This is a genomic window from Corallococcus sp. M7, assembly GCF_054512695.1.
Map to the genome: position 1 here is coordinate 5,469,532 of NZ_CM137252.1, position 230,686 is coordinate 5,700,217.

Annotated in this window: 183 protein-coding genes, 2 tRNA genes, 3 pseudogenes and 1 riboswitch (2 of these 189 running past the window's edge); of the genes and pseudogenes, 72 read left to right on the forward strand and 116 right to left on the reverse strand. The window is 70.4% G+C overall.

Features of this window, described 5'->3' with window-relative positions:
- Positions 1-321, reverse strand: partial view of an HTH domain-containing protein gene (locus tag ACX114_RS21710; protein WP_459287386.1) — the beginning only. It extends 2,001 nt beyond the left edge of the window; the window shows 321 of its 2,322 coding nt (coding positions 1-321); it begins with the start codon at positions 319-321; the stop codon falls past the left edge of the window.
- A 97-nt stretch (positions 322-418) separates the two neighbouring features.
- Between ACX114_RS21710 and ACX114_RS21715 the strand changes: the two genes are divergently transcribed.
- Entirely contained in the window at positions 419-2,614 is a 2,196-nt protein-coding gene (locus ACX114_RS21715; RefSeq protein WP_459287388.1) for an outer membrane protein assembly factor BamB family protein, read from the forward strand.
- 4 nt (positions 2,615-2,618) lie between these two features.
- On the opposite strand, the gene ACX114_RS21720 is transcribed toward ACX114_RS21715, so the two are convergent.
- Positions 2,619-3,548 carry a hypothetical protein gene (locus tag ACX114_RS21720; protein ID WP_459287390.1) on the reverse strand — a complete coding sequence of 310 codons (930 nt, stop codon included), beginning with the start codon at positions 3,546-3,548 and terminating at the stop codon, positions 2,619-2,621.
- 35 nt (positions 3,549-3,583) lie between these two features.
- Here ACX114_RS21720 and ACX114_RS21725 point away from each other — a divergent pair, with 35 nt between their 5' ends.
- Positions 3,584-4,636, forward strand: coding sequence for an alpha/beta fold hydrolase (locus ACX114_RS21725; RefSeq protein ID WP_459287392.1), 1,053 nt, complete (start codon positions 3,584-3,586; stop codon positions 4,634-4,636).
- 1 nt (position 4,637) lies between these two features.
- Here ACX114_RS21725 and udk read toward each other — a convergent pair whose 3' ends face one another.
- The 3 genes from udk to ACX114_RS21740 form a co-directional block, all read right to left on the reverse strand.
- On the reverse strand, positions 4,638-5,276 hold the full coding sequence (gene udk / locus ACX114_RS21730; protein WP_206794038.1) for a uridine kinase: 639 nt from the start codon (positions 5,274-5,276) through the stop codon (positions 4,638-4,640).
- A gap of 68 nt (positions 5,277-5,344) precedes the next feature.
- Complete coding sequence (locus ACX114_RS21735) at positions 5,345-6,991, reverse strand: MbnB/TglH/ChrH family RiPP precursor modification enzyme (RefSeq protein ID WP_459287394.1); 1,647 nt, start codon at positions 6,989-6,991, stop codon at positions 5,345-5,347.
- Between the two features lie 34 nt (positions 6,992-7,025).
- Positions 7,026-7,478: a winged helix-turn-helix transcriptional regulator gene (locus ACX114_RS21740; RefSeq protein WP_459287396.1), complete on the reverse strand. Its 453-nt coding sequence runs from the start codon at positions 7,476-7,478 to the stop codon at positions 7,026-7,028.
- A 112-nt stretch (positions 7,479-7,590) separates the two neighbouring features.
- On the opposite strand from ACX114_RS21740, the gene ACX114_RS21745 reads away from it, so the two are divergent.
- From ACX114_RS21745 to ACX114_RS21755, 3 genes are all read left to right on the forward strand, one after another.
- Positions 7,591-8,376 carry an SDR family NAD(P)-dependent oxidoreductase gene (locus ACX114_RS21745; protein WP_459287398.1) on the forward strand — a complete coding sequence of 262 codons (786 nt, stop codon included), beginning with the start codon at positions 7,591-7,593 and terminating at the stop codon, positions 8,374-8,376.
- 37 nt (positions 8,377-8,413) lie between these two features.
- Positions 8,414-9,163, forward strand: coding sequence for an SDR family NAD(P)-dependent oxidoreductase (locus ACX114_RS21750; protein ID WP_459287400.1), 750 nt, complete (start codon positions 8,414-8,416; stop codon positions 9,161-9,163).
- Positions 9,164-9,299: 136 nt separating this feature from the next.
- On the forward strand, positions 9,300-10,628 hold the full coding sequence (locus ACX114_RS21755; protein ID WP_459287402.1) for a ferritin-like domain-containing protein: 1,329 nt from the start codon (positions 9,300-9,302) through the stop codon (positions 10,626-10,628).
- A gap of 101 nt (positions 10,629-10,729) precedes the next feature.
- Here the strand turns inward: ACX114_RS21755 and ACX114_RS21760 are convergent, their stop codons facing one another.
- On the reverse strand, positions 10,730-11,152 hold the full coding sequence (locus ACX114_RS21760; RefSeq protein WP_459287404.1) for a hypothetical protein: 423 nt from the start codon (positions 11,150-11,152) through the stop codon (positions 10,730-10,732).
- A gap of 124 nt (positions 11,153-11,276) precedes the next feature.
- Between ACX114_RS21760 and ACX114_RS21765 the strand changes: the two genes are divergently transcribed.
- From ACX114_RS21765 to ACX114_RS21780, 4 genes are all read left to right on the forward strand, one after another.
- Entirely contained in the window at positions 11,277-12,080 is an 804-nt protein-coding gene (locus ACX114_RS21765; RefSeq protein ID WP_459287406.1) for a GNAT family N-acetyltransferase, read from the forward strand.
- A gap of 132 nt (positions 12,081-12,212) precedes the next feature.
- Positions 12,213-14,561 carry a hypothetical protein gene (locus tag ACX114_RS21770; protein ID WP_459287408.1) on the forward strand — a complete coding sequence of 783 codons (2,349 nt, stop codon included), beginning with the start codon at positions 12,213-12,215 and terminating at the stop codon, positions 14,559-14,561.
- 131 nt (positions 14,562-14,692) lie between these two features.
- Complete coding sequence (locus ACX114_RS21775; protein ID WP_459287410.1) at positions 14,693-15,946, forward strand: hypothetical protein; 1,254 nt, start codon at positions 14,693-14,695, stop codon at positions 15,944-15,946.
- 204 nt (positions 15,947-16,150) lie between these two features.
- Complete coding sequence (locus ACX114_RS21780) at positions 16,151-17,611, forward strand: sensor histidine kinase (RefSeq protein ID WP_459287412.1); 1,461 nt, start codon at positions 16,151-16,153, stop codon at positions 17,609-17,611.
- A 7-nt stretch (positions 17,612-17,618) separates the two neighbouring features.
- Here the strand turns inward: ACX114_RS21780 and ACX114_RS21785 are convergent, their stop codons facing one another.
- From ACX114_RS21785 to ACX114_RS21810, 6 genes are read right to left on the reverse strand one after another with little or no spacing between them, the layout of a single operon-like run.
- Entirely contained in the window at positions 17,619-19,898 is a 2,280-nt protein-coding gene (locus ACX114_RS21785) for a carboxypeptidase-like regulatory domain-containing protein (RefSeq protein WP_459287413.1), read from the reverse strand.
- A 28-nt stretch (positions 19,899-19,926) separates the two neighbouring features.
- Positions 19,927-20,163: a hypothetical protein gene (locus tag ACX114_RS21790; protein ID WP_459287415.1), complete on the reverse strand. Its 237-nt coding sequence runs from the start codon at positions 20,161-20,163 to the stop codon at positions 19,927-19,929.
- 26 nt (positions 20,164-20,189) lie between these two features.
- Complete coding sequence (locus ACX114_RS21795) at positions 20,190-22,244, reverse strand: carboxypeptidase-like regulatory domain-containing protein (RefSeq protein ID WP_459287417.1); 2,055 nt, start codon at positions 22,242-22,244, stop codon at positions 20,190-20,192.
- Between the two features lie 40 nt (positions 22,245-22,284).
- Positions 22,285-24,558, reverse strand: a complete 2,274-nt coding sequence (locus ACX114_RS21800) for a carboxypeptidase regulatory-like domain-containing protein (RefSeq protein WP_459287419.1) — start codon at positions 24,556-24,558, stop codon at positions 22,285-22,287.
- Positions 24,559-24,600: 42 nt separating this feature from the next.
- Positions 24,601-25,413 carry a TIGR02452 family protein gene (locus ACX114_RS21805; protein WP_459287421.1) on the reverse strand — a complete coding sequence of 271 codons (813 nt, stop codon included), beginning with the start codon at positions 25,411-25,413 and terminating at the stop codon, positions 24,601-24,603.
- A 4-nt stretch (positions 25,414-25,417) separates the two neighbouring features.
- Complete coding sequence (locus tag ACX114_RS21810) at positions 25,418-26,251, reverse strand: hypothetical protein (RefSeq protein ID WP_459287423.1); 834 nt, start codon at positions 26,249-26,251, stop codon at positions 25,418-25,420.
- Between the two features lie 364 nt (positions 26,252-26,615).
- Here ACX114_RS21810 and ACX114_RS21815 point away from each other — a divergent pair, with 364 nt between their 5' ends.
- Positions 26,616-29,762, forward strand: a complete 3,147-nt coding sequence (locus ACX114_RS21815; RefSeq protein ID WP_459287424.1) for an ATP-binding protein — start codon at positions 26,616-26,618, stop codon at positions 29,760-29,762.
- A 12-nt stretch (positions 29,763-29,774) separates the two neighbouring features.
- Here the strand turns inward: ACX114_RS21815 and ACX114_RS21820 are convergent, their stop codons facing one another.
- Genes ACX114_RS21820 through ACX114_RS21835 form a run of 4 tightly spaced genes read right to left on the reverse strand, consistent with a single transcriptional unit; the run spans position 29,775 to position 35,530 of the window.
- Positions 29,775-31,415: a M28 family metallopeptidase gene (locus ACX114_RS21820; RefSeq protein WP_459287426.1), complete on the reverse strand. Its 1,641-nt coding sequence runs from the start codon at positions 31,413-31,415 to the stop codon at positions 29,775-29,777.
- Between the two features lie 42 nt (positions 31,416-31,457).
- A complete protein-coding gene (gene mdoH, locus ACX114_RS21825) occupies positions 31,458-33,482 on the reverse strand; it encodes a glucans biosynthesis glucosyltransferase MdoH (protein WP_459287428.1) in 2,025 nt (674 codons plus the stop codon).
- A 45-nt stretch (positions 33,483-33,527) separates the two neighbouring features.
- The gene (locus tag ACX114_RS21830) at positions 33,528-34,043 is read right to left on the reverse strand and encodes a hypothetical protein (protein ID WP_459287430.1); all 516 of its coding nucleotides are present in this window, start codon (positions 34,041-34,043) and stop codon (positions 33,528-33,530) included.
- Complete coding sequence (locus ACX114_RS21835; protein ID WP_459300234.1) at positions 34,031-35,530, reverse strand: OpgD/OpgG family glucan biosynthesis protein; 1,500 nt, start codon at positions 35,528-35,530, stop codon at positions 34,031-34,033. The genes ACX114_RS21830 and ACX114_RS21835 overlap by 13 nt, the downstream gene beginning before the upstream one ends.
- A 552-nt stretch (positions 35,531-36,082) precedes the next feature.
- Between ACX114_RS21835 and ACX114_RS21840 the strand changes: the two genes are divergently transcribed.
- The 4 genes from ACX114_RS21840 (at position 36,083) to ACX114_RS21855 (ending at position 41,704) form a co-directional block, all read left to right on the forward strand.
- A complete protein-coding gene (locus tag ACX114_RS21840) occupies positions 36,083-37,537 on the forward strand; it encodes a DEAD/DEAH box helicase (RefSeq protein WP_459287432.1) in 1,455 nt (484 codons plus the stop codon).
- Positions 37,538-37,728: 191 nt separating this feature from the next.
- The gene (locus ACX114_RS21845) at positions 37,729-39,993 is read left to right on the forward strand and encodes a serine/threonine-protein kinase (RefSeq protein ID WP_459287434.1); all 2,265 of its coding nucleotides are present in this window, start codon (positions 37,729-37,731) and stop codon (positions 39,991-39,993) included.
- 53 nt (positions 39,994-40,046) lie between these two features.
- Positions 40,047-40,868 carry a hypothetical protein gene (locus ACX114_RS21850; RefSeq protein WP_459287436.1) on the forward strand — a complete coding sequence of 274 codons (822 nt, stop codon included), beginning with the start codon at positions 40,047-40,049 and terminating at the stop codon, positions 40,866-40,868.
- An 11-nt stretch (positions 40,869-40,879) separates the two neighbouring features.
- A complete protein-coding gene (locus ACX114_RS21855; protein ID WP_459287438.1) occupies positions 40,880-41,704 on the forward strand; it encodes a hypothetical protein in 825 nt (274 codons plus the stop codon).
- A 16-nt stretch (positions 41,705-41,720) separates the two neighbouring features.
- On the opposite strand, the gene ACX114_RS21860 is transcribed toward ACX114_RS21855, so the two are convergent.
- Both ACX114_RS21860 and ACX114_RS21865 read right to left on the reverse strand, forming a co-directional pair.
- Complete coding sequence (locus tag ACX114_RS21860; RefSeq protein WP_459287440.1) at positions 41,721-42,686, reverse strand: 3-oxoacyl-[acyl-carrier-protein] synthase III C-terminal domain-containing protein; 966 nt, start codon at positions 42,684-42,686, stop codon at positions 41,721-41,723.
- 5 nt (positions 42,687-42,691) lie between these two features.
- Positions 42,692-44,608, reverse strand: coding sequence for a thiamine pyrophosphate-binding protein (locus tag ACX114_RS21865; protein ID WP_459287442.1), 1,917 nt, complete (start codon positions 44,606-44,608; stop codon positions 42,692-42,694).
- A gap of 394 nt (positions 44,609-45,002) precedes the next feature.
- Between ACX114_RS21865 and ACX114_RS21870 the strand changes: the two genes are divergently transcribed.
- Entirely contained in the window at positions 45,003-45,416 is a 414-nt protein-coding gene (locus ACX114_RS21870; RefSeq protein WP_120579775.1) for a hypothetical protein, read from the forward strand.
- A gap of 280 nt (positions 45,417-45,696) precedes the next feature.
- Positions 45,697-47,313: a tetratricopeptide repeat protein gene (locus ACX114_RS21875; RefSeq protein ID WP_459287444.1), complete on the forward strand. Its 1,617-nt coding sequence runs from the start codon at positions 45,697-45,699 to the stop codon at positions 47,311-47,313.
- A 3-nt stretch (positions 47,314-47,316) separates the two neighbouring features.
- Here the strand turns inward: ACX114_RS21875 and ACX114_RS21880 are convergent, their stop codons facing one another.
- From ACX114_RS21880 to ACX114_RS21915, 8 genes and pseudogenes are all read right to left on the reverse strand, one after another.
- Complete coding sequence (locus ACX114_RS21880) at positions 47,317-47,895, reverse strand: GNAT family N-acetyltransferase (RefSeq protein WP_459287446.1); 579 nt, start codon at positions 47,893-47,895, stop codon at positions 47,317-47,319.
- A 53-nt stretch (positions 47,896-47,948) separates the two neighbouring features.
- Positions 47,949-49,604, reverse strand: coding sequence for a HEAT repeat domain-containing protein (locus ACX114_RS21885; protein ID WP_459287448.1), 1,656 nt, complete (start codon positions 49,602-49,604; stop codon positions 47,949-47,951).
- Between the two features lie 9 nt (positions 49,605-49,613).
- Positions 49,614-50,843, reverse strand: coding sequence for an ABC transporter permease (locus tag ACX114_RS21890; protein ID WP_459287450.1), 1,230 nt, complete (start codon positions 50,841-50,843; stop codon positions 49,614-49,616).
- Positions 50,844-50,847: 4 nt separating this feature from the next.
- Positions 50,848-52,085 (reverse strand): annotated as a pseudogene (locus ACX114_RS21895) (ABC transporter permease).
- Positions 52,082-52,843: an ABC transporter ATP-binding protein gene (locus ACX114_RS21900; protein ID WP_459287452.1), complete on the reverse strand. Its 762-nt coding sequence runs from the start codon at positions 52,841-52,843 to the stop codon at positions 52,082-52,084. The pseudogene ACX114_RS21895 and the gene ACX114_RS21900 overlap by 4 nt, the downstream one beginning before the upstream one ends.
- Positions 52,840-54,093, reverse strand: coding sequence for an efflux RND transporter periplasmic adaptor subunit (locus tag ACX114_RS21905; protein WP_459287454.1), 1,254 nt, complete (start codon positions 54,091-54,093; stop codon positions 52,840-52,842). The genes ACX114_RS21900 and ACX114_RS21905 overlap by 4 nt, the downstream gene beginning before the upstream one ends.
- Positions 54,090-55,415, reverse strand: a complete 1,326-nt coding sequence (locus ACX114_RS21910; RefSeq protein ID WP_459287456.1) for a TolC family protein — start codon at positions 55,413-55,415, stop codon at positions 54,090-54,092. The genes ACX114_RS21905 and ACX114_RS21910 overlap by 4 nt, the downstream gene beginning before the upstream one ends.
- Positions 55,412-56,110: a YIP1 family protein gene (locus ACX114_RS21915; protein ID WP_459287458.1), complete on the reverse strand. Its 699-nt coding sequence runs from the start codon at positions 56,108-56,110 to the stop codon at positions 55,412-55,414. The genes ACX114_RS21910 and ACX114_RS21915 overlap by 4 nt, the downstream gene beginning before the upstream one ends.
- Positions 56,111-56,326: 216 nt before the next feature.
- Here ACX114_RS21915 and ACX114_RS21920 point away from each other — a divergent pair, with 216 nt between their 5' ends.
- Both ACX114_RS21920 and ACX114_RS21925 read left to right on the forward strand, forming a co-directional pair.
- Positions 56,327-58,924, forward strand: coding sequence for an AAA family ATPase (locus ACX114_RS21920; protein ID WP_459287460.1), 2,598 nt, complete (start codon positions 56,327-56,329; stop codon positions 58,922-58,924).
- Positions 58,925-59,238: 314 nt separating this feature from the next.
- Positions 59,239-60,141 (forward strand): Rossmann-like and DUF2520 domain-containing protein, encoded by a 903-nt coding sequence (locus tag ACX114_RS21925; RefSeq protein WP_459287462.1) that lies wholly within the window; start codon positions 59,239-59,241, stop codon positions 60,139-60,141.
- Positions 60,142-60,186: 45 nt separating this feature from the next.
- Here ACX114_RS21925 and ACX114_RS21930 read toward each other — a convergent pair whose 3' ends face one another.
- Positions 60,187-61,512, reverse strand: a complete 1,326-nt coding sequence (locus ACX114_RS21930) for a hypothetical protein (RefSeq protein ID WP_459287464.1) — start codon at positions 61,510-61,512, stop codon at positions 60,187-60,189.
- Between the two features lie 89 nt (positions 61,513-61,601).
- Here ACX114_RS21930 and ACX114_RS21935 point away from each other — a divergent pair, with 89 nt between their 5' ends.
- Positions 61,602-64,718: a hypothetical protein gene (locus ACX114_RS21935; protein WP_459287466.1), complete on the forward strand. Its 3,117-nt coding sequence runs from the start codon at positions 61,602-61,604 to the stop codon at positions 64,716-64,718.
- Here the strand turns inward: ACX114_RS21935 and nadD are convergent.
- From nadD to ACX114_RS21960, 5 genes are all read right to left on the reverse strand, one after another.
- Positions 64,715-65,275 carry a nicotinate (nicotinamide) nucleotide adenylyltransferase gene (gene nadD / locus ACX114_RS21940; RefSeq protein ID WP_459287468.1) on the reverse strand — a complete coding sequence of 187 codons (561 nt, stop codon included), beginning with the start codon at positions 65,273-65,275 and terminating at the stop codon, positions 64,715-64,717. The two genes, ACX114_RS21935 and nadD, sit on opposite strands and share 4 nt — an antisense overlap.
- A 10-nt stretch (positions 65,276-65,285) precedes the next feature.
- A complete protein-coding gene (locus tag ACX114_RS21945) occupies positions 65,286-65,960 on the reverse strand; it encodes a hypothetical protein (protein ID WP_459287470.1) in 675 nt (224 codons plus the stop codon).
- A 7-nt stretch (positions 65,961-65,967) separates the two neighbouring features.
- The gene (locus tag ACX114_RS21950; RefSeq protein WP_459287472.1) at positions 65,968-67,158 is read right to left on the reverse strand and encodes an exo-beta-N-acetylmuramidase NamZ family protein; all 1,191 of its coding nucleotides are present in this window, start codon (positions 67,156-67,158) and stop codon (positions 65,968-65,970) included.
- 45 nt (positions 67,159-67,203) lie between these two features.
- Positions 67,204-68,592: an adenylate/guanylate cyclase domain-containing protein gene (locus ACX114_RS21955; protein ID WP_459287474.1), complete on the reverse strand. Its 1,389-nt coding sequence runs from the start codon at positions 68,590-68,592 to the stop codon at positions 67,204-67,206.
- Between the two features lie 67 nt (positions 68,593-68,659).
- The gene (locus ACX114_RS21960; protein WP_459287476.1) at positions 68,660-69,394 is read right to left on the reverse strand and encodes a tetratricopeptide repeat protein; all 735 of its coding nucleotides are present in this window, start codon (positions 69,392-69,394) and stop codon (positions 68,660-68,662) included.
- A gap of 75 nt (positions 69,395-69,469) precedes the next feature.
- On the opposite strand from ACX114_RS21960, the gene ACX114_RS21965 reads away from it, so the two are divergent.
- The 7 genes from ACX114_RS21965 (at position 69,470) to ACX114_RS21995 (ending at position 84,595) form a co-directional block, all read left to right on the forward strand.
- Positions 69,470-71,875 (forward strand): endonuclease MutS2, encoded by a 2,406-nt coding sequence (locus ACX114_RS21965; protein ID WP_459300236.1) that lies wholly within the window; start codon positions 69,470-69,472, stop codon positions 71,873-71,875.
- Positions 71,876-71,953: 78 nt separating this feature from the next.
- Positions 71,954-74,140, forward strand: a complete 2,187-nt coding sequence (locus ACX114_RS21970) for a putative metal-binding motif-containing protein (protein WP_459287478.1) — start codon at positions 71,954-71,956, stop codon at positions 74,138-74,140.
- A gap of 53 nt (positions 74,141-74,193) precedes the next feature.
- Entirely contained in the window at positions 74,194-76,455 is a 2,262-nt protein-coding gene (locus tag ACX114_RS21975; RefSeq protein ID WP_459287480.1) for a putative metal-binding motif-containing protein, read from the forward strand.
- Positions 76,456-76,513: 58 nt separating this feature from the next.
- Positions 76,514-78,697, forward strand: coding sequence for a putative metal-binding motif-containing protein (locus ACX114_RS21980; protein WP_459287482.1), 2,184 nt, complete (start codon positions 76,514-76,516; stop codon positions 78,695-78,697).
- Between the two features lie 131 nt (positions 78,698-78,828).
- Complete coding sequence (locus ACX114_RS21985) at positions 78,829-79,413, forward strand: DUF642 domain-containing protein (protein WP_459287484.1); 585 nt, start codon at positions 78,829-78,831, stop codon at positions 79,411-79,413.
- 326 nt (positions 79,414-79,739) lie between these two features.
- Complete coding sequence (locus tag ACX114_RS21990; RefSeq protein WP_459287486.1) at positions 79,740-81,074, forward strand: hypothetical protein; 1,335 nt, start codon at positions 79,740-79,742, stop codon at positions 81,072-81,074.
- A 146-nt stretch (positions 81,075-81,220) separates the two neighbouring features.
- The gene (locus ACX114_RS21995; protein ID WP_459287488.1) at positions 81,221-84,595 is read left to right on the forward strand and encodes an ATP-binding protein; all 3,375 of its coding nucleotides are present in this window, start codon (positions 81,221-81,223) and stop codon (positions 84,593-84,595) included.
- Positions 84,596-84,599: 4 nt separating this feature from the next.
- On the opposite strand, the gene ACX114_RS22000 is transcribed toward ACX114_RS21995, so the two are convergent.
- Positions 84,600-87,005 carry an ABC transporter permease gene (locus ACX114_RS22000; protein ID WP_459287490.1) on the reverse strand — a complete coding sequence of 802 codons (2,406 nt, stop codon included), beginning with the start codon at positions 87,003-87,005 and terminating at the stop codon, positions 84,600-84,602.
- 167 nt (positions 87,006-87,172) lie between these two features.
- On the opposite strand from ACX114_RS22000, the gene ACX114_RS22005 reads away from it, so the two are divergent.
- From ACX114_RS22005 to ACX114_RS22015, 3 genes are all read left to right on the forward strand, one after another.
- Positions 87,173-87,955: a class I SAM-dependent methyltransferase gene (locus ACX114_RS22005; protein WP_459287492.1), complete on the forward strand. Its 783-nt coding sequence runs from the start codon at positions 87,173-87,175 to the stop codon at positions 87,953-87,955.
- A 15-nt stretch (positions 87,956-87,970) separates the two neighbouring features.
- The gene (locus ACX114_RS22010; protein WP_459287494.1) at positions 87,971-88,429 is read left to right on the forward strand and encodes a YdeI/OmpD-associated family protein; all 459 of its coding nucleotides are present in this window, start codon (positions 87,971-87,973) and stop codon (positions 88,427-88,429) included.
- A 244-nt stretch (positions 88,430-88,673) separates the two neighbouring features.
- The gene (locus ACX114_RS22015) at positions 88,674-89,111 is read left to right on the forward strand and encodes a hypothetical protein (protein WP_459287496.1); all 438 of its coding nucleotides are present in this window, start codon (positions 88,674-88,676) and stop codon (positions 89,109-89,111) included.
- Between the two features lie 100 nt (positions 89,112-89,211).
- Here the strand turns inward: ACX114_RS22015 and ACX114_RS22020 are convergent, their stop codons facing one another.
- The 3 genes and pseudogenes from ACX114_RS22020 to ACX114_RS22030 form a co-directional block, all read right to left on the reverse strand.
- Positions 89,212-90,174, reverse strand: coding sequence for a class I SAM-dependent methyltransferase (locus ACX114_RS22020; protein WP_459287498.1), 963 nt, complete (start codon positions 90,172-90,174; stop codon positions 89,212-89,214).
- Between the two features lie 24 nt (positions 90,175-90,198).
- The gene (locus ACX114_RS22025) at positions 90,199-90,780 is read right to left on the reverse strand and encodes a zinc-binding dehydrogenase (RefSeq protein ID WP_459287500.1); all 582 of its coding nucleotides are present in this window, start codon (positions 90,778-90,780) and stop codon (positions 90,199-90,201) included.
- A gap of 95 nt (positions 90,781-90,875) precedes the next feature.
- Positions 90,876-91,211, reverse strand: a pseudogene (locus tag ACX114_RS22030) (alcohol dehydrogenase catalytic domain-containing protein); the annotation flags it as partial.
- 126 nt (positions 91,212-91,337) lie between these two features.
- On the opposite strand from ACX114_RS22030, the gene ACX114_RS22035 reads away from it, so the two are divergent.
- Positions 91,338-92,249 carry a LysR family transcriptional regulator gene (locus ACX114_RS22035; RefSeq protein WP_459287501.1) on the forward strand — a complete coding sequence of 304 codons (912 nt, stop codon included), beginning with the start codon at positions 91,338-91,340 and terminating at the stop codon, positions 92,247-92,249.
- Here ACX114_RS22035 and ACX114_RS22040 read toward each other — a convergent pair.
- Positions 92,242-93,465: an MFS transporter gene (locus ACX114_RS22040; protein WP_459287503.1), complete on the reverse strand. Its 1,224-nt coding sequence runs from the start codon at positions 93,463-93,465 to the stop codon at positions 92,242-92,244. The two genes, ACX114_RS22035 and ACX114_RS22040, sit on opposite strands and share 8 nt — an antisense overlap.
- 77 nt (positions 93,466-93,542) lie before the next feature.
- On the opposite strand from ACX114_RS22040, the gene ACX114_RS22045 reads away from it, so the two are divergent.
- Positions 93,543-94,436 carry a LysR family transcriptional regulator gene (locus tag ACX114_RS22045; RefSeq protein WP_459287504.1) on the forward strand — a complete coding sequence of 298 codons (894 nt, stop codon included), beginning with the start codon at positions 93,543-93,545 and terminating at the stop codon, positions 94,434-94,436.
- Between the two features lie 4 nt (positions 94,437-94,440).
- Here ACX114_RS22045 and ACX114_RS22050 read toward each other — a convergent pair whose 3' ends face one another.
- The 3 genes from ACX114_RS22050 to ACX114_RS22060 all read right to left on the reverse strand — a co-directional run bounded on the left by ACX114_RS22050 (position 94,441) and on the right by ACX114_RS22060 (position 96,326).
- On the reverse strand, positions 94,441-95,319 hold the full coding sequence (locus ACX114_RS22050) for a sigma-70 family RNA polymerase sigma factor (RefSeq protein ID WP_459287505.1): 879 nt from the start codon (positions 95,317-95,319) through the stop codon (positions 94,441-94,443).
- Positions 95,306-95,767 carry a carboxymuconolactone decarboxylase family protein gene (locus tag ACX114_RS22055; protein WP_459287507.1) on the reverse strand — a complete coding sequence of 154 codons (462 nt, stop codon included), beginning with the start codon at positions 95,765-95,767 and terminating at the stop codon, positions 95,306-95,308. The genes ACX114_RS22050 and ACX114_RS22055 overlap by 14 nt, the downstream gene beginning before the upstream one ends.
- Positions 95,768-95,864: 97 nt before the next feature.
- Positions 95,865-96,326 carry a carboxymuconolactone decarboxylase family protein gene (locus ACX114_RS22060; RefSeq protein WP_459287509.1) on the reverse strand — a complete coding sequence of 154 codons (462 nt, stop codon included), beginning with the start codon at positions 96,324-96,326 and terminating at the stop codon, positions 95,865-95,867.
- A 118-nt stretch (positions 96,327-96,444) separates the two neighbouring features.
- Here ACX114_RS22060 and ACX114_RS22065 point away from each other — a divergent pair, with 118 nt between their 5' ends.
- Complete coding sequence (locus ACX114_RS22065; RefSeq protein WP_459287511.1) at positions 96,445-97,056, forward strand: pyridoxamine 5'-phosphate oxidase family protein; 612 nt, start codon at positions 96,445-96,447, stop codon at positions 97,054-97,056.
- 3 nt (positions 97,057-97,059) lie between these two features.
- Here ACX114_RS22065 and ACX114_RS22070 read toward each other — a convergent pair whose 3' ends face one another.
- The 3 genes from ACX114_RS22070 to ACX114_RS22080 all read right to left on the reverse strand — a co-directional run bounded on the left by ACX114_RS22070 (position 97,060) and on the right by ACX114_RS22080 (position 101,727).
- Entirely contained in the window at positions 97,060-98,094 is a 1,035-nt protein-coding gene (locus tag ACX114_RS22070) for an ABC transporter ATP-binding protein (RefSeq protein WP_459287513.1), read from the reverse strand.
- Positions 98,094-99,752: an ABC transporter permease gene (locus ACX114_RS22075; RefSeq protein WP_459287515.1), complete on the reverse strand. Its 1,659-nt coding sequence runs from the start codon at positions 99,750-99,752 to the stop codon at positions 98,094-98,096. The genes ACX114_RS22070 and ACX114_RS22075 overlap by 1 nt, the downstream gene beginning before the upstream one ends.
- Positions 99,753-100,704: 952 nt before the next feature.
- Positions 100,705-101,727, reverse strand: coding sequence for an ABC transporter substrate-binding protein (locus ACX114_RS22080; RefSeq protein WP_459287517.1), 1,023 nt, complete (start codon positions 101,725-101,727; stop codon positions 100,705-100,707).
- A 155-nt stretch (positions 101,728-101,882) separates the two neighbouring features.
- Here ACX114_RS22080 and ACX114_RS22085 point away from each other — a divergent pair, with 155 nt between their 5' ends.
- Positions 101,883-102,875, forward strand: a complete 993-nt coding sequence (locus ACX114_RS22085) for an aldo/keto reductase (RefSeq protein ID WP_459287519.1) — start codon at positions 101,883-101,885, stop codon at positions 102,873-102,875.
- 73 nt (positions 102,876-102,948) lie between these two features.
- Complete coding sequence (locus ACX114_RS22090) at positions 102,949-104,307, forward strand: glycoside hydrolase family 16 protein (RefSeq protein WP_459287521.1); 1,359 nt, start codon at positions 102,949-102,951, stop codon at positions 104,305-104,307.
- A 60-nt stretch (positions 104,308-104,367) separates the two neighbouring features.
- On the opposite strand, the gene ACX114_RS22095 is transcribed toward ACX114_RS22090, so the two are convergent.
- A complete protein-coding gene (locus ACX114_RS22095; protein ID WP_459287523.1) occupies positions 104,368-105,483 on the reverse strand; it encodes a polysaccharide deacetylase family protein in 1,116 nt (371 codons plus the stop codon).
- A gap of 195 nt (positions 105,484-105,678) precedes the next feature.
- Here ACX114_RS22095 and ACX114_RS22100 point away from each other — a divergent pair, with 195 nt between their 5' ends.
- From ACX114_RS22100 to ACX114_RS22115, 4 genes are all read left to right on the forward strand, one after another.
- Positions 105,679-106,548, forward strand: a complete 870-nt coding sequence (locus tag ACX114_RS22100; RefSeq protein WP_459287525.1) for an ABC transporter substrate-binding protein — start codon at positions 105,679-105,681, stop codon at positions 106,546-106,548.
- A complete protein-coding gene (locus ACX114_RS22105; protein WP_459287526.1) occupies positions 106,545-107,339 on the forward strand; it encodes an ABC transporter ATP-binding protein in 795 nt (264 codons plus the stop codon). The genes ACX114_RS22100 and ACX114_RS22105 overlap by 4 nt, the downstream gene beginning before the upstream one ends.
- Positions 107,336-108,277, forward strand: coding sequence for a FecCD family ABC transporter permease (locus ACX114_RS22110; RefSeq protein WP_459287528.1), 942 nt, complete (start codon positions 107,336-107,338; stop codon positions 108,275-108,277). The genes ACX114_RS22105 and ACX114_RS22110 overlap by 4 nt, the downstream gene beginning before the upstream one ends.
- Before the next feature lie 122 nt (positions 108,278-108,399).
- Positions 108,400-109,239 carry a tetratricopeptide repeat protein gene (locus tag ACX114_RS22115; protein WP_459287529.1) on the forward strand — a complete coding sequence of 280 codons (840 nt, stop codon included), beginning with the start codon at positions 108,400-108,402 and terminating at the stop codon, positions 109,237-109,239.
- 21 nt (positions 109,240-109,260) lie between these two features.
- On the opposite strand, the gene ACX114_RS22120 is transcribed toward ACX114_RS22115, so the two are convergent.
- The 3 genes from ACX114_RS22120 to ACX114_RS22130 all read right to left on the reverse strand — a co-directional run bounded on the left by ACX114_RS22120 (position 109,261) and on the right by ACX114_RS22130 (position 114,250).
- On the reverse strand, positions 109,261-109,479 hold the full coding sequence (locus tag ACX114_RS22120; protein WP_014396547.1) for a DUF3185 family protein: 219 nt from the start codon (positions 109,477-109,479) through the stop codon (positions 109,261-109,263).
- Between the two features lie 51 nt (positions 109,480-109,530).
- Positions 109,531-112,725 carry a ribonuclease R gene (gene rnr / locus ACX114_RS22125; RefSeq protein ID WP_459287531.1) on the reverse strand — a complete coding sequence of 1,065 codons (3,195 nt, stop codon included), beginning with the start codon at positions 112,723-112,725 and terminating at the stop codon, positions 109,531-109,533.
- A gap of 127 nt (positions 112,726-112,852) precedes the next feature.
- Positions 112,853-114,250, reverse strand: a complete 1,398-nt coding sequence (locus tag ACX114_RS22130; protein WP_459287533.1) for a protease inhibitor I42 family protein — start codon at positions 114,248-114,250, stop codon at positions 112,853-112,855.
- A 162-nt stretch (positions 114,251-114,412) separates the two neighbouring features.
- Here ACX114_RS22130 and ACX114_RS22135 point away from each other — a divergent pair, with 162 nt between their 5' ends.
- From ACX114_RS22135 to ACX114_RS22145, 3 genes are all read left to right on the forward strand, one after another.
- Complete coding sequence (locus ACX114_RS22135; RefSeq protein ID WP_459287535.1) at positions 114,413-115,642, forward strand: molybdopterin molybdotransferase MoeA; 1,230 nt, start codon at positions 114,413-114,415, stop codon at positions 115,640-115,642.
- Between the two features lie 122 nt (positions 115,643-115,764).
- Positions 115,765-116,439 (forward strand): GTP cyclohydrolase II, encoded by a 675-nt coding sequence (gene ribA, locus ACX114_RS22140; protein WP_120551886.1) that lies wholly within the window; start codon positions 115,765-115,767, stop codon positions 116,437-116,439.
- Positions 116,440-116,473: 34 nt separating this feature from the next.
- A complete protein-coding gene (locus ACX114_RS22145; protein WP_459300238.1) occupies positions 116,474-117,295 on the forward strand; it encodes an MBL fold metallo-hydrolase in 822 nt (273 codons plus the stop codon).
- Between the two features lie 6 nt (positions 117,296-117,301).
- Here the strand turns inward: ACX114_RS22145 and lipB are convergent, their stop codons facing one another.
- The 4 genes from lipB to lipA form a co-directional block, all read right to left on the reverse strand.
- Positions 117,302-118,387, reverse strand: a complete 1,086-nt coding sequence (lipB, locus tag ACX114_RS22150; protein WP_459287537.1) for a lipoyl(octanoyl) transferase LipB — start codon at positions 118,385-118,387, stop codon at positions 117,302-117,304.
- Entirely contained in the window at positions 118,384-120,264 is a 1,881-nt protein-coding gene (locus tag ACX114_RS22155; RefSeq protein WP_459287539.1) for a ClpX C4-type zinc finger protein, read from the reverse strand. The genes lipB and ACX114_RS22155 overlap by 4 nt, the downstream gene beginning before the upstream one ends.
- A 99-nt stretch (positions 120,265-120,363) precedes the next feature.
- Positions 120,364-121,650 (reverse strand): dihydrolipoamide acetyltransferase family protein, encoded by a 1,287-nt coding sequence (locus ACX114_RS22160; protein ID WP_459287541.1) that lies wholly within the window; start codon positions 121,648-121,650, stop codon positions 120,364-120,366.
- Positions 121,651-121,694: 44 nt separating this feature from the next.
- Positions 121,695-122,624, reverse strand: coding sequence for a lipoyl synthase (gene lipA, locus ACX114_RS22165; protein WP_459287543.1), 930 nt, complete (start codon positions 122,622-122,624; stop codon positions 121,695-121,697).
- 140 nt (positions 122,625-122,764) lie between these two features.
- Here lipA and ACX114_RS22170 point away from each other — a divergent pair, with 140 nt between their 5' ends.
- The gene (locus tag ACX114_RS22170) at positions 122,765-123,568 is read left to right on the forward strand and encodes a DUF72 domain-containing protein (RefSeq protein ID WP_459287545.1); all 804 of its coding nucleotides are present in this window, start codon (positions 122,765-122,767) and stop codon (positions 123,566-123,568) included.
- A 36-nt stretch (positions 123,569-123,604) separates the two neighbouring features.
- On the opposite strand, the gene ACX114_RS22175 is transcribed toward ACX114_RS22170, so the two are convergent.
- From ACX114_RS22175 to ACX114_RS22205, 7 genes are all read right to left on the reverse strand, one after another.
- On the reverse strand, positions 123,605-125,089 hold the full coding sequence (locus ACX114_RS22175) for an OmpA family protein (protein ID WP_459287547.1): 1,485 nt from the start codon (positions 125,087-125,089) through the stop codon (positions 123,605-123,607).
- Between the two features lie 209 nt (positions 125,090-125,298).
- Positions 125,299-126,312 (reverse strand): SpoIID/LytB domain-containing protein, encoded by a 1,014-nt coding sequence (locus tag ACX114_RS22180; protein WP_459287549.1) that lies wholly within the window; start codon positions 126,310-126,312, stop codon positions 125,299-125,301.
- Between the two features lie 269 nt (positions 126,313-126,581).
- On the reverse strand, positions 126,582-128,885 hold the full coding sequence (gene pbpC / locus ACX114_RS22185; RefSeq protein WP_459300240.1) for a penicillin-binding protein 1C: 2,304 nt from the start codon (positions 128,883-128,885) through the stop codon (positions 126,582-126,584).
- Positions 128,885-134,782 carry an alpha-2-macroglobulin family protein gene (locus tag ACX114_RS22190; RefSeq protein WP_459287551.1) on the reverse strand — a complete coding sequence of 1,966 codons (5,898 nt, stop codon included), beginning with the start codon at positions 134,780-134,782 and terminating at the stop codon, positions 128,885-128,887. The genes pbpC and ACX114_RS22190 overlap by 1 nt, the downstream gene beginning before the upstream one ends.
- A gap of 104 nt (positions 134,783-134,886) precedes the next feature.
- The gene (locus ACX114_RS22195) at positions 134,887-135,099 is read right to left on the reverse strand and encodes a hypothetical protein (protein WP_459287552.1); all 213 of its coding nucleotides are present in this window, start codon (positions 135,097-135,099) and stop codon (positions 134,887-134,889) included.
- Between the two features lie 106 nt (positions 135,100-135,205).
- Positions 135,206-136,738: a hypothetical protein gene (locus ACX114_RS22200; RefSeq protein ID WP_459287554.1), complete on the reverse strand. Its 1,533-nt coding sequence runs from the start codon at positions 136,736-136,738 to the stop codon at positions 135,206-135,208.
- Between the two features lie 64 nt (positions 136,739-136,802).
- A complete protein-coding gene (locus tag ACX114_RS22205; RefSeq protein ID WP_459287556.1) occupies positions 136,803-137,759 on the reverse strand; it encodes an SDR family oxidoreductase in 957 nt (318 codons plus the stop codon).
- Positions 137,760-137,861: 102 nt separating this feature from the next.
- Here ACX114_RS22205 and ACX114_RS22210 point away from each other — a divergent pair, with 102 nt between their 5' ends.
- Positions 137,862-138,860, forward strand: coding sequence for a helix-turn-helix transcriptional regulator (locus ACX114_RS22210; RefSeq protein ID WP_459287558.1), 999 nt, complete (start codon positions 137,862-137,864; stop codon positions 138,858-138,860).
- Here the strand turns inward: ACX114_RS22210 and lpdA are convergent.
- Positions 138,857-140,254: a dihydrolipoyl dehydrogenase gene (gene lpdA / locus ACX114_RS22215; RefSeq protein ID WP_459287560.1), complete on the reverse strand. Its 1,398-nt coding sequence runs from the start codon at positions 140,252-140,254 to the stop codon at positions 138,857-138,859. The genes ACX114_RS22210 and lpdA overlap by 4 nt on opposite strands.
- Positions 140,255-140,368: 114 nt before the next feature.
- Between lpdA and ACX114_RS22220 the strand changes: the two genes are divergently transcribed.
- Positions 140,369-141,478 (forward strand): hypothetical protein, encoded by a 1,110-nt coding sequence (locus tag ACX114_RS22220; RefSeq protein WP_459287561.1) that lies wholly within the window; start codon positions 140,369-140,371, stop codon positions 141,476-141,478.
- 60 nt (positions 141,479-141,538) lie between these two features.
- On the opposite strand, the gene ACX114_RS22225 is transcribed toward ACX114_RS22220, so the two are convergent.
- The 11 genes from ACX114_RS22225 to hisG form a co-directional block, all read right to left on the reverse strand.
- Positions 141,539-141,982, reverse strand: coding sequence for a DofB protein (locus ACX114_RS22225; RefSeq protein ID WP_128796955.1), 444 nt, complete (start codon positions 141,980-141,982; stop codon positions 141,539-141,541).
- A 222-nt stretch (positions 141,983-142,204) separates the two neighbouring features.
- Entirely contained in the window at positions 142,205-142,822 is a 618-nt protein-coding gene (gene hisIE, locus ACX114_RS22230; RefSeq protein WP_459287564.1) for a bifunctional phosphoribosyl-AMP cyclohydrolase/phosphoribosyl-ATP diphosphatase HisIE, read from the reverse strand.
- Positions 142,819-143,601 (reverse strand): histidinol-phosphatase, encoded by a 783-nt coding sequence (gene hisN, locus ACX114_RS22235; RefSeq protein ID WP_459287566.1) that lies wholly within the window; start codon positions 143,599-143,601, stop codon positions 142,819-142,821. The genes hisIE and hisN overlap by 4 nt, the downstream gene beginning before the upstream one ends.
- A complete protein-coding gene (hisF, locus tag ACX114_RS22240; protein ID WP_120599654.1) occupies positions 143,598-144,359 on the reverse strand; it encodes an imidazole glycerol phosphate synthase subunit HisF in 762 nt (253 codons plus the stop codon). The genes hisN and hisF overlap by 4 nt, the downstream gene beginning before the upstream one ends.
- Complete coding sequence (locus ACX114_RS22245; RefSeq protein WP_120549859.1) at positions 144,359-144,904, reverse strand: imidazoleglycerol-phosphate dehydratase; 546 nt, start codon at positions 144,902-144,904, stop codon at positions 144,359-144,361. Before ACX114_RS22245 ends, hisF begins: the two co-directional genes overlap by 1 nt.
- Positions 144,901-145,617 carry a 1-(5-phosphoribosyl)-5-[(5-phosphoribosylamino)methylideneamino]imidazole-4-carboxamide isomerase gene (locus ACX114_RS22250; protein WP_459287568.1) on the reverse strand — a complete coding sequence of 239 codons (717 nt, stop codon included), beginning with the start codon at positions 145,615-145,617 and terminating at the stop codon, positions 144,901-144,903. The genes ACX114_RS22245 and ACX114_RS22250 overlap by 4 nt, the downstream gene beginning before the upstream one ends.
- Positions 145,614-146,207 (reverse strand): imidazole glycerol phosphate synthase subunit HisH, encoded by a 594-nt coding sequence (gene hisH / locus ACX114_RS22255; RefSeq protein ID WP_459287570.1) that lies wholly within the window; start codon positions 146,205-146,207, stop codon positions 145,614-145,616. Before hisH ends, ACX114_RS22250 begins: the two co-directional genes overlap by 4 nt.
- Positions 146,207-147,244, reverse strand: a complete 1,038-nt coding sequence (locus ACX114_RS22260; protein WP_459287572.1) for a pyridoxal phosphate-dependent aminotransferase — start codon at positions 147,242-147,244, stop codon at positions 146,207-146,209. Before ACX114_RS22260 ends, hisH begins: the two co-directional genes overlap by 1 nt.
- The gene (gene hisD / locus ACX114_RS22265; protein ID WP_459287574.1) at positions 147,241-148,542 is read right to left on the reverse strand and encodes a histidinol dehydrogenase; all 1,302 of its coding nucleotides are present in this window, start codon (positions 148,540-148,542) and stop codon (positions 147,241-147,243) included. The genes ACX114_RS22260 and hisD overlap by 4 nt, the downstream gene beginning before the upstream one ends.
- On the reverse strand, positions 148,539-148,709 hold the full coding sequence (locus ACX114_RS22270; RefSeq protein ID WP_459287576.1) for a hypothetical protein: 171 nt from the start codon (positions 148,707-148,709) through the stop codon (positions 148,539-148,541). The genes hisD and ACX114_RS22270 overlap by 4 nt, the downstream gene beginning before the upstream one ends.
- Positions 148,706-149,563: an ATP phosphoribosyltransferase gene (gene hisG / locus ACX114_RS22275; protein WP_459287578.1), complete on the reverse strand. Its 858-nt coding sequence runs from the start codon at positions 149,561-149,563 to the stop codon at positions 148,706-148,708. Before hisG ends, ACX114_RS22270 begins: the two co-directional genes overlap by 4 nt.
- 293 nt (positions 149,564-149,856) lie before the next feature.
- Here hisG and thiO point away from each other — a divergent pair, with 293 nt between their 5' ends.
- The 3 genes from thiO (at position 149,857) to moaA (ending at position 153,449) form a co-directional block, all read left to right on the forward strand.
- Positions 149,857-150,972 (forward strand): glycine oxidase ThiO, encoded by a 1,116-nt coding sequence (gene thiO / locus ACX114_RS22280; protein ID WP_459287580.1) that lies wholly within the window; start codon positions 149,857-149,859, stop codon positions 150,970-150,972.
- 172 nt (positions 150,973-151,144) lie between these two features.
- On the forward strand, positions 151,145-152,377 hold the full coding sequence (locus ACX114_RS22285) for an HD-GYP domain-containing protein (protein WP_459287582.1): 1,233 nt from the start codon (positions 151,145-151,147) through the stop codon (positions 152,375-152,377).
- A 67-nt stretch (positions 152,378-152,444) separates the two neighbouring features.
- On the forward strand, positions 152,445-153,449 hold the full coding sequence (gene moaA, locus ACX114_RS22290) for a GTP 3',8-cyclase MoaA (RefSeq protein ID WP_459287584.1): 1,005 nt from the start codon (positions 152,445-152,447) through the stop codon (positions 153,447-153,449).
- A gap of 3 nt (positions 153,450-153,452) precedes the next feature.
- Here the strand turns inward: moaA and ACX114_RS22295 are convergent, their stop codons facing one another.
- Positions 153,453-153,866, reverse strand: coding sequence for a DUF4870 domain-containing protein (locus ACX114_RS22295; RefSeq protein ID WP_206793842.1), 414 nt, complete (start codon positions 153,864-153,866; stop codon positions 153,453-153,455).
- A gap of 128 nt (positions 153,867-153,994) precedes the next feature.
- On the reverse strand, positions 153,995-155,866 hold the full coding sequence (gene thiC, locus ACX114_RS22300) for a phosphomethylpyrimidine synthase ThiC (protein WP_459287586.1): 1,872 nt from the start codon (positions 155,864-155,866) through the stop codon (positions 153,995-153,997).
- A 45-nt stretch (positions 155,867-155,911) separates the two neighbouring features.
- Positions 155,912-156,024, reverse strand: a riboswitch (TPP riboswitch).
- A gap of 215 nt (positions 156,025-156,239) precedes the next feature.
- On the opposite strand from thiC, the gene ACX114_RS22305 reads away from it, so the two are divergent.
- Positions 156,240-158,216, forward strand: a complete 1,977-nt coding sequence (locus ACX114_RS22305) for an amidohydrolase (RefSeq protein WP_459287588.1) — start codon at positions 156,240-156,242, stop codon at positions 158,214-158,216.
- A gap of 55 nt (positions 158,217-158,271) precedes the next feature.
- On the opposite strand, the gene ACX114_RS22310 is transcribed toward ACX114_RS22305, so the two are convergent.
- Positions 158,272-158,487 carry a hypothetical protein gene (locus tag ACX114_RS22310; protein WP_459287590.1) on the reverse strand — a complete coding sequence of 72 codons (216 nt, stop codon included), beginning with the start codon at positions 158,485-158,487 and terminating at the stop codon, positions 158,272-158,274.
- On the opposite strand from ACX114_RS22310, the gene ACX114_RS22315 reads away from it, so the two are divergent.
- Positions 158,486-158,641, forward strand: a complete 156-nt coding sequence (locus ACX114_RS22315; RefSeq protein ID WP_459287592.1) for a hypothetical protein — start codon at positions 158,486-158,488, stop codon at positions 158,639-158,641. The genes ACX114_RS22310 and ACX114_RS22315 overlap by 2 nt on opposite strands.
- Before the next feature lie 136 nt (positions 158,642-158,777).
- Here ACX114_RS22315 and ACX114_RS22320 read toward each other — a convergent pair whose 3' ends face one another.
- Positions 158,778-159,395, reverse strand: a complete 618-nt coding sequence (locus ACX114_RS22320) for a hypothetical protein (protein ID WP_459287594.1) — start codon at positions 159,393-159,395, stop codon at positions 158,778-158,780.
- A gap of 45 nt (positions 159,396-159,440) precedes the next feature.
- Positions 159,441-159,674 (reverse strand): ribosomal protein L7/L12, encoded by a 234-nt coding sequence (locus ACX114_RS22325; protein WP_459287596.1) that lies wholly within the window; start codon positions 159,672-159,674, stop codon positions 159,441-159,443.
- A gap of 326 nt (positions 159,675-160,000) precedes the next feature.
- Here ACX114_RS22325 and ACX114_RS22330 point away from each other — a divergent pair, with 326 nt between their 5' ends.
- Entirely contained in the window at positions 160,001-161,254 is a 1,254-nt protein-coding gene (locus ACX114_RS22330) for a Kelch repeat-containing protein (RefSeq protein ID WP_459287598.1), read from the forward strand.
- A 15-nt stretch (positions 161,255-161,269) separates the two neighbouring features.
- Here the strand turns inward: ACX114_RS22330 and ACX114_RS22335 are convergent, their stop codons facing one another.
- Genes ACX114_RS22335 through ACX114_RS22345 form a run of 3 tightly spaced genes read right to left on the reverse strand, consistent with a single transcriptional unit; the run spans position 161,270 to position 164,678 of the window.
- Positions 161,270-163,537 (reverse strand): xanthine dehydrogenase family protein molybdopterin-binding subunit, encoded by a 2,268-nt coding sequence (locus ACX114_RS22335; RefSeq protein WP_459287600.1) that lies wholly within the window; start codon positions 163,535-163,537, stop codon positions 161,270-161,272.
- Between the two features lie 11 nt (positions 163,538-163,548).
- The gene (locus tag ACX114_RS22340; protein ID WP_120523719.1) at positions 163,549-164,010 is read right to left on the reverse strand and encodes a (2Fe-2S)-binding protein; all 462 of its coding nucleotides are present in this window, start codon (positions 164,008-164,010) and stop codon (positions 163,549-163,551) included.
- Positions 164,007-164,678 carry an Isoquinoline 1-oxidoreductase subunit gene (locus ACX114_RS22345; RefSeq protein WP_459287602.1) on the reverse strand — a complete coding sequence of 224 codons (672 nt, stop codon included), beginning with the start codon at positions 164,676-164,678 and terminating at the stop codon, positions 164,007-164,009. Before ACX114_RS22345 ends, ACX114_RS22340 begins: the two co-directional genes overlap by 4 nt.
- Positions 164,679-165,026: 348 nt before the next feature.
- On the opposite strand from ACX114_RS22345, the gene ACX114_RS22350 reads away from it, so the two are divergent.
- Complete coding sequence (locus ACX114_RS22350; protein ID WP_459287604.1) at positions 165,027-165,392, forward strand: hypothetical protein; 366 nt, start codon at positions 165,027-165,029, stop codon at positions 165,390-165,392.
- A gap of 1 nt (position 165,393) precedes the next feature.
- On the opposite strand, the gene ACX114_RS22355 is transcribed toward ACX114_RS22350, so the two are convergent.
- On the reverse strand, positions 165,394-166,104 hold the full coding sequence (locus tag ACX114_RS22355; protein ID WP_459287606.1) for a siderophore-interacting protein: 711 nt from the start codon (positions 166,102-166,104) through the stop codon (positions 165,394-165,396).
- 249 nt (positions 166,105-166,353) lie between these two features.
- Between ACX114_RS22355 and ACX114_RS22360 the strand changes: the two genes are divergently transcribed.
- The gene (locus ACX114_RS22360; protein WP_459287608.1) at positions 166,354-166,989 is read left to right on the forward strand and encodes a DUF6600 domain-containing protein; all 636 of its coding nucleotides are present in this window, start codon (positions 166,354-166,356) and stop codon (positions 166,987-166,989) included.
- A gap of 102 nt (positions 166,990-167,091) precedes the next feature.
- Here the strand turns inward: ACX114_RS22360 and ACX114_RS22365 are convergent, their stop codons facing one another.
- A complete protein-coding gene (locus ACX114_RS22365; protein ID WP_459287610.1) occupies positions 167,092-168,810 on the reverse strand; it encodes a B12-binding domain-containing radical SAM protein in 1,719 nt (572 codons plus the stop codon).
- A 542-nt stretch (positions 168,811-169,352) separates the two neighbouring features.
- Between ACX114_RS22365 and ACX114_RS22370 the strand changes: the two genes are divergently transcribed.
- Positions 169,353-169,724 (forward strand): DUSAM domain-containing protein, encoded by a 372-nt coding sequence (locus ACX114_RS22370; protein WP_459287612.1) that lies wholly within the window; start codon positions 169,353-169,355, stop codon positions 169,722-169,724.
- Positions 169,725-169,754: 30 nt separating this feature from the next.
- Here the strand turns inward: ACX114_RS22370 and ACX114_RS22375 are convergent, their stop codons facing one another.
- Positions 169,755-170,741 carry a hypothetical protein gene (locus ACX114_RS22375; RefSeq protein ID WP_459287614.1) on the reverse strand — a complete coding sequence of 329 codons (987 nt, stop codon included), beginning with the start codon at positions 170,739-170,741 and terminating at the stop codon, positions 169,755-169,757.
- Positions 170,738-173,155 (reverse strand): helicase-related protein, encoded by a 2,418-nt coding sequence (locus ACX114_RS22380; RefSeq protein ID WP_459287616.1) that lies wholly within the window; start codon positions 173,153-173,155, stop codon positions 170,738-170,740. Before ACX114_RS22380 ends, ACX114_RS22375 begins: the two co-directional genes overlap by 4 nt.
- A gap of 210 nt (positions 173,156-173,365) precedes the next feature.
- On the opposite strand from ACX114_RS22380, the gene ACX114_RS22385 reads away from it, so the two are divergent.
- Positions 173,366-173,851, forward strand: coding sequence for a ferritin-like domain-containing protein (locus ACX114_RS22385; protein ID WP_459287618.1), 486 nt, complete (start codon positions 173,366-173,368; stop codon positions 173,849-173,851).
- 60 nt (positions 173,852-173,911) lie between these two features.
- Here the strand turns inward: ACX114_RS22385 and ACX114_RS22390 are convergent, their stop codons facing one another.
- Together ACX114_RS22390 and ACX114_RS22395 are read right to left on the reverse strand one after the other, a co-directional pair.
- Positions 173,912-174,919 carry a fatty acid desaturase family protein gene (locus ACX114_RS22390; protein ID WP_459287620.1) on the reverse strand — a complete coding sequence of 336 codons (1,008 nt, stop codon included), beginning with the start codon at positions 174,917-174,919 and terminating at the stop codon, positions 173,912-173,914.
- Between the two features lie 99 nt (positions 174,920-175,018).
- Positions 175,019-175,846: a PPK2 family polyphosphate kinase gene (locus ACX114_RS22395; RefSeq protein WP_459287622.1), complete on the reverse strand. Its 828-nt coding sequence runs from the start codon at positions 175,844-175,846 to the stop codon at positions 175,019-175,021.
- A 249-nt stretch (positions 175,847-176,095) separates the two neighbouring features.
- Here ACX114_RS22395 and ACX114_RS22400 point away from each other — a divergent pair, with 249 nt between their 5' ends.
- The 3 genes from ACX114_RS22400 (at position 176,096) to ACX114_RS22410 (ending at position 181,265) form a co-directional block, all read left to right on the forward strand.
- Positions 176,096-177,715 (forward strand): OmpA family protein, encoded by a 1,620-nt coding sequence (locus tag ACX114_RS22400; RefSeq protein WP_459287624.1) that lies wholly within the window; start codon positions 176,096-176,098, stop codon positions 177,713-177,715.
- 62 nt (positions 177,716-177,777) lie between these two features.
- Positions 177,778-179,718 carry an Ig-like domain-containing protein gene (locus tag ACX114_RS22405; protein WP_459287626.1) on the forward strand — a complete coding sequence of 647 codons (1,941 nt, stop codon included), beginning with the start codon at positions 177,778-177,780 and terminating at the stop codon, positions 179,716-179,718.
- Between the two features lie 107 nt (positions 179,719-179,825).
- Complete coding sequence (locus ACX114_RS22410; RefSeq protein ID WP_459287628.1) at positions 179,826-181,265, forward strand: cytochrome-c peroxidase; 1,440 nt, start codon at positions 179,826-179,828, stop codon at positions 181,263-181,265.
- Between the two features lie 10 nt (positions 181,266-181,275).
- On the opposite strand, the gene ACX114_RS22415 is transcribed toward ACX114_RS22410, so the two are convergent.
- Positions 181,276-181,779 (reverse strand): SRPBCC family protein, encoded by a 504-nt coding sequence (locus tag ACX114_RS22415; protein WP_459287630.1) that lies wholly within the window; start codon positions 181,777-181,779, stop codon positions 181,276-181,278.
- 351 nt (positions 181,780-182,130) lie between these two features.
- Here ACX114_RS22415 and ACX114_RS22420 point away from each other — a divergent pair, with 351 nt between their 5' ends.
- The 5 genes from ACX114_RS22420 to ACX114_RS22440 all read left to right on the forward strand — a co-directional run bounded on the left by ACX114_RS22420 (position 182,131) and on the right by ACX114_RS22440 (position 187,753).
- On the forward strand, positions 182,131-182,763 hold the full coding sequence (locus ACX114_RS22420; RefSeq protein ID WP_459287632.1) for an OsmC family protein: 633 nt from the start codon (positions 182,131-182,133) through the stop codon (positions 182,761-182,763).
- Complete coding sequence (locus tag ACX114_RS22425) at positions 182,732-182,929, forward strand: hypothetical protein (RefSeq protein ID WP_459287633.1); 198 nt, start codon at positions 182,732-182,734, stop codon at positions 182,927-182,929. Before ACX114_RS22420 ends, ACX114_RS22425 begins: the two co-directional genes overlap by 32 nt.
- 229 nt (positions 182,930-183,158) lie before the next feature.
- Positions 183,159-185,294: a PAS domain-containing sensor histidine kinase gene (locus tag ACX114_RS22430; RefSeq protein ID WP_459287635.1), complete on the forward strand. Its 2,136-nt coding sequence runs from the start codon at positions 183,159-183,161 to the stop codon at positions 185,292-185,294.
- On the forward strand, positions 185,291-186,634 hold the full coding sequence (locus tag ACX114_RS22435) for a sigma-54-dependent transcriptional regulator (protein WP_459287637.1): 1,344 nt from the start codon (positions 185,291-185,293) through the stop codon (positions 186,632-186,634). The genes ACX114_RS22430 and ACX114_RS22435 overlap by 4 nt, the downstream gene beginning before the upstream one ends.
- 51 nt (positions 186,635-186,685) lie before the next feature.
- On the forward strand, positions 186,686-187,753 hold the full coding sequence (locus ACX114_RS22440; protein ID WP_459287639.1) for a patatin-like phospholipase family protein: 1,068 nt from the start codon (positions 186,686-186,688) through the stop codon (positions 187,751-187,753).
- On the opposite strand, the gene ACX114_RS22445 is transcribed toward ACX114_RS22440, so the two are convergent.
- Positions 187,754-188,386 (reverse strand): pyridoxamine 5'-phosphate oxidase family protein, encoded by a 633-nt coding sequence (locus tag ACX114_RS22445; protein ID WP_459287641.1) that lies wholly within the window; start codon positions 188,384-188,386, stop codon positions 187,754-187,756.
- A gap of 94 nt (positions 188,387-188,480) precedes the next feature.
- On the opposite strand from ACX114_RS22445, the gene ACX114_RS22450 reads away from it, so the two are divergent.
- Positions 188,481-189,422 (forward strand): LysR family transcriptional regulator, encoded by a 942-nt coding sequence (locus ACX114_RS22450; RefSeq protein ID WP_459287643.1) that lies wholly within the window; start codon positions 188,481-188,483, stop codon positions 189,420-189,422.
- 45 nt (positions 189,423-189,467) lie between these two features.
- On the opposite strand, the gene ACX114_RS22455 is transcribed toward ACX114_RS22450, so the two are convergent.
- The 4 genes from ACX114_RS22455 to murJ form a co-directional block, all read right to left on the reverse strand.
- Positions 189,468-189,541, reverse strand: a tRNA-Met gene (locus ACX114_RS22455).
- A gap of 78 nt (positions 189,542-189,619) precedes the next feature.
- Positions 189,620-189,693, reverse strand: a tRNA-Met gene (locus ACX114_RS22460).
- A 102-nt stretch (positions 189,694-189,795) separates the two neighbouring features.
- Entirely contained in the window at positions 189,796-191,808 is a 2,013-nt protein-coding gene (locus tag ACX114_RS22465) for a S1 RNA-binding domain-containing protein (RefSeq protein ID WP_459287645.1), read from the reverse strand.
- A 228-nt stretch (positions 191,809-192,036) separates the two neighbouring features.
- On the reverse strand, positions 192,037-193,674 hold the full coding sequence (gene murJ / locus ACX114_RS22470; protein WP_459300242.1) for a murein biosynthesis integral membrane protein MurJ: 1,638 nt from the start codon (positions 193,672-193,674) through the stop codon (positions 192,037-192,039).
- Between the two features lie 201 nt (positions 193,675-193,875).
- On the opposite strand from murJ, the gene ACX114_RS22475 reads away from it, so the two are divergent.
- From ACX114_RS22475 to ACX114_RS22495, 5 genes are all read left to right on the forward strand, one after another.
- On the forward strand, positions 193,876-194,364 hold the full coding sequence (locus ACX114_RS22475) for a ferritin family protein (RefSeq protein WP_459287647.1): 489 nt from the start codon (positions 193,876-193,878) through the stop codon (positions 194,362-194,364).
- 63 nt (positions 194,365-194,427) lie between these two features.
- On the forward strand, positions 194,428-195,300 hold the full coding sequence (gene encA, locus ACX114_RS22480) for an encapsulin nanocompartment shell protein EncA (protein ID WP_014397288.1): 873 nt from the start codon (positions 194,428-194,430) through the stop codon (positions 195,298-195,300).
- A 24-nt stretch (positions 195,301-195,324) separates the two neighbouring features.
- Positions 195,325-196,749 (forward strand): sigma-54-dependent transcriptional regulator, encoded by a 1,425-nt coding sequence (locus ACX114_RS22485; RefSeq protein ID WP_459287649.1) that lies wholly within the window; start codon positions 195,325-195,327, stop codon positions 196,747-196,749.
- 75 nt (positions 196,750-196,824) lie between these two features.
- Positions 196,825-197,856, forward strand: a complete 1,032-nt coding sequence (locus ACX114_RS22490) for a M23 family metallopeptidase (RefSeq protein ID WP_459287651.1) — start codon at positions 196,825-196,827, stop codon at positions 197,854-197,856.
- A gap of 78 nt (positions 197,857-197,934) precedes the next feature.
- Positions 197,935-199,218, forward strand: a complete 1,284-nt coding sequence (locus ACX114_RS22495; RefSeq protein ID WP_459287653.1) for a hypothetical protein — start codon at positions 197,935-197,937, stop codon at positions 199,216-199,218.
- Positions 199,219-199,253: 35 nt separating this feature from the next.
- On the opposite strand, the gene rsmI is transcribed toward ACX114_RS22495, so the two are convergent.
- The 18 genes and pseudogenes from rsmI to ACX114_RS22585 form a co-directional block, all read right to left on the reverse strand.
- The gene (rsmI, locus tag ACX114_RS22500; RefSeq protein ID WP_459287655.1) at positions 199,254-200,087 is read right to left on the reverse strand and encodes a 16S rRNA (cytidine(1402)-2'-O)-methyltransferase; all 834 of its coding nucleotides are present in this window, start codon (positions 200,085-200,087) and stop codon (positions 199,254-199,256) included.
- A gap of 13 nt (positions 200,088-200,100) precedes the next feature.
- Positions 200,101-200,466, reverse strand: coding sequence for a YraN family protein (locus tag ACX114_RS22505; RefSeq protein WP_014397293.1), 366 nt, complete (start codon positions 200,464-200,466; stop codon positions 200,101-200,103).
- A 36-nt stretch (positions 200,467-200,502) separates the two neighbouring features.
- Positions 200,503-202,413, reverse strand: coding sequence for an ATP-binding protein (locus tag ACX114_RS22510; RefSeq protein ID WP_459287658.1), 1,911 nt, complete (start codon positions 202,411-202,413; stop codon positions 200,503-200,505).
- Between the two features lie 101 nt (positions 202,414-202,514).
- On the reverse strand, positions 202,515-202,904 hold the full coding sequence (gene rplS, locus ACX114_RS22515; protein WP_459287660.1) for a 50S ribosomal protein L19: 390 nt from the start codon (positions 202,902-202,904) through the stop codon (positions 202,515-202,517).
- A 119-nt stretch (positions 202,905-203,023) separates the two neighbouring features.
- Positions 203,024-203,761 (reverse strand): tRNA (guanosine(37)-N1)-methyltransferase TrmD, encoded by a 738-nt coding sequence (trmD, locus tag ACX114_RS22520; RefSeq protein WP_459287662.1) that lies wholly within the window; start codon positions 203,759-203,761, stop codon positions 203,024-203,026.
- Positions 203,758-204,306 carry a ribosome maturation factor RimM gene (gene rimM, locus ACX114_RS22525; RefSeq protein WP_459287664.1) on the reverse strand — a complete coding sequence of 183 codons (549 nt, stop codon included), beginning with the start codon at positions 204,304-204,306 and terminating at the stop codon, positions 203,758-203,760. The genes trmD and rimM overlap by 4 nt, the downstream gene beginning before the upstream one ends.
- Positions 204,303-204,587 (reverse strand): KH domain-containing protein, encoded by a 285-nt coding sequence (locus ACX114_RS22530; protein ID WP_014397298.1) that lies wholly within the window; start codon positions 204,585-204,587, stop codon positions 204,303-204,305. The genes rimM and ACX114_RS22530 overlap by 4 nt, the downstream gene beginning before the upstream one ends.
- Before the next feature lie 48 nt (positions 204,588-204,635).
- Positions 204,636-204,872 (reverse strand): annotated as a pseudogene (rpsP, locus tag ACX114_RS22535) (30S ribosomal protein S16); the annotation flags it as partial.
- 102 nt (positions 204,873-204,974) lie between these two features.
- Positions 204,975-206,105 carry a 23S rRNA (adenine(2503)-C(2))-methyltransferase RlmN gene (rlmN, locus tag ACX114_RS22540; RefSeq protein WP_459300244.1) on the reverse strand — a complete coding sequence of 377 codons (1,131 nt, stop codon included), beginning with the start codon at positions 206,103-206,105 and terminating at the stop codon, positions 204,975-204,977.
- A gap of 88 nt (positions 206,106-206,193) precedes the next feature.
- Entirely contained in the window at positions 206,194-207,009 is an 816-nt protein-coding gene (locus tag ACX114_RS22545) for a siderophore-interacting protein (RefSeq protein WP_459287666.1), read from the reverse strand.
- A gap of 152 nt (positions 207,010-207,161) precedes the next feature.
- Positions 207,162-207,584 carry a nucleoside-diphosphate kinase gene (ndk, locus tag ACX114_RS22550; protein ID WP_120546387.1) on the reverse strand — a complete coding sequence of 141 codons (423 nt, stop codon included), beginning with the start codon at positions 207,582-207,584 and terminating at the stop codon, positions 207,162-207,164.
- 42 nt (positions 207,585-207,626) lie between these two features.
- A complete protein-coding gene (gene sucD / locus ACX114_RS22555; protein WP_120589970.1) occupies positions 207,627-208,523 on the reverse strand; it encodes a succinate--CoA ligase subunit alpha in 897 nt (298 codons plus the stop codon).
- Positions 208,524-208,555: 32 nt separating this feature from the next.
- Positions 208,556-209,716 carry an ADP-forming succinate--CoA ligase subunit beta gene (sucC, locus tag ACX114_RS22560; RefSeq protein ID WP_459287668.1) on the reverse strand — a complete coding sequence of 387 codons (1,161 nt, stop codon included), beginning with the start codon at positions 209,714-209,716 and terminating at the stop codon, positions 208,556-208,558.
- A gap of 267 nt (positions 209,717-209,983) precedes the next feature.
- Positions 209,984-210,790 (reverse strand): succinate dehydrogenase iron-sulfur subunit, encoded by an 807-nt coding sequence (gene sdhB / locus ACX114_RS22565; RefSeq protein ID WP_459287670.1) that lies wholly within the window; start codon positions 210,788-210,790, stop codon positions 209,984-209,986.
- A gap of 87 nt (positions 210,791-210,877) precedes the next feature.
- Positions 210,878-212,755 (reverse strand): succinate dehydrogenase flavoprotein subunit, encoded by a 1,878-nt coding sequence (gene sdhA, locus ACX114_RS22570; protein WP_459300246.1) that lies wholly within the window; start codon positions 212,753-212,755, stop codon positions 210,878-210,880.
- A gap of 229 nt (positions 212,756-212,984) precedes the next feature.
- A complete protein-coding gene (mdh, locus tag ACX114_RS22575; RefSeq protein ID WP_459287672.1) occupies positions 212,985-213,926 on the reverse strand; it encodes a malate dehydrogenase in 942 nt (313 codons plus the stop codon).
- Positions 213,927-213,955: 29 nt separating this feature from the next.
- Positions 213,956-215,251, reverse strand: a complete 1,296-nt coding sequence (gene icd, locus ACX114_RS22580; protein ID WP_459287674.1) for an NADP-dependent isocitrate dehydrogenase — start codon at positions 215,249-215,251, stop codon at positions 213,956-213,958.
- Positions 215,252-215,430: 179 nt separating this feature from the next.
- Positions 215,431-215,982 (reverse strand): sensor histidine kinase, encoded by a 552-nt coding sequence (locus tag ACX114_RS22585; protein ID WP_459287676.1) that lies wholly within the window; start codon positions 215,980-215,982, stop codon positions 215,431-215,433.
- 401 nt (positions 215,983-216,383) lie between these two features.
- On the opposite strand from ACX114_RS22585, the gene ACX114_RS22590 reads away from it, so the two are divergent.
- Positions 216,384-218,531 (forward strand): hypothetical protein, encoded by a 2,148-nt coding sequence (locus ACX114_RS22590; RefSeq protein ID WP_459287678.1) that lies wholly within the window; start codon positions 216,384-216,386, stop codon positions 218,529-218,531.
- 11 nt (positions 218,532-218,542) lie between these two features.
- On the forward strand, positions 218,543-219,286 hold the full coding sequence (locus ACX114_RS22595; protein ID WP_014397311.1) for a hypothetical protein: 744 nt from the start codon (positions 218,543-218,545) through the stop codon (positions 219,284-219,286).
- 7 nt (positions 219,287-219,293) lie between these two features.
- Here ACX114_RS22595 and mhpA read toward each other — a convergent pair whose 3' ends face one another.
- Positions 219,294-220,934, reverse strand: a complete 1,641-nt coding sequence (gene mhpA, locus ACX114_RS22600) for a bifunctional 3-(3-hydroxy-phenyl)propionate/3-hydroxycinnamic acid hydroxylase MhpA (RefSeq protein WP_459287680.1) — start codon at positions 220,932-220,934, stop codon at positions 219,294-219,296.
- Between the two features lie 444 nt (positions 220,935-221,378).
- Between mhpA and ACX114_RS22605 the strand changes: the two genes are divergently transcribed.
- Entirely contained in the window at positions 221,379-222,173 is a 795-nt protein-coding gene (locus ACX114_RS22605) for a class I SAM-dependent methyltransferase (RefSeq protein WP_459287681.1), read from the forward strand.
- Positions 222,174-222,280: 107 nt separating this feature from the next.
- Positions 222,281-222,481 carry a hypothetical protein gene (locus ACX114_RS22610; RefSeq protein ID WP_120525317.1) on the forward strand — a complete coding sequence of 67 codons (201 nt, stop codon included), beginning with the start codon at positions 222,281-222,283 and terminating at the stop codon, positions 222,479-222,481.
- Positions 222,482-222,554: 73 nt separating this feature from the next.
- On the opposite strand, the gene ACX114_RS22615 is transcribed toward ACX114_RS22610, so the two are convergent.
- The 7 genes from ACX114_RS22615 to ACX114_RS22645 form a co-directional block, all read right to left on the reverse strand.
- Positions 222,555-223,880 (reverse strand): cytochrome P450, encoded by a 1,326-nt coding sequence (locus tag ACX114_RS22615; RefSeq protein WP_459287683.1) that lies wholly within the window; start codon positions 223,878-223,880, stop codon positions 222,555-222,557.
- A gap of 105 nt (positions 223,881-223,985) precedes the next feature.
- Complete coding sequence (gene menE, locus ACX114_RS22620) at positions 223,986-225,449, reverse strand: o-succinylbenzoate--CoA ligase (RefSeq protein ID WP_459287685.1); 1,464 nt, start codon at positions 225,447-225,449, stop codon at positions 223,986-223,988.
- Between the two features lie 41 nt (positions 225,450-225,490).
- Positions 225,491-226,645 (reverse strand): o-succinylbenzoate synthase, encoded by a 1,155-nt coding sequence (gene menC, locus ACX114_RS22625; RefSeq protein ID WP_459287687.1) that lies wholly within the window; start codon positions 226,643-226,645, stop codon positions 225,491-225,493.
- 9 nt (positions 226,646-226,654) lie between these two features.
- Positions 226,655-227,575: a 1,4-dihydroxy-2-naphthoate polyprenyltransferase gene (locus ACX114_RS22630; protein ID WP_459287689.1), complete on the reverse strand. Its 921-nt coding sequence runs from the start codon at positions 227,573-227,575 to the stop codon at positions 226,655-226,657.
- Positions 227,572-228,423, reverse strand: a complete 852-nt coding sequence (gene menH / locus ACX114_RS22635) for a 2-succinyl-6-hydroxy-2,4-cyclohexadiene-1-carboxylate synthase (RefSeq protein ID WP_459287691.1) — start codon at positions 228,421-228,423, stop codon at positions 227,572-227,574. Before menH ends, ACX114_RS22630 begins: the two co-directional genes overlap by 4 nt.
- Entirely contained in the window at positions 228,414-230,183 is a 1,770-nt protein-coding gene (menD, locus tag ACX114_RS22640; protein ID WP_459287693.1) for a 2-succinyl-5-enolpyruvyl-6-hydroxy-3-cyclohexene-1-carboxylic-acid synthase, read from the reverse strand. Before menD ends, menH begins: the two co-directional genes overlap by 10 nt.
- Positions 230,183-230,686: the 3' end of an isochorismate synthase gene (locus ACX114_RS22645; RefSeq protein WP_459287695.1), read on the reverse strand. The gene runs 792 nt beyond the window's last position; 504 of the gene's 1,296 nt are visible here — the last part of the coding sequence; its start codon lies beyond the right edge, outside the window; the stop codon is at positions 230,183-230,185. The genes menD and ACX114_RS22645 overlap by 1 nt, the downstream gene beginning before the upstream one ends.

Here is a 230,686-nt window from a genome sequence, read left to right on the forward strand (position 1 = left end):
CTCCGGGTGACGCTCCACGGGCCGCAGCGGAGGAAGCTCCTCCTCCGGATGCGGCTCCATCACGCCCGTCTGTGCAAGTGCCTCGACGTCCTCGGAGAGCGACCAGTCCGTCAGCGCGAAGGTATCCTTCGCCGTGACAATCACCTTGCGATCCCGCGTCCGTCGCGCCATGGCGGCCAGTCGCGACAGCATCGTCACTTCCGGCGTCTTACCAATGTGGGACAGCAGGCTCAGCTGGATGGACTTCTCCGTGATCTCAAGGAAATGCAGGGGGCGACCTTCGCTCTCCAGTACACGGAGCGCGGCCTCGTAAAATGTCATCGAGTATTCCCCAAGAATTCCGAACGGTTACAAAAATGTAGGTCCGTATGGGCGGCGGATGCTAGCCACCGCTAAACTGGCTTGTCAACGAACGTCAATGACCCGTCTTCGCATCGGACACCATTGGAAGCGCGAACCGTCAGCCTCCCCGCTCGATTCCATCGCGCTGGAGCTGGACGGCGTGAACCTGCTGTCCGGGGCGGTGGAGGAGCCCCTGGCGGAGGTGGTCCCCGCGCTGGTGGAGGCGGTGGCGGCCCTGCACGCGGGGAAGCGGCGGCTGGCGCAGGTGTCGCTGACGGAGGCGCACCTGGAGCTGGTGTTGCGGCGCGTCGGGCCGGACATCGAGCTGTCGGTGGCGAGCCTCGCCCGGCCCGCCCACCTGCTGCGCCCGCCCATCCGCGTGGACGCCGAGGAGCTGACGAAGGCCACCCGTCAGAGTGGCCAGAGATTCCTCCAGGACGTGACGAAGCTCGCGCCCAAGGCCCTGTCCGCCACGGCCGCCCGGAAGCTGGGCGAGGCGCTCCAGGGCCTGGGCAAGGCCGCCCCCCACGCGGAAGAGAAGCCCGTTCCCCCCACCCCGCTGCGGATTGAACCCGTCTCCGTGCCGGGGTTCGGCTTCGAGCTGAAGGACATCTCCCCCGCCTCGCGCGAGGCGCCGTCGAAGGGCACCTCCGGGGCGCTGGCGCCGCTCCTGGGCGCGGGCGAGGTGTGGCTGGCGCTGCCGGGACGGCCGCAGGCGTGGCGTGCGCCCGGGTCGCCGTTCCTCACGGTGCTGGAGCTGTCCCGCCAGGCGGTGGAGCTGGCGCGGGCGGTGGAGCTGGGCGAGGCCCGCTTCGAGTTCGAGCCCGCGGGCGTGCGCCCCCGCCTGACGCTGGACCTGCCCGGACAGCGGGCGAAGCTGGGGCCCACCGGCACGTGGTTCGAGCTGGAGCCCAAGGCGCTCCTGTCCGCCCTCTTCCAGCTGGGGGAGGCGCTGGGCCTGGCGTTCGCGGAGGCACACCGGGTCCAGGTCTCCAACCCGTACCTCGTGGAGCTGGCGGAGCGCTGCCGCGAGGGACTGTCGCACCTGCGAGGCGCGCACAAGCCTCCCGAGGCGGAAGGTGAAGCGCGCGAGCGCAAGAGCCCTCCGGCGCGCGGCGAGTCCCTTCCGCTGAAGGTGCCCGGGAAGCTGCGGCGCCTGCGCTTCGAGAAGCTCTGGGAGCAGCGCGGACTGGAGGAGCCGGAGGAGGCGCGGCTGCTGTTGGGCCGGCACGGGCCGGTGTACTGCGCGCCGGGGCTGGCGGGCGCGTTCTCGCGCAAGGACGGCGCGCTCTTGTGGCGGCGTGCCGCGTCGCTGGGCGTGGCGGCGTCCGCGGATGGCCACGCGGTGGCGGCGGACGACACGCGCGTGTACGGCTTCACAGGCCGGGGCTCGGGCGCGCGGTGGCTGCATGACCATGACGGCATCCCGCTGGGGCCGCTGCTGCTGCGTCAGGACGGGCTGCTGCTGACCCTGTCGGAGGACCGCACGGCGGTGGCCTTCGCGGAGGCCACGGGCCGCGAGGTGTGGCGCCTGGCCCCGCCGCGCACGCAGCGCGGGTGGATGGCCACGCAGGGACACCGGGCGCTCTTGTCCACGGACTCGGGCTACCTGTACGGCCTGGACCTGGAGGACGGTCAGGTGCGCTACCGGCTGCGCTCGCCCCTGCCCTTCCATGGGCCTCCGGTGGCGTGGGGCCGGCGCTTCCTGGCGCTGTTGGGGCGCGGCTCGCATCACGCGCTGCTGATGGCGGACGCGCACACCGGCGAGGCGCAGTGGACGTTCGAGCCGGACCTCATCCTGCCCTCCACGCCGCTGCCGGTGGGCCAGCGGGTGCTCCTGGCCGGGATGCGGGACCAGGATGGGTTCCTGGTGTGCCTGGACGCGCGCGGACAGAAGGTCTGGGAGCGCGCGCTGCACCTGGGGCCCGGGCCCTATGCGCTGGCGCCGCTGCCTCGCGCGGTGGTGGTGACGAGCGCGTCCGGAGCCGCCGCGCGCGTAGCGCTGAACGGGCAGGTGGACTGGCGGGTGGGGGCGGCGGGTGAGCCGCTGATCACCGCGCTGCCGGCGCGCACCGCCCGCGACGTGACGCTCATCGCGGGAGAGGTGGTGCGCGCGGTGGATCCTCGCGGCGGTCAGGTGCTCGCGGAGGTTCGCGCGGGGGTGGGGCTCGTCGCGCTCCAGGCCGACGTGCGCCTCAACCTGTACTTCCTGGACGACGCCGGCACGCTGTCCGCGTACCGGCTGGGGTCGCACTTCGCCGTCGTGAAGTAAGGCCCTACTCGCCCTTCTTCGCGGAGGCCTTGGCCGGGTCGATCTCCTCCTCCGGCCGCTCCTCCTGCGTGGCGCCTTCCCACGTCTCGTTGGCGCCCAGCTTCCACTCGGACGGCACGTCCAGCTTCCACGCGTAGGTGGCGTTGGCGTTGCCACCGGACGCCGCGTGCGACGCGACGTTGATGGTCATCTCCAGCTTCGCCACCTCCGCGGGCAGCAGGTCCAGGTCGTAGTGGCCCAGCACCATCTGCGGAGGGAACTCGGCGATGAGGCGCTCGGGGTAGTCGATCTTCATCGACGGGTCGGCGCCGCGCATCTCGCCCAGCAGCTTGCCCTTCGCGTCGGTGAGCTTCCACACCGTGTCGAACGAGGCGCTGGTGACCATCTTCTTCAGCTTGCCCTCGTCCTTCTCCACGCGCTGCGCGCCCCAGAGCACCAGTTGCAGGCGGATCTGCGGCTTGCCCATCACCATCACCACGTCGTTGGACACGATGTCCAGGCGCATGCCCTTGTCCGTGGCGGACATCACCGGGCGGTAGCGGCCGTCCTTCAGCGCGTCGAACTGCTTGCGCGCGTACTCGTAGAAGGCCTTGCGGTCCCCCGCGCGGGTGTCCTTCTTGTCGCCGCCCGACGCCTCGCGCTGCTCCAGCTCCGCCAGGTAGCTGTCGAACTTCTTGTTGCCGTGGAAGCGGTCCAGGTGCGCGTCGACGTCGTCGAAGTAGCCCTTGAAGAAGGACTTCAGCTCGTCCTTGTAGGAGGCCTCATCCGGGTTGGTACGCATCCAGCCCACGCGCTCCAGGTAGACGGCCTGGATGCGGCGGAAGTCCGCGTCCCGCTCCGCCTCGGTGGTCCGCGCGGAGGCGGTGCGGTGACTCGCCACCGCGGCGATGATCACCAGGGCGATGACAATGATGATTCCGAAGTAGCGCTTCAAGCGACAGGCTCCTGTGCGTTCGGGCAGGCAATGATATGAGCCGCATCATCGTGCCCCAGGCCGAGGGAATCCAACTGTTCACCGTGCCCCTTCCGCTGGAGGAAGGGGACCTGCTGGGAAGCCCCCAGATTGCCTGGCAGGCCTATGGAAAACCGTCGGATGGCAAAGCGGTGGTGGTGCTGCACGACCTGTCCCATTCCCACCAAGCGTTGAGCACGGAAGTGAACGGTGCTTACCAACCCTCGGGCTGGGGGCGGGAGCTGATCGGTCCGGGCAAGGCGCTGGATCCGGACGTGACGCCAGTCATCGTGCCCAACCTGCTGGGCAGCCCGTTCGGCTCCACGTCCCCGCTGACGCCGGATCCGCACAGCGGCGCGCCGTGGGGCGCGGGGCTGCCGCCGCTCACCGTGCTGGACATGGCGCGCGGCGTGTCCGCGCTGCTCAAGGCCCTGGGGCTTACGCGCGTGAAGGCCCTGGTGGGCATTGGCCTGGGCGGGCTGGTGGCGCTGCGGCTCGCGGCGCTGTTCCCGGAGCTGGCGGACGGCGTGGTGGTGCTGGGCGCGGCGAGGGCGCTGCCGGAGGGGCTGCGCGAGAAGCTGGGCCTCACGTCGCAGGTGCTGCGCATGGCGCCCGACAACGAGGACACCCCGCCCCTGCGCGAGCGCGCCCCGAACCGGACGCTGACGCGGCTTCGCATGGACTACCTCAAGCTGCTCTACGGACGCGACCACCTGGGCACCGCGTATCCGGACAGCGCGGCGGCGCAGGCGGCGCTGGAGGCGGAGGCCGCGTCGTTCGCGGACACGTTCGATCCGGTCGCGTGGTCGCTGCTCTGCTCCGCGTACGCGGGCTGCGACCTGACGGAGACGTTCCCGAAGATCCGCGCGCGGGTGCTGTTGCTCGCGGGCGCGACGGACGCGCTGGCTCCGGCGGGCCGCGTGCGGGACACCTACCACCAGCTCACGGCGGCGGGGGTGCAGGCGCGGTTCGTGGAGCTGCAGGGGCCGGGGGACCACGGCACCCTGCTGTCGGACGCGCACCGGCTCAAGGGGCCGGTGCAGGACTTCCTGCGCTGGCTGCGCGGCTAGCCTAGCGCTGCGACTGGTGCTGCGAGGCGAGCCGCGCCCGGAGCGCGCCCACCAGCATCCCGATGGCGATGTCGTTGTTGCCGCCGTGCGGGATGATGATGTCCGCGTGGTGCTTGGACGGCTCCACGAAGCCCATGTGCATGGGGCGCACGTGGCGCAGGTACTGGCCCACCACGTGGTCGAAGTCGCGGCCGCGGTCCTTGATGTCGCGGGTGAGGCGGCGAAGGATGCGCAGGTCGTCGTCCGCGTCGACGTAGATCTTCACGTCCATCTCGTCGCGCACCTCCTTCATGTGCAGCACGAGGATGCCCTCGATGAGGATGATGTCCCCGGGGTCCACGCGGTGCGTGTGCGGCTGGCGGCCGGACGTGACGAAGTCGTAGACGGGCTTCTGGATGGCGCGGCCCTGCTTGAGCGCGCGCAGGTGGCTGACCAGCAGCTCCGTGTCGAAGGCGTCGGGGTGGTCGAAGTTCACCTCCCGCCGCTCTTCGAGGGACATGTCCTTCAGGTCCCGGTAGTACGAATCCTGATCAATGAAGGCGACCCGGCAGTCGGCGAGAGCCTCACGCACCTTGCGGGCCACCGTGGTCTTGCCGGACGCGGTGCCGCCCGCGATGCCAACGACGAGGGGTGACGACATGCGGCGGGCACTACCCCACCAGACAGGTGGGCGCAAGGATCCGTTGACCGGCCGACATGTGCCCTTCCTTATGCGCGCCGCAAGAGCCCGCGCGCCTGCCCTTCCGCGAGCAGCCAGGCGGGCACGGCCTCCACCTGAAGCGGGCCATCCGCCAGCCCCTGGAGCCCCGCGGCCACCTCCGGAGGTAGCGTCAGGACCTCGAAGCCCGTCGCCTTCCGGCGGATGGCGAAGCGCCACGGGCCCGGCCCCGGGCGGGCGGCCACCTGCGCCAGGGCCTCCAGGCCGGAGACCTCCAGGGCCCCGCAGGCCCACGCACGGCCGGTGAGGTGCCGCCGTAACGCCCGTGTGGCGAACACCAGCTCCGTCAGGTCGGCGGGAAAGGAGCCCAGGCGGACGTCCTCGGCCAGCGCCACCTGGCCCGGGGCCGGAGCCGGAGGTGTCTGGAGGAAGGCGTGCGGCAGCATCATCTCCAGGGACAGCGCGGCGGCCACCCCGTCCGACGGCGCGGCCATCACGCGCTTGCGCGCCCAGGACGCGAACGCGTGGGACAGGGACTTGCCCAGCCCGTCGAAGAGGCCTCGGTACTCGCGCGAGCGGGTGAACGACTCCAATCCCTCCGGCGTCGCCGCGAGCAACAGGCGCGTGAGGGGCCAGTCCTTGTCCAGTTGCTCCGCCACCACCGCCAGCCGGAAGTCCCGGTCCGCGCGCGTGCCCTCGGGATCCTCGTCCTCCGTGGCCGGGGTGACGCCGTGGCCCGCTTCGAACAGCGTCCACGGACGGCTGTCACCGCTGAGCTTGGGCACGGCCTCGCGCGACGCGGGGATGTCGATGGGGGCGCGGGACTCCTTCGGGACGAGGGCGCGCAGCCGACGCAGCGACGCGAGCGCCACCTCCGGCGGATGGCCATCGCCCTCGAAGGTGACGGCGCGCAGACGCGAGCAGCGCGGGAGCACCTCCGTGAGCAGCTCGAACAACTCCTCGCGCACGGGCTGCGTGTGGTCATCCACGTAGAAGGTCCGCCCTCCCCTGCGCGTCACCACGCCGCCCGCGATGTGGATCTCCACGACCTGATCCAACGGGAAGCCCTCCAGCCCCGCGCGCAGGGGCAGGCCCGCGGAGAGCTGGTGGCTGAAGAGGTGGCCCAGGTCCAGGAGCAGCGGCAGGCCCGTGCGCGCGTGCAGCTTCGCCATGAAGTCCAGCGCGTGCAGTCCTCCGCGCGTGGCGAGCACGGCGGGGTTCTCAATCACCAGCGGGACGCTCAGGCCCGCCTGGATGTGGAGCGCGTGCGCCGCGCTGTCCCGCACGCCCGCGTCGTTGAACGGCGGCGTGACGTAGAGGTAGCCCGGGAAGGGCTGACCGCCCGCGTGCCACCAGCCCACGTCGTTGCCCACCCACGGGCTGCCCACCGCGCGCGCGTGCGCATCCAGCTCCGCGAGCGCCGACGCGGGCTCCAGCTCCGGCCCCCACAGATTGAGGTGCACCGGATGGAAGAGGACGGGCACGTCCGAACGGCGGCGCCACATCTCCGGGAAGAGCGTGGCCTGGGCCTTCGCCTCCTCCAGCGCGATGGGCGCGCTGTACTCCACGAAGTCGAAGAGACCGGGCGAGGCGTCGAGCAGCCGGTACGGATGCGGCACGTCCGAGGCGCTCAGGTTGCTGCTCAGCCCCAGCCCCATCCAGGGCAGTGACCACGAATCCGATGCAGGGCGCGTCATGGGCACACCCTAACCAGCCCGGCTCCGGGTGGCGCTAGCCTTGTGTGGCCGGCCGCTCCAGCCGCACGTCCTGGACCGTCAGCACCCGGCCGTCCGCGGCGCGCACCTCCAGCGGCTTCACCGGCTGCCCGTGCGCCCTGTCGAGCACCCGCGTCCGGGGCTCGCCCGCCTCGAAGCAGTGCTCCTGGCCCCACTGGCCCAGCGCGACCAGGATGGGAAAGAGGCTCCGCCCCTTCTCCGTCAGCACGTACTCCTGCCAGGCGCTGCCGTCCGACGCTGGCTGCGTCTCGAGGATGCCGTGGTCCACCAGGTGCTTCAGGCGCTGGGCCAGGATGTTCTTCGCCACGCCCAGGCTCTTCTGGAACTCGCCGAAGCGGCGCAGGCCGTATTGCGCGTCGCGCACGATGAGCAGCGACCACCAGTCCCCGATGACGTCCAGGGAGCGGGCCACCGGGCACACCGCCCCTTCCATGCTCGTCCGCTTCATCACCGCCTCCTGCCAGAGGGACATTCCACAAGTGGTTGCATAACGAAACCGGGCCTTTTATTCATCCGGCAATTGGTTTCATCATGAAACCACTCAAACCGGAGGCAGTCGGATGCGGCTCAAGGGAAAGACGGCGCTGATCACGGGCGGTAACAGCGGCATCGGGCTGGCGACGGCGCGGCTGTTCGTGGCGGAGGGGGCGCGGGTGGCCATCACCGGGCGCAACCGGGAGACGTTGGACGCGGCGGTGAAGGAGCTGGGCGCGAGCGTGCTGGCGGTGCAGGCGGACGCCACGGATCCGGCGGCCCTGGAGCGCGCGGTGGCGGCGACGGTGGAGCGCTTCGGCGGGCTGGACATCGTGTTCGCCAACGCGGGCATCTCGGGACAGACGTTCGTGGGCAAGACGACGCATGAGGCGTTCACGTCCGTGCTCCAGACCAACGTCACCGGCGTGTTCTTCACGGTGCAGGCCGCGGCGGCGCACCTGAAGCCCGGTGCGTCGGTCATCCTCACCAGCTCCGTGCACAGCGAGCTGGGCATGCCGGGGTACTCCGCGTACGCCGCGAGCAAGGGCGCGCTGAAGGCGATGGGCAGCGTGCTGGCGGCGGAGCTCGCGCCCAGGGGCATCCGCGTCAACGTCGTGTCCCCCGGCGCGACGAACACGCCCATCTGGGAGAAGAACGCCCCCACGCCGGAGGCCTTCGCGAAGATGGAGCGCGGCATGTCCGCCACCATCCCCATGGGGCGCATGGGCAAGCCGGAGGAGATCGCGCGGACGGTGCTCTTCCTCGCATCGGACGATGCGTCCTACGTGAGCGGGCAGGATCTGTTCGTTGACGGTGGCGTCAACGGCGCGGCGCTCGGTGCCCCCTTGTTCCGCGGGTCCGAGCGGGTCTGATACGGGCGACGGTCCCCTCTCCCCGGAGCTGCTCCCGATGACCTCTTCCCTCAAGCCCACCGCGGTCGTCGTAGGCGTCGGCGCTGAACAGGGCCTGGGCGCGGCCCTGTGCCGGAAGTTCGCGTCGGAAGGCCACCACGTGCTCGTCGCGGGGCGCACGCGGGAGAAGCTGGATCGCGTGGTCGCGGGGCTCACCGCCTCCGGTGGCAGTGGCGAGGCGGTGGTCGCGGACGCGACGCGGGAGGCGGACGTGGCTCGGCTGTTCGACCGGGCCCTGGCTCCGGGAGAGGGCTTCGCTCCCGTGGACCTGGTCGTGTTCAACGCCGGCAACAACCGGCAGGTCCCCTTCCGCGACCTGGACGCCGCGACGTTCGAGGACTTCTGGCGGGTGGGCTGCTTCGGCGGGTTCCTCGTCGGGCGCGAGGCGGCCCGGCGGCTGGTGCCCCTGGGCCGGGGCACCGTCATCTTCACCGGCGCATCCGCCAGCCTCCGAGGCCGTGCGGGCTTCGCGCACTTCGCCGCCGCGAAGGCGGGCCTGCGGATGATCTCCCAGGGCATGGCGCGCGAGTTCGGTCCGCAGGGCCTGCACGTGGCCCACGTGCTCATCGACGGTGGCATCGACGGTGAACGCCTGCACACGCTGGCCCCGGAGCGCGTGAAGGCGATGGGCGAGGACGGGCTGCTCCACATCGACGCCATCGCGGAGACGTACTGGCAACTGCACCGGCAGCACCGTTCCGCGTGGACACAGGAAGTGGACCTGCGGCCGTTCAAGGAGTCGTTCTAGGGCCTCGGTTTTCTGAAGATGCCTCAGGTTTCCGAGCACGCGGACCCGCTCGTGGGACGGTGATTCCAGAGGGAGCACGGCGATGGCATCGCTGTTGCTCTGCTCGCGGGGCCACCTCGTCCCACGGGAGTCGTCCATGAACACGAACCGGTTGCGGCATCTCTTCTCTCGCGCGCTGCGGACCTCGCTCGCGGCGCCGCTGGTGCTCGCGGGCTGCGGCACCGGCGGCACGGACCTGCGGGGCTACTCGGCCATCAAGTGCACGCCGCACGGTGAGCCCGCCATCGATGACCTGAGCATCCAACCCGCGGTGGACTCCGTCGCGCTGCGCATGCTCTCGGGTCCCGGCCGCGAGGGACCGGGGAGCTACGAGACCCGGGACTCCACCGGCGAGGCGTGCGCGACCGCCACCGACGTCCCCGCGTGTCAGACAGCCCTGGCCGAGGCGAACCCCGGCGACGGCTTCATCAGCTCCTGCATCCAGGTCTGCTCGAGGTACTTCCTGGCGACGACGCGAGGCGATGAGGTGAAGACCTGGGCATCGCTGCAAGAGCTCCAGAACCTGCTGGGCACGGTGGAGACCGCGCAGGACGCGGCGCTCCTCGCCTCCGCCGCGGGCTACCGGCTGAGCTGCGGCAACCTGGAGGAAGGCGCGGTGAAGCGGAACCCGGACGGAGGCTTCAACGTCGTGGCCACGAGGGGCTACGCATGCGGCGAGGGCTCGAGCCTGACGCAGTATGTGCTCAAGGTCTCCGCCAACGGCGAGGTCAGCGAAGTGGAGGATCACGTGCTGCGGAAGGGCTCCGGCGAATGCGCCGTGGGCCGCCGGCCCGTGGGGCTGGAGGGCACGGTCGCGGGTGATTGTGAGGACGCGCTGGGTCTCCACTTCGCCCAGACGGCGCACCTGGAGGCCGCGTCCATCCACGCGTTCCTGCGGCTGCGTGAGGAGCTGGCCCTGCACGGCGCGGAGGCCGCCCTCCAGGACGCGGCGCTCGCGAGCGCCGTGGATGAAGTCATGCACACGGAGATGACGGGGCGGCTCGCGCGCCGTTACGGGGCCACGCCACCGCCGCCCGCCGTCGCGGCCGTCCCCCTGCGCCCGTTGAACGAGGTGGCGCTCGACAACGCCGTGGAGGGATGCGTGCGTGAGACGTACGGCGCGCTGGTCGCCCATCACCAGGCGCTGCACGCGCGCGACGCGGAGGTGCGTGAATCCATGGCCCGTATCGCCGAGGACGAGACGCGGCACGCGGGCCTGTCGTGGGACATCGACCGGTGGGCGCGCTCGCGTCTGTCCGCCCACGAGCAGGCAGCGCTGCGCGAGGCCCAGAAGCGCGCCGTGGCCCTGCTGCGCGCGGAGGTCGCGGTGCCGCTCGATTCAGCGCTGGTGACGGAAGCGGGGCTGCCCACGCCGGAGGCCGCGCTGGCGCTGCTCGACACGCTGGAGCAGGAGCTCTGGGCCTGAGCAAGCTGAGGGCGCGGGGGGCGGGCCTCCGCGCGCCCGACGCGGCCCAACCTGTCCGACAGTCGGACAGGTTCGCGCGTTGCGCGGCTGACGGCTGAGGCTCAGGTCGTCGGCTTGTTCCGGGTCGCGGCCTCGCGCGCGGCCTGGAGCGTGTCGTCCACCGCGGACTCCACGGCGTCGCTGACCAGCTCCGGGGCGGAGGTGCGCCAGCGCTCCAGCGCCGCCTCGTGCATCCCCTCCGGATCCTGGAGCTTCGCGTCCGTCTCCGGCGCCACCTCCGCGATGCAGTCCGGGCACACGCCTTCGAGCGCGCGCGACCACACCTCCAGGTGCGTGGTGATCAGCACGCCCTCCATGGCCAGGGCCTCGCGCAGTCCCCTTCGACCCGCGCCGCGCATCTGCGCGCCGTGCACGCGGTCCAGCATCGTGCGCATCCAGGAGGCCACCGCCTCCGGCTTCGGACAGGTCTGCCTGCCACACACCCGGCACGTCGTCTGCCAGGACTGCCCTTCCATTGGAGTCATCGCGACCCACTCCTCGCACCCGGGTTGCGCCTCGCTTTAGCAGGGCAACGCCCCTCACGCACGTAGACGTGAGCCTCTGTGAATGCAGAGAATCCGACTTCCTGGACCCCTTTGGAGGCCCCTCATGTCGCGAGCCGAGATCGACGAATCGCATGCGCAGTTCCGTGGAGCCTGGAGGCTCATGACGCTGGGCCTGCCCCGCGGCGAGGTCGTGGAGCGCGCGGACGTGTTCATCACCGCGGGCCACGTCACGTGGTCGCTGATGAACATGTCGTTCCTCAACCGGCCGGCACGGACGGAAGCGGAGCTGCTGCGCGCGGTGGACTCGGCCGCGAGCTACTTCGCGCAGGGACCGCACGGGTGGGCGTTCACGCTGACGCCCGAGTGGCTGGCGCCGGAGCTGCGGGAGCAGGCGGACGCGCTGCTCGCCTCGCGGGGGCTCAAGCCGGGGATGACCACGACGGGCATGGTGGCGGACAAGCTGCTGGAGCCGGTGCGGCCCCTGCCGCCGCTCGACCTCCGGCCGGTGAACGACACCTGGGGCTACAACGCCGTCGCGGACGTGAACGCCGCCAGCTACGACACGCCGCAGGCGCTGGGACGTGAGGCCCTGGCCGCCCCCGGCATCTTCGGCCCGGAGAGCCGGGCCTTCGTCGGCTGCCACGACGGCGCGCCGTCGACGAGCACGGTGGCGCTGCGCGTGGACGGCATCGTCTACATCGCGCTCGTGGCGACGCTCGCGGAGCACCGCCGCAAGAGCGCCGCGGAGACGGTGCTGCGGCGCGCGCTGGAGGAGGCGAAGCACGCGTGGGGGCTGGAGCGCACGGTGCTGCACGCCACGGAGGCCGGCGCGCCCGTCTACCGCCGCATGGGCTACCGGGACGTGGCGCCGTTCGTCTCGTACTTCGCGCCGCCGAAGGGCGCATGAGTCCCCTTCAGGTGCTCCCGTGCTGGACGGGGGCACCTGGGACCGGAAACAATCCGCGTCCCCATGGAGTCCCCCACATCCCCCGAGCGCGCTGAGCCACGAGTCCCGGGTCCGCGCGCGGCATGGGCGGTCGTGGGTGGAGCGCTCGGGCTGACGTGCCTGTTCTTCTACCGGGCCGTCTTCAGCGCGCAGTCCTTCACCGGGCGGGACATGCTGCTCGTCTACGCGCCGCTGCGCCGCTACTGGGCAGGGCGCGTGGCGCAGGGAGACTTCCCGGGCTGGTATCCCTTCGACGGCCTGGGACAGTCCTTCCCGGGGATGATGTTGTCCGCCGCGTTCCATCCCTCGCAGTGGTTGGGATTGGTGCTGTCCACGGGCGCGGCGATGAAGCTCTCCGTGCTGCTGTGCTTTCCCTTCGCGCTCGTCGGCACGTACGCGTTGCTGCGTCTGTACTCGGTGCCCCGGGCCGGCGCGTTCTTCGCGGGGCTCGCGTTCGCGTTCAGCGGCTACCTGGTGAGCCTCACCAGCAGCCTCGCGTACCTCATGTCGGGCGCCACCCTGCCCTTCGCGCTCTGGGCGGCGGTCCGTTTCCTTCGTGACGCCACGCCCGCTCGCGCCGCCGTGGCCGCGCTTGGCATTGGCGGTGTGCTCCTGGCGGGCGACACCTGGGCCTATGCGCTCGTGAACGCGTATGTGCTGTTCCTCGCGCTGACGGAGACCGGGCCTCGCGCGGCGCTCGTGCGGCGCGGGCTAGGGCTCGTGGCCCTGGGCGCGGGGATGGCGGCGCCGCAACTGTTCGCGGGCGTGGCGGTGTTCGCGCAGGGCGCTCCGGGAGCGAGCTCCGTGGAGGACGCGCTGCGCTGGTCGATGGATCCGCTCCGCTTGCCAGAGCTCCTGCTGGGGCCATTCCTGGCGAACACCACCGTGGAGCGCGCCGCGCCGGAAGAGCTGGTCAAGGCGCTGCTGCGCACCGGCGGCTTCTCCTCACTGTGGGCGGAGTCGCTGTTCATCGGCGTGCCCGTGTTCGTGCTCGCGGTGGCGGCGCTGCGCTTCATTCCGTTCCGCCGCTGGGCGGCGTTCGGCGCGGCCTGGAGCGCGCTGCTCGTGCTGGCGCTGGGGTCCGCCCTTCCCTTCTACGCGCTGCTCTACCGCGTGCTGCCGCTGTGGCGGCCGTTCCGCTATCCGGAGAAGCTCGCCGTTCATCTGACCCTGGGGCTGGCGCTGCTCGCGGGGTTCGGATGGAAGGCCATCGTGGCCTCGCCGGAGCGCATGCGGTGGACCGCTCGCGCGGCCGGAGTCCTCGCCGGGCTGCTCGCCCTCGTGGCGATCGCCGAGAGCACGGCGGGCGCGTGGTCGCGGGCGTTCGTGCTCCCCCGCTGGCCCCAGGTCCCCGCGGAGACCTTCGCGACGCTCTCCCATGCGTTCAGCACCGCGGGCTTCATCGCGGCGGGGCTCGCGGTCGGATGCGCGCTCGTCCTGCCGGGCCTCGCGGAGTCCCGCGCGCGACAGGCCGTGCTGGTGGCGCTGCAACTGGGCGCGGCGTTCACCGCGAATGAGCCGATGTACATCCTCGGCCCCGAGGACATCCTCGACGTGCCGCCCCCCTTCGTCGAGACCGTGAGGACCTGGGCCGCCAAGACCGGGACATCCGTTCCCCGCGTGGCGTCGCGCATCGAGCGCTACCGCCTGCCACGCTTCGAAGGCTTCGAGTACCAGGACAGCGTCTCGCTCATGTCGCGCGCCATGCTGGCCCCAGACAGTCCCGCGCTGTGGGGCATTGGCAACGCGGAGGCCTATCTCCCCGCGGCGAGCCCCCGGGTGATGAGCCTGGAGGACGACACGCCCGGCCTCTTCACGGAGCTGTTGCCCGTCTTCGGCGTGCGCTTCAGCGCCTATACGCAGACGGACCACGAGGCCCTGAAACACAAGCCCGGCACCGTCGTGGCCCGGGACTCCGCCTTCGAGCTGCTGCTGGTGGAGCACACGGATGCACGGCCGCGCCTGTCCCTGGCGAAGCCACGATGCGTCCGGGACACGGCCGCGGCGCTCGGCCTCCTGCGCGATGCCTCCTTCCGCACGAGCGCGTGGGCCGCCGTGGAGTGCGGCGACCTGGCCCTCGCCTCCGCCAGCGATGCGCCACTCGAAGGCCAGGTCCGCGTCGAACAGGACACGCCCGAACACCTGCGCGTGCTCGTGGACGCCTCCGAGGACGCGGTCCTGCTGATCAACGACGCATGGCAGCCCGGCTGGTCGGCGTTCCTCGACGATGCCCCCACGCACCTGCTCCCCGCGAACGTCGCGGTGCGCGCCGTGCCCACCCCTCGCGGCTCCCATCGCGTCGAGCTGCGCTACCGGGCGCCGGGGGTGTTCGCGGGTGTGTGTGTCTTCGCCGTGACCTGCCTGGGACTCGCCGTGGCGGAGGTCTTGTGGCGGCGCCGCTTTCCCCGGAAGACCGGTGGACTCGCGGGAGTTGGGGGCTGACCCCGCGCGTCAACGGCACTCAAGGGTCCTCCACTCAACGTCGCGCGAATCCCGCCGCGAGGGCCGGGGTTTGGACCGGCGCCCCCACTGTCTAGCTTGATCGACCAGCCCCCCAACCCTGGACCCCCACCTTGGCGAACTCTTCTCGCACCGACGTGCGCCGCTCCGCCGCCGCGCTGCTCGGCGCGCTCCTCGTCCTGGCCTCCGCCTCCGCCCAAGCGCAGACCGCGCCCACGCCGCTGGAGGACAACCGCACCATCACGCTGGGCTACATCGGCATCGCGTATGAGCTGGGCGGCATCATCGACCCCACGCTGCAACCCGGTGGCACCAGCAGCGCGCGGCCCAACTGGTTCACCTTCGCGCCGCACGCGTCCCAGGCTGGCGGCAAGGGCATGTATGGCGCGGCGCTCGCGCGGCACTTCATCAACACCGCGCGGCTTCAGCCCTCGGTGTCGCTGACGAACGCGTTGGACCGGCTGGGGCTGAGCGGCGTGCTGCGCTTGCAGCTCCAGGACCTGTCCCTCCAGCTCATCGCGCAGGGCCTGACGACGGACGCGGCCACGGCCCTCAGCGTGCTGACGAGCGCGCTCAACGCCGGGGCGCTCTCGGACGTGCGCACCCTGTTGGCCACCGCGTCGCGGATGGGCGCGCTGTACTGGAGCGCTCCGGGGGCGACGCCGCTCGACAAGGTGGAGGCCATTGTCATCACGCTGGAGCGCACGCTCCACGAAGGCAACCTCGCCATCTACAACGACATCGGCGGTTCGGCACGGCTGTACCTGGACTGGCGCGCCGCGGCCACCGGGCCCATCACGCCCGCGCGCGTGCTCACCGAGTTCACCCTGGCGGGCGCCAGCAACGCGGAGGCGCAGCAGGCGTATGCCTATGCCGTCGCGCACGCGGAGGACTCGCCGCGCCCCACCCGTATGGACCTGCTCTTCCCCGGCATGAACTGGAAGAGCCTGCTCATCGCCGCGTTCGCGCTCTACGAGGACGCCCGGCTCGCGCCCACGCCCGCGCGCCGGGACGCGCTCGTGGCCATGGGCACCAACTTCGTCGCGTGGCGCGAACAGCACGACCAGGCCCAGCCCGTCTTCACGCCCGCGGGCTCGCCCACCGACGAGGTGTCCCGCGCGGCCGTGCTCCAGATGCTGACGCCCTTCCTGATGACGGACTTCGGCACCGTGCGCTGGACCTACGCGGACTATGCGTATGCCCAGCCCGACCGCGACGGAAACCCGCTCACCTCCCCTCCGTGCGAGTACAGCTGGGCGGACTTCTGGGACCGGTGGAACGGAATCCTCTTCGCGTTCGACAAGGCCTACGCGCGGCCCACGGAGCTGTGGGTCATGCCTGAACCCCTCACGGATCCGCTGGGCTGACAGACGGCCCGGCCCACCCCGTGCGCTCGCTTGACGCGCGCGGGGGCCGTGCGGGAGCGTGCAAACCCGATGAGTCCTCTCCCCGGTGGTCCGTTCGAACCCGTTCGCCAGGCGTCCAAGGACGATGCGTCCTCACCGGGACCGGCTGCCGCGCGCACGCCGCGAGACGCGAACCAGCCCCCGGTCCCGGCCGACGAGGCCAGCATGTCCGCGCAGACCCGCTTGCAGGTCCTGCGGGAGATGATGTCCGAGGCGTTCCTGGCGCTCGACGCGCAGGGAACCATCCATGAGCTCAACCACCGCGCCGCGTCGCTGCTGGGCCTGCCGTATGGGACCTGCCAGGGAATGACGCCGTGGGCGGCGCAGCCGATGCTGGCCGGCACGACGCTGCACGAGCGGCTCCTGGACGCGCTCACCACGCGCGAGCCCGCGCGCTTCCTGTCGGAGCTGCCGTCCGGCGTCTGGCTGGAGCTGTCCGTGCGGCCGGTGGGCGGCGAGACGTGGGTGCTGGCCACCGACATCACCCGCCGTCAGCGCGCGGAGACGGAGGTCGCGCGCACCGAGGAGCGCTTCCGCCAGTTGGGCGAGCGGTTCCAGGTGGCGCTGGAGTCCGCGCAGATGGCGGTCTGGGAGACGAACCTCGTCACCGGGCAGGTGTTCCGCTCGGAGGGGCATGACCGGCTCTACGGCTACCCGCAGCCCCTGGCGGAGTGGACGCACGAGCGGTTCCTGGCGTCGCTGCATCCGGAGGACCGGCCGGAGGTGGAGGCGCAGGTGTCGGCCATCTTCCACAACGACGTGCTGTCGTACTCCTCCACCTTCCGCACGCACTGGCCGGACAACACGTGGCACTGGCTCATCAGCCGGTCGCGCGTCATCCGCGACGCGAACGGCAAGGTGATGGTGGTGCGCGGGGCCATCCTGGACATCACCGCGCTGAAGGAGACGGAGCAGGCGTTGCAGGAGGCGGTGCGCACGCGCGACGACTTCCTGTCGGTGGCGAGCCACGAGCTGCGCACGCCGCTCACGTCGCTGCGCTTGCAGGTGGACCTGCTGCGGCGCATGTCCGAGTCCAAGGGCCAGGAGCCCGTGGGCTCCGAGAAGGTCCGGGTGCGGCTGGACGCGGCGGACCGGCAGCTCAAGCGGCTGGCGTCGCTGTTGGACAACCTGCTGGACGTGAGCCGCATCCGCACGGGCAAGCTGGACTTCGAGCTGGCGAGCGGAGACCTGGCGCCGCTGGTGCAGGACCTGGTGGCGCGCTTCGCGGACGAGGCGAAGCAGGCCGGGGTGGAGCTGGACGCGCGCGTGGAGGGGCCGGCGCCGTGCCGGTTCGACCGGATCCGGATGGAGCAGGTGGTGAGCAACCTGCTCTCCAACGCGCTGAGATACGGCCAGGGCACGCCGGTGCAGGTGGCGCTGCGCCGTCAGGACGGGCAGCTGCGGCTGACCGTGAGGGACGGAGGCCCGGGAGTCCCCGTCGCCGAGCGCGAGCGCATCTTCCAGCGCTTCGCCCAGGTGCAGGGCTCCGCGCGCACGGGAGGCCTGGGTCTGGGGCTCTACATCGTGGAGCAGATTCTTGAAGCGCACGGCGGGCGCGTCTGGGTGGAGGACGCGCCCGGCGGCGGCGCCGCGTTCGTGGTGACGCTGCCGGTCGACGGGGCGTAGGCGGACTTCAGGGCACGAGCCACGTGCCTCCGCTCTCGGAGGGGAAGCCGAGCGGGAGGGATTTCGTCTCGCCCTGCTTCACGTCCACGGGCACGCGCAGGACCGACGGGCCGTGCAAGCCATCGACAACGAAGAGCGAGTAGCGGCCGGGCGGCAGGTGGCTGAAGTCGAAGTCCACGCGCCAGTAATAGGGCCCCGGCACATCCGGATCCTCCGGCGGCCATTTCCTCGCGGCCGGATCGCTGGCGAACGCGGAGCGCTGGAGGATCCGCAGGGCTCCGTACGTCCCTGGCATGTCCACCTGGCCGGGAACGAGGAAGGTCTCCAGCCGTTCACGTGGCTCCGGGAAGTGGACCTGGAGAGCGCCCCCTCCGCTCCTCGGGGCGAAGTCCCTGCTTTCGCGCGCGTGTGGCGCGAGCGAGACGGGCTGGGGTGAGAAGACCAGCGGCGCGGGCCGGGGCCATTGAGCATCCCGGAGCGGCTCATCCAGAACGTGCACGAAGCACTCGCGGTTCCCCGGAACGCGCAGCACGTAGTGGCCGACGTCATCCGTCGTGGTGCGGGTATCGAGCCCGGCCTCGCATCTCGCCTGGACCGTCACGCCCGCGAGCGGTACGCGCGCCCCATCCGTCACGAACCCCTGGAGCACCCCGTCCGCGGTCAGCCGCAGTTCCACCGCGTCCTCGCGAGCTCCGACCTCGTACACGGCCGTTCCGCCCTGCTCCATGTTCACCCGGAGGAACTGGGGGTGATGGGGCAGTTGTTCGAACTGGAAGCGCCCCGCCCTGTCCGCATCACGCTTCACGGGGCGCTCGTTGCTCGGGTCCTCCAGTTCGGCGGGGTCCACCCACTCGACTCGGGCATGGGGAACCCCTGTCTGCCCATCTTCGTGAAGCACCCGGCCCACGACGGTGCGCCCGGGTTCGAGCGTGATGTCCGGGAGCGTCCGCTCCTCGTGCGCGCGAGCTTCGGCTCGCAAGCGGACTGAAGCCATGCCCTGCGCCGCGATGAACAGGGAGTAGGGACGCGAGGTGTCCGTGGTCCAGGCAAAGCGGCCTTCGGGATTGGCCACGGTATATCGCTGGAGCCTGTACTCCTTCACGGGCTGCCCATCGGGTTGGAGGACGCGGCCCATCAGCGCGCCAGGATGCTGGAACACCACGGGCCCGCCATTCGGGCCGGCGGAAGCTTGTTCCGCGACGCCCACCAACTGGTGGAGCCCATCGTTGGACTTGATCTCAATCTTGTGGGGCCGCGCCAGGGGGTGCATCAACTCGAAGCGCCCGTCCGGCCCGGTCAGGGTCACACAGCCGCCCTTGAGCTCGCTGCCCTCCGGAGATTCGAGCGCCGTGGCTCTCAGTGGCCTGCCGGCCAGAGGCGCACCCTTGGGAGTCACCGCCCTGCCCGTCCACGGACCCGCACTGGCGATGCCTTCGAAGCTCACCGTGACTTCCGCCTGCTGTCCGGGAAGGACGTCGACGTCCACGGTGCGCTCCCACCAGCACCCGGAGTCAGGCGCGTAGCTGGCCTTTACCCGGTAGCGCTGCGTCGGAAGTCCCAGGTGGATCATTCCCTCAGGCGTTTGCTTGGACTTGTGCGGGATGCCGAACCGCGGTTCGACGGGCTTCACGCTGCTCGTCGCGTTGGGAACCCCGCGCCCCTCTGTGTCAACCACCCGAACCAGCAATGACGAGTACCGCCCCATCACGACGGTGAGCTCGGGCTGGGGCGTCACGACCTTCAACCGGCGCCAGCTCCAATCCGACTTGCTGACATAGAGCAGGCCCTCGCCAGCGGCCACGCCCTCCAAGGTGAAGCGGCCCTGCGTGTCACTGGAGGTCTGCACGAGCGGCGTGGCGGCGGTGGAAGAGACGAACCGGAGCCAGACGCTGTTCAGGGGATTTCCCTCTGTGTCCACCACACGGCCGGAGAGTTGCACCGCTCGCGCCAGGGACAGCTCCATCCGCGGCTTCGACTCCGGTGCGATCCGGATGTCCGTGCGGAAGGCCGTCACGAAGCCCCGTGCCTGGACCTCCGCGGCATACCGGCCCGGCCGCAGCGCAACGCGTCCGGTCCCGTGGGCGTCCGTCAAGCCGGGCAGCGCGCTGTCTTGCGGCAGATCCGCGCGCCAGACCTTCACCCGCGCACCGGACACAGGCTGTCCCTCCGGATCCACGACCCGGAACATCCACGTCACGTCCTTCGCCGGTCCGGGCGTTTCCAACTCCGGACGCGTGCCCGCGCAAGCGAGCACCACGGCAACGAGCCCCACCCAGCTCCATCGCATGGCGCGAAGCATACGCGATGGACCCGCGTCAGCGCGTGTAGGGCCTTCCGCCTCCGCGACCGGGACGCGCGGACCGGATGACGTGCACACCGGCTCCGGTCAGCTCCACGGGCACGCGCAGGACCGCGTCCACTCCCTCCAGCTGATCCCGGATGAAGACCGTGTAGTGCCCCAGGGGAAGATGACTGAAGCGGAAGTCCGCCCCCAACAGGAAGTGGGGAACGAAGGACTCGTCCCCGTCCTCCGACTCCCACGTGTTCGGCATCGGGTCGGATCCGAAACCCGCCCGCATCAGGGCATCCAGCGCCTCGGGCGAGCGCGGCCAGGGAACGTCTCCCGGAAGCACGAACGCGGTGACGAGCTCGCGAGAGGCCTCGACATCCACCTCCAGCGACGCGGACCCCGCCGGGGCTCGAAATCCAACGACTGCCTTGAGCCGGACGGAACACGCAGCCGGGTCGAGGAGAAGAACACCGGAGGCGGCTGGGGCGGCCGAGGCGGCTGGATGTTCAGGGGGCTGCCTTCGGGATGCACGAAGCACTCGCGGTCTCCCGGGATGTTCATGGCGTAGCGGCCCGGCCCGTCGCTTCTGGCGCTCATCTTGAACCCACCTTCGCAGTGGACGTTCAGGTTCACCCCCGCCAGCGGCACCTGCGCGCCATCCGTCACGAATCCGTGCAGCTCCGCGTTGGGAACGAGCCGCAACCGCACCGCCGTCTCATCGGGTTCGAGCGCATGGAGCACGGTCCCGTGTTCCTTCGACTGGACGCGCAGGAACTGGCGCCGGCCTGGCACATGCTTGAGTTCGAAGCGGCCCTCGGCGTCGGTCATCGCCCACTGCGAGCGATAGGGTCCATGGCCGTCCAGGTCGAACTCCTCCACGAGCTCGACCTCGTGATGGGGCACGCCCGTGTGGCCGTTCCTCGCGAAGACACCGCCCTGGACGGTGCGGCCCTCCTCGAGGACGGCGTCCGGGACCTGGAGCACTTCTCCTTCTCGCCCTTGCGCGCGCACGAGCGCGGGGGCGAATCCCAACACGTCGATGACCCACTGATAGGTGTGGGTCAGGTCCACGTATCGCACGTACTCGCCCCGCGGGTTGTTCGGGGGGAGTCCGTTGACTTCGAAGAAGCCCAAGGGCTGTCCATCCGGGCGCACGACACGGCCCTTCAGACTTCCAGAGACTCTGCGGAACACCACCGCTTCACCCGTTCCCGCGGGAAGAGGACCTCTCGCCTCCCAGTCCCGGGCCCATTCGGAGGCACCCAATGTCAGGACACGCGGAGCCTTGAAGACGTGCGGAATGGCGAAGGAGCCGTCCTGCCCCACGACGCCCTGGCACCTGCCGCTCAAGCCCAGCTCCTGCGGCGCTTCATCCGCCCCCCAGGCCGACACGGTCCCGTGGTCAAGCGCCTTGCCGGTGGCATCCACGGCCCGCCCTCGCCAGGGGCCAGCGTCATGAAGGCCTTCGAAGCTCACCGTCGCTTCCGCCTGCTGGCCTGGAAGGACCTGGACCGCGATGCCGAGGTTCCACTCACAGCCGGGCACGGGAGCGTACCTGCCGGAGATGAGGTAGCGCCCTGCGGGAAGCTGCTGGAAGACGGTGGCCTCTTGCGCCTGCCCCGGGTCCAGCTTGGAGGAGAGAATCTCATCCATGGACACGAAGTCATCCATGGACGAGATGGAGAAAGGCCCTCCAGACAATGGCTGTCCATCGGGCCCGCGCACCTGAACGCGCAGCGAGCCGAGCCCACCCATCACCACCACCAACTCCGGCGCGGGCGCCACGAGCTCCAACCGCGTCGGACTCCATTTGTACTTCTCCGCCTGAAGCATCACGCTTCCAGCAGGAACACCGTCGAAGCGGAAGCGCCCTTCCGCATCGCTCTCAGCCTCCAGCGCGGACACGGTTTCGTTGGAGCGGCTGAGTCGAAGCGTGGCCAACGCGATGGGCTTCCCTGCCGCATCCACCACGCGCCCGGCGATTGGCGCGGCGCGCTCCAGCGTCACGTCCCAGCGCACCTCCTCACCGAAGGGGACCCGCGCATCCGTGCGGGTCACGCTGACGAAACCGGGTGCCTCCGCCTGGAGCACATACCAGCCCGGCATCACCTGGAGCCGGACTGTTCCCGTCGCATCCGTGGTGCCCGACCTGATGACCAGGCTCCCGCGATCCGCGCCGCGTGCCACCAGTGCCACGCCGGGCACGGGTTGCCCGGCCGGATCCACCGTGCGGATGGTGAACGCCACCTCCTCCACGGGCCATCGGGTCTTCGTTTGCACCGGACGCGGCGCTTCCGCGCACGCGAGCACCACCGCCAAGAGCCCCACCCAGCTCCATCGCATGCCCCGCAGGTTAGCAGGGCATGAAGCGGCTCCGTCTCCGTCAGTGAACGAAGTGCACGCCCTCCTTACCGGCGCCCTCCGTCTCGAAGCGGTGGACGCCGGGCTCCGTGAGGTTCACGGGGTAGCGCAGCACGGACGGGTCGATACGGCCTTCGAGCACGAACACCGTGTAGCGCCCCAGGGGCAACTGGCTGAACCGGGGCTCACTCCAGGAGCGATAGCCCCAGTCCTCCACCTGTCGCTCCGGGCGTTGCTCGGCGGGGGCTGGATCCTGCTCGACGGCGGAATTTATCAGCGCCCGCATGGCGGCCTCCGTCGACGGCATCGGGACGTCTCCTGGCACGAGGAAGACCCAATCCCATTCGCCCGCGCCGGGAAACGACACCTCCACGGCGGCCGGTCCATGGCGCGGCCGAAGCTCCACCCGGACCGTCCCTCCTGGATGGCCACTCTTGAAGCGCTGGGGCCAGAAGACGCGCAGCGGTGGCGAAGGCCAACCGGAGGGACCTCCGTTGCGGTAGATGCGCAGGAAGCACTCGCGCCCCGGGATGACAGGCATTCTGAACCGGCCTTCCGCGTCGGTCTCCGGCGGCGCGTCGGGATAGACCTCGCATCCGGTCGTCAGACTGAAGCCCTGCAACGGACGTCCCGCTTCATCCGCCACCGTGCCTTCCACGAAGGCATCCGGCACGAGCGGCATCGTCACCTCCTCCACGTCCGAGCCCAAGGGCTGTGAGGCCGCTCCCTCTTCTTGAGTGTCCGCATCGAGGATGAACGGCTCGCGCGGCACGTCCTCCAGTACGTACCGGCCGTCCGCATCCACCTTCAGGAACGGCTGGGACCAGGCGAACGTCGACTCCCGTCCCGGCAACGGTCGCGGGACCACCCATCCCATCGACACGGCCGGCTGCCCGTCCTCCCGTACCAGCCGGACACGCACGGTGCGGCCCGCCTTCAGGCTCACGTCCGGAAGGACGGTCCGTTCCGCCCTGGGTTCCACCCGCTTGCGCACGCTCGCGAGTCCCTCCGCTTCGAAGACCAGGCCCTCGGGCCAGGGGCCTTCCAGCGTGTACCGATAGCGTCCTTCCGGATCCTCGTAGGCCTTCGAGTTCACGGTGAAACGGGTCAGGGGCTTCCCATCCGGCCCCAGCACGCGCCCCTCCACGAAGGGACTGGGACGCCGCTCCAGCAACACGTCCTTTGCATCCGGCTCGAGTTCGACCTTCGCGACACCGCTGGAGACCTCCACGCGGACAGGTCCCTGCGGAAGGTGTTCCAACGTGAAGCGCCCCTCCGCGTCGGTGCGGGTGGAGTCCTCGCCAGCGAAGGCATCCTTCTTCGGATCACCCGACGAGGCGCTCAGCCACACGTCCGCGAGGGGCCGTCCGTCGGCGTCGGTGACGCGGCCCCGAAGCGGTTCGCGTTCCACGACACCCTCGAAGCGGAGCGTCAGCTCGCGGGTCTGTCCCGCCACGATCTCGACTTCCGAGGACCTGATCCACTCCGCTCTTCCACCCAGCGGATGCGTGAACGTCACCCGGTAGCGCCCCGCCTCCAGGCCCCGGTACATCCGGGCTTCCTTCACGTGCTCGTCGATCCAGGCGCCCTCCTTCGCCACGGGTTCGAGCGCCTTGACCATCAGCCTTGGCGCGGTCACCGGACGCCCATCCGGAGCGAAGGCCGTCACCCGCAGCGCGCCCTGCTCGCGCATGACGAGCGTCAGGTCCGACGGTGGCGCGTCGAACACCCGGCGCTCGTCGCTGTAGCCCTTGCGCCGCGCCAGCAACACGCCCGGGTCCGGCCCCATGCCTTCGAACAGGTAGCTGCCATCCGGGCTCCCCACGACGTCCAACCGGGGCGCCGTCGTGTCCGCGGGAATCCACGACAGCGACACCGCGCGGAGCGGCTTGCCCGCGCCGTCCACCACACGCCCCGCGACCGGGACGGAGGGCCGCAGCGTCATCGTCACGGTCGCCGGATGCTCACGCCCGAGCCGCACGTCCGGATCCACGAAGCCCTGGTAGCCCGAGGCCTGGGCCGTGAGCACGTACCAGCCGGGCGTCAGCCACAACCTGCCTTGTCCTCCCGCCGTCGTGCCCCAGGCGCCTTCGGGAGGTGTCGCCATCGCATTCCGGACCCGGAACTCGATATGGGACAGCGGCCTGCCCTCCACGTCCTTCGCCAGCACCGTGAGCAGCACGGTCGCGGGCGCGGCCTCGGTGCGCACCGCGTCGGGCGTCATCACCGGCTTCTGCGTCGACGTGCCCGCGCACGCGAGCATCCCCACCACGAGCCCTGCCTGGCTCCATCGCATGCGCCCAAGGCTAACAGGCGCGCACGAACGCCAGACAGCCTCTCAGCCGAAGCGCTCGCGGAAGGTGCTCAGGTTCGGCCCCTTCCCGCCGCGCTCGTACACCGCGAACACCACGCGGCTGAACGCGCCCGCCATCGTGGACAGCCCTCGCGCGAAGGCCTCCGCCACGTCGTGCGGGTTGTTGCGGAACGCGCCGCAGCCCCAGGCGCCCAGGAGGAGGGTGCGGTGCCCGTGGTGCGCCGCCACCTGCAACACCTTGAGTGACCGCGCGAACAGCACGTCACGCACCTTCCGCGCGACCTCCGGGTCCTTCACCGGCAGCTCCCGAGCGTTGGGCGCGGGCGCCGTCAGCACCGACACGGAGAACGGCCGCTCCAGCAGGTCGTAGTGCTCGTTGCGGAAGAACGGCACGTCCGGCGAATAGAGGAAGTGGTCCGTGTACAGCGGCGAGCGCAGCTTGCGGTTCACGTCGTAGTACTCCGGCCACTTCAACAGGCACGGGTACAGCGCCGAGCACCGCGCCAGGTCCTCCTCCTGCGCCTTCGCGCCCGTGAGGAAGCCGCCGCCCGGGTTCACCGCCGACGCGAAGTTGAGCGCGAGCACCCGCTGCTCACCCTCCTGCTCCACCAACCGGCGCGCGGCGTCGCCCGTCTTCTCCGGCGTCACCTCGATGGTGAAGCCCGGCACCGGCGCGGGCCGCGTGAGGTGCTCGAAGTCGCCGGGGCGCACCAGCACGGTGCCCTGGACCGCGCGAGACACCGCGTCGCGAATGGACACCTCCCGCCCGGACAACGGCACGTACGTGCCCTGCTCCAGGATGTGAAGGGTCTCGTCCGCGACGCGGTTCAGCGACATGGCGTCACTCGCAGCCGATGCGCTCGGGCGCCACCGCCAGGTCGTCGATCCACGTCTCCGACGCGGAGTCGCCCTTCGGGTGCACGAAGCCGTAGCCCACCCCGAAGTTGGTGAACGGCCGGATGCCCACGTTCGGGAAGTCGAAGGCCAGCTTCCCATCCACCCACACCAGCGCGTGGCCCGTGGTGGCGGAGCTGTTGGCACGCTCCACGCCCCACTCGATGCAGGTCCACTTGTTGGGCGACACCGTGACCTCCGTGCCCTCCTGGTGGTTCCAGCCCGTGCCCTTGATGCCGCTCCAGTCATCCAGCGCGAAGGCGCCGCTGTGCATTCCCTGGAGCTCGATGCCGCCGAAGTCGGTGTCCTTCGGGGAGAAGAGGATGAAGTACGTCCCCATCACGCCCTCGGGCGAGGCCCGGTTCAGGTACACGTACGCGCGAGTGTAGAGCTTCGTGCCGAACGCCGGGATGTCCCTGCGCAGGTGCGCGATGGCCTGCTGGTCGCCCGAACCCGTGTCCTCGTTGTAGCCCGGGTCCGTCTTCACGTGCACCGAGCCCTTGCCGGAGCGGGGGCGCGAGCTGTCGACGGCGATGGTGGCGTGGTGGTCCTCGTCCGGCTGCTTCCAGCCGGTCTCCCCGTTCTCGAAGTCCTCACAGATGATGGCGGAGGCGGGGCACTCGCCGTTGCCCGTGCTGGTGCCGCCGTCGGTGTTCGTGCCCGCGTCGGTGCTCGTGCCCGAGTCCGGGGTGTTGTCCTGCTTGTCGTCGTCGCCGCAAGCCGACAGCGCGCCCACCGCGAGGGAAGCCATCATCAACGCCAGTGCCGAAGTCGAACGCATGAGTCCTTCCAGGAAGAGGCGTCGCGCCCTCGCGCTCCTGCCGCGGGGACGGGACGTGTCTCCGTCCTAACACGGCCCCCCGTCCTCCTTGGAATGGGGCCCGGTGGACCCCGGCGGTGGCGGCAAGCGGGCAAGCGGGAACGACAGGCCCCGCGGGGTCATGCGGATGTCGTCCGTGGATGGATGCGCGCGCGGCGCGATCACAAGTGCTCACTAGCGGCGCACGACCCTGCCCGGCAGGTGCGCGTTGCCGTTCCGGCCCGTACTGCTTTCCATGTGAAGCGCCAGCGGCACGGGCGTCACCCCCACGGGCGACAGGAGGGTGGGAGTGGGTGGGGGTTCCTGGCATCGGGGAGAGCGGGAGATGGGAGAGGCCTTCCGAAGACTCACGGTCGTCGCGCCCCCGGCCGACGAAGGCGCCTCCGTATGTGCTCCGCCGCCCGCCCGGCACCTGCCGCCCACCGGCTCGGTGGCGCTCGTCTTCACCGACATCCAGGGGTCCACGCGGCTGTGGGAGCGCTGTGGCCAGGCCATGCGCGACGCGCTGGAGCTGCATGACGGCGTGCTGCGCGCGCTGCTCCTGGGCACCGACGGCTATGAGGTGAAGTCGCAGGGCGATGCCTTCATGGTCGCGTTCGCGTCGCCGGTGGAGGCGGCGCACTGGTGCCTGCGCGCGCAGGAGGCGCTGCTGCACGCGAGCTGGCCGGAGGCCTTGCTCGAGGAGCCGGACGCTGCGGAGGAGCACACGCCGGAAGGGCTGAGCCACCGGGGGCTGCGCGTGCGCATGGGCGTGCACGTGGGCGAGCCCGACTGCCGCCTGGATCCGGCCACGCACCGGCTGGACTACCTGGGGCCTCCGGTGAACATCGCGGCCAGGGTCGCGGACGCGGGACACGGCGGACAGGTGTTGCTGAGCGGCGCGGCGTGGGCTCGCATCCAGCCGGAGCTGGCGGCGCTGGGAACGCCCGTCGCGCGCTCGCTGGGGACCTTCCGCCTGCGCGGCGTGAGCGACAGCGTGGCGCTGGTGGAGCTGCTGCCCGCGTCGCTCGCGCACCGCCGCTTCGGCCCCCTGCGCGCCCCGCGCGAGCGGCCCGGCAACGTGCCCACGCTGCGGCAGGACCTGGTGGGCCGCGCGGAGGAGCTGGACACCCTTCGACAGTGGGTGGCGGAGGGCGCGCGGCTGATCAGCATTCTGGGCCCGGGAGGCATGGGCAAGACGCGGCTGGCCACGCACTTCGGCGCGCTGGCGTCGGACGCGGGCACGTGGGAGGGCGGCGTCTGGCGGTGCGACCTGGAGGAGGCGGTGACGGAGGGCGACCTCTGCCACGCGGTGGGCCGGGCGCTGGGCGTGCCGCTCACGGCGGACGGAGACGGCAGCACGCCGGCGGAGCGGCTGGGGCACGCGCTCGCGGGGTGTGGCGACGTGCTGGTCATCCTGGACAACGTGGAGCAGGTGGTGCGTCACGTGCCCGCGACGCTGGGGCGCTGGCGGGTGCTGGCGCCGCGCGCCCGGTTCCTCGTCACCACGCGCGAGGCCCTGCGCCTGCCCGGAGAGCGCGTGCTGGACCTGGCCCCGCTGGGCCTGCCGGATCCGGACGAGACGCGCTGGGACGTCATCCTCCGCTCGGACGCGGTGCGCCTGTTCGTGCAGCGCGCCCGGGAGACACGCGGCGACTTCATCCTGACCGACGCGGACGCCCCGCGCGTCGCGGACATCGTGCGGCAGTTGGACGGCATCGCGCTGGCCATCGAGCTGGCCGCGGCGCGCGTGAGCGTGCTGGGCGTGGAGCAACTGTGCGAGCGGCTGGCGAAGCGCTTCGACCTGCTGCGCGTGGGACGGCGGGACGCGCCCGCGCGACAGGCGACGCTGCGGGGTGCCATCGACTGGTCGTGGAACCTGCTGGAGCCCGCCGAGCGCGCCGCGCTGGCGCAGTGCTCGGTGTTCCGGGGCGGGTTCACGCTGGAGGCCGCGGAGGCCGTGCTGGTGCTGCCGGAGGGCTCGCCGGACGTGCTGGAGGTGGTGCACTCGCTGCGCTCCCAATCGCTCCTCTGCGCGCGCGAGGTGGGGGCTCCCGGCGGCTTCCTGCGCCTGGGGTTGTACGAGAGCATCCGCGAGTACGCGATGCTGCGGCTGCGCGAGACGGGCGACGAGGCGGCGTGCGAGGCCCGGCACGCGGCCACGTACCTCCAGGTCGCGGGCCGGCTGCGGGAGCGCGTGCAGAAGACGGGCGGCGCGACGGCGCTGCGGCGGCTGGCCCTGGAGCGCGAGAACCTGCTGGCCGCGTGCGACAACGCGCTGGCCATCCGTCCCGCGACCGCCGAGTCCCTGGGCCGGGCGCTGGAGACGCTGGTGGTGCTGGAGCCGGATGCGCGCACGCGTGGACCGGTGGGGCTGCTCGTGGAGCGGCTGGAGCGGGCGCTGGAGGCGTCGGCCCACGTCGCGGTGGCGCCGCTGAAGCGCGCGGAGGCGCTCGCGGTGCTGGGCCGCGCGTACATGGACGCGGGACAGGCGGAGTACGCGCGCCAGGCGCTGGAGGAGGCGCGCGGCGTCTTCCACACGCTGGGCGAGACGGCGTCGGAGAAGCGCGTGCTCGTGGACCTGTCCATCGTCGCCCGTCACGCCGGGGACGGGGCCGCCGCGTGGACGCTGATGCGCGACGCGCAGGCGCTGCCCTCCGGAAGCGACCGCTGGCTGGAGGCCTACGCGGTGGGCAACCTGGGCCTCGTCGAACAGGTGCGTCACGGGCCGGAGGCGGCCATCCCCCACCTGCGCGCGTCGCTGGCCCTGTTCCGCGAGGTGGGCGACGTGACGTTCGAGGTGGGCTTCCTCACCAACTGCGCGGTCGCCATCGGCGAGGCGGGGGACGACGGCGAGGCCGTGATGCTCCTGGGCGAGGCGCTGGGCCGCGCGCTCACCGTGGAGGACCGCGCGGGGCAGGCGCTCGCGCGGATCAACCTGGGCTGCTACCTGATGGACGCGGGCGGCATCGGGGAGGCCTGCGAGCACCTGGAGGCCGCGGTGCGCCTGTCACGGCTGCTGGGGCAGCGGCTGCTGGAGGGCACGGCGCTGGGAGAGCTGGGCCGCGCCTCGCTCGCGCGGGGTGATTGGAAGCAGGCGCGCGCGGCGCTGACGGAGGCGGTCACCATCCTGGGCCGCGCGTCCCGCTGGCAGGCCCTGCGGTTCATCGCGCACCGGGCCGCGCTGGACGCCGCGTGCGGGGACCTGCGCGCCGCGAGAGAAGGCTTCGCCGGACTGGAAGGAGCCCCCGAGCTGCGCGAGGACCCTTCCCTCTTCCAACTCGTGGATCTGCTCCGCGCCTCGCTCGACCTGGCCGAAGCCGACGCCGCGCCCCCGCGAAGCGCCGAGGGCAGCGACGCCCGGGCCGCTGCCCGCCGCCGCATCGAAGCGGCCCGGAATGCCCCGCGCGAAACCGCGTCGTCCGACATCCGCTGCGCGCTCCGCTTCCTGGAAGCGCGCCCCGGCGTCAACGACCCGCACCTGGATGCGTGAAGGCGCCGCGGCTCACGGGGCCGGAGCCGGCTCGGGAGCCGACTTCGGCGCCGGCTTCGCGAAGCGGCGGAAGAAGCTGTCGTCGTTCCAGTACGGCCGGCCGGGGGCGTCCGCCACCGCGTTCGTCAGCGCGGTCAGGAAGGTGATGAAGCGCGCGGCGCCCTCGTGGTCCACCGGCTGCTGCGACAGGTCATCCGACGGCGCGTGGTAGCGCTCGGTGAGCCACTGCTTGAACACCTTCTGCTCCTCCGAATCCGGCGTGTAGCCGAACTTGAAGAACAGCGCGGGCACGCCCTCGCGGATGAACGAGTACTGATCGCTTCGCACGAACAGGTTGCGGTCCGGCTCCGGATCCTGAAGCACCTGGACGCCCTGCTCCGCCGCCACCATCGCCAGCGGCACCGCGAGCGAGGACTCGTCCTTGCCGTGCGCCACCACGGAGGTGAACGGCCAGTGGGGCATGAACATGTCCAGGTTGAAGTCCGCCACGATGGAGGTGATGGGCACCGGCGGCCGGGACGCGAAGTACTTCGACCCCAGGAGCCCCTTCTCCTCCCCCGTCACCAGCGCGAACACCACCGAGCGCTTCGGCTTCTCCTTCTGCGCATGCAACTGCCGCGCGACCTCCAGCACCGCCGCCACGCCGGACGCGTTGTCCATGGCGCCGTTGTAGATGCGGTCCCCCTTCACCGGCTCGCCCACGCCCACGTGGTCCAGGTGCGCGCTGAGCACCACGTACTCCTTCGAGAGCACCGGATCCGTGCCCGGCATCACGCCCACCACGTTCATGGACTTGAGCGGCTTCACGTCGAAGGCCAGCTTCGCCTTCAGGCGCAGCGGCAGGTCGAACTTCGGCAGCGGCTTGTCCGCGTTGGCCAGCGCGACCAGCTCCTCGTAGGTATGCGGCGCGCCCTCCAGCCACTTCTGCGAATGCGCCTCGTTCGCCACCACCGAGACCTTCAACCCGCGCGACTCGTTGAGCGACGGGTCCGCGAACACCACCGTGGGGTTCTTCGCGGAGCCCACGATGCGCTCCCACGGCAGCTCCAGCAGCTTCGGGTTCTGGAGGTACACGACCCCCACGACCCCCGCCGCCTTGAGCACCTTCAGCCGCTCCTCCCACGAGGAGAAGTGCGACTTCACCGGACCGGGGATGTTCCCCGGTCCGCCCTGGAGCATCACCACCACCTTGCCCTTCAGGTCCAGGCCCGCGTAGTCGTCGTGGCCCAGCTCGGGGATGGACAGGCCGTAGCCCACGAACACCAGCGGCGCGTCCACGGTGCCGTTGTCACCCTGCCGCGACGACAGCACGACGTCCTCGCCCTGCACGAGCGGCAGCGTCTTGCCGTCCTTCACCAGCGCGACGCTGGACTTCGACTCGATGAGGCGGCGCGACTGCAATGCCATGGGCTGGAGGAAGCCCGTCTTCAGCATCGGCTTCACGCCCAGCGCGGCCAGCTCCTTGGACACGTAGCCCGCGGCCGTCGCGTAGCCCTTGCTGCCCGTGTCGCGCCCCTCCATCGCGTCACTGGCGAGCACCTCCACGTGCTTCCACCAGCGGTCTTCAGCAGGCTTGGATGCGGGGGCCTCCGCGGCGAAGACCCCGGAGGAGAAGAACAGCGCGAGCGTGGCGGCGGACGAGACCCGTTTCATGCCCCGGAGCATCCAGGGCGAAGCGGGAGCATGCAACCGCGATCAGGCCTGCACGCCCAGCCGCCGGCCGCGCAGCTCCGACAGGGTACGGGCGTCCAACAACACCGCGGACTTCTCCTGCGGGGACAGGGGCTCCACCCCGCCCGCCAGCAGCTTGCGCCGGGCGGAGGCCAGCGCCGCGGGGACGCTCGCCGCCGGGTGGGACTCCAGCAGCGCCAGGTGCAGCGCGTGCGCGCGGGGGTCGGTCAGCACGTGGTCCAGCGCGTCGTCCACCGGCTCCATCCCCTCCTCCGCCAGCTCCTGCGCGCGCACCAGCACGGTGGGAGGCTCGACCTCCTCCGGGATGAGGAGCAGGCCCCGCTTCTGCAGCCACAGGCCCAGCGACGCGCGGGAGGTGAAGACGGAGATGGCCGGGGAGAGCCACAGCCCCACGATGACCGGCGACAGCCACGCCAGCATCCCCGGCGCCACCGCGACCGTCAGCGCCGCGAGCACGACGCCAATCACCATGTGCCACTTGTGCCGGCGCAGCGCCTCCGACCACGGCAGGTCGGTGTCCTCGCGCTGCTGGCTGGACCAGTTCACCTTGTAGCCAAACAGCGTCCCGAACACGAAGTGCGACTGGAAGAGCATCATCACCGGCGCCATCAGCGTGGACACCACGCCCTCCAGCATCACGCTGAGCACCAGCTTGAAGCGGCCGCCCATCCGCGCCGCCTCCTCGCGGTTCGCGAGCAGCAGGCCCAGGCCCATCAGCCGGGGGATCCACAGCAGCGCCAGCGACAGCGCCATCAGCCGCAGCGCGCCCACGGTGTCGAACGCGTCTCCGCCGGGCAGCGTGGACTGGAAGTCCACCAGCGTCGCGGGCGAGAAGAACCACTCGTGCAGCGCGGCGAACAGGCCCGCCACCAGGAAGATGAGCCACAGGGGCGACGCCACGTAGGACATCACGCCCATGAGGAAGTGCATCCGGCTCATCGGATGCAGGCCGCCTGCCATCACCAGCCCCAGGTGCTGGAGGTTGCCCTGGCACCAGCGGCGGTCGCGCTGCGCGTAAGCGAGCAGGTCCGGCGGCGGCTGCTCGTAGCTGCCACCCAGCTCCGGCACCAGCCACACCGTGTAGCCGGCGCGGCGCATCAGCGCGGCCTCCACGAAGTCATGGCTGAGGATGTGGCCGCCGAACGGCTGCTGGCCCGGCAGCACCGGCAGGCCGCAGTGCTCGATGAAGGGCGCCATGCGCAGGATGGCGTTGTGGCCCCAGTAGTTGGAGTCCCCCAACTGCCACGCCGCCGCGCCCGCGGCCACGATGGGGCCGTACACGCGCCCGGCGAACTGCTGCAGCCGCGCGAACAGCGTGGAGCGCCCCACGTTCTGCGGCGGCACCTGGAGGATGCCCGCGCCCGGGTTCAGCTCCATCAGCCGGGCCATCTTCACCACGCTGTCGCCCGCCATCAGGCTGTCGGCGTCCAGCACCAGCAGGAAGTCGTAGCGGCGGCCCCAGCGCTCACAGAACTCCGCCAGGTTGCCCGCCTTCTTGGCCGTGTTGTCGGAGCGGCGGCGGTAGAAGATGCGCCCCTGCCCGCCCACCCGGCGGCACAGCTCCGACCACGCCAGCTCCTCCGCCACCCACGACTCCGCCCGCGTGGAGTCGCTCAGCACGTAGAAGTCGAACGCGTCCAACTGCCCCGTCGCGGCGATGGACTCATACGTGGCCTGCACGTGCGCGAACACGGCGGCCGGGTCCTCGTTGTAGACGGGCATCACCACCGCGGTGCGGCGCGTGAGCGGCTGCGCGGCCTCCTCTTCCGTGGGCCAGCGCAGCCCCGGCACCCGCTGGTTCATGGCCAGTTGGATGAAGCCCGCGACGCCGCTCCAGAACGACAGGGCGATCCACGCGAAGCACACCGCGAACAGCCCCAACACGAACAGCTCCGGCACCGTGGTGCCGTGGGCCGCGAGCAGCCGGTGCATCTCCACGCAGGCGAACCCCGTGGACAGGGCCGCCAGTCCCAGCACCATCACGCGGCGCGGGCGCGCCAGGGCCGGAGTGTAGGGTTGGGCGTTCATGCGGACTCCGGGCTCCCGTGCGGCTTGGCTGTGTGAGGGGCCGCGCTAGCGCGACGGCGACACGCCCGCCTGGCTGGCGGCCGGACGCAGCCAGCGGCGCAGCATGTCCATGAAGGGATTGAGCACGAGCACCTGCTCGCGCATCTGGCAGGGCACCTCCGCCGGGGCGGACATGGGCACTGCTTCACACACCGCGCGGCGCCACGCGTCCGGCAGCGAGGCCGGAGCGCGCATCAGCACGTCCGCGCCCCAGCGCGCGCCGCCCACCAGCACGAACGCGGCCCGGCCGCGCACCAGCAGCGACGGCCCCACGTGCGCGGGCCCCAGGACCTCCGCCAGCCAGCCCTCCACCCGCCACCGCGCGAGCGCCAGCGCGGCCTCCGGCGACAGGGACATTTCACGCGTGCCCAGGACCCAGCCCGCCAGCTTCTCCAGGTCGTTGCGGCCGGTGAAGCCGAAGTCCTGGAAGAAGTTCTCCAGCGCGGCGCGGGTGTCCGCGCGGGCCTCCTGGGGCATCGCCGGAGCGAAGGAGATGAACGGGTGCGTGGTCACGGAATCCACAGGTAGCTCCAGGTCTCGGTGAGGGTCTCGGAACCGCGTTTCAGGAAGCAGCGCAGCTCGACGGGGCCTTCTCCGTCGGGCATGAGCTCGAAGGCCGCGCGGAAGCCACCGGTGACGGCGTGGACCTCGGCGCGCGGGTGCAGCACCTGGCCGCGCGAAGCGGTGACGACCGCCTCCACGGGACCGGTGCCTTCCTTGCTGGCCTTCGTGAAGTCGAGGACGAAGCGACGCGCCCCCGGCTTGCTGCCCGCCGCGACACGCGTCGCCGCGACGGTGGAACCTCCGGCCTTCACGCCCTCGGGGGAGAAGCCCCAGGACAGCCGGTAGGAGAAGCGAAGCTGTGCACCCGCCTGCACCGGTGCATCCGGCACCCAGAAGGCCACGATGTTGTCGTGGATCTCCTCGCGGGTGGGCAGCTCCACGAGCCGCACGGAGCCCGCGCCCCAGTCACCCACCGGCTCCACCCAGGCGCCCGGGCGCCGCTCGGAGCGCGCCTCCAGGTCCTCATAGCTGCTGAACGCCTGGTCGCGCTGCAACAGGCCGAAGCCCGACAGCCCGTCCGTGTGGAAGCTGCTCACCTGGATCTGCTTCGGGTTCTTCAGGGGGCGCCACAGCTTCTCGCCGTTCTTCATCCACACGGAGATGCCGTCGGAGTCGTGCACCTCCGGGCGGAAGTCGTCGAAGTCGCCGGGGTCGTTCTCTCCAAAGAGGAACATGCTGGTGAGCGGCGCCACGCCCAGCTGGCGCACCGCCTTGCGCGCGAACACCGTGGACTCCACGTCCATCACGGTCCGCTCACCCGGGCGGATGGCGAAGCGATACGCGCCCGTGACGCTGGGGCTGTCCATCAGCGCGTGGACCACCACCGTGTCCGAGCCCTTCGCCGGCGTCTCCAGCCAGAACTCGCGGAACGTGGGGAACTCCTCGCCCCCCGGCTGCGCCGTGTCGATGGCGAGCCCGCGCGCGGACAGGCCGTACAGGTTGCCCTTGCCCAGCGCGCGGAAGTAGCTGGCGCCCAGGAAGACCACCAATTCGTCGTAGTAGTCCTTCGTGTTGAGCGGCGCGTTGAGGCGGAAGCCCGCGAAGCCGTTCACCTTGCCCTTGGGCGGCGTGCCCACCAGGGGGCCATAGGTGAACTGGTCCGTGGAGAACGGCACGGGGCGCGCCTTGCCGCCCTCCACCACGTTCACGCCCACCGGACGGGTGTAATAAAAACCGGGGTGGAAGAACTGTGCCCTGAAAGGCAGCGCCTCCTCACGCCACAGCGACGCGGAATCGCGGAAGCGGATGTCCCGGTACTGATCGTAGGTGAGCTTCTCGAAGGACGGCGGCACACCGACGGGCGGCTCCTGGTACGGCTTCGCGGCCAGCGCGCGGACCTTCTCCACCACCGTCTGGGCGGAGAATCCGGAGGCCTTCGCCGTCCCCGCCTTCGGCTGCTGGGCACACGCCAGCGAAGCCACGCACAGCCCCAACCCCCAGGCCATCCCCACCGTCTGTCGCTGCCACCGCTTCAAGTCCCGCTCCTCACCAGGGTCCACCGCCCGCGCCAGTACGGCGCGACGCGGCAAAGGCTAGCAACGGTCATGCCAATCGGCAGGTGCTGGGGAATTTCCCAGTCATTCCAAGGACCTGCCCAAGGTGGGCGTCAGGCGGTTCCTTTGGACTCCAATGATTTCGGCGGCTTGAGAGGGCGCCGAGAGAGGGGGCTGCCGGTGCCTGGATTGGGGGGTTGTGGACGATGGGGACAGGCGTCCAACAGCCCTGTCCGAAATCTCCACACCGGCCGGGGGCAGGCGGGCGGGGAGGATTTCCCGGGACATTGCCGCCCGTTGCAGGCAGTGTGGCCGGGCCCTGGACGGCACCGGCGGGAATCCTCCCGGACGCCCAGGGGTTCCAAGACGTTCCCAGGTGCCTCGGGCCGTTGATTGGCCTGACCGCGTACCGCCAGGCGCCCCCGCAATACCGCGGGAGGGCGCGCTGCGCGGTCGGTCCCCCGCCGGAGGGGGAGTGCGCCGACCCTTCACTTGCGGGATTTCATGACTTTCGACGAACTGCAGTTGACCGATTCGCTCCTCAAGGCCGTCAAGGCGGAGGGCTACACCACGCCGACGCCCATCCAGGCGAAGGCGATTCCCCATGCCCTGGCGGGCAAGGACGTGCTGGGCGTGGCCCAGACGGGCACGGGCAAGACGGCGGCGTTCGCGCTGCCCATCCTCCAGCGGCTTTCCGCGAAGGCGCCCGCGGGCGGCGCGCGTCCGGTGCGCTGCCTGGTGCTGACGCCCACGCGCGAGCTGGCCAGCCAGGTGAGTGACAGCTTCGCCACCTACGGCAAGAACCTGCCCCTGCGCCACGCGGTGGTGTTCGGCGGCGTGGGCCAGAATCCGCAGGTCCAGGCGCTGCGCCAGGGCGTGGACATCCTGGTGGCGACGCCGGGGCGCCTGCTGGATCTCATCGACCAGGGGTTCGTGACCCTGCGCGCGCTGGAAGTGTTCGTGCTGGACGAGGCGGACCGCATGCTGGACATGGGGTTCATCCACGACGTGCGGCGGGTCATCAAGGTGCTGCCGCCGGTGCGCCAGACGCTGTTCTTCAGCGCGACGCTGCCGCCGGACATCATGGACCTGGCGCGCAACATCCTGAAGGAGCCGGTGCGCGTGGAGGTGACGCCCGCGTCCAGCACGGCGGAGACGGTGAGCCAGCAGGTGTACTTCGTGGAGCGCGAGGAGAAGCGCGCGCTGCTCACGCACCTGCTCCAGGACGCGAAGGCGATCCCGCGCGCGCTCGTTTTCACGCGCACGAAGCACGGCGCCAACCGCGTGGCCAAGCAGCTCACGGCGGCGGGCGTGCGCGCGGACGCCATCCACGGCAACAAGAGCCAGAACGCCCGCGAGCGCGCGCTGGACGAGTTCCGCGCCGGCACCCTGCGCGTGCTGGTGGCCACGGACATCGCGGCGCGCGGCATCGACATCGACGGGCTGTCGCACGTGTTCAACTACGACCTGCCCAACGTGCCGGAGCAGTACGTGCACCGCATCGGCCGCACGGGCCGCGCGGGCGCCAGCGGCCAGGCCGTGTCCTTCTGCGACTCCGAGGAGCGCGCGTACCTGCGCGACATCGAGCGCACCATCCGCCGCAGCGTGCCGGTGGTGGCGGACTCCGCGTTCCGTTCGCACCTGCCCCCTCCCCTGCCCGGTGACGTGGAGGAGAGCCGTCCTCCGATGAACCGGGGTGGCCGGGGCCAGTCGCGCGGCGGTGGTGGCGGCGGCGGTGGGGGTCAGCGTCGGGGTGGCGGGCAGCGCCGCGGTGGTGGCGGCGGCGGTCAGGGCCGTCCGAACGGTGGCCAGCCGCGTCAGGCCAGCGGTGGCGGCAATGCCCAGGCGCCGCGCGGTGGTGGCCAGGGCCGCCCGCCGCAGGCCCGTCCGGCGGTGGCGTCGCCTGCCGCGGGGCCGAGCTCGCCTCCGCCCCGGCGGACGATGTCCAAGTGGGGCTGAGCCCTCGTCCCTGCTAGGCAGGGATGGAGTTCATGACGCCCGGGTCCTCTCACGAGGGTCCGGGCGTTCGACTGTCCGGGGTATGGCGGCGGGGGGTTGGGCGCGTTCCCTGGCGGATGGGGCGTGGTAGCGTGGCGCCTTGTTTCACGGTGGTGCTTCGCACCCCTTTGTCATCAGGACACGCCTCTTCCATGACGCGCTCGGCAGACGGTGAGCTGCACATCGATTCAGTCCTCCGGAATACCTACAAAGTCGTCTCCGTGTTGGGGCGGGGCGGCATGGGTTCGGTGTTCCTGGCCCAGCACCTGCGGCTTCCGGGCAAGCAGGTCGCGGTGAAGGTGCTGCGGGTAGGCGACCACGTGGGGCCGGACCTCCACGTGCGCTTCCGGCGGGAGGCGGAGATCGCCTCGCGGCTGGGGCACCCGAACATCGTGGAGGTGCTGGACTTCGACACGCTGGAGGACGGCAGTCCGTTCCTGGTGCTGGAGTACCTGCGCGGCGAGAGCCTCGCGGACCGGCTGCGGCGTGGGCGGCTGACGTTGGAGGAGGTGTTCTCCTTCACGCGGCAGATGGGGTCCGCGTTGCAGACGGCGCACCGCGCGGGCGTCGTGCACCGCGACCTGAAGCCCGCGAACATCTTCCTGGTGCCCACGGACTCCGGCGGCGTGGTGGGCGAGCGGGTGAAGCTGCTCGACTTCGGCATCTCCAAGGTCATGTCGTCGGAGACGCTGCAGACGCAGGAGGCGGTGCTCATCGGCACGCCGCAGTACATGTCGCCGGAGCAGGCGCAGGGGCAGAACAGCCGCATCGACGCGAGGACGGATCTGTTCGCGCTGGGCGGCATCGTGTTCGAGATGATCTCCGGGATGACGCCCTTCGGTGGCGGGTCGCTCGCGCAGATCATCTACCGCGTGGTGCACGAGCCGCCGGTGTCGCTGGCCACGCTGATGCCGGACCTGCCGCCGAACGTCGCGAAGGCGGTGGCGAGGGCGCTGGAGAAGAACCCGGACCACCGCCATCCGGACGTCGCGTCGTTCATCGCGGAGCTCACGGGGACGCAGCTTCAGTCGCTGCCGGAGACGGCGGAGCAGATCGAAGCCCGGACCTTCGGAAGAGCGAAGCGTCCCTCCGGAGTCGCCCTCCCCTCCGTGGCGCCGAGCGACGACGACGGGACGGGCGCCACGATGGCGCCGTCGAACAAGGGGCCGGGGACGGGCCGCTTTGGAGCGGATGCGTTGTCGGCGTCGGATGACATCGGCTTCGACGCGACGATGGCACCCCGGGCGAGCGGCACGGTCCCGTTCGGACAGCCGCCGCAGGTGGCCGGCGGCACGATGGGCTTCGGCGCCACGCAGGCGCCCGGAAGCGGCATGGGGAGCTCGGGCGTGGCCCTGCCGGCGCCCGGTGCTCCCGCGCAGATGCCGGGAAGCTACAGCGGACAGCAGGCCGCCCCCGGCTACAGCACGGGCCAATACGGCATGGGTGGGCAGGCCGCTCAGGGATACGCCGCGGGCCAGCAGGCCGTCCCGGGCAGCATGGGCGGGCACCTGGCCGCTCCTGGCTACTCCACGGGGCAGCAGGTCGCTCCGGGCAGCATGGGCGGGCACCAGGCCGTGCCGGGCAGCTACGGCGGTCAGCAGGCCGCGCCGGGCAGCTTCAGTGGTCAGCAGATGCCGCAGGGCTACGGGCAGCACGCCGCTCCGGGCAGCATGGGCGGCCAGCAGGCCGTACCGGGCAGCTACGGTGGCCAGCAGGCGGTGCCGGGCAGCCTCGCGGGCGCCGTCGGTCCCCAGGGGCAGCCGCTCGCCCCGGTGAGCATGTCGGGTCAGCCCGGTCCGATGACGATGCCGGTGCCCGCCGCGGTCCCGTCAAAGTCTCGCGTGCTGCCCATCGCGGGCGCCGCAGCGCTGATCATCGGTGCCGTGGGACTTGGATGGTGGCTGCGGCCTCCGCCGCCCGTGGCAACGCCGCCGGGTGCCGTGAACGCGCCCCCTCCCGCCATCCCGCCACTCAGCCCTCCGCCCGTGGCCGCGCCGCCGCCCACCATCGCGCAGACGCCGACGCCTCCGCCCGTCACGCCGACGACCGTCAGCGACTCGCCCGCGAAGGTCGAGACGCCGGTGCAGCCCACCACCCCAGGAAAGACGGTCGTCAAGACGAGCAGCAAGACGCAGGCTCCGCGCATCCCCTTCGAGCCTACCGACCCCATTGCACTCAACGACTTGAATGAAGCTCGCGCGGCGGCAGCACGGGACGTGGAGGGAGCAATCCGCGCGGCCAAGCGCAGCTACGCGGCCCAGGACAACCTGGCCGCGCACCTCCTCGCCATCAAGCTCCGATGCCAGACCAAGGACATGGTCAATTCCGGCCCGGAAGCGAGCAAGATCCTCCCGTCGGAACTGACGCGGCAGCTCATCGCCGAATGTCGGAGCAATGGTATTGAATTGAAGAAGTAAGCGAACACCGCCCGTCCACGCAACCCCGGACGGGTGAGGGGGATACATCCAACATGAAATGCATCGTCGCCGTGGCCGTGCTGGCCACCGTTCTAGGCACCCTGCCCGCCCGGGCCGCGCCGCCCGCTCCCGTGGAAGCCGGCAAGGTGTTCGTCGGTCCGCAGGGAGAACAGGTCGCCGTCGTTCCCCTCGCGCCCCGTGAGCAGAAGAAGTTCCTCCTGCGCATCCAGGGCACGGGCTCCGTGCTGGACAACCTGGTCCTCCCCTACACCCTGAAGGACTGGAGCAGCCCCAGCACGCTGCGCCACAACTACACGACCCAGTGGCACGGCAAGGACTACTCGCCGTTCATCATCGTGGGCAAGAACGCGGAGCTGCACTTCCCCGGCGGCCCCGGCAACGGCATCGCCGTCCAGTACGACGAGGCGCGCTCCCAGAAGCTCAAGCCGGAGGAGGTCTACGCCCAGCACCAGCAGCAGACCCAGAGCGGCCAGCTCGCGAAGCTGATGGCCTTCGACCGCAAGGCGGAGGAAGCCGTCCACGACACCGCCTACGCCGAAGCGCTCCAGGCGCTGAACACCACCTGCGGCACCTCCGTGGCGGGCGCCATCGACTGGACCACCGTCACCGAGCCCTTCCTCAAGGCCCAGAGGATTTCCCGCTACTGCGTCCCCCCGCTCACCGCGCTGAAGGCCCTGTGCGACGTCTCCGAGGAGGCCCGCGCCACCGTGAAGGCCCGCCTGAAGAACATGGACTGCCGCTTCGGCGCCGCGCTGGAGCCCGCCCTCCAGGGCGACCGCTTCGTGTGGACCACCACCCCGGACGCGAGCCAGCAGGAGAAGGCCGCCACCCGCTACTTCAAGAAGAACCTCTAGGCCCGCGCACCATGCTCTTCCAACGCATCCTCCCCGTGGCCGTGCTCCTCTCCGCCAGTCCCGCCGCCGCCGTCGAACCGCCGTGGGGCAAGGCGGAGAACCTGGGCCAGCGCATGCTCCTGGAGGCCACCGCCGTCTGCACCGACGGCCGCGGCCACTACGTCGTCTCCGTGCCCCGCGAGGACACGGACGAGCTGGAGGACCAGCTCTACTACGGCGACGGCAAGTCCCTGGTGGTGGTGCCCCGGCCGAAGAGCCGGAACCTGAACGCCACCACCTTCCTGGATCCGCGCTTCTTCAACCCCAACGGCACCGCCGACTACGACGGCGTGGACCTGCGCGTGCACTCGGCGCTGAGCGTGGACATGAAGGAGCGCAGCTGCTCCCTGCGCTGCGGCGAGCGCAAGGTGACGCTGGAGATGCTCCCCGGCGCCCAGGCGCGGGAGCTCTTGCGCAAGGCCACCTACGTGCCCAACCCGCAGAAGTTCGTCCCGCACGCGCTGCTGCGGGACTCAGAGGGCACGTACTACTACGTGGACAAGGGCTTCACGCCCGCGGAGTCCCGCAACTTCCGCGTGTTCATCGGGCCGCGCGGGGACCTGAAGCCGCAGAAGATGACCAACGTGGTCGCGGACTCGGAGGGTGAGATCTTCACCACCAAGAAGGGCCAGCTGCGGCTCGTCATCGACCGCGCGCAGAAGCCCATCTGGATCGAGAAGGCGCGCAAGGAGGTGGAGCTGCGCAACGTCCCCGTGGAGCAGAACCTGCCCCTCATCTACAACGAGCTGGGTGTCTACACGGGCATCCGGCTGGGCACGCCCTGCGACGACCAGTAGCGCGGGCGGCCTTCCGCTAGACGCGCACCAGCAACGCCATCTGGTGCGCGCCAATGCCCAGGCCGACCATCACCAGGTACTTCGTGCGCAGCTCACGGCGGAACCGGGCCAGCGTCACCGGCATGGACGCGTGCACCATGTTCCCGTACTGCTCGAAGGTGTCCAGGTACTCGCGCGGGCGGATCTCCTGCGCCCAGTGGTCCATCAGCTTGCGCGTGGCCTGGTGGGAGATGAGCGTCACGTCCTCGCGCGCGATGCCGTGCTTCGTGAGCAGCCGCTCCACCAGCCGGGGCGGCCCGTTCATCCCCGAGTTCAGGAACGCCTTCACGCCCGAGGTGGGGGCGATGCCATAGGTTGGGTACGCGAGGCCGGACTCCGGACGCGGGCCCATCATCATCGCGCCGTATTCGTCGCTGAAGGTGTCCGCGCCCCAGTCCACCAGCGTGAGCCCCTCCCCCGCGCCCACCACCACCGCGCCCGCCCCGTCGCCAATGCCGATGGCGTGGCCCTGCGTGTAGTCCACGTTGCGGGTCCACGCGGAGCCCACCGCCACCATCGCGTGCTGGATGCTGCCCGCGCGCAGGGCCTCCCAGGCCAGCACCACGCCCATCAGGAAGTTGGCGAAGTCCGCGTTCACGGGCACCACCAGCGTGCCCTGGGACAGGCCCAGCTCGCGGTGCACCGCGTACAGCTCGTTGGGCGCGATGAACTCCGACACGGACACGTAGCCGTACAGCCGCTCCACGTCCGCGGCCGTCAGCCCCGCGTCCTGGAGCGCGGCGGCGCCCGCCTTCGCGGTGAGCGCGGCCAGGGACTCGCCCGGGTCCAGCACCCGGCGCTCGCGGTTGCCGTAGAAGAGCGCGTGCTCCCCACCGCTTCCGGCGGCGCGGCGCAGGGGCTCGAACAGCGGGTCGTCATTGCCGCGAACCTGCTCCGGGACAGCGGCGCCGACTCCCAGGAGCGCGAAGGTCGCGGCCGGCATGGGTGCTACTTCCCGTCCGACGCCACGGCGGCGAAGCGGTCGCCGTACGGCGGAACCTCGCGGTAGTCGATGTGGGCGACGATGACCTGCGGCTGGCCGGTCTCGTTCGCGCGGCGCAGCACTTCCGGCAGCAGCGCGTCCAGCTGGCCGGGGCCGTTCACCGTGTAGGCGCGCGCGCCCAGCGACTCGGAGAAGGCCTTCAGGTCCGGGTTGCCCAGGCCGTAGTAGTCATCCTCCAGCGGCACGGTGCGGTCCTGCACGTGCTCGCCGTGGTTCACCATGCCCAGGAAGTTGTCGTTGAGGACGATGGTCACCGTGCCCACGCGGTAGCGCGAGGCGGTGATCATCTCCGTGCCGTTCATCAGGAACGCGCCGTCACCGACGATGGCCACCGCGGAGCGGTCCGGCCGGCCCACCTTGCCGCCGATGACGGCGCCGCAGGACCAGCCCATGGACGACAGGCCGCACGGGTAGAAGATGCGCGCGGGGGGCGTGATGTGCAGCAGGTGGGACGTCCAACCCGTGCAGTTGCCCATGTCGATGTACAGGTCCATGTCCGGGCTCAGGTGCTTGTCGAGCTCCGCCATCAGGTCCTGCGGCTTCACCGAGTCCCGGTCCTGCGGGGTGCGGACGACGGGCGCGGGCTCCGTCAGCGCCATCACCTGCGCCCAGCGCTCCTGCACGCGCGCGCCGCTGGACGGGCCAATCATCTGCCCCAGCTCCGCCAGGCCCGTCATCACCGAGCCCACGTCCGCCACGATGGGCAGCCGCACCGGCAGGAACTGGCCGATGTTGGAGGCGTTCACGTCCACCTGGATGACGTGGTGGATGGACTGGAAGTAGCGGTGGAAGCTGCGGGAGGCCCACTCACCCAGGCGGCTGCCCAGGACGAGCATCACGTCCACGCCGTCGCGCAGGTACGCCTCGGCGCGCTTGCTGCCGGCCAGGCCCAGCACGCCCAGCGACAGCGCCTCGCGCTCGGAGAACAGCCCCTTGCCGCGCATGCTGGTGGCCACCGGGATGCCGTGCTGGGTGATGAACGCGGTGAACACCTCCGCGTGCTCCGCCATCGCCTCGCGCGCGCCCGAGCCCAGGAAGATGAGCGGACGGCGCGCGGTGCGCAGCAGCGTGAAGGCGGCGCGCAGGTCCTCGAAGGGCGCCGTCGCCGGACGCGCGCGGAAGGCGCCGCGCGTGGTGGGAACGGAGGCGCGGTGGATGGGCTGGCGCGCGATGTTGGCCGGCACGCTCAGGTGCGCGGCGCCGCCGGGCAGGCCCTGCGCGGTGCGCAGCGAACGCGCCAACAGCCGCTGGAAGCTCTGCGCGTCCGGCACGCCCGTGGAGCTGGCGCACGCCTGGCGGAACATCTCCACCGTGTTCACGCCGTGGGTGCTGCTGCTCTCCTGGATGGCCATCAGGCCCACGCGGTCCGTGGCGATGTTGCCGCTGATGGCCAGCATGGGCACGCCGTCCAGGTGCGCGGAGGCCACGCCCGTCAGCGCGTTGGTGGCACCCGGGCCCGCCGTCACCATGCACACGCCCAGCTTGCCCGTGGCGCGCGCGTAGCCATCCGCCATGAACGCCGCGCCACCCTCGTGCGACGCGATGATGAAGCGCATGGACTTGTGCTTGCGCAGCGCCTGCTGGAACGGGGCGATGTTGCCGCCCGGGACGCCGAACACCGCGTCCACCTCCTCCGCCTCCAGGTGCGCGATCACGCAGTCGGCGACCGTGAGGTCCTCCACCGTCTTGAAGCCCCGCGCATTCACGTCCCCGTACATGGGGATCGGCTCGCCGTGACGGGCCTCCAGCGCGTTCGCCTTCCCCGTGGCCGGTGCCTCGTGACGGAGCGCCTCGACGGGCACCTCGTTGCGCAGGGTGTTCGACGTGACGGCCTGGAGCTCAGCGAGCGAGGAGTTGGACATTGAAGGACGGTCTCCAAGGCCCCGGAACCCGTGAGGTCGACGCCGCTGCTGCGCCGATTCGCTGCCACCGAGTCCGGGGGGACCTCGATGCGTGTGACAGTGTTGCGGGGGTGCTGAAAAACTGCATCCCCTTAATAGCGGAGAAGCGAGCGAGTGTGAAGTAAAATTAGTGGAAAGTTCGCCTGACGCTGGATTCTCACACTTCGTGACGAGTACCACGTTTACCCGGGGACGTCTCTATCTTCACGGGGAGGACGTGGTTCGCGCGCGTACGCAGGTGCAGCAGGAGTGGATCCACACTCGTGCTGACTGGGGTAGGCTCATGGGCGCGCTGCCATCCGGCCGGAGTCGCACGGCAACGGCGCGTGCACCACAAAATCAACGTGGGGGTTTCATGGCTGAGAATCTGCGAACGGAGTACGGCTTCCGGCTCAATGCGCCGGGCTACATCACCCCTGCCGAGGCCAAGGTCTGGTTCGAGGACCTTCGCGCCAAGGTGGCGATCAAGCGTGGGCGGCCCTTCGGCCTGATGGTGGACATCCGCGGCCAGAAGGCGAACCCGCCGGAGACCCAGGAGATCATCAAGCAGGCGATGGGCTGGCTCCGGCAGAACGGCATGGTGCGCTCGGCGGTGGTGCTCGACAGCACCGTGGCCCGCCTGATGATGGTGCGCATGGCCAAGCAGAGCGGCGTGTACGAGTGGGAGCGCTACATCGACGCGTCGAAGGACTCGGATTGGGAGCACAAGGCGATCGACTGGATCACGAACGCCACGGAGCCCTCGAAGGAAGAGGACGCCGCGGCCTGAGGCTGGCCCCCGGGTGATGGCGGTGGCAGCCTCCTGCTGAGCGAGGCCCACCGCCTCCCCTGCCCGTTCGCGGGCGCTGTTTCCCCTCTACCTGCCAGGTCCTGTCCCCGTGATTCCCGGGTCCCTTCGGACGCCAGGCTGGTTCAGGGCGGTCCTGCTCCTCCTCGCCGGATTCCTGGGGCTGCGCTGCGCGGCTCCGTCACAGTCCCGTGACGGAGCGCGGGCGAGCACCTCTCTGTCCGCGGTTTCCTCCCCTGCCCCCACCGTGAGGCCGTTGCGGGTGCGCGTGTACGCGGACGTGGACCACCGTGCGCGGGGCCTTCACTGGGAGCGCGGCTTCGCGGCATGGCTCCAGCGCGCGAGCGAGTCGGTGCGCGGGCCCCTGGGCATCACGTTCGAACTGGAATCCGCCCGGGCGTGGGATCGGCGTGGTTCGGATGGTCCGCTGGAGCCGGTGCTGGAGGCCCTGGAGGAAATGGACGCGGGCGAGGACGTGGACCTCGTCGTGGGCCTGGTGGCGGCACCGGCGACGTTCAGCGGCGCGCAGCACGAGCTGGGCTTCGCGCGCGTGCTGGGGCGGCACTGCGTGCTGCGCGGCCTGGGCGGAGAGCTGCCGGTGGAGGCGCGGCAGCGGCTGGAGGTGGCGGTCCTGCTGCACGAGTGGGCCCACACCCTGGGCGCGCCGCACGTGCGCGACGGCCGGGGATGGATGTCACCGAAGTACGACGCGGGCCAGACGGGGTTCGATGCGCGGACGCTCGCGCTGCTCGGCGCGGGGCTGAAGCACCTGCCCGGGGCGCGCGTGGAGTTGGAGGCACAGAAGGCCTGGGCCCGGGAGCTGCGCGGGGCGGTGGAGGCCATGACGGACCCGGCCTGGGAAGGCCCCGAGCGGGACTTCCTCCTCGAATGGACGGAGCGGGTGCGCGCCTCCAGCGTCGTGCTGGGGCCGGAGGGCACGCCCCGTTCGCTGACACCGCTGGAGCGGCAACGGCTGGCGGAGGTCATCGCCCTGGAGAAGGCGGGCCGGCCGGAGGTGGCCGCGGAGGCCCTGGAGCCGCTGGCCGTGCGGCACCCCCAGAACGAACGCGTGCAGTTGCTGGCGTGCTACCTCGCCGTGCACCTCACGCCGGGACTGGACGCCACGCGAGAGCGCTGCGAGCGGGCCATCGCGCGCTTTCCCCGCGAGCCCTCGCTGCGCATGAACGTGGCGCTGCTCCACCTGCACGCGGGCCGCTTCGACGAGGCCCGGGACAGCCTGGTCGCGGCGAGGACGAACCTGGAGGCCCGTGCGGACGTGGAGCCCACGCAGTGGGCGGACCTGGCGGCCCTCTTCCTGCGCGCCCACTGCGTGACGTGGGCGGAAGAGACCGCGGCCCGGGCGCCGGGGCTGGCGGCCTCCGCGGCCGTGCTGGAGCAGGCGGCCCGCCTCCGAAGACAGGTGGCGCTGCCAGTTCGAACGGACGCGAGCGAAGCCGCGCGCGAGGGAGCCCTGGTGCGCGCGGTGTCCGACGTGGAGGCGCTGCTGCATGCCGGCTCCTCGGGGCCCGCGAAGGAGCGCATCGCCGCGCTGGCCCGGGAGTATCCAGCGAGCCCTTCCGTCACGCTCCTGCACTGCGAGCTGCACCTGCTCCAGGGGCGCCTGGGCTCCGCGCGCACCGCCTGTGAGCGGGTGCTCGCGTTCCGGGAGGATGCGGTGCAGGCGCACCTGCTGCTCGGCGTGCTGGCGACGAACACGCGTGCGCATGCGCGTGCACGCAAGCATCTGGAGCGGGTCATCGCCCTGGAGCCTTCGCGCACGGAGGCGTGGCACCTGCTCGCGCGCGAGTACCGGGGCACCCGCCAGTTGAAGACGCTCCAGGCGCGCTACCGTGAACAGTTCGCGCGCGACCTGCCTTGAGGCCTACGTCGCGACGGATGCGCGCCAGGCGTCCTCGAGCAGCGCGAACAGGATGATGTCGTTGAACCCGCCCCCGTTCCCGTCGGCCTGGTAGCCGCGCATCACGCCTTCCTGCTGGAAGCCCACGCGCAGCAGCGCCTTGGCCGACGCGCTGTTGCGCGCGTTCACCAGGCCCTCGATGCGGTGCAGGTTCAGCTGCTCGAAGCCGAAGCGGATCAGCGCGGGCAGGATGCCTGTCATCACGCCCTGTCCCCACAGTGAGCGCCCCACCATGTAGCCCACCTCCGCGCGGCGGTCCTTCTGGCTCCAGTTGAAGAGGGTCAGGTAGCCCAGGGGCGTCGGGTCCTCGTCCTTCGACAGCACCCACCGGATGCCCTTGCCCTGGCGCATCGCCTCCAGGTCGCCGGTCAGCTTCTGGTGCAGCGTCTCCCGGAGCACGGGCACCGTGAAGTTCAGGCTCCGAGCGACCTCCGGGTGCGAGTACAGCGCGATGACGCCGTCCATGTCCTCGGGGGTGAAGACGCGCACCCGGAATGGCGCGGGAACGACGGGCAGCGGAAGCGTGACGTAGGAGAGGGACATGCGGGCGGGCACCCTACCGGGTGGACGCCATCACCGCCATGGCGAGGGCGTTCTCACGCGTCCGTCAGCAGCCGGCGCCGCTCGCGCAGCACGTCGCGAAGTGGATCCCACTCCCCTCGCGCCCATGGCAGCACCTCGTCCACCATCGCCCGGTGGAGGAAGGCCAGCGCCTCGTCGGGCGTGCGACTCCAGGTGAGGGTGGAGTCCCTCCACCCCTCGTCCACGGTCATGCAGGCTCCGCTTCTCAACGCCCGGTACGCGGCGAAGACGCACGTCGCCAGCAGGTGCTCCGGCTCTTTGGGCGTGAGGCCGGTGAAGCCCACGTGCCGCTTGTCGGCGTCCGCCACCATCAGCGTCGCGTAATGGATGCACCACGCCGCGTTGAACAACTCCGACGCCAGGAGCTGGCTGGGGACGAACAAGCCAATCTCCATCGCCTTGCGCTGGTGCGCCTCATCCGGCGCGAGGACCCACTCCTCCAGCGCGAGAAGGGCCGACTGCGCGCCGTCGTTCTCCGGCCCATGCCTGTCCCAGACGCGCGCCGCGATGCGCGCCACCGCCACGCACAGCCGGACCTCCTCCTCCTGGCTCAGCGGCCCCAGCGACTCCACCCAGTCTTGAAGCCGGGCGGAGTCCGGATGCTCCGCATCCACCGGCAGCGGCCCCGGCCCCGCGAGCGCCAGGGCCATTCGCGGTGAGCCCGGCCCCGGGGTCCGCGCCTCCACGGGCAAAGGGCCACTCCGAACGATGGCGTCCGCCACCGACTCGGCCTGCACGCGCATGTCCCAGGCGAAGGGATCCCCGTGCCCCCGCTTCTCGGCGTGCGTCACCACGCGCCGCAGCAGCCCCACCGCCGGCCGGGCCTGCGCCCCCATCCCCGCGAGCAGATGGAGCGCGAAGAGCCCCTGCCGCGCTCCGTCCCGGTCACTCGGAAGAAGGCCCACCAGTCCCCGCGCCGTCTTGTCCAAGAGGGGCAGTGCACGCGACGGAGAGAGCCAGGACAGCACCTGGAGGACGACGACGCGGCTCTCGTCGTCCAGCACCACCTGTTCCTCCAGCGCGTGAAGGACCGCTTCGGAAGGCGGAGTACACCGGCCCAGCACGCGCAGCGCGGAGCGGCGGACGTAGGGACTCTCGTCCGACAACCTTCGCAGGGCTTCGTGCAGCACGTCGTCCGGAACGGGGCCGTCCAGCGCCGCGAGCACGTCCAGCGCCGTCGCCCGCGCCTGCCACTGCGTCTTGTCCTGGCAGGCCTCCAATAGCAGCCGCACCGCGAGCCGCGTGGGCCGGGGACGCAGGTACACCAGGGCCCGCATCGCCTGGCGCTGGACCCGGGCGCTCCGCCGGGACAGAAGCCCCAGCACGGCGGGCACCGCGCACCGGGGCGGTGGGCGCGGTGCCATCAACGCCTCGAGCACGTTCAAGCGGATGTTCGCGTCCGCGGTCTCCTTCTCCGCCAGTTGGGGCGTCGCCAGCACCTCCAGCAGCGCGGGCACCGCCCCCAGGCCAATGGCCCGCAGCGCTTCGTGCGCGTCGTACGTATCGCCCCGCCGCAACCTCCCCTGCGCCACCAGCTCCGCCACCCACTCGCGAGGCGTGCGGTCCGCATGCCGGAAGCCCGAGCGCACCATCAGCGCATCCAGCCTGCGCAGCGAGGCGAGGTCGTCCCCGGAGGCCCGCCGCCGGGCCTCCGCCAGTGCGTCACCCATCACGGCTCCCTACTCCGCGCGCATCGCCTCCACCGGATCCAGCCGCGCCGCGCGCGACGCCGGGTAGATGCCGAAGATGAGCCCCACGCCACAGCTCATCCCCAGGGACAGCGCCACGGCCCACGCGGGCACGCTCATGGGGAACAGCAGCACCCACTTGCCCAGGAAGACGAACCCGAAGCCCAGCCCCAGCCCCAGCACGCCGCCCACGAGCGACAGCATCACCGCCTCCGTGGCGAACTGGCCCAGGATGCGGCGGCGGCGCGCGCCCAGCGCCTTGCGGATGCCAATCTCCCGCGTCCGCTCCGTCACCGACATCAGCATGATGTTCAGGATGCCGATGCCGCCCACCACCAGCGACAGCAGGCACACGCCCACGCCCGCGAACGCGATGACCTGCGACAGCTCGTTGAAGGACGCCGTCATGGACTCGTTGGTGTGCACCTCGAAGTCGTTCGCCTCCTGCGGCGTGAGGCCCCGGCGGCGGCGCATCAGGTTCACCACTTCATCCTGCGCCTTCTGGAAGGACTCACCGTCGCGCGCCTGGATGTCGATCGCCACCGAGCGGTTCTTGCCGTAGAACTGCTGGAAGGCGCGCATGGGCACGATGGCCTGGTTGTCCTGGCTGGCCATCCCCATGACGCTGCCGCGCTTCTGCAGCACGCCAATCACCTGGAACGGCCGGCCCTGCAGCCGCACCTCGGAGCCCACCGGATTCATGCCCGGAAAGAGCGTGTCCGCCAGGTCCACGCCAATGACCATCACCGGGCGGCCATCCAGCGTCTCCGTCTCGTTGAAGAAGCGGCCGGTCGACACGACGACGCCGCTCGTCTCCAGGTACGTGGGCTCCGTGCCCAGGACGCTCACCGAAGGGGGCGTCTCCCGGAACGCCGTGGTCAGCTTCTTGCCCCACTCCTGCGACGTGGGCGTGGCCGCCCCCACCGAGGGACACGACTCCACGATGGCGCGCACGTCGTCGCCGAGCAGGTCCTTGCGCTTGGCGTACTTCGCCCAGTTGATGCGGCCGAACCCGGTGGGCCACTTCGTCACCTCGAAGGTGTGCGCGCCCAGGCTGCCCAGGTTCTTGTTCACCTGTTCGCGCAGGCCTTCAATCAGCGCCATCATCGTGATGACGGTGGCCACGCCGATGACGATGCCCACCAGCGTCAAGAGCGAGCGCAGCGGGTTGCCCAGGAACGTGCCCAGCGCCAGCCGAAGGTTGTCCAGGAAGGCCCGCATCGCCTTATTCGTAGCGGAGCGCTTCCACCGGGTCCAGCTTCGCCGCCCGCGCGGCCGGCCAGATGCCGAACAGCAGGCCCACCAGCGCGGCGAATGCCACCCCGCCCACCACCGTGCTGGGGCGCACGTCCGCCGCCAGCGGCGTCACCAGGGACACGATCTTCGCCGTGCCCAGCCCGACCGTCGTCCCCAACAGGCCCCCCACCGCGGACACGCTGGAGGCCTCCATCAGGAACTGGAGCACGATGGTGCGCTGGCGCGCACCCAGCGCCCGGCGGACACCAATCTCCCGCGTCCGCTCGCGCACCGACACCAGCATGATGTTCATGATGCCGATGCCGCCCACCAGCAGCGTGATGAGGCCCACGCCCGTGGCCACCGCGTAGAGCGCGCCGGTGAGCTGCTCGTAGGTCGCCGCGAGCGAGTCCGTCCGGTTGACGTTGAAGTCGTCCGCCTGGCCCGGCGGCGTCGCGCGCACGCGCCGCATGATGCCCACCAGCTGGTCCTCCACCTTCGCCATCTGCCCCGCGTCCGCCACGGCGATGGCGATCTGCATGGGCCGCCCCTTGCCGAAGCGTGAGTTGAAGGTCTTGAAGGGCATGAACACGGACAGGTCCATGTTCTCCGCCACGACCTTCCCCTTGCGCCCCAGCGTGCCCACCACCTGGAAGGGCCGCCCGTCGATGCGCACCGTCTGCCCCAGCGGGCTGATGCTGGGAAAGAGCGAGGCGGCCACGTCCGCGCCCAGCACCGTCACCGCCCGGTTCACCTCTTCGTCCGCGCGGGTGAGGAAGCGTCCGGACACCACCTCGTAGTTGCCGATGGCCTGGTAGTCGCTCCACACGCCGTTGATGCGCACGTTGGAGACCTGGAGGGCGCCGTGCGCCACGTCCGACATGCGCATCACCGCCGGGGAGATGGCGGTGATGAAGTCCGCCTGGGAGCGCAGCTGCGCCACCTGCTCCAGCGTGAAGTTCTTCCGGTTGCGGTAGATCCACCAGTTCCCCTTGATCATCCAGGGGTACTTGGAGATGAACACCGTGTTCGCGCCCAGCGTGGCCAGCTGCCTCTCGAAGGACGAGTTGAGCCCCTGGATGATGCCGACGATGGCGAGCAGCGTGGCCACGCCAATGCCGATGCCCAGCGTCGTGAGCACCGTGCGCATGCGGTTCGCCTGGAGGGAGAACACCGCGATGCGGTCCCCTCCAGCACGTCCACGCGGAAGACCCGCCGGAAGCTCATGCGGTGCCCGCTTGCGGCAGCACCCCGTGCCCTCCGCCCATCGCGACCTCCGGTCCCGGCCCGTCCGCGACGATCTCGCCGTCGCTCAACCGGATGGCCCGGGGGCATCTGGCGGCCAGCTTGGGCTCGTGCGTGACGAGCACCAGCGTGTGCCCCGCGCGGTGCAGCTGCTCGAAGAGCTTGACGATCTCCTCGCCGGTGGCCGAGTCCAGGTTGCCCGTGGGCTCGTCCGCCAGGAGCATGGACGGCTCCGACACCAGCGCCCGCGCGATGGCCACGCGCTGGCGCTGACCGCCCGACAGCTCGTTGGGCCGGTGGTGCATGCGGTGCGTGAGCTGCACCTTGTCCAGCGCCGCCTTCGCCCGCTCGCGCCGCTCCTTCGCGCCAATCCCCCGGTACACCAGCGGCAGCTCCACGTTGGCGAGCGCCGTCTCGCGGGGGAGCAGCTGGAACGTCTGGAAGATGAAGCCGATCTCCACGTTGCGGATGACGGCCAGGTCGTCGTCGTCCATGCGCGACACGTCCTTGCCGTTGAGCATGTAGCGGCCGCTCGTGGGCGTATCCAGGCAGCCCAGCACGTTCATCAGCGTGCTCTTGCCGGAGCCGGACTGGCCGATGATGGCCACCCATTCTCCCCGGTTGATGCCAAAGGACACGCCGCGCAGCGCGCGCACCTCTTCACCGCCCACGAAGAAGGCCCGCGTGAGCCCCTCCACCTGGATGAGGGGGCCCGCGTCCGGTGTAGGGGCCGACGTCACGACTTGCCCTTCGCCGCGGCCTTCTCCGGCTCGCGCACCACGTCCCCGTGGGACAGCTCCTTGGACAGCGTGCGGTAGGGGCCCTCCACCACGCGGTCCCCGACCTGCAGGCCCTCCAGCACCTCCAGCTCCGTGTCGGAGGCGATGCCGGTGCGCACGCGGCGCACCTGCGCCTTGTTGTCGTTGTCCACCACGAACACGACCTTGGCCAGCGCCTCCGTGCGGCGCTTGGCGGTGAGGGACGTGCCCTCCACCGGCGCCTGGTAGTCCGGCAGCGAGCGCTCCGCGCGCACCGTGACGGCCTGGATGGGCACGAGCACCGCGTCGTTGTGCGTCTCCGCGCTGATGCGCGCCTCGGCGCTCATGCCGGGGAGCACGCCCGGCGGACGCGCGTCCAGGGCGACGGTGATGGGGAAGCTCGTGACCTCGGCCTCCGTGCCCGGGTTCTTGATGGTGGCCTTCTGGGCGATCTCCACCACGGTGCCGGTGAAGGACTGGCCCTCCAGCGCGTCCAGCGTCACCTCCGCGGGCTGGCCGTACTTCAGGTGGACGACCTCGTGCTCACCCACCTCGAACTTCACCTCCATCTGGTTGAGCGCGGCGATGGTCATCACCACGTCCTCGGAGAAGTCGGAGCCGCGCACGCGCTCGCCCACTTCGCGGGACAGCTCGATCACGTTGCCGTCGATGGGGGACAGGAGCGTGGTGCGCGCCAGGTCCGTGGAGGCCTGCTCCAGCACGGCGCTGCTCTGGGCCACGCGCTGACGGGCGGCGGCGAGGCGCGCCTCGGCGGTGTCCACCACCGCCTGGGACTGCTCCACCTCCGCGGCGGACGCGAGCCCCTTCTCCGCGAGCCCCTTCACGCGGGCCAGCTCCGCGCGCTGGCGCACGGCGTCCACCTCCGACACCTGGACCTCCGAGCGGGCCGCGTCGCGCGACGCGGTGGCCTGCTTCACGGCCGCTTCGTAGTAGCGCTTGTCGATCTGCCCCAGCACCTGCCCCTTGGTGATGGGGTCGCCGTCCTTCACCTTGAGGGAGACCAGGTCTCCGGACAGGTTGGAGGAGATCTTCACCGTGGTGGCCGCCTGCACCTTGCCCGCGCCGGTGATGGTGCGGGTGATGGTGCCCTTGCGGGCCTTGGCCATCTGGACTTCCTGCGTCGGGGGCGGCCGGTCCCGCAGGCCGCCCACGGTGATGGCCACCGCTCCAAGCAACAGCGCGCCGGCGATTGCCGCCTTCCACCACGTCATTGTGATTCTCCCGGGTTCAGCGTGCCCATGGCCCGGAACAGGGCATAGCGGGCGATTTCGACATCGATGCGGCTCTGGAGCAACACCAGCTCCGCCTGGGTCAACTTGAGCTGCGCGTCTCGCACGTCCAGCGTGGAGCCGGCGCCCGCGCGGAAGCGCTCCTCCGCCAGCGCCAGGCCCTGCTGGGCGACCGCGCGGTTGTCCGTCGCGAGCTTCGCGGAGGCAATCTGTCCCTCCAGCACCTGGTGGGCGCGGCGCACCTCCGCCTCCAGCTCCCGCGCCGTCTGCGCGAACGTCAGCTCCGCCTTGCGGATGTTGACCTGGGCGCGGGCGGACTGGGCGTCCGTGTTGAAGCCGTTGAACAGGTCCCACGTCAGCGTGATGCCGCCGTTGAAGATGTTGCCGTAGCCGGGCTCGCTGAAGAACGGGCCCAGGTCCTGGCTGTTGTGCGAGTACCGGGCGGACAGGCCCACGCGCGGGATGTAGTCCCCCTGCACGATGGCCCGCTGCAGCTCCGCCACCTGCACGCGCTGCTGGAGCGCCTTGAGCAGCGCGCGGTGCTCGCGGGCCTGCTTGATGGCGTCATCCAGGGCGGGCGCCGGCGCGGGCTCCTGCTGGAACACGCCGGGGTCCACCGCCTGGAGCAGCTCCGTGCCGGGGCGCGCCAGCCACACGGCCAGCTGCACCTGGTCCGCCACCAGCTGGTTCTGGCGCTGCACGATGTTGATGCGGTCGTTGCCCAGGTTGACCTGCGCGGCGATCTCCTCGGACTTGCCCACGCGGCCCGCGGTGAAGAGGGCGCGCGCGCGCTCCAGCTGCTCCTCGCTGCGCTGCGCGGTCGCCTTGAGCACGTCCAGCGTGGCCTGCGACAGGAAGAGGTTGAAGAAGCGGCGGATGGCCTCCAGCTCGGAGGTGTCCGACTCTTCAATGGACTGGTTGCGCGTGGCGTCCACGTTGACGCCCGCCTGCTCCAGCTGCTTCCAGAGGCCGCGGTTGTAGATGACCTGCGACAGGCCCAGGGACGCGAAGTAGCTGTCCGCAGTGTTGGAGGTGGCCACCACCTCGCGCGTGACGGTCTCCGTCTCACTGATGGGGACGGTGAAGACCTGCCGGCGCCGGCCCACGTAGTCCAGGCTGGGGCCCAGGTTGAGCTGCACCTGCGGCAGGAGGCCGGAGCGCGCCACGCGCTGGTCCTCCTGGGCCACGGCGACATCCAGCGCGGCCTGGAGCGCCTGGGTGTTCTTGCGGCCCAGCTGGCGCGTCTCCTCCAGCGTGATGGGCGTGGCGGTGAGCAGCGTCGCGACGACGAGGAAGGCGCTCACTGCGCACCTCCCGCAGGCAAGCCAATGAAGAAGACGCCCACATACATGAGGTACATCACCCCGATGAGCACCAGCGCGCGCCCCAGGCGCATGCCGGTGGCGGTGGAGAAGCCCACTCCCAGCAGGCCCACGCTCCACAGGTTGAAGAAATCCACGCCCTTGAGAACGCGCTGCATCTTCGGCGACAGGCCGTCAAGCATGGCCAGGCTGGAGGGGACGAGCCGCGCCGCGCGCAGGTCGGTGAGCGAGTGCTGGTAGGCCGCGCACACCGCGTAGATGAGGTGGTACAGCGCGATGGGCAGCAGCGCCACGGAGGCCGCCGCCATCAGCTGCCCGAAGGACGCGGGCTTGTTGAAGAGCCACGCGGCGACCCAGAGGATGCACGCGAGCAGCAGCACCATCAGGGGCATCACGATGAGGCCGTTGGCGATGCCGCCCACCAGCGCCTTGCGCGACGCCGTTTGAATCTGCTCGGCGATGTCGGACTCGGACACGCTGGACGCGGTCGAGTCCGTGGGCAGGGCGCTCACGATGGAGGCGGTGGCGTCCCAGCGCAGCGCGAAGACGGTGCCGGAGATGGCGACGCAGAAGGCGAGGATGAGGAGGGGCCACAGCCAACGCCGGGCCTCGACGGCCGCGCGCGTGCCCCCCAGGGGGTCCACGAAGATGCGCGCCGGTTGAACAAGGGAGGTCATAGGGATGGGGTCTCAGGGCGGATTACGCAGCCCTCCCGGAGTGATTGCCCGGTCCCTTGAATTCAGTCGGGAAACGGGCGGGCAGCCAAACGAAATCCGGCGGCGCCCCAAGGTTTATCCTGCCTTGCATCCATCCTGTAGCGGTCTGTAGCCTAAATTTTGCGGCGGGGCGGCGGACGGTGTATTCCGCTCGGCTGGACGCTTGCCGGAGCATGAATGGTCGACAGCACGGATCTCGCCCAGGTTCTCCATGAGGCGCATGACATCGCCCGCAGCGTCGCCCAGAAGCCCACGTCGGCCCACGTGTTGCTGGCGCTCTTCACGGTGGAGAACCGTGCCCAGCTCCTCCTGAAGGAGAAGGGCGTGGACGAGGACGCGCTCCTCCAACTCATCACGGAGGCCCCGGCGGAGACGGGCAACGTGGTGCAGGAGCTGACCGCGCGCGCCCGCGAGCTGGCCAGCACCTTCCGTGCGGGCGAGGCGGACTGCCTCCACCTGCTCATCGCCATCATCCGCAAGCGCTGCGCCGCGAGCGACCTGCTGGGGCGGACGGGCCTGGACCTCATCTCCCTCTCCAACACGGCGCTCGCCTATTCCACCAGTGGTGGCCTGCCGCGTCGGCTCCAGCCGGGCTATGGCCAGGCGGTGGCCACGCGCGCGCCGGTGAGCCGTCCGGTGGGCGCGCCGCCGTCTCCCCTTCCCTCCTCCACGTTCGCGCTGAGCGTGCCGCGCCCGGCGCCCCCTCCGGCTCCGGTGATGACGCCCCCGGTGACGACCCCGCCGCTGGCCGCGCGCAGCACGCCCGCGCTGTCGCCGCGAGACCTCATCGACGTGGACGAGGACGACGTGACGCAGGACGACGTCGCGGACGTCCCGCCTCCGCCGATGCCGCGCATGGCGCCGCCCGCCCCGGTGGCCCGTGCGACGCCGCCCGCCCCTCCGCCTTCCGCGCCCGTGGCCCCCCAGGCTCCCCTGGCTCCGGTGACGCGTCCGTCCGCATCGCCCTCGCAGGCCAAGGGGCAGCCGCTGACGCTGGACGCCAAGGCGTTCCCGATGCTCACGTCGCTGGGCCGCAACCTGAGCCAGGCCGCCCGCGAGGGAAAGCTGGACCCGGTGGTGGGCCGCGCGCGGGAGGTCGAGGAGGTCATCGACATCCTGGGCAAGCGCCGCACCAACAACCCGTGCCTGCTGGGCGAGCCCGGCGTGGGCAAGACGGCGGTGGTGGAGGGCGTGGCGCAGCGCCTCTTGGGTCTGCGCGGCACGCTGGCGGAGAAGATCCTCGTCGAGCTGGACATGGCCACGCTGGTCGCGGGCACGCAGCTGCGCGGCTCGTTCTCCGAGAAGCTCAACGCGCTGAAGGAAGAGGTGCGGCGGGCCGAGGGGCGCGTGGTGGTCTTCATCGACGAGATCCACACGCTGGTGGGCGCGGGCTCCACGGGTGAAGGCCCGCAGGACGCGGCCAACGAGCTGAAGACGGCGATGGCTCGCGGCGAGTTCCCCTGCATCGGGGCGACGACGCACGACGAGTACCGAAAGTTCATCGCGGCGGACCCGGCGCTGGAGCGGCGCTTCACGCCGGTGGTGGTGAACGAGCCGTCGGTGCCGGAGACGGTGCAGATCCTCCAGGGCATCATCGGGCGCTACGAGGAGCACCACGCGCTGCGCTACCTGCCGGAGGCGCTGGAGGCGGCCGCGTCGCTGGCGAGCCGCTACGTGACGGACCGGTTCATGCCGGACAAGGCCATCAGCGTGGTGGACCTGGCGGGCAGCCGCTGCCACCGCGAGGGCAAGCACCGGGTGGACGCCGCGGACGTGGCGCGCGTGGTGGCGAAGCTGGCGGGCGTGCCGGAAGAGCGGCTCCTGATGAACGACTCCGCGCGGCTGCTCCGGTTGGAGAACGACCTGGCGGAGCGCGTGATTGGCCACGGCGACGCGGTGGTGCGCATCGCGCGGGTCATCCGCCGCAACTACGCGGGCTTCGCGTCGCGCCGCCCCATGGGCAGCTTCCTCTTCCTGGGCCCCACGGGCGTGGGCAAGACGGAGATGGCGCGGGCGCTGGCGGAGGTGCTGTTCGGCAACCGGGACGCGCTGGTGCGCCTGGACATGAGCGAGATGTCCGAGTCCCACGGCGTGTCGCGCCTCATCGGTTCGCCCGCGGGCTACGTGGGCTTCGGCGAGGGCGGGCAGCTCACGGAGCCGGTGCGCCGCCGGCCGTCGTCGGTGGTGGTGCTGGACGAGATTGAGAAGGCGCACCGCGAGGTGCAGATGCTGCTGCTCCAGGTGTTGGAGGAGGGGCGGCTGACGGACGGCAAGGGCCGGCACATCGACTTCTCGAACACGGTCATCGTGATGACCACGAACCTGGGCGCGGAGGCGTTCAGCCGCACGGGCCGCGCGGTGGGCTTCGGCGCGGCGGACGCGGCCGAGGGCAAGGCGCTGGACATGGCGTCGGACACGGCGCGCAAGGCGCTACCGCCGGAGCTGTGGAACCGCATCGATGAGCGGCTGCCGTTCCGTCCGTTGGCGGAGCAGGAGGTGGCGAAGATCGCCACGCTCATCCTGGCGGAGAGCAGCAAGCGGCTCGCGACGGAGCGCGGCATCGTCTACACGGCGGGCACGGACGTGGTGGGGCACCTGCTCAAGTCCGGAGGCTTCGACCCGATGCTGGGCGCGCGGCCGATGCGCCAGGTGGTGCAGCGGCTGGTGGAAGGCCCCCTGGCGGAGCGCATCCTCTCCGGCGAGTTCGGCGCGGGAGACCGCGTACGCGTGGCCGTGCAGGCCGGTCAACTCCAGTTCGCCCGGGACGCCGCCTGACGGTGGCGCGGCAAGGCCGGAGCAGCACCGTTCGCTCCGAGCCCGTGAATCCGGCGCGTCCTCGCACGAAGGGCTCGCGAAGCCGGCCGAAGCTGGATGCCTCGGCTCTTGCTCCGACGGCACGAACCGCTCCGGTCGCATCGCGAAGTCAGCCGGCTCGTGAGGCGTCGGCTCCCGCTCCGATGGCACGAACCGCTCCGATGGCATCACGAAGTCAGCCAGCGCGTGAGACGTCGGCTCCCGCTCCGATGGCACGAACCGCTCCGATGGCATCACGAAGTCAGCCAGCGCGTGAGACGTCGGCTCCTCCCTCGATGACCCGCGATGGCTCCGTGGCCCCGAGAGGCCAGCCCGCGCGGGGCAAGAAGACGTCCGCGACGGCGAAGGCGAAGCGCGTTCCCGTGGTCATCGTCGGAGCGGGGCGGCTTGGTGGCGCGCTCGCGTTGGCGTTGCAGGCGAAGCGGTGGCCCGTGCGCGTGTACTCGCGCGACGACGCGGGCCGTGAGCGCGCGCGGGCCCTGGGACTGAAGCCCGCGACCCCGGCGGACCTGAAGAAGGCTCGCGTCTGCGTGCTGTGCGTTCCGGACGCGGCGGTGCCGTCGGTGTCCGAGTCCCTGTCACGCGAGCTCCCACGCACGGTGGCGCTGGTGCACACCGCGGGCGCCCTGCCCCTCTCCGCGCTGGGTACGCAGCAGGGCCGCGCGGTGGGCTCCTTCCATCCGCTCTGCGCCGTGTCCTCCGCGAAGGACTCGCTCGCGGGCCACACCGCCGCGATCAGCACGCGCTCCCCTGCTCTGCGCGCCGTGCTCCAGCGCATGGCGGAGGACGTGGGCTTCGCGATGTTCGACGTGCCGGAGTCGCACCGGGCCGCCTATCACGCGGGCGCGGTGCTGAGCGCCGGTGGACTGGTGGCCCTGGCGGACGCGGCCGTGGGCGCACTGGGCGCGGCGGGCATCGATCCCGAGGCGGCCTTGAAGGCCCTGCTGCCGCTGATGCGCTCGGCGCTGCGAGGCATCGAGGCGCGCGGTCTCTCGGGTGGGCTCACCGGCCCCATCGTCCGGGGGGACGCGGGCGTCGTCGCGGCGCACCTGGCGGCCCTGCCCACGGACATCGCACCGCTCTACGCGCAGCTGTCGCGGCGGGCCCTGCGGCTGGCTTCGGATCGGCTCCGCCCGGAGCCCCGTGCCGCGCTGGAAGCCCTGCTCGCGAAGAAGTGACGGCGCGCGTCCCGGTTGCCCCGGACGCGCGCCCGTCTCACCTGACTAGGTGAGGATGATGCGCGGGCTCTGCAGCGCGCGGCGCACGATGGCCAGCGCCTGCTCGGAGGCGGCCTCGGCCTCCGTGAGGCGGCGCAGGCAGACGTCGCCGCCCACCGCCACGGAACGCTTCAGGTCCGCCAGCAGCGTCAGCGCCGCCTGCAGCATCTCCTTGCCCTGCGGAGACTCCGCGGCCGGCTTGCCCGCCGCCTGGGACACGTGCGCCGTGAAGCGCTGCACCGCGTCCATGGTCGCGTTCGGGTCGTACTTCTCCAGCATCGGCTTCAGCCGGTCCGGGTTGATGCGGATGAGGCGCAGCGCGCCGACCTTCTGGAAGGCCGGGTGCACCAGGCCGATCTCCGACATCTCGAACGCGCCCAGCAGGCCCTCGTCCGGCGCGCGGTGCGAGTGCGGCACCACATCCACGAAGAGCGCCAGCGGATCCGCGCCCTGCTTGAACGCCTCCAGCTCGTCGTCATCCAGCGGCGGGAAGCTCGCGGGCGTGCCGATGAACAGCAGCGGCAGCACCACGTCGTGCCAGAACTCCTCCGGCGCGGAGCCCGTGCCGCCCACCGTCGCCACCAGGTGCGTCAGCAGCTCCGCGAGCCGCGGGGCGCGCTCGGCCTGATCCGCCAGCGACTTGCCCTGCTCCATGCGCTGCAGCGACGTGACGATCTGCCCCTCGAACTGCTGGCGGGCCTCCGGCGGCAGCGGCGGCTGGGTGCGGCCCAGCGCGTCACGCACGTCGCGCGCCAGCGCGTCCGTCTTCGCCTCGAGCGCCTGCTTCGTCTTGGCCGGATCCACCACGATGAACTGGAGGAAGCCCGGGTCGAACAGGCGCTGGTAGTCCTGCGGCCCCAGCCGCTGGGGCTGACCGCCGCCCAGGGCCTGCGCCGGGTTGGTGCCGAACTTCACCTGACCCAGCGAGCGGCGGATGTCGGCGGCCAGGTCGTCCAGCCGCGTCAACTTGCCCTGCGCCAGCGCGTCCATCACCGCCCCGAACGGGGACAGCATGATGATGGCCTCGGGGAAGCCCAGCGAGGCGCCCTCCGGCGAGTCCCGGTTGGGGAACCAGAACGCCTGGTGCTCGGAGATGAGGCGCAGCGCGAAGCCGCCCGCCAGGCCCAGCGCCGCGCCCTGGTGGTTCGGGTTGTTCGGGTCGAACCGGCCGCCCAAGAGCTGGATGACCGTCTTCTCCACGTCCGCCCACGGCGCCTTCGTCAGGTCGACCGGCGCGCCGCTGGCCTTCTCCAACGCGGCGGAAAGCTGGAGCTGCGCATTGTGGACGTGCTGCGGAACGGGGAGCCCCTGGGGCTCGGCGGGTTCGGTCATGGGAAGGTTCCTGTGAGGAATGCGACGCGTTCCCTTATCGTGAAAAACGCGCTCCTGACTACGATTTGTGGTCGGTAGGATGCTCGGCCATGTCAGCTTCTCGCGGGCCTGCCCGCCAGCCCGCCATCCTCGCTTGTCTCCTGCTGCTGACATCGGGGTGTGCTTTCGTCGCACCCCGTTTTCCGCAGAACGTCCAGGCGTCGTTCGCCCGGGACGACATGCACAAGCTGACCACGCGGTCGATGGAGCTCTACTACCCGGCGCACCTGCGCGGGACGGCGCTGCGGGTGGCTGCCCGGATGGAAGGCTGCGTGGAGCGGCTGCGCACCGACGCGTGGAGCAAGGCCGAGCGCAAGCGCGTGCTCGTCTACCTGACGAGCGCGGACTTCAACAACGCGTACGTCCAGTCGGAGTTCGCCAGCACGCCGCAGCAGATGGTGCTGCCGCAGCACATGACGCTGGAGCAGTTCAACCTGCTGGGTCTGGGTGAGACGGACATCGGCGACGTGGCCTGTCACGAGTCCGTCCACTACGTGCAGATGCAGCAGGTGGGCGGCCTGTGGAACGTGCTGAACAAGGTCACAGGCGGCCTCTTCCAGCCCAACATCTTCACCGAGTCGTGGTTCCTGGAGGGCCTGGCCACCTACTACGAGGGCCGGCTGGGCAAGGACACGGGACGCCCCCACAGCCCCGTGTGGCGCGGCTGGTGGGAGGGCGCGGTGCAGGCCCGCCGGGGCGAGCTCAACGCGGGCTACCTTTCCCCGGAGAACCGCGCGCTGGATCCGTTCGGCGGCAACTACCTGAGCGGCATGAACTTCGTGGAGTACCTGGCGAAGACCTACGGCGAGAAGCGCCTGTGGAAGCTGGTGGACGAACAGGGCAACTCGCTGTTCCCGCCCATCGCGGTGACGCTGCGGTTCAAGCGGGTGTACGGCAAGGACATCGGGTCGCTGTTCAGCGAGTTCGAGCAGAGCCTCCAGAAGAACCTCCAGGTGCGCGAGCGCCCCGCCACGCAGCAGGTGCTCGTGCGGGACGCGGGCTACTTCTCGCGGCTCGTCGCGAACCCGGCCGACGGGAGCACCGCGCTGGTGAGCGTGGGCCGTGAAGACATCACCCACCTCACCGTGCGCGAGCGCGACGGCCGCGAGCGCTTCAGCCGCGCGCTGGTGCAGCTGCTGCCGGGGCGCCGGTGGGTGGTGGCCAGCCCGTCGCTGGTCAGCGGCATGACGTTCAGCCGGGACGGCCAGTGGCTGTACCTGGTCAGCGCGGACGTGGACTCGGTGGGCAGCTACACCGGGAAGCTGTGGCGGGTGGACGCGCGCACGGGCGACGTGGTGCGGCTGTGGGACGACCTGGTGGGCATGGGCGGCGACGTGACGGCGGATGGCCGGTCCTACGTGTTCGTGGAGGTGAACGGCGACGCGGCCAACCTCGTTCGGTTGGACCTGGAGAGCGGTCAGCGCGAGCGGCTGACGGACTTCAAGGCGCACACGGCGCTGGGCACGCCCGTGACGTCACCGGACGGGGGACGGTACGTGTTCCCCATGAACGGCGCGGAGGGCTGGGACCTGGTGCTGCGCGAGCCGGACGGTTCACTGCGCTGGCTCACGCGAGACGGCCTGTTCAACTACTCGCCCCGGTGGCTGGATGAGGACCACCTCGTCTTCCTGCGCGAGCACGAGGGCCGGCTCCAGGCGCACGTGATGACGGTGTCCACCCGGCGCATCGCCCGCGTCACCGACGCGCCGCTCCTGGTGCTCGACGCGGCGCCCGTCGGCGGAGATGCCGTGGCCTTCCTCAACCGAGACGGCATCAACTTCACCGTGGACCGCGCGCCCCTCACGGAAGCCCTGGCCGAGCTGCGCGCGACGCCCGAGGTGCCGGCCGAGAGCGTCGCGACCGCGTCAGCTCCCGACACGGCGGCCACGACACAGGCCACGGACGGCCAGGACGGCTTCGTCTCCTTCCCCGGTCAGCCCACGACTCCGGCGGATGCGCCCACGCAGACCGCTTCCGAAATCGCCTCGGCACCGGTGGCGCCGCCGCCCCTGCCGGTGGATCCCGCCCATGACGTGGACGCGCCCGTGACGCCTCCGGCCGTCGTCGGCCACGCGGTGGACGTGCTGAAGGACGAGCCGTACTCGCCGCTCGAAGGCTTCTTCATCCCGAACTACCGCGTCCCCTACTTCTACACGGTCCCCAACGACGTCGACGAAAACGACCCGTACTTCGCGGGTGGCATCTCCATCGCGGGCCAGGACCGGCTGGGCTTCAACGCCTATGCCCTCACGCTGACGTACGACTTGAAGGAGAAGCAGCCCGGCGTGTCGTTCGCGTACGGCAACGCGATGCTGTCGCCCTTCTACATCCAGGTCTCCGCGTCACGCCTGCGCGAGAACGAACGCACGGACCTGCAGGCCACCGCGTTCGCGTCCCGCACGTTCTGGACGACGCCCGTGAGCTTCGGCGTGCTCGCGCTCGACCGCCGCTTCGACGCCACGGAGCGCCGTCCGGCCATCACCACGCGCCTCATCGGACCGGAGGTCGCCGCGTCCTACTTCGCCGGCGAGGGCACGTCCTACGGCGGCACGCAGCGCGGCCTGGGCCTGTCCGTGAGCGGCGGCGTCTTCCCGAAGGCCTTCACGCTCGACTCCACCGTGGGCGACGTGCGCCTGGGCGTGGATGGCTACCTGGGCGGCCTGCCCTTCACCGGCAAGGACAACCTCCAGCTCTCCGTCGCGGGACGCGCCCTGCCCGGCGCGCCCACCGAGTTGCTGGAGGTGGGCGGCATCGTCGCGGGCCAGGCCTTCTTCCTCAACCGCGACAGCACCACGGAAGGCGGCCTGCCGCTCCAGCTCCAGCCGGGGCTCGCCTTCAGCGAGTACCTGCGCGGCTACGAGGACCACACCTTCCGCGCGCGCAACGTGCTGCTCGCCAACGCGCGCTACCGCTACCGCTTCATCATCGACTACGGCTGGGCGTCCACGCTGTGGGTGCTGCCGTCGCTCTTCGTCAGCCAGGTGGAGCTGGACGCGTTCGGCTCGCTCGCGCGCACGGACAACCGGGACAATCACGGGGCGGTGGGCGGCTCCGCCACGCTGCGGCTCACCGTGGGCCAGGCCTACGCGCTCTCCTTCTTCTACCAGTACGCCCACCGCTTCGATGACGGCTTCGGCGACCTGCACCTCATCGGGATGACCTTCTAGCGAGGCCCGCGAAGGCCATAGAGGCCTTCCTCGCGCGCCACCTGGAGCACCGCGGAGGGCACCAGCTCCGACGGCTCCAGGCCGCGCGCCAGTTGGTCGCGCACCTGCGTGGAGGACACCTCCGCCAGCGGCGGCCCCACCGTGTCCGGCGCCGGGTAGCCCGCGCGGTAGAGCACCAGGACGTGCGCCATCCGCTGGATGCGGTCGAAGTCCTTCCACTGCGGCAGGTCCCTCAGGATGTCGCTGCCGATGATCAACGAGAAGCGCGTGTCCGGATGGCGCTCCACGAGGTACGCCAGCGTGTCCACCGTGCGTCCGCCGCCGCCCAGCTCGCGCTCCACCAGGCTCGTCTGGAGCCAGCCGGACGTCTCGCGGCAGAGCGCTTCACACATGCGCACGCGCGCCTCGAAGGGCTCCAGCTGCTTGCCGAACGGATGGTGGAACGTGGGCATCAGCCACACGGCGTCCACGCCCTGCGTCGCGTGGACGTAGGAGGCCGCCATCAGGTGGCCCACGTGCGGCGGGTTGAACGAGCCTCCGAGCAGCGCGACCTTCACGGCGGGCCTCTTATTTGACGGTGAGCTTCGTCGAGCGCGAATCGACCTGCAGCACCCGGGGCGGCAGCACCAGGTGCCCATCCAACCGGAACGCGGAGAAGCTCAGGTTGCGCTCCGCCTTCTCCAACAGGCCGCACGTCTGCTCCGCGGCCCCCACCAGCCGGCCCGGCGTCACGAAGTAGCGCGGGCCAATCTGCACCACCGCCGGCTCGGACTCCTTGCCGTGGATGAACACCTGCGCGTTGAGCAGGTCGTCGCGCACCAGGTCGTTCTTGTCGTGCACCACGCAGCAGAGCGTGTCCCCCACCAGGTCCATGGCCTTGTTGGCCACTCCCGGGTCCCGGTACGCCAGCGAGTCGCGCTCCGGCACGCGCACGAAGCGCTCCATCACCAGCCGCCGGTCGTCCTCGGACGCCAGGTCCGCGGGAGCCTCACGGGACGCGGGCGTGCGCCCGAGCCCGTCCTGGGGCGCCACCAGCCACTGCGTCACGTCCGCCAGGAAGTCCGCGTCCGAGTACTCGCGCCCGCCCCGGCTCTTCTTGCGGCGCCACAGCACCCACTCATCCAGGTCCGTGTAGCGCGCGCCGCAGAAGAGGAAGCGCCGGGCGCCCTTCGCGCGCAGCAGCTCGTAGGCCGCGTCGAAGGCGTCCAGGTCGCCATGCGTATCGGAGAAGACGCCAATCACGTGGGGGTCACCGCGAGGAAGCGTACAGCAGGGCGGGCTCCCGGCGCTTGCGGAAGGCCTCCGCCTGCGCCTCGAAGCCCTCCAGCATCCGGTCCAGGGACCACCCCTCCTCGATGCCGCGACGCACCTGGTCGGTGCCGCACAGGAGGTCGAACGCGGGCACGTCCTCCACGAACTCGTACGCGTCCGCCCGCCAGGCGAACTGCCTCGGCCCGATGTCGTGCAGCGCCTGCGTGATGGCGATGCCCGTGCGCAGCGGCTGGTACGACTTGCGGTCCGTGACGTGGATGAAGGCCCCGTTGCACGACTGGCCCTGGTACTTGTCGAACGTGGGGGTGAAGCCCACCGGACGGAAGGCCACGCCCGGCAGTCGCTCCTTGTCCAGCCGGGCCATCAGCTGATCCGTGTCCACCCACGGCGCGCCGAACTGCTCGAAGGGCCGGCAGGTGCCGCGGCCCTCGGACACGTTGGTGCCCTCGAGCTGGCACATGCCCGGGTACACCAGCGCCGTGTCCGCGGTGGGCATGTTGGGCGACGGCGGCAGGAACGGCAGGCCCGTGTCGCTCCAGTACATGTCGCGCGTCCAGCCCTCGCACGGCACCACCGTGAGGTCGCAGCCGAAGCCTTCCTGCGCGTTGAACAGCCGGACCAGCTCCCCCGCCGTCATGCCGTGGCGGTTGGGCAGCGCGTACAGCCCCACGAAGGAGCGGAACTTCTCCCCCACCAGGTTGCCCTCCAGCGTCACCCCATCCAGCGGGTTGGGCCGGTCCAGCACGTAGAACGCCACGCGAGCCTGGGCCGCGGCCTTCATGGCCAGGGCCATGGTGTAGACATAGGTGTAGTAGCGGCTGCCCACGTCCTGGATGTCGAACACCAGCGCGTCCAGCCCCTTGAGCCACTCCGGGCGCGGGGACAGCGACTCGAAGGTGGAGCCGTAGAGGCTGTGCACCGGGACGCCCGTCTTGCGGTCGCGGGCCTCGTCCACGGCCACCATGTACTGGGCCTCACCGCGGATGCCGTGCTCCGGTCCAAAGAGCGCCGCCAGCGTCACGCCGTCCGTGCCCGCCAGCAGGTCCGCCAGGTGGCGGAAGCGCGAGTCCACGCTCGTGGGATTGACGATGGCGCCCACGCGCTTGCCCTTGAGCGCGGAGAACCCCTGCGCCGCCCACACATCCAGTCCCGTCTTGACCTTCGTCACGTTCAGTCGCCTCGTCCCGCGGCGTCGCGCGGGCTCTCTGAAGGGTCAGTTCGCGGGGAGACGCTTGAGCGCGTCCGCCGCCGCCTGCTTCGAGTCACAGGTGCCCAGGCCGAGGAACCCACCGGAGCCCCCTTCGTTCGGGCCGCCGTCGTCGGCCAGGGATTCCAGCGCGCCGCGCGCGCTCTCCAGGCGCAGGCCGCCCAAGGCCACCGCCGCGCCGGAGCGCACGCCGCACTGCTCATGCTTCAGGAGCGAGATGAGCCGGGACTCCGCGCGGCCGTTCCCGTCCTTGCGCACCGCCGCCGCGTAGTGGACCACCGCGGCGCCCATGTTCCCCTGGGCCTCCTCCAACCGCCCGCTGAGGTAGGCGCGCTGGTCCGCCTCCTCCAGCCTGATGAGCCGCTTCGCCTCGCTCACGCGCGTGGCCTTCTCCGCGCCGGTGGTGCCCTCCACGTCGCGGATGGCCCGCATCGCGGGGCCGCCTGCGTTGACGAGCACCCATCCGCCCAGCAGCACCACTGTCAGCAGCCCCGCGCACACACTCCATCCAGCCACCGAGGACGACACCTTCGTGGTGATGGAGGGCGGCAGCTTCGCGTACATGCGCGCCCAGAGCGCATCCGTCGCGGTGCGCGCCTGCTTGCCCAGCACCGTGGCCCGCTGACCCACCGCCACCGCGCCCGCCGCCGCGCGCTGGCCCACCGCGACCGCGCCCGCCCCCACCGCCACCGCGCCCGCCGCCGCTCGTTGGCCCACCACCACGGCGCCCTGCCCCACCGCCGCCGCGCTCGCCGCCGCGCGCTGGCTCAGGTCCAGGTTCGCCTCCACGCGCGCCAGGGCCAGGTTGCCGAAGGGCGGCAGCATGGCGGCCTCTTCCGGCGAGGGCAGCACCGCGTCCGGCGCGGGCGCCAGCACCCGGTAGGGCGCGCGCGGCACGCGGAAGACGCGGATCTTCCCGGGGATGCCCTTCAGCTCGAACGCGCCCACCTCCTGGGACGGCACCTCCGCCTTGTTCATGGAGAGGTAGACGGCCTCCGTGAAGAAGACCTCGTCCGCTTCGGTGATGCCCTCCACGCGGGCGGCGATGTTCACCGGCTCGCCGAAGATGTCGTTGGGCTCCACCCGCACCTCGCCCACGTTCACGGCGACGCGCACGTGGATCTGATCATCCTCCAAGAGCTCCCGGTTGTGGTGCCAGAGCCGGTCCTGGATGGCGATGCCGCTCAGCACCGCTTGGGTGGGGGACTCGAAGGTGACGAGGAACGCGTCGCCAATCGACTTGATGATGCGTCCACCGAACGCCTTGAACAGCGGCGCGAGCAGCGCCTCATGCACCTGGAGCAGCCGCTGGTTCTCCTCCAGCGTCTGCCGACTGGTGCGTTCGGTGAAGCCCTTGATGTCGGTGAAGACGATGGCGAGGTTGGCGGTCTTCAAAGCGGGGGCAGTGTATGCAGCGCGTCGCGCGAAGCAATCGCCACGGACCGAGCTCCGCCGTCTGCTGTCAGCGCTTCGAAGGTTTGAGGGCCCGCATGTTGCGCTTCGCCGGCGCCGTCAGCTGCGCCCTCACCTTCGCTGCGAGCTGGGGCCTGTCCGTCCGCTCGTAGAACGCCGCCAGGGTCCTCAAAACGCCTGGGTTCTCCGGCTGGGCGTCGCGCGCGGCCAGGAACTCCCGCTCCGCGTCCAGCGTGCGGCCCTGCTTCTCCAGCACCGCCGCCAGCTGCATGCGCACCTGCACCCACGCGGGCCGGGACTTGGACAGGGGGCGGTAGTGCAGCTCTGCCTTGAGCCAGTCCCCCGCCTGCGCCCAGAGCCCCGCGAGCCGGAAGCGTGCGTCGTCGTAGGACGGGCGCAGGGACACGGCCTTCTCATAGGCGCGGATGGCGTCGAAGGTGGCGCCCTGCTCTTCCAGGAGCTGCCCCCGGAGGAAGTACACGCGGGGGTTGTCCGGGGCCTCGCGCAGGGCGGCGTCCAGGTGGCTCGTCGCGCGCTCCAGTTCCGGGGCGCTGCCTCCCTTGAGGAGCAGCCGCGCGGCCTCCAGCCGGGGCAACTCCCAGCGGGGCTGGTTAGTAATCAGCCGCTCCAGGGCAACGAGGGCTCCCGCGTCGTTGCCCGCGGTCTCCAGCGCCAGCGCATCCGCCAGCGGACTGGGGGCCGGGGTGGCTTGCGCCGTCAGGACCGGAGAGGCCGGTGCGTCGGACGCGCCCGCAAGCAGCGCCGCCACGAGAACCCACATCATGGTTGGCAGATAGCAGGTCCCGGTGGGCCACCTCAATACTTCCCCTTGACGGACACCCGGCCTCGCATGAAACCCATGACCGTGCAGATTTCCCAAAGGACGTTGGAAGACCTTGGTTTCTCGGAAGTGCTCCGCGCGCTGACGCAGCGCTGTCGCACCGAGCCAGGGAGGGAGCGGGTGCTATCCCGTCCATTCCTGGACACCGAGGCCGAAGTGACCGAGGCGCTCGCGCTGGTCGACGAGGCCCGCTTCCTCTCCCAGCAGCAGTTCTCCCTGCCCCTGGGCGGCGTGACGGACCTGCGCACCGCGGTGGGCCACGCGGAGAAGGGCGGCGTGCTGGAGCCCCGCCAGCTCATCGACGCGGCCCAGCTGCTCTTCGCCTTCGCCCGCACCCGCGAGGCCCTGGATGAGCGCAAGGACCGCGTCCCCCGCCTGGTGGAGATCTCCAAGCGCCTGCCCTTCCTGGAGGCCATGGCGCGCCGGTTGGATCAATGTTTCGAACCGGACGGAACCATCTCCGACCGCGCCAGCCCGGAGCTGAAGGAAGCGCGGGACCGCGCGCGCGGCCTGCACCGGCGGATCAAGTCGCGCCTGGACGAGATGCTCCACGACCTGACGTTCACCGCCAAGCTGCGCGAGAACTACTACACGCTGCGCAACGGGCGGTACGTGGTGCCGGTGGTGTCGAACTACCGCGCGGAGGTGGACGGCATCGTCCACAACGCCAGCCAGACGGGGCAGACGCTCTTCATGGAGCCCCAGGCGATGGTGGGCCTGGGCAACGACCTGGCCATCGCGCAGTCGGAGGTCGCGGAGGAGGAGCTGAAGGTCCTCCAGGAGCTCAGCCAGCTCGTCGGCCGCGAGTCCTCGCGCATCCTGGAGGGCCTGGAGGCGGTGGCGGAGCTGGACGAGGTGGAGGCCATCGCCACCCTGTCCTCGGACCTGGACGCCACGACGCCGACCTTCGAGGGCGTGAAGGAGCTGCAGCTGCGCTCGCTGCGCCACCCCCGCCTGGTGCTCAAGGGCACGGAGGTGGTGTCCAACGACGTGACGCTCACCGAGAGCGCCCGGGCACTGGTGGTGTCCGGCCCCAACGCGGGCGGCAAGACGGTGACGCTGACGGGCGTGGGGCTGTGCGCGCTGATGCTGCGCGCGGGCCTGCCCATCCCGGTGGGCGAAGGGTCGCGGATGCCGCTGTACCGCTCCGTGCACTCCACCGTGGGAGACACGCAGGACCTGTCGCAGGGCCTGTCGTCGTTCAGCGGCCACGTCACCATGCTGCGGGACATCCTGGCGGCGGTGGCGACGGACTCGCTGGTGCTCATCGACGAGATCGCCTCGGACACGGATCCGCGCGAGGGCGCGGCCATCGCCATCGCGGTGCTGGAGGAGCTGCTGGGCAAGGGTGCCTACGTCCTGGTGACGACGCACCTGGAGGAGCTCAAGGCGCTGGCGCACATGGATCCGCGCTTCCTCAACGCGCGCGTGGGCTTCGACGCCAAGCGGATGGCGCCCACGTTCCGGCTGCAGATGGGCGCGTCCGGCCAGTCGTCCGCCATCGACGTGGCGGCGCGGGTGGGCCTGCCGGCTTCCGTGTGCGAGCGCGCGCGGGAGCTGTCGCTCAACGCGGGCGGCCCGCTCAGCAAGGCGCTGGCGGCGGCGGAGGACGAGCGGCGCAAGCTCTTCGAGGAGCTGGAGAAGGCGCGCATCGCGGCGAAGGAGGCGGAGGCGCTCCGGGCGGACCTGGAGAAGCAGAAGGTCGCCTTCGAGCGCGAGCGCAAGGGCCGCATGATGCAGTTCAACGAGGACGTGCACGCGGCCAGCGAGCACGCCGCCCAGGAGGTCCGCGACCTCCTGGCGAAGCTGCGCTCGGAGCAGAACGAGAAGGCGCTCTCCGAGGCGCGGATGCAGCTGCAGCAGCGCGCGGACGAAGCGCTGAAGCGCGCGGCGGCGGCCAAGGCGGAGCTGTTCCAGGTGGAGGCCCCGGGGCCCGCGAACCTCAAGGTGGGCGCGTGGGTGCACCACTCCGGCCTGGGCCGGGACGTGGAGATCCTGGAGCTGACGGACGGCCAGGCGGTGGTGTCCGCGGGCGGCGCGCTGAAGATGCGGGTGCCCACGACGGAGCTGTCCGGTTCGCGGAGCAAAAAGCCGCAGCAGGCGAAGTTCCCGGATCAGAAGAAGGGCGAAGCGGCCCTGAAGCGGGCGGCCTCCGCGGCGCCGTCGCAGGTGGAGGCCACGAACTTCCGCTGCGACGTGCGCGGCATGCGCGCGGACGACGCGCTGGCGGAGCTGGAGACGTTCCTGGACCAGGGCCTGCGCAAGGGTGAGGAGGCCGCGCTCATCATCCACGGCCACGGCACCGGAGCGCTCAAGCAGGCCATCCGAGACCACCTGGCCGCGTCGCCCTACATCCGCATGTTCCGCCCCGGCGAGAGCCACGAGGGTGGAGACGGCGTCACCGTGGTGTCCCTGCGCGGCTGAAACATCCTGTGACAGGGGGTCGGGGTCTGGATGGCCCCGCTCCCCTGCCCCCTGAAGTGTTCGCTACAGTGCGGCGCCATGTATCGGCTCTGCCTGTTGGGATGCGTGGTGTTCCTGGCCGCTTGTGGGGAGAAGGCCCCCGACGAAGGCGCCATCCGTGTGGCCGTGACCTACGGCACCTTCAAGCCCGCGTGCCTGCGCGTGGAGGCGAAGGACGCGAAGGGGCACCAGGAGGCCACGGACATCCCCGCCAGCGCCTTCAAGAACCCGGACAAGCAAGAGGTCCTGGTCGCGGTGCGCCGAAAGGCGGACTGGGACACGGCGCTGAGCCTCACGGTGTCGTCGTACACAGAGGCCGCGGGCGACCGGTGCTCGGGCGAGATCGTGGAGACGCGCCCCAGTGAGCAGCCCGTGGTCGTCCCCGCGAAGGCATTCGCCCGGTGGGACCTCCGGCTCTCCGCCGAGGACAGCGACAAGGACGGGCACCTCAAGGGTGCCACCTGGTCGAAGGAGCCCGACTGCGACGACCTGAACCCGGACATCCACCCTGGCGCGGTCGAGACCTGCGGCGGCGCGGTGGACCTCAACTGCAACAACCTGGTGGGCTGCCAGGAGGCGAACTGCTGGGGCACGGCGTGCGACGACGGCAATGCGTGCACGCTGAACGAGCGCTGCGTGGGCCAGGGCAGCGAGGGGCGGTGTGAGCCCGAAAACACGAAGACCTGCCCCCAGCCTGGCGGCGCGTGTCAGCCACGTCAGGAGTGCAAGCCAGACACCGGCATGTGCGAGACCGTCAGCTCCCCCGCGGGCCAGTCTTGCGACGACGGCAACAAGTGCACGAGCGAAGACAAGTGCGATGCCAGCGGGATGTGCTTGGGCACCCCGAAGTCGTGCACCACCACGGAGCAGTGTCTGGCGGCCCAGGGCACCTGCAACACGGACACCGGCGCCTGTGATTTCACGCCGCTCCCCAACACGACGTCCTGCCAGGACAACGACAAGTGCACCGAGCCGGACCGCTGTGATGGGAATGGGTCGTGCGTGGGAGCGCCCAAGGTCTGCACGCCGCCGGTGTGCCAGAAGGTCAAGCAGGTCTGCTCGGCCACGAGCGACTGCGAGTTCGAGCCCGACGTCAACGGCCTCTGCACGACCTCGGGAGGAGTCCCCGGCGTGTGCCAGGCGGACCTCACGTGCACCCCGTTCCCCTACCGGCCCTACAACTTCGATCCGTCCACCATCGCGGGCGCGGACATTGGTGAGATCAAGACCAGCGGGGACATCACGTTCAACACCGCCGACAAGAGCTGGAACCCCACGGGTGCCATCTCCACTGCGGCGTCGCTCAAGATCGTGAGCATGCCGCAGGCGAACGGGAATCCGCCCGTGCTGCTCATCCCGGTGAAGACCCTTGAGCTGAACGGGACCCTGCGAATCACTGGTCCCTCCCCCGTCATCCTGGCGGTCTATGGCGACGTGAACCTCAGCCAGTCCATCCTGGCCTCGGGCAGCATCACGAACCCCACCACGGCCTGCGACACGTCACAGGGAAGAAACGGCACGTACGGCGGAAAGACGGGCGGTGGCGGTGGCGGTGGCGGCAATGGCACGGCTGGCGTTGACGGCGGAGGCGGCTACAACAACGCTACGAGGTTTGGCGCCGCGGGAACCGCCCGGCCCACCAGTCCCGAGCCCCTCCTGGGAGGCTGCCCGGGCGGCAACGGTGGCGGCAATGGTTCCGCCACCGCCGGCACGGGTGGAGCCGGTGGCGGCGCCATCCAGTTGTCGGTCGCGCGCAACCTGACGATTTCCAAGGCCGTCGGCGCGAGCGGTTTCGGTGGCCAGAGAGGTTTCGGAGGAGGCGCGGGCGGCGGCGGTAGCGGCGGTCGGGTGGTGCTCGAAGCCTTCCAGCTGACGCTCAATTCGAGCGCCCGCGTCACCGCCAATGGCGGCGGTGGTGGCAGGGGCGGCTCCAGCACCAGCAATGACGGCGAGGATGGAGCCAATGGCAGCGAGGACTCGGCGAGTCCGGCTGAGGGCGGCGACAGCGGAAACGACACTGGAGGAAACGGCGGCGCTGGCGGGACGGGTACGGCAGGGCCCGTCAAAGGCTCGGACGGCATCAGGGATGGCTTTGGCACCGAGGGCAGTGGCGGTGGTGGCGGCGGTGCCGCGGGCTACATCCACCTGCACAGCGTCCAGGTCTGCGCCCTCGCGAACGGACACCTCATCAGCCCTCCGGCCACGGGCGGCTGCATCACCCCCTGAGCCCTCCCTCCTGGAATTCCAGCAATGGAGGGCTGACGGGTACAGTGCGGGCCATGAATCGGCTCTGCCTGTTGGGATGCGTGGTGCTGCTGGCTGCCTGTGGGGAGAAGGCTCCCGACGAGGGAGCCATCCGCGTGTCCGTGAAGTACGGCACCTTCAAGCCCGCGTGCGTGCGCGTGGAGGCGAAGGACGCGAACGGGCACCAGGAAGCCACGGACATCCTCTCCAGCCAGTTCAAGAACGCGGAGAAGAACGAAGTCCTGGTCGCGGTACGCCGGAAGGCGGACTGGGACGCGACGCTGGGCATCACGGTGTCGTCGTACGCGGAGACTGACGGCGACCGGTGCTCGGGGGAGGCGGTGGAGCGGTTCGCGAACACCGCGCTCACGGTCGTCCCCAAGGAGTACACGCGCTTCGATGTCACGTTGGAGGCGGTGGACGGAGACGGCGACGGCTCCCCCACCGGCATCGAGTGGGCGGGCGTCTCCGACTGCGACGACAAGCGGGGCGACGTCCGCCCGGGCGCCGTGGAACAGTGCGACACGGCCGTCGACTTCGACTGTGATGGGATGAAGGCGTGCGCGGACAACGACTGCGCGGCGAAGACATGCACGGACGGCGACCTGTGCAACACGGGCAAGCGGTGCATCGGATTGGGGACGTCGGCGCTGTGCGGAGGAGGCACGCCCAAGTGCACACAGGCCGTGGGCCAATGTCAGTCGACGGTGACGTGTGAGGCCTCCACGGGCGAGTGCATCGAGGGGAACGTGCAGGTGGGCGCGGCCTGCGACCCCGGGAACCCGTGCATGACGAATGGCCGGTGCACGGCCGACAAGCAGTGCGTTGGTCCTTTGAAGACGTGCACCACGCCCATGAGCCCCGAGTGCCAGGAGTCCACGGGCACCTGCAACCCGACCAACGGCACCTGCGTGTACGCCTCCAAGCCGGTCACCACGTCCTGCGAGGACGGCGACGTCTGCCATGATCCGGGCTTCTGCGATGGCAATGGCAGGTGCATCGGCACGGACACGCCGTGCCCGCCCATGGAGTGCAATACGGTCGCGGGCTGCACGGCGAACAGCTCCTGCATCTACGCGGGGGACCCGACCCAGCTCAACCTGCCCTGCAGCGAGGACGACTCGGGAACGCCGCGCGTCTGCACCGCGACGGGCCAGTGCGTCGCGTTCCCATACACGCCTGGCAACTTCGATCCGAACGGCATTCCTGGCGGTGAGATTGGCGAGCTGAGGACCACCGGAGCCGTGGTGTTCAACACGGACGACAGGTCCTGGACGCCCTCGAACGCCGGCCCCGATACCGGCGCGTTCACCATCAAGCCCCTGCCCCAATCCGGAGGTGCCCCGGAAGCCCTGCTCATCCCGGTGCGAACCCTGGCGTTGGGCGGCGAGCTGCGCATCGTGGGTAGCCATCCCGTCATCCTCGCCGTGTATGGGGATGCGACGTTGAATCACGACATCCTGGCCAGCGGACGCATCGTGAACGATGCGCCCGTGCCCGGAGCGGGCGGCAATCAAGACTGCACGGCGTCGCAGGGCAAGACTGGGACCTACAGCGCCGACCAGGGCGGCGGCGGCGGTGGAGCGGGCGGCTCGACGGCCGGAGCCGCGGGTGGCAGGGGCTACAACACCAACGCCACGAAGGGAGACGGGGGCGCCCAGCAGGCAACATCCCGGGTGCCCCTCGTCGGAGGGTGTGCGGGTGGAGATGGCGGAGGCACGTCCAGCGCCACTGGCGGACTCGGGGGCGCGGGCGGTGGCGCCCTTCAGCTCTCCGTCGCGAGGACACTGACCGTCGGGAAGGCCCTTTCCGTGAGCGGTGGCGGAGGCCTGGGCGGCAGAGCGGTCGCGGCGGGCCCTGCTGGTGGTGGCGGTGGTGGCGGAAGTGGTGGCAGCGTCGTGCTCGAAGCCTTCCAGTTGAACCTGACCGCTGATGCGCGGCTCACCGCCAACGGCGGCGGAGGGGGTCAGGGCAGCGGCGCCATCGCCAACATCGCGAAGCCCGGCGCCAACGGAGCGAGCGGCAGCGAAACCGCCAGCACCGCCGCCAGTGGCGGATCCTCCAATGGCAATCCGGATTACAGCTCGCTGGGAGGCACGGGTGGAGCGGGAGGCACCGCGGCCGCCCCTACCGCGGGCAACGAAGGAACCACGGTTCTTGTCGTTGGAGGCGGAGGTGGTGGAGGCGGTGGCGGTGGCGCTGCGGGCGCCATCCACCTGCGCAGCGTCCAGACCTGTGCCCTCGCGAGCGGACACCTCATCAGCCCTCCAGCCACGGGTGGCTGCGTAGCCCCCTGAACCCTGTTTCCCTCCTGGAACTCCAGAAATGGAAGGCTGACGGGTACAGTGCGGCACCATGCGTCTGATTTGTCTATTGACCTGCATGGTGCTGCTCGCGGCTTGCCGCACGAAGGATCCCGCCGAGGGCGTGCTTCGCGTGACGGTGAAGTACCCCTCCTACAGGCCCCAGTGCCTGCGCGTGGAGGTCGGTGACGGAATCAACCAGGCAGGGACCGACCTTCCCTCCAGTCAGCTCAAGGACCCTGATGCGAAAGAGGTTCAGGTCGCGATGGTCCGCAAGCCGACGTGGGGTGACCGGCTCAACGTAAAGGCGACTTCGTTCGCGGCCTTCAGCGGCAATCAATGCACGGGAGCGTTCGTGGAGGCTCACGAGGACCGCGCGTTGGATGCACCGGCCGGAAGGTCCATCGACTGGACCATCACCCTGCGGGCAACGGACATGGATGGCGATGGCTACGTCGCGGAAGCGCTCGGGTCGGAACGGCCCGACTGCGACGACTCGAATCCGGCCGTGCACCCGAACGCCACGGAGTCCTGCGGCTCCACGGTGGATCTCGACTGCAACCAGTTGGTGGGCTGCCAGGAAGCGAACTGCGGGGGTCAGGCATGCGACGACGGCAATGCCTGCACCATGGGGGACCACTGCGAGGGCTCTGGCTTGGAGGCGAAGTGCATGCCGTCCCAGACGACGACGTGCCCCCAGCCCACGGGCATCTGCGACGCGCGACAAGCGTGCAATCCCAATTCCGGCCGCTGTGAGACCACGGAGTCAACCCTCGGCAAGTTCTGCGATGACGGGAACCTCTGCACGGTCGACGACAGGTGCATGTCCGATGGGAAGTGCGGAGGCGCTTGGCTCACGTGCGCCAACTCGACGGCTCAATGCCTGGCCAGGTCAGGGGCGTGTAACCCGGCCAACGGCCAGTGTGTCTTCACTCCGCTACCGAACACGACCTCCTGCCAGGACAACGTGGCGTGCACCACGGCGGACCACTGTGATGGAGACGGGAACTGCGTGGGCACGCCCGGAGTCTGCATTCCGCCTCCATGCCATCGCGTGAAGCAGCAATGCACAACAAGCTCCGGATGTGAGTACGAAGTGGACCTCAACGGGGCCTGCACCACCCCAGGTGGAGTTCCAGGCGTGTGCCTGGCGACGGCCGAGTGCAGCGCTTTCCCCTACCAGCCCTACAACTTCGATCCGAACACCATCCCGGCCGCGGACATCGGTGAGATCAAGACCAGCGGGGACATCACCTTCGACACCGCCAACCAGAGCTGGAACCCCGTGGGTGCCATCTCCACCGCAGCGTCGCTCAAAATCGTGAACATGCCGCAGCAGAACGGGAATCCGCCTGTGCTGCTCATCCCGGTGAAGACCCTCGAGCTGAACGGGAGCCTGCGAATCATTGGACCCTCCCCTGTCATCCTGGCGGTCTATGGCGACGTGAACCTCAGCCAGTCCATCCTGGCCTCGGGCAGCATCACGAATCCCACTGCGGCCTGCAGCGCATCCCAGGGAGGCAACGGCACGTACGCTGGCAAGAATGGCGGTGGCGGCGGCGGCGCGGGCAATGGCACGCCTGGCGTGGTCGGCGGCAAGGGCTACAACAGCAGCACCAGCCATGGCAGCGCGGGTACGTCGCGGCCCACCGGCCCCGAGCCTCTTCTGGGAGGCTGCCCGGGCGGCAATGGTGGCGGCAATGGTTCCGCCACCGCCGGCACGGGGGGCGCCGGTGGCGGCGCCATCCAGTTGTCGGTCGCGCGCAACCTGACGATCTCGAAAGCCGTCGCCGCGAGCGGTTTCGGTGGCCAGAGAGGTATCGGGGGTGGCGCGGGCGGGGGCGGTAGCGGCGGCCGGGTAGTGCTCGAAGCCTTTCAGCTGACGCTCGATGTGAGCGCCCGCGTCACCGCCAATGGGGGTGGTGGTGGCAGAGGTGGCGGTAGTACCAACAATGACGGCGAGGATGGGGCCAATGGCAGCGAGGACTCGGCAACACCGGCCGCTGGTGGCGATAGCGGAAATGACTTAGGAGGAAGTGGTGGCGCCGGTGGAGCGGGTATGGCGGGCCCCATCAAAGGCTCTGACGGCCTCAGGGATGGCTTCGGCACCGAGGGTAGTGGCGGTGGTGGCGGTGGCGCCGCGGGCTACATCCACCTGCGCAGCGTCCAGTCTTGCTCCTTCGCGGGTGGACACATCATCAGTCCTCCGGCCACGGGTGGCTGCGTGGCCCCCTGACCCGCCCGGACAGCAACCGACCCAGCAACCCCCGATGTGAAGTTTCACACACTTTATGTGAAACCATGTATGGTGTGTTTCACCCGTTGCAGACGCGCGGGTGAAACACAACTCAGGGGGAATCACATCATATGAATGGCAAGCAATTGCTGCGTCGCAGCGCGGTGGTGGGCTTTGGCTTCTTCGCGCTGATGGGCTGTGGGGGCCCGGATGCCGTGATCCAGGAGCCCGAGCTCGGCAACGTCGAGCAGGGCATCAACGTCGCCACCAACGGCAGCTTCGAGAACAACGCCATCGGCAACTTCAACTACGTGGTCCTCAACGCCGGGAGCACGGCGCTGCCGGGCTGGACCATCACCAGCGGCATCAAGGTGATGAAGAACACGTACAAGACGCCGCAGAATGGCGTGCAGTCCATCGACCTCAACGGCCTGGGCGCGGGCTCCCTGTACCAGGACGTGCCCACCGTCGTCGGCGGCGGCTACACGGTGACCTTCTACGTGTCCAACAGCCCCGCCTGCGCCACCGTGTCCCGGTCGGCCACCATCAACTACGGCCCGTCCAGCGCCAGCTTCTCCAACGCGTCCGCGTCCTGGGGCCTGCGCACCTACGTGTTCAACGCCACCAGCACCACTTCGCGCATCACCCTCACCAGCACCTCCGGTGGCGTCGGCTGTGGCCTCGCCATCGACAACCTCCAGGTGAACGGGCCGTGATGCACGCGGTCCGCTGATCCACGCGGGCTCCGGGCCGCCGCTCCCCTTTTCGTGGGGCGGCGGCCCTTTTCTGTAGCGCCCTGTAGCGTCCAAAAATTTGACGTCCGCTGGAGAACCCAAGGGGTAGACGGTTCGGACCTCACGACACAGATCGCGGATCCGTGGATCATCCCCCGCCCCCATCCCACCTCCTGCGCTCGTGTGGCGTCCGGCTTCCGGCCGGGTCGCCGCGATCAACGCTGGATCAGCGGACCGGGGGACGACCCACGACATCGGGCAGGGACGGACGCCCGTAGCGGGCACCAGGGCACAGGACCGGGCGCGCGGTGGCGTCCGGGCTGGGAGGCGTGGACGTGGCGGGTCTGGACTGGGTGCAGGTGGACGTGGGCTTCCCCATGAGCCTCGCGGTGATCGGCGCCGCGCGTGCGTTGGGCATGGAGCGCCGCGCGTTCCTGGGCGCCATGGTGGAGCTGCAGATCTGGGCCGTGCAGGCCCTGCCTGAAGGGCGCTTCGTGTCCTTCGGACCGTCCGCGGACACGTCCGGCGGACAGGCGTGGGACGCGTCCCTGGACGAGGCCGTGTGGATCGAAGCGCTGGAGTCCGCTGTCCGCTGGACGGGCACCCCCGGCGCCTTCTGGTCCGCCCTCCTCCAGGCCCGCCTCCTGATCCGTGAAGAGGACGGCGTGCGCCTCACCCTCTGTGATCGCTACGTCGGGGTGCTCGACAAGCGGAAGAAGGAGGCCGAGCGCAAACGGAGGGAACGCGCCGCCGCGAAGGGCCTCGATGTGTCCGCCGGACGTCCTCGGGACACATCCGGGACGTCCTCCGCTAGAAACAGAAGGGAGAAGGAGAAAAAGAGATTTTCATCTGCTGCTGCCGGCCTGGATGAAATGGAAACCGCGCCCCCGCTCACGGCCCACCTGGCCCCCGTGGCGCGCATCCCGGTCGAGGACACGCCCTCGGACGCGGAGCAGGACCCCATCCAGCTCTCCCTCCCCGGCACGCACCTGGTCCCCGCCACGCCGCCCCGCGAGGACACACCCGCGCCGACCCCGGACGACGGAGGCCCCCTCCCCGCTCCCGCCCTGGCCGCCCGCGCGGCGGCCTTCTTCGACACCTTCCAGGACGCCCGCGCACGGACCTTCCGCGGCGTTCCCCGCGAGAAGCCGCCCGCCGGATGGGCGGACTGGTACGCCCAGGCGCTGCGCGGCGTGGACGGCGACGAGGCCCGCCTCCACGCGGCCTGCCAGGGCTATCTCCAATCCGACTGGGGCCGTGCCCGGCAGCCCCCGGGCACGGTGATCGCGTTCTGCTCGCCCCGGGTGTGGACGCGCTACGTCCCGGCCCTGGAGGACGGTGCGGAGGTGGACTCCGAAGCCACCAGTGGACCTGCCACGGACGAGGGCGCGTCCACGGAAGCGGCTCGCGTCTGGAGTGCCTGCCTGGAGGGCGTGCGCGCGCAAGGCAAGCGATACGCGCTGTCGTGGCTGGGCAAGGCCCGCGCGGTGGGACTGGAGGACGGACACCTGGTGCTCGCGGCGCCGGACGCCTACTTCCGCCAATGGGTCGAGGAACAGTACGGCGCGCTGATGGAGGCCGAGGTGCGGAGCCTGGGGTTGGATGGCGTGCGCTGGGCCCGGGCCGCGCACGAGGTCGCCTGACCGGCCTCCAGGCGCTCCGCCGTTCATCGATGCACGTTTCGCCGGGGCTCCTTCCGGGCCTACTGGCCATCGGACGGCGAAACCCCGAAGTTCCATACCCCAGCAGTGGCCTCCCATCTTGAAGGCGCGCCTGGGCGTGGAGGCACATGGGCGCGGTGGACGACATCCTGCGAGGCGGTGGCGCGTGTGGCGCCCTGCTTCGACAGGTGGACTGGGCGAAGACGTCCCTGGGCCCGGTGGAGACGTGGCCCCAGTCGCTGCGCACGACTGTCGGCATCGTGCTCGCGTCCGACTATCCGCTGTACGTCGCGTGGGGCCCTGAGTTCGTCCAGTTCTACAACGACGCGTACCGGCCCATCTGCGGACGCACGAAGCACCCCGCCGCCCTGGGACAGTCCGCGGCCGTCACCTGGCCGGAGGTCTGGCACATGCTGGGCCCCGGCTGGGAGCGCATGCGCCAGACCGGCGAGGCCATCTTCGTCACGGACCTGATGATGCCGCTCGACCGCAACGGCTTCGTCGAGGAGTGCTACTTCACCTACAGCCACTCGCCCGTGCGCGACGAGTCCGGCGATGTGGCGGGCGTCTTCGCGGCGCTCACGGAGACCACCGGACAGGTGGTCGGCACGCGGCGGCTCGACACGCTGCGCGAACTGGGAGGCTCCACCGCGGACCGGGCCACCACGGACGACGCCTGCCGTGAGGCCATGCGCGTCATCGCAGCGGCGCCGCTCGACGTGCCCTTCGCCCTGCTCTACCTGGTGGATGACGCCACCGGCACCGCGCGCCTCACTGGGACGAGCGGGCTCGCCGCGGGAGATCCGCTCGCTCCCGAGTCGATGCCCCTCCCGGATGGCACCGGCGAGGCGAGCACGGCCTGGCCCCTGGGCGCCGCCGCGAGCACCGGCGCGGTCTTCCTCTGGGAGAAGCTGCCCGGGGCGTCAGGCACCGTCGCGGTGGGCCCGTGGCCGGAGGGTACGGCCTCCGCGTGGGTGCAGCCGCTGCCGCGCGTGGGACATGCACGGCCCGCGGGCTTCCTGGTCACGGGGCTGAGCCGCCGGCTGGCGTTCGATGAGAAGTACCAGGGCTTCCTGGAGCTGCTGGCCCGGGGCGTGACGACAGCCATCTCGCAGGCCCGTGCTCGCGAGGAGGATCGCCGCCGCGCGGAGTCCCTGGCCGCATTGGACCGCGCGAAGACGGACTTCTTCAGCAACGTGAGCCACGAGTTCCGCACACCGCTGGCGCTGATGCTGGGGCCGGTGGAGGACGGCCTCCAGGACCCGATGGAGCCGCTCGGTCCCCGGCAGCTCGAACGGCAGCGGACGGTGCACCGCAATGGCCTGCGGCTGCTCAAGCTCGTCAACACGCTGCTGGAGTTCTCCCGCATCGAAGCGGGCCGCCTGCACGCGACCGCCGTGCCCACCGATCTCGCCGCGCTCACCCGAGGGCTCGCCAGCGGCTTCCGCTCCACCGTGGAGCGCGCGGGCCTGACGCTGGACGTGGACTGTCCCCCGCTGCCGCACCCGGTGAAGGTGGATCCGGATCAGTGGGAGAAGATCGTCCTCAACCTCATCTCCAACGCCTTCAAGTTCACGCACCAGGGTGGCATCCGCGTGAGCCTGCGCTGGCGCGGAACACAGGTGGTGCTGCGCGTGGCGGACACGGGCACGGGCATCCCTCCGGAGGAACTGCCGCGCATCTTCGACCGCTTCCACCGCGTGCAGGGCGCGCAGGGGCGCAGCTACGAGGGCAGCGGCATCGGGCTCGCGCTGGTGCGGGAGCTGGTTCGCCTGCATGGCGGCGATGTGCAGGCGGAGAGCCATCCCGGACAGGGCACCACGTTCACGGTGACGCTGCCCGCGGAGGCGTCCTCCATCGCCCCCTCCGCAGGGGACACGTCCACGCCCGCGCACGTCCCGACGAGCGCGACCGCCGCGGCGTTCCTGGAGGAGGCGTCCGGCTGGTTGGGGCCAGCGGGCACGCCGGCTAGGCTCGCGGCCGACACGGCCCCCACTTCCCTCACGAGGACCGTGGGCGGCCACATCCTGTTCGCGGACGACAACGCGGACATGCGCGCGTATGTGCGGTCGCTGCTCGCGGACCGCTTCGAGGTGACGCTCGCGGCGAACGGACAGGAGGCGCTGGAGTCGTGCCGGGCCCGGCTGCCAGACCTCGTCATCAGCGACGTGATGATGCCGGAGCTGGATGGCTTCGGGCTCCTGCGCCTGCTGCGCGAAACCCCGGCGACGGCGCACGTGCCCGTCATCCTGCTGTCCGCGCGCGCCGGCGAGGAGGCCACGGTGGAGGGCCTGCGCATGGGCGCCACCGACTACCTGGTGAAGCCGTTCTCCGCGCGGGAGCTGCTGGCGCGCGTGGAGGGCAACCTCGCGGCGGCGCGGGCGCGACGGGAGCAGCGCCAGGCGGAGCGGGAGCGGGAGAAGCTGATCGCCGTGGTGGAGCAGTCCTCGGACCTCATCGGCATTGGCGGGCCGGACGGACGGGCGCTGTTCGTCAACGAGGCAGGCCAGCGGATGCTGGGACTGGAGGGGCCGGAGGCGGTGCGGAGCACGCACCTGTTCGACTACTTCCTGGAGGAGGACCGCCCCTACGTGCGCGACGTCATCCTGCCCAGGCTGCGCGAGCGCGGGCGCTGGGACGGCGAGTTCCGCCTCCGCAACTTCCGCACCGGGGCAGCAGTCCCCGTGCACTACAACTTCTTCTTGCTGCGCGATGCCGCGACGGGCGAGGACATCGGCATCGCCACGGTGAGCCGCGACATCACCGAGCGCCACCGGCGCGAGGCGGAGGCGCGCGAGCAGCGGGAGTTCGAACAGCAGCTCATCGGCATCGTCAGCCACGACCTGCGCAGCCCCATCAACGCCATCCTCCTGTCGGCGAACGCCCTGCTCAAGCGCGACGATCTGGGGGAGCGCGCGACGAAGAACACCGGCCGCATCATCAGCAGCGCCGAGCGCGCGAACCGCCTCATCCGCGACCTGCTGGACGTGACCCAGGCGAGGCTGGGCGGAGGGCTGCCGGTGCACCGCCGCCGCATGGACTTCCACGAGGCCACGCGCCAGGCGCTGGAGGAGGTCCAGGTGGCGTTCCCGGAGCGGCACGTGGTCCTGGACCCACAGGGCGACGGCCTGGGCTCGTGGGACGCGGAGCGGCTGGGCCAGGTGGTGCAGAACCTGGTCACCAACGCCCTTCGCTACGGCGATCCGGGCTCCACGGTGCGGGTGTCCACGCGCGAGGAGGGGGACGACCTGGTGCTGGAGGTCCACAACCAGGGCCGCCCCATCCCGCCGGAGATGCTGCCCACCCTCTTCCAGGCCATGCGGCGCGGCAATCAGGACGAAGGCCGGTCCTCGCGCAGCGTGGGGCTGGGGCTCTACATCGTGCAGCAGGTGGCGCGCGCGCACGGAGGCCGCGTGAGCGCGACCTCCAGCGAAGCGGACGGAACGACGTTCACGGTCCGCCTGCCGAGGGAAGCGCCCCCCGCCTACGACACCGTGTCCTGAAGCCCTATTCGTCCGCCCGGAGTGCGATGGCGGGCGTCACGCGCAACGCGCGGCGCGCGGGCAGCCAACTGGCCACGAGCGCCACCGCGCCCAGCAACAGCGGCACACCCCCGAACGTCAGGGCATCCAGCGCACCCACGCCGTAGAGCATCCCCGCGAGGCCGCGCGCGAGCACCGCCGCCCCCACGAGCCCCACCCCCACGCCGATCGCCGCCAGCCGCAGCCCCTGCCCCACCACCAGCCACAGCACCTGCCGGTCCGTCGCGCCCAGCGCCATGCGGATGCCCAGCTCGCGCGTGCGCTGGCTCACCGTGTACGCCAGCACGCCGTACAGCCCCACGCCCGCCAACGTCAGCGCGAGCACCGCCATGGCCGTGAGCAGGCCGCTCATCACCCGCGTGCGGCCCAGGCTCTCCTCCACCACTGCCTCCAGGTCGCGCACCTGGACCAGCGGCAGGTGGGGATCCACCGCGCGAAGCTGTTCGCGCAGCGCGGGCAGCAGCGCCTGCGAGTCCCGGCTGGCGCGCACGGCGACGACCATGAACAGGCCCTCGAATTGATCCATGGGCAGGTACACCTCCGCGCGCGGCTCCTCCGCGAGGCTCGCGTGGTGCACGTCGCCCACCACGCCCACCACCTCCCGGAACGGCTCGCCATCGAGCGTCAGCCGTGCGCGCTGGCCCAACGCGGAGCCCTTCGACAGGAAGCGCCGCGCGAAGGTCTCGTTGACCACCATCACCGGCGCCGCGCCCGCGACGTCCGTGGTGCTCACGTCGCGGCCCTCCTTCAGCGGGATGCGCAGCGTGGCGAAGTAGCCATCGCTCACCGCGCGGAAGTTGACCGCTTCGCGCGCCTGGGCCTCCTGCTCCGTCTCCCCCGGCAGCACCACCGCGCTGAAGCCGTTGCGGTTCCACAGCGGCAGCGTGCTGGCCAGCCCCGCGGACTGCACCGACGGCAACGCCCGCACCCGCGCCAGCAGCTCCGCGCTCACCCGCCGGCGCCGGGTGTCGTCCTGCCCGTAGGCCTCGCGGGGGAAGGACAGGTCCATCGCGCTGACGCCGTGCGGGTCGAAGCCCGGCGCCACGGCGTGAAGCGCATGGAGCGTGCGCAGCATCAGGCCCGCGCCCACCAGCGGCACGAGCGCCAGCGCGACCTGCGCCACCACCAGCACGGCCCGCGCCCGCATCGGTCCGGTCGCGCCCTTGCCTCCGCGAAGCCCTCCGAGCGCCCCCTTCGCCTCCGCACGGGATGCGCGCAGCGCGGGCACCAGGCCGAAGAGGACGCTGGTCGTCAGGGACAGGCCCGCCGCGATGGCGAGCACGTGCGGCTCCAGCCGGAGCTCCTCTGGCGACACCACCTCCCCGGGGACGAACACGCGCAGGAGGTCCATCCCCCACAGCGCCAGCAGCAGACCCACCGCGCCGCCCAGCAGGGCCAGCACCGCGCTCTCCACCAGGAACTGCCGCACCAACCGCCCCCGGTCCGCGCCCAGCGCCGCGCGCACCGCCACCTCACGCTCGCGAGCACTGGCGCGCGCGAGCAGCAGGTTCGCCACGTTGGCGCACGCCACGCACAGCACCAGCGCCATCACTCCGGCCAGCAGCCAGAGTTGCTCGCGCGAGGTCTCCACCACCTGCTGATGCAACGGCACCAGCCGCACTCCGGGCACTGCCTCATTCCCGCCCAGCGTCGCGGCCCACACGCGCGAGTGTTCCTCCAGCTCCGCGCGGGCGCGCTCCAGCGGAACACCCGGCCGCAAGCGGCCCACGCCACGCAGGTAGAGCTCCTCCGAGGCCTGCCCCTGCGGCGCGGGGGTCAGCGGCTTCCACAGGTCCACGCCCGGCCAGAAGCGGAAAGACGCGGGCAGCACGCCCTGGACGACGTGGGGCGCGCCATCCAGCGTCAGCGTCTGGCCCACCACGTCCGCGCGTCCAGCGAAGTGGCTCCACCAGAAGGCATGGGACACGAGCACGCCCCGGTCGCGCCCGGGCACCTGGGACTCCGGTCCGAAGTCCTGTCCCCGCTCGGGCCGCACGCCCAGCATGGACAGCAGGCCCGGGGTCGCGAGCCCCGCGCGCACCCGCTGCGCCGCGCCCGGACCGGTCAGCGTGTAGTCCATCGCGGTGACGCCCTCGATGGCCTGGAAGGCACCCGGGCGTTCGCGCCACGCCTGGAGGTACGAGTACGCCACCCCGCCCCGCTCCCGCTGCGGCGTGGATTGATAGAGGCGCAGCAGCTCCTGCGGTTCAGGGTACGGCAGGGGCTTGAGCAGCACCTGGTACACGAGGCTGAAGACCGCGGTGGTGGCCCCGATGGCGAGCGCGAGCGTGGCCACGACGACCGTGGTGAACACGGGCTCACGGCGCATCCGGCGCAGGGACAGGCGGACGTCTTGGAGGAGCTGGGACATGGTGTCGGTCCGGGGCGGGCTGCAACTCTAGCGCCACGGCCGGCACACGGCTCGGAGGGCCCCCGGGACGGACGCGCGGTGTCCGCTCGTGGCACGTGGCGTCCCGCAAGCGGACAGCGGCCCTCTTTTCGGAAGGCAGGCGTGGGCGCGGGCGATATGGATCGCGCATGCGAAACGCACTGATGGCGGCATCGTTCCTGGCCCTCGCGGGCTGTTCCCACTCGACGCCCACGGCTCCGGCGGCCTCCCCCCAGGCGCAGGCGGCGGCCGTGTCCTCGCAGGCGCTGGTGGACGCGCCGGACCGCCCGGAGGCGGACCGCAAGCTGGACGCGGGCCGGCATCCCGCGGCCCTGCTGGACTTCGTGGGCGTGAAGCCCGGCATGCACGTGGCGGAGCTGATGGCGGGCGGCGGCTACACCACGGAGCTGCTGGCGCGCGCGGTGGGGCCCGAGGGCAAGGTGTACGGCGAGAACCCCAGCATCGTGCTGGAGAGGTTCGCGGCGAAGCCGTGGCAGGAGCGCCTGGCGCGGCCGGTGAACCAGAACGTGGTGCGCCTGGACCGCGAGCTGGACGCGCCCTTCCCGCCCGAGCTGAACGGCACGCTGGACGCGGTGGTGAGCCACATCATCTACCACGACACGGGATGGCTGGGCGTGGACCGGGCGAAGATGAACGCGGCGGTGTTCCAGGCGCTCAAGCCGGGCGGTGTGTACGTCATCCTCGACTCCAGCGCGAAGCCGGGCACGGGCATCACGGAAGGCCAGACGCTGCACCGCATCGACGAGCAGTTGGTGCGCGACGAGGTGCAGGCCGCGGGCTTCAAGCTCCAGGAGGAGAGCAACACCTGGCGCAACCCGGAGGACACGCGCGACTGGAGCTCCAGTCCGGGAGCCGCGGGTGAGCGCCGGGGCACGAGCGACCGGTTCGCGCTGAAGTTCGTCAAGCCATAGGACGGGGACACGCTCATGGCCGTGCGCAAGTTCAAGGCGAAGCTCGAAGTGGCCAACGATCAGGGAGGCCGGTTCGTGCGCTGTCCGTTCGACAGCAAGGAGGCCTACGGCGAGGCACGGCCCCCCGTGGTGGGCACCGTCAACGGGCAGCCCTTCCGGAGCCGGTTGATGGTGTACGGAGGCATCACCTACCTGGGCTTCACCAAGGAGGTGCGCGAGGCCGCGGGCGTCGAGGACGGCGCGACCCTGAGCATCACGCTGGAGCGGGACACGGCACCTCGGGAGATCGAGGTGCCGGAAGACCTCCAGCGTGCGCTGGACGCGGAGCCCCAGCTACGGGACGTGTTCACGAACCTGGCGTTCACACACCGCAAGGAGTTCGTGAAGGCGCTCACCGAAGCAAAGAAAGAAGAGACCCGAGCGCGCCGCCTGGCCCAGACCCTGGAGAAGCTGCGCGCCAAGGTGGCGAAGTAGACTCGGGAGCGAACCGGCTCGGAGGTGTCCGAAGGCATGGCTCCCGCGTGGCTTCGACGCGAGGACTCGAGGGTGTGGCGGGCAGTGCCCATCGTGGCCCTGCTGCTGCTCCTGACCGCCGCCCGTACTGGTGGCTGACCACTGGCGAAGAATCGCCGTGAGCCTTCTCCCGTAGACAGTGTCTGTTGGTGGGTCCCCGGCGCCTCGCGCGGATCGGCGCAGGGCTGAAGTACCCTCCGCCCGCATGGCCTCATCCCACCCAGCCCACGGCGCCGACGACTCGAATGCACGCATCGCCGCATGTGCTGTGTCCATCGGGCTCTACGTCATCGCCTGTTTCCTGCCCGCGCTGATTACACGCACTCCGCACGGCGGGGGAGACTCGGAGACGAATGGGGCGTTCCTGCTGCTCATCGGCATCACGGCCGTGGTCTCGGGGAACTTCGGTTGGTTCGCCAATCCCCTGCTGCTCGTGGCGCTCTTCATGCTCGGGCTGGGGAAGGACCGGAAGGCGTTCTGGTTCGGCGGTGCGGCGTGCATCCTCGGGGTGTCTTCGATCGTCGGGATGGGCGCCTACCGCGCCGACGTGCAGGGGACCGCCATCGGCTTCTATGTCTGGATGGCCAGCCTGCTGATAGTCCCTGTCACGGCGCTCCTCCTTCAGAAGCCTTCTTCCCGATGACCTCGCCCCGTCCAGCGCCTTCCGCCCATGGCTTCATCTTCTGGCTGGGCAGCATGGCCGTCATCCCCGCCACGGCTCATCACCTGTCGCAGCCCGAGGCTCAGTCGTCCGCATCCCCCGAGCCGAAGGCCTGACCTCTCACCGCCGTGAGCAGCAGGTCGTACTTGCCGCCCAGGAACGTGCGGAAGCCGTGCTGGTGCAGGTAGCGGCGGTAGAAGGACAGGTCCTTCACCAGCAGCGACAAGTCGGGCTCGCGCAGGTTGCGCACGCGCGCGCCGAACACGACCTCTCCGTCCCGGAAGCGTGAGTTGGGGAAGCCCAGCACCAGCGAGGCCTTGGGCTCCAGGTGCTCCTGCACCAGCTTGCGCAAGAGCGCCCGGTCATCCACGCCCGGGCTCTGCAACGTGCCCACCGACACCACCACGTCGAAGCGGCCCAGTTCCGCGGGCAACGCATTCAGGTCCGCCTGCACGAACGCATGACGAGGATCCGGAAACGCCGCCCGTGCCTCCGCCAATGCGCTCGCGCTGTGGTCCACGCCGACGAAGCGGATGCCCTCCACCTCCGCGAACGCGGCCAGTTCATCGCCCCGGTTGACGCCCAGGTCCAGGAGCCTCGCGCCCGGGGGCAGCGGCAATCGCCCGACCGCCTCCAACCAGGGCAAGAGGAAGCCCGCGTCCTCGAACTTCCGCACGCGCGCGAAGTCCGACGCGGCGCCATAGCGCTCCTGGGGCGCCTCCGTCCGCGCCCCACCTCCGGCGTGCCACGAAGCCTCCGAACCCAGTGGCTCGAACGTGAGCCGCACGTGCGTCGCATCCACCGTGCGCGGCGTGCGCAGACGGCACGACAACCCCTCCGCCAGGTCACACCAGCTCCGCAGCGGCCGGTGCACGAGCCCGCCCTCCATGCGCTCCCCGGGATAGCGCCCGTGGCCCAGGTCCGGATCCGGCACTTCGATGGACACGGGCCCGGACGACACCCGCGCCTCCAGGTGGCGCAGGACGACGCTCAACGGCTCGGCATGGAAGCGGCGTGGGCTTTCGGCGGAGGGGCGCGACGACATGCGCCGCACCCTACTCCGCGCGGCTCAGTGGGACTCCACCACGATCTTCCCGAACGCGCCCTTCCGCAGGTGCTCCAGCGCGGCGGGCAGCGCCTCCAGCGGATAGCGCGCGTCGATGACCGGCTTGAGCCCGGTGGCGTCCACCGCGCGCACCAGGGCCTCCAGCGACCTCCGGGTGCCCACGTTGATGCCTCGAATCGTGGGCTCCTTGAGCAGGAGCGGGCCAGACGGTCCCGTCACCGTGAAGCCCTCGAACACGCCAATCACGGAGATGGTCCCGTGCAGCGCCACCGCTTCGATGGACCGGCCCAGGTTCGTGCCACCCGCCAGCTCCAGGATGTGATCCACGCCCCGGTCCCCGGTAAGGCGGTAGACGGCCTCCACCCAGTCCTCGCGCTCGCGGTGGATGACGTGCGTCGCGCCCAGCGACTTCGCGCGCGCCAGCTTCTCATCACTGCCCGACGTGAGGATGACGTCCGCGCCCCGGACCGAGCGAGCTGCAAGCCGAACAGCGCCACGCCGCCCGTGCCCTGCACCAGCACCGACTGTCCCGGGCGCACCGGCGCGTACTCGACCAGCGCGGTCCACGCGGTGAGTCCCGCGCACGGCAACGTGCTGGCCTCACCCGCGTCCAGCGTGGCGGGAGCCTTCACGAACCAGTCCTCCGGAAACGCGACGTACTCCGCGAGCACGCCCGGATACGCCCCACCCAGCGTCTTGTACGGAGGCGCGCGCGCGGTCCCCAACGCCGGCCCGTCCAGGCGCCCCGGTGAGAACGTGGAGAGGACCTTCTCCCCCACCGCGAACCGCGTCACGCCTTCTCCCACCGCCGTCACCACGCCCGCCAGGTCCGAGCCCGGCGTGAACGGGAACGCCAGGGGCAACCCCATCCCATTCTCCAGCACCAGCAGGTCCCGGTAGTTCAGCGACACGGCCGCCACCTTCACCAGCACCTCGCCCGGCCCCGGCTCCGGGACCGCCACGGTCCGCAGGCGCGGCCCGTCACGCCCCACGGCATCCAGCTCCCAGCGCTTCATCGTCGAAGTCCCCACGCGCACGGCTCCTTGCAACAGGTTCGCGGCGGAAGGTATTGGCGACGGGATTTCTCCGGTGGCGACAAGATTTCCTTTCACTGTCGCCTCCAGGGCGACAATAAACGAACCATGAGCGATCCCCTTCAGGGCGTGGCCGTCTTCGTGGAGGCCGTGGAGGCCGGAGGCTTCTCCGCCGCGGCCGCGAAGCTGAACGTGTCGCGCTCCGCCGTGGGCAAGACGGTGGCGCGGCTGGAGGAACGGCTGGGCGTGCGCCTCTTCCACCGCACCACGCGTTCGCAAGGCCTGACCCAGGACGGTCAGGTCTTCTACGAACGGTGCCTGCGCGCACTGGGTGAGCTGCGCGCGGGCGAGGCCCTGCTCGAATCCGGCAAGCAGGAGGTCGCGGGCCGCCTGCGCGTCAGCATGCCCGTCCTCTACGGCCGCCGCTGCGTGGCGCCCATCCTGCGCGAACTGGCCCGGGCGCACCCGAAGCTGGAGCTGGACCTGTCGTTCAACGATCGCCTCGTGGACCTGCTGGAGGACGGCTTCGACCTGGTCCTCCGCAGCGTCGGGACGCAGGGGCTCGTCGCGGGAGACGGCCTCACCGCCCGCCGGGTGGGCTTCCAGCGCATGACCGTCTGCGCGTCCCCCGCCTGGCTCCGCAAGCACGGCACGCCGCGCACGCTGGAGGCCCTGTCCGGCCACGACGCCATCCGCTACGTCCGCTCGGGGTCGGTGCGCCCGTGGCTGTTTCCCCAGGAGGACGGCACGAACGTGGAGCTCCTTCCGAATGCGCGGCTGCGCTTCGACGACCTGGAGGCCATCATGGACGCGGCCATCGCGGGCATGGGGCTGGCGTGGCTGCCGTGCTGGCTCATCCAGGACGCCGTGAGGGACAAGCAGTTGGTGCGGGTGCTGACGAACCAGCCGGGCCTCTGCTTCGACGTCCATGCGCTCTGGCCCACGACGCCGCACCTGCCCGTGCGGGTGCGCGTCGCCATCGACGCGCTCGCGGAGAAGCTGCCCGGCTCCGTCAAGTGACGGCAGGCGATGCGGCGGTCCGCCGCGCCTGGACCTGTTCCCACACGAACGCGATGACCAGGAACCCTCCGCCCACCGCGCACACGCCCCGCCAGCCTCCGTGGTCCCACGCGATGGCGGAGAGCGCGGAACCGCAGGCCCCGCCCACGAAGTAGAACATCTTGTAGAGCGTGTTGAGGCGCGTCTGCGCGGTCGGGTGCAGGCGGTACAACTCCGTCTGGTTGGACACCGTGGCGGCCTGCGCCCCCAGGTCCAGCAGCACCACGCCCGCGATGAGCCCGGCCCACAGCGTGCCGAAGGCGGCGAACACGCCGAAGGCCGCCAGCATCGTGACGATGCACGCCCGGACGATCCTCCGCGCGCCAATGCGCTGCGCGTGCCGCCCCGTGACGTTCGCGGCGAGCGCCCCCACCGTCCCGATGAGCCCGAACATGCCCGCCGTGCCCGGCCCCTGGTGGTACGCGTCACTGCTCAGGAAGAACGCCAGCGAAGCCCAGAACGCGGAGAGCGCCGCGTACATCAGGGCGCCCGTGAGCGCGATGGCCCGCAGCCCCGGCACGTCCCGCAGCAGCGTCCACAGCGATTGCAGGAGGCGCGGGTACGTCAGCCGCGTGGAGGACTCATAGCGAGGCAGTCCCAGCCGCAGCGTCATCGCCAGGCCCACCATCGTCGCGCCAGCCGCGAAGTACACCCCGCGCCAGCCCAGGTGCGTGGCCACGAAGCCGCTGAGCGTGCGGGAGATGAGCACGCCCACCAGCGCCGCGCTGAGCACCACGCCCAGGTTCCTCCCCCGCTCCTCGGGCGAGCTGAGCGCCGCGACGAAGGGGATGAGGATCTGCACCAGCACGGACGTCAGCCCGATGGCCACGCAGGCGAACAGGAACAGGGGGAACGTGGGCGCCAAGCCCGCCGCGAAGAGCGCCGCCGCCGCGAGCCCCAGCATCGTCACCAGCAAGCCGCGCTTCTCCAGCACGTCACCCAGCGGCGTCAGGAGCACCAGCCCCGCCACGTAGCCCAGCTGCGACATCATCGGCACGGAGCCCACGGCGGAGGCGGACAGGCCGAAGGTCTGTGCGATGACGCCCAGGAGTGGCTGGCTGTAATAGACGTTGCCCACCGCGAGCACCGTCGCCGTCGTCATCGTCCACAGCAGCCGGCGATCCAACGGCGCGGACTGAGGCACGGCGGCGGGGAGCGCGGCGGAGGAGGTCTCCATGCGACATGCCTAGCGCTCCCCCACCCATACTTCCAATATATCCTGGGTCTGGAATCCAGACCTGGAGCGTATGGACCATGGAGCTGCGCCACCTGCGGTACTTCGTCGCGGTCGCGGAGGAGCTCAGCTTCACGCGCGCCGCGAAGCGGCTGCACATCGCCCAGCCGCCGCTCAGTCAGCAGATCCGCAAGTTCGAGACGGAGCTGGGCGGCTCCCTCTTCGAACGCGAGGGCCGCGCGGTGCGCCTCACGAAGCTGGGGCGCGAGCTGCTGCCGGAAGCGCACCAACTCCTGGAGCGCGCGAAGCGGTTCCAGGAGCACGCGGCGCGGCAGGCCCGGGGCGAACAGGACGTGCTGGTGCTGGGGCTCATCTCGTCGTTCGCGACGCCCCGGTTCGCGGCGATGCTCCGGGCCTTCCAGAAGAAGGTGCCCGGGGTCCACATCGAGCTGAGCAACCATCCGTCTGCGTGGCAACTGGAGGCCCTGGAGCGGGGCACGCTGGACGTGGGCATCCTGCGCCCTCGCGAGCGGATGCCGCCGGACGTCGTCTCGCACCTCATCCGCCGCGAGCCCTTCCGGCTGGCGGTGCCCGCACGGCACCCGTTCGCGAAGCGCAAGGCGGTGGCATGGAAGGACCTGCGGGATGAGCCGCTCGTCCTGGTGGAGCCCGGCGTCGCGCCGCCGGACTACTACGCGGGGTTCTTCGACCGGCTCCGCGACGCGGGGGGCGATCCGGCGGTGCGCCAGTACGCGCAGAACGTGGCGACGAAGATCTGGTTCGTCTCCGCGGGCTTCGGCATCGCGCCCATGCCGCACACGCCCGACACGGAGCACCACTCCGGCGTGGCCTTCGTCGACCTGCCGGAGGACGCGCCGGTGACGAACACCGTCATCGCCTGGCGCAAGGCCGGAAGCTCCCCGGCCCTGCTGCGGTTCGTCGAGTTCGCGCGCGAGTCTTTCGCCGCGAGCTGAGTCCCTACGAAGGCTCCCCCACCACCGCCCGCCGGATGCCCTTCAGCTTGTCGGGGTTGCGCGTGACGTAGATCGCGACGATGCGGCCCTCCTCGATGGCGAACGCCGTGGTCTGCAACTGTCCGTCCTGTTCCATCGTGACGTACGCGGGCAGGCCGTCAATGGAGCCCTCGTGCACGAGCTGCGCCGAGCCCACGGCCGGAACGCGCCGCACTCCTTCGAAGAAGCGCAGCAGTTTCTCCCGGCCGTAGATGGGATTGAGGACCGCCTTCACCTTGCCGCCGCCGTCGGCGTACAGGATGGCGTCCTGTGCAAGTAGCGCCTGGAGCGCCTGCGTGTCGCCGCTCCGCGACGCGGCATGGAACGCCGAGGCCAGCTCGTGGCCCTTCGCCTCCGTCACGGGGAAGCGGGGCCGGGCCTCCTGCACGTGGGCCCGCGCCCGGCTGGCGAGCTGGCGGCAGGCCGCCGGTTCTCGGTCGAGGGCCTTCGCCACCTGCTCGAAGTCCATGCCGAACACGTCGTGCAGGAGGAACGCGGCGCGCTCCAGCGGGGACAGGCGCTCCAGGGCCATCATCAGGGTCAGCGTCAAATCGTCGCCCTCCACTGTTTCGATGATGGGCTCTGGGAGCCAGGTCCCCACGTACTCCTCGCGCCGGACGCGCGCGGACTTCAGGACGTCCAGGCACAGGCGCGTCACCGTGCGGACAAGCACGGCCTCGGCGTCCCGTACGGCGTCGCGGTCCGTCTGGTGCCAACGCAAGTACGCCTCCTGCACCACGTCCTCCGCCTCCGCGACGATGCCCAGCATCCGGTACGCGATGCGGAGCAGCCGGGGGCGGAGCGGGTCGAAGACGTCCGCGGGGTTCGGATCAGGCGGCTTCACTGCGAGCGGTCACCGGGTGGATGGCCCGGAAGCCGATGGCGAACCGGTTCCAGGAGTTGATGACACCAATCATGAGGGTCAGCTTCACGATCTCCTCTTCGGTGAAGTGCGGCTTGAGCGCAGCGTAGTCCTCATCCGGGGCATGTGTCTGGGAAACGAGCGTCAGGGCCTCGGTCCAGCCCAGGGCCGCCCGCTCGCGGTCGGTGTACAGCGGCGACTCGCGCCAGCCATCCAGCAGGTAGATGCGCTCCTCGGTCATCCCCTGGGCACGGGCGTCGCGGGTGTGCATGTGGATGCAGAAGGCGCAGCCGTTGAGCTGGGACGCGCGGATCTTGACCAGCTCGCGGAGGCTGGGCTCCAGGCCCAGGGCCTCCACCTTCTTGCTGAACTCGAGCATGAGGTTGACGGCTTCCGGCGCGACGGCGAAGGCATTCATGCGGGTCTTCATGTGCAGGTCCTCTTTCTTGGGCGAAGTGCCCTTCCATCCCCAGGACGACGCAGCCAGTGCCGCGTGTGACATGGGTATTAAAAAAGCGATTCGAGGCTCAGGCGGCTTCACTGCGAGGGGTCACCGGGTGCACGACCCGGAAGCCAAGGATGATCCGGTTCGCGATGTTGATGACGCCAATCATCAGGGTCAGCTTCACGATCTCCTCTTCGGTGAAGTGCGGCTTGAGCGCGGCGTAGTCCTCGTCGGGCGCGTGCGTCTCCGAGACGAGCGTCAGGGCCTCGGTCCAGCCCAGGGCCGCCCGCTCGCGCTCGGTGTACAGCGGCGACTCACGCCAGCCGTCCAGCAGGTAGATGCGCTCCTCGGTCATCCCCTGGGCACGGGCGTCGCGGGTGTGCAGGTGGATGCAGAAGGCGCAGCCGTTGAGCTGGGAGGCGCGGATCTTGACCAGCTCGCACAGGCTCGTCTCCAGCCCCAGGGCCTCCACCTTCTTGCTGAAATCCTTCATGAGGCCGAGGGCATCCGGCGCGACCGCGAAGGGATTCATCCGGCTCTTCATGTGCAGTTCCTCGTTCTGGGAGGGTGAAGTGCCCTTCCATCCCCAGGACGACGCAGCCGGTGCCGCGTGTGACATGGCCATTCAAAATGCCTAGAAAGGCCCCAGGAGGCACTCCCGGATGAAGACCGTGACCGATGAGGAGACGCTCGAACGCCTGTACGGGGTTCCCGGAAAGTCGTCCGTGCTCAAGGAGGTGGACCACCTCCATCCGGCGTACCGGCCCTTCATTGAGCGCTCGCCGTTCATGGTGCTCGCCACGTCCGGCCCGGAAGGGCTGGATGTGTCGCCTCGCGGGGACCCCGCGGGGTTCGTGGTCATCGAGGACGCGCACACGCTGCTGCTGCCCGACCGCCGGGGCAATAACCGCTGCGACTCGCTGCGGAACATCCTGGCGGACCCGCGCATCGCGCTGCTGTTCTTCGTCCCCGGCGTGAACGAGACCCTGCGCGTCAACGGCCGGGCGAGCATCGTCATCGAGCCGTCCATGCTGGAGCGCTTCCCCCACGAGGGGAAGCTGCCGCGCTCCGTGCTGCACATCACCGTGGAGACGGTCTTCTTCCAGTGCAGCCGCGCGTTGATCCGCTCCGGGCTCTGGGACCCAGCCCGGCAGGTCCCCCGCGCCGAGTTCCCAAGCCCCGGCTCCATCCTCGAAGCGCTGAGCCCGAGCGACTTCGACGCCGGCGAATACGACCGCGAGCTGCCAGCCCGGGTGAAGACGACGCTCTACTGAGCCTCAAGCGCCCGCGTCGAACACAGTGGCCTTGCCCACGCGAACACGGAGCGTCTGACCGGCGCGCACGCCCTCCAGCGCAGGCCCGATGACACGAAGGAACGCATCGCCCACAGGGAAGCGGTACTCCGCCGCATGCCCCAGGAACAGCCGAGCGGACAGCACCAGCGGCGTTCCGGTCTCCCCCAGCTCCAGGTCCTCCGGGCGCACCACCAGCGTCCCCGGCCCGGGCTTCGCGGTCATGGGCAGGTCGAACGCGGTCTCCGTCCCTGCGCAGTGGAAGGCGCCCGCGCGCACCTCGCCGCGCAGCACGTTCGCGCCCCCGACGAAGCCCGCGACGAACGGCGTCGCCGGCTCCCGGTACAGCCGCTCCGGCGTGTCCACCTGTTCGATGACGCCCCGGTTCATCACGGCGATGCGGTCCGACAGGGCCAGCGCCTCGCCCTGATCGTGCGTGACGAACACGAGCGTCGTGCCCAGCCGGGCCCGCAGCGCGGCGATCTCCGCGCGCAGCTCCTCGCGCAGGGCCGCGTCCAGGTTCGACAGCGGTTCATCCAACAGCAGCACGCGGGGCCCCGCCACCAGCGCCCGCGCGAGCGCCACGCGCTGCAACTGCCCGCCGGACAGTTCGTGCGGCATCCGCGCCGCATAGGCCTCCAGCCGCACCCAGCGCAGGGCTTCGCGCACACGGGACGCAATCTCGTGGCGAGGCACCCTCCGGAGCGCCAGGGGATAGGCGACGTTCGCCTCGACGCTGCGATGCGGCCAGATGGCGTAGCTCTGGAACACCATGCCCAGGCCGCGCTTCTCGGGAGGAACGCGCACGCCGGGCCCGGCGACCAATTCGTCACCCAGGCGGATGACACCGGCGTCCGGATGCTCCAACCCCGCGAGCATCCGAAGGGTCGTCGTCTTCCCACAGCCGGAAGGGCCGAGCAGGGACACCAGCTCGCCCTGCCCCACGTGGAGGCTCAAGCCGCGCACCACGGGCGTCCCGCCGTACGCCTTGACCAGGTCCTCCAGGACGATGGCCGCCATCACCGCACCTCCGGCACTCGACGCCGAGCCCAGGCGAGCACGGCCTGTCCCGCGACCACCAGCGCCACGAACGCGCACGCGAGCACGGCCGCGGCGGCCGGGTCCGCGTAGCTCTGCAACTCGAACAGCAAGGTCCCCAGGACCTCGGAGCCCGCGGGCACCAGCAGCACGGACAGGGTGATCTCCGTGGCGCACGCGAGGAACGCGAGCACGAACGCCACCGTGAGCGCGGGCCGCAGCAATGGCAGCGTCGCGTCCACGAACGCCCGCACGGGTCCGGCACCACCGACGCGAGCAGCCTCCGCGAGCGAAGGATCCACCTGGGCCAGGGCCTCCGAGCTGTTGCGTTCGCCCAGGGCCAGGTACTTCCCGACATAGCCCACGAGCATCAGCCAGGGCGTATGCGCCAGGGCCAGCACGAACGCGAAGCGGTCCAGCACCACCAGCCGCCAGTCCCGTGAGAACGCCACCAGCAGCGCGAGCGCCAGCACCGTGCCCGGAACCGCGAAGGGCCACACCGCCATGGCCTCCACGGCCGCGCCGCCGCGACGGAAGGCCCGCCGAAGGAGCGCCGCCGAAAGGCCCAGGCCCACCACGAGCAGCCCCGCCCCGGCCGCGAGCAACACACTGCGCCCCGTGGCCCGCAGAGTGCGCGCGTCCCAGAGCACGCCGGACCAGTGCGACAGCGTGAGCGTGTCCCAGGTCAGCGCCGCGCCGAAGCTGCGTTGCAGCGAAGTCAGCAGGATGGCCGCCAGGGGCAGCACCACCAGGACGCCGCCCACCAGGCCAACCCCGGCGAGCGCCGCCGTCCGCCACGTCCCCAGCGCGAGCACCCGAGGAGACACGCCCTTCCCCGCGCTCAATCGCACCCGTCCGCTCCGGCCCAACAACCACGTCAGCCCCAGCGCCAGCGGCGTGAGCAGCAGGAGGAACGAAGCAAGCACCGACGCACGCGGCAGTCCCTCCTCGCTGCCCAGCAGCACCAGTTCATAGATGCGGGTGGTGAGCACACGGGTGGGTGGCGACGCCGACACGCCCAGCAGGTACGGCACGCCGAAGGACGACGCGGCCATAAGGAACACCATCACCGCGCCCGACAACAGGGCGGGCAGCACCAGCGGCACGGTCGTGCTCATCACGGCGCGAAGCGGTGAAGCACCGCAGATGCGGGCCGCTTCTTCCAGAGCCGGGTCCACGCGCCGAAGCGCCGCGGCACCGGCGAGCAGCACCAGCGGCAGGCCCGAAAGCCCCTCCACGAACGCGATGCCCGCCGCGCCATAGAGGTCGAACACGTCCGCGCCCAGCATGCGGTTCAGGTAGCCAGCGCGAGGGCTCGCGAGCGACAGCCACCCCATGCCCCAGATGAACGCGGGGATGGCGGACGGCAGCGTGAACAGCACGGTGAACGCGCCACGCAGGGGCAGGTCCGTGCGGAACAGCAGGAAGGCCAGCGGAGCCCCCAGGCACAGCGCCCAAGCCGTAGCGCCCAGCGAGATGCCCAGCGTGTTCACCAGCGCCCCGGACTCCGCCGAGAGCACCGAACCCAATCCCCCCGTCGCCGCCCCCACGCCCCGCGCCAGGAGCGCCACGACCGGCACCACCGCGAAGAGCAGCAGGGGCAGGAGCCACAAGGCCAACGCTACCCACCGCCCCCTCATCTCGCCGCTCCATCGACGGTCGATCGAACGCGACCGCAGTGCGCCACGCCCACGGCAGCGCGCTCCATCCAATCGGATGAGAAAGGGAGAAGCCCGCCGAGGAGCCTCGGCGGCGGAGCGCCCCAAAAACCTGTCCGACAGTCGGACAAGTTGGAGCCACCGCTCAATCCGGTCCGATTGTCCGACAAGCCAGCGCCACCACGGAAACCTGTCCGACAGTCGGACAAGTTGGAGCCACCGCTCAATCCGGTCCGATTGTCCGACAAGCCAGCGCCACCACGGAAACCGTTCCGACTGTCCGACAGGTTTGAACCACCTCGTAAACCGGTCCGATTGTCCGACAAGCCAGCGCCACCACGGAAACCTGTCCGACTGTCCGACAGGTTTGAGCCACCTCGTAAACCGTTCCGACTGTCGGACAGGTTTGAACCACCGCGTAATCCGGTCCGACTGTCGGACAAGCCAGAACCTCCGCGCGGACCTGTCCGACTGTCCGACGGGTTGGCCCCAGCGCGTGGACCTGTCCGACTGTCCGACAGGTTTGGATTGCCGCTCGATCCGGACCGACTGTCCGACAGGTTTGGGGCACTGCGACGCCTTCCCTGGGGGGACGGCTTCCCGCTGCCACTTCCCGCAGGACCCGCCTCATTGCCCGCAGTGGCTGGGAACCGAGCACTGCAAGAACCTGTCCGACTGTCCGACAGGTTTGGACGACCACCAGGGGCGCCGCGTACCGACGGCCTTCGGCTGTCGCATCCCGTCGGCCTGACCGTGTCCTTCCTCTGGGCGGAGATGCTCCCGTACCCACCGGGCAGCGAAAACCTGTCCGACTGTCGGACAGGTTTTGACCGTGCCGGTCCGGAGGGGGGCCCTTCGAAGGTCCGGAGACGCAGGGCCTGGATCCGCGTTGGCGGCCGTGCCGCGTCCCCACATCGGGTCTCGCGTTCCTGGCTCATCGCGCGAAGGCCTTGCTGAAGGCTTCCTTGATGTCGCCGCCGTGCAACAATCCCTGCTCCAGCAGCTCCGGCGTCCAGGTCTGGGCGCGGCTCAACAGTCCGTCCACGCCAGACTCTCCACGCGGGCCGCCCAGGCGCGGGTCCACCGCGTGCATGTCCCCCTTCTCCACGATGATGCGCTGGCCCTCGGGCGACAGCAGCACATCCACCAGCGCTTTCGCCGCCACCGGATTGCGTGTCGACGCGAACAGCCCCACGGGGCCCGGGATGACCACCGCGCCGTCCTCCGGCCAGATGATCTCGATGGGGCTGCCCTTCGCCTTCGCCGCCAGCGCGTTCTCCAGCAGCAGCACGCCCGCGTCCACCTCGCCGCTCTCCACCTTCTGGAGCACCGCCGCGTTGCCTCCCGCCACCACCGCGCCCTTTTCGCGCAGCCCCGCGAAGTACGCATCCCCGCGCCGCGCGTGCAGGAACACCGCCCACGTGAACGCGGTGCCCGACGTGAGCGGATCCCCGATGGCCACCCTTCCCTTCCAGCTTCCATCCACCAGGGCCGCGAATGACTTCGGTGCTTCGCCCGCGCCCACGCGGTGAACCAGCACCATCGTGGACAGCCGCACCGCCGCGTACCTCGCGTCCAGGTCCAGCAGCGTTCGTGGAATGCGCAGCGCGTTCACGGACGCGTAGCGCAGGAACGCGCCCTCCCGCGCCAGCCGCTCGTAGAGGAACGGATCCGACGTCATCAGCACGTCCGCTCGCACCGCTCCCGCGGCCCGCTCCGCCTCCAATCGGCTGGCCACCTTCTCACTGCCCGCCTGGTACCAGTGCACCTGCACGCCGGGCAGTCGCTCCTTGAGCAGGGGCTCCATCGCGTCCAGCACGTGCCGGTACATCGACGTGTAGACCCACACCTCGCCGGATGGAGTCGAGGCCTGCGCCACGGCGGCGCCTCCCGACGGCGCGGCGGATTCGATGCGGCACGCGGTCAGGAGGATCAGCGCGAGGAGGGGGATGCGCATGCAGGTGTCGATTATGCGGCACCCGCCCTCCCTGCACACGCACTCCGCAGCGGTGGCTCCTGCACATTCGGCCCTCGCGCCCGTTGTCCCGGGCGCCGCCCGGTCCCAACGTCGGCCTCCCAGACGCCACCTGCCCTCTGGAAGGACGCCCGAGCATGACCCGGAAGGAATTCCTCGCCGCGACGCTGTCGCTGATGGTTGCCCCTCCCGTGCTCGGGGCTTCGCCCAAGAAGGCGAAGAACGCGCCCGCCGTGCCTCGCCGCAAGTTGGGGCGCACCGGTCAGGAGGTGTCCTGCATCGGGCTCGGGGGCTTCCACATCGGCAAGCAGAAGGAGGAGGCGGAGAGCATCGCGCTCATCCGCGGCGCGTTGGACCAGGGCATCAACTTCCTGGACAACTGCTGGGACTACAACGACGGCAAGAGCGAGGAGCGCATGGGCAAGGCGCTGCGCGACGGCTACCGCGCCAAGGCCTTCCTGATGACGAAGATCGACGGCCGCGACAAGAAGACCGCCGCGAAGCAGATCGACGAATCCCTCCAGCGCCTCCAGACGGATCACGTGGACCTGCTCCAGCTCCACGAAGTCATTCGCGACAATGACCCCGACCTCGCCTTCGCCGAAGGCGGCGCCATCGAGGCGATGAAGGACGCGCAGAAGGCCGGCAAGGCGCGCTTCCTGGGCTTCACCGGCCACAAGTCCCCGGACATCCACCTGAAGATGCTGGAGACCGCGAAGAAGCACGGCTTCCGCTTCGACACCGTGCAGCTGCCCCTCAACGTGATGGACGCCCACTTCAACAGCTTCGAGAAGCGCGTGCTGCCCGTGCTCGTGAAGGAGGGCATCGGCGTGCTCGCCATGAAGTCCATGGGCGACCCGTTCATCCTCGACAGCAAGACCGTCACCGCGCCCGAGTGCCTCCGCTACAACCTGTCCCTGCCCGTCAGCGTCGTCATCACCGGCATCGACTCGCAGGAGCGGCTCCAGCAGGCGCTGACCGCCGCGCGCACCTTCAAGCCCCTGAGCGAAAAGGACGTCCAGGCCCTGCTCGCCAGGACGAAGGACGCGGCCCAGGACGGCGCCTACGAGAAATACAAGACGAGCCACCACTTCGACGGAACCGTCCAGAATCCCCAATGGCTCGGCTGAGGTTCGTCCTGACTTCCTGACAATACGCGTTAAAGCCGGTAAATATGAATGCTCCCCCAACCCCGGAGCACTCATGCACCGCCCCTTTCGAGCAGGCCTCGTCGCCGCAGGACTCCTTTCCACCCTCTCCGGCTGTTCTCCCGAGCCGGAGGCCGCCGCCCCGGTGGAGGCGGAGGGCTACGGCCAGACGCAGCAGGGCGAGCGCTCGTATGACCCGGGCGCGGGGTGGTCGCTGTCATGGCAGGACGACTTCACGGGCACGGCGCTGAACACGGGCGCGTGGAACGTGCTGACGAGCAACTGGGATCCGGTGACCAACAACTGCAACTTCGGCACGGGTGAGCTGGAGTTCCCGCGCGCGCAGAACGTGGCGGTGGCCAACGGCAAGCTGATCATCTCGGCGGAGCGCACGGCGGACAACCCCACGGACTCGCGCTGCGCTGGGCAGTACCGGTCGTTCTATTCCGGCCGCATCCACACCAAGGGCAAGGTGGAGGGGCGCTACGGGAAGATCGTCGCGAGCATCAAGGTCCCGCCGGGTTACGGCATGTGGCCGGCCTTCTGGACGCTGGGCTCGAACATTCAGAGCGCGGGCTGGCCGGCCGCCGGCGAGATCGACATCCTGGAGTGGAAGTCCACGGAGCCCACGTGGATGAAGTCCGCGCTGCACTGGCACAACGGCGGCAACGCGGACTGGGGCACGGGCGCGAGCCGCGGCGTGGACCTGTCGCAGGACTTCCACACGTATGAAGTGGAGTGGACGGCGAACACCATCGTGTTCCGCCTGGACAAGGACTTCGTGTCCACGGCGACGTTCAATCACAACGAGTCGGAGTTCCAGCAGAACCACTACCTCATCCTGAACCTGGCACTCGGCGGCGTCTGGTACGGGAACCCGTCGCCGGCCTCCATCGACCTGGCCTGGGGCGCGAAGAAGACGATGGAGGTGGAGTGGGTGCGCTGGTACCAGCCGGGCGGCTCGCAGTCGCTGGGGCTCACCAACGCCGGGTTCGAGCAGGGCATGACGGGCTGGAACACCTGGAGCCCGAACGGCACGGCCGCGGCGGCGTTCTCGGAGACGTACAACGGCGGGCACTCGGGCAGCTTCCACCTGACGCACTGGACGTCCGCGGCGGCCTACGAGGCGTGGACGTACCAGACGAAGACGGGCCTGGCGTCGGGCAACTACAAGCTGCGCGCCTGGTTCCGCAAGGGAGGCACGTTCGACTTCGCGCGCTTCCAGGTGAAGAACTGCGGCGACTGCGCGCCGGCCATCACCAACCTGGGCACCTACGGCAACTACACCCTGCTGGAGACGCCCGCCATCAACGTCACCAACGGCTACCTGGAGTTCGGCCTGCACAGCAAGTCGCCGGCCCACAACGGCTCCAACTTCATCCACATGGATGACGTGGAGCTGATCAAGCTGTAGGCCCTGTCTGCCTTCACGCGCGCGCCGGAGCAGACACCGGCGCGCGCGGTGGTTGGGCGACTACGGCACGAGCACGAAGTCATCCACGTACAGCGTGCCCTGATCCGAGCCGGATTCGTCCATCACGTAGAAGTCATCCACCGTGCCGGACGTCGCGCCCAGGGCGCTCAGCGGGATGGAGACCTTCTGCCAGGTGCCCGCCGCGATGGGGTGCCCCAGCGCCGTCTCCAGGCTGATGCTGCCCAGCGGCGTGCCGCCGTTGTAGAGCGCCAGCCGCACCTGCTGCCCACCCGTCGTGCCTCCGTGCACCCAAAGGTCGATGGACTGGTACTGCGACAGGTCCAGCCCCGTGTGGTGGAACATCAGCGCCTCCCAGTAGTCCGGCTCGAAGCCGATCGCCGTGGAGCCGGAGTGCACCGTGACGGACTGGTCCAGGTCGTGCGTCGCCCAGCTCCAGTCCTGGAAGCCGCTGCCCATCGCGTCGTCATAGACGACCGTGCCCACCGACGGCGGCGCCTCCGTGAGGCCGTCCGTCAGCGCGAGCCCCTGCTCCACCGTCACCGTGCGGATGCCCGTGGACTGCACGTAGTTGAGGATGCTGGTGAAGTTGGTCGTCTTGTACTGCGTCTCGCGCGTGGGCGTGCCGCTGGTGAACTCGTGGAAGAGGATGATGAGCCAGCTCTTCTCCGCGATGGCCTGGTTGATCCACCCCTTCACCTGCGCCACCGTCACCGCGCTCGACACGTCGTTGGCGCGCAGTTCGTAGATGACCGTGTCGCGATAGTTGCGGCCCGCGTTGATGGTGCGGTGGCTCGCGTACTCCGTCTTCAACGCGGTCATCACCGTCGCGTTGTACGCGCCGTAGGGTGACGCGAAGTCCTTGCCGCACATCGCGCCCACGTTCGTCTGAAGCCACGTGCGCGAGTCCTGCAACTCCGACGTCAGCTGCGCGGCCGTCAGCGACGTGAGGTCCGCGTGCGTGCGCGTGTGGCTGGCGATCTCGTTGCCCTCCGCCTTGAGCGTCTGCACCTGCGCGAGGCTCATGTAGCCGCCCCACGCCTGCGCCACCGCGTCGGTGACCAGGTAGTACGTCGCGGGGATGTTGCGCGACTTCAACGCCGGCCGCGCCAGCGTGTACTGCGTGCTCCAACCGTCATCCAACGTGATGGAGATCATCCCTTCCGCGAACGGCGACGCGGCAAGGGCCGGGGAAGTGCAAAGCAGCGCCGCGGCGCAAAGCGCGCGGGAGGTCCAATTCATCCAGGTCATGTCCGGGTATCCCCTCTGTGAGGAGTTCCCAGGATAAGCGAAACCCAGACATCGCTTCCCGGACACCCACCCGTGACGCGCGTGCTAGAAGTCGGCCCGCCCATGAGTCTCTTCCGCCTCCCCTCCCTGCTGTGCGTGGTGCTCGCGCTCGCGGTGGGCTGCCAGCGTCCCGCGTCCCCCGCTCCGGAAGCCCAGGCGCGGCGGATCGTCTCGCTGTCGCCCTCCGTCACGGAGACGCTGTTCGCCCTGGGCGCGGGCTCGGAGCTCGTGGGCGTGTCCGACTACACCGCCCTGCCCCCGGGCACGCCCGCCCTGCCGAAGGTGGGCACCACGTTCGCGCCGAACTTCGAGGCCATCGCGAAGCTCAAGCCCACGCTGCTCGTGGATCAGCAGGTGAAGCAGGCCCCCGCGGAGTCGCTCTCCGCGCTCGCGCCGCTGAAGGTGCTGCCCTGGACGTCGCTCCAGGAGGTCGTCGCCAGCGTGAAGGAGCTGGGCCGGCTGAGCGGCCGCGAGCCCCAGGCCACCGCGCTCGCGGAGAGGCTGAACCAGACGCTGTCGCGCCCCGCGCCGAAGGACGCCCCCCGCGTGCTGCTGGTGCTGGGCGACACGGCGGGCACGCTGTCGGAGGTCTGGTACATGAAGCGCGCGTCGCTGCACGGCGCGGCGCTGGAATCGGCGGGGGCTCGCAACGCCGTCGCGGAGGACGTCACCGGGCCTCCCAACCTGTCGCTGGAGGGCGTCATCGCGTTGGATCCGGACGCGGTGCTGGTGCTGATCAGCGCGCCGTCCCTGGATGCCGCGGGGCAGGCGCGGGTCCTGGCCCCGTGGAAGCAGCTCACCGGCCTGCGCGCGGCGCGGGAGGACCGGGTGCGGCTGGTCATCGGCCCCGACGTGCAGTCCACCGGGCCCGCCATCCTCGATGTCGTCGAGCGGCTCCGCGCCGCCCTGGGCACCCTGCCCTCCGCGCGATGACGGCCGGGCTGATGCTGGACGCGGTGACGGTGCGGGCGCGAGGGCGGACGCTGCTGGACAGCGTGTCCCTGCACGTGGCCCCCGGTGACTTCGTGGCCATCGTCGGGCCCAATGGCGCGGGCAAGTCCACGCTCCTGCGCGTGGCGCTGGGCCTGCTGCGTCCGGATGCCGGGCACGTGTTCGTGGACGGGAAGGACGTGTCGGGCCTCGCGCCCCGGGAGCGCGCGGCGCGGCTCGCGTGGCTGCCCCAGCGGCTGGAAGCGGCGGAGCCCATCACCGCGCTGGAGCAGGTCGTCTCCGCGCGCTACCGCTTCCCCGAATCCCGCCGGGCTTCGGAAGCGGCTGCACATCAGGCGCTGGCGGAGGCAGGCGCGCAGTCCTTCGCCCTGCGCCCCATCACGGAGCTGTCCGGCGGCGAGCGGCAGCGCGTGGCGGTCGCGGGACTGCTCGCGCAGGAGACCCCGCTGGTGCTGCTGGACGAGCCCGCCAACTTCCTGGACCCCGCGCAGCAGCTGGAGCTGTACACGCGCATGGGCCACCTCTGGCGCGCGGGGCGCGGCATCCTCTGCGTCACCCATGACGTCAACGTGCTCTCCCATGCCCAGGCCCCGGGCACGCGCGCTCCCCGCGTGGTGGGCCTGTCCCAGGGCCGCGTGGCCTTCGAGAGAAGCCTCGACGCCCCCGACCTGGGCGAACAGCTGGGCGAGCTGTTCGGCGTGCGCATGCACGGGACCTTCGTGGAAGGCCACCGCGTCTTCGTGGGCCTGCCCCGGAGCGGAGGTGCTCCGTGAAGGTGAAGGCCTGGATCCTCGTGGCGGCCTGCGTGGCCGCGTGCGCGGTGGCGCCGTTCATCGGCCCGGGGCTCTCCCCGGACTCGGCGGACTTCATCTTCTGGCAGCTCCGTGTGCCCCGCACGCTGATGGCCATGCTGGTTGGCGGCACGCTGTCGCTGGTGGGCGCGGTGTACCAGTCCCTCTTCGCGAACCCGCTCGCCGCGCCCAGCACCGTGGGCACCACCGCCGGGGCGACCCTGGGCGCGCTGGTGGCCATCATCCTGGGGGCACGGCTCGCTCCAGGTGGCCTGCCGCTCGTCACCGCCGCTGCCTTCATGGGGGCGCTCGGCGTCAGCCTGGTGGTGGCCGCCATCGCCGCGGGCCGCCGCGTGCGGATGAACGACGTGGTGCTCGCGGGCATCGCGTGCTCCATGGCGGCAGGTGCCATCGCCACCGGCCTGCAGTTCACCGCGGACTCCGCCGAGCTCATGGCCGCCATGCGCTGGTCGCTCGGCCACCTGCCGCAGGTGGGCTACTCGGGCGTGCGGCTCCTCTTGCCGTTCGCGGCCGTCACCGTCGTGGGGCTGCTCGCCCTCACCCGCGCGCTGGAGGTGTTCATCGCCGGCGAGGAACACGCCGAGTCCCAGGGCGTCCCCGTCCGCCGCGTCCGCACGGTGGCCATTGGGCTGGGGGCCCTGGGCGTCGCCGCCTGTGTCGCGTGGTGTGGCCCCATCGCCTTCGTGGAGCTCATCGTCCCGCATCTGGTGCGCCGGACGCTCGGTGTGAGTCGCCGGGTGCTGCTGCCCGGGTCCGTGGTGGTGGGGGCCGCGTTCCTGGCGTTGTGCGATGCGTCGGCGCGGATGATCCTCCCCGGGCGTGAATTGCCCGTGGGAGTGGTGACGGCCGCCCTGGGCGCGCCCCTGCTCGTCTCCCTGCTCGCGCGCGCACGCTCCTGAAGCGCCCTGCCGGCCCCGGCCTTCAGGACGGGGGGTACACGAGGCGAGTTCGGGTATATTCCGCGCCGCGTGGGGCCCCCGGCTGGGACGTGCCCCCTGGAACTTCACGAAAGGCTTTGGGCATGAAGCGACTGGGTAGCGTGGGTTTGATGCTGGGTGTGCTGACCCTGGGCGGTTCCTTCGGCTGCGCCGATGAGAAGGAAGAGAAGGCCAAGGAGCACCGGGTCAAGGGCACCAACTTCCTCGCCGACAAGAACTACGCGGAGGCGGTGAAGGAGTACGAGGAGTCGCTGAAGATCGACCCGACCCAGGAGAAGGTCTGGGAGAAGAAGGCCTTCGCGCACATGCAGGCGGGCCAGACGGAACAGGCCGCGCAGGCCGCGCTGAAGCTGGTGGACTTCGCGAAGACGCCCGAGGAGAAGGCCGACGCCTACCGCAACGTCGCGGCGATGTACGCGAAGAACGGCCCGCTGGACAAGGCGAAGCAGTACTTCGAGGAGTGCCTGAAGATCAACCCGAAGGACACCGACGCGCTCGGCTGGATCGCGGAGGTCCACTCGCAGCGCGGTGGCGCCCGCTCCATGTCCGCGCCCGCGATCCCCGCGGAGCTGGAGCTCGCGCTGAAGACGTATGATCAGGTCATCGCCATCAACCCGGACCTGCCCAACCCGTACCTGAACAAGCGCGTCGTGATGTTCAAGTACATCGAGCACGAGAAGTCGCTGCAGCAGGCCGCCGAGCAGGAGGCCATCGAGGCCGCCACGCCGCCCAAGCCGGAGAAGGGCAAGAAGGCCGTGGTGGATCCGGCCGCCGCGGAGCGCGTCGCCGCCGCCAAGGCCAGCGCCGCCGCTCACGCCAAGCGGGTGGAAGAGCTGACGGCCCAGGCCAACGAGGCGACCAAGCAGTTCGGCGAGGCGACCAAGCGCGCCAAGGCCGCGCAGGCCTCCGGCGCCACCAAGTAGTCCGGGTGGAGGGGACGGGGCCTAACGCCGGCCTCGTCCTCCCCCGAAGAGGGCCAGCAGCACGCCGCCCACGAGCGCGGCGCCGCCGCCCGCGACGTAGAGCGTGGTCTGCTCGGTGTTGCGGCCGGTGATGAGCTCCGTGGCGCGCTCCGTGAGCGAGTCCCGCGCCTTGAGCCCGGTGAACAGCAGCACTCCGCCCGCCACCGCGAGCATCAACCCCACGATTCGCACAGCACCCACACGGCCTCCTTGAGTGGAACGGCGGCGCGGCCGGAAGGTCCGGCCCCGCCTTCAGCGCTTGCGCTTGCCCGGAGCGCCCCGCCCCGGCTTCTTGCCCGCGCCCTTCGAGCCGCCGGCCTTCTTCGGCGCTGCTGACTTCTTCGAGGGCTTCGCCTTCGCGCCCGGGGCCGCCTTGCGGACCTTCTTGGACGCGCCCGCGCGGCCCGGAGCCGCCCCCGTGGAGAGCTGACCCCGCTGCGCGGCGAGCGCGCGGATCCGGTCGAAGCCCGGGTGCGGTGAAGCGGCCGGGGCGCTGTCGTCGGAGTCGAACGAGGGCGGCGTGAAGGCCTCACGGGAAGGCTTCGCGCGGGAAGCAGCCTCGTCGCCGAAGCGGTCCGCGTCGGGAAGCTCGTCGCGGGGCGCCGTGACGGACTCGACGCCTTCATCGGTCGCGGGGAGCGAGGGACGGATGACCTTGCGCTTGCCCTTGGCCGTGGGCGCGGGCTCCGCCTTCGACGCGGGGGCCTCTTCCGTGCGGGACTTCAGGAAGCGGGACTTGTCGCGCGCGGGCGCGGCCTCCTCGCGGCGCCCTTCCCGGCTGAAGCGTCCTCGCGGACGCGGCGCGGACGGCGCTTCTCCCAGGACCTCGTCGCCGTACCCGGAGACCGTCGCGGACTCCACCGTGGCGACGTCCTCGGGCGTGGGCGGCTCCCACGCCTTCTTCACGCCGAACGGCGTCTCCTCCGCCTCGCCGAGCGACCGCCACTGCTCCGCGTCCGCGGCCTCGTCCGCCCCCGCGGGCTTGCGCCACGGCGTGCGGCCCGTCTTCGCGGCCTCGCGCTCGCTGCGTCCGGGCCTGCCACCCTTGTGTCGTCCCGGCGCCTCGTTCACGTACTCGCGATGGCGCGCCTGCGGACGTGCGCCACCGGTCTTCTGAAGCGGGGCCTCGTCCTTGAACTGGAGCGCCTCGAAGTCGATCTTCCGCGCCGTGGTGTTCGCGGACAGCAGCCGCACGCGCAGCTTCTGCCCCACGCGCACGCGCCGGCCATTCGGATACACGAGCGAGTGCGTGCGCTTGTCCAGCTTGGAGCCCGGCCCCAGCGACTCGCCCTTCACCAGGCCCTCGACGTGGACCTCGTCCAGCTCCACGAAGAAGCCGAACTCGGCGATGCCCGCCACGGTCGCGTCGAACTCCTCGCCCACGCGGTCCTTCATCATCAGGGCCGCGTAGAACGCCACCACCTCGCGCTCCACCGTCATGGCCGCGCGCTCGCGCTCCGAGCACTGCTGCGCCATGCCCTCCAGCCGCTCCTCCTCGCGGTCCAGCTGCGCTTCCGAGGGCTTCTTGCCCTTGCGCGCCCACACCGCCTTCAGGATGCGGTGCACCAGCAGGTCGGGATAGCGCCGGATGGGCGACGTGAAGTGCAGGTAGTTCTCCGCAGCCAGGCCGTAGTGGCCCACGCGCGTCGCCGTGTACACGGCCTGCATCATGGAGCGCAGCAAGAGCTGGTTCAGCGCCCGCTGCTCCGGGTGCCCCTCCAGCTGCGTTATGAACGCGTCCAGCTCCTTGGACGAAACCCCGTTCTCCACGTCGAGCTGGAAGCCGTACGCCTCCGCCAGCACCGCGAACGCCGCCAGCTTCTGCGGATCCGGCTCGCCGTGGAACCGATACACCGTGGGCAGGCCCTCGTCCTGGAAGTACGTGGCCACCGCCTCGTTGGCGGCCAGCATGCACTCCTCGATGAGCCGGTGGCTGTCCTTGCGCTCGCGCTTCTCCATGCGCAGCGGCACGCCGTCCTCGCCCAGCACCACCTTGTGCTCCGGCACGTCGAAGTCGATGGCGCCTCGCGCCTTGCGCATGCCCATCAGCGCGCGCGCCAGCGCCATCAACTGCTCGAACTGGGGCTTGAGGAACTCGCGGTGCGGCACGTCCTTGCCGTCCAGGACGTCCTGCACCTCGTTGTACGTGCAGCGCGCCACGCTGCGCATCACCGCCGGATACAGCTCGTGCGAGCGCCGCTGGCCGTGGCGGTCAAACGTCATGTCCGCCACCATGCACAGCCGGTCTTCATCCGGGCGCAGGGAGCAGATGCCGTTGGACAGCCGCTCCGGCAGCATGGGCAGCACGCGGTCCGGCAGGTACACCGACGTCGCGCGGTTGAGCGCCTCCGCGTCCAGCGCGGTGCGCTCCTTCACGTAGTGCGACACGTCCGCGATGGCCACCACCAGCCGCCAACCTCCGGCCTGCGGCTCCGCGTAGACGGCGTCGTCGAAGTCGCGCGCGTCCTCACCGTCGATGGTGATGAGCGGCATCTTGCGCAGGTCGCGGCGGTGGCCCTCGGTGGCCTCCGCTTCCGTCACCTTCACCGCGAACGCGTCCGCCTCGTCCATCACCTCCGGCGGGAACTCGTCGTTGAAGCCATGCGCGAAGGCGGACCCCAGCACCTCCGCGCTCGGGTCGCCCGGCCGGCCCAGCGAGCCGGCCACTTCACCGAACAGCCCCTGCCCGGGCTCCAGCAGGTCCGCGCCCACGCCCAGGCGGACCTTCACCAGGTCGCCGTCGCGCGCCATCTGCGTCGGCGGCACGCGGATGGGCCCCGGCAGGCTCGTGTCCGTGGTCATCACCAGCGAGTGCCGGCCCTGCGCCACGTACGTGCCCACCGCCAGCTCACGCCGCCGGTTGATGACCCGCACCAGCCGGCCCTCGAAGCGGCCCGGACGCCCCGCCACCTCCACGAGGACGCGGTCGTTGTCGAGCGCCCGCTGCGCCTCGCCGGGGGGCAGGAAGATGTTCTCTCCCTCGCCGGACACGGGGTGCACGAAGCCGAAGCCGTCCCGGTGCATGTGGAGGATGCCCTCCACCGCGGGCTGCCCGGACTCCTCGAAGCGGTCGTCCCGGAAGCCGCGCTGGAGCGAGCGCCGGAAGTCGCCGCCGCCACGGAAGCCCGGACGGTCGTCGCGGAAGCCGCCCCTGCGCTCCTCCCGCCCGCTGCCCGGCGCGGGGCCGCGCTTCTTGAAGGGCGGCGCGGATGCGTCCCGGCGGGATTCGAAGCCGGATTCGGGCGCCCGGGGCGTGCGCGGGCCTTCCAGGCGGAAGCGCTTGCCGTCCTTGACGATGACGCCCGCGCGCACCAGTTCTCGCAGGGCGCGCTTGAGCTCGGTCTGCTGGCCGGGATTCAGCCCCGCGACGCGAAGGAGCTCCTTCAGCCCCAGGGGGTGGTCGGCTTCGGCGAGCAGCTGTCGGATGTGGTCTTGGGAGAGGCTCACGGTGGGGATGCGGCAAGGCCGCTGAGGGAACGGGTAAGCCCGAAGGGTGCGGGCGGGAACCCCCCGGCCCCCATTCGCCCTCCCTGGTAGACCTTGCGGTCCAGGGAGGGCCCGTGCGCCCAGACCGTCAGGGCTTGACCGTGACGTTGATCTTGAAGGAGCGGTCCACCACGCCCGGCGTGAACGCCTTGGCGAGGAAGAACTCCACTTCGAAGTTGCCGGGGTTGCGAGGCGTGAAGAAGAACTCGCGGGTGGCGGGGCCGCCGGCGGCGCCCGGCTCGAAGTTGGCCTCGCGCAGCCCCACGCGCTTGGCCAGCGTCGGCTCGATGGCCCAGGTGGAGCCGGGCTGCTCCTGCAGGCGCACCGTGAGGCCGTGGTTGAGCTTCACGTCCACGGACGTGGGCACCTCGCCCTCGATGTGGACCAGCTCCATCTCGTCGCGCGACACCGCGCGCGCCTCGGACGGACGCGGCTCCACGGTCTCCGCGGTGATGCGGCCGCCCCAGCCGGACGTCTTGTCCACCACGCCCGTCACCTGGAGCGTCTGCCCCACGTGCTTGCGCAGGCTCTTCACCGCCGCCTTGCCCTCGATGGCGAAGGACACCTGCTGGCGCGTGCCGCCGTTGGACACGACGAGCACGAAGTCCTCGCCCATCATCTCCAGGTTGCCCCGGATGCTGGCGAAGCCCTTGATGCCGGCGCCCATGCCCGCGGCGATGGCCATGGAGACCTCACCGGGCGACAGGTAGCGCAGCTTCGGCTCCGAGTCCGAGGGAGGCGGCGCGACCTCTTCCACCTCCGGCTTCTTGGCGGAGTACTTGCGCACCTCCACCACGCCGCTGTGGTTGGTCGTCTTCTTGATGAGGCCGACCACGGAGACCTTGTGGTCCACGTAGGCCGGCAGCACTTCCTGATCCGGACCCTGCAGCAGGAACGTCAGCTCGCGCTTGTCGCGGCCCACGACGACCAGGTGGGGCATCTCGCCGCTGAGGATGAGGCGGCCCTTGAGGCTGCCCTCGCCCATCACGCCGCGGCCCTCGCCGGCGGTGAGCAACTGCTCCATCTCACGCTTCGTGAGCGGCTCGCCCACGGGCGGGAGCTTCGTCGCGCGAGGACGAGGCTTCTCCACGGGGGGACCGGCGGGGATGGCCGACGGGGCCTTGCCCCCTGCCTTCCCAGCCGCCTTCTTCCCGGCGGCGGCGGGCGCGGTCTTGGCGGCGGGCGCGGCCTTGCCAGCCTTCGCGGGAGGCGTCGGAGGAGCGGGGGGAGCGGCCTTGGCCGCCGCCTTCTTGGCGGCCGCGGGGGCCTTCTCCACCTTCTCCGCCACCGCCTTCTTCGCCGCCGCGACCTTTCCCTTCGCCCCTTCAGCCACCGCCTTGACGACCTTCGTCGCGGCCGTCGCCACCTTCTTCGAGGCGTTCCTGATCAGATCCAGGCGGGCCGCGTTGTCCTTCTTCGCGGCAGGCTTCGCACCGGCTTTTGCAGCGGGAGTCGGCTTCTTCGCCCCGGACTTGGGCTTGGCCATCGACGCTGTCTCCTTGGAAATTTCCCGTGTGCTATCAACGGGTTGGCGGGACGCCCCTGCTGTTGGACGCGAGCCTCGCGATCACGATTGCTTGTAACGATGATCAGCTGGGCTGTCAAACTAACACTTGATTTTCCCACGGACTTTGGGTGGGAAACATGCATGAGTGACGCCCCCGCATTGCTGCCGGTGGAGGAGGCCCGAGCGCGGATCCTCGGGCTGTGCACGCCGCTGGCCACCGAGTGGGTGGCCGGGGACGACGCCCTGGGCCGCGCGCTGGCCGAGGACGTCCCTGCCCGCCGCACCCTGCCCCCCTGGGACAACTCCGCGATGGACGGCTACGCGGTCCAGGCCCGGGACCTGGCGGGCCCCCTGCCCGTGCGACTCGCGGTGGGCGAGACGGTGTTCGCCGGCAGGCGCCCCACCCGGGAGGTCGTCCCCGGCACCTGCGCGCGGATCATGACCGGAGCCCCCCTGCCCCCGGGCGCGGACGCGGTGGTGATGCGCGAGCGCACCCGCCCCGTTCCCGGCGAACCGGACGCCGTGGAGATTCTGGAGGCCGTGAGGCCGGGGAACTTCATCCGCCCCCGGGGCGAGGACGCGAAGGAAGGCGACCTCCTGCTGCGGCGCGGCACGCCCCTGGGCATCCCGGAGCTGGGGCTCCTGTGGGCGCAGGGCCAGGGCTCGGTGCCGGTGCCCCGCCGGCCGCGCGTGGCGGTGCTGTCCACCGGGGACGAGCTGTGCCGCGTGGACGAGCCCCCCGGCGACGGCATCGTGGACATCAACGCCCCCGCCCTGGCCCTGGCGGTGCGGCGCGCGGGCGGCGTGCCCACGCTCCTGGGCATCGCCCGGGACACGCGCGAGGCCGTCCAGGAGGCCCTGGCGCGCACGGAGGGCTTCGACGTGGTGCTCACCAGCGCGGGCGTCTCCGTGGGCGACCACGACTTCGTGAAGGACGCCCTGGAGGCCCTGGGCGTGGAGCAGCGCTTCTGGCGCGTGGCCATCAAACCCGGCAAGCCGCTGGTGGTGGGCCAGCGGGGCGCCACCCTCTTCATGGGCCTGCCCGGCAACCCCACATCGTCCCTGGTGACCTTCGAGCTCTTCGTGCGCCCCGCCCTGCGCCGGCTCCTGGGACACGCGGACGTGGAGCCCCCCCGCGTCGCCGGCCGCCTGGAGGGACAGCTTTCCAAGGCCCCGGGGCTTGCCCACTTTGTGCGCGTCATGGCCACCTGGCGGGCGGGCGAGCTATGGGCGAAACCCCTGGGGACTCAGACATCGGGGGCCCTGCGTTCAGCTGCGGCAGCCACACATTTGCTTCACTTCCCCCGAGAAACCAGCAGCCTGACTGATGGCTCCCATGTGGAGCTGCTCCCCCTCTCGTGGGTCGCCTGAGCAACGCAGTCCACGTCCGCCGCATCCAAACAGGCGGGTTTCACCACACCCATCGGGGTGTCACCTTGACTTGCATCCAGGGGGGCGAGAAGTAACGGCCCCTCTCTGGGAGACGACCTACCATGTCCGACACGCGCTCACCCCAGGTCCTGCCGACCCGAAAGCCGACCCAGCATCTGGAGCGGTACTCGGAGGCGGACGTGCCCACGGCCCGCGGGGTGCTGAAGACCATCGTCTTCCGCGACAAGCGGAACGGGAAGGAGCACGTGGCGCTGGTGGTGGGGGAGCCCAAGGGGCTGGAGGGGGTGCCGGTGCGCATCCACTCCGAGTGCCTCACGAGCGAGGTCTTCGGCAGCCTCAAGTGCGACTGCCGCGAGCAGCTGGACCGGGCGCTCGACTTCGTGTCCCAGAACGGACTGGGCGTGGTGCTCTACCTGCGCCAGGAGGGCCGGGGCATCGGCCTGGGCAACAAGATCAAGGCCTACGCCCTGCAGTCCAAGGGGCTGGACACCTACGAGGCCAACCGCCAGCTGGGTTTCGCGGATGACTTGCGCTCCTATGACATCGCTGCGGAAATGCTGCGGTCGTTGGATGTGCGGTCGGTGGACCTGATCACCAACAATCCGCTGAAGATCGCGGGGCTGGTGGAAGAAGGCGTGGCGGTCCGGCGCCGAATCCCTTCCCGGACCGAGCACAATCCGCATAACGTCGACTATTTGAAGACGAAGCGCGAGCGTACGGGGCACCTGATTGAGCTCTTCGCGGAGGACGACGACACCGAAGCCAAGGCCGGCTGAGCGCCCGGCCCGGCGGAGCACCGCGCGCTTCGAGGTGCGCTTCTGGGGGGTGCGCGGTTCCATCCCCGCGCCAGGCCCGGCGACGAAGCGCTACGGCGGCAACACGCCGTGCGTGGAGGTCCGCTGCGGCGACGAGCTGCTCATCTTCGACCTGGGCTCCGGAGCGCGAGGCCTGGGGGATGCGCTGGTGGCGACGCGCAAGCCCGTCAAGGCGTCCATCTTCATCTCGCACTACCACTACGACCACCTGCAGGGCCTGCCGTTCTTCTCGCCGATGTTCTCTCCGGCGAACGACGTGACGCTGTACGGGTCGCCTCGGGACGGCAAGTCGCTCAAGCAGATACTGGCCGGGCAGATGGTGCACCCCTACTTCCCGGTGACGGCGGAGGACGTGTTCCGCACGCGCCTGGCGTACCGGGACGTGGTGGTGGGCGAGGACATCCCGGTGGGCAAGGCCACCGTGCGCACGCTGGAGCTGAACCACCCCGGCGGCAACGTGGGCTACCGGGTGGACTTCGGCGGGCGCTCGCTGGTGTACGCGACGGACGTGGAGCACGGCACCGACCTGGACGCGAAGCTGTTCGACTTCGCGCGGGGCGCGGACGCGCTCATCTACGACTCCATGTACACGGAGGACGAGTACCGCGGCCGCAACGGGCCGGCCCGCACGGGCTGGGGCCACTCCACCTGGGAGGCGGCGGTGCGCGCGGCGGACGCCAGCGAGGTGAAGCAGCTGGTGCTCTTCCACCACGACCCGGGCCGCGACGACGCAGGCATGGACAAGCTGCTGCGCGAGGTGCGCAAGCACCGCAAGGCCACCATCGCCGCCAAGGAGGCGATGGTCATCCAGCTGTAACGGGTGTCACGGCCCGGGCGTCTCGAGCGCCCGGGTCACCGTCTCGCGCAGGCCCCGGAAGGGCAGCCGCGCGAGCGCGGTGGGCACGTCCACCCACTCGAAGGCGTCGTGCTCCGGGCCCAGGCGCACCTGGGTGTCCGGCGCGGCGTGCACCGCGAAGCCGTGCTCCTCCACCAGCTTCGGCGGCAGCATTTCCCCCAGCGCGAACGCGTGGCGGTAGGCCAGGTCCACGACAGGCAGCGAGAGGCCCGTCTCCTCCGCCACCTCGCGGCGGGCGGCCTCCACGGGGGATTCACCCGGCTCCAGGCGCCCCGTCACGGTCTGCCAGAAGCCACCGCGCTCCGGCGTCCGGCGCAGCAGCAGCACGCGCGCTTCGGGCCCCCGGCCGTGCATCACGGCGACGCTCACCGTGCGCAGGTCCACCGTGCCGTCCACGCGCTGGGCATCGAACACCTGGGTGAACTCGCGCGCGAGCACCTCCTCCACGTCCGGGACGGACACGGGGCGGCCCAGCTCTCGCTGCATGGACGTGACGCCGGCCTCGCGGATGCCGCACGGGACGATGAGCTGGAAGTGCTCCAGGTTCGTGTTCACGTTGAGCGCGAAGCCGTGCGTGGTGAGCCAGCGCGACAGGTGCACGCCAATGGCGCCAATCTTCCGAGCGTCCGGAGAGCCCTCCTGCCCCAGCCACACGCCCGGCCACTTGGGGATGGCGCCCGCGGTGAGACCGAAGGCCGCGAGCGTCTGGATGAGGCCGCGCTCCACGTCGCGCACGTAGCGGCGCACGTCGCGGCGCTCCGGCGGCAACAGGAGGATGGGGTAGCCCACCACCTGTCCGGGGCCGTGGTAGGTGACGTCGCCGCCGCGGTTGGTGTCGAACACCTCCACGCCCTCTTCCGAGAGGCGCGCGTCCGTGGCGGTGATGTTCTCGCGCTTCGCGGCGCGGCCCAGCGTGAGGACGGGCGGGTGCTCCAAGAGCAGCAGCGCGTCCCCGATGCGCTCCTGGAGGCGGGCCTCGCCGAACAGGTGCATCAGCTTCAGTCCGTCCTCGTACTCCACCCGGCCCAGGCGGAAGACGGTGAGCGTGTTCATGGTGATCCCTTTCGCCCCCCTCGTGGGTTGTGGGATGGCGCGGCGGGCGTCTGGGCCGCTTCCAGGCTCCAGCTGCCCGCGTAGACGCGAGACAGGAGCGCCTGGAGCTCATGCCCCGCGCGTGGGGAGCGGACCGCTTCGGCGGCGAACGCTCCCAGGACTTCTTCGGACAACGTCACCGCCGGCTGGCGCAGGGCCAGGGTGCGGCGGGCCACTTCGACCAGCTCCGGCACCGTGGGGCGGCGCACCGGGAGCAGCACCTGCACGCGCTCCAGGAGCGACACCGGCACGGTGCCCTGTACCGCTTCGATCATGCCCGCGGTGGTGGGGACGGGCAGGCTGCCGCCCTCCCCTCGCACCCACAGGCCCAGCGACGACACGGCGCCGCGAGCGCTCATCACCACCGCGCGCGCCGGGCGGTTCGCGAGGAACGCGGTCAGCGCGGCCTGGGCGCGGGGCTCCAGGCGGTCCACGTCCTCCACGAGGAGTGGCTCCGTGCCCGGCGTGGACTCCAGCGCGTCCACGGACGTGAGCACGCCTTGGCCGCGCCGCTGGAGCGACTGGAAGAAGAGGCTCTTGCCGCAGCCCTCTGGCCCCACGAGCAGCAGGCACCGAGCGCCCGCCTGGAGCGTGCGCTCCAGCAGGGTCTTCACCTCGTCGTGGCCCACCATCTCCACGGCTCCGGCGCGCGGCTCCTCCACCACGGGCTTGCGCACGGGGGACGGCGCGACGACATCGCCCAGCAGGCCCTGGGATTCGCCCAGGCAGCCCTTGCAGATGAACGCTCCGGCCGGACCCGCCACCAGGTCGCCGACCTCGCCTCGGGGCCGGCAGCAGAACGAGCACCAGGCGTCCAGGGCCGGATCCGCGCGGGTGGGCCCCCGCTCGATGATGCGCCTCTCGCGCCGGCGGCCCCGCGCGGGCTCGGCGTGCACGGGCGAGGTGTCCTCGTCCGGCGGCCGCAGGAGCCCTCCGGGAACGACGGTGTCCCCGGCGCCCGATGCGCGCAGCAAGCCGGTCGCGGGGTCGAGCTCGTCCTCTTCCGGCGGCATGAGCAATCCGCCCGGGACGACGACGTCGTCGTCAGAGGCATTGCGCTGGCCACTCGGGGCAACGGCTTGCGTTCGCCCGGACAGGGACCGCGGCTCAGCCGAGGCGACTCCCTCCGACGGAGCCCGTGAAGCATCGCCAATCGCGGCCGAACGCTGCTGACCGCTAGAATCGAGGGCATCCATCTCCGCGTGCGAGCCGTCGGCATCGGACCTGTCGGTTCCTTCCGGCCCGGTGGCCGCGCTCGTCGCGCGGAGGGCGGAGACAGGCCCGCCATGCCCGGTTCCTTCCGGCGCGGTGGCCGCGCTCGTCGCGCGGAGGGCGGAGACAGGCCCGCCATGCTCGGCTCCTTCGGAACCAGCGGCCATGCTCGTGGCGCGGTTCGCGGAGACAGTCCCGTCAGGCGGGGTGACGGCTTCGGCCGTGGACGGCGCGCCGATGGCGGCGATCCTTCCGGCGAGCTTGGGCAGACCGGGCTCGGTGGGTAGCAGCGCCGCGCCACCGGTCACGGTGGGCTCCTCCAGCGTGTGCACCACGGCGTCCACCTTGTCGTTGAACGCGTCGGAGACGGCGTCGCCCCAGCCCACCGCGCGGTAGGCCGCCGCTTCCTTGTTGCCCGTCATCGCCGCGGTGAAGGCCGGGCTGACGTCCGGGGCGCGGGCCTTCAACTGGCGCGCCTGCCGCAACAACTGCGAGGCGCGCGAGGTGTGCCCGGACTTCTGGTACAGCGCGGCGGCCTGCTCCAGGCACTCCGCCGCTCGCGCGCGGTCCCCCTGGAGCTCGGCGGTCTGCGCGGCGCGGATCAACTCACGGGGATTGTCGGCCATCGCGGATGCCCGCCTTCAACGTTGCAGTTCCGGAGGTCCCCCGCTTCCCGGCCGCCCCCCGGAGCAGGAGCGGTCGGGAGTGCCCCACGACGCGTGCCCTCACGCCATCGCGAGGAACAGCAGGTCCGGCGCTTCCAGGTACTTGATGATCTCGTACACGAAGCTGGCCGCGACATCGCCGTCGATGACGCGGTGGTCGCAGGACAGCGACAGGTTCATCATGTCCCGGACCACGACCTGGTCGTTCTTCACCGCCGGGCGCTTCTTCAGCTTGTGAACGCCCAGGATGCCCACCTCCGGGTGGTTCAGGATGGGCGTGGCGAACAGGCCGCCGCTCTGCCCCAGCGAAGTAATCGTGAAGGTGCCGCCCGTCAGCTCCTCCATCTTCAGCTTGCGGTCGCGCGCCGCGACGCTCAGGCGGGAGATCTCCTTCGCCAGCTCGCCCAGCGTGAGCTGGTCCGCGTTGCGCACCACCGCCACCGTGAGGCCGTCCGGCGTGGCCACCGCGATGCCGATGTTGTACTCGCCGCGCACCACCAGCTCCTGCGTCGCCTCGTCGAAGTTCGCGTTGAGGTGCGGGAACTTCTTCATCGCGGCGATGGTCGCCTTTACGATGAACGGCAGGTAGGTCAGCTTCGTGCCGTCACCGGCCGCCGCCAGCTGGCTGTTGAGCCGCGTGCGCAGCGCGACCAGGTCCGTGGCGTCCACCTCCTCCACGAACGCGAAGTGCGGCATCGTGAACTTCGAGCGCACCATCTTCTCGGCGATCTTCTTGCGCAGGCCGCGCAGCGCGATGCGCTCGTCGCCCTTGCCGGAAGCCACCGGCGGCGCCGCGGGACGCGCGGCCTGGGGCGCGGGGGCAGCCACTTCGTTCTTCTTCGGCGCGCCGTTGCCCTCCAGCGCCGCCACCACGTCCGCCTTCGTCACGCGGCCCTGAGGACCGGTGCCGGAGATCTCCGCCAGGTCCAGGCCGTGCTCGCGCGCCATGCGGCGCGTGACGGGCGTGGCCAGCACCTTCGTGGCGGAAGCCGGAGCCGCGGCCGCCGCCTGCGCGGGGCTCGAAGCCGGAGCCGAGGGAGCGCCGTGGGGCGCCGGAGCACCGTGGGGCGCCGGAGCTCCGTGGGCCTGCGCCGCGGGAGCGCTCCCCTCCATCTCCATCGTCACCAGCAGCTGGTGCACCTTCGCCATGTCGCCTTCGCGCCCGTGCGTCTTCACGACGCGGCCGGCGTGGGGGCTGGGCACCGTGACGGTGGCCTTGTCCGTCATCACCTCGCAGAGCACCTGGTCTTCCTTCACCAGGTCGCCCTCCTTGACGTGCCACTTGACGAGCTCGCCCTCCGCCACGCCTTCGCCGAGATCCGGGAGCTTGAATTCGAAAGTCGCCATGAGCGGGAGTGTCTCTCTCTGGGTTGGGGAAGGGGTGCGTCCGGTCAGCCGAGTCGCTCGACGCGCTCGCGCTCCATCAGGCCCTTCATGAAGAATTCGGCGGCGCGGTAGCTGGAGCGAACCAGCGGCCCGGAGGCCACGTAGAGGAATCCGAAGGACTCCGCCAGCGCCTTGTACGCTTCGAACTGCGCGGGCGTCACGAAGCGCTCCACGCGCAGGTGGTACTGCGACGGCTGCAGGTACTGGCCCAGCGTGAGCACGTCCACGCCGACGTCGCGCAGGTCCTTGAACGTGCGCTCCAGCTCCTCGTCCGTCTCGCCCAGGCCCACCATGACGGACGTCTTGGTGTAGACCTTCTCCGGGCGGTTCTTCAGGTACTCCAGCACGCGCAGGGACTGGCGGTACGTGGCGCGGCGGTCGCGCACCGTGGGCGTCAGCCGCTCCACCGTCTCCACGTTGTGCGCCACCACGTGCGGCTTCGCCTGCGTCACCGTGGCCAGGTCCTCTTCCTTCCCCTTGAAGTCGGGGATGAGGACCTCCACCAGCGTGCGCGGGCTCTCCTTGCGCAGCTCCCGGATGGCGGACGCGAAGTGGCCGGCGCCTCCGTCCGGACGGTCGTCGCGGTTCACCGACGTGACGACGATGTACTCCAGGTTCATCTCCTTCACCGCCTGCGCCAGATGGATGGGCTCCATCGGGTCCAGCGGCGGAGGGGCCCCCACCTTCACGTGGCAGAAGCGGCAGGCGCGCGTGCACACCTCGCCCATCAGCATCACCGTGGCGGTGCCACCGCCCCAGCACTCGGCGATGTTCGGGCAGCGGGCCTCTTCGCACACCGTGGACAGGCCCACCCGCTTCACGATGGCCTTCACCCGCTCATAGCCCTCGCCATGCGGCAGGCGCACCTTCAACCACTCGGGTTTACGGGTGCTTTCAGAGACCTGTGGGAGGGGAAACCGGTCGGGAGTCGCCATGGGTCGCGGGCCTTCTAGAGGGTGGGTGAAAGCAGGGTCAAGCGTGAAGCCCTAACGCCTCGCGTTAGCGCGGGCCAACCCCGAGGACAACTTCCGGGAGGTGTAACGCGGTGGACAGGGCGCGGCCACGCGCGGGGGGCATGCCCATCCTCCAGCCCATGGCGGCCATCCACCTGGGGACCAGCGGGTACGTCTACAAGCACTGGAAGGGGCTCTTCTATCCGGACGGGCTGCCGGTCCGCCGCTGGCTCCCCTACTACGCGCGCGTGTTCTCCACCGTGGAGCTCAACGCCACGTTCTACCGCCTGCCCACGGAGGCGGCCGTGGACGGCTGGCGGGAGCAGGTGCCGCGCGGTTTTCGCTTCGCGTGCAAGGGCAGCCGCTTCCTCACGCACCTGAAGCGCCTCAAGGAGGTCGGCGAGGGCGTGGCGCTCTTCCACTCGCGGGTCCTCCGCCTGGGCAGCCGGCTGGGGCCCGTCCTGTGGCAACTGCCGCCAAACATGACGAAGCCGGACCCCGAGCGGCTGGAGCGCTTCCTCGCCCACCTGCCGGGCGGCGTCCAGCACGTCTTCGAGTTCCGGCACGCGGCCTGGTACCACCCGGAGGTGCTCGCGCTGCTGGACGCGTACGGCGCGGCGGTGTGCGAGCACGACCTCGTGGACGTACCGGTCCCCCGCCCCACCGGTGGCTTCCGCTACCTGCGCTTCCACGGTGCGCAGGGGCGCTACGAGGGCCGCTATGGACGCCGCGCGCTCCGGCGGGTGGCGGCAGGGCTCGAGGCCTGGCGCGACGCGGGCCGGACGGCGTGGGTGTTCTTCAACAACGACCTGCAGGGGCACGCGCTGATGGACGCGTTCGACCTGGCGGACCTGCTGGGGGAACCGCTGCACCGGCCGGAGCCGGCCTCCGTGACTCAAGACAGCGGCGCCCGGTCCTCCCCATGAGGACCGGACGCCGCCGGGACCGCGTGCCCGGGGGGATTACTGACCGAGCACCTGCACCTCGATGCGGCGGTTCTGCACGCGGCCCTCGGGAGTGTCGTTGGAGGCGATGGGATTCGCGTCACCCTCGCCGCTGACCTCGATGCGGTCCTGCGGGATGCCCCGGCGCACGAGCGCCCGGCGCACGCTCTCCGCGCGGCTCTGCGACAGCTGACGGTTGGTGTCCGCGTCGCCGGTGGAGTCGGTGAAGCCGTTGATGCGCACGCGCGTGTCGGACTTCTCCTGCATCACGTCCCCCAGCTCGCCCACCATGCGCTGGCTGCTCTTGGTGAGCTGCGAGGAGCCCGTCTTGAACTCCACGCCCTCCAGCACGAAGCCCTGCTCCGCGCTGGGGCCATTGAAGGCCTCACGCAGGCTGTTGGGATCGCTCACGCGCATCTTCTCCTGGCCCGAGCCACCAGTGCCTTCGTTCTCCTGCTTCTGGGTGTCCGCCGCGCCAGCGGTCTCCTTCTCCACGTCGCCGCCGGAGCCGCCCGTGCCCGCGTCCGCCGCCATGTTGGCGCTCTCGCTCGGCTGCGAGCCGGAGCCGCCGGTGCCCTCGTTCTCCACCGTGCCGGCGCCGCCCGTGGCGGGCGGGGTCGGCTGCGTGGCCTGCGGCTGGGTCACGGGCGGAGGTGTCGTAGGCTGGGGGGTCTGCGCGACGCGATCCTGCGGAGGAGGTGTCGTGGTGGTGCGGGTCACCTGCGGCGCCCTGCGCTCGTCCCGGCGTCCGCGCAGGGCACCCCACGCGAGCGCGACCAGGGCGAGCAGGGCCAGCGGCACCGCCCAGCCGGCGATGCTCTTCTTCTTCTCCGGCGGACGGTTGTAGGTCGTCCGGGGCGTCGTCTCGCGCACGGTGTGGGCTTCGCGAATGGGGGCTGTCTCACGGACCTGCGTCACGGTCTCGCGGTGGGGTTCGATGACCTCCGCGACCGCGTGGCGCGCACCGCCGAAGCCCAGGATGCCGCCCAGGCCCGCGGGCAGCGCGGCGGCGATGTTGTTGCGCTGGCCGTTGAGCATCTGCATGAGCCCGGAGGAGCCCATGCGCTGATCACGCACCTGCTTGCCCAGGACGCCCATCAGCATGGGGGCGGCCAGGGACAACAGCCGCGTCGCCGAGCCGGCGTTGCGCATCCCGCCGAAGCGCGTGAGCCCCTCGGTGATGCCGCCCAGCTTGTTGCCGAAGATGCCGCTCAGCATCCCCTTCCCGCGCTCCTCCTCGTCGAGGAGCCCCTCGCCGACGCCGCCGACGCGTGGGGGCGCGTCCGGTCCGGTGAAGCCGCCCTCGTTGAGCTTGGTCAGCAGGCGGTGGGCACCGGCCTCGTTTCCGCCCTGGTCCACGACGCCCGCGGCCACGGCGGCGATGGCGCCCGGCAGCGCCTTGGTGGTGGCCTGCGGATCCTCGCCGAGCGAACCGCTGATCTTCTGGAGCAATCCCTTCTGCATGAACTGTGAGCCGACTGCTTCGATCAGATTGAACGCCATGTGATGCCTCCCGGTTGGGTCCCGCACCGGGATGGCCGGTGCGCGAAGCCACCTCCCCACCGGACCGCGCGGGGCTGAGGGCTCTGGTGCAATCGATACGGAGCACGACGGATGCTGGTAAGCCCTTGGGGAGAGGCCGGGGGAGAGCCCCTGGAGGGCCGTCACCTTCGCGGACGACTGCGAACGGGAGGCCATCGCGGCCCTCGCGTTCACTTGCTCCGGGGCTTCTCCAGAAGGGCGCGCGGGAAGTAGTGCGCGAGCAACTGCTCCGCGGTCCAGCCCTGCCGTGCGAGCAGGGCCGCGCCGGCCTGACAGAGGCCGACGCCGTGGCCGTGGCCCTGTCCTTCGAGGAGTGCCTGGTCACCACCAAGCGTCATCGAGAACCGCGCGCTGCGGATCCGGTCCCAACCCGCACGCGCTCCGAGCGCGCGGAAGAACGCGTCGCCACGGCCCTCGCGTCCCGAGGCGCGGTCCACGATGCGGACCACCGCGCCGCTGGAGTCCCGGTCCAGCAGCAGATCCTCCGCCTGCGCGGGGCCACCGACCGCGACCGAAGCGGCGGCCGTCACCAGGGCGCGAGGCACGACAGCGCGCCACGGCGACGCGGGACACCGGTCCGGCACGGCGGCGGCACCGGTGAGGTCCGGGGCACCGAACACGGCCACGGGCTCGGCCGTGTGTCCGCCGCAGCTTGCGTGGAATGGAGCAAGGGCCACGGCGCCGCTGGGAAGGCGCAGCACGACGCCTTCGGTGGAGCGTGCGGCATCGCGGGCGCGGCGCAGGTGGCGGGCGAAGCCCTCACCGCGAAGGACCTGGCAGTGGGTGAGGTCGCAGGCCCGGGCCCCATCGTGCCGCCTGCCAGAAGCGAGCACGTAGCTGCGCGCGGTGATGGCCTGCGCACGAAGCGCCTCGAAAGGGGTGTCGACCTCGGTCTCGCTCGCGGTGACGGCGGCGACGTAGGTCTCCAGCGCGAAGGTGGCGACGACGATCAACTCACCGTCCTGTGCCTCCAACGAAAGCGAGGATTCGTAGCGCCGATCCAGGCCACGGCCCCGCACATGCCAGCGGCCAGCATCGAGCCGCAGCGCATGAGGCTGGGGCCTGCCATCGACGACGAGCGTGTTCCCCGAAGCCACGACCTCTAGAGATCGCGGACCGTCCAGCCGCAACCGCGCAGGCCGGTGCTTGGAGAGGATGCGCACGTCGATCTGTGTTTCGGCCACGGGCTGACGCGCGCGGGAGGTCGACGCGGAGGATGCGCGCGCATCGGCCTGTGAACCGGCCGCTGGCGACGACCTATCGGGCCGTGAAGTGGAGCGGACGTCTGTGTCCGCCACGGGCTTGCGCGCATGGGCGGCAGGCGAAGGTGGTGCGGACCGTGAAGCTGAGCGAACGTGCGTATCAGCCGCCAGGACCCTTGCGCCCGCGCTCTCGACAGCAGGAGCCGTGCCCGCCACCAGCGCCGCGATGAGCACGGCCACTCCCGCAGCGTTCATCGGACCCGGAACCGCGTCACCGCCAGGGGTTCGGAGCCACCGGGCGCCCAGAGCTCCAAGCGGCGCTCTCCCGCTACCGCTGGCAGCCGTGTCACGAAGGGCGGACGCAGCTCGATGCGGCGGCCATCATCCGTGCGCAGCTCCAGCAGCTTCGCGCCCTGTGGTGCCATCACCCGCACGGGCACTGCCTGCGCGCTTTCGGGCAGCTCGGGCTCCACCAGGAACTCATCCCCGTTCGCCGGCAGGATGAAGCCGGGCTGCATCCCCGGTCCGCCCTCGGCGCTCACCGATGTGGAGGCCAGGCCTTCCGCCTGGGCCCACGCGAGATACGCCGGGCCCACGTCCAGTGAGCCGTCGCCACGGTGCATGGTGCACGTGTGGCGCGGCGCCGTGCCCGGCAGGTAGACCTCCTTCATCGCTCCGGGACAGTTCGGGCCCGCGCGCTCGCCGGACAGCGGGCAGATCTCCGCGGACTCGAAGTGGCTGCGGTCCACCAGCGGCGCGGCCCGGATGCCCCGCATCGCCAGCGCCATCACCCGCGCGAACACCGGGCCTGCTCCCGTGATGCCTGACACGCCTCGCATCGGCGTGCCGTCGAAGTTGCCCACCCAGACCGCCACCGTGCGCTCGCGCGTGAAGCCCGCCGCCCAGTTGTCCACGTGCGCCCGGCTCGTCCCCGTCTTCGCCGCCACCCGGAACGGCAGCCGCAACGCATTGTCCAGACCGAAGGCCGGTGCGCGTGCCGCCTCGTCCGCCAGCACGTCCGTGAGCAGCTCCACCGGCCGCGCCGCCAGGAAGCGGTGCTCCTCCAACTCCTGCGGAATCCGCAGCGGCTTGCCATCCGGCCCGAACGCCGCGCGCACCTCCCTCAACGGCCCCACCACTCCACCCCGCGCCAACCCCCGGTACGCCCTCGCCAGCTCTCGCAGCGTCACGTCCCCGTTGCCCAGCACGATGCCCACGCCGTAGTGCGACGCGCTCTCCTTCAGGCTCTGGAAGCCCGCCTCGCGCAGGACACGCAGCACCTGCTCCGGCCCCAGCGCGTCCGCCACCCGCACGGCCGGGATGTTGTAGCTGGAAGCCAGCGCCGCGCGCAGCCGCACTGGACCGTGCGCACGCCGGTCGTAGTTCTTCGGCACGTACGCGCCACCCGGCGTCGCCAGGTGCACCTCCACGTCCGCGAGCACGCTCGACGGCGTGAAGCCCTTGCTCAGCGCGAGCCCATACGCGAACGGCTTCAGCGCCGACCCCGGCTGCCGCAGCGAGCGCACGCCGTCGTTCTGCCCGCCCTTCTCCTCGTCCAAAAAGTCCGAGGACCCCACGTACGCGAGCACCTCGCCCGAGGCATTATCGATGACGATGGCCGCCGCCTCACCCACGCGCCGATGCGCCAGGCCGCGCAGTTCCTCCGTGATGGCCTTCTCCACCGACGCCTGGAGCGCCGGGTCGATGGTCGTCTCGATGCGCGACGCCCGGTCCAAGCCCATCTCCGGCAACCGCTGAAGCAGCGCCGTCGTCAGGTGCGGCACCTCGAACACGCGCTCCGGAGGCACCAGGTCCAGCGGCGTCTCCTCCGCCAGCCGCGCCTCGTCCTTCGTCAGGAAGCCCTCCTCCACCATGCGCGACAGCACGTCGCGCATCCCGGCCTGGGCCATCTCCGGCCGCCGGTACGGATCCCTTCGCGCGGGCGACCGTGCCATCCCCGCGAGCAGCGCCGCCTGTCCCACCGACAGCCGCTCCGCCGGCCGCCCGAAGTACCGCCGCGCCGCCGCCTCCACGCCGAACGTGGAGTTCCCCAGCGGCACGCGGTCCAGGTACTCCAGCAGCACCTGCTCCTTGGACAGGTGCAGTGTCAGCCGCAGCGCCCACAGCGCCTCGCCGGCCTTGCCCCACCACGAGCGCTCGCGGGGCACCAACCTGCGCGCCAGCTGCTGCGGAATCGTGGACGCACCAGACACGATGCGCCCGGCGGACACGTTGTCTCGCGCCGCCCGGGCCACCGCCACCACGTCCACGCCCGGATGCCACGTGAAGCGTTGATCCTCCGCGGCGATGAACGCCTGCCGCACCTTCGGAGGAATGCGTCCCTCCGGAAGGCCCACACTGCGTCCGTCCTCGCGGGAGAGCACCTCGCGCAGGGCATGGCCCGTGCGGTCGGTGAGCACCAGCGAGGACAGCGCCTCGCGGGACAACAACGTCCCCGGCAGGGGCCACGCGATGAAGCCCGCGCAGCCCACCACCAGGAGCGCCGCCACTACCGCCACGGCGCGCACTGCCCCGCGAAGCGTGAGGCGCTTCATCACTTCGAAGCGACCTCGTCCGGCATCAGCACCGGGAAGCGCCCACCCTCGGAGCGGCCGAACACCTCCGGCGCGTACATCTCCTCCGCGTGCGCGGGCTTGAGCAGGAAGTCTCCCGGCGTCGTGGCCCGGGCGACGAAGGTCGCCACGTGCACCCCGGGAGGCAGCTCGTCGGCGAAGAACACCACGCGGTCATCCCGCATCTCCGTGTGGTTGAACGGCGACCAGAAGCGCGTCGCCCAGACGTTGTTGCCCTCGTCCGTCTCCGACAGGTCCTCCTCGCTCTCGTACTCGTAGCCCTCGCCGGGGCCCTCCTCCTGGCCGGAGCCCGCCGGGCCCGGCAGGCTCGCCGTGCTGGCCAGCGACGTGTCCACCGGCTCCAGGCCCGCGGGCAGCGGCACGTCCACCGCCACGAAGTTGCGCCGCATGGGCGTGGCCACGCGCACGCGCACGCGCACCAGCTCGCCCGCGCGCGCCGCCTTCGCCTGGCCGCCGCCCGTGTACGGCTCGAACCAGCGCTGGACGATGATGCCCCGGTCCAGGGGATCCACCGGCAGCTGCGCCGGCGCGTAGCGCAGGAGCGCCCCGTAGTAGAGATTGCCCGTACCGTTCACCCCGAAGGTGAAGGGCTGCGCCTTGTCCGCCGGGCCCAGCTTCTCCACCGGCACCTGCACCGTCTTCACGCCCATGTCGCGGCCCTTGAAGTCGGCGGAGGCAATCACCTGCCCGCCCAGCTTCACCACCGCCTCGAAGGACGGCGCGGCCGTCTCCTTGCGGCGCACCACCTCCGACAGGGCCATCAGCGTGAAGGCCGCCTCCTGCGTGTTGCGGAAGCGCCCATCACCCTCGCGCGCGGACGCCAGGTAGCGGCCCATCTTCGACACGTAGGGGTGGTCCGGCTGCACGTCCACCAGCGTCTGGAGCACCAGCGCCGTGGTGCGCGTGTCGGAGGACCAGAGCGGCGCGTACGTCTTCGCGTCCGTCTCCTGGAAGTGCACGCCCGCCGCGGTCTCCTGGGCCGTGTTGAGCAGCTCCTGGAGCATCTTCTGGCCCTGCGCGCGGTTGCCCTTCCCCACGAAGATGGCGTCCGTCAGCATCGCCCGCGCGAAGAGCGGCAGCTTCTCCCGCTGCTCGAACAGCTCGTTGTAGTACGACGGCCGCGGCGACCCCATGCGCGCCAGCGTGTAGAGCGCGAAGGCCCGCGTCTCCAGCCCCACCCCACTGCAGCCATAGGCGCACTGCGAGCACACGCCCGCCGCCACCTTGTCCGCCAGGAACTTCCGCGCCTTGTCGAGCACGGCCGTGTCCACCGGGTAGCCCACCTCCTTCGCGCGCGCCAACGCCAGCGTCGCGTACGCGGACGCATACGGCGACGAGCAGTCGCTGGAGGCCCAGAAGCGGAAGCCGCCATCGTGGTTCTGGAGCGCTTGAATCTTGCGCACCGTCGCCGTCACCACCGTGTCCGGATCCAGCGTGCCCTGCGTCTTCAGCGCGTCCTCGCTGAGGAAGCCGCGCACGAACGCCTGCTTCTGCTCCTCCGAGCCGCCGGTCCATGCCACGCCGAACTTGCCGGACAGCTCGCGCAGCGCCACGAACGGCACCAGCCGCGACGACATCTGCTCCAGGCAGCCGTAGGGGTAGTCCACCAGCTGGTTCATCGACTCATCGAACCCGCCCATCACCGTGGAGGACATCGTCAGCGTGAGGCCGCCCATGCCCGGACGCACGCCGCCCGGCGGCTTGAGCCCCTCCACGCGCTCGCTGGTCGTGTCGCCGTAGACCGCCACGGCCTCCATGCCCACGGGCAGCTGCACGGGGATCTGCTGCTCCACCCCGTCCGTCTCCCCGCCGCCCGCGACGGCGAAGCGCAACACCGCGGTGCCCGGCTGCTCGGCCACGAAGGTGAAGCGCACCTCGCGGGCCTTGCCGTCCAGCTGCACCGTCTTCTCCGAGGGCCCCTCCACGCGCACGCCCGTGAGCTGCGCGGTGACCTTGGCCTCCTTGATGGCCGGGTTGGTGGTGTGGATGACCACGCCCGCTTCCGCCTTGTCACCCACGCGCACCAGACGGGGCAGCGCCGGCAGCGCCAAGAGCGGCTTGGCCACCTGCACCTTGCTCTCGCCCACGCCGAAGCGGTCCGCGTCCGTCACGGCGACGGCCATGATGCGGAAGGTGGTCAGGTTGTCCGGCAGCGTGAACTCCACCTTCGCCTGGCCCTGCTCGTCCGTCTCCACCGACTGGAACACCGCCGTCGTCTTGAAGTTGGAACGGATGCCGGAGCCCGTCGCGTCGGAGCCGCCGGAGCCGCCCGGCCTCGAGCCCTTCTCTCCGTACAGCTTGCGCAGCACCAGGTGGATGAGCGGCTCGCCGATGCGCACCGACAGGCCGCGCTCCTGGAACATCGCGTCCAGCGGATCCGGCGCCTTGTAGCCCGTCAGCCGCAGCACGCCCTCGTCCACGGCCCACAGCGTCACCTCGGACTTCGTGCCCTTGCCCGCCGCGTCCTTCACCGCGACGTTCACCGTCACCTTGTCGCGCGGGCGCTTCTCCTGCGCGTCCGGCGTGAGCGCCACGGACAGGCGCTTGGACTTCTTCTCCACGCGGAGCTGGGTGTAGCCCACGCGCACCGCGGGGCGGCCCGGGTCGTCACCGGACTCGATGCCCTTGGCCGCCTCCACGCGGCCGCGCACCAGCACCACGCCCACGAAGACGTTGGGGATGGCGCCCTCGCCCAGCGGCACGTCCAGCGCGGTGGCGCTGCCCTTGAGCTTCACGCGGCGCACGCTGAGCACGCCCTCGCGCTCCACCGTGAGGATGGCGTCCGCCTGCGGGTACGGGCTCTTCACCAGAATCTTCGCGGTGTCACCCACGTCGTACAGCTGCTTGTCCGCCACCAGGTCGATGCGGTCCGTGTCGTTGCGCTGCCAGGACACCCAGCCGGAGCCGGTGACGTAGAGCGAGTCGCGCGTCGTCGCCTTGCGGCCCTTCGCGTCCGTGGCCACCGCCTCCATCACGTACAGGCCGGGCTCCGCGGGGGTGAACTTGCACGGCTGCGGCGTCGCCGCGCTCTTCACCGAGCACTTCGCCGCCTCCGTCTCCACCGGCTCCGTGACGGTGAACCACTGGCCGCCCTCGCCCTTCTTGCGGATGGACTTCCACTCGCGGCGCTTGATGTTCACGTCCACCGCGACGCCGTCCTGGCGCTTGCCCTCGGGCGAGACGGCGACGAGCTCCAGGCCCACCTCCTTGCCGGCTTCCGCGAAGCCGGTGGAGAGCAGGCGCAGGCCCGCGTAGACATCCGCGGGGTGCACGATGATGAGGTTGCGGTTGGCCACGCGCTGGCGGTTGACGTCCTCCACCTCCGCCTCCAGCGTGTACTCCCACGTCTTGCCGCCGGGCGCGTCCGCGTTGCCCAGCACCAGCGCCAGCTGGCCCTGCGCGTCCGTGCGGCCGTCACCGGAGCCGAACGACTCGGCGCTGTGCTCCGGCTGATCATCGTCCCACCACCAGGTGTTGACGCCGAAGGTGAAGGCCTCATTACCCGGGGGCGTGAAGAACGAGCTCTCACGCTGCACGTTCCAGCGCACCTGCGCATCGCCCATGGCGCCGCCGAACAGGTAGCGCGCGTCCACGCGGGCGGTGAGCGGCTCGCCGGCCGCGACGTCCTTCTTCGGCACCGCCACGTCCACGCGGAACTGCGGCGCGCGGTACTCCTCCACGCGGAAGGTGCCGCCGTAGCTCAGCGTCTCGCCGCCGACCTTCAGCTGCGCGGCCACGTCGTAGTAGCCGAGCGGCAGGTCCTTGCCCAGCTTGAGGTCCGCGCGGAAGGTGCCGTACTTCGTGACGGCGGCCTCCGTCTGGAAGACCTTCTCGCCGCGCGAGCTCGTGACGGTCACCTGCGCCTTCGCGTTCGCGGGCGGCGCCTTGAGCACGCCCAGGCGGCGGTAGCGCGCCACGCCCTTGAGCATCACGTCGTCACCGGGGCGGTAGATGCCACGGTCGGCGAACACGAAGCCCAGGCTGTCCGCGACGCGGCCCTCCCACGCGCTCTGCAGCGAGAACGCGCCGGGCGACATGCCGCCCTCCCAGGTCGACAGCGTCACGCCGATGTCCGTGTCCTTCACCGCGGACACCATGGCCCAGGGCGTGTTCCAGGCGGATTCGTTCTTGGGCTTGAGCAGCTCCGACAGGCCCGGCACCTTCGCCAGGCCGTTGGCGTCCGTCGTGCCCGTCCAGTGCTCCGTGCCCTGCTTGTCCCAGAGCGTCAGCTGCGCGTCCGGCACCGGGGCGCCCGTCGCCAGCGACGTCACCCACACCACGCCGGAGGCGGCGCCCAGCTTCGCGTGCACCGCCAGGTCCGTCACCTGGCCAATCACGCGGCGCGGGTACTTCTGCTTGAGCGACGGCGCCTCCAGCCGCGCGAGGAACAGGCCCGTCTTCGCCCCGTTGAACGCCGGGCGCAGGTCGAGCGGCGTGGTGCGCTCCACGTTGCGCGCGGACTTCGTGTCCAGCGTCGTGCGGTAGGGCTCCGAGGCCGGCCACTCGTTGGTCTCGATGAGCCGCGCGAGCTCGGCGGGAGACAGCGCCCACACCTCCGCCTGCACCTCCGGGACGTTGGTCGTCACCATGGGGATGGAGCCGTCACCGGACGCCTCCACCAGCGCCTCTTGCGAGCCGGAGTCGAAGGACGGCTCCACGTCCGACAGCTTCACCTGGCCCTGGAAGGCCGGGCCCGTCTGGCCGAAGAGGTCCTTGTACCCTTCCGCGACCTTGATCTTGTACGTGGTGCCGGGGCGGTAGCGGCCGGGCAGCGACACGTAGGGGCTCTTCAGCTCCGCGCCCGACCACGGCAGCTGCGTCTGCACGCGCTCCCAGTCGATCTCCGCCTTCGGCTCCAGCGTCACCTTGCCCTTGAGCGAGGCGGCGTCCAGCTCGTTGGACGTGAAGAGGATGAGCGGGCCGTAGGAGCACTGCTCCTCGCCCCAGGTGAACACGCACGCGCCCGCGGACTCCACCTTGAGCGCGCCGTAGGTGGCGTAGGGGTAGCGCACCGCCTCGCCCATGGGCAGCGGGCCTTCCGTGCCCGTCAGCTCACCGTCCAGCACCAGGGTGAACTGCGTCCCCGAGGGCAGCTTCTGCGCGGGCTTCAGCTCGTACTTCACGCGCCGGTCCTGGGAGCGGCGCTGCGGGCCGCTGCCCACCTGCACCTCCTTCACGTCCGCGAGCGGCGTCGTCTTCACCAGCGTGAGCGGCACGGGCGCGCCGGTCGCGGGCTCCAGGCGCGCGTGCTGCGCCAGGTCCTTCACGGCCTGGTTGAAGGTCAGCGTGAAGACCTGCTCCGGCTGCAGCCAGCGGAAATCCGACTCCGGCTGCGCGGTCTGGAGCGAGGGGCGCGGCGTCTCGAACTGGAAGGTGTACGGCTGCGCCAGCGCGGTGCCGTCCATGGCCTTGAGGCCCGCGGGCACCGTCACCGTGTACTGCGTGCCCATCTTCACGGACCCGCTCGGCACGAACTCCACGCTCGCGGAGCCCAGCCAGCGCCACTCGCCTTCCAGCGCGGGGGTGATGGTCGCGGGGGCCGCCAGGCCACGCTCCGCGGCCACCGAGCCCAGGGCGATCATCGGCTTGGTGAAGGTGATGGTCGGCCGGGCGCTGCCGTAGACCTGGCCCGTCGGCCGCGCGGCCGCGATGGAGAGCGGGCCCTGCGACGCGGCGTCCTCGGCGTCGATCTTCAGCGCGGGAGGCTCGGGCAGCGGCTCGACGGCGAGGCCGGGGGACTTCGAGGACGGAGCCGGCGCGGTGCCGGTCTCCGAGGGGCCGCCCTTCGAGTCCTTGTCGCCGCATGAACACGCGGTGACGACGACGAGGCAGAGGGCGAGCAGAGAGAGTCTGCGCATGGTGGGGCTCACGGAGTTCCAGGGCGGGTACTCGTGAATGTCCCCCCTGAAAAATGACGCGAGCACCGTACCACGGGGCACCCCGCCCCGCTGTCACTCCCGCGTCATCCGGGGAGGCGCGGATCCGCGCCTCGGATTCCGAGTGTTTGAGAGTGGTGGCCCGGGCCCGGAACGCGCCCGTAACGCGGCCGGACATCCAACACCGGAGGACCGTCCGCGAGCACGGAGGTGGGGGCGAAGGCCCGGGCGACGGTCACGACGCAGCCGCCCAGCAGCTTGCGCAGGTGGGACTTGGGACGGCGATGGGGAGATGCCATGGGTGCCTCCGGCCGGATGGGGAGACACCAAGGTGGAAGGGGCGAGGCGGCCGGGCCATCGCACCGGTGCGCAGCGCCCCTTCGTTCAGCGGACAGTGGCGGGGCCTCAGCCGCCGCGCAGCAGCGTGGCGCCCGCGCCGAGTCCCAGCAGGAAGGCCATGATGACGAGCAGCATCACCCAGCGCACGGCGACGCCGGTGGAGCGCGGTGCCTGCTGTCCGACGGTGGCGCGCGTGGGCGCGGATTCGTCCGGCACGAGGATGCGGACCTGGATGGCGGCGGTGCGCAGCACCTCGTCCACGTCGGTGAGGAACTTCTCGTATTCCTCCGGGACCAATTCCAGCGGCGTGCCGTGCTGGAACTCGTAGCGCCTGGCCACGGCCTCGTGGTTGCGCAGCGAGGCCTGCCCCTTGGCCACGTCCACCCAGCCCGCGACGAGCGCGGGAGCGGTCCCCTTGCGGTCCACGAGCGAGATGGCCTGACGGGCCTGCTTGCCGCCCGCGGTGCTGGGGCCCTCGGGTTCGTCCACGCGGAGGATGCGGTGCGGGCTGCGGCCGTAGATCTTGTGTTGGAGCTCGGCCTTGAGGCGCTCCGCGAGCAGCGCGGAGTGGGTGGCGAACATCGTGCGCAGCTCGGGCGTCGCTTCCGACGACTGGCTCGCCGCCTGCGCGGACGGGAGTGGAGCGAAGATCATCGGCTCCGGCCGGCTGGCCTTGCGAGGAGGCTCGGAAGAGCTTCCGTCCAACTCGGCGCCACGGCCCGCGCGGATGATCTCCGGCAGCTCGAAGCCCTCCTCCTGCTTCGCGCCATCACGGCCCAGGCGGGCGATCTCCGGCAGGCCCTGACCTTCTTCACGGCCACCGCCACGAGCAGAGCCAGCGCCACGGGGAGAACGGGCGCTCTCCGGAAGGCCCTGGCCTTCACCTCGTGAAGGACGGACGATCTCCGGAAGCCCCTGCCCTTCTTCACGCGAGCCACCGCGACTCGGCCGGATGATCTCCGGAAGGCCCTGGCCCTCTTCACGCGCGCCACCACGGCCTGAGCGTGCGCTCTCCGGGAGGCCTTCACCGCGTGAAGGACGGACGATCTCCGGCAGGTCCTGCCCTTCTTCTCGAGTCACCGCGCGGCCGGGACGCACGGCTTCTGGAGCACCCTGCCCGTTCTCGCGTGCACCGCCACGCGATGGGCGACCCGCCTCTCCCGCGCGCCCCTGCCGGCCCCCTTCACCTTCACGCGATGGACGCGCGACGGTCGCCGGAGCAGCGAACTCAGCGTCGTCGTCCTCCTCCCGTGCGCCCTGACCACGGGGCGGCGGCGGGGGCGACAGCCCGTCCACGCGGGTCTCCAGGGCCGGCTCGTCATCGTCGGGAACGGGAGGCGGCGTCATCCGCGTCTCCAGGCCCGTGAACTCGGGTGCGCGCGGGGGAGGCGCGCTCCGCGACTGGTTGCCCCAGGACTTCCGGCCGGGAGCCGCCGCGGAGGAACGGGCCGCCTCCGCGGCGTCGCGCTGCACCGAGGCCGGCACCTGCGTCTGCTCGGTGCGGACCTCGTCCGTCTCGTCCAGGTCGTCGTCCAACGGCGCGACCCGGGTCTCGTCGATCCGATCCGGCTCGTCGTTCCTGCGGTGCCCCTTGGCCATGTGCGCGACCTCTCGCGTCAGACCATAGCGCGTCACCCGACCTCAGGGGATGGGCCGTGCACGGTCAGTATTTCGGCCAGTCCGGGCAGACAATCTCGATGGAGCCCCCGAGCCACGACGCATAGGCCGCCTCATCCGCGACCGTGTACGGCTTCCCATACGTCCGCTCGAAGTGCTCCGCCCAGTGCGGCTGCGAGCCATCCAGATCCGTGAAGCCGTACTCCCGCGCCAGCGTCCACGACGCGACCACGCGCCCCGCCCTGCGGTGGACATCCGGATCCGCCGCGAGCGCCGCCACCGCGCGCCCCACATACGACGGCGTCTCCGACGCGATGAAGTCCGGCACCGTCTTCACCGCGTCACGCCAGTTCGCCTCCTTCACCCCGAAGCCATCCAGCATCTCCTCCGAGCGCAGGAACCCCGGCGTCACCGCCAGCGCCGTGATGTTCGTGCGGCGCAAGTCGCGCGACATCGCGAACGCCAGCCGGATGACCGCCATCTTCGTCACGTCGTACGAAACGCCGCCCCGGTAGCCGAACGAGTCCCCATCCGTCACCTCCACGATGAGCCCCCGGTCGCGCTCCAGCATCAGCGGCACCGCGTAGCGGCTCGTCACGATGTGCGTGCCCACGGCGCGGTCGAACATCAGCCGCGCCTTCGCCGGAGACTGCTTCCAGAACGGCAGCCCCAGTTCGTGCAGCGTCTCCCCGCCCCAGATGTCGTTGACCAGCACATCCAGCTTCCCGGCCTCCGCGCGGATGCGCTGACAGAGCGCCTCCACCTCCTCCTCCACGGAGTGGTCCACCCGCACCGCGATGCCCTTCCCGCCCAGCGCCGTCACCTGCTCCGCCGTCTCTTCAATCGTCTCCGGCCGCGACGCCCCGCTCGCAAGCCCACCCCTCACGCTGCGCCCGGTGCAGTACACCGTGGCCCCCGCCGCCCCCAGCATCGTCGCGATTCCCCGGCCCGCGCCCCGCGTCGCTCCCGCGACCAGGGCCACCTGTCCTTCGAGTGGCTTCATGTCCGTGCTCCCCTTTCACGCGCCACCTTGCATCCCCAATCCTGACAACCCCTGTCATGATTGCCGGCCCAGACTGCACCTCTCCCGAACCCCGGAGGGCCCATGCGCGCGGATCGCCTCGTCCACCTGTTGATGCGCCTCCAGGCCCGCTCGCGCAGCACCGTGGGCGAGCTGGCGCGCGAGCTCCAGGTCTCCAGCCGCACCGTGCACCGGGACCTGGACGCACTCACCACCGCGGGCGTCCCCGTCTACGCCACGCGCGGAGCCACCGGCGGCGTGGCCTTGATGGAGGGCTGGCGCACCCAGCTCACCGGCCTCACCCGCCCGGAGCTCCAGGCCCTCGCCACCGTGGGCGCCCCCGGAGCCCTGGACGACCTGGGCCTGTCCGGACCGCTGCGCACGGGGCTGGTGAAGCTGGCAGCGGCCCTCCCCGCCCTCCAGCAGCCGGCGCTGGAGCACGCGCGCCAGCGGCTGCACGTGGACGCCTCCGGCTGGTTCACCGGCCGCGAGCCCCTGCCGCACCTGGGCAAGCTGCGCGACGCCGCCTGGCAGGACCGCCGCGTGTCGCTGAGCTACCAGGACTTCGACGGTGCCCGCTCCCGCCGGACGGTGGACCCCTACGGGCTCGTCATCAAGGCGGACCGCTGGTACCTCGTCGCGGGGACGGACAAGGGCCCGCGCGTGTTCCGGGGCGGGCGCATTGGCGACGTGCGGCTGCGTCCCCAGGGCTTCACCCGCCCGCAGGGCTTCGACCTGCCCGCGTTCTGGAAGGACTGGTGCGCGAGGTTCGCCACCGAGCGTCCCCGCTACGAAGTCACCCTCTCCTGCACGCAGGAAGGGGAAGCAGCGCTGCGGAGGATGCGTCCCCCGGCCGACGGTGAGCGCATCGACAAGGCGCCCGCGGCACGCGGTGGGAAGCGGAAGGTGACGCTGGACTTCGAGCGGGAGTCCATCGCGGTCTCCCAGCTGTGCGAAATCGGGGCGGGCGTGGAGGTGCTCGCCCCGGAACCGCTGCGCCAACGGCTGGCCGCGCTGGCGGCCTCACTGCTGGCGCTCTACGGCGGGCCCGGCCAGAAGAGGCCGGGCCGCCGTGCCCGCTAGAAGTGCAGCGGGTGACCCAGCGTGGCCTCGGCGCCCTCGTGCATGATCTCGGAGAGCGTCGGGTGCGCGTGGATGGTGTGGGCCAGCTCCTCGGTGGTGATCTCCAGCTTCATCGCGACGCAGGCCTCGGCGAGCAGCTCCGTGGCGTGCGGCCCGATGATGTGGATGCCCAGCACCTCGTCGTACTTCTTGTCGGAGACGATCTTGATGAGGCCGACCGACTCGTTGGAGATGGCCGACTTCGTCACCGCGCCGAAGGGGGCGACGCCCACCTTCACGTCGTAGCCGCGCTCCTTGGCCTTCTTCTCCGTCAGGCCCACGGACGCCACCTCGGGGTAGCAGTACGTGGCGGACGGGGTCAGGTCGTAGTTGATGGGCGCGGGGTTCTTCCCGGCGATGTGCTCCACCACCATCACGCACTCGGCGCTGGCCATGTGCGCCAGCATCGGCGTGGGGATGACGTCGCCAATCGCGTAGACGTTGGGCTCGCTGGTGCGGCACAGCGTGTCGACCTTGATGAAGCCGCGGTCGGTCTGGATGGACGTCTTGTTGAGGCCCACGTCCTCGGTGACGGGCGCGCGGCCCACCGCCGACAGGAGGATCTCGGCCTCCAGCGTCTTGGTCTCCTCGCCCACCTTCATGGTGACGCGCACGCCGTCCGCCGTGTGCTCCACCTTCTGCACCGCGGAGCCCGTGTGCACGTCGATGCCGCGGCGGCGGAAGATCTTGTCCAGCTCCTTGGAGATGTCCGCGTCCTCGATGGGGAGCAGCGCGGGCATGTACTCCACGATGGCCGTCTTGCTGCCCACGTGGTTGAACACGGAGGCGAACTCGCAGCCTACCGCGCCCGCGCCCAGGACGATGATGCTCTTGGGGATGCGGTCGATGGTCAGGATGGAGTCACTGTTCATCACCCGCTTGTGGTCCACCGCCACGTTGGGCAGGGACTTGGGCACGGAGCCCGTGGCGATGATGATGTTCTTCGTGTCCAGCGTCTGCTTGGAGCCGTCCTCGGCGGTGACCTCCACCTTGCCCTTGCCGGCGATCCGGCCGTGGCCCTTCACCACGGTGATCTTGTTCTTCTTCATCAGGAAGTCGATGCCGTTGGCACCCTTCGTGACGACCTTGTCCTTGTGCTTCTGGGCGTTGGCCCAGTTCACGGTCGGGTTCGCCACGTCGATGCCGAAGTCGGACGACTCCTTGATGTGGTGGAAGAGCGACGCCGTCCACAGCAGCGACTTGGTGGGGATGCAGCCGCGGTGCAGACACGTGCCACCCAGGCGCTTGTCCTTTTCGATGATGGCCGTCTTCAGCCCGAGCTGGGCCGCGCGGATGGCGCCCACATAGCCGCCAGGACCCGAGCCGATGATCACCACGTCGAAAGTCTCAGCCACACACGCCTCCGGTCATTTTTGCGGATGGAACTCGCGGGCGCTGATAACCCCCGGTCCCGGTTGGAATCAAGGAGTTTGCTCGTGCGTCGCTTCCCGCTCCACACGCTTCTCTTGATGCTAGTAGCGCTGCTGGCGTTCGCGCGCCTCTATTACGTGTCGCATCAAGCCCCGCCCGCTCCGGCCCCCGGGCAGTCGCCGGGCGCGAAGCAGCCGGTGAAAATCACCCCGCCCGACCTGGGCCCCGCCGCGTGCCGGAGTCTGGACGCCGTCCTGGGGGACCTCCTCCAGGGCGACGGAGGCACCCCGGGGGACGCGGGCACGGCCTGGAGTGACGCGCGCCGGCAGCTGGGCGACTGCCCCACCCCTCCCGCCGCCGCCTGCGCCCGGGGCGCTGCCCTGGCCTCCCTGGCGCCCCTCACGGCCAAGGATGACCTGCCCCGCGAGATGCTCGCCACACTCTGCGAGCGATGTGCGCCCGCCGACAATCCCTGCGGTCAGGCCGTCACGCGCGCGTTGCAGGAGGCCGCGAGCCGGAAGAACCCGCCCCTCCAGGAGGCGAGCTGGAGCCTGGAGCGCGCGGGGCCTGCCCTGGGCGCGGCCTGCCAGGAGCTCGCGCGCCAGGCCGTGGGCCCCGCGGCCGTGACGGGGGCGGAGGTGGAGCCGCAGTTGCTGGCGCTCACGGAGGCGCTGGCGCCCACGTGCTTGAAAACGGGTCAGTTGCCCGCGCCGCTCCTGAACGCGGCGGCGGTGCAGCAGGCCCGGCGGGCGCCGATGCTGGCGACGCTGAACACGGCGGGCACGGTGGAGACGAAGCCCATCGAGCCGGATCAGCAGACGGGCCCCGGGGACGCGTTCCGCGCGTTCGACCGGGACGAGCTGTCCGGGGTGAAGCTGCCCATGGCGGGCTCGGATGGGGGCACGGGCGCCAACGCCCCGCTGCGGCTGGGGTACGCGCCGTCGCTGAAGTACGTGGTGTCCTTCCAGGTGCGGGCCACGGGGCCGGGCTCCCTGCGGGCGCACGTCCGCGCGCCGGACGGCGTGGGGCACGCGGAGCCGGGGGGCAAGGGCTTCTTCGTGGATCCCACCGTCTGCCGCTTCCACGGCACGGGCAGGTGGGAGATCTGCAAGCCCGGGGTCCCCCTGCTCGACGTGGACGCGGTGAGCGTCCTTCCGGAGCGGCCGGGGGTGGAGCTGAAGGAGCTGGAGATCATCGGCGCCCGGTAGGCACGGGCGCCATCACGCACGCGGCGTCGGAGGGGCTCCGACGTCGCCCGCGTGGGTTCTCTAGGCGATCAGGCCGCGCTCGCGCGCCTGACGGAAGATGCCGGACGCGTCCTTCTTCAGGGCGGTGGAGACGTCCTTCACGATGGCGTCCGCCGACTTGGCGACCGACAGGTAGTTGTCGAACGTGCGCGTGAGGATGAGCACGCCCGAGATGATGACTCGCTGCAGGTTGTGCTGCAGGTCCGTGCCCTCGTACACGAGCCAGGACTGCTCACAGTAGCGGCGGCCCTCGGCGACCATCTGGTTCAGGTGCGCGCGCTCGGTCGCGTCGGGAACCTTCGCCTTGGGGCTGATGGACGCGATGTAGAGGACGTTCTGCCCCAGTCGCTGCGTCGCGTCCTCCATCTGCGCCATGATGGCCTGGACGTCGTCCTTCGTCGGCGGGTTGTGCCACCGCGAGAACAGGACGCGGTCGATGAGTTCGGATTGGTACGTGGCAGACACGAAGCCTCCGGGATGCGAACGCTGATGACGACGGGGCCGCTTCGTCGGGCACGGCCCGTGTCGCAGGGCGGAATCTGTACCAGGATCACAGAAGCGGTTGAAGAGTAGCGGACACACGCATGCACCTTTGGCGCGCCTGTGTGCCAGTCACGCTGTGAGGATGCAGTGCAGCTGGACAACTCCGCCTGGGTCGCAACCGACACGCCAGACTATCCTGGGAATTCATGGGGACTTCGGATGCGCGCGAGCGGCGAGGACGGCCTTCACGTCGTCCAGCGTCACGCCCAGGGCACGCACCGCGACAAGCGCGTGGAAGAGCACGTCGGCGGCCTCTTCCGCGGCCCGGTGCGTGTCCGCGTCCGCGCAGGCGGTGACGAGCTCCGCGGCCTCCTCCCCCAGCTTCTTCAGGCGCAGGTTCCGATCATCCAGGAGGCGCCGGGTGTAGCTGGGCTTCGCGCCTTCGGGCTGGGGGCTGGCTGCTCGGGAGGCGAGCGTCGCGTCCAGGTGCGCGAGCGCATCCCAGCGGCCCTCGCCGAAGCAGGTCTCGTCGCCGGTGTGGCAGGCGGGGCCGGCCTTGCGCACGCGCGCGAGCACCGCGTCGCCGTCGCAGTCCGCGGAGAGGGAGACGACCTTCTGGGTGTTCCCGCTGGTGGCGCCCTTGTGCCAGAGGCCGCGCGTGCGGGAGCGGTAGTGCATCTCGGCCGTGGCGAGCGTGCGCTCCAGCGCCTCGCGGTCCGCGTGCGCCACCATCAGCACGTCGCCGGTGCTCGCGTCCTGCGTCACCACCGTCACCAGCCCCTGGCCCTTGTCGAAGTCCAGCTTGGACAGGTCCAGCGTCATGGCTGGACTCCCTTGCGCAGCACCTCGCGTACGCGCTGCGACAGCGCCGCGTTGGTGGCGATGCCGTCACCGCCGAACGCCGTGCGCTTTCCCTTCCAGTCGGTGAAGACGCCGCCCGCCTCCTCGATGATGGGCTGAAGTGCCGCCGCGTCCCAGGGCGACAGACCTTCATCCACCATGACCTCCGCGCGGCCGGTGGCGACGAGAAGGTAGCCGTAGCAGTCCCCCCACGTGCGGGAGACGGACGCCTGCCGGGACAGCTCCTTCCAGGCCGCGCCCTTCGCGGGGTTCTGGAGGAAGCGCTCATCGGTGACGCACACCACGGCCAGCGCCAGCGAGTCCTGCTCCGACACGTGCGCCGCGGAGCCGTTCCAGAAGCAGCCCAGGCCCGGGGACGCGACGACCAGCTCGTTCACGGCCGGGAAGTAGGCCGCGCCCGCGAGGATGGTCTCCCCTTCCGCCACCGCGACCAGCGTGCCCCACAGCGGCACGCCCCGGATGAACGTCTTCGTGCCGTCGATGGGATCCAATATCCACCGGCGCTTCGCGCCCGGCCGGGACTCACCGAACTCCTCGCCCAGGATGCCGTCCTGGGGGAAGCGCGCCTCCAGCCATTCGCGAGCGGTCCACTCGGCGGTGCGGTCCGCCACCGTCACGGGCGTGCCGTCGCTCTTGGTGTCCACGGCGATGCCGCGCCGGAAGAAGTCCAGCGCCACGTCACCGGCCTTGCGCGCCACGTCGGCGGCGGCCTCCATCAAGTCTCGCGGGTCCGCGTTCATGTCGTGCTCCGGATGGCGATGCCGTTGTCATTCAAGAGGGACTTCAAGGCGCCCACGGTGGTGAGGCCGTCGTGGAGGATGCCGGCGACGAGCGCCGCGTCCGCCGCGCCCAGGGTCAAGGCATCGCGCACGTGCTCCGCGCGGCCCGCGCCTCCGGAGGCGATGACGGGCACGTCCACGGCCTCCGCCACCGCGCGGGTCAGGTCCAGGTCGTAGCCCGTGCGCGCCCCGTCCCGGTCGATGCTGGTGAGCAGCACCTCGCCCGCGCCGCGCCGGACGCATTCCTTCGCCCAGGCCACTGCGTCCAGGTCCGTGGGCCGCCGGCCGCCGTGTGTATAGACGCGGTAGCGGTCTCCCTCGCGCTTCGCGTCGATGCTGGCCACCACGCACTGGGCGCCGAAGCGCTCCGCGCAGCCGGTGAGCAACTCCGGCGTGGCCACCGCCGCGGAGTTGATGCTCACCTTGTCCGCGCCGGCTCTCAGCGCGCGGCCCACGTCGTCCACGGTGCGCACGCCTCCGCCCACCGTGAGTGGGATGAAGAGGCGCTCCGCGGTGCGCTGCACCAGGTCCCACAGCGTCTGGCGCTCCTCGGAGCTCGCGGAGATGTCCAGGAAGGTCACCTCGTCCGCGCCGGCCTCCTCATAGCGTTGGGCCAGCTCCACCGGGTCGCCCACGTCGCGCAGGCCCTCGAACTGGACGCCCTTCACCACCCGGCCGCCCTTCACATCCAGACAGACGATGATCCGTCGGCGCAGCATCACTTCACCTCCAGGGAGACACTGCCCTTCATGCTGAAGACGACGCCGGAGTCCACCATCGCATCGCGCAGCGCGAGCCCCAGCGCCTTGAAGGCCGCCTCGGTGAGGTGGTGGCTGTCCTTGCCGCGAAGCACGCGCAGGTGGAGCGTGATGCGCGAGTGCTCGCAGAACGAGCGCATCCAGTGCTCGTACAGCCGGTTCTTCAGCGGGCCCCGGTAGTAGAAGCGCCCGCCCGCATCCAGGCACGCCTGCACCAGGGCGTCATCCATGGGCAGGGTGCGCTCGCCGTAGCGCGCGGCGGTGGCGGGGATGACGCGCTGGACGGCGGTGCCCAGGGTGATGGCCACGTCCTCCATCAGGTGGTGGCGCAGGTCGCCGCGAGCGCGCAGGGTCAGGTCCAGCCCCGCGTAGCGCGCGAACGTGGCGAGCATGTGGTCGAAGAACTTGAGGCCCGTGTCCACCCGGGCCACGCCGGTCCCGCGCGCCAGCTCCACCGTGACCTGGGTCTCCTTCGTTTCGCGGACGACCGTGGTGACCGTGCTCATTGCGTGAACTCCCGCGCGACCGCGCGCGCATCCAACCGCCCCGTGTACAGCGCCATGCCCACCACCGCTCCGTATGCGCCCACCTTCGCCAGCGAGCGCAGGTCCTCGATCGTCGTCACGCCGCCGGAGGCGTAGAGCCGGTGCCGGCTTGAACGGGCGACCTCCTCCATCAAGGGCAGGTCCACGCCGCCCAACTGCCCCTCCTTGTGCACCGCCGTAACGAGCATCCCGCCCAGCGGCAGGGGCTCCAGCGCGGCCAGCACGTCGCGGATGTCGCGAGCGCTGCCGGACGTCCAGCCGCGCGTCACGACCTCCCGGCCCTTCACGTCCGCGGCGACCACCACGCGGCCGGGGAAGCGCTCCGAGACCTCGGTGAGCCAGGCCAGGTCCTCGATGGCGCGGGTCCCCACGACGACCGAGGACGCCCCGCCCGCGAGCACCGCCTCCACACGAGAAGCCTCACGGACCCCGCCGCCCACCGTGAACGTGAGGCCCGGGGCATGCGAAATCAGCCGCGTCACCACGTCCGCGTTGGAGCCCTTGCCCAGCGCAGCGTCCAGATCCACGACGTGGAACGTGCGGAAGCCCAGCGCGAGCCACTGCTTCAAGGCGTCCAGCGGATCATTCACGCGCACGCGCTCTGCTTCGTAGGAGCCACCCACGAGCTGCACGCACGCTCCTTCCCGCAGGTCGATGGCCGGAATGGCGATCATGAGGACACCTCCTGGAGGAACGCCTGCACGAAGTGCACGCCCGCGTGGGAGGACTTCTCCGGGTGGAACTGCACTCCCAGCACGTTTCCGCGCCGCACGGAGGCGGGGAACCGGTCGCCCTCGTGGGTGGTCCAGCCCACCACTTCGCGCGACTCCACGGCGCGGCAGACAAAGCTGTGCGCGTAGTACACGGTGGACAAGCGCGCGGACTGGAGTGCCCGGTCCTCCTCCACGTCGTTCCAGCCAATCTGCGGTACGTGCCGCGCGGCCAGCCGCGTCACCCGGCCCGGGAAGTAGCCGAGTCCCTGCCCTGCTCCCTCGTCGCTCTCCTCGAAGAGCAACTGCATGCCCAGGCAGATGCCCAGGCACGGCAGGCCGGCGTCCAGCGCCTTGCGCATCGCCTCGCGGCCCGGTGCGAGCCGCGCCGCCGCTGAACCGAACGCGCCCACGCCGGGGAGCACCAGGACGTCGGTATCCAGCGCGCGCAGTGGATCCTCCTGCACGCGCACGTCCGCGCCGGGCGTGGTGGCCAGCGCCTTGATCAGCGAGTGCAGGTTGCCCGCGCCATAGTCGAACAGGGTCACCCGCATCACAGCACCTCCTTCAAGGCCTTCAGCGCTGAAGCCATCATGGGCCAGGGACCGCAGCCGATGCGCAGCGCATCGCCCACGCCCGTGAGCCCTTCGAACACCCGCACGTTCACGTTGCGCTCCCGCAGCGCCTCGCCCACCCACCGTGCCTCCGGCACGGGGACGAGGAGGAAGTTCCCTTCCGAAGGAAGCGGCTCCAGCCCCAGCGCCTTCAAGGCGCCGCGCAGCCGCTCGCGGTTCTCCACCGCCTCCGCCGCGCAGGCCTCCATCCACGCGACGTCATCCGTGAGCGCGGCGACCGCCACGGCCTCGCCGAGCGCAGTGTGCTTGTAGGGCCCCCGGGCCTTCTCCACCTCCGCCACCAACGACGGTGCCCCGACGCCCCACCCCACCCGCAGGCCCGCGAGTCCGAACGCCTTGGACATCGTGCGCGTCACCAGCACGTTGGACCGCGTCCGCGCCAGGTCGAGGAAGTCCCCGCCTCGAGCGAACTCCACATAGGCCTGATCAATGAGCACCACGCCTGGAGCCGAATCCACCAGCCGCTCCAGCGCCGCGCGCGAGGCCACCGTGCCGGTGGGGTTGTTCGGCGTGCACACGTAGATGAGCTTCGCCTTCGTCGCGAGCAGCCCGTCCACGTCCAGGCCATGGTCCGAGCGCAGCGGCACGGGCACCGGCTTGAGCGCGCTCAACCGGGCGAACAGGGGCACCATCACGAACGTGGGATCCGGAAACGCCACCGCGTCCCCAGGCTCAAGGAACGCCCGCAGCGCGCAGTCGATGACGTCGTCCGAGCCGCAGCCCGTCGTCACGTTCTCCACCGAGACGCCCGCGTAGGTGGCCACGGCGCGCTTCAGGTCCGGCGCATAGCCGGCGGGATAGCGGGACAGCCGAAGGAAGCCCTCCTCCCGCAGCACGCGATCCGCGGACGGCGGTGCGCCGAAGAGGTTGGTGTTGTCGCTCAGGTCCACCCGGCACGGCTTCTTCGCCGGGGAGTACAAGGGGATGTCCCGGTACGTCTCGCGGAATGGAATCACGGCACCCTCCAGGCCCGGGCCGCGGCCGCGTGGGCGAAGAGCCCCTCGCTGTCCGCCAGCGTCCCCACGTCGTCCGCCATCGCCGCCGCTGCTTCCGGGGTCACGCGCTGCCACGTGGTCCACCGGTAGAAGTCCAGCACGCTCAGCCCCGAGTACGCCCGGGCCAGTCCCGCCGTGGGCAGCACGTGGTTCGCGCCGGTGAGGTAGTCACCGAAGGCCACCGACGCGCGCTGTCCCACGAACACCGTGCCCGCGTTGCGAACCCGCGCCAGGTCCTCCGAGGGCTTCGCCGTCGCGAGCAGCAGGTGCTCCGGAGCGAACTCCGCGACGAAGGGCCACGCCTCCTCCAGCGAGTCGATGCGCAGCACCGCGCCCCGGCTCCCCAGCGCCGAGAGGACGATGTCGCCGCGCCGTGCGACGCGGGCCTGCTGCTCCACCGCGTCCCGCACCGCCTGCGCCAGCGAAGCGCCCACCACCAGCGCCACGCAGCAGGCCTCGGGGTCGTGCTCCGCCTGGGCCAGCAGCTCGCGCGCCACGGCGTCCGGACCGGCGCTCGCGTCGGCGACCACGAGGATCTCGCTCGGGCCCGCGGGCGCGTCGATGGCGACCGCGTCCACCACCTGGAGCTTCGCGGCGGCCACGTACGCGTTGCCCGGTCCGACGATTCGGTCCACACGGGGAACGCTCTGGGTCCCATAGGCCAGCGCGGCCACCGCGCCCGCGCCTCCCACGGCGAACACCCGGTCCGCGCCCGCGAGCGCCGCCGCCGCGAGCACGCCCGCGCCAGGCAAGCCATCCGGCCCCGGCGGCGAGCAGACGATGACCTCGCCCACGCCCGCCACCTTCGCGGGGACCACGCCCATGAGCACGCTGCTCGGGTACACCGCCCGGCCACCCGGGGCGTACACACCGACGCGGCTCAGTGGATCCGGCCGGCGGCCCACGATGACCCCGGGCTCCGTCTCCACCTCGATGGCCTGGGGCCGCTGCGCCGCATGCGCCCGGGCGATGTTGCGCGCCGCGCGGGTCAGCGCCTCGCGCACGTCGGCGGGAATCAACTCCAACGCCGCGTTCCACCGTTCGCGAGGAACCTCCAGCGCTGACAACTCCACGCGGTCAAACTCCCGCGCGAAGTCGAAGAGGGCACGGTCCCCTTCCGTGCGAACGCGGGCAATCAGCGCCTGGACGCGGGAGGCCACCAGGGCATCCGACTCCCCCGTGCGGGCCAACAACTTCCGTCGCGCTTCGGGCTCCAGCGCGGACAGAGCCCCCTGGTACTTGAGGATCGGTCCGCTCATGGGTTGGCCCTCCCGATGCGCGTGATGAAGCCCGGACCGCGCCGCGACGGGTGCGCGTCGGACTCGAGAATGAAGGCGCTCAATGCCATCAACCTCTCGATGCGCGTGATGAAGCTCGGGCCGCTCCTCGACAGGCGCGCGTTGGACTCGAAGGTGGAGGCGCTCATGCCATCAACCTCTCGATGCGCGTGACGAGGATGCCCTGCCCGCCCAGCGCCTTCAGCGCGTTGACCGTGCGGTAGAGGTTCCGCGACGAGACCACCGCGTGCACCGCGACGAAGTGGCCCCCGTTCATCACGTCCACCACCGTGGGGCCGTTGAGGCCGGGCAGCACCTCGCGCACCTGCTCCAGGGACGTCTTCGGGACGTTGGCCATCAGGTAGCGCCGCCCGCGCGCCGCCAGCACCGACCCCAGCGCCTGCGTCAGCTCCTCCAGCGCGCGCCGCGCCTCCGAGTCATTGCGCGGATACGCCACCAGCCGGGCGCTCGACTCCAGCACGGTGGCCACCTCCTTCAGGCCGTTCATCTTCAACGTGGACCCCGTGGACGTGAGGTCCACCACGATGTCCGCGATGCCCAGGTGCGGGGCGATCTCCGCCGCGCCGCTCACCGGCACCACCGTCACCTTCTGCCCCCGCTGCTGGAAGAAGGCCTGCGTCAGCCGGGGGAAGCAGGAGGCCACCCGCATCCCCTCCTTCACGTCCCCCACGCGCGAGATGCCGCTCTCGTCGCGCGCGGCCACCACCAGTCGGCAGCGGCCGAACTCCAGGTCCATCAGCGGCTCCAGCTCGCGGCCGGCCTCGTTCACCAGGTCCCAGCCGGTGACGCCCGCCTGCGCGGCGCCGTCCGCGACGAACTCCGGGATGTCCTGGGCGCGGACGAAGATGGCTTCGAACTCGCCGCCCAATGACGCGGTGAGGGCCCGCTCGCCCCGGGCGCGCACCTCCAGGCCCGCGTCGTTGAACAGCTCGCGCACTTCCTCGGACAGACGTCCTTTGTTGGGCAGGGCAATCTTCAACATGGATGGGCTCGGGGGACTGCGGTGGCGGAAACGAAAAAAGGCCCGTCCTGGGGGGACGGGCCTTCGGTCACTGCGGCATCTGCCGGAAGTGGGTGCGTTCTAGTGAGTCACCCAGGCATGCGCGCGGCGAACGGTCCCGTCATGGGCCGGCCGATGATGCGCATGGTGGTGATGCAGGGACGTGGAACGCACGGCCCTAGGGTTAACGACCGGAGGCCTCACCGTCAAGTCACCCCGGGTCATGGCCTGTCTTGACGCTTGCAAACCCGTGCTCGCTTGAGCACAAGCGGCGCATGGCAACCTCCGACGTCCTCGTGGTGGGCGGTGGTGTGATGGGCTGCGGCATCGCGCTGAAGCTCCGGCAGGCAGGCGCGCGCGTGACGGTGCTGGAGCGCTCCATCCCCGGCGCCGAAGCCTCCAGCGCCGCCGGCGGCATCCTCGCGCCCCAGTGGGAGTCCGAGGGACCGGGGCCCTTCTTCGAGCTGTGCCTGCGAAGCCGCGCCCTCTATGGGAGCTTCGCCGCGGAGCTGCGCGAGCTCTCCGGCGTGGACATCGCGTACCGGCCGTGCGGCCTGCTGCGCGTCGCGTTCGACGAGGCGGACCTCCACCACGTGGAGTCCACCGTGGGCTGGCAGCACGGCATGGGGCTGCGCGCCGAGCTGCTCGACGGAAAGGCCGCGCGCGAGCTGGAGCCCCACCTGTCCCCCACCGCCGTGGGCGCCGCGCACTTCCCGGATGATCACCAGGTCGACAACCGGCTCCTCGTGCGCGCGCTCACCATGGCCGCCGCGCGCGTGGGCACGGTGTTCAAGAGCGGCTACGTGCGCGGCGTGGTGCACGAGCATGGCCGCGCGGTGGGCGTGGACCTGGACGGCGAGGTGCTCCGCGCGGACGCCGTGGTGCTGGCGGCGGGCTCGTGGTCATCCCTGGTCCAGGGTGCGGGCGTGTCGGCGCAGGCGGTGCGCCCGGCGCGCGGACAGATGGTGCAGCTCCAGACGCGGCTGCCCCTGCTGGAGCGGGTGGTGACGTCCGCCAAGGGCTACCTGGTGCCGCGCGCGGATGGGCGGATCATCGCCGGGAGCACCATGGAGCATGTGGGCTTCGACAAGCAGGTGACCGCGGCGGGGCTGGCGCGGATCCTCGACATGGCCCTGGAGCTGTGCCCGGACCTGGGCAGCGCGCCCATCACGGAGACCTGGGCCGGCTTCCGTCCCTGGACCCAGGACGCGCTGCCGTACATCGGAGAGGGCCCCACGCCCGGCCTGTTCCTCGCCACCGGCCACTTCCGCAACGGCATCCTGCTCGCCCCCATCACCGCGAAGCTCGTCGCCCAGGCCGTGCTGGGGGAGAAGCCCTCGGTGGACCTCACCCCCTTCCGCTATGACCGGGGGACAGTGGCGCGCGGTTGACGCGCCGTGCCTGCCCGCCCTACTCCGCGAGGCGGGGAATGCCGTCAGGACTGGAGACGTTCACTCCGGAACCAGGGCTCGCACCCCGCCCTGGATGGCAGGGAGGCGAGGGGGTGATGATTTCTCGCACTCGTTCGCCTTTAATCCCTGGAAACCTCTAGAATCTTCGGCCGTGGAAGCCATCCCCCCCGCACCGCCCAGAATCCTGATCGTCGACGACGACGACTCCGTCCGCGACGTCATCTCCGTGCTCCTCCGTGAGGAGGGCTACAACTGCGTCGTGGCCAACGGCGCCGAGATGGCGCTCGACGTGGCGGGTGAAGAAGAGACGCCGCTCGTCATCAGCGACATGAAGATGCCGGGCCGCGACGGACTCTGGCTGCTGGAGAACCTGCGCGAGCGGCTGCCGGACACGTCCGTCATCATGCTCACCGGCTACGGCGACACCGAGTCCGCCGTGGACTGTCTGCGCCGGGGCGCGGTGGACTACCTGCTCAAGCCACCCAAGCTCACGGACCTCATCCGCGCCATCGAACGCGCGCTGGCCAAGCGCCGCATCGAGATGGCCCGCAAGCGCTACCAGAAGAAGCTCGAGGGCAAGGTGCGCGACCGCACCGCCGAGCTGCGCAGCGCGCTGCACAACATCGCGAACACGTACCAGAACACGCTGCTGGCGCTGGTGGCGGCCCTGGACGCGCGCGAGCACGAGACGAGCGACCACTCCCAGCGCGTGGTCAGCTACACCTCCGCCATCGCCACCCGCATGGGCATCCACGGCAAGGAGATGGAGGAGATCGGCCGCGGGGCGCTCCTGCACGACATCGGGAAGATCGGCGTCCCGGACGCGGTGCTGCTCAAGCCCGGCAAGCTCACCCCCGACGAGTGGCTGGAGATGCGGCGTCATCCGGAGATTGGCTTCCAGATGATCCAGAACATCCCTTTCCTCTCCACGCCGGCGGACATCGTCCTGTCGCACCAGGAGCGCTACGACGGCGCGGGCTACCCCCGCAACCTCCAGCGCAACGAGATCCACATCGGCGCGCGCATCTTCGCGGTGGCGGACACGCTGGACGCGATGACGAGCGACCGGCCGTACCGCAAGGGCACGACGTTCGCGAACGCCATCCAGGAGATCAAGCGCTGCGCCAACACGCAGTTCGACCCCGAGGTCGTGAAGGCGTTCCTGGACATCGGCGAGGAGGGGCTCATCCGCATCAAGAAGGAGATGGCGGAGAAGAAGCTCAACCCGATGCAGGCCGCCGCGGACGCCGCCGAGTCCGAGGCCGAACTGGCGCGCCTCACCGACCTGGATGACGAGCCGGACTCCCCGCCCGTGGGCAGCACCGCCACGCCCATTGGCGCGCCGCCCGCCGTCATCCGCTCCGCGTCCGGGACCGAGGGCTGAGGCGGACCGCGGGAAGCGGTGCCTTTCCTCGCGGGGGTTGCTATCCATGAAGGCGGAAGGCCCCGCGATGACCGCCCCCCTGCCCGCTCCCAATCCGCTCGCCCCGCCGCTGTGTGACGCGCAGGGGCGGCGCATGACGTACCTGCGGCTGAGCGTCACGGACCGCTGCAACTTCCGCTGCACCTACTGCTCGCCGGCCTCCTGGGGCGGGAAGAAGGACCTGCTCGACGCGGGCGAGTTCGAGCGCATCGTCTCCGTCTTCGCGCGCATGGGCATCCGCCGCGTGCGGCTGACGGGGGGCGAGCCGCTCGCCCGGCCGGACATCCTGGACATCGCGAAGCGCATCGCCGCGGTGCCCGGCGTGGAGCACCTGGCCATCACCACCAACGCGAGCCGCCTGGAGTCACTGGCCGGGCCGCTGCGCGACGCGGGCGTCACCCAGCTCAACCTGAGCCTGGACACGCTGTCCGCGGAGGTGTTCCGGCGCATCTCCAAGCAGGGCGACTTCGACGCGGTGCTGCGCGGCATCGACGCGGCGGCGGGCGCGGGCTACCAGTCGCTGAAGCTCAACGTCGTGGTGATGCGCGGCATCAACGACGCGGAGGTGCCGGAGCTGGTGACGTACGCGCACGCGCGCGGCATCACCCCGCGCTTCATCGAGCTGATGCCCTTTGGCCAGGGCACGCCGGTGCCCACGGCGGAGCTGCTGGAGCGCCTGGCGGGCTCGGGCCGCGTCCTCACCGAGGAGCCGCAGGAGAGCGCCGCGTCGCCCACGTCCGGGCCGGCGCGTTACTGGAAGACGGACAGTGGGCGCGTGGGGTTCATCTCCCCGCTGACGCAGAACTTCTGCGGGGGCTGCAACCGGGTGCGGGTGGCGTCCAACGGCGATTTGCGCAGTTGCCTGGGCGGCCGGGCGCAGGCGCCGCTGCATCAGCTCATCCGGGGCGGCGCGACGGACGAGGAGCTGGCCCTGGCCGTGCGCCGCGCGCTCGGGGAGAAGCCGGAGGGGCACCGTTTCACGGAGGCCGGAAACGGCGCCACGCTCCTGCCCATGATGGGCATTGGCGGCTGAGGGCTACTTCACCATCCGGATGTTCACGGGGTAGCGGTAGATCTGGCCCTCGTTGGCCTTGATGCCCGCGATGATGCTGAACACCAGCGACGCGACGCCCACGATGAAGCCCGTGACGACGCCGAGGCCCAGCGCGCACACCAGGACGCCGGAGATCAGCATCCCGATGAGCGTGGTGAGCTGGAAGTTGAGCGACTCCACCGCGTTGGCGCGGACGAAGGACGACTCCTTGCCCTTGGTCAGCATCAGGAACAGCGGCACCGCCCAGCCCAGGAAGCCCGCGCCCACCACGAAGCCGGCGATGGAGCCCAGGTGGGCCAACATCCCCATCGTCTTCTCATCCTGCGTCGCCGTGGGCGAGCCGGTGATGAACGAGCCGAACTGCTGATCCTCACGCTGCTGGGGGTCCATGTCCATGAGAGCCCTTCCGGAAGTTCTGGGGGGCGACGGGTGCGCCCGGATGGGCGCACCATGGCATGGCGTGTCGGTGCCTGTCATCCAGCGGACAGGGGCCGAGCCAGCAGGCCCCCGTCCACCGGCGGGCCTCAGCGGTACAGCTCGTGGCCCGCCTTCTTGAATTCCTCACTCTTCTCCTTCATCCCCTGCTCCAGGGCCTGGGCCTCGTTGACGCCGACCTTGTCCGCGTAGTCGCGCACGTCCTGGGTGATCTTCATGGAGCAGAAGTGCGGGCCGCACATGGAGCAGAAGTGCGCGACCTTGGCGCCTTCCGCCGGCAGCGTCTCGTCGTGGAAGGCACGGGCGCGCTCGGGGTCCAGGGACAGGTTGAACTGATCCTCCCAGCGGAACTCGAAGCGCGCCTTGGACAGGGCGTTGTCGCGGGCCTGAGCGCCTGGGTGGCCCTTGGCCAGGTCCGCGGCGTGGGCGGCGATCTTGTACGTGATGACACCCTCCTTCACGTCGTCACGGTCGGGCAGGCCCAGGTGCTCCTTGGGCGTCACGTAGCAGAGCATCGCCGTGCCGAACCAGCCGATCATCGCCGCGCCAATGCCACTGGTGAAGTGGTCGTACCCGGGCGCGATGTCCGTGGTGAGGGGCCCCAGCGTGTAGAACGGCGCCTCGTGGCACACGGCGAGCTGCTTCGTCATGTTCTCCTGGATGAGGTGCATGGGGACGTGGCCGGGGCCTTCGATCATCACCTGCACGTCGTGCTTCCAGGCCACCTGGGTCAGCTCGCCCAGCGTCTCCAGCTCGCCGAACTGCGCGGCGTCGTTGGCGTCCGCGATGGAGCCGGGGCGCAGGCCATCGCCCAGGCTGAAGCTGACGTCGTACGCCTTCATGATCTCGCAGATCTCCTCGAAGTGCGTGTAGAGGAAGTTCTCCTGGTGGTGGGCCAGGCACCACTTGGCGAGGATGGAGCCGCCGCGGCTGACGATGCCGGTGAGGCGCTTCGCGGTGAGCGGCACGTACTGGAGGCGCACGCCCGCGTGGATGGTGAAGTAGTCCACGCCCTGCTCGGCCTGTTCGATGAGGGTGTCGCGGAAGATGGCCCAGGTGAGCTCCTCGGCCTTGCCGCCCACCTTCTCCAGCGCCTGGTAGATGGGCACGGTGCCGATGGGCACGGGCGCGTTGCGGAGGATCCACTCGCGCGTCTCGTGGATGTTGCGGCCGGTGGACAGGTCCATGACGGTGTCCGCGCCCCAGCGGATGGACCAGACCATCTTCTCCACCTCCTCCTCGATGGAGGACGTGACGGCGGAGTTGCCGATGTTGGCGTTGATCTTCACCAGGAAGTTGCGGCCGATGATCATCGGCTCCAGCTCCGGGTGGTTGATGTTGGCGGGGATGATGGCGCGGCCCCGGGCAATCTCATCGCGCACGAACTCCGGCGTAATCACACGTGGAATCGCGGCGCCCCAGGAGTGGCCGGGGTGCTGGGCGGCGAGTGAAGCGTCGAGCTTCTGGTTCTCACGCACGGCGACGTATTCCATCTCCGGCGTGATGATGCCCTTGCGGGCGTAGTGCATCTGGCTGACGTTGGCGCCGGCCTTGGCGACGCGGGGCTTGCGGATGTGGCTGAAGCGCAGGCCATTGAGGCGCGGGTCGGCCTCGCGGGCGCGGCCGTATTCGGACGTGATGCCGGACAGTTCGTCCGTGTCGTTGCGGGCGCGGATCCAGTTCTCACGGACAGCGGGCAGGCCCCGGCGCAGGTCGATGTCGGCGGACGGGTCGGTGTAGGGGCCGCTGGAGTCGTAGACGTGGACGGGAGGGTTGGCGGTCTCTGGGCCGGCGTGGCCGTGGTGGCGCGTGGGCGTCTGGGCGATTTCACGCAGGGGGACGCGGAGGTCGGGGTGCAGGGACCCGGACACGTAGACCTTGCGCGAGGCGGGAAGCGGGCCGCGGCTGATTCCCTCCAGTACCTTCCCATCGACCTTGAGGCTCTTGGACGCTCCACTCATCGGACATCTCCTCGTGAGAACGGACGGGAGACGGGACGGGAGCATGGAGCGCCCACACCGCTTCCCTCCGCCGGTACTAACCGGTTCAGGTTCAAAGGGATCGGACGCGGCCACGCGTCCGTCTCAGCCCCCTTCCGGAGGCACCCCTAGCGACTGCGGAGCGGTGTAGCGCACGGGGAAGCCCGCTTCAACCTGGGCGGAGGTGAGCCTGGGTCCAGTGGACGTACGGTGGCCCTGTGGGGAGGGGCACGGACGCGTCAGTCCTTTCCCTGACATGTCAAACACAGACATGACACGCCAAGAAAATCACGAATTCCATCTTTCGCCATGAAGTGCGTTTCCGTAGACTGCGGGCTCCCCAACAGGAGATCGCATGCAAAAACACTCCCTCGCGGCGCTTGGAGCGCTCGCGATGCTGACGTCGTGCGCGACGAACCGCCCCATCCCTCCGGGGAGCGACGACACCACCCTCTTCGTCGGCAAGATCATCACCCTGGATGACAAGGGAACGATCGCCGAAGCCGTCACCGTGGACGGCAAGGGCCGCATCTTGAAGGTCGGTAGCGAGAAGGACCTGAGCGCGGGGCTCGGAGTGGGCTCCAAGCGCGTCGAGTTGGAGGAGGGACAGGTCCTCCTTCCCGGGTTCATCGATCCCCACCTGCACATCCTGCCGACGCTCATCCAGAGCGTGCTGGGCACCCACAACCTGGCGCCCTGCCTGCCGCCTCCCTACAACCTGTCCACGCCCGAGGAGTGCACACAGCACCAGGACCTGCTGAGCGCGCTGAGCTCCATGACCCTTGAGCCCCCCTCTCCGGAGACGGCCAAGCAGTTCGTCCTGGGGATGAACCTGGACCCGTCGCGGCAGCAGTTCATCGCCGGCAAGTGTGGCGTGACGTCGAAAGTCGAGTTCATGCAGCAGCCGAAGCTCTACCTCGACGCGTGCGTGACCCAGGACCGGCCGGTCCTCATCCTCGACCAGTCGGGCCACCTCGCCTACGTGAACGACAAGGCCTTCGAGGCCGTCTGCAAGGGACAGAAGCCCTGCCGCCCTCCGGATTCGGTGGCACAGGGCGGAGGGCGGTGGGTCGTCGGGAGCGATGGCCAGTACACCGGGTTGCTCGAGGAGTCCGCGGCCTTCGCGCCGTTCCTGGAGGCGACGCAGCAGGGAATGCTGATGCAGAAGGCCATCCCGAACGGAGGCCTCCAGGACCTCCTCAAGGCCATCCAGGCCCTGCGTGAAGCCGGGCTCACGACCATCGCTGACGGCGGGCTGTCCGACCGGTCGCAGATCGAGTTGGTCAAGCTCCTCGCCATGAACCCGGCCTTCCCGCTGCGCGTCACGGGCGTCGTGACAAACCTCGCGGCCGCGCCCGTCATGAACCCTGACGGGACCGTCGCCAAGCCGGCGCTCAAGCCGACCGGGCCTTCTTGCACGCCGAGCCCGACCAACGACTGCGCCCTGCCCAAGTGGCTGGGCGCCGGCGCCATCAAGCTCTGGGTGGATGGTTCGACGCAGGGCTGCACCGCGCTGCTCGGACAGCCCTATGTCTACGACGCGAAAGGACACTGCCCGGAGGCGGGAGAGGGCCAGGGCGACTTCAAGAACGCGAAGGAGCTCGCGGATGCCATGCGCCCGCTGTGGGCTGACTCGGCCTGGCGGTTCCAGCTGCATGCCAATGGCAACCAGGCGAACCAGTGGGCTGTCGACGCGTTCTCCCAGCTCCAGTTGGAGCAGACCAACACGCACCGGATGCTGCTCATCCACAACACCGTGGGCCAGGACTCCGTCTCCCAGGCGATTGGTGAGCTGCGCAAGGGCACGCATGTCTCCGGCCAGCAGAGGGTTCCGGCGATGGACCTGCGAGTGACGCACCTCATCGGCCACGTGGCGTACTGGGGGGATGCCCTGGCGCGGATGCTCCAGAAGAATGGCACGCACAAGGACATCGACATCGACCCGGTGGACTTCAACCGCCGCTACGGCATCCCCTACTCCTTCCACAGCGACTCGATGGTGACCCCGGCGCGGCCGCTCTGGTTCGTCGAGCAGGCCGTCACGCGGCGCACGTGGGCCTATCCGGACTTCCAGAAGACCTATGTGCTTGGGCCGCAGCACGCGACCACCGTCGAGGAGGCCCTGCGCGCGGTGACCATCGAGCCGGCGCGCCAGCATGAAATCGACGGCTGGGTAGGCAGCATCGAGCCGGGCAAGGTGGCGGACTTCGTCGTCCTGGGCGCCAACCCGCTCGACCGTGACCCCGCCAAGGGCGGAGACCCGGCGACGATCAGCCAGATTCCAGTCGTCCGGACGTACCTGGGCGGCAAGGCCCCCGCGAGCAGGAACTGAGTGATTCACCGGGCGCGTCGTCCGAACCGTTGGCGACGCGCCCTTGTCCTGTCAGCTAGGAGGCCTGGAGTTGGGCGCCGGTGTCCTTCGCACGGGTCGCCAGGGCGCGTCGCAACGCTGTTCCCGCCCACTCAAGCTCTTCCTGTGACAAGTCCATGCCCAGCAGTTCGTGACCCTTGTCGTGCTCGATGACGATGCCCCGCCCCCGGGAGACATGCGTCCGCGCGTCGCGCACGTCGATGTCCTGGATGCGGGATCTGGGCAGCCGCATGACCTTCCGGGGCCTCCAGGGTCCGTACCGGGTCGCCTCGATTCCCCGGGAGGAGGCATTGATGGACCAGCGGCTGGTGGCTTCCCTCGCGACCCACCACCAGAAGAAGGCACCGCAGGCGATGAAGAGCGAGCTCGCAATCACAATCACCTGAGTGCTGGCTGCCTGCGAGCCGAGTATCTTTCGCAACTGCATCAGCAAGAAAAGGGGCCCACCCACCGCGATGAGGATGGCGAAGGCTCCCTGCGCCGCGTAGGCGGGACGCCATCCACACGGCGGCAAGTCCAGCGTCAGCCCCTGGGCGTCCTGCCGGAATTGGATGCCGCTGCCATAGGGCAGGTCCGGAAGGCGTTCCCCCGTGAGTGGCGCTTCCTCCAGGCGCGCGGTAACGGAGCGGCTCTGTCCCCCTCCACACTGAGGCCCATGCCGAGGAACCTGGAGACGGCCTGTGCCAGCTCCACGGCCTCCTCGCGGTCGTCGCTGTGGGACAGGACGACGGACTCCGAGGGCCTCATCAGCGCCACCACGTAGACCTTCGCGATGAAGAGTCCTGTCGTGGGGCCCTTGTCGCGCTGGTAGAGGGCCACGGACGTGAAGGGTTCCAGGGGCTGGGTCTTCGCGCCCAGGGTCTCCCGGTAGCCGGTGCGGCGCCACACGGAGCGGGTCTCCAGGTTCAGCAGCACCTTCCAGCGCGACGTGAGGTGGTGAACCGCCAGAGCGCCCAGGGCCACCATCATGATCCAGACGCGCACTTCACCGGCGAAGAAGCCCGTCGTGAGGGCGATGACCGGGAGGGCCAGCGACAGCAGCAGCGCGCCCCGATACAGCCATCTTTCGATGGGGCGGACTTCGTGCTCAATGATCAGGAAGGGGCCGGAAACGGACCAGCGGTGGGAGCCACAGAGCATCCGCCCCAGATTAAGGCCCTGGTAGGGGCAGCGAAAGCCGCCGACTCAATCGTCCGTGTCTTCTTCAGCCAGGGCTTGCATCAGTGGCTCCAGGAATTGCTCCTGACGCTCTCGTGCGCCGCCTGGAAAGCCGGCCGCCCTGGCGAGGACCTCCTTCGCCTCTCTCAGGCTCAACCCGAACAGGGCCCGGACCATGCGAATGATGGAGATGCGATCCATCCCATTCGCTTCCGCCTCAAGCACCACCTCTTCCGCCACCTTCCCCTGGCGCTTCAACACGACATACGGCTCCCAGGCGGACTCACTCACCGAGGATTCTCGTCGCGAACGCGGAGGGTGTCGCGCTCATGCCGCTCTCCCCTCCTGAGCCACCAGACCAGAAAGACAAGCAGCCCGACTCCCATGGCGGTCAATCGGATGAGTGACCCACTCGGCTGGTAGGAACCAAAGCCGACCATGCATGAGGGCTCCCGGTAGAACTCCACGATGGCGTCGAGCATCGGCGCGATCGTAGCGCGATGTGGCGAAGCTATCTCAGCGGTCATGGTGGACTTCACTGTGAGTGATGCAGGCTGCCGCGCCCCCTGTCACGGGAGGAAGACCCCGTGGCGCAGTCGACGCATGACGCAGTGAAGCCGTTCCGGATGTGCCTGATTCCAGGCCTGCTCCTCCTGACCCTGGTCGGCTGCTCGAGTGAGAAGGAGCAGAACGGTCCGGATGATCAGGAACAGCCGCAGCAGGAGCAGGGCTCGTGGACGCCCCTTCCCTCGGGCTCACCTCTTGCCGCGCGGAGCCAGGTGGCGAGTGTCTTTGATGGCCAGAACGTCCTGCTCTGGGGCGGACGGGGCGGCTGCACCGCGGATGGATTCTGCGGCGACGGGGCCCGGTTCAATGTGGCGGCGAAGACGTGGACGCCCATGTCGCCCCAGGGCGCGCTCTCCGCGCGCTCGCTGCATACGGCGGTGTGGACCGGCGAGCGGATGATGATCTGGGGCGGACTTGGCTGCGGTGGCACCGACGTTCCCTGTGGCGATGGCGCGACCTACGACCCCACGAGCGACGTCTGGAGTTCTCCGATCAAGGCTGATTACGCGCCCGCTCCGCGCTGGGGACACACGGCCCTCTGGACCGGCACGCAGATGCTGATCTGGGGCGGCAAGGATGCCCAAGCGCCACGTGTGTTCAGGGACGGGGCCATCTACCACGCGAAGGAGGACCTCTGGACGACGATGAACTTCGTCAAAGCCCCTCCAAACCGCTATGCGCACACCGCGGTGTGGATCGACGGCGTGATGTACGTCTGGGGCGGCAATGGGGGCAGCCCCCTCGACGTGGCCCTGCAGGACGGCTCGATGTACGGCCCTCACGGGGACGGCTGGCTGGCGTTTCCACCCGAAGAAGGAACCCCCAAGGCCCGCTGGTCCCACACGGCGGTGTGGACCGGGTCGAGCATGATCATCTGGGGCGGGATCGGCTGTGGCGACGACCCCCAGCAGAACCCGCCGATCTACTGCGACAGGGGCGCCGCGTTCGATCCGGTGTACCGGAAGTGGTCAGCCGTCTCCGCCAAGGGTGCGCCCTCGCCACGCATCGGGCACACCGCCGTGTGGACCGGCTCGAAGATGGTCATCTGGGGTGGCACCTCTCCGAGCTGCGGCTCGGGGGGCGGCGTCTGCTCGGACGGCGCGGCCTACGACCCGGCGACCGATACGTGGGCACCGCTGCGCACCGCAGGCGCCCCTTCCGCGCGCACCGGGCACGTGGGCCTGTGGACGGGCAACGCCCTCTTCATATGGGGAGACATGGGGGGCGGCGGCGCGGATGCCCCCCTGTCGGATGGCGCCCTGTGGGTGCCGTGACGGCGAGGCTTCCGCCTACACCTTCACGGTCTTCACCAACGGCAGTTCGCGCACACGCGTCCCCGTGAGAGCGAACACTGCGTTGGCCAGGGCCGGTGCTACCGGAGGCACTCCAGGCTCGCCCACGCCTCCGGGGCGGCCGTCGCTGGGGATGATGTCCACGTGGATGCGCCTTGGCGTCTCCGCGATGCGCGCCAGGCGGTAGTCGCGGAAGTTGCTCTCCACCGTGGCGCCGTCCTTCATCGTGATGGCGCCGTAGAGCCCCAGGCTCAGGCCGAACACCACCGCGCCCTCCATCTGCGCCCGGACTCGCTCCATGTTCACGATGGTGCCCGCGTCCGCGACGATCCACGCCTCGTCCACCCGGATGCGCTCGTCCGCGTCCTTCACCACCGACACCACCACCGCCACGTACGTCAGGAAGCTGCGGTGCGCCGCCAGCCCCAGCGCCCTGCCCTCCCGCTTGCGCTCGTCCCAGCGCGACAGGCCCGTCACCCGTTCAATCACCCGGCGCAGCCGCGCCGTGTCCACCGGGTGCTCTTCAATGGACTGGCCGTAGTTCGGAATCTTCGCCACGCCCAGGTCCTTGGGCGTCACGATGCGCGACGGCCCCAGCACCTCCAGCAGCGTGTCTCGCGGATCCGTGCCGCGCTCGTGCGCCAGCTCGTCGATGAAGCTCTGCACCGCGAACGCGTGGTAGATGTTCGCCACGGACCGCAGCCAGCCGATGCGCGTGTGCGCTCGCGCCTCGCAGTTCTCCATCCGGACGTCCGGGATGGCCAGCGGCAGGTCCACGATGCCCTGCCCCATCTCTCCGTCCCCCGCGAACGTCGCGTCGGAGAACGTCGAACCGATGGGCGGGAACGCGATGCGCTGATGCCACGCCACCACCTTGCCGTTCGCGTCCAGGCCCGCCTCCAGCCGCTGCGCGCTCGTCGAGTGGTAGTAGTCGTGGCGCACGTCGTCCTCGCGCGTCCACTGCAGGCGCACCGGCGCGCCCACCGCCTTCGCGACGAGCGCCGCCTCCACCACGTAGTCCGGCTTCGACTTGCGGCCGAACCCGCCGCCCAACAGCGTCACGTGCACCGTCACCTTCGACGGGTCGATGCCCAGCGCCTTCGCCACCTCGCTGCGCGCGGCCTGCGGGTTCTGCGTCGTGGCCCACACCTCGCAGGTGCCGTTCTCCACCTTGGCCACCGCCGCGGGCGGCTCCATGGGCGCGTGGGCCAGGTGCGGCGTGTTGTACGTGGCCTTCACCCGCTTGGCCGCCTTCGCCAGCGCGCCCTCCGCGTCGCCGACGTTGCGCACCACCTTGCCCGGCTTGCCAATCACCTCCAGCAGCTGCTCGCGGTAGGACTCCGAGTCGTAGACGGCGTTGTCCCCGCCCTCCCACGTCACGTCCAACGCCGCGCGGCCCTTCATCGCCGCCCAGGTGTTGTCCGCCACCACCGCCAGGCCTCCCAGCGGCTGGAACAGGAAGGGCTTCGTCGCCGCCGGCAGCTCCACCACCTGCCGCACGCCCGGCACCGCCAGCGTCTTCGCCGCGTCGTAGCGGGCGACCTTGCCTCCCGCCACGGGCGGACGCGCGATGACCGCCGTGCGCATCCCCGGCAACACGACGTCCGCGCCGAACACCGCGCGGCCCGTCACGATGTCCGGACCGTCCAGCAGCGGCAGCTCCTTGCCCAGGTGCTTGAGCTCGCTGCGCGGACGGAGCGTCACCGCTTCCTTCTTGGGGACCTTCAGCTTCGCCGCTTCACTGGCCAGCTCTCCGAACTTGAGCGTCCGCTGCGTGCCCTTGTGGAACACCGCGTGGTCGCGCGCCTCGCACTCCGTGGGCGCCACCTTCCAGCGCTTCGCCGCCACCGCCACCAGCATCGTGCGCGCCGTCGCGCCCGCGTAGCGCAGGTCGTCGAAGATCTTCCGCACGCTGCTGGAGCCGTCCGTGTTCTGGTCGCCGTAGGACTCGTCGCCGTCGCCCTGGACCACCTTCACGTGGGCCATGTCCGCGCCCAGCTCGTCCGCGATGAGCACCGGCAACGAGCTGCGCACGCCCTGCCCCATCTCCGAGCGGTGGCAGACGATGGTCACCACGCCGTCTGGCGCCACGTGCACGAAGACGTTGGCCCTCAGGCCCCCCGTGGGCACCTCGGGCATCGCCGTGGGCATGGGCGCGGCGTGTGCCCTGGCGGGCAGGAACACCTCCAACCCCAGGCCCGCGGCCACGAGTCCCATTCCCTCGAGCACGGAGCGGCGCGACAGACGGATGCGCGTGTCTTGCATGGTGGCGGTCCTCACTCCGTCGGCAGTCCCGCCGCCTTCTTCACGGCGGTGCGGATGCGCGTGTACGTCCCGCAGCGGCAGAGGTTGCCCGCCAGCGATTGATCAATCTCCGCGTCGGTGGGCTTCGGCTTCTTCGCCAGCAGCGCCGCCGCCGTCATGATCTGCCCCGCCTGACAGAAGCCACACTGAGGCACCGCCAGGTCCACCCACGCCTTCTGCAACGGGTGCGAGCCGTCCGGCGACAGGCCTTCAATCGTCATCACCTCGCGGCCCTCCGCGCGGCGCACCGGCGTCACGCACGAGCGCACCGCCGCGCCGTCGATGTGCACGACGCACGCGCCGCAGAGCGCCTGGCCGCAGCCGTACTTCGTGCCCGTCAACGTCAGCACGTCGCGCAGCGCCCAGAGCAGCGGCATCTCCGGATCCACGTCCAGCACGTGCTCGGTCCCATTCACTCGCAGACGGATGCTCACGGTCGGCTCTCCTCGCGCGGGCACTCCGCGCCGTCCTTCACCCACGCGGCCACCAGGGCCCCGAACTCCGCCTGCGTTCCCGGCGCCGGAACCCGGTCCGCCCCGGGCTTCCAGCCCCAGCCCACCAGCTCGTCATGCGCCGAGTGCTCGATCAACTCCGCCAGGCTCTTGCCGCCGTTGCGCGCCGGATCCTTCAACTGCTCGCACAGCGAGCGGGGCGTGCGGCCTTCCCAGAACATCACCTTGGGCGCCAGGTGCCACTTGGGCGCGCCAGGGACCCGCGCCAACTGCGCGTTGCGGTCCTGGTGGCAGGAGGTGCACTCCAGGCCGGGCACGCCCTGGTCCTCGGGGCCTCGGGCCACCGGCGGATCATGGATCTGGCTGTTCTCTCCCTGGAGGGGACTGTCGCCCACGGGGTGGCAGTTGACGCAGCGGGGATGCAGCATCACCCGGCTCGCCTCCAGGAACAGCGCCCGCGAGCGCTCCTTCTTGTCGCCGATGCCCGCGAAGGCCTCCGGCGGCCGGAGCGCCTGTGGATTCTCGGGCGGCGGCACCACGCCGACATGCGCCGCGCGGCCTCCGCATCCCGCGCTGAACAGGAGCGACAGCGACAGCCCCGCCGCCCCCGCGCCCAGCACGGCTCCCAGTGCCTTCGAGCGAAGATTCATCGTGCCCCGTCCATCCCTTCGGCCAGAGGTCCTCCAGCCCACGCTGCGTCGCGAGGCCGGAGGGGCGATGCTGCCCCGGTCCTGCCCTCCCGGAGCCTTTCAAAAAGCCGCATGGCCTGTGAAGGTTTTCTTCAGAACGGACCCGACCCGGGAGTGGGCGGCGCCGTCACGCGGCGTGAGGGATGGCGGCCTTCGTGAAGGCACCGTGCCTCGGTGACACAGGCCGCGGGCGGGATTGACGGAATGTCTTTCGGGGCGCGGGGGCGCTTCGCGCAAGTGCGCGGAATCGCGTGGGCGGGGCGTTGGAACGCGGTGTGTATTGGGAAGCGCGCAAGGAGATAGCCCGCCATGCGCCAGAGCCCCGCGTCGTCCGTGTTCTCCCTCACCCGCCTCTTCGTCGAGCAGTGTGCCCGCTGGAGGCTGCGCGAGGAGGTCATCGCGTTCATCCTCGAGTTCGGCACTCCCGCCCGGGCGTGTGGTGCCACCCACCTCACCGTGCACGAGCGCGACCTGCCGGTTTCGCTGCGTGACTCGTCCCTGGCGCGGCAGGCGCGCGGTTGGATCCTCATCCTCAATGATGAGGACCGGCTCCTCACCTGCTACCGCCGTCAGGACGCCTCGCGCTTCCTCAAGCAGAAGTCCAAGCGCCGCCCGGCGGGCGTGACGCGGGGCCGCGACGACTTCCTGCGCGGCCTCCAGTTCGCTCCGGCCTGAATCAGTCGAGCCCCGACTTGCCCACGGCCCAGTAGGCCTTCACCTTCGGCGTGGCGCGTTCGCCGTCGCCGCGCAGCCGCGAGCGCAGGGCCTGGATGGACTGTGCCCGGCCCGTCATCACCAGCGTCGCGCCGGGTTTCGCGCGCAGGACTTCGCGCAGCCGTTCGTGGACCTGCGCCAGGTGCGCGTCGCCCGCAGTGCGCTCCACGTCGTGGCCCTCGAAGCCCAGCTCGCGCAGCGCGGGCGCGCAGTCCTCTCGGCGTGTCACCTCGAAGATGGGGGTGACGTCGCGCTTCGCGCCTGTGCGGAATGCGTGCGCCACCGCGAAGGACGTTTCGTCACCGAAGAGCACCACCGGCGCGTCGCCGGACTCCAGCGCCACCGAGCGCCGGGGACCGAAGAACTGAACCGTGTCTCCGGTGCGTACGTCGCGGCCCCACTTCGCTCCCGGGCTGTCGCCGTGCAGGTACACCAGGAAGGCCGTGGCGCCGCGCGCTTCGTCCCACGACAGCGGCGTGTACGTGCGCATGCCCATCCCCGGCAGGAACACCTGCACCTTGTCGCCGGGGGTCCAGCCCTGTCCGCGCAGCGCGGGCCCTTCGCAGTCAATCTGTCGAAAGGCGCGTGAGACCTCGCGCACCTGGGCCACCTTCGCTTCGGTGAAGAGAAAACGGCCCAGCATGCTTCCGAGCATGGCCTTGGCGTTTGCCATTGGAGCCTCCGTTCAGGCGTTCATACGCCTCCTGCACGTTCACGGCTCGTGAAGTTGCGTGAAGGCGTCCTCACCTTGCAGGGCAGACCCCCACGAAAGGAACCGGACATGGGCCCCTGGAATCCCCGGGTGCGCTGGCTTCGGACCGGCACCAGTGTCCTTGCCATCCTGGCAGCCAGCGGCTGCGCGATGGGCCCGGAGGAATTCGGCCCGCAGGTGACATCCAGCTCGACTCCTCTGGACAACCCCATGTCCCAGTTCCGGGAGGTGCTGGCACCCTACGGCACGTGGATGAACCTGCCAGACGTCGGCTGGGTCTGGCGGCCGGACCCGAATGAAGTGGGCGCGGGCTTCACTCCGTATTCCACCGGCGGCCGATGGGTTTCCAGTGATTGGGGATGGACCTTCGAGAGCGACGCGGAGTGGGGCTGGGCGCCCTTCCACTACGGCCGGTGGTTCACCACGCCGAAGGAGGGCTGGTTGTGGTGGCCCGACAGCGAATGGGCCCCGGCCTGGGTGGACTGGCGTTGGGGAAATGGCTTCGTTGGCTGGCAGCCCCTCGCGCCGCCGGGCATCAACACCGGGTTGAGCTGGACGTTCGTGAGCGCGAACAACTTCGTCCAGCCCGACGTGGGGTCGCATCTCCTCCCGGAGGCACAGGTCCAGGAGTTGATGCGCCAGACGCAGCCCGTGGGCGAGCACGTGGTGGCTCGCGAGGGATACTGGAACCGGGGGCCGGAGCCGGAGGTGGTCGCCCGGGCCACCGGACAGGAGGTACCGGTCGCGAAGCCGATGACTCCGCCGACGGGTCATCCGCCTCGTGCGTCCGCTGGGAACTCAGAGCCTGGTGCCCATGCGGGCCTTCAGCCGAGCAGCGGGCGGTAGGACTCCGTCCGCCAGGTCTTCGGATCGGGGCTCGACTCCGGGCCCGAGACGTAGACCTCCCAGAACAGGCTCCTGCTCCGAGGGTATAGGGAGGGATGTCAGCTACGCCGGTTGGAGGAAGCGCCCGTCGACCAGATGGTCGATGACCTCTCGGGCGGAGTGCGGATCCAGCCGTTCCTTCGTGCCCAGGTGTGACACCGCGCTGGAGACGGTGGTGGGCTTATCGAAGGCGGCCAGGGCGGCGAGGAGGATGGCGCCGTCCTCGCCTTGGGTCAGCGTGGGGTCGGTGAACTTGCGTGGGTTGATGGACGGAGCGCAGCTCAGGGTGATGCCGTCCACCGAGCGCAGGACCGTCACCGGCTCCTTCGCCAGCTTCGCGGGCGCGCGGTGGCTGCCCAGCCAGTCTCCCAGCGTGAAGCGCTTCGTCGAGGGCGCGGTGTTCTTGAGCCGCGTGCGGCCGTGGAGGTCCACGCGCTTCCTCGAGTCCCGGTGCTTCCAGGCCAGTTCGTCCACCCGGTCCGAGTTGCGCTGCACCGCGGCCTCCAGCTCCTTGTCCTTGAAGCGGATCATCGGCACGGACACGTCACCGGGTTCGCGGCGCTCGAAGTAGTCGAGGAACTCCGCGAACGTCTTCGCCTCCGTCACCATGTCGAAGCGCGCGGGGTGCTCCGTGACGAGCGCTCCGGGCTGCGCCTCCAGCCGCTGGTAGCCCACCACGCAGTCCAGGCCGATGATGCGCTCCACCAGCCGCAGCTCCTCCGCGAGTCGCTCCCGGTTCATGAATGGCAGGCCACCGATGCCGGAGATTTCGACCTCCACGTTCGGATGGCGGCGGACGGACTCAATGACATCGAGCAGTTCGCGGTCCTTCGCGCAGGGCTTGAGCAGGCCCTTGGCCATCTGCTCCAGCCGCTGCTGCTCGGAGAAGCACCCGATGTCGATGACCATGTAGATGCGCTGGAAGGTCTCGGCCAGCGCCGCGACCAGCTCCACGCGAGGCACGCCCCAGAGGAAGTACGTGCAGCAGTGGCGCGACAGGTCCACGCCCGCCCAGGTGCTCCCGAGGAACTCCGCCGTGCTGCCCGCGAAGTCGTAGCGCATCTGCCAGGTCCGGCTGGCGATCTCCTGATGATCCCTGCGCACGTTCTCCTCGGCTCGCAGGAACGGCTTCGCGCGCCCGAAGTCCGCCTTCTGGTTGCCTCGCGCGCCGCCGCAGTAGAGGCAGTTCTCGCCGCAGCCCTTGCCGGGCGCGACCCAGCCGGAGAAGGAGTGCGCGTCCATCTGGCTGAGGAAGATCTCGTTGAAGTGCGAGTAGTAGACGTCCTGGGTGTTGGTGGAGCGCTGCACGTACGCCAGCGGCAACCGGCGGGGACGGCCATCCGGGTGCCGCGTCACGCAGTTGGGCGGAGCTTCCTCACCGTTGCAGAGCGCCAGCAGCGGGACTTCGCCATCGCCCAGGATGACGTGGTCGATGCAGTCGTAGCCGCTCAACTCCTTCCACCAGTACGACGCGGAGTTGCCGCCCACGACGATGCGGATGGACGGGTCGATCTTCCGGATGGTCCGCGCGATGAGCAGCGCGCGGTCCACGTGGTGGAACCACTTCAGGCTGATGCCGATGAGCTTCGGGCGAACGCGGGCGATGAGGCGCTCGAAGGATTGCGTCATCTCGCCTGCGCTCTCGTCCCCGTCCCACAGCCGCACGAAGGCTTCAATCCCGCCGCGTCGCAGGTAGCTCGCCAGGTAGAGGATGCCGCACGTGGCTTCGCCCGTTCCGGCACCGACGAGGAGGACTGGCGAAAGGGCACGACCACTGCTCATGGGACGACCACCGGCATGGGAGGGAGACGAAGACCAGCGTATAGGCGAATCCGGGCAGGCCCCGCGTGGATTCGTCGCCTCCCCTCCTCCCAGGCCGCCGGCCTGCTCCCTGGACGGCCCCTCTCCACGGTAGTGTCCGCGCTTCATGACAGCCCGGAGAACCGCCGGCTGGTGGCGCGACCTTGTCCCCATCCTCGCGGCCCTCAGCCTGGGATGTGCCACCGTCGCGATGGACACCGAGACGGACTGCATTCAGCGACACCCAGGGCTTCCAGAAGCATGCGGCCTCACCGCCGCCGAAGCAGCGGTCATCATGGCCGCGGGTGTCGGCGCCACCGGCACACACACCAACTCCGAGGCCAACGATTACGTGGATGATCCACGCCTGCCCGCGTGGAAGAACAGGTGCTTGCGAAACTGGAACGGCTGCGTGGACGGTCGATTCGCGGGTCCCTGCACTGACTGTCTGCGCAGATGCGAGGGGCAACACGATTGGCCCCTTGATATGTGCCGCCCATCCAAGCCGAAGCGGTGAGAACCGAATGAGCACACCCGACTGGAGCCCGTTTCGCGCCCTTGCACGGCGCGTCCTGCGCGAGGGAGCGGCGCTGACACTGAGTGACGATGTGCGCACCCTTTTGCTGCGCACAGCCGAGGAGGTCTCCATCGCGGATGCAGAGGCCGCCTTGAGCACCAGCGATGGGGCGCTGGCCCTGGTGCACGAGGCTGAGCGGCGCATCGCGGAGGGCTCAAACCGCCTGACAGACGCGCTGCACGAGATGTGGAGGCTCCAGCGGCAGGGAGACTTCGACAGTGCGCGCCAGCAGATGCGCGACGTGCTCGCTGTCGAAGTCGTCCCCTACTACCGCGAGCTCGCCTTGGAGCAGCTCTCCGGCATGTCTGACGAGCCGTGACGGACAAAGCGCAGTACCAATGTGGCCCTGTCACTCCAACAGTTCGGACAGGCCCGACGAGCGCAGCGCGGCCTGGAGCTCCGCGTCCTGCTTCTCTTCGGCGTTCAGCTCCATGCCTCGCTGACGGAGCAGGACCAGGGCCGACCGCCTTCGCTCCTTCGCGTCGTCGTCGAGCTCTGATTGCTCAGCGCTCCGGAACACCTGCAGGTACGGGATGGTCACCAGCATGTACAGCGGAGACGCGCCGGTGGCTTGGATGTTCGCGCTGAGCTGGCTCGCGGCCTTGAACACCGGGGCGCTGCTCTCCGGGTCCCGCTGCGCTGGCGTGTTCCCCAGCTCATGGAATGGCTGGAACGCGAAGAAGAGCGCCGACCCGCTCTCATCCCCCCACAGCATGTCACCGGTGCCGAGACGTTCGTAGCCCCGGTATCGCGCTCGCAACCGGTAGGGCAGCTTCGCGATGAAATCCGCGTGGCGTCCCCCCAACCTCGCCAGGAACTCGCGCTGCTCGGGATCCAGCGCGATGGAGGATGCCAACTGCTGCTGGAGGACCTCCTGCTCCGTGAAGGGGCCCGCGGCGAGGAGGTCCTCGGCCTCGTCCACGTTGCCCTCCCGGAGCCGCTCGTGGAGCACCCTCGAGAACAGCTCCACGTCGTGGGTTGCGATGGCGGTGCGCACCTCATTGGCCCTCCGGACCGCCTGCTTCTCCTCGTAGGAGGGCTCCAACAGCTGCTTCACGCCCACGACCGCAAGGCCCGCCAGGATGACGCCCGCGAACACGACGCCTGCCCGGGACACCTTCGGGTTCTTCGCGATGAAGTGCTGCCAGAGCAGCATCAGCGCTCCGCCCAGCGCGATCACCCCCGCCGACACCATCGCGCCCATGACGAGCACGAAGCCGAACCCCATGGCGAAGGCGCCGTCCTGGTCATGCCTGGGGGCCGTCATCAGCACCAGACCGAGCACACCAAGATAGATGGCGATGACGCTTGCGGCGAAGAGGAGGAATCGTTTCATGGGCGGTCGTTGAACCGGCTCGAGCCTGCCGGTTCACGACCGCGAACACCACTCGCATCCGGCGCCGTCGCCGACGGCTTCCGTCCCCGCCGCCTTCGACGCCGCTTCTGCGTGGCGCCTCCAGGCTGTCCGCCCAACGTCCGCAGCACCTGCGCGCGGACGCCGCCGTCCAATCGCAGTTGTTGCATGAGCGCGTGCACCTGCTTCGCGCCCTGCGGGTTTCGCAATCCCTCTCCCAGCCGCTCGACGATGTCGATGCGCAGCGCTACCGGCCCGATGATCTCGTAGCCGAAGGACCGCGCGCTCCGGCCGGCCAGCGCGGAGACGTTCAGCGCCGGCTCCTGGGGGATTCCCTGCGGACACGGCGCCTGCTGGAAGAGCGCCGTCAACATGGCCCGCCGCTCCAGGGCCTGGGGCGACAGGGCCTGGGTGACGTAGAGGTACCGCTGGCCCTCGTGGACGCCCTGCGCCTTCAGCCGCTCCCGCGACTCCTCGTCCAGGAGCCGCCACTGCTCGCGCGCCTCCGCCTGGGAGATGACGCCCAGCCCTTCCGCCAACTGGTAGGCCACGGCGCGCGTCGCCGGTGAGCGGCTCGCGCTCGTGAAGGACTCCGCCGGAAAGCCTCCCATGGCCTCCGTGACCAGGTCCCTGGCCAGCGCCACCAACCGGCGCTCCAATCGCTGACGCGCGCCTCCCGTCCACACCTCCGGCTCCGCCAACGCCAACTGCGGCGAGCGCCGGTCGCGCCCCCGCACCAGCCGGGCCAGCGGCTGCGCCTCGAAGGAGATGCGCCCCGCCGCGTCCACTTCAAACGCGTCGTGCGTCGCGTCCACCACGCGCTGGACGAACTGCTCCTCCGTCATCACCGCGCCTTCCGCGCCCGGCACCTCCGTCAGCAGTTGCCCCAGCTTCGCGAACGGACTGTCGGAAACACCGGCCTGCGGCTGCGTGCTGGCCCTCACGAAGCGGCGCGCGCTCCTCCTCGCCGCCCGCTGGACGAAGCGCTCCACCAGCCGCTCATGCAGGGCGTCGCCCAGCGCGTCCTCGATGCGGCGCGTGCGCTCCTGCCAGGCTTCCGCGTCGTTCAGCCAGCCCGGACGATGGCTGATGTACGTCCAGATGCGGATGGCCGCGAGCCGGTCCATCAGCGTGTGGATGTCTCCGGAGGCATCCTCCAGCGGCGACACCTGCCGGCCCAACCAGGCGGGGTCCAGCTTCCCGTCCCCGGCCGTCAACTGGAGGAACGTCTCGCGCAGCAGCGCGACGTGCTGCCCGAAGAGCCCCTTGCGGAAGTCCGGCACCTGGCAGACCTGCCACAGCAGCTCCACGGAGGCCTTGTCGGTGGTGAGCTCGCGGATGGCGGGCACCGCGGACAGCCCTTTGAGCGCGTCGAAGTCATCCGCGCGCTCCACCCGGACGAAGGCGCTGTCTCGCGGCGCCCGCGACAGCGAGTCCAGCAGCGCCTCCGGGCTGGAGAAGTCGAGCGAGGAATTGCGCCAGATGAGGCTGCGCACCGCTGGGAAGCGGTGGGACTCGATGGCGGAGACGATGCGCGGCGGCAGCTCCGGCAGCGTGTTCAGCGCGCCGAAGCTCCCGTCGTTGAGGTGGCGCCCCGCTCGGCCGGCGATCTGCGCCAGCTCGTCCGGATACAGGTCGCGCTGTTCCGCGCCGTCGTACTTGGAGAGCGTCGCGAAGGCCACGTGGTTGAGGTCCAGGTTCAACCCCATGCCAATGGCATCCGTGGCCACGAGGTACTGGACCTCGCCGGATTGATACATGGCCACCTGCGCGTTGCGCGTCCGGGGCGACAGCGCGCCCAGCACCACCGCCACCCCGCCCCGGAGGCGACGCAGCGCTTCGGCCAGCTCGTAGACGCGGTCCGCGGAGAACGCGACCACCGCCGAGCGCGGCGGCAGGCTCTTCAGCGAGCGACGCCCGGCGTAGCGCAGCTGCGACAGGCGCGTGGCGCGCTTCATGGACGCATGCGGAATCAGCGCCTGCACCATGGGCCGCATGGTCTCCGCGCCCAGGAACCAGGTCTCCTTGCGCCCGCGCGCGTGCAGCAGCCGGTCCGTGAAGACGTGCCCACGCTCCCGGTGCGCGGCGAGCTGGATCTCATCCACCGCGAGGAAGTCCACCTCCCGGTCGGTCGGCATCGCCTCCACGGTGCAGATCCAGTAGTCGGGCCGGGGCGGGATGCGCTTCTCCTCGCCCGTCATCAGCGCGACCCGGCCCTCGCCCACCTTCGCGGTCACCCGGTCGTAGACCTCTCGGGCGAGCAGGCGGAGGGGCAAGCCGATGATGCCGGAGTCGTGCTCGAGCATCCGTTCGATGGCGCGGTAGGTCTTCCCGGTGTTCGTGGGCCCCAGCTCCGCCACGACGACGGACGGCCGGCTGGATGGGCTCGAGCTCATTGGCGAAGACTAACCCCGAACCCCCTCCTCCGCCCTGGAGGCCGTGGGGGATGTTCGCGAACGACGTCCCTGCCCGCGCCCGGCGTGGAGGCAGGCGTCGGGGGGCGGGACGGACAGGCGCGCCACTCCCGGTACGCGGGGGCAGGTGGGATGGACGGCGCTGCCCGGGCCCCCCAGCTTCCGGACACGCAGCCGCCCGAGGGCATTTCCATGGCCGACACGCATTCGCAGCCGTCCGTCACCGAGCCGGGGGACCCGGGAGAGCTGGGGGTCCGTCTCACGCTGCTCAACGCCGCGCTGGCGACCAAGGTCGTCTGCGTGCGCCGCTACACGCGCCATGCCCTGCTGGCGGGAGGTGCCTGCCACGACGCGATGAAGGCCGCGTTCGGCCTGCACGCCCGCGATGAGCAGGACCACGCGCTCAGGCTCGCCGAGCGCATCCAGCAGTTGGGCGGCCGGCCGGACTTCAACCTTGGAGGGCTCATGACCAGCGGTGACACCCGGGACGACGAGGGACGGACGCTGGTGGAGCTGCTGCGCGAGAACCTGGAGGCGGAGCGCATCGCCATCGCGTCGTACCGCGATCTCATCCCCTACTTCGCGGTCCGCGACCCGACCACGCGGCGGCTCCTGGAGGAGCTCCTCGACGACGAGGAGGCCCACGCCAACGCCCTGCACGCGCTCTTGAAGCCTTGAGGCCCCGGCCCGGTGGGTTCCTCGGGCGGGTCCCGAACGGACCCGCCGGGCCGAGGTTTCTCAGGTGCCCGGCGCCACCTGCACGTCGCGGTAGCGAACCATCCGCTTGAGCGACGGATCCCACAGGTTCAGCCGCAGGCACCCCACCATGTCCTTCAGCGTGAGCGTGGTGATGTGCGGCCCCTGGAGCTCCGGGATGGACGCCATCGCCTCCGGCAGCCGGTAGAACGGGATGCGCGGGTTGAGGTGGTGCACGTGGTGGTAGCCGATGTTGCCCGTGAACCACTCCATCACCGGCCCGAAGCGCATGTAGCTGCTGGCCTCCAGCGCCGCGTCCGCGTGGTTCCACGACGCCTCCGGCAGGATGGCCACGTCATCGAAGTTGTGCTGCGCGTAGAACAGGTACGTGCCCAGCGCGTACGCGGCGATGAGCGGCCCCACGAAGGCGCTGAGATAGACGCCCAGGCCGAAGAAGTGCCAGACGGCCGCGGACAGGGCCACGTGCACGGCCAGCGCGAGCCCGGACGTCCAGTAGCGCTTCGGGTTCTTCACGAACGGCTGGAGGCACAAGCTGTAGAGGAACGCGGTGAAGTACCCGAGCATCAACGTCACCGGGTGGCGCTCCACCACGTAGCCCAGGCGCTCGGCGCCGGTGGCGTTGCGCCACTGGTCCGTGGTCCAGGTGACGAAGGTGCCCGCCGAGTCCGCCGCGATGCGCGCGGTGTTGGCGTGGTGATGGTTGTGCGTGTCGTTCCAGATGCGCGCGGGCGTGAGCGTGAGCAGCCCCTGCACCTGGAAGAGCGCTTTGGCCCACCAGGACTTCGGCAGGAGCGCCCCGTGCATCGCGTCGTGGAAGAGGATGAAGCAGCGGATGAGCACCAGCGCCTCGATGAGGCCGCCCACGATGCGCAGGGGCCACCAGGGCGCGGCCACCGCCAGCACCACCGCGCCTACGAGCGCGGCGTAGGTGGAGCCGAGCGCCCAGAGGGAGCGCGCGGTGTCCTGGGCCGCGAAGGGACGCGTGCGGGCAATGAGGTCCTTGCTCGATGGCGACGTGGTTCGTTCCATGGGGAAGCGTTGTCCCATCCCCATGTCACGGCCGGGTCAGCGCTTCCCACACGCGCGCCGTGGGCTCTTCGCGTCATGGATGACGCGCAAGGCCGTGCGTCAGCGCTTCTTGCGCCAGGCGCGGAGCTCCGCCTTCTTGTGCTTGCCCACCTCATCCAGCCGGGCCTGCCAGGCTTCGCGGTGGGGGCGCAGGGCTGCCGCCACGGCGCGGGCCACCACCAGGTTGCGGTACCACTTGGCGTCCGACGGCACCAGGTGCCAGGGCGCCTGCTGGGTGGACGTGCGGGCGAAGACGTCCTCATACGCGCGCGTGTAGTCCGTCCAGTGCTTGCGGTCCTCCCAGTCGCCCGCGGCGATCTTCCACGCCTTGCGAGGCTCCTCCTCGCGCGCCAGCAGCCGCTGCTCCTGCTCCTCCTGGCTGATGTGGAGGAAGAACTTGAGGACGATGGTGCCGTGCTCGGAGAGCAGGGTCTCGAAGTCGCGGATGTGCTGGTAGCGCGACCGCCAGAGCTTCTCCGGGACCAGGTTGTTCACCCGCGCCACGAGCACGTCCTCATAGTGGGAGCGGTTGAAGATGGAGAACTCGCCCTGGCGCGGGGCCTTGAGGTGCACGCGCCAGAGGAAGTCGTGCTCCCGCTCCTCCGTGCTGGGCACGCCGAAGGACGTCACGCTCACGCCGCGAGGATTGAGGCTGCCCACCACGTGCTTGATGGTGCCGTCCTTGCCGGCGGTGTCGCGCCCCTGCAGGACGATGAGGACGGAGTTCATCTTCGCGCCCCACAGCAGATCCTGAAGGTCGAACAGTTCCTCGCCCAGCGCTTCGAACTCCGCCTTGGCCGCCTCCTTGTCCTCCTTCTTCGGAGGCGTCGTGGAAATGCGCTCCAGCTTCACCTTCGCGCCCTGCTTGTCGTTGCGGATGATGTCCATGGTCCCTTCGCTCCTGATGTGTGCGCGGCAGCGTGCCTGGAGCGAAGGCGGATTCACACCGTTCCGGCGCGGACCGGGGCGGCCTCCGTCCAGTTTCCAGAATCTGGTTCTTGAATACAGACAAGGCGCCCCGTCGCACTGGCGAGCAAAGTCAGTCTTCAGAAATCAATTCCTCACAGCCCCCCATTTCGCCCGTCCAGCTTTCGTCCCCCGTCGCGCCGTTCCGACCCGACACATCGCGAGAGCCAGATGAACCGAACCCCCATCCCCCTGCCAACCCGCCTGCGTCTGTTGTCCGCCCTCGCGCTGCTGCCCTCGCTGGCCAGCGCCGCTTCAACCGCCGCCCCCGCTTTCGACCTGGAGCGGCTGAGCCTCAACCCCACGTCGCGCGCGGCGCTCGGCACGGCGGCGGGTGGCCTGCGCGAGCCCGGTGAGCTGCGCCTGTCCCTGGCGGCGCATTACGAGCGCTCGCCGCTCACGCTCTATCGCGATGGTGAGCGGAGGGACTCGCTCGTCGGGTCGCGCACGCAGGTGCAGTTGGCGGGCACCTATACGGTGAACAAGCGGTTCGAGGTGGGCGCCATCCTCCCCCTCATGGCCCACCAGGGGACGAACGGGTTCTCCAACGTCGGCATGACGTCTCCCTCTTCGTGGGGCCTGGGCACGCCGGTGCTACAGGGCCGGCTGGAGCTCCTGGATGAGGCGTCCGCGCCGGTGTCGCTGGCGGCGGAGCTGATGGTGGGCCTGCCCCTGGGCAACAAGGATTCGCTCCAGGGCAGCGGCGGCTGGGACGTGACGCCGCGCGTGTCCGCGGGACGCACGGTGGGGCCGGTGGTGCTGGGACTGGAGGCCGGCGTCCGGCTTCGCGACCGAACGGCGGTGGGCTCCAACGTGCTCGGTTCGGAGCTGCCCTGGGCGGCCACCATGGCCACCACGGGGCGCAAGCTGCGCGGTGAGCTGGGATTGCGCTCCGCGGTGCCGCTGACGGACAGCCCGGTGCCCCTGGAGCTGCTGGCGGGCGGCCGCTACACGCTGGGGTCCCGCATGGAGGTGTTCGCGCTGGGCGGCCCCGGCCTGGGTACCGCGCCGGGCACGCCCGCCTTCCGCGTGATGGCCGGCCTGTCTGTCTCCGCGCTCCAGGCGGTCCAGCCGGTGTTGCGTCCCCGCCTCGTCGAGGCCCCCGCCCCTGCTCCCGCTCCGGAGCCGGTGACGCCTCCGGTGGAGATGGTGGACGTGTGCGCCCCGAACCAGAGCCATTCGCTGGATCAGTGCCCGGACCTGGATGACGACAGCGACGGCGTGGCCAACGCCAAGGACCTCTGTCCGGTGGACCCCGAGGACCGCGACGGCTTCCTCGACGAGGACGGCTGCCCGGAGGCGGACAACGACGGCGACGCCGTGGCGGACGCGGTGGACAACTGCCCGATGGTGCCGGGTCCCGCGACGAACCAGGGCTGCCCGGCGAAGCAGAAGCAGCTGGTGGTCATCACCCATGACCGGCTGGAGATCCGCGAGAAGGTCTACTTCGCCTCCGGCAAGGCGCGCGTGCTGCCGCGTTCGTTCAAGCTGCTGGAGCAGGTGGCCAGCGTCATCAATGCCCACCCGGAGCTGAAGCGCATCCTGGTGGAGGGCCACACCGACTCGCGCGGCCGTCCGGAGACCAACCGGACGCTGTCCCAGCAGCGCGCCTCCGCGGTCGTCCAGTTCCTGGAGACGCGCGGCGTCTCAACGGTTCGGCTGATGGCCGTCGGCCGCGGCCCTGACGTCCCCGTCGCCTCCAACAACACCGCCTCCGGCCGTGAGCTCAACCGGCGCGTGGAGTTCCACATCGATCCGGAGCCCACCTCCGGCCAGGCCTCTCGCGACTGATCCGCCGTTCAATCCCTCTCACCCTTCCCTCTCACCTCACCCTCCTCTCTCCGGAACTTCCCATGTCGACCTCTTCCTATCGCCTCCTCGTGGGGGCCCTGGCCGCGCTTTGCCTGAATGCCCGCGCGACCGCCGAGGCCTCGCCTGTCTCCACCTCCGTGTCCCCGCGCCAGTTGGCCGCGACGCGTCCCGACGTGCCCCCCGCGGCGCCCGTCATCCTGACCCCCACGCTGGGGCTTCTCCTGTCCACCGCGCTGCCGTTCTACAGCGGCACCGCGGAGGCCAGGGCGAAGGTGACGCTCAGCCTGGATGGGAAGCTCGTCGCGACGGTGACGGCGGATGTGAATGGCCGCTGGAGCTACACACCGTCCCTGCTGGAGGTCCTGTCCAACGGCGTGCACACGCTGGTGGCGGTCAGCACCAACGTCGCGGGCCAGACGGGCCCCGCGGCCAGCGTGCAGTTCAGCATCCTGGCCCTGGGGCCGGAGACGGTCATCCTCAGCGGCCCGGCGCTCTCCACCGCGCAGCAGCAGGCGCGCTTCACGTTCGCGTCGTCGGCGCTGCTGGTGTCGTACCAGTGCGCGCTGGACAGCGGCACCTTCGTGGCGTGCGGCACCCCGCGCGACTACACGAACCTGGCCGAGGGTGAGCACCACTTCCAGGTGCGCTCCAGGGACCTGCTCGGGCTGCTGACGGACCCCACGCCGGCCACGTACTCGTGGACGGTGGACCTCACACCGCCGAAGACGACCTTCACGTCCACGCCGCCGGCGTACAGCAACGCCCTGATTTCGGCATTCGCCTTCAAGTCGTCGGAGACACCGTCCACGTTCACCTGCTCGCTGGACAGCGGCCCGGCCCTGCCGTGCGCTTCGCCGTACCTGGCGCTCCTGCTGGCGGACGGACCGCACACGCTGGCGGTCCGCGCCCGGGACGCCGCGGGCAACCAGGAGACGGAGCCCACGACCTTCAGTTGGACGGTGGACACGGTGGCGCCCGCGATTCCGCGGGTGACGTCTCTGACACCGGGCGCGACGGTGGTCATCTCGCCCTCGAAGGTGAGCGGCCAGGGCGAGCCCGGGTCGGTGGTGCACCTGATGATCGACGGCGTCCCGGTGGGCACGGCGGTGGTGGATGTCGCGGGCCAGTGGACGGTCGCGGTGCCGGGCACGCTGGTGGACGGGGTGCACCTGGTGACGGCGTCGGCGAAGGATGAGGCGGGCAACGTCAGCCTGCCCGCGACGGTGTCCTTCACGCTGGACAGCACGGGGGCGGACACGCGCATCGTGTCGGGCCCGCCGCTGTTCAGCGCCAGCACCAGCGCCGCCTTCGGCTTCACGTCGGAGAACACCGGCGCCACGTTCCAGTGCAACCTGGACTCGCTGCTGCTGACGTCCTGCACCCACCCGGCGGCGTACCAGGGCCTGGGTGATGGCGTGCACGTGTTCAGCGTGTTCGCCGTCGCGCCCAACGGCCTGCCGGACCTGACGCCGGCCGTGCACACCTGGACGGTGGACACGGTGGCGCCGCGGGTCTCGCTGGTGACGTCACCGCCGCAGGTGCTTGCCGGGACGGTGGCCTCGTTCGGCTTCGAATCGAATGAGGTGCTGGCCACGTTCCAGTGCAGCGTGGACGGGAGGGAGTTCCAGGCCTGCCTGGCGAACATCACGTTGGAGAACCTGCTGCCCGGGACGCACACGATCCAGGTCCGCGCGGTGGACGCGGCCGGCAACATCGGCGTCGCGGTGAGCTACACGTGGGAGATGACGCTGGCCGACGGTGGCACCGGCACGGATGGCGGCACGGGCACCGGCACGGATGCGGGCGGCACCACGGACCCGGACCCGGGCACCGGCGGTGGCCAGACTCCGGACGACTCCGGACTGATTGGCGAGCTGCTCGGCGGAGGCCTGGGCTGCGGCGCCACGTCCCCTGCGCCGGCCATGTGGGTCGGCGCGCTGCTCGCGGGCCTGATGGCGCGCGCCCGCCGCCGCAAGTCCTGAGCGTCCCCCTTCGCAAAGCCATACCGCACACGAAGCGGTCCATCGCGGTGACACGAAGCGGGGGGCGCGGTGTTCCCCTCCCATCGCAGCAACCGGGAGGGGAACACATGGCAGGGCATCGATTCATCGCGAGCACCCTGGGCGCCTTCGCGCTCGCCGGGCTCGCGGGCTGCACCGACACCGCGGCCTCCGTGGAGGCCACCGCCGAGCCCGCGACGTCCCAGGCGGAGCTGGCGTCCGTGGCGCAGGCGGCCGCCGGCAGGAAGCACTTCCAGGAGGCCCTGCCCGGCACCAACGGGCGCTCCTGCGCGACGTGCCACGTCTTCGCGGACAACACCGCGCTCACGCCCGAGCACGTGGAGTCCCTCTGGGCGCGCAACCCCGCGGATCCGCTGTTCAACCGCATCGACGCGGATGACCCCACCGCCCCCGTGCCCACCTACGAGCACCTGAAGAAGGGCCTGGTGCGCGTGGTGCTCCCCCTCCCCGCAAACATGGACGTCATCGACGTGCAGGGGAACGTCATCACCGCCCCGGACCGCAAGGTGTCCGTCTGGCGCGCCGTGCCGAGCATCGCCGACACCGGCTTCTCCGGCCCCTTCCAGTTCGACGGCCGCGAGACCGACCTCGTCACCCAGGCCCAGAGCGCCGTCACCAGCCACAGCGAGGGCGGTACGGTGGCGCCCGCGGTGCTCCAGCGCATCGCCGCGTTCGAGCGCAGCGTGTTCAGCTCCCCGCGCGCCCGCTTCGTGTCGGAGTTGCTGGAGCGCGGCTGGCCGCTGAGCGCCATCCCGGATCCAGACGCCCTGCTCCTGCTCGACGCCTCCGAGCGGCGCGGACGCGACGTCTACAACCTGGCCTGCGAGGCGTGCCACGGCGACCGCACGCGCAACCGCATCGTGAACCGCGCCACGCACGACGCGCTCTTCTACGCGCTCAAGCCCGACGGCAACATCCAATACACCATCACGCCCGGAGGCACGCCCGAACCCGTGCGCGTGCCCCGCCCCCACAGCGAGTTCCTCAACGCCGGCTACGCATACATGACCTACCTGGGCCAGCGCGGTGTCGTGCCCCTCTTCAACACGTCCGTCGACTTCCCACAGTATCGCTTCCGCTTCTACACGGACGGCACGCGCCAGCACGCCGTCACGGACCTGCCTCCCATCCCCGTCACCGCGAGCGGCGACCCGGATGACATCAACCCCGCGCTGGATGAGAACGGCGCGCCCATCGTGGGCCCGGCGCTCGCGGCGCAGTGGTACTCCACCGACCCCGGACGCGCGCTGATCAGCGGCGACCCCGCGGAGTTCGAGGCCTTCGACGTGCCGTCCCTGCGAGGCATTGCCCGCACCGCGCCGTACTTCCACGACAACAGCCACGCCACGCTCGCGGAGACGGTGGACACCTACAGCCGCTTCATCCTCCCGGGCATCCCGTCCGTCGGCGCGCTGCCGGTGCACCCGCCCGAGTTCCCGGGCGGGCCGCCGGAGTCCCTCAGCCCCGCGCAGAAGAAGGATCTGCTGCGCTTCCTCCAGCGGCTGTGAGCGCGGGCGTTCAACGCCGCCACTCCAGCTCCGGGGCCGACACCCGGGGCGGAGGTGGCAGGAAGGTGTGCGCCAGTCCCCGCAGGCCCCGCGCGAAGAACTCCTCGCGGATCCACTGGGACAGCGCCGCCGCCTCGCCCTCGTGGCCGGGCGCCAGCCGGAAGGTCGCGTGCCACTCCACGAAGGTCTGCCCGGTCGCCGTCACCGGCGTCACCCGCAGCTTCGCCACGAAGTCGCGCACGGGCAGCGGGCCCTCCACCATCTCGTACGCATAGCTGCGCGCATGCGTGTCGTAGGCCAACCGCGCCTCCAGGTACACCTCGCCGTCCCGGGTGGTGAGCCGGCGCAGGGGGCCGGAGTCGGGGCGCGTCACCCGCTCGCTGGAGACGACGCCCGGGTGCCAGCGCGGAAGGCTGTCAAAGCCTCCCACGCGGTCCCAGACCACGTCCGCGGGTGCCTGGATGAGCTGACTCGCATAGGCCTCGGCCATCAGTGCCTCACGTCGTTCGTGCATGGACATGTTCAAGAAGGGGTTCCATCCCGAGGGCGGCCATCAGCCCTGGAAGCCCTCGTAAAGCCATACAGTCAACGGACCGGGTCCCCCACCGCATCGCATCGCATCCATGCCGCCCCCCATGTCAGGCATTGAGGCGCGTGATGTGGAGCAAGGGCAGCGGAGTCGGAATCGTCCAAAAGGGCTGTTGTAAGCGCTCCGCATCCCGGGTCAGTCTGCGTGTGGCCCCGCGATCACCGGCCCACCTGGGGGGACTCGCCCTCCAGGGCATGGGCTGGCGGGATGTGAAGCATTGTCCCGGCATGGCTGTTGAAGGCGCATGGCGCATGCCCCTTGCCGAGGAGATGCCCGATGACCTCCGCTTCCATCACCGAGTACGAAACGCGTCTCTACTGGCAGGGCGACCGGGGTGCGGTGCTGACGAGCGACCGTGCGCCCCCCGTTCCGATTGGCCGCCCGCTGTGCGGCCAGCAGGGCGGGCCCGAGGATGGACGGTGGGACCCGGAGGCGCTGCTGGTGGGCGCGGTGGAGGGACGCACGCTGCATGCGTTCCTGGACGGGGCCCGGGAGGCGGGCGTGGACGTGCTCTTCTACCAGAGCTCCGCCACGGCCCGGCTGGTGAGCGGGGGCCCTGAAGAGGCCGCCCACTTCACCGACCTCATCGTCCGGCCGCACGTCGCCGTGGCCAGTCCGAGGGAGGCGGAGGACGCGCGCCAGGTCTTCGCGCGGCTGCCGGCGCGCTGCTTCCCCAGCTCCATGCTCCAGCTCACCCCGCGCATCGAGCCGGTGGTGGAGGTCTGGGCCCACGCCCGTCGTGAGGACGCCACCGGGGCTGTCGAAAACCACGCAGCCGCGCCTCAAGAGGTGGACCCGGCGGTTCCCTGGGGGAGCGGCATGCGCAGTGTGGAAGCACATGCCGACGAATCCACAGACGAATCCGCCCACGAAGCCGGTGAAGGAGCCGGAACCGAAGCCCACGCCTGAGATTGAACCGCCCCGGCCGCCCATGCCGGAGAAGGATCCACCGCCGGGCGAGCCCAAGCGCCGGGAGCCGCCTCCGCCCCAGCAGGATCCGGAGGTGGAGCCGGGCATCCAGGACCCACCGGCGCACGACCCCAACCATCCGGGGCCGCCGACGATCATCGCGTGAGCGCCCGCGCGCAGCGGCCGGTACCGCGAGGCGGGAGGGCGCCTGCCCGCCTCGCGGAGCTCCACGCCCCAGACCCACCTGGAGTCCACGCCCGTTCACCCGAAGAGAATGGCTTGCACCTGTTCCTGGACGTTCGTCCAATGTCTGCGTTGGACGGCTCCAGGCGGCGACGTGGACGATGCATGGAGGATGCAGGAAACCGTAGACTGAGGTGCGCTCGTCGCGCGCCATGCTCACGCCCTTCTCGTCCCAGCACCTGGTCCGGATCCTCGCAGTCGCCGCCGCGTGCGCGGTGCTGATGGGGCTGGTCGTGGTCTGGAGTGAAAGCCAGTCAGCGGGCGTCCGCATTACCCTGGTGGTGGCGAGCGCGTTCGTGCTGGCGGCGGTGGGCGCGGTGGCCGCGCTTCGCGCGAGGGCCCGGAGCGATCGCGAGTGCGCCCGGCTGCTCCACCAGGCGGATGACGCGCGGGCGCTGCGCGACGCGGTGATGGACATCACGCCGGTGGGCTTCGCGTTCTACGACCGCGACCTGCGCTACGTGCACGTCAATGCCGCGCTCGCCGCGATGAACGGCCTGCCGGTGGAGGCGCACCTGGGCCGCCACGTCGCGGAGGTGCTGCCGGCGCTGGGCACGGCGCTCGCGCCCCGGCTCGCCCGCGCGCTGGAGTCGGACACGCCCCTGCAGGACCTCAGCCTCCAGGTGGAGACGCCCGCCGCGCCCGGCGAGACGCGCTTCTGGTTCGGGAGCTACTCGCGCGTGCGCGGCTCGGGCGGCGCGGTGCTGGGGGTCATCGCGTCCCTGTCGGAGGTCACCGAGCGGATGCGCGCGGAGGCGTCCCTCCAGGAGCACGAGGGGCGCCTGGACGTGCTCACCCGGTCGCTGCCGGACTACCTGTGGGGTGGCAAGCTGCGGGACGGCGTGTTGCGTGACTTCTACTGCACACCCGTCGTGGAGCGCACCACCGGCTATCCGGCCAGCGCCTTCACCACCGGCGGAGGCCCGGAGGGAACGCCCTCGCCGCTGTGGGCGGAGATGATCCACCCGGAGGACCGGACGCGCTACCGCGAGTGCATCGAGTCGCTGGCGCTGGCCCCGAGCACGGAGGTGGAGATCGAGCACCGCATCATCTGCGCGGACGGGCGCGTGCGCTGGGTGCGCAGCCGCGCCGCGGCCTCCGGCCTGGATGACCGGGGCGGCGTGCACCTGGGCTGCGTCGTCACGGACGTCACCGACCGGCGCCTCGCGGACGACCTGCGCCAGCGCTTGAACGATAGCTTCCGCCGCTCCGCGACGGAGTGGCGCCGCACCTTCGACGCGGTGTCGTCGCCGCTGCTGGTGCTGAGCGCGGAGGGCATCATCCACCGGCTCAATGAAGCGGCCCGCGTGCTCTTCCGGGAGGCGGACCCCTCCGGCCAGCCGCTCGCCGTGACCGCCGGGGCGCCGCCCTGGTCCAGCGCGGGACCGCTGGTGGAGGAGCTGCGCGCGACGCACGGCAGCACCAGCCGCCAGGTGCACGACGCGGAGTCCCACCGCACCTGGGAGGTGTCGGCCGCCTGGGTGGACGAGAAGGCCAGCGAGGATCCCCGCATCATCCTGGTGGCCACCGAGGTCACCCGACTGCTGGAGCTGCAGGCCCACGTGCGCCGCAGTGAAACGATGGCCGCCATGGGCGCCATCGTCGCGGGCGTGGCCCACGAGGTGCGCAATCCCCTCTTCTCCATCTCCGCTGTCGTGGACGCCATCGAGGCCACCTACGGCGCCCAACCGGAGCTCAAGCCCTACCTGGACGTGTTGCGCGGAGAGGTGCGCCGCCTCACCCACCTCACGCAGGAGCTGTTCGAGTACGGCCGTCCCACCCGGGGCGAGTGGACGGATGGCGCGGTGGGCGCGGTGGTTTCCGAGGCCCTGTCCGCCTGCATGCTCACGAGCGACAAGGCGGCCGTGAAGCTCGAGCGCGAGGTGTCCGACGCGCTGCCCCCGGTGCGCATGGACGCGCGCCGCCTGTTCCATGTCTTCCGCAACGTGGTGGAGAACGCCGTGCAGCACTCCCCCCAGGGCACTACCGTTCACGTGACGGCGGAGGCCGTGGAGGAGGCGGGGCGCCCGTGGGTGCGCTGCACCGTCCACGACGGCGGTCCCGGCTTCAAGAGCGAGGACCTGCCCCACGTCTTCGAGCCTTTCTTCAGCAAGCGTCGAGGCGGGACCGGCTTGGGGCTGTCCATCGTCCAGCGCATCCTGGAGGAGCATCAGGGGCGCATTCGCCTGTCCAACCACCCCCAGGGAGGCGCGGAGGTGACCATCCTGCTGCCCGCCCTGTCTTCCGCCGTTCACACCGGCCCAACTCCGCAGTCACAGGTGTCATGACTCGCACCCGCATCCTGCTCGTGGACGACGAGCCCGGCGTCCGTCTGGGTATGAAGGGCTACCTCACCCAGCACGGCTTCGACGTGGACGAAGCCACCAGCGTGGCCGAGGCCCAGGAGGGCTTCCGCACGCACCGGCCCGACGTGGCCGTCATCGACTACCGCCTCCCGGACGGCACGGCGCTGGAGCTGTTGCCCCGGCTCAAGGAGCTGGACGCGGCGGTGCCCCTGGTGGTGCTCACCGGGCACGGCTCCATCGAACTGGCGGTGCAGGCCGTGAAGGAAGGCGCCGAGCAGTTCCTCACCAAGCCGCTGGAGCTGGCGGTGCTCAAGGTGGTGCTGGAGCGGCTCGTGGCCCAGCGGCGCGAGCGGCAGCGGCTGCTGGCGGACCGCTCGCGCGCGGTGCGCACGCAGGTGGATCCATTCCTGGGGAACAGCCCCGCCATCCGCGCGCTGCGCGACCAGGCGGAGCGCGTGCGCGACAGCGACAGCCCTGTGCTCGTCACGGGCGAGACGGGCAGCGGAAAGAGCGTGCTCGCGCGCTGGCTGCATGAGGGTGGACCGCGCAAGGAGGCCCCCTTCGTGGACCTGAACTGCGCGGCGCTGTCCAAGGACCTGCTGGACTCGGAGCTGTTCGGCCACGAGAAGGGCGCCTTCACCAGCGCGGTGGCCGCGAAGCAGGGCCTGCTGGAGGTGGCGGACCGGGGCACGCTGTTCCTGGATGAGATTGGCGACATGGACGTGGCCGTCCAGCCCAAGCTGCTCAAGGTGCTGGAGGAGAAGCGCTTCCGGCGCCTGGGTGACGTGAAGGACCGGCGCGTGGACGTGAGGCTCGTGGCCGCCACGCACCAGGACCTGCAACTGGCAGCGCGGGAGAAGCGCTTCCGAAGCGACCTGTACTTCCGCATCAGCACGCTCATCCTCCACGTGCCGCCCCTGCGCGAGCGCGCGGAGGACGTGCCGGTGCTCGCGAGCCACTTCCTGGCGGAGATGGGCGCGCACCGGGGCCGCGGCCAGGTGGAGCTGGAGCCCGACGCGGAGCGGGCCCTGATGGCCTACAGCTGGCCGGGCAACATCCGCGAGCTGCGCAACGTGCTGGAGCGCGCGGTGCTCCTGTCCGGCACGTCGCGCCTGTCCCGCAGCGCCCTGCGCTTCGAGTCCCTGCTGCCCGCGGAGGAGCCGCTGGGCGAGGACCTTACGCTGGAGGAGCTGGAGCACCGCCACATCGAGCGCGTGCTGGCCCGCGAGGGCGGCCACGTGGAGCGCGCGGCGACGAAGCTGGGCATCTCCCGCAGCTCGCTCTACGCGAAGATCAAGGGTTGGCAGCACAAGGGGGGCTGACGGCGGCCCACTCGACCTCCTTGCCCATACGCCCTAGGGTCCGCGCCCACGATGAGCCAGAGCCTGACCCTGCTTGCGGGCCCCGACGCCCTGCGCATCCTCCGGGAGCGCGGACTGCGTGCGGAGGACGTGGACATCCTTCCGGGCGCTTCCGGTGGCCCGAAGTGGCTGGGGCTGGAGGGAATCGACCGCGTCCTGTTCGGCGAGTTCCTCCAGCAGCCTCGCACCCGGCCGCTGCATCTCATTGGCAGCTCCATCGGGAGCTGGCGGCTCGCGTGCCTGGCGCAGAAGGACCCGGTGGCCGCGCTCCGGCGCTTCGCGGACGCGTACCTGGAGCAGCGCTATCCGCCCAAGCCTCCCCCTTCGCTGGTCAGTGAGAGGAGCGCGACGATCTTGGACTCCCTCCTGGGGCCGGACGGCATGGAGGAGATCCTCACGCACCCGTGGGCGCGGCTGCACGTGGTGACGACCCGGTGCAAGGGATTGCTGGCGGCGGAGCGGTCCAACGTGCAGCTCGCGGGCTTCGTGCTGGGCGCGCTGGCGAACGCGGTGAGCCGCCGGACGCTCGGGCTCCACATGGAGCGCGTCATCTTCCATACCGCTGGGGATTCGAGCCCGTTCGCGGGGCTCAAGGACCTGCCGTCCGTGCACCGTCCCCTCACCCGCGACAACCTGCGCCCGGCGCTCATCGCCTCGGGCTCCATCCCGATGGTGCTCGCGGGCGTCCATGACATCCCGGGGGCGCCGCCCGGCACGTACCGGGACGGCGGCGTCGTCGACTACCACCTGGACGTCGACTACGGCACGGGCGAGGGGCTGGTGCTCTATCCGCACTTCTACCCGTACGTCGTGCCCGGCTGGTTCGACAAGTCACTCAAGTGGCGCCGCGCGGGGCCGCTCAACTTCCGGCGTGCGTTGATCATCACGCCGTCGCCCGCGCACCTGGCGCGGCTGCCCGGTGGACGCATCCCGGACCGCTCGGACTTCACGCAGATGCCAGTCGACGACCGCATCCGCGCCTGGAAGCAGGTGCTGACCGAGGGCGACCGCATGGCCGATGAGCTGCGGGAGCTGATTGCCTCGGGCCGCATCGCGGAGCACGTCCAGCCGCTGGGCTGATTACGCACGCCGCTTCAGGCGCTCCAGTTCCTCGCGCAGGGCACGGTTCTCCGTGCGAAGCGTCTGGAGCTCGGAAGACACCGGACGCAGCATCTCGTCCAGCTCCGCCTCGGTGAACCGGGGCGTGATGTGCTGGGGACAGTTCCAGTCGAAGGCCTCGACCCGGAGCACGAAGCCGCGCTCCACCTTCGCGCCGTACCCGGGGACCTCCAGACGCTCCAGCGTGGCAGCGTCCGTTTCGCGGGTGATGACGGACGCGTGCGCCAGGACCTTCAGGCGCGCGCGGTTCGGGTAGTCCACGAAGATGAGCGCGACCCGGTCGTTCTCGCTGACGTTGCCCGCGGAGATGTACTGCTTGTTCCCCCGGTAGTCCGCGAAGCCAATCGTGTGCGGGTCCAGCACCCGGACGAAGCCCGGCGGGCCGCCCCGGTGCTGGATGTAGGGCCAGCCGTTCGCGCCAAGGCTGGCCATGTAGAAGCTGTCACGCTGGGACAGGAACTCCGCCTCGTCGGGCGTGAGCGTGTCCGGCGTGTCCCCTTTCCTCTCCATCCGCGCGTAGGCCGCGCGGCTCCCGTTCCGCTCCTGGAGCGCCTTCACCGCGGGCGTGAAGGCGAGGCTGGCGAATCGACCCATGGCTTTCTCCCTTGATGCACCACGTATATCCATGGGGATGTGCTGAAATAATCAGCCGGTCAGACAAGACTCTATTGCCGACTCCGCAAGAATCATGGACCAGCTCTTCACGCTCCGGACGTTCGTCGCCGTCGCCAGGCAGGGAAGCTTCACGGGCGCGTCCCGCCACCTCCGCATCTCGCCCTCCGTGGCGACGCGGGCCGTCGCCCAATTGGAGGAGCGGCTCGGGCTCGCGCTCCTCACGCGCACCACGCGCTCCGTGCGCCTCACCGAACGGGGACAGATCTACCTGGAGAGCTGCCAGCGGCTGCTGGAGGACCTGGACGAGGCCGACCGCCGCGTCCGCGGAGAGAACGCCGAGCCGCGAGGCGAGCTCCACCTCTCCGCCCCCATCGTCTTCGGACGGCTGCACGTCCTGCCCGTGGTCCAGAAGCTGCTCGCGGCGCATCCGGCCCTATCGGTCCGCATGCACCTGTCGGACAGGACCCAGCACCTGGTGGACGAAGGCATCGACGCGGCCGTCCGCCTGGGGGAGCTGAAGGACAGCAGCCTCATTGCCCTCAAGGTCGGCACCGTCCGCCGCGTGCTGGTGGCCAGCCCCCAGTACGTGAAGCAACGCGGAACGCCCCGCTCGCCCGCCGAGCTGAACCGCCATGAGCTCATCGCCTTCGAGAACCTCGACTCGGCGAACGAGTGGCGCTTCGGCGAACGGGAGCAGCCGGTGCGCATCCAGCCCCGCCTCATCCTCAACAGCGCGGACGCGGTCATCGCGGCGGCGGAGCAAGGCGCCGGCATCGCGCGCACGCTTTCGTACCAGGCAGCGGACGCCGTGCTCGCGGGGAGGCTGATCCTGCTGCTTGGGACGTTCGCGCCACCACCGGTCCCGGTGAGCGTCATCTACCCCGGCCGCCGCAGCGCCTCCGCCAACGTGGGCGCGTTCGTCCGCACGGCGCGCAGCCACTTCGAGGAGCACCCGCTCCTGCCCGTCGAGGCGTGGCGCCCGCCCAGGCCCACGGGTGGCAAAACCAGACGCTGAAAAAGCGAAAGGGCCCCGGCGTTTCCACCGGGGCCCTCTCTCAAGTTGCGGGGGCAGGATTTGAACCTGCGACCTTCGGGTTATGAGCCCGACGAGCTACCAGGCTGCTCCACCCCGCGTCACCGTGACGCGGTACTGCGACTCTCGCTTTGAACACCCGGGGTCGAAACTTTCATTTCGACCCCGGGCTTATCAAGTTGCGGGGGCAGGATTTGAACCTGCGACCTTCGGGTTATGAGCCCGACGAGCTACCAGGCTGCTCCACCCCGCGGCGAGAACGAGAGGGTAAGTACCGAAGCCCCTCGCTACCGTCAACACCTATCTCGGCGCCCGCTCGCATTGTCGCGATGAGCGCCGAGATGGCGTGACGTCACTACTTGCCCAACTTGCTGAGCAGATCCGCGAAGGTGCCGAAGCCCTTCTTGCCGGCGCCCTGCGGCTGCTGCGTCTTCTGCCACGCCTCGACCTCGGCGCGCTCCTCCGCGCGGATGGCCGCGGGGATGGACAGGCGGATCTTCCCGGAGGCGTCGATGTCGATGATCGCCACCTTCAGCTCCTGGCCGATGGAGAAGTGCTTGCGCATGTCCGTGCCGCGATCCGTGCCCGTCTCGCTGGCCGGGATGAGCCCCTTGCCGCCCGGGAACGCGAGGAACACGCCGTAGGGCTCCAGCCGGTCCACCTTGCCAACGACGACCGCGCCCACCTTGGGACGGGGCGCCGCGGGCTCCTTGGGAGCGGACGGGGCCTGGGCCTCCTTCGCGGGACGCTCCTCGGGAGGACGCTGGGCCTCCTCCTCGGAGATGCGGCGCAGGCCGATGCGCTTGTCATTGGGGTCGATCTTCTCGACGGAGACCCAGATGACCTCGCCTTCCTTCACCGCGTCGCGCGGGTGCGCGATGCGCCGGTCGCTCAGCGCGGAGATGTGCACCAGGCCATCCACGCCCGGGCGCAGCTCCACGAACGCGCCGAAGGGCTGGAGCCGGACGACCTTGCCCTGCATCCGGTCGCCCTCCTTGATCTCCTCCAGCGCCTTCTTGAACGGATCCTCCTGACGCGAACGCAGCGACAGGGTGATGCGCTCCTTCTGCTTGGACTTGTCCGGGGAGTTGGGCTGGCCCTCCTCCATGCGGAGGATCTCCACCTCCACCTCGTCGCCCTGCTTCACCACGTCGCTGGGGTGAGCGACGCGCGTGTAGGAGAGCTCGGAGACGGGGATCATGCCCTCCACGCCGCCCAGGTCGACGAACACGCCGAAGTCGCGCACGCCGGAGACCTTGCCCTTGACCGTCTTGCCCACGGCCAGGTTCTTGCGCGTCTCCGTCGCCAGCCGGCGCTGCTCGTCCTCCAGCAGCGAACGGCGCGACAGCACGACGTTGCGGTCGCGCACTTCCGTCACGCGGAACTGGAGCTTCTCGCCGATGAACTGATCCGGCTTCTCCACGAAGCGGATGTCCAGCTGGCTGATGGGGCAGAAGGCGCGCGTCTCGCCGATGGCGACTTCCACGCCACCCTTGTTCACGCTGAGGACCAGGCCCTCCACCGGCATGCCGGAGGCGCGGGCCTCCGCGAGCATGGCGAAGGACGCGTTGCCCTTGGCCAGGGCGCGGCTGAGCATGATGCCCTTGGCGCCCATCTCCACGACGTGCGCCTCCAGGCGGTCACCCACGCCGAAGCGCAGGATGCCCTCGTCGTCCTTGAGCTCGCGCAGCTCGATCATCGCCTCCGACTTCGCGGAGCCGTCCAGCGACACGAACGCGGTGTCCGCGCCCAGCTGGAAGATGGTGCCGGCGACCTTCTCGCCCACGCGCACGCCACGGCGGCCGGGAGCGCCACCGTCCTTGACCTGCGCCTCGAACATGTCCGCGAAGGACTCGGTCTCCGGGACCTCGTCGTACAGCGGGCTGGACGGCGCGGGGGCCGGCGTCACCGGACGCGGGGCAGGAGCCGGCGTGGAGGCCGCGGAGGCCTGCGCGTCGGCGCCCGTCTGCTCCGCGGTCGCGGTCGCCTCGGCGGGCTTCTCACCCTCCAGGGCGCGCGTCTCGATGGAGCCCGAGGCCCGCTTCACGACCACCATGGGGCCGGACGGACGGCGCTCGCCGCCGCCTCCGCCACCACCCCGGCGCTCGCCGCCACGGCCACCGCCGCGCTCGCCGCCACCGCGGGGCGCGTCGCCCTGGGGACGGGGCTGCGACTGGGCGTCGCGAGGACCGCGATCACCGCGGCCCGGCCCGCTCTTCTCATCGCGGCCGCCACGGCCACCGCCGCGCTCGTTGCCCTGGCCCCCCGAAGGGATGCCCAGCATCACGTCGCCAAACGTGGCCTTCGGCTTCTTGGGACCGAAACCGCCAGGACCGCCCGAATTTCCGCCGCTCTTCTCGTCGCTCACTGCCGAGACCTTCCGTTGACGATTTCCGACCCGGGACTTCCTTGAAGTCAGGGCCTATTGAAAAAGGCGGCGCACTCTACACGTGCGCCATGTCCGGAGGAAGCCGCATGCGGCCATCCCCTTCACAAAGGGCCTCCTATCCCAACGGAAAGGGGCCTGTCCTGCATTCCGTTTGAGCTCCCAGACATCGCCTGGAGGGCAGCCGTCCCGCCGGGCGCCGCGCCGCGTCTACCGGGCGAGCCCCAGCTTCCGGCCCACCTTCCGGAAGACGGCGCCCGCCTCCGGAACACCCAGCGCGGCGGACACCGCGAAATAGACGACGCCGAAGGGCACCGCCGTCGCCATCAGGCCCAGCACCGGGTGCAGCCGGGGCGGCACCAGCAGGGTCCCGCCCCACTCCGCCGCCACCCCGGGCATGGGGCCCAGGAGACCGGTGAGCCCCTGTTTGACGGCCAGGGCCACGAGCCCGCCCACCACCGCCGCGCCATACAGCCGGGGCAGCAGCCCCGAAGGCAGGCCCACGGGCCCCACGATGGAGCGCAGCTTGCGGCGCAGGAGCGTGCTCTCCACCCAGGCGACGATGCCGCTGGACAAGGTGAGGAACGCCGCGCCCAGCTCCCGGGGCAGGCCCAGCCGCTCCGGCAGCCACAGCGCCAGGAACCAGGCCTTCACGGTCCCCAGGGCCACGCGCACGATGGCGAAGCGCAGGGGCGTCTTCGGATCCTTCAGCGCGTAGAAGGCGGAGGCGTAGAGCCGGCCCACGGTGGACGCCACCAGGCCCACCGCCGCGCCCATCAGCAGGTACCAGAGGTAGCGCGAGTCCGAGGCGCCGAAGCGGCCCGTCTGGAGCAGCGCGCCGCTCACCAGGTCTCCCAGGAAGAAGAGCGCGACAGCGGAGGGCACCACCCAGAAGGCGATGCGCCGCGAGCCCGCGTCGATGCGGCTTCGCAGCTTCGTGTGCGCCTGGGCCTCCCCTTCCGCCGTGGCGCGCGCCATCTCCGGCAGCTCCGCGGCGGACACCGCCATGCCGAAGAGGCTCACCGGGATGAGGTAGATGGTCTGCGCGTAGAGCAGCGAGGACAGCGCGCGGTTGGAGATGAGCGACGCGAAGGCGGTGTCCACCCACGCGCTGAACTGCACCACGCCGCGCCCCAGCACCACCGGTCCGAAGTTCTTCAGCACCTGGCGCACGGAGGCACTCGCCAGCGACAGCACCGGGCGGAAGTGGCCCAGCAGGCGCATCACCGTGGGCACCTGCACCGCGAACTGGAGGAAGCTGCCCAGCACCACGCCCCAGGCCAGCCACTCCGTCACGGCCTCTTCCGCGGCGCGTCCCCCCGCCGTGCCATGCAGGCTGCCCACCACCAGCAGCGTGGCGATGATGACGACGTTCCACACCACGGGCGCCAGGTACGACAGGAGGAAGCGCCGGTGGCTGTTGAGGATGCCCAGGCACCACGCGCTCAGCACCAGGAAGCCCGTGCCCGGGAAGAGGATGCGCACCAGCCGCACGGCCAGGTCGCGCTCGCCGCCCTCGAAGCCTGGCGCGATGAGGTCCACGAACAGCGGCGTGGCCAGCATGCCCAGCGCCACCATCACGGCGGTGGCCATGGCCAAGAGGCCGAACACCGCGCCCGCGACCCGGTCCGCCTCGTCCGCGTCCTTCTTTCCCAGAAGCTGGGCGTAGACGGGGATGAAGGAGCCCGACAGCACGCCTTCGCCGAAGAGGTTCTGGAGGAAGTTGGGGATGCGCAGCGCGGCCTTGAAGACGGCGGCGGCCTCCGCGTTGCCGAGGTAGTGCGCGAAGACCCGCTCGCGCACCAGGCCCATCAGGCGCGACGCCAGGATGCCAATGCCCACCAGCATCGCGCCCCGGCCTCCCGCGCTGCGTTCAGGGCTGGACGGAAGAGGGGCGGCCGGAGAGCCGGCGGGAGGAGGCGAGGCGGGTGCGGGGGCGGTCACGAAGGGGCGGACTCTACGTCCGGCGTTCTTCGGCATGCAGCAGGAAACCCTTCGACCGCTGTTTCACTTGACGGTCTCCCCACGGGTTGCGAGGGTCCGCCCCCAATGGCCGGAAAGTCCGACACCGAGCGGTCCGACGTCGCGCGAATCCGCGCCGTCCTGGCGCGCGAACTCGAGACCATCAACGAGTACGAGGCGTTCGCCGAGGACTCCTCCCACCCGGAGGTGAAGGCCTTCTTCCTCCACCTGGCGGCGGAGGAGAAGGAGCACGTGTCCGAGGCGACCCACATGCTCCGCATGCTCGACAAGGGTCAGGACGCGCACTTCGCCAAGCCCTTCGTCCCCGGCCACTTCCAGGCCGCCGTGGGGAATGTCCCCTCGGAGCCCGCCCTGCCCGCCGCCGAACCCGTGCGCGCGGCGCCTCCCGCCCCGGCCGCGGTGGGCCGCCTGGCGAACGAGCCCCTGACGTCCCTGCCGCCCCAGCGCCTCATCTATGGCGTCCCCGCGCCGCCGCCTTCGGCCAACGGCCATCCGCTCACCATCGGCAGCCTGCGCCGCGGCGGTGGAAGCGGCGGCTCCGGTGGCGGTCGTTAGAACCCTTTCGTTTCCTGCCTTCTCCTCTCCCCTCCTCTGCCGCCGCTCGTGACGGAGACACCGATGCCTGACTTCCTTGGACATGCCGAGAACCCGCTGCGCGAAGAGGAGTGGGCGCGCCTCAACGAGACGGTGATCCAGGTGGCTCGCCGTTCGCTGGTGGGCCGCCGCATCCTGGACATCTACGGGCCGCTGGGCGCGGGCGTGCAGACGGTGGCCTACGACGAGTTCCAGGGCGTGTCCCCGGGCGCGGTGGACATCGTCGGTGAGCAGGAGACCGCGATGGTCTTCACCGACGTCCGCAAGTTCAAGACCATCCCCATCATCTACAAGGACTTCCTGCTGCACTGGCGGGACATCGAGGCGGCGCGCACGCACAACATGCCGCTGGACGTGTCCGCCGCCGCCGGCGCCGCCGCGCTGTGCGCGCAGCAGGAGGACGAGCTCATCTTCTACGGCGACCAGCGCCTGGGCTACGAGGGCCTGATGACGGCCAACGGCCGCCTCACCGCCACGCTGGGCGACTGGACGGCGCCGGGCGGCGGCTTCCAGACCATCGTGGAGGCCACGCGCAAGCTCAACGAGGCCGGCCACTTCGGCCCCTACGCCGTGGTGCTGTCGCCGCGCCTGTACTCGCAGCTGCACCGCATCTACGAGAAGACGGGCGTGCTGGAGATCCAGACCATCAGCCAGCTGGCGGCCGACGGCGTCTACCAGTCCAACCGCCTGCGCGGTGAGTCCGGCGTGGTGGTGTCCACGGGCCGGGAGAACATGGACCTGGCGGTGGCCATGGACATGGTCGCGGCCTACCTGGGCGCCAGCAAGATGAACCACCCGTTCCGCGTGCTGGAGTCGCTGCTCTTGCGCATCAAGCACCCGGACGCCATCTGCACGCTGGAAGGCGCCGTCCCCGCCGCTCCCCCGGCGCGCCGTTAATTCGCGGTCCCGCGCGAAACACTCATGGCCAAGGTCCTGGTCATCGATGACGAGACGAACCTGCGCAAGGTGCTGGCCGCCCTGCTGCGCCGCGACGGGTTCGACGTCACCGTGGCGGAGAACGGCGAGCAGGGCCTGGCCGAGTTCCACAAGAACGGCGCGGACATCGTCGTCACCGACCTGGTGATGCCCAAGCTGGGCGGCATGGAAGTCCTCGCCGCCGTGCGCGCCGCCAACCCGGACGTGCCGGTGATCATCATCACCGCGCACGGCACCGTGGACTCCGCGGTGGAGGCCATCAAGGCGGGCGCGTTCGACTACATCACCAAGCCCTTTGATCAGGCGGAGCTGTCCTCCGTCGTGGCCAAGGCCGCCAAGACGAACGAGAGCGCCAAGCGCTCCGTGCGCGCGGACCACAAGGCCCGGTCCGCCATCATCGGCGAGTCGCCGCAGATCCAAGACGTCTACAAGATCATCGACAAGGTCGCGGACACGCCCTCCACGGTGCTGATCACCGGCGAGAGCGGCACGGGCAAGGAGCTCATCGCCACCGCGCTGCACGGCGCGTCCAGCCGCCGCGACAAGCCGTTCATCAAGATCAACTGCGCCGCCATCCCCGCCACGCTGCTGGAGAGCGAGCTGTTCGGCTACGAGAAGGGCGCCTTCACCGGCGCCGTCACGTCCAAGCCCGGCCGCTTCGAGCTGGCCGACGAGGGCACCCTCTTCCTGGACGAGATTGGCGAGATCCCCGTCGAGATGCAGGTGAAGCTCCTGCGCGCGCTCCAGGAGGGCGAGTTCGAGCGCGTGGGCGGCATCAAGACGACGCGCGTGAACGTGCGCCTGGTGGCCGCCACCAACCGCGACCTCCAGGCGGAGATCGAAGCGGGCCGCTTCCGCAAGGACCTGTACTACCGGCTGGCGGTGGTGCCCATCGTGCTGCCCGCGCTGCGCGAGCGCCGGGGCGACATCCCGATGCTCGCCTCGCACTTCGTGGACAAGTACAACCGGCGGCTGAACAAGAAGATCGAAGGCATCGCCGACGACGCGCTCGCGCTGCTCCAGGCGTATGCGTGGCCGGGCAACATCCGCGAGCTGGAGAACCTCATCGAGCGCGTGCTGCTCTTCGCGGACGGTCCCCTCATCACCGCGAAGGATCTGCCGGAGCCGGTGCGCGGAGGAGCGGGCGTGCAGGCGGGGGCACAGGTCGCCGCCTCGCTGGGCACGCTGGACGTCCCCGTGGGCGAAGTGGGCCTCAAGGACATCGTGCGCATGAAGGCCGCGGAGCTGGAGCGGGACCTCATCGTCAAGAAGCTGGAGGAGACGGGCGGCAACGTCACGCGCGCCGCGCGCCTCCTGCAGATCAGCCGCAAGTCACTCCAGACGAAGATGAAGGAGTTTGGCCTGCGCGACACCACCCCGGACGGTCAGGAAGACGGCCCGGACGAGTAGCCTGGGGCGCCGAAATATCGCCTTTTCGCCGGCGGTTTCGGCCCCCGCGTACCTTCTTACCCTCAGGGAGCCTGAATGCGGCCGAATCTTCCCACCCTCGGTGGACCACCGAAGCGCAATCCCTTCGGACCGGTGGTTGCCGTCTCCGTCATCCTCGGCGCGGCCGCGGGTGGCGTGTGGTGGTGGAAACAGCGCATGGCGGATGTCCCCATGGACGTCGCCTCGCAGACCGCGTCCGCGCTGGACGCCGGCACCGTGGCCCAGGCCCCCGTGGCCCCGCCCGCGCCCACCGACCCCGTGAAGGCCGCGGGCCTGGAGCGCGTGTCCATCCGCATCGAGGGCCCGCTGGAGACGGCGCTCGTCCAGGCCTCCGACGCCACCGTGGGCCCGGCCCTGGCGCAGGTGGTGACGCGCACGCTGGTGTGGTGGGTGCGCGTACCCGGCGAAATCCTCCGGGGGGACACGCTGGACGTGCTCTTCCAGCGCCGCCCCAACGAGGAGCCGCTGGTGTACGCGGTGCGCTTCGTGAGCGGCAAGACGGGCCAGACGCACCGCGCCTACCGCTTCACGCCCGCGGGTGAGGCGAACGCCCACTACTACCTGCCCAACGGCGACGAGCTGGAGCTGCGGCTGGAGAAGTCGCCCATCGACAGCTACGAGCAGATCACCTCGCTCCTGCGCGACGGCCGTGGCCACAAGGGCGTGGACTTCCGCGCGCCGGTGGGCACGACGGTCCGGGCGCCCTTCGCGGGCGTCATCAAGCGCAAGAACTGGAACTTCGGCAGCAACGGCAACTGCATCGAGCTGGTGGAGTCCGGGGGCAAGGGCCGCCGCGCCCTCTTCCTGCACCTGGCGGAGCTGCCCAAGTCCATCCAGCCCGGGATGCGAGTGTCCACGGGCCAGGTGCTGGCCCAGAGCGGCAACACGGGCCACTCCTTCGCCCCCCACCTGCACTACCAGCTCATGCTGGGCGAAAACCGGGTCCTGGACCCCTTCGACCAGCACAAGACCTTCCGGGCGTCCCTGGTGGCCACCCAGAAGGGCGCCTTCGATACGGAGGTCCAGCGGCTGGACGGACTGCTCGGAACGTCCGTCGCGGGGAAGTAAAGCCCCACCCATTTCTTGACACTCCTCCGACGGCACGGCTAGCTGGCAGGCCTGGGCCGTGGTCGTCGGAGGTAGTGGATGCACAGGTTTCGCGCCGTCATCGCCGCGCTGACGCTGGGCGTGCCTTTCGCCGCCAGCGCGGCGGAGATCACCCGGATTGCTTCCTCGTTCGAGGACGATGATCCGTTCGACCTCTTCCTCGATGTTGGCTTCGAGCGCACGCAGACGCGCGCGAAGATCGTCCGCGAGCAGCTTCGCGGCGGTGACGCCACCAACGTCTCGGAGGTCAACGAGCTCTGGTACAAGGGCACGGATGCGCGGCTGAATCTCGCCGTGGCCTTCGGCCTCTGGAAGGACCTGGAGTTCAGCTTCAAGCTGCCCATCGTCTTCCAGCAGAACGAGTCCTGGAACTTCGTGTCCGGCACGGGCCAGGGCAACTCCACCGTCACGAACAGCTGCTTCAACGCGGACGGCTCGCCCTACTCCGCCGAGGGCTGCGTGGGCCGGCTGTTCCAGGTGCCCCAGGAGAGCTACCGGGGCGACCTGGGCAACGTGCACTTCGGGCTGGCGTACGCCTTCTTCAACCAGGAGAAGGACAACACCAAGCCCACGTGGATCGTCGGCATCGACTACGAGGCGCCCACCGCCAAGCAGCGCGACCCGAGCCTGGACAACACCGACCCGGACGGCGACCGCGGCAACGTGGGCGACCGCGTCCACAAGTACCAGCTCTACACGACCTTCTCGCGGAAGATGGGCGTGGCGGAGCCGTACTTCAAAGCGTCCCACACCATCCCGGTGCGCGGTCCTGGCGCGTACTCCAACTGCGACCAGTCCGGCGCCACCCCGCCCAACCTGGGCGCTCCGTACAACTGCTACAAGGAGCCGTGGACCCGCAAGGAGACGGGCATCCAGGCCCCCTCGCAGACGGCGCTCACCTTCGGCATGGAGCTGGTGCCGTTCGAGAACGCGGCCAAGTCCCAGAAGTTCACCCTGGACCTGCGGCTGCTGGGCAACTACGTGGGCCGCGGCCGGTACTACAACGAGATGAGCTCCGCGCTGCGCAAGCTGCTCACCTCCGACGACTACCTCCAGGTGGGTGGCCAGCTGGGCGTCACCGCCCGCGCCGCGCAGGCATTCACCATCCGCGCCTCCGGCAACTTCCTCTACAACACGGACCACCTGCTCACGACCGAGGCCATTGGCCAGGACCTGAACGGCGACGGCACCGTGGACACCGCCGTGGGCTCGCCGGAGCTCAACCCCACGTTCGACTGGCGCTACGACCTGGTGTCCCGCCGCTTCCGGGCCATCCAGAGCACCACGTTCCGCTTCGACCTGGGCGCGACCTTCAGCTTCTGAAGGCCCCCACCTGACGAAGCAGCGGTGAGTGTCCCCTACCGCTGCTTCAGGCCCAGGCCCAGCCGGTACACCTCCTGGCCGGGCCACCCCGCGCGGCGGGCCAGCTCCGTGCTCAGCGGCTTGAGCTTCTCGCCGCGAGCCAGGCCCGACTCCAGCGCCCGGCGCAGCTCGTCCTCGCTCCAGCGCTGCTCGCCGGTGCGGCCCTCCACCAGCACCACCACCTCGCCCCGGGTCTCCTCGCCCGCGTAGCGCGCCACGAGCGCGGACAGCGGGCCCCGGACGAACTCCTCGTGCAGCTTGGTCAGCTCGCGCGCCACGCACGCACGTCGGTCGCCCCAGGCCTCCTGCAGGTCCACCAGCGTCTCCGCCAGGCGGCGCGGGGACTCGTAGAGGACGCAGGTGGCGGACAGGGGCGCCACCTCGTCCAGCATGGCCCGGCGCTCCGGCCCCTTGCGCGGCAGGAAGCCCAGGAAGTGGAAGCGCCCGGTGGGCAGCCCTGACGCGCTCAGGGCGGCCACCAGCGCCGTGGGCCCGGGCACCGGCTCCACCTTCAGGCCGCGCTCCAGCGCCTCCGCCACCAGCTTCTCCCCCGGGTCGCTGATGCCGGGGCTGCCCGCGTCGGTGACGAGCGCGCAGTCCTCCCCCGCTTCGAGGCGGTCCAGGATGCGTCCGGCGCGCTGCCCCTCCGCGAAGGCGGGCAGGCTCACCAGGTCCTTCCCGGTGATGCCGAAGTGGTCCAACAGGATGCGCGAGTGCCGGGTGTCCTCGCACGCGAGGAAGCCCACGGTGCGCAGCGTCTCCAGGGCCCGGGCGGTGACGTCCCCCAGGTTCCCGATGGGCGTGGCCACGAGGTAGAGCGTTCCAGCCAAGGGACGGATTCCTTTACATGCCAGCGTCGAAGGCGGCGGGCAGGTGCTCCACCCGGGCGTGCTCGCCCTGGCCCACGACGGAGATGACGTCGAAGCGCACCATGCGCCCGTCGATGCCATTCTGGAAGAGATAGTGCAGCGCCGCCTTCACCACCCGGCGCTGCTTGGCGAAGGACACGGTGTGCGACGGGTCTCCCCACGCGGCCGTGGAGCGCATGCGCACCTCCACGAAGCACATGAGCTCCCCCTGCTCCGCCACGATGTCCAGCTCGCCGTAGCGGCACGTCCAGTTGCGCGCCACCACCCGGAAGCCCTGCGACTCCAGCAGGCGCACGCCCTCCGCCTCCGCCACGTCCCCCACGTCCCGCCGCGTCCCCATTCCGCCCCCGCCGCCCCTCGCACTTCTTCGCGGCGGCTAGACGTTAACGGTGCCGTCCGACATCTGGCCGAAGCCGGGGTGGGCGGTGACGTGCAGCACCTGCGTGAGCGTGCCCAGGTGCTTGAGCATGCGGGCGACGAGGGGCAGCTTCGCCTCGTCCACGCCCGTCAGCACGTCGTCCAGGAGGAAGGGGCGCTTCACCCGGGCGCACGTCTTCTCCACCACCGTCATGCGCAGCGCCAGGTAGTAGAGGTCGATGTCCTTCGGGGACAGCTCGCCCACCGGGATGCGGTTGTTCTGCGCGAGCAGGAAGGCGTTGCCCTCGCGGTCCCACTCCACGCCCTGGTAGCGCCGGTCCGTGAGCGCGGTGAGGTACTGCACGCAGCGGTCCTTCAGCAGCGCCTGCACCGACAGGATGTCGGTCGTGAGCACGTCCGCGGCCTGCGACAGCACCAGAGGGGACGGGTCCTCCAGCGGATCCACCGGCGCCGGCGTCTGGCCCGGGGCCGCGGCCACCGGCACCGGGGGCGCCTTCGCCAGCGCGATGGACTCCTTCAGCCGGGACAGCTCCCGCTCCACCTCGCGCAGGTCGCGCACGTAGGTGCCCTTGGCGGACAGCTCCGCGTTGAGCGTCTCCTGCTGTGCGCGCAGCTCCTGTCCGTCGCGCAGGGCGGCCTGGTACTCGGGAGAGGACTCGTACTCCTCCAGCTGCGTCTGCAGCTCTCCCAGCCGGATGCCGAGCAGATCCTTCTGCTCCAGCGCGGCGGGGATCTCCGTGTGGGACTCCAGGTTCAGGGCCTTGATGGCCATGCGCACCGGCGCCTCCTCGAGCTCGAACTCGTCGAGGATCTTCTTCTGCCGCGCGTCCTTGCGGTTGTCCTTGGAGCCCTTGCGCGTGGCGTGCTGCAGGTCGTCCACGTAGCGCAGCGCCATCCACGCGGCCGTGCCGAAGGCGGGGATGTTGATCAACGCCAGGTAGCGCCACATGGGCTGCGCCGCGACGATGCCCAGGCCCACGCTCAGGCCCATGAAGAGCACGCCCGCGCCCAGGCCGCCCCAGAAGAAGCGGTTCTCGGTGAGCGGCGGAACCCTCAGCGACGCGTCGTCCTGCTCCGGCTCGCGGTCCGTCTCCAGCCGCGCCAGCGCCTCGTCCCGCCGCGCCACCGCCTTCGGGTAGCGCTTCACGCGCGTGAGGATGTCCAGCGGCAGGCCCAGCGACTCCGGCGAGGGCGCCGCGCGCCAGGCGGCCTCCGCGTTCGCGATGGCCTCCTTGAGCCCCTCGCCGCCCTTGAGCTTCGAGTCCGCCTCGAAGATGAGCGACGCCAGCTCGTCCACCTTGAACTGGAGCTGATCCACCTCCTTCGCGGTGACGAGCTCCTTCTGCAGCACCTTCACCTTCGCCTCGGCGGCCGGGATGTCCTCCGCCGGCGTCACCTGGGAAGCGGCCGCCAGTGAGGGCGTGGCCCCGGAGGCCTTCGCGCCCGCCGCCGCGGCGGCCTTGGCCACGCTCTTGCGGGGCCGGCGCGACGGCAGCATCACCAACTGGAGGCAGTACACCTGCTCGAAGGTGGTGCGCGGAGGCAGACCCGCCTGGCCGCGCAGGTACTGGTTGATCTCCGAGACGTCCGTGGACACGAGCTCCGGCTGGCTGGTGGCGGGATTGAGCCGGTGCAGCGATCCGGAACCGCCCAGCTCGCGCAAGATCCGGTACGTCATCCCGTCCTGTCCCACGAACGTCAGCGCGGCCTTGCCGGAGCGCCCCGCCGAGCCCACGAGGCTCGCGTCTCCACCCCGGCCATCCGCGAACAGCAGCGACAGCGCCACGTTCCCCAGCGGCAGCACGTCCGCCGTGGGCGGCTTGAGGATGAGGTACCCGGTCTTCAGCGGGAAGCGTCCGGTGGGAGAGAACCCACGGACGTTCTGGATGGCGACCTCGACGAAGTGCATGGCGCGCGCAGTCTAGCCCGAACGAAAAAAGGAGCGTCCAGTGAAGGACGCTCCTTCTCGCACGCGGCCGCGAAGGCCGCGAGAGGGTTTCTGCGGACCTACTAGCCCTGGGCGGCGGCGGCCTTGGCGGCGGCCTTCTCAGGATCCACCTGCACGTCCACGCGCGAGGCCTTGCCCTTCAGCTCGCGGAGGTAGAACAGGCGCTTGCGGTTCACGTCGCCGCGGGTGAGGACCTCGATCTTCTCGTAGCGCGGGCTGTGGATGGGGAAGATGCGCTCCACGCCGACGCCGAAGGACATCTTGCGCACCGTGAAGGTCGCGCGGTTCGTGCCCTTGGTCTTGCGGATGACCACGCCCTCGAAGGCCTGCACGCGCTCCTTCTCGCCTTCCTTGACCTTCCAGTGGACGCGAACGGAATCACCCGTGCGGAACGCGGTGATGTCCTTGCGCAGGAACTTGTTTTCGACGTGCTCGATGAGGCTGCGGCGCATGACGGACTCCAGAAAGCGGAACTTGACGCGTAGGACGCGTGGAAAAGAGCGGGCCGTCCTAGCAGAGACCGCCGGGACGAACAAGCCTGCAACAAAAGGTTCCGCGAGAACACGCAGGGTTACAACGCTTCTTCTTCCCTGGCGAGCAGTTTCTGATCCGCCTTGCTGAACTCCAGCCGCGCGAACAGGTCCGGCCGCCGCTCCTGCGTCAGCTTGATGGCCTTCCACCGGCGCCACCGGGCGATGCGGGCGTGATCGCCGGACTGGAGGACGGCCGGCACCTCGGCCCCCCGGAAGACGGGCGGCCGGGTGTAGTGCGGGTGCTCCAGGAGATTGTCCTCGAAGCTCTCCGCCACGGAGGACGCCTCGTTGCCCAGGACGCCGGGCACCAGCCGCGCCACCGCGTCCACCACCGCCATGGCGGCCACCTCTCCGCCCGTGAGCACGAAGTCGCCCAGGGACAGTTCGCCGTCCAGAAAGGGCATCACCCGCTCGTCCACGCCTTCGTACCGGCCGCAGACGAGGATCAGCCCGGCCTCGTGCCGCGCCAGTTCCTTCGCGGTGGCCTGCGTGAACGTGGGGCCCCGGGGGCTCATCAGGAGCACCTTCGCGCCGGGCTGACGGGCCCGAGCGGCCTCGATGGCGGCCACCAGCGGCTCGGGCTTCATCACCATGCCGGCGCCGCCGCCGTAGGGCGCGTCGTCGGTGACGCGGTGCTTGCCCTCGGCGTAGTCGCGCACGTCGGTGAGCGTGACGGAGAGCAGCCCCTTCTCCTGGGTCTTCCCGAGGATGCTCGCGCCCAGGTAGCCGGACACCATCCCGGGGAACAGCGTGAGCAGCTCCACGCGGTAGCTCACCCGCCGTCTCCCGACTCCTCCGGCCCGTCCGCCTCCAGGTACTCCGGAGGCCGGATCACGATGCGCCCCGCGGGCACGTCCACCGTCGGCACGAACTCATCCGCGAAGGGCACCACCAGCTCCGGCCGGCCCTTCGCGCGGATCACCAGGTTGGGCACTTCACCGGTGGCCCAGACCTCTTCCACCGTGCCCAGGGAGGCGCCCTGCTCGTCCACGGCGGCAAGCCCCACGAGGTCGCCCTGGAAGAACTCGCCCTCCTCGGGCGGCTCCAGGTCCTCGCGGTAGACGAACACCTTCGCGCCCACCAGCGCTTCGGCGGCCGTGCGGGACTCCACGCCCTCGAAGCCCACCAGGTCCTCCTTGTTGGCCGGACGGAAGGTCTCCAGGGCGTACTCGCGCTCCTCACCGGAGCGCAGGCGCAGACGGACGCGCTCGACGGTGCCGAGCGTCTCCGAGGCGGGGTCGAAGCTCTTGACCGCCACCTCGCCGCGCAGCCCGTGCGCACGGGCCACGTAGCCCAGCTCCAGACAGGCCTGCGCGCTCACCGCGCGGCGTCCGGAGCGGGCGGCGCCGGGGGCGAACCCGGAGCGCGGCGATCGTCGAGAATCTCCAGGCGGACCTTCTGGCCCTGCTTCTGGGCGGCGGCGTTGATCAGCGTCCGGAGGGCGTTCACAGTGCGCCCATCACGTCCAATGACCTTGCCGACGTCCTCGGGGGCGACCTTCAGCTCATAGAGCCGGCCGCCATCCGCCTCGGAGATGCGCAAGGTGACCTGGTCGGGTTGATCAACCAGGGCCTTCGCCAGATACGTGAGCAGCGGCTCCACGTCTTGTCCAGACGGGGGCGTGCTCAGGCGGTGGTCGCCGGGGTCCTGCTTCTTCGCCGTCTTGATCAGGTCCGCGACCGTCTCGGAGGGCAGCGCGCCGCTCTTCAGCCAGTAGTTCAGCCGCTCCTCGTTGAACTGCACCTTCGCGGGGCTGTGGTTGGGGTCGTAGGAACCGACCTGCTCCAGGAACTTGCCGTCGCGCGGGCTGCGCGAGTCGGTGGCAACCACGTGGTAGTACGGCATCTTCTTGGCGCCCGCGCGGGCAAGACGGAGGACAACGGCCATGGAACGCTCCAGCGAAATCGTGTGACTTCTACGGTAACAGGCGGAGGGGGGCGCTCTTAGCGCCCTGCCGACTGGATTGTCAAGGAAGCTCGGGTGCTTATGTCATGCCGGGGCTTCAGCAGCCGTCTCGTCGCGATTGGCGAGCTGACCACAGGCCCCGGCGATGTCCCGGCCCCGGTTCTTCCGGATGTATGCCGCGACGTGGGCCTCGGCAAGGATGGCCCGGAACTCCTCGGCCCGCTGCTCGCCGGTCGTCTGGAACCCCAGGCCGGGGTTTTCGTTGTACGGGATCAGGTTCACCTTCGCGGGAATGTCGCGCAACAGCTCCTTCAGCCGGTGCGCGTCCTCGTCGGTGTCGTTGAACCCTTTGAGCAGCACGTACTCGAAGGTGATGCGGCGGCCCTGGCGCAGAGGGAACTTGCGGCAGGCATCCAGCAGGGCCTGGATGTTCCACTTGCGGTTCACCGGCATCGTCTTGCTGCGCTGCTCGTCCGTGCTGGCGTTGAGCGAGATGGCCAGCTTGACGTCCGTCTCCTGGCCGAAGCGCTCGATCATGGGCACCAGGCCCACGGTGGAGACGGTGATGTGCCGGTGGCTGAAGTTGGGCCCCTCCTCCGACTGGAGGATGGAGAGCGCCGTCTTGAGGTTCTCGAAGTTGTGGAGCGGCTCGCCCATGCCCATGAACACCAGGTTCGTGAGCGGACGCAGCGTCTCCAGGCCCTCGTTGGCGCGCACCTCGCGGTTCACCGCGTGCACCTGGGCGACGATCTCCCCGGGCGTGAGGTTGCGCTTCAACCCCAGCGTGCCCGTCATGCAGAACGAGCAGGCCATGGCGCAGCCCACCTGCGTGGACACGCACAGCGTCTTGCGGTCCTCCGCCGGCATGTAGACGGACTCGATGAAGCGCCCGTCGCGCGTCTTGAAGCGGTACTTGATGGTGCCGTCGACGCTGCGCTGCTCCAGGTCCTTCACCAGCGGGACGATCTCCGCCTTGGCCTTGAGCTTCTCGCGCAAGGCCTTGGACAGGTCCGTCATCTCGTCGAACGTCGTGGCGCCGCGCTGGTGCAGCCAGCGGTAGAGCTGCGCCGCGCGGAACGGGCGCTCGCCCAGCTGCTCGCTCAGGAACAGCGCGAGCTTCTCGCGCGACAGGCTGGCCACGTCGACCAGCTTCGCGGGGGCCGGCACCGGCAGGGGCTCGGTGACTGGGAGGGCTGTGGCGGTAGGCTCGGACATCATTCAGTCGGGGCTAACGGAGGGCAGTGGGGCGTGCTTCCCACAAGAAGGCACGGCAAGTCAAAGGAGTGCCCGCCCCCTTCCCTGCCTACCCCTTGGAATCGTGGTGCTCGGCGACGCCGCGCTTCCAGTAGCCCGTCACCCGCATCCAGCTCTTGTTCAGACCGCGCTCGTTCACCAGGTGTTCCCGGATGGGCTTGAGCGAGTTGGCTTCTCCGGCCACGAACACGAACCCCTCCCCCGCGGGCTGTGTCCAGGCGCGCAGTGCGTCCTCCAGGTGCTTCGTGGTGCCGGCCTCGGCGCTGCCCCGGTGCAGCCAGGTGAGCTTCACGTCCGCCTTGCTGACGATGGCCTGCTCCTCCGCCGCGTCCGCGACCTCGATGAAGGCGAACGCGCGCCTGCCCGCCGGCAGCTCCTCCAGGCGCCGGGCAATCGCCGGCAGCGCGCTCTGGTCCCCCGCGAGCAGGTACCAGTCGAAGTCGTCCGCCACGTCGTGCGTGCTGCGCGGACCGCCAATGCCCATGAAGTCGCCCGGCTTCGCCTGCTGCGCCCACAGCGACGCGGGGCCTTCCCCGTGCAGCACGAAGTCGATGTCCAGCTCGTTCGCCTTCGGGTCGAAGCGGCGCGGCGTGTAGTCGCGCGACGCGGGCTTCTCCAGCCCCTCCGGCATGGACAGGCCATGGGGCCCCACCACCGGCATGTCCGGCCTCTTCACGCCGGGCTTGGCGAAGAAGCACTTCACGTGGTCATCCGCGCCGGGGGACGAGAAGCCCTCCAGCTCCGGGCCGCCCAGCGTCACGCGCACCATGTGCGGCGACAGCCGCGTCACGCGCAGGACCTCCAGCAACCGCAACTTCACCGGGAACGGCCCACGACGGGCCACGCGCTCCGAATCGCCGCTCATGCGTGCTTCCTTGCCGATTGTGATTTTCATTATCGGTAGCAAGGACTGTCCAGCAGGGCAACCGGATACGGAGCGCTGGAAAAAGACGACGGCCCGGGTCCGCGCCGCGTGGGGCGTGGACACCGGGCCGCTGTCACCAGGCTGGAAACTGCTCAGCCGTGGATTTCGGTCTCGCGGAAGAAGTAGGCGACCTCGTTCTTCGCGTTCTCCAGGCTGTCCGAGCCGTGGACCGTGTTCGCGTCGATGCTCTGGGCGAAGTCCGCGCGGATGGTGCCCTTGTCGGCCTTCTTCGGGTCCGTGGCGCCCATCAGGTCGCGGTTCTTCTGGACGGCGTTCTCACCCTCCAGGGCCATCAGGACCACCGGGCCGGAGATCATGAAGGACACCAGGTCCTTGAAAAACGGCCGGGCCTTGTGGACGGCGTAGAAGCCCTCGGCCTCCGCCTGGGACAGCTGCTGCCGGCGGATGGCGACGGGCTTCAGGCCCGCCTTCTCGAACCGGGCGATGATCTCGCCGACGTGGTTGTTCTTCACTCCGTCGGGCTTGATGATGGACAGCGTGCGCTCGATGGCCATGGTGTTTGGCTCCTCGTGTGTGTGTCGTGTGAAAGGTTCGGCTCAGCGCTTCGGGGGGCCGCGCTTGACGGCCGCCTGCAGCGTGGTGCCCAGCTCGGCGGGGCTCGCGGCCATCAGGATGCCCGCGCCCTCCATCGCCTTGATCTTCTCCGAGGCCGTGCCCTTGCCGCCGGAGATGATGGCGCCCGCGTGGCCCATGCGCTTGCCCGGGGGCGCGGACTGACCGGCGATGAAGCCGGCGATGGGCTTGGTGAACTCGCGCTTGACGTACTCGGCGCCCTCTTCCTCCGCGCTGCCGCCGATCTCACCGATCATGATGACGGCGTCCGTCTCAGGGTCGGCCTGGAAGAGCTTCAGCACGTCCACGAAGTTGGTGCCGTTGACCGGGTCGCCGCCGATGCCCACCGCGGTGGACTGGCCCAGGCCCAGCTGGGTCAGCTGGTGCACGGCCTCGTAGGTCAGCGTGCCGGAGCGGGACACCACGCCGATGCGGCCCGGCTTGTGGATGTGGCCCGGCATGATGCCGATCTTGCACTGGGCGCCGGGGGTGATGACGCCCGGGCAGTTCGGGCCGATGAGGCGCACGCCCGGCTTGCCCTGCAGGTAGCGCTTGGCGCGCACCATGTCGTTGACCGGGATGCCCTCGGTGATGGTGATGATGAGGGAGATGCCGGCGTCCGCGGCCTCCATGATGGAGTCAGCGGCGAAGGGCGGCGGAACGAAGATGACGGACGTGTTCGCGCCCGCCTGCTTCACCGCGTCGGCGACCGTGTTGAACACGGGAACCTTGCCCTCGAAGGAGGTGCCGCCCTTGCCCGGCGTGACACCGCCCACAATCTTCGTCCCGTACTCCAGCATCTGCTTGGCGTGGAACGAGCCCGCCGAACCGGTGATGCCCTGGACGAGGACCTTCGTGTTCTCGTTGACGAGGATGCTCATGGCGATCTTTCAGGTAAGAGGGGGCGAAGGCCCTACTTGATGGCCGCCACGGCCTTCTCGGCCGCCTGGCGCAGGTTGTCCGCGGGGGTGATGGCGAGGCCCGAGTTGCGGAGCAGCTCCTTGCCCTGCTCCACGTTGGTGCCTTCCAGGCGCACGACGAGCGGGATCTTCAGCTGCACTTCCTTGGCCGCCGCGATGATGCCTTCCGCGATGACGTCACACTTCATGATGCCGCCGAAGATGTTGACGAGCACCGCCTTGACCTGCGGATCCGCGAGGATGAGCTTGAAGGCCGCCGTCACCTTCTCCTTGCTCGCGCCGCCGCCCACGTCCAGGAAGTTGGCCGGAGCGCCGCCCACCAGCTTGATGGTGTCCATGGTGGCCATGGCCAGGCCCGCGCCGTTCACCATGCAGCCGATGTTGCCGTCCAGCGCGATGTAGGCCAGGTCGTGCTCCTTGGCCTGCGTCTCGCGGGGCTCCTCCTCCGCCAGGTCGCGGTACTCCAGCAGCTCCTTGTGCCGGTAGAGCGCGTTCTCGTCGAAGTTCACCTTCGCGTCGAGCGCCACCACGCCGCCGCTCTTGCGGATGACCAGCGGGTTGATCTCCACGAGGGACGCGTCCGTCTCCACGTACATCTTGTAGAGCGAGGAGCAGAACTGGACGAACTTGTTCACCGTGGGGCCCGTCAGGCCCAGCCCAAAGGCCAGCTCGCGGCCCTGGAAGTCCGCGAAGCCCACCGCGGGATCCACGACGGCGCGGAGGATCTTCTCCGGGTGCTTCTCCGCCACTTCTTCAATCTCCACGCCGCCCTCGGTGGACGCCATGAAGGTGATGCGGCTGGTGGCGCGGTCGAGCGTCACGCCCAGGTACAGCTCCTGGCCGATGTCCAGGCCTTCCTCGATGTAGACCTTGTTGACCTTCTGCCCTTCCGGGCCGGTCTGGATGGTCTTGAGCATCATGCCCAGCATCTTCTGGGTGAGCTCCTTGGCCTCCGCGGGGCTCTTGGCCAGCTTCACGCCGCCGCCCTTGCCGCGGCCACCCGCGTGGATCTGCGCCTTCACGACGACGACGGGCGTGGCGAGTTCCTTCGCCGCGGCTTCCGCCTCGTTGGGAGACAGCGCGAGGATGCCGCGCGGCGTGGGCACGCCATACTTCCGGAAGAGTTCCTTGCCCTGGTACTCGTGGATCTTCATCGAATCTCCGGGTGGGACGAGGGGAGACGAGGACAACCCCTACACGGGGCGTCAACGCGGGCCCTCATTGCGCAGAAAACGACGGATGGCAAGGCCGTTTGGCCTCCAGCGTCGCGACGGGACACAGGCTCCGCCTCCGGGGATAACACCCGGTGTCCGGGCGAATGAGGCGGCCTTCACCCAAACGGGCACGGCCCCGCCCGGCGCCCCAGCGACAGGGGGCGCAGGCACGGGGCCGCGAGGAAGCCAGGACGGCGTCCGGGAGGGTTAGCCCGGACCGGCGGAGGCCTTCTGCTCCTCTTCCTTGAAGAAGATGTCCTTGATGATCAGCTTGCTCACCTCGCGGTTCATCACCGCGATGGAGGTCGTCAGGGGGATCTCCTTCGGGCAGACCTTCACGCAGTTCTGCGCCTTGCCGCAGTCCTGGATGCCGCCGGGGCCCATGAGGGCGCGCGTGCGCTCCTCCGCGTTCAGCTTGCCCGTGGGGTGCATGTTGAACAGGCGGACCTGGCTGATGGGGGCGGCGCCGATGAAGTCGTTGTCCAGCGTCACCTGGGGGCACGCCTCCAGGCAGCTGCCGCAGGTGATGCACGTGGACAGCACGTACATCACGGACTGGTCCTTCTGCGACTGGCGCGGGCCGGGGCCCAGGTTGTACGTGCCGTCGACGGGGACCCAGCCCTTCACGCGCTTGAGCGACTCGAACATGCGGTCGCGGTCCACGGTGAGGTCGCGCACCACCGGGAACTTCTTCATCGGCTCCAGGGTGATGGGCTGCTGGAGCTTGTCCACCAGGGCGGAGCACGCCATGCGCACCCGGCCGTTGATGTTCATGGCGCAGCTGCCGCACACCTCCTCGAGGCACGCGGAGTCCCACACCACGGGGGCCACCTTCTTGCCCTCCACGGTGACGGGGTTGCGCTGGATCTCCATCAGGCAGGAGATGACGTTGGCGCCCTTCGTATAGGGGACCTTGAACTCTTCGAAGTGGCCCGGCTTGTTCGGATCATCCTGCCGCCAGATGCGGAAGGAGATGGTCTTGGAGCTGACGGCGCTGGCCTGTGCGGTGTCCATGGTGCGGATGCCCTTCCTTCACTGCCAAATCAGGTGGCGGAAACCCGCGCCTCACCGCGCGCGGGCCCGGAAAGAAAACGAACGCCCTTACGCGTACCAGCGGGGTTCGGGCTCCAGCACCGGCGTGGGCAGGTCCTGGTAGGAGATCTGCGGGCCCTGGGCGGCGTAGGTGGCGATGGTCGTCTTCGCCCACTTCTCGTGGCGCTGGCGCCACTGCTCCATCCACGACGGATCCTCGCGCGGATCCTTCGTCTTGGGCTCCGGCAGGGAGAAGTCCGGCTTGTAGTGGGCGCCGCGGCTCTCGTCGCGCAGGAGCGCGCTGGTGGCGATGACCTCGCCCAGCTCCAGCATGTTCCACACCTGGTTGGTGTACGACAGCGCGCGGTTGGCCACCATGCCCGTGTCCAGCACGTTGACGCGGCTCCAGCGGTCCTTCAGGCCGCGGATGGTCTCCACCGTCTTCTTCAGGCGGTCGTTGTAGCGGACGACGGTGCAGTTCTCCGTCATCACCTCGCCCAGCTCCTTGGCGATCTGGTACGGGTTCTCCTGCCCGTTCATCGCCTTGATGGTGGCGAAGCGGTCCTGCCAGTACTTCTTCGCGTCCGCGAAGTACTTCTCCGGCATCGCCGCGGCGCTGGTCGTCTGGTTCTTGGCGAAGGCCGCCATCGCCGGGCCGCCGATCATGCCGGAGTAGATGCAGGACAGGAGCGAGTTGGCGCCCAGGCGGTTCGCGCCGTGGAAGGCGTAGTCCGCCTCGCCGGCCGCGTACAGGCCCGGGATGCGCGTGCTCTGGTTCACCGGGCTGCCGTCCAGCGGCGTCTGGGTGCGCGAGTCCGCCTCGAAGGAGACGTGCAGGCCGCCCATCGAGTAGTGCATGCCCGGGAAGATGACCATGGGCGTGTGGCGCGGATCATCTCCGACGAACTTCTCGTAGATCTCCATCACGCCCTTGATCTTCGCGTCGAGCGTCTTGGCCGGGATGTGCGTCACGTCCAGGTAGACGCCGTCGCGCCCGCCCAGGCCCATGCCCAGGTCGCGGCAGACCATGAAGATCTCGCGCGTCGCGACGTCACGAGGCACCAGGTTCTTGTACTTGGGGTACTTCTCTTCCAGGAAGTACCAGCGCTCGCTCTCCGGGATCTCCCGGGGGTTGCGCGTGTCACCCTTCTTCTTGGGCACCCAGACGCGGCCGCCCTCGCCGCGCACGGACTCGCTCATCAGGCGCAGCTTGTCCTCGCCCGGGATGGAGGTGGGGTGCACCTGGATGAACTCGCCGTTGGCGTACAGCGCGCCTTCCATGTACGCGCGGCCCGCGGCGGTGCCGGTGTTGATGATGGAGTTGGTGGAGCGCCCGAAGACGATGCCGGGGCCGCCCGTGGCCAGGCACACCGCCTCCGCCGGGAAGGTGCGGATCTCCATGGTGCGCAGGTCCATGGCCACGCTGCCGATGCAGCGGCCGGACTCGTCCTTCACCGTGCCCAGCCACTCCCAGTACTCGTACTTGGTGACCTTGCCCTCCGCCTCGTAGCGGCGCACCTGCTCGTCCAGCGCGTAGAGCAGCTGCTGGCCGGTGGTGGCGCCCGCGAACGCGGTGCGGTTGTGCAGGGTGCCGCCGAAGCGGCGGAAGTCCAGCAGGCCTTCCGGCGTGCGGTTGAACGTCACGCCCATGCGGTCCAGCAGGTAGATGATGCCGGGCGCCGCGTAGCACATGCCCTTCACGGACACCTGCTCCGCGAGGAAGTCGCCGCCGCGCAGCGTGTCCTTCACGTGGATGTCCGGGTGGTCGCCCTCACCCTTCGTGTTCACCGCGCCGTTGATACCGCCCTGGGCGCAGACGGAGTGGGAACGCTTGACGGGGACGAGCGAGAGCACGTCCACCTGGTGACCCGCCTCCGCCAGCTTGATCGTCGTCATCAGCCCGGCGAGACCGCCGCCCACCACCGTGAATCGCGCTGCTGCCGCCATCATCGTCTCCTTGAGCACCGGCTGCCGGGGGGGTGCCTTCACGGGGGGCCGCTGAAGTCCTGCTTCGCGACGCTGCCCCGCACCCGTGCCAGGTGCGAGTCCAACACGCTAGTTAACTTGGAAAAATACCGCCGCAAGGACGGTGGGCCGGGGGATAAGCCCGGATCATTCACGGCATCAGGCTCAGGCCCGCCAGCAGCATTCCGGCGGCCCGGCCGACGACCGGGGACTACAGCTTCACGAGCTCGACGGTGCCCTTGACGGAGGTGAAGGACTTGTTCAGCTCGGCCTTCTCCGCGTCGTTGAGCTCCACCTCGATGATCTTCTCCACGCCGTTCGCGCCGATCTGCGCGGGGACGCCGAAGAAGAAGTCCTTGATGCCGTACTGGCCCTTGAGCAGGGCGGCGGCCGGCAGCACGCGCTTGCGGTCGAAGAGGTAGCTCTCCGCCATGGCGATGGAGGAGGACGCCGGGGCGAAGTAGGCGCTGCCCGTCTTGTACAGGCCCACCAGCTCCGCGCCGCCCTTGCGGGTGCGGTCGATGATGGCGTCCAGCTTGTCCTTGGCGATGAGCTGGGTCAGGGGCACGCCGCCCACGGTGCTGTGGCGCACGAGCGGGACCATGTCGTCGCCGTGGCCGCCGAGGACGAGCGCCTCCACGTCACGGATGGACACGCCCAGGGCCTCGGCCACGAAGCACTTGAAGCGGCTGGTGTCCAGCACGCCCGCCATGCCCACGACCATGTTGTCCTTCAGGCCGGCGATCTTGTGGAGCGCGAACACCATCGCGTCCAGCGGGTTGGCCACGTTGATGACGAAGGCGTCCGGGGCGTGCTGCTTGATGTTGCCCGCCACGTCCTTCATGATCTTCAGGTTGACGTCCAGCAGGTCCTCGCGGGACATGCCGGGCTTCCGGGGCACGCCGGCCGTGATGATGATCACGTCCGAGCCCGCGACGTCCTTCCAGTCCGTGGAGCCGGTGACGCGGCTGTCGTAGCCATCCACCGCGGACAGCTGGTTGATGTCCAGCGCCTTGCCCTTGACCAGACCCTCGGCCGCCGGGATGTCGTAGAGCACCACGTCGCCAAGGTTCTTCTGGACCGCCAGCAGCGCCAGGTTGCCGCCGATCTGACCGCCGCCGATGAGGCCGATCTTCTTCTTCTTGTGAGCCATGGTTTCGCCCTCCTGCTTTGGGGTGGGGACTACATGTGCTTGATGATGGCCTGACCGAACTCCGAGCACTTCACCTCGGACACGGTCTCCTTCGTCTCCAGCTTCATCAGGCGCGCGAAGTCGTACGTCACGGTGCGCGCCGCGATGGCCTTGTCCATGCCCTTGATGATCAGGTCCGCGGCCTCGTGCCAGCCCATGTGGCGGAGCATCATCTCGCCGGAGAGGATGACGGAGCCCGGGTTCACCTTGTCCAGGTCCGCGTACTTGGGCGCGGTGCCGTGGGTGGCCTCGAAGACGGCGTGGCCGGAGACGTAGTTGATGTTGCCGCCCGGCGCGATGCCGATGCCGCCCACCTGCGCCGCGAGCGCGTCCGACAGGTAGTCGCCGTTCAAGTTGAGCGTGGCGATGACGTCGAACTCGTCCGGACGGGTCAGCACCTGCTGCAGGGTGATGTCCGCGATGGAGTCCTTGATGATGATCTTCCCGGCGGCGACCGCGGCCTTCTGCTCGGCGTTGGCGGCGTCCTCGCCCTTGGCGGCCTTGGTGGCCTCCCACTGATCCCAGGTGTAGACCTTGTCACCGAACTCACGCGCCGCGAGGTCGTAGCCCCACTTGCGGAACGCGCCCTCGGTGAACTTCATGATGTTGCCCTTGTGGACCAGGGTGACGCTCTTGCGCTTGAGGTCCACCGCGTACTGGATGGCCGCGCGCACCAGGCGCTCCGTGCCTTCCTGCGACACGGGCTTGATGCCGATGCCCACGTTCGCCGGGAAGCGGATCTTGCCCGCCTCCTTGGGGAACTCCTGCTTCAGCCAGCCCAGGAACTTCTCCGCCTGCGCGGTGCCGGCCTCGAACTCGATGCCCGCGTAGATGTCCTCCGTGTTCTCACGGAAGATGACCATGTCCACCTTGTCCGGCTGCTTCACCGGAGAGGGCACGCCCTTGAAGTAGCGCACGGGCCGCAGGCAGACGTACAGGTCCAGCATCTGGCGCAGCGCCACGTTCAGGGAACGGATGCCGCCGCCCACCGGCGTCGTCAGCGGGCCCTTGATGCCCACCAGGTACTCGCGGAACGCGGCGACAGTCTCGTCCGGCAGCCAGTTGTTCACCTGCTTGAAGGACTTCTCGCCGGCGAGCACTTCGTACCAGGAGATCTTCTTCTTGCCGCCGTAGGCCTTCTCCACCGCCGCGTCGAACACGGCCTGCGAAGCCTTCCAGATGTCGCGGCCGGTGCCGTCGCCCTCGATGTAGGGGATGATCGGGTTGTTCGGAACGGTCAGCTTGCCGTTCTGCAGGGTGATCTTCTCGCCAGAGGGAGGCGCCATGAACGCAAACTCCTGATTGAGACCGGGGTGTTTGGAGGCGGCGGATAGTCGGGAACCCGCCCCCGGTCGTCAAGGAGTTTGGCCGCACGTCCCCCTGGGTTGGACGCACCCGGGGGGTGCCGCGCTTATCGCAGCCAATGGTCCGGAAGCAGGATCGTTTTTCCGGATTTGGACGCGGACTAGAAGCTCGCGAGCCCGGGCGCCGGCAGGAGGACGCTCACCGCCGTCCCCTCCTCCAGCCGCTCCACCGCCAGCTCGCCACCCATCGCGTCCACCAGCTCCCGCGCGCGGGCGAGCCGCCGCTGGGGGCTGCCCACGCGCAGGGGCGACAGCGCCACCGAGCGCGTCTCCCGCTCGGACAGGCTCACGCCCGGCATCACCACCTGGAAGCGCGGGCCCGTATCCCCGAAGTCGTCCGGCGGATCCACCACCACGCGCACGGAAGGCGCCGCGGGCGGGGCCACGTCCGCCGCGTGGGCGACGAGGAGCAGGAGCACCTGTTCCAGGCGGCGCCGGCTGACCCGGGCCACCACGGGATCCTCTGGAAGCTCCAGCGACACCTCTACACCGTGCAGCCGCCGCGTCGCACCGAGCAGCCCCAGCGCGTCCCGCACGCACACCGCCACGTCCACCTGGAAGACGTCCGGAAGGTCCACGGACTCGAGCCCCTGGCCACCCAAGGACACTCCCGTGTCCCCCGGCGATCCCTTCACATCCAGCGCTGCGCTCATTCGCGGCTCCCTTCCCCAGCCAGTCCCAGAAGCACCGACCATAACGGCCCCCCCTGACAGGGTCCATTGCCCGTCAGCTCCGGGTCGCACCGCTTATTCACGTGAAGGAGGGTTACAGCCCTGCGCCACTTTGCTGATAAGGATGCGCACGCTGGGTCCGGATTGCTCCTCGGAAAACCCGTATACCGTCGGTCAACTATGACCCAGGGTGAGTCAGGGCCCTAGGCAGAAAAACAGCCCCGGCATATAAATTCGATTTGACTGTTACGGCCGAGATCTTCAATATGTCTTCCCAGAATCCAGAGCCGTCAGCGTCTCCAGTGAATCAGGGAGGAAGTGTTGTGCTCGCAACATCGCCGACCACCAATGGTGTCGCTGCCCGCAAGAGGGGAGTCCTGACGATGGATGGAGGGATCCCGGCATCCTCGAAGTTCCGGCATGCGATCGAATTCGGCAGTGGCGACGCGCTGCGCAACGTGATTCCCCTTCCCCCCGCTGAAGCCGCCCTGGATGACTCGGGCTATTCGCTGCACGGCAGTGGTCCCACGGCCATCACCTGCGCGGTGGGCCGGCCGGACGCGGTGCTGGGTGAGGTGACGCGGCTGTCCCCGACGGTGGTGTGGGTGGCCCCGCGGCAGCCGCTGGCGGAGGCGACCGAGTCGCGCACCTTCCCGGTGTACCTGGCGTGCAACGGCGCCACCATCGGGCCGCTCAATGGCGCCTTCATCCGGACGGACATGGACGTCCCGAACGCGCCGGTGGGCCTGCAGTTGGTGGGCGTGACGCTGGAGCAGGGCCGTCAGATTCTGGGCTTCCTGTCGGACGCGCTCCGCCAGGGCGTGGCGGTGCCGGCGGCCTCCGCGCTGCCCGTGCAGGACATCATCACGGATGGGGAGCGGATCCGCTCCATCTTCACCGCCATCTGCGCGTCCGGGAACAAGGGCGTGCTGCGCCGCCAGGGCCGGGTGGTGCGCATGGTGCTGGAGCGCTTCCACTCCTCTTCCGGCCAGCTCGAGTGGCGCACCGAGGAGTCCACCCCGGACTTCGGCGAGCCGGCGTACGACATCGACGTCATCGGCTACAACTCCGCGTACCGCCTGCGCGTGGAGACGGGCCGGACCGAGGGTGACCGCCTCTTCACCCCGCTGCCCGAGGAGCTGTTCCGCATCCGTCACCGCTGGCACCGCCGCGTCCCCGCCCCCGAGGGCGTGCACGCCCGGTTCCACCACCCGCTCTGGCGGGAGCAGGGGCTGATGCGCCGCGAGGTGCTGGACATCTCCTTCTCCGGCCTGTGCATGCGCTGCCAGCCGCAGGACCTGCTCTTCCCCGGCCTGCTGCCGCCCCTCATCGAGCTGGAGCTGGGCGACGGCCAGCGCGTCAGCGTGCGCGGGGAGATCCGCTACGTCAGCAGCCTGCGCGCGGACGGCACCGTGCTGTGCGGCCTGAGCGTGCTGCCCTACTCCTCCGACGAGGCGCGCTGGGTGCGCTTCGTGTCCCAGACGCTGTCCCCCGCCACGCGCACCAGCGAGGGCCTGGTGGATCAGCTGTGGGACCTGTTCAACCGCTCCGGCTTCTTCAGCCTGGGTGGCAGCACCCCGGCGGAGTTCGAGGAGCTGAAGCAGAACTTCGCGTCGCTCGCGAAGCGCGCCGCGGAAGTGCCGCAGCTGTTCTGCAACGCGGTGTGGCCTTCCGAGCGCGGCATTGAAGCGACGCTGTCCTTCACCAAGCCGTACCGCAACGCGTGGCTGGGCCACCAGGTGGCGAAGCGGCCCGGCAGGCCGCCGGAGGGGTTGAAGGAGGCGGGCGCCATCATGCGCGACCTCTACCTGCGCACCTTCGAGCACCCGCAGAGCGACCCGGACTTCCACTGGGTGGTGGCCTACGTGGAGGCCCTCAACCCGTGGATCAACAAGGCGCACGTGAAGTACGCGCAGCGCCAGATGGAGGCCGGCTCGCCCCTGGCCTATACGCGGAAGATCCAGAAGATGAAGGCCTTCAGCCATGAGCTGACCGGCCGCGTGCACCCGTACACGGTGGGCCCCGCCACCGCGAGCGAGCTGAGTCTGCTGGCGGCGACCATCGCGCAGCAGTTCCCCGAGTGCTACGTGCAGTCGTTGGACCTCACCCGCGACCGGCTGGACATGGGTCCGGTGACGGCGAAGTGGAAGAGCTTTGGCATGGAGCGCGAGCGCACCGTCCTGGTCGCCCGCCGCGATGGCGTCCCCCACGCCGCCGCCGTGGTGGAGCTGGGCCAGCTGGGCGCGAACCTCTTCCGCCTGCTGGACAACACCCGCCTGTTCTCCCTGCTGGGGGATGGAACGCGCGCGTACTCGGCGCTCCTGGACGCGGCCCGCCGCTGGTACGCCGCGCGCAACCGCCCCTCCTTCCTCTATCTGCGCGAGGACGAGGGTGGCGACTACATGCAGGAGTGCGGCCTGCACGACGGGCCGGATCCCTACCTGTGGATCATCTCCGCCAAGCTCGTTCCGGACTTCCTGGAGCACATCAGCGAACTCACCATCGGGCGCCGTGGTGCCCACTCCCGTTGAGGATTCCCCCCATGACCAAGCCCCTCGTCGAAGAGCAGTACCTCCCCCACGTCACCGACGTCCGTCACCTGCTGGCGACCGGCCCCCACGTGACGACGCTGCTGGACCCCAACGTGGAGCCCGCCCTGCTGGAGGCCTTCCTCATCCAGTTGTGTGCCCTGGGCGTCTACATGACGGAGCCCGTGGACGGGTGGATCCGCCGCGCCGGTGAGGCGTGTGTGAAGGCGGGGATGGTGGACGTGGGCGAGAAGCTCATCACCCACGCCAAGCACGAGGCCGGTCACCACCTGATGATGGTGGAGGACACGAAGAACCTGGTGGCCAGCTGGAACGCGCGCCGCTTCCCCAAGCTGGACGCGGAGGCCCTGATGGCGCAGGCCCCCACCCGGGCCATGCAGGAGTACCGGGAGATCCACGAGGAGACCATCGCGGGCCCCATGCCGGGCGGCCAGGTCGCCATCGAGTACGAGATCGAGAACCTGTCGGTGGTGTTCGCGCCCCGGCTCATCGAGCAGTGCAAGGCCGTGCTGGGCCCGGACGTGATGAACTCACTGTCGTTCATCAAGGAGCACGTGGAGCTGGACGTGGGCCACACGGCGCTCAACGAGGTCATGCTCAACAAGCTGCTGGGCCAGAAGCCCGAGCACGCGGCGACCATCGCGAAGACGGGCGCCCGTGCGCTGGACATCTACCTGCGCTTCTACGGCGACTGCATGGCGAAGGCGAAGCAGCTGCTCCAGTCCGCCGCCGCCTGAGGAAGTCTCAGGCCCCGAGCTGCGCCGCCCGCCGGGAGCCGCGGTTGCCCCAGCGGGTGAGCGGGCGGATGGCCTGCTTCAGCGAAGCATGGACCTGCGCGACGCCCGCGCTGTTCGTGGCCGCGTAGACGTAGCGGTCCGGACGCAGGACGACCAGGTCCGAGCCGTGCTGGGCGAACCACTCGCCCAGCTTGCCCTCCAGATCCACCACCTCGCCGGAGCGGCCCGCGCCGGAGCGCGCCGCCGGCGCCACGGACAGCCACACGCCGCCGACGTCCTCCGCCAGCGTCCTGGCGGCCTGCTGCACGTCCGCGGGCGCACCCGGCCGCGTCAGCACCGCGAAGCGGTGGCCGATGACGTCATCCAGCGGGCGCTCCCCTTCCTCGCCGTGCTCCACGCGCGGCTGCGGGAAGTAGGCGCCTTCCGCCGCCTGCTTGGACTTGCCGCGCTTGCCGCCGAAGAGGAACCCCTCCGCGTGGAAGAGGTTCGGCTTCATCTTGTACTCGCGGATGAAGGGGCCGGTGACGGGCATGTGGTACAGCAGCTTGATGAAGGCGTTGCGCGCGCGGGCCATGAACGGGCCGCCCGACGCCAGCATCGAGCCCAGCGAGTCCGACAGGCGCATCATCTCTGCGGCGTGCGGCCGGCGCTCCACCTCGTAGGTGTCCAGCAGCGACGCGTCCGCGGCGCCGCCCAGCACGTGCGCCAGCTTCCAGGTGAGGTTCGCCGCGTCACGCAGGCCGGAGCACAGGCCCTGCCCCAGGAACGGCGGCATCAGGTGCGCCGCGTCGCCGAGCAGGAACACCCGGCCCACCCGCCACTTCTCCGCCATGCGGCTGTGGTAGGCGTAGAGGTTGACGCTCTTCACCTTCACGGTGTCCGGGTCGATGAAGGGCGCGATGATGCCGCGCACGTACTCGGGCGTCTTCACGTACTCCAGGTCCTGCCCCGGCTTGACCACCGTGTCGAAGCGAATCTCGTCGTGCGCGGTGCGCGTCACGATGCCCACGCGCTCCGGGCCGCAGGGGTAGTAGGTGAAGTCCGGCGCGGACGACGGCGTCTCCACGGAGATGGCCAGCGCGTGCTCCAGCGCCGTGGTGCCCTCCAGCTTCAGGCCCAGCCGGCGGCGGATGCCGCTCTTGGCGCCGTCGCACGCGAGCAGGTAGCGCGCGCGCACCGTCACGTTGCGGCCGTTGACGTTGTCCTTCACGCGCACGGACACGCCTTCGTCGTCCTGCATGAAGGACTCGACTTCATGGCCGCGCCACATGGTGACGTGCGCGAAGCGCTCCAGGCCGCGGTGCAGCGCCGCCTCCAGGCGGGGCTGGTTGAAGAGCGAGCCGATGGGGTGGCCGTTGGGGCGCTCCACCTTGGTGAAGTCCACCTCGGCGAGCATCCGCATCTCGTCGTCCACGTAGGTCATCTTCAGGCACGGGTGGAAGCCCGGCCCCAGCTCGCCCGTGAGACCCGCGGCCTGGAAGATGCGCTGCGCTTCGTCGTCCGCGTTGATGGCGCGGGACTGCGTGTGCGCGGTGGTCTCCTTCTCGATGACCACGGTGCGCAGGCCGTACTGGCCGAGCAGGTTCGCAGCCATGGCACCCACCGGGCCGCTTCCGACGACGATCACATCAACAGATTCCGGAGCCATTACTCCCTCCCGTTGTGTGCGAGCTGATCCGTTTTGAACCGAGCGACCGAGCGACCGAAGCCCCCCTCGGTCGTAAGTAATAATACCTATAAACTCCGGCAACCCCACTCCGGATACGCGGTCTCAGCGCGCTCCTGGTTGCCCGCCCCCGAGTCAGAAACACCCGGTCCGCGTCATTCCGACCGCCTGATAATCAAACGCACCCCTCCAGAAACCTTGCAGGGCTGATCAGCACTGGCGGTCCGCTGTCTGCCTTTCGCGCAGTGATTTCCTGCAAGGCTTCAAAGTTTCGCGGGAGCGGCATGAATACAGGGTTTTGTTTGTATTCCCTGCCCTGAAGATGTGTGCCAATCCCCCTGGAAGGCGCCCCTTGTACGTCGCTCGGGACTGCGGGACAGTGCGGGAGTTGTCTCCCCCCTGAGCCCCTTGGAGCGCCCAGCGATTATGCCCAGACTGCAACTTTTTGAATTAGAGGATCAGCCCTGGTTCCCGAAGGTGCTGCGCCGGGGGGTGACGGACTTCCTCGCGTACGTGTGGAGCCTGTCGGATGACCGCTATTCGGAGTTCGTGAAGCGGCTGAAGGGCGCGATGGCGGCGATGGGCGAGACGCAGCTCCTGGACATGGCGTCCGGCAGCGCGGGGCCGGTGCCGAAGCTGCTGGAGATGCTGGAGTCGCAGGAGGGCTACCAGGCCACGGCGCTGCTGACGGACCTGTACCCGGAGATCTCCGCGTTCGAGAAGGCGAAGGCGGCGAACCCGGGCCGCATCGACTACGTGACGACGCCGGTGGACGCGACGGCGGTGCCCGCGACGTACAAGGGCTTCCGCATCATGTGCAACTCGTTCCACCACCTGCCGCCAGACATGGCGCGCAAGGTGCTGGCGGACGCCGTCGCGCAGCGCCGGGGCATCGCCATCATGGAGCTGGTGGAGCGGCGCGGGCCGGCCATCGCGATGACGGCGGCGGCGCTGATCAACGTGCCGCTGACGACGCCGTTCATCCGCCCTGTGCGCGCGGATCGGCTCGCCCTCACCTACCTCATGCCGCTCATCCCCATCGCGGCGGCGTTCGACGGCGTGGTGTCCTGTCTGCGCACGTACTCCGTGGAGGAGATGCGCGAGCTCACCCAGGGCCTGAGCGACGACTACATCTGGGAGATCGACCGGCTCACCAACCCGGGGAACCCCTTCGGCCTGATGATGCTCATTGGCCGACCCGCCACCCCCTCGCAGGCCTGAGTGGCCTGTCAGCAGGAGGTCAGTGACGCCCCGGGCCGACGCGGGGCGTCGTGATTTCCGGGTTTGAAGCGGGTTCAATGGCCGCTCCTTCAACGAGGAGCAGGCTCATGGAATGGCTCGAATTCAAGCGCTGGTCTCCCGAAGTCCAGCATGCGCTGGCACTGCAGGCGGCCCGGTTGGGCCAGACGGCGATGCACGCCGAGCCGCCGCGGCCGTCCGCGACGATGGTCGCCGCGCACCGCCTGTGCACGCTGCTGCGCCAGTATCCGCGCACCAACCCCTGGGGACACCCCGCGTCGGAGTGCTGAGACGCGCGGGCTTCAAGCACCCGGCCCGTCCGTGGGGGCACCACGGGCGGGGCGGGAGCTTCACAGGCGGCGTTCAGGTCCCGGTGGGGGTCCAGTTCACGCGCAGGTGCTGGATGGTGCGGATGGTCAGCGACTGCGTGTGGCCGAAGTCCGCGTTCTCCTCCAGCTTCAGGTCCGGGAGCTGATCCAGCAGCAGGTTGGTGGCGATGAGCGCCTCCAGCCGCGCGAGCGGCGCCCCGATGCAGAAGTGGATGCCCCGGCCGAAGCCCAGGTGCGTCGGGTGGTGCCGGGAGATGTCGAAGTGGTCGCCGTCCGCGAGCAGCGCGGGGTCGCGGCTTCCGGACGCGTAGAGCAGGAGCAGCCGCGAGCCCTTGGGCAGCGCGACGCCCGCGAGCTCCACGTCCTCCATGGTGGTGCGGATCATCCCGTGCGCCACCGAGTCAAAGCGCAGCGTCTCCTCGATGAGGTGCGGCACCAGCGAGCGGTTCTCGCGCAGCTTCTGCCAGAGGCCGGGCTGGAGCAGGGCCTGCTTCCAGCACTGGGCGAGCAGCGCGGTGGTGGTCTCATGGCCCGCGGCCAGCATGCTTCCGGCGATGGCGATGATCAGCTCCGGCAGCGTGAGCGCTTCGCCGTCCGCGTCGGTGGTGACCAGGTAGCTGATCAGATCATCGCGGGGCTCATCCGTGCGGTCGCGGATGAGGCGGGCGACGTAGTGCTGGAAGGTGACCCAGCTGCGGGCGAGCGGCGGCTGCTCTTCCGCGGGAACGCGGGTGAAGATCATCCGGAAGAAGTCGTCACACCAGCGCTTGATGTCCGCCATGTCCTCCTGGGGAACACCCGCCATGCCCAGGATGACCCGCACGGGCAGCGGGTACGCGAACTCCGTCACCAGGTCCGCGTGGCCCTTGCGCGCGAAGGCCTGGATGAGCTCCTCGGAGACGGCGCGGATGGGCGCTTCCTGCGCGGCGATGCGCTGGGCGGAGAAGCCGCGGCCCAGCAGCTTGCGCAGCCGGGTGTGCGCGGGCGGATCCGAGTTGATCAGGCTGTCCGCGAGGGGATAGCCCTCGGCGAGCACCGCGAGCGTCGCCGGGGACAGCACCGAGCCCATGTTGCCCAGGTCCGCCGACGAGTAGCGCGCCGGATCCTTGAGCACGTGGCAGATGTCGTCGTAACGGCTCACCAGCCACATCCCCAGCATGGGGTTGTAGCTGACGGGCGCGTCCCGCCTCAGCTCCGCGTAGAACGGATGTGGATCCTCGACGTGCGGTCCCGCGAACGGGTTGTACTGGGCGCCCAGATGCGGGCACTTCATCGCTCCAGCGGACTTGCTGGCGTGCGCATCGATGTGGATCGCCTCGGACTGCCCTTCCACCTTCACTGCTTCCACTGCGGTACTCACCGTGAGCTTCCTCTCAGGATCCCCCCACAGCGGAATATTATAACCCAACCTGACAGGTCTTCTCAGCGAGTCCTGCGAACCCCATCCATCCCGAATTCAGGGTTGCTAGGACCCAGGCTGATACGGGGGATGAGCCCGGGCGCGTTCCCTCAGGCTGGGGCGCTCCACCTTGCTCATGGCGTTCCGGGGCAATGTTTCAATTGCAACAAAGCGGCTGGGCACCTTGAAGCGCGCGAGCGACTGGCGGCACCAGGCGTCCAGGTCCTCGGGGAGGGTGTGGCCGGGGCGCAGGACGACGAAGGCCACGGGGAGCTCGCCCCAGTGGGCGTCCGGCACGCCGACGACGGCGGACTCGAGGATGGCCGGGTGGTTGGCGAGGACGGCTTCGATTTCGGCCGGGTAGAGGTTCTCCCCTCCCCGCACGATCAGGTCCGTGCGGCGCGACAGGAGGGTGAGGCGTCCCTTCGCGTCCAGGACGCCCACGTCGCGCGTGCGCAGCCAGCCATCATGGAAGGCGTCGCGCGTGGCCTCGCGCTGACGCCAATAGCGGGCCATGAGCGTGGGACCGCGGACCTCCACGTCTCCTTCCTGGCCTTCACCCAGCGTCTCACCGTCCGTCCCGACGATGCGGACCTCCAGTCCCGGCAGGGGCGGCCCCGCGGTGCGGCCATCCGCTTCGCCGGGGCGTTCCGTCGTGACCTGGGAGCAGGCCTCGGTGAGGCCGTAGGTCTGGAGGGCCAGGAGTCCCACGGCCCGTGCCCTCGTGAGTAGGGCCGTGGGGACGGGGTCTCCACCGATGAGCGCGCATTGGAACGTCGCGGGCAGCCTGCGGTCCTGTCGCGCGTCCAGCACACGCTCCAGCGTGGTGGCGACGAAGCTGGCGTGGGACGCCCCCTCCGAGTCGATGGCGCGGTTGACGGCGTCCGCGTCGAAGCGCTCTTGCAGGAGGAGGCAGCCGCCTTCGTAGGCGGTGCGCGTGAGCATGGCGAGGCCGCCGACATGGAACAGGGGCAGCGTGCCCAGCCAGCGCGGCGCGGGGTGCGCGCCCAGGTTCTCGGCGGAGGCCTGGCATGAGGCGCGGAAGGCGCCTTCCGTGAGCACGACGCCCTTGGAGCGGCCTGTCGTCCCGCTGGTGAAGAGGATGACCCGGGCCGTGTCCGCGTCCCAGGCGCGCTCGGGCACGGACTGCGCGGTCACGCCGTCGGGAAAGGACTCCAGGGCCTCTGCTTCCGGGAGCCGGTCGCGCAGCGCACTGAGTGCCAGCGTGAGCCGGGGCTCGACGTCCTCCAGCAGGGGCCGCAGCTCCGCCGGAGTGAGCCGGGCATTGAGCGGCGCGAACACCGCGCCCAGACGGCCGAGCGCCCAGAAGAGGAAGGTCACCGCAGGATGGCTCGTGGACAGCAGCGCCACGCGGTCACCCTGCCCTATGCCTCGCGCGTCGAGGGCCGCCGTCCAGCGCGTCACCTCTTCGTCCAGCGCGCGGAAGGTCCAGGTCTGTCCCACGAAGCGCAGTGCTTCCGCATGGGGACTCAGCCGCGCGCCGTCGCGGATGGGGCAGTCGTAGATCATGGCCATGCAGCTCCGTGCGTAGAACGGCTGCGGCTCTCGGCTTAGCGGTCCCAGATGGGATCCGGGTTCAGTCCGAGCCCGGGCAGGTCGCGCAGCCGCACGAGCCCTCCCCGGGGTTGATACGGATGATCTCGCGGCTCGTCAGCGAAGAGCCGTCCCACGGCGAGGCCGGAGGCCAGCTCTCCTGACGGCAGCGCGGAGGCCAGATGCGCGGCGCCCGCTCGGGCCACCACGCCGTCGAGGGAGCTGGTGACGTACGCGTGCATGCCCAGGCGGGCCGCTCGCAGCGCCACCACCATGGAGGGCAGCAGCCCTCCGAGCACCATCGGCTTGAGCACCACCGCGCCCACCGCCGGCCCACCGCCCAGGTCCATCGTGAGGAGCGTGCGCACCGCGGCGGGCGTGGCGAGCGTCTCGTCCGCGGCGATGATGCATGGGGCGCGGCGCTGCACCCGCCACAGCGCCTGCAGGTCCTCCGGTGGCGTGGGCTGCTCCACCAGCTCCAGGTCGTACCAGCCCAGCCGATCCAGGGCGCGGTTGGCTTCGGGCTCCGTCCATCCGCCGTTCGCGTCCAGCCGCAGGCGCACGCGCGGCCCCACCGCGTCGCGCACGGCCCGGACCCGGGCTTCGTCCTCGTCCAGTGAGCGGCCCGCGACCTTCACCTTGAGCGTCTGATAGCCCTCCTCCACCGCCGCACGCGCTTCCTGGGCCAGGGCGTCCGGTTCCTCCGCGCTCAGCAGCGCGTTCACCAGGACCTCCTGCCGCGCCTCCTCCGCGAGCAGCCAGCACAGGGGCACGCCCTTGCGCTGGGCCACCAGATCCAGCAGCGCCAGCTCCAGGCCATGCTGCGCGGCGGGGACGGGCTCCTCCGGGTCGATGCCGCGGATCCGCGCGCCGCGCTGGCGCAGCTCCTCGCTGGCGGACGGAACGAGCGTGGCTTCGACGCCCTCGATGCTGTCCTCCAGTGTCTGTCCCCTGAGGGAGCTCAGCCACCCGCGCAGCACCGTGTGCGTCAGGGCCAGGGACTCCGTGCCGAACTCGGGCAGCGGCATGGCTTCACCCTGCCCTACGTGGCCCTCCTCGTCCCGCAGCCTCACGAGGAACCCGTCGCGCGTGGCGTAGGTCCCCCTCGCCGTTCTCAGGGGGTTGGCCAGCGTGAGGTGCAGCGGGGTGAGGGTCGCCTCGACGATGCGCATGACGCCCCTTCAGCGCAGGTACAGCCCGACCGCGAACAGCAGCCCGAACACCATCTGCAGCTTCGCCGTCCCGCCCAGCGCGGGGTTGAGCGCCGCGCCCTCGGCCTTCAGCATCAGCTTCAGCGGCGGCACCACCAGCGGCAGGCTCAAGAGCGGCAGGAACACCCAGGCGCTCGCGTACCCCCTGGCGAACAGCACGAACGGCGTGACGTACGAGGCCACCAGCAGCAGCACGTACTCCGCGCGGCCGAAGCCCTGGCCGAAGCGCACCGCCATCGTGCGCTTGCCAGCCTTCACGTCCGTGCTCGCGTCGCGCTGGTTGTTCACCACGATGAGGCACGTGCCGATGGCGCCCACCGGCACCGACGCCCACCAGGCCGCCGGGCTCACGACGCCGGCCTGCACGTAGTACGTGCCCGTCACCGCGACGATGCCGAAGAAGATGAGCACGAACAGGTCGCCCAGGCCGAGGTAGGCCAGCGGGAACGGCCCCCCCGTGTACGCGTAGCCGCACAGCAGCGAGGCCACTCCGATGGCCACGATGGGCCACCCCCCCACCGCCACCAGGTACAGCCCCACCAGCGTCGCCAGAGCGAAGCACCCGAGGCCGCCCAGGAGCACCGTGCCCGGCGCGATGAGCCCGCTCTGCGTCACGCGCTTGGGCCCCAGGCGCTCCTCGGTGTCCGCGCCCTTCTTGAAGTCATAGAAGTCGTTGATGAAGTTGGTGCCGATTTGAATCAGCACCGCGCCCACGAGCGCCGCGAGCGCGGGCAACAGGCGCCCCACGCCGTTGCTGTACGCGAGCGCCGTGCCCACCAGCACCGGCACCGCGCCCGCCGTCAGCGTCTTCGGACGCACGGCCATCAGCCACGTCTTCAGCGTGGGCCGGGGAGGAGCCGCATCGGGAGGGGTGCTCACCAGGGTCGTCACGAGTGGGTCGCCTCTCGCGCCAGGATGGCGGGTTCGAACTGCGGCGCTTCGTACCAGGGCGTCTGGAGGAACGAGAGCACTTCGCGCACGTACTCCTCCGGCGCCTCCAGGTGCGGGGCGTGGGTGACCCCGGCGAAGGCGTGGCGCCACACCACCGGCAGCTCCGCCGCCATGCGCCGCGCCAGGGTCGTGAACTTCACGTCCTGCTCACCGGTGAGCAGCAGCGTGGGCAGACGCTGGCGGTGCAGCGCGGGCCAGTAGTCCGGCTGCACGCCCAGGCCCAGGGTCTCCAGCGCTCCGGCCAGGCCCTGCGCCGTGCACGCCTTGCGGCGCTCACGCAGCGCGGCCTGCTCCGGCTCCGGCAGGCGGCGCAGTCCGTCGAAGAGGGACAGCGCCTCCCACCGCTCCACGAAGGCATCCACGCCCTTCGTGCGGATGAAGTCCACGAGCTTCGCGTCGGCCTCGCGCCGCTCGGAGCGCTCCTGACGGCGGTGCAGCCCGGGCGAGCCGCTCTCCATGATCAGCCGGCCGAAGCACTCCGGCGCGTGCACCGCGGCGCCCAGCGCCACCCGCGCGCCCTGCGAATAGCCGAGCAGATCCACGTGGCCGCCCAGCTCGCGGGCCAGGCGGACCACCGCGTCCACCGTCTCCAGGAAGCCGTCGCGCCCTGTCTTCTCCGGCAGCGGCGTGCGGCCGTGCCCCGGCAGGTCCACCGCCACCATGCGCACGGAGCGGCCGAGCAGCGGGCGCAGGTGCTCGAACGAAGCGCCGCTGCCGGTGAAGCCGTGCAGCGCCAGGAGCGTATGGGGGCCTTCGCCCCAGATGTCATAAGCGAGCTTCACGCCCATGGTCCTTCTCCCAGTGCGGCGGCCATCCGCGCGAAGAGGTGTCGGTGCGCATCCACGTTGGTGGCCCGGTCCACCACGACCTCCACCAGGTGGAGGCCTCCCTCCAGCCCGGTGCGCACCGCCGCGCGCAGGGCCGTGGGCGTCGTGGGACGCTCGAAACGAGCACCCGCGAGCGCCGCCGCGTGCGACAGGTCCACGCCGTGCGGCGTGCCGAAGAGGGCCTCGAACTCGTCCGGCTTCGCCACCTGCGCCAGCGGCAGGAAGGAGAAGATGCCACCGCCGTCGTTGTTCACCACCACGACCGTCAGGGGCACGCGCGCCCGCGCCGCGGACACGAGCCCACCCACGTCGTGCAGGAGCGCCAGGTCGCCGGACAGGAGCACCGCGGGCCGCCCCGCCGCCGCGGCCATGCCCGCCGCGCTGGACACGATGCCGTCGATGCCGTTGGCCCCTCGATTCGCCAGCACTCGCAGCGGGACACCGCCCCCGTGCGCGAACGCGTCCACCGCGCGGATGGGCATGCTGCTGGACACGAAGAAGAGCGCGTTCGCCGGCAGCGCCGCCACCACCTCGCGCGCCAGCCGGGGCTCGGTCAGCACGTCGGGCTGCTCAGCGAGCGCCGTCTCCAGCGCGTTGCGAGCCACCCGCTCCGCGTTGACGAAGTCCTGCGCCCAGCGGCCAGGGCCCCGCGACAGCCCCGCCGTCAGCGCACGGCACGCGAGCACCGCACTGCCTTCCACCACGCGCGTGGCCCGATGCGCCGGGTCGTACAGCGCGCCCTCGTCGCTGAAGACGGTGATGTCCGCGCCAGAGGCGTCCAGCCACTGCTGCGGCGACTTGGGCGTCAGGCCTCCGCCGAAGCGCAGCACCACCTCCGGCGTGTGGCCGCGCGCGAACGGCTCATGGCGCAGGAGCGCGTCGTAGAGCGACACCGTCAGCGGGCCGCCTCCGTAGCGCGCCTGCGACGTGGCCTCCGCGAGCACCGGGTAGCCCGTGGCCAGGCTCAGCGCGGTGATGGCCTCCGCGAAGCCGTCGTCCTCGTCGCGGGGACCGCACACGATGACGCCGCGCTCGGTGGTGGCGATGCGCGCGCGCACCTCATCCAACGCCGCCGCGTCCGGGGCCCGCGACGACTGCGCGATGCGGGTGAGGGGCGCGTCCGTCCGCCCTTCCCTCGCGAGCGCCGTCAGCTTCTCCGCGCCGAAGTCCTGCGCGATGGGCGCCAGCGGTTCACGGAACGGCACGTTGAGCTGCACGGCGCCCCGGGGGGCTCGGCACGCGGTGCTCACCGCGCGGGCGGCCGTGGCGCGCAGGTGCGCGATGGCGGCGCTGTTCGCCTCGGGCATGCCCACGTCCGCGAACACCCTCGCGAAGTCGCCGTAGAAGCGCGCCTGGGGCACCGTCTGCGGCGCGCCCCAGCCCTGCAGCTCCAGCGGCCGGTCCGCCGTGAGGATGATCAGCGGCACCTGGGCCATGGCCGCTTCGATGACGGCCGGGAAGAAGTGCGCGCCCGCGGAGCCGCTCGTCGCGACCAGCACCACCGGCTGACGCGACTGCTTCGCCATGCCCAGCGCGAAGAAGCCCGCGCTCCGCTCGTCGATGACGGACCAGACGCGCAGGCCCGGCGTGTGCGCGCATGCGAGCGCCAGCGCGGACGAGCGCGAGCCCGGACACACCACCGCGTGCCGCACGCCGCCCCGCACCAGCTCCTCCAGGAGCGCACGCGACCACAGCACGTTGAGGTTGGCGTCCAGGGACATCACCGGCCCCCCAGCGCGCGCAACATCGCCAGACTCTTCATCTCCGTCTCCCGCCACTCGGACTCCGCGCTGGAGCCCGCGACGATGCCCGCGCCCACGAAGAGCCGGGCCTTCGCTCCGCGCACCAGCGCCGAGCGCAACGCCACCACCAGGTGCGCACGCCCGGGGCCCACCCAGCCCACCGGCCCCGCGTACCAACCGCGATCCAGCGACTCGTGCTCCACCAGGAACGACAGCGCGCGCTCGCGCGGCGTGCCGCCCACCGCCGGCGTGGGGTGCAGCGCCGTGACGACCTTCGCGGTGTCCACGCCGTCCGCCAGCTCCGCGCGGATGCCCGTGCGCAGGTGCACCACGTTCTTCAGCGCGAGCACCGACGGCTGCGCGTCCGCGGACACGCTCGCCGCCACCGGCGTCAGCGCCTGGAGGATGTAGCGCACCACCGCGTCATGCTCGCGCCGGTCCTTGTCGCTCGCGTCCAGCGCATCCGCCCCGCCCGGCGCCGC

Excerpts from the sequence above, each read along its gene's own strand:
- ACX114_RS21715 (WP_459287388.1), top strand. The coding sequence starts at position 419 with ATGACCCGTCTTCGCATCGGACACCATTGGAAGCGCGAACCGTCAGCC.
- ACX114_RS21725 (WP_459287392.1), top strand. The coding sequence starts at position 3,584 with ATGAGCCGCATCATCGTGCCCCAGGCCGAGGGAATCCAACTGTTCACC.
- udk (WP_206794038.1), bottom strand. The coding sequence starts at position 5,276 with ATGTCGTCACCCCTCGTCGTTGGCATCGCGGGCGGCACCGCGTCCGGC.
- ACX114_RS21735 (WP_459287394.1), bottom strand. The coding sequence starts at position 6,991 with ATGACGCGCCCTGCATCGGATTCGTGGTCACTGCCCTGGATGGGGCTG.
- ACX114_RS21740 (WP_459287396.1), bottom strand. The coding sequence starts at position 7,478 with ATGAAGCGGACGAGCATGGAAGGGGCGGTGTGCCCGGTGGCCCGCTCC.
- ACX114_RS21745 (WP_459287398.1), top strand. The coding sequence starts at position 7,591 with ATGCGGCTCAAGGGAAAGACGGCGCTGATCACGGGCGGTAACAGCGGC.
- ACX114_RS21750 (WP_459287400.1), top strand. The coding sequence starts at position 8,414 with ATGACCTCTTCCCTCAAGCCCACCGCGGTCGTCGTAGGCGTCGGCGCT.
- ACX114_RS21755 (WP_459287402.1), top strand. The coding sequence starts at position 9,300 with ATGAACACGAACCGGTTGCGGCATCTCTTCTCTCGCGCGCTGCGGACC.
- ACX114_RS21760 (WP_459287404.1), bottom strand. The coding sequence starts at position 11,152 with ATGACTCCAATGGAAGGGCAGTCCTGGCAGACGACGTGCCGGGTGTGT.
- ACX114_RS21765 (WP_459287406.1), top strand. The coding sequence starts at position 11,277 with ATGTCGCGAGCCGAGATCGACGAATCGCATGCGCAGTTCCGTGGAGCC.
- ACX114_RS21780 (WP_459287412.1), top strand. The coding sequence starts at position 16,151 with ATGTCCGCGCAGACCCGCTTGCAGGTCCTGCGGGAGATGATGTCCGAG.
- ACX114_RS21785 (WP_459287413.1), bottom strand. The coding sequence starts at position 19,898 with ATGCGATGGAGCTGGGTGGGGCTCGTTGCCGTGGTGCTCGCTTGCGCG.
- ACX114_RS21790 (WP_459287415.1), bottom strand. The coding sequence starts at position 20,163 with ATGCCGAACACGTGGGAGTCGGAGGACGGGGACGAGTCCTTCGTTCCC.
- ACX114_RS21795 (WP_459287417.1), bottom strand. The coding sequence starts at position 22,244 with ATGCGATGGAGCTGGGTGGGGCTCTTGGCGGTGGTGCTCGCGTGCGCG.
- ACX114_RS21800 (WP_459287419.1), bottom strand. The coding sequence starts at position 24,558 with ATGCGATGGAGCCAGGCAGGGCTCGTGGTGGGGATGCTCGCGTGCGCG.
- ACX114_RS21805 (WP_459287421.1), bottom strand. The coding sequence starts at position 25,413 with ATGTCGCTGAACCGCGTCGCGGACGAGACCCTTCACATCCTGGAGCAG.
- ACX114_RS21810 (WP_459287423.1), bottom strand. The coding sequence starts at position 26,251 with ATGCGTTCGACTTCGGCACTGGCGTTGATGATGGCTTCCCTCGCGGTG.
- ACX114_RS21815 (WP_459287424.1), top strand. The coding sequence starts at position 26,616 with ATGGGAGAGGCCTTCCGAAGACTCACGGTCGTCGCGCCCCCGGCCGAC.
- ACX114_RS21820 (WP_459287426.1), bottom strand. The coding sequence starts at position 31,415 with ATGAAACGGGTCTCGTCCGCCGCCACGCTCGCGCTGTTCTTCTCCTCC.
- mdoH (WP_459287428.1), bottom strand. The coding sequence starts at position 33,482 with ATGAACGCCCAACCCTACACTCCGGCCCTGGCGCGCCCGCGCCGCGTG.
- ACX114_RS21835 (WP_459300234.1), bottom strand. The coding sequence starts at position 35,530 with ATGGCCTGGGGGTTGGGGCTGTGCGTGGCTTCGCTGGCGTGTGCCCAG.
- ACX114_RS21840 (WP_459287432.1), top strand. The coding sequence starts at position 36,083 with ATGACTTTCGACGAACTGCAGTTGACCGATTCGCTCCTCAAGGCCGTC.
- ACX114_RS21845 (WP_459287434.1), top strand. The coding sequence starts at position 37,729 with ATGACGCGCTCGGCAGACGGTGAGCTGCACATCGATTCAGTCCTCCGG.
- ACX114_RS21850 (WP_459287436.1), top strand. The coding sequence starts at position 40,047 with ATGAAATGCATCGTCGCCGTGGCCGTGCTGGCCACCGTTCTAGGCACC.
- ACX114_RS21855 (WP_459287438.1), top strand. The coding sequence starts at position 40,880 with ATGCTCTTCCAACGCATCCTCCCCGTGGCCGTGCTCCTCTCCGCCAGT.
- ACX114_RS21860 (WP_459287440.1), bottom strand. The coding sequence starts at position 42,686 with ATGCCGGCCGCGACCTTCGCGCTCCTGGGAGTCGGCGCCGCTGTCCCG.
- ACX114_RS21865 (WP_459287442.1), bottom strand. The coding sequence starts at position 44,608 with ATGTCCAACTCCTCGCTCGCTGAGCTCCAGGCCGTCACGTCGAACACC.
- ACX114_RS21870 (WP_120579775.1), top strand. The coding sequence starts at position 45,003 with ATGGCTGAGAATCTGCGAACGGAGTACGGCTTCCGGCTCAATGCGCCG.
- ACX114_RS21880 (WP_459287446.1), bottom strand. The coding sequence starts at position 47,895 with ATGTCCCTCTCCTACGTCACGCTTCCGCTGCCCGTCGTTCCCGCGCCA.
- ACX114_RS21885 (WP_459287448.1), bottom strand. The coding sequence starts at position 49,604 with ATGGGTGACGCACTGGCGGAGGCCCGGCGGCGGGCCTCCGGGGACGAC.
- ACX114_RS21890 (WP_459287450.1), bottom strand. The coding sequence starts at position 50,843 with ATGCGGGCCTTCCTGGACAACCTTCGGCTGGCGCTGGGCACGTTCCTG.
- ACX114_RS21905 (WP_459287454.1), bottom strand. The coding sequence starts at position 54,093 with ATGACGTGGTGGAAGGCGGCAATCGCCGGCGCGCTGTTGCTTGGAGCG.
- ACX114_RS21915 (WP_459287458.1), bottom strand. The coding sequence starts at position 56,110 with ATGACCTCCCTTGTTCAACCGGCGCGCATCTTCGTGGACCCCCTGGGG.
- ACX114_RS21920 (WP_459287460.1), top strand. The coding sequence starts at position 56,327 with ATGGTCGACAGCACGGATCTCGCCCAGGTTCTCCATGAGGCGCATGAC.
- ACX114_RS21925 (WP_459287462.1), top strand. The coding sequence starts at position 59,239 with ATGACCCGCGATGGCTCCGTGGCCCCGAGAGGCCAGCCCGCGCGGGGC.
- ACX114_RS21930 (WP_459287464.1), bottom strand. The coding sequence starts at position 61,512 with ATGACCGAACCCGCCGAGCCCCAGGGGCTCCCCGTTCCGCAGCACGTC.
- ACX114_RS21935 (WP_459287466.1), top strand. The coding sequence starts at position 61,602 with ATGTCAGCTTCTCGCGGGCCTGCCCGCCAGCCCGCCATCCTCGCTTGT.
- ACX114_RS21960 (WP_459287476.1), bottom strand. The coding sequence starts at position 69,394 with ATGATGTGGGTTCTCGTGGCGGCGCTGCTTGCGGGCGCGTCCGACGCA.
- ACX114_RS21965 (WP_459300236.1), top strand. The coding sequence starts at position 69,470 with ATGACCGTGCAGATTTCCCAAAGGACGTTGGAAGACCTTGGTTTCTCG.
- ACX114_RS21970 (WP_459287478.1), top strand. The coding sequence starts at position 71,954 with ATGTATCGGCTCTGCCTGTTGGGATGCGTGGTGTTCCTGGCCGCTTGT.
- ACX114_RS21975 (WP_459287480.1), top strand. The coding sequence starts at position 74,194 with ATGAATCGGCTCTGCCTGTTGGGATGCGTGGTGCTGCTGGCTGCCTGT.
- ACX114_RS21980 (WP_459287482.1), top strand. The coding sequence starts at position 76,514 with ATGCGTCTGATTTGTCTATTGACCTGCATGGTGCTGCTCGCGGCTTGC.
- ACX114_RS21985 (WP_459287484.1), top strand. The coding sequence starts at position 78,829 with ATGAATGGCAAGCAATTGCTGCGTCGCAGCGCGGTGGTGGGCTTTGGC.
- ACX114_RS21995 (WP_459287488.1), top strand. The coding sequence starts at position 81,221 with ATGGGCGCGGTGGACGACATCCTGCGAGGCGGTGGCGCGTGTGGCGCC.
- ACX114_RS22000 (WP_459287490.1), bottom strand. The coding sequence starts at position 87,005 with ATGTCCCAGCTCCTCCAAGACGTCCGCCTGTCCCTGCGCCGGATGCGC.
- ACX114_RS22005 (WP_459287492.1), top strand. The coding sequence starts at position 87,173 with ATGCGAAACGCACTGATGGCGGCATCGTTCCTGGCCCTCGCGGGCTGT.
- ACX114_RS22010 (WP_459287494.1), top strand. The coding sequence starts at position 87,971 with ATGGCCGTGCGCAAGTTCAAGGCGAAGCTCGAAGTGGCCAACGATCAG.
- ACX114_RS22015 (WP_459287496.1), top strand. The coding sequence starts at position 88,674 with ATGGCCTCATCCCACCCAGCCCACGGCGCCGACGACTCGAATGCACGC.
- ACX114_RS22020 (WP_459287498.1), bottom strand. The coding sequence starts at position 90,174 with ATGTCGTCGCGCCCCTCCGCCGAAAGCCCACGCCGCTTCCATGCCGAG.
- ACX114_RS22035 (WP_459287501.1), top strand. The coding sequence starts at position 91,338 with ATGAGCGATCCCCTTCAGGGCGTGGCCGTCTTCGTGGAGGCCGTGGAG.
- ACX114_RS22040 (WP_459287503.1), bottom strand. The coding sequence starts at position 93,465 with ATGGAGACCTCCTCCGCCGCGCTCCCCGCCGCCGTGCCTCAGTCCGCG.
- ACX114_RS22045 (WP_459287504.1), top strand. The coding sequence starts at position 93,543 with ATGGAGCTGCGCCACCTGCGGTACTTCGTCGCGGTCGCGGAGGAGCTC.
- ACX114_RS22055 (WP_459287507.1), bottom strand. The coding sequence starts at position 95,767 with ATGAAGACCCGCATGAATGCCTTCGCCGTCGCGCCGGAAGCCGTCAAC.
- ACX114_RS22060 (WP_459287509.1), bottom strand. The coding sequence starts at position 96,326 with ATGAAGAGCCGGATGAATCCCTTCGCGGTCGCGCCGGATGCCCTCGGC.
- ACX114_RS22065 (WP_459287511.1), top strand. The coding sequence starts at position 96,445 with ATGAAGACCGTGACCGATGAGGAGACGCTCGAACGCCTGTACGGGGTT.
- ACX114_RS22070 (WP_459287513.1), bottom strand. The coding sequence starts at position 98,094 with ATGGCGGCCATCGTCCTGGAGGACCTGGTCAAGGCGTACGGCGGGACG.
- ACX114_RS22075 (WP_459287515.1), bottom strand. The coding sequence starts at position 99,752 with ATGAGGGGGCGGTGGGTAGCGTTGGCCTTGTGGCTCCTGCCCCTGCTG.
- ACX114_RS22080 (WP_459287517.1), bottom strand. The coding sequence starts at position 101,727 with ATGCGCATCCCCCTCCTCGCGCTGATCCTCCTGACCGCGTGCCGCATC.
- ACX114_RS22085 (WP_459287519.1), top strand. The coding sequence starts at position 101,883 with ATGACCCGGAAGGAATTCCTCGCCGCGACGCTGTCGCTGATGGTTGCC.
- ACX114_RS22090 (WP_459287521.1), top strand. The coding sequence starts at position 102,949 with ATGCACCGCCCCTTTCGAGCAGGCCTCGTCGCCGCAGGACTCCTTTCC.
- ACX114_RS22095 (WP_459287523.1), bottom strand. The coding sequence starts at position 105,483 with ATGATCTCCATCACGTTGGATGACGGTTGGAGCACGCAGTACACGCTG.
- ACX114_RS22100 (WP_459287525.1), top strand. The coding sequence starts at position 105,679 with ATGAGTCTCTTCCGCCTCCCCTCCCTGCTGTGCGTGGTGCTCGCGCTC.
- ACX114_RS22105 (WP_459287526.1), top strand. The coding sequence starts at position 106,545 with ATGACGGCCGGGCTGATGCTGGACGCGGTGACGGTGCGGGCGCGAGGG.
- ACX114_RS22115 (WP_459287529.1), top strand. The coding sequence starts at position 108,400 with ATGAAGCGACTGGGTAGCGTGGGTTTGATGCTGGGTGTGCTGACCCTG.
- ACX114_RS22130 (WP_459287533.1), bottom strand. The coding sequence starts at position 114,250 with ATGGCCAAGCCCAAGTCCGGGGCGAAGAAGCCGACTCCCGCTGCAAAA.
- ACX114_RS22135 (WP_459287535.1), top strand. The coding sequence starts at position 114,413 with ATGAGTGACGCCCCCGCATTGCTGCCGGTGGAGGAGGCCCGAGCGCGG.
- ribA (WP_120551886.1), top strand. The coding sequence starts at position 115,765 with ATGTCCGACACGCGCTCACCCCAGGTCCTGCCGACCCGAAAGCCGACC.
- lipB (WP_459287537.1), bottom strand. The coding sequence starts at position 118,387 with ATGAACACGCTCACCGTCTTCCGCCTGGGCCGGGTGGAGTACGAGGAC.
- ACX114_RS22155 (WP_459287539.1), bottom strand. The coding sequence starts at position 120,264 with ATGGCCGACAATCCCCGTGAGTTGATCCGCGCCGCGCAGACCGCCGAG.
- ACX114_RS22160 (WP_459287541.1), bottom strand. The coding sequence starts at position 121,650 with ATGGCGACTTTCGAATTCAAGCTCCCGGATCTCGGCGAAGGCGTGGCG.
- lipA (WP_459287543.1), bottom strand. The coding sequence starts at position 122,624 with ATGGCGACTCCCGACCGGTTTCCCCTCCCACAGGTCTCTGAAAGCACC.
- ACX114_RS22170 (WP_459287545.1), top strand. The coding sequence starts at position 122,765 with ATGCCCATCCTCCAGCCCATGGCGGCCATCCACCTGGGGACCAGCGGG.
- ACX114_RS22175 (WP_459287547.1), bottom strand. The coding sequence starts at position 125,089 with ATGGCGTTCAATCTGATCGAAGCAGTCGGCTCACAGTTCATGCAGAAG.
- pbpC (WP_459300240.1), bottom strand. The coding sequence starts at position 128,885 with ATGAAGCGCCTCACGCTTCGCGGGGCAGTGCGCGCCGTGGCGGTAGTG.
- ACX114_RS22190 (WP_459287551.1), bottom strand. The coding sequence starts at position 134,782 with ATGCGCAGACTCTCTCTGCTCGCCCTCTGCCTCGTCGTCGTCACCGCG.
- ACX114_RS22195 (WP_459287552.1), bottom strand. The coding sequence starts at position 135,099 with ATGGCATCTCCCCATCGCCGTCCCAAGTCCCACCTGCGCAAGCTGCTG.
- ACX114_RS22200 (WP_459287554.1), bottom strand. The coding sequence starts at position 136,738 with ATGGCCAAGGGGCACCGCAGGAACGACGAGCCGGATCGGATCGACGAG.
- ACX114_RS22205 (WP_459287556.1), bottom strand. The coding sequence starts at position 137,759 with ATGAAGCCACTCGAAGGACAGGTGGCCCTGGTCGCGGGAGCGACGCGG.
- ACX114_RS22210 (WP_459287558.1), top strand. The coding sequence starts at position 137,862 with ATGCGCGCGGATCGCCTCGTCCACCTGTTGATGCGCCTCCAGGCCCGC.
- ACX114_RS22220 (WP_459287561.1), top strand. The coding sequence starts at position 140,369 with ATGCTAGTAGCGCTGCTGGCGTTCGCGCGCCTCTATTACGTGTCGCAT.
- hisIE (WP_459287564.1), bottom strand. The coding sequence starts at position 142,822 with ATGACGCTGGACCTGTCCAAGCTGGACTTCGACAAGGGCCAGGGGCTG.
- hisN (WP_459287566.1), bottom strand. The coding sequence starts at position 143,601 with ATGAACGCGGACCCGCGAGACTTGATGGAGGCCGCCGCCGACGTGGCG.
- hisF (WP_120599654.1), bottom strand. The coding sequence starts at position 144,359 with ATGCTGCGCCGACGGATCATCGTCTGTCTGGATGTGAAGGGCGGCCGG.
- ACX114_RS22245 (WP_120549859.1), bottom strand. The coding sequence starts at position 144,904 with ATGAGCACGGTCACCACGGTCGTCCGCGAAACGAAGGAGACCCAGGTC.
- ACX114_RS22250 (WP_459287568.1), bottom strand. The coding sequence starts at position 145,617 with ATGATCGCCATTCCGGCCATCGACCTGCGGGAAGGAGCGTGCGTGCAG.
- hisH (WP_459287570.1), bottom strand. The coding sequence starts at position 146,207 with ATGCGGGTGACCCTGTTCGACTATGGCGCGGGCAACCTGCACTCGCTG.
- hisD (WP_459287574.1), bottom strand. The coding sequence starts at position 148,542 with ATGAGCGGACCGATCCTCAAGTACCAGGGGGCTCTGTCCGCGCTGGAG.
- ACX114_RS22270 (WP_459287576.1), bottom strand. The coding sequence starts at position 148,709 with ATGAGCGCCTCCACCTTCGAGTCCAACGCGCGCCTGTCGAGGAGCGGC.
- hisG (WP_459287578.1), bottom strand. The coding sequence starts at position 149,563 with ATGTTGAAGATTGCCCTGCCCAACAAAGGACGTCTGTCCGAGGAAGTG.
- thiO (WP_459287580.1), top strand. The coding sequence starts at position 149,857 with ATGGCAACCTCCGACGTCCTCGTGGTGGGCGGTGGTGTGATGGGCTGC.
- moaA (WP_459287584.1), top strand. The coding sequence starts at position 152,445 with ATGACCGCCCCCCTGCCCGCTCCCAATCCGCTCGCCCCGCCGCTGTGT.
- ACX114_RS22295 (WP_206793842.1), bottom strand. The coding sequence starts at position 153,866 with ATGGACATGGACCCCCAGCAGCGTGAGGATCAGCAGTTCGGCTCGTTC.
- thiC (WP_459287586.1), bottom strand. The coding sequence starts at position 155,866 with ATGAGTGGAGCGTCCAAGAGCCTCAAGGTCGATGGGAAGGTACTGGAG.
- ACX114_RS22305 (WP_459287588.1), top strand. The coding sequence starts at position 156,240 with ATGCAAAAACACTCCCTCGCGGCGCTTGGAGCGCTCGCGATGCTGACG.
- ACX114_RS22315 (WP_459287592.1), top strand. The coding sequence starts at position 158,486 with ATGACCTTCCGGGGCCTCCAGGGTCCGTACCGGGTCGCCTCGATTCCC.
- ACX114_RS22310 (WP_459287590.1), bottom strand. The coding sequence starts at position 158,487 with ATGCGGCTGCCCAGATCCCGCATCCAGGACATCGACGTGCGCGACGCG.
- ACX114_RS22320 (WP_459287594.1), bottom strand. The coding sequence starts at position 159,395 with ATGCTCTGTGGCTCCCACCGCTGGTCCGTTTCCGGCCCCTTCCTGATC.
- ACX114_RS22335 (WP_459287600.1), bottom strand. The coding sequence starts at position 163,537 with ATGCAAGACACGCGCATCCGTCTGTCGCGCCGCTCCGTGCTCGAGGGA.
- ACX114_RS22345 (WP_459287602.1), bottom strand. The coding sequence starts at position 164,678 with ATGAATCTTCGCTCGAAGGCACTGGGAGCCGTGCTGGGCGCGGGGGCG.
- ACX114_RS22350 (WP_459287604.1), top strand. The coding sequence starts at position 165,027 with ATGCGCCAGAGCCCCGCGTCGTCCGTGTTCTCCCTCACCCGCCTCTTC.
- ACX114_RS22355 (WP_459287606.1), bottom strand. The coding sequence starts at position 166,104 with ATGGCAAACGCCAAGGCCATGCTCGGAAGCATGCTGGGCCGTTTTCTC.
- ACX114_RS22360 (WP_459287608.1), top strand. The coding sequence starts at position 166,354 with ATGTCCCAGTTCCGGGAGGTGCTGGCACCCTACGGCACGTGGATGAAC.
- ACX114_RS22365 (WP_459287610.1), bottom strand. The coding sequence starts at position 168,810 with ATGAGCAGTGGTCGTGCCCTTTCGCCAGTCCTCCTCGTCGGTGCCGGA.
- ACX114_RS22370 (WP_459287612.1), top strand. The coding sequence starts at position 169,353 with ATGAGCACACCCGACTGGAGCCCGTTTCGCGCCCTTGCACGGCGCGTC.
- ACX114_RS22375 (WP_459287614.1), bottom strand. The coding sequence starts at position 170,741 with ATGAAACGATTCCTCCTCTTCGCCGCAAGCGTCATCGCCATCTATCTT.
- ACX114_RS22380 (WP_459287616.1), bottom strand. The coding sequence starts at position 173,155 with ATGAGCTCGAGCCCATCCAGCCGGCCGTCCGTCGTCGTGGCGGAGCTG.
- ACX114_RS22385 (WP_459287618.1), top strand. The coding sequence starts at position 173,366 with ATGGCCGACACGCATTCGCAGCCGTCCGTCACCGAGCCGGGGGACCCG.
- ACX114_RS22390 (WP_459287620.1), bottom strand. The coding sequence starts at position 174,919 with ATGGAACGAACCACGTCGCCATCGAGCAAGGACCTCATTGCCCGCACG.
- ACX114_RS22395 (WP_459287622.1), bottom strand. The coding sequence starts at position 175,846 with ATGGACATCATCCGCAACGACAAGCAGGGCGCGAAGGTGAAGCTGGAG.
- ACX114_RS22400 (WP_459287624.1), top strand. The coding sequence starts at position 176,096 with ATGAACCGAACCCCCATCCCCCTGCCAACCCGCCTGCGTCTGTTGTCC.
- ACX114_RS22405 (WP_459287626.1), top strand. The coding sequence starts at position 177,778 with ATGTCGACCTCTTCCTATCGCCTCCTCGTGGGGGCCCTGGCCGCGCTT.
- ACX114_RS22410 (WP_459287628.1), top strand. The coding sequence starts at position 179,826 with ATGGCAGGGCATCGATTCATCGCGAGCACCCTGGGCGCCTTCGCGCTC.
- ACX114_RS22415 (WP_459287630.1), bottom strand. The coding sequence starts at position 181,779 with ATGCACGAACGACGTGAGGCACTGATGGCCGAGGCCTATGCGAGTCAG.
- ACX114_RS22420 (WP_459287632.1), top strand. The coding sequence starts at position 182,131 with ATGACCTCCGCTTCCATCACCGAGTACGAAACGCGTCTCTACTGGCAG.
- ACX114_RS22430 (WP_459287635.1), top strand. The coding sequence starts at position 183,159 with ATGCTCACGCCCTTCTCGTCCCAGCACCTGGTCCGGATCCTCGCAGTC.
- ACX114_RS22435 (WP_459287637.1), top strand. The coding sequence starts at position 185,291 with ATGACTCGCACCCGCATCCTGCTCGTGGACGACGAGCCCGGCGTCCGT.
- ACX114_RS22440 (WP_459287639.1), top strand. The coding sequence starts at position 186,686 with ATGAGCCAGAGCCTGACCCTGCTTGCGGGCCCCGACGCCCTGCGCATC.
- ACX114_RS22445 (WP_459287641.1), bottom strand. The coding sequence starts at position 188,386 with ATGGGTCGATTCGCCAGCCTCGCCTTCACGCCCGCGGTGAAGGCGCTC.
- ACX114_RS22450 (WP_459287643.1), top strand. The coding sequence starts at position 188,481 with ATGGACCAGCTCTTCACGCTCCGGACGTTCGTCGCCGTCGCCAGGCAG.
- murJ (WP_459300242.1), bottom strand. The coding sequence starts at position 193,674 with ATGCTGGTGGGCATTGGCATCCTGGCGTCGCGCCTGATGGGCCTGGTG.
- ACX114_RS22475 (WP_459287647.1), top strand. The coding sequence starts at position 193,876 with ATGGCCGGAAAGTCCGACACCGAGCGGTCCGACGTCGCGCGAATCCGC.
- encA (WP_014397288.1), top strand. The coding sequence starts at position 194,428 with ATGCCTGACTTCCTTGGACATGCCGAGAACCCGCTGCGCGAAGAGGAG.
- ACX114_RS22485 (WP_459287649.1), top strand. The coding sequence starts at position 195,325 with ATGGCCAAGGTCCTGGTCATCGATGACGAGACGAACCTGCGCAAGGTG.
- ACX114_RS22490 (WP_459287651.1), top strand. The coding sequence starts at position 196,825 with ATGCGGCCGAATCTTCCCACCCTCGGTGGACCACCGAAGCGCAATCCC.
- ACX114_RS22495 (WP_459287653.1), top strand. The coding sequence starts at position 197,935 with ATGCACAGGTTTCGCGCCGTCATCGCCGCGCTGACGCTGGGCGTGCCT.
- ACX114_RS22505 (WP_014397293.1), bottom strand. The coding sequence starts at position 200,466 with ATGGGGACGCGGCGGGACGTGGGGGACGTGGCGGAGGCGGAGGGCGTG.
- ACX114_RS22510 (WP_459287658.1), bottom strand. The coding sequence starts at position 202,413 with ATGCACTTCGTCGAGGTCGCCATCCAGAACGTCCGTGGGTTCTCTCCC.
- rplS (WP_459287660.1), bottom strand. The coding sequence starts at position 202,904 with ATGCGCCGCAGCCTCATCGAGCACGTCGAAAACAAGTTCCTGCGCAAG.
- rlmN (WP_459300244.1), bottom strand. The coding sequence starts at position 206,105 with ATGTCCGAGCCTACCGCCACAGCCCTCCCAGTCACCGAGCCCCTGCCG.
- ACX114_RS22545 (WP_459287666.1), bottom strand. The coding sequence starts at position 207,009 with ATGAGCGGCGATTCGGAGCGCGTGGCCCGTCGTGGGCCGTTCCCGGTG.
- ndk (WP_120546387.1), bottom strand. The coding sequence starts at position 207,584 with ATGGCCATCGAGCGCACGCTGTCCATCATCAAGCCCGACGGAGTGAAG.
- sucD (WP_120589970.1), bottom strand. The coding sequence starts at position 208,523 with ATGAGCATCCTCGTCAACGAGAACACGAAGGTCCTCGTCCAGGGCATC.
- sucC (WP_459287668.1), bottom strand. The coding sequence starts at position 209,716 with ATGAAGATCCACGAGTACCAGGGCAAGGAACTCTTCCGGAAGTATGGC.
- sdhB (WP_459287670.1), bottom strand. The coding sequence starts at position 210,790 with ATGGACACCGCACAGGCCAGCGCCGTCAGCTCCAAGACCATCTCCTTC.
- sdhA (WP_459300246.1), bottom strand. The coding sequence starts at position 212,755 with ATGGCGGCAGCAGCGCGATTCACGGTGGTGGGCGGCGGTCTCGCCGGG.
- mdh (WP_459287672.1), bottom strand. The coding sequence starts at position 213,926 with ATGGCTCACAAGAAGAAGAAGATCGGCCTCATCGGCGGCGGTCAGATC.
- icd (WP_459287674.1), bottom strand. The coding sequence starts at position 215,251 with ATGGCGCCTCCCTCTGGCGAGAAGATCACCCTGCAGAACGGCAAGCTG.
- ACX114_RS22585 (WP_459287676.1), bottom strand. The coding sequence starts at position 215,982 with ATGAGCGCAGCGCTGGATGTGAAGGGATCGCCGGGGGACACGGGAGTG.
- ACX114_RS22590 (WP_459287678.1), top strand. The coding sequence starts at position 216,384 with ATGGATGGAGGGATCCCGGCATCCTCGAAGTTCCGGCATGCGATCGAA.
- ACX114_RS22595 (WP_014397311.1), top strand. The coding sequence starts at position 218,543 with ATGACCAAGCCCCTCGTCGAAGAGCAGTACCTCCCCCACGTCACCGAC.
- mhpA (WP_459287680.1), bottom strand. The coding sequence starts at position 220,934 with ATGGCTCCGGAATCTGTTGATGTGATCGTCGTCGGAAGCGGCCCGGTG.
- ACX114_RS22605 (WP_459287681.1), top strand. The coding sequence starts at position 221,379 with ATGCCCAGACTGCAACTTTTTGAATTAGAGGATCAGCCCTGGTTCCCG.
- ACX114_RS22610 (WP_120525317.1), top strand. The coding sequence starts at position 222,281 with ATGGAATGGCTCGAATTCAAGCGCTGGTCTCCCGAAGTCCAGCATGCG.
- menE (WP_459287685.1), bottom strand. The coding sequence starts at position 225,449 with ATGATCTACGACTGCCCCATCCGCGACGGCGCGCGGCTGAGTCCCCAT.
- menC (WP_459287687.1), bottom strand. The coding sequence starts at position 226,645 with ATGCGCATCGTCGAGGCGACCCTCACCCCGCTGCACCTCACGCTGGCC.
- menH (WP_459287691.1), bottom strand. The coding sequence starts at position 228,423 with ATGGGCGTGAAGCTCGCTTATGACATCTGGGGCGAAGGCCCCCATACG.
- menD (WP_459287693.1), bottom strand. The coding sequence starts at position 230,183 with ATGTCCCTGGACGCCAACCTCAACGTGCTGTGGTCGCGTGCGCTCCTG.